Origin of the sequence: Streptomyces sp. NBC_00285 (genome assembly GCF_036174265.1) — a bacterium.
Taxonomy (GTDB): Bacteria; Actinomycetota; Actinomycetes; order Streptomycetales; family Streptomycetaceae; genus Streptomyces.
The window spans coordinates 8,664,516-8,892,580 of record NZ_CP108055.1 but is presented as its reverse complement, the minus strand read 5'-3'; the positions used below and the strand labels follow the sequence as shown (position 1 = coordinate 8,892,580).

The 228,065-nt window shown below is 70.1% G+C and carries 189 protein-coding genes, 1 tRNA gene and 12 pseudogenes (2 of these 202 cut by a window edge); 91 read left to right on the top strand and 111 right to left on the bottom strand.

Annotated features, from left to right (window positions below; all coding sequences use genetic code 11):
* Positions 1 to 210 (bottom strand): annotated as a pseudogene (locus OHT57_RS40750) (glutathione-dependent formaldehyde dehydrogenase); its annotated part reaches 78 nt to the left of the window's first position; the annotation flags it as partial.
* 242 nt (positions 211 to 452) lie between these two features.
* Between OHT57_RS40750 and OHT57_RS40745 the strand changes: the two are divergent.
* A complete protein-coding gene (locus tag OHT57_RS40745) occupies positions 453 to 1,445 on the top strand; it encodes a DUF3048 domain-containing protein (protein WP_328751877.1) in 993 nt (330 codons plus the stop codon).
* A 3-nt stretch (positions 1,446 to 1,448) separates the two neighbouring features.
* Here OHT57_RS40745 and OHT57_RS40740 read toward each other — a convergent pair whose 3' ends face one another.
* Entirely contained in the window at positions 1,449 to 1,913 is a 465-nt protein-coding gene (locus OHT57_RS40740) for a MarR family winged helix-turn-helix transcriptional regulator (RefSeq protein ID WP_328751875.1), read from the bottom strand.
* A 193-nt stretch (positions 1,914 to 2,106) separates the two neighbouring features.
* Here OHT57_RS40740 and OHT57_RS40735 point away from each other — a divergent pair, with 193 nt between their 5' ends.
* The 8 genes from OHT57_RS40735 to OHT57_RS40700 all read left to right on the top strand — a co-directional run bounded on the left by OHT57_RS40735 (position 2,107) and on the right by OHT57_RS40700 (position 9,450).
* A complete protein-coding gene (locus OHT57_RS40735; protein WP_328751874.1) occupies positions 2,107 to 2,889 on the top strand; it encodes a CoA transferase subunit A in 783 nt (260 codons plus the stop codon).
* Complete coding sequence (locus OHT57_RS40730; RefSeq protein WP_328751872.1) at positions 2,889 to 3,533, top strand: CoA transferase subunit B; 645 nt, start codon at positions 2,889 to 2,891, stop codon at positions 3,531 to 3,533. Before OHT57_RS40735 ends, OHT57_RS40730 begins: the two co-directional genes overlap by 1 nt.
* A complete protein-coding gene (locus OHT57_RS40725) occupies positions 3,530 to 4,732 on the top strand; it encodes a thiolase family protein (protein ID WP_328751870.1) in 1,203 nt (400 codons plus the stop codon). Before OHT57_RS40730 ends, OHT57_RS40725 begins: the two co-directional genes overlap by 4 nt.
* An 18-nt stretch (positions 4,733 to 4,750) precedes the next feature.
* A complete protein-coding gene (gene pcaH / locus OHT57_RS40720; RefSeq protein WP_328751868.1) occupies positions 4,751 to 5,524 on the top strand; it encodes a protocatechuate 3,4-dioxygenase subunit beta in 774 nt (257 codons plus the stop codon).
* Between the two features lie 6 nt (positions 5,525 to 5,530).
* Positions 5,531 to 6,136, top strand: a complete 606-nt coding sequence (gene pcaG, locus OHT57_RS40715) for a protocatechuate 3,4-dioxygenase subunit alpha (protein WP_328751867.1) — start codon at positions 5,531 to 5,533, stop codon at positions 6,134 to 6,136.
* Positions 6,133 to 7,464 carry a 3-carboxy-cis,cis-muconate cycloisomerase gene (pcaB, locus tag OHT57_RS40710; RefSeq protein ID WP_328751865.1) on the top strand — a complete coding sequence of 444 codons (1,332 nt, stop codon included), beginning with the start codon at positions 6,133 to 6,135 and terminating at the stop codon, positions 7,462 to 7,464. The genes pcaG and pcaB overlap by 4 nt, the downstream gene beginning before the upstream one ends.
* Positions 7,461 to 8,594 (top strand): bifunctional 3-oxoadipate enol-lactonase/4-carboxymuconolactone decarboxylase PcaDC, encoded by a 1,134-nt coding sequence (gene pcaDC, locus OHT57_RS40705; RefSeq protein WP_328751864.1) that lies wholly within the window; start codon positions 7,461 to 7,463, stop codon positions 8,592 to 8,594. Before pcaB ends, pcaDC begins: the two co-directional genes overlap by 4 nt.
* Before the next feature lie 64 nt (positions 8,595 to 8,658).
* Positions 8,659 to 9,450, top strand: a complete 792-nt coding sequence (locus tag OHT57_RS40700; protein WP_328751863.1) for an SDR family NAD(P)-dependent oxidoreductase — start codon at positions 8,659 to 8,661, stop codon at positions 9,448 to 9,450.
* Between the two features lie 117 nt (positions 9,451 to 9,567).
* On the opposite strand, the gene OHT57_RS40695 is transcribed toward OHT57_RS40700, so the two are convergent.
* Positions 9,568 to 12,252 (bottom strand): ATP-binding protein, encoded by a 2,685-nt coding sequence (locus OHT57_RS40695; RefSeq protein ID WP_328751862.1) that lies wholly within the window; start codon positions 12,250 to 12,252, stop codon positions 9,568 to 9,570.
* Between the two features lie 549 nt (positions 12,253 to 12,801).
* On the opposite strand from OHT57_RS40695, the gene OHT57_RS40690 reads away from it, so the two are divergent.
* Positions 12,802 to 13,806: a DUF2510 domain-containing protein gene (locus OHT57_RS40690; RefSeq protein WP_328751861.1), complete on the top strand. Its 1,005-nt coding sequence runs from the start codon at positions 12,802 to 12,804 to the stop codon at positions 13,804 to 13,806.
* Between the two features lie 150 nt (positions 13,807 to 13,956).
* On the opposite strand, the gene OHT57_RS40685 is transcribed toward OHT57_RS40690, so the two are convergent.
* Positions 13,957 to 14,571 carry a TetR/AcrR family transcriptional regulator gene (locus tag OHT57_RS40685; protein WP_328751860.1) on the bottom strand — a complete coding sequence of 205 codons (615 nt, stop codon included), beginning with the start codon at positions 14,569 to 14,571 and terminating at the stop codon, positions 13,957 to 13,959.
* A gap of 226 nt (positions 14,572 to 14,797) precedes the next feature.
* Between OHT57_RS40685 and OHT57_RS40680 the strand changes: the two genes are divergently transcribed.
* Positions 14,798 to 15,616 carry a phosphatase PAP2 family protein gene (locus OHT57_RS40680; RefSeq protein WP_328751859.1) on the top strand — a complete coding sequence of 273 codons (819 nt, stop codon included), beginning with the start codon at positions 14,798 to 14,800 and terminating at the stop codon, positions 15,614 to 15,616.
* Positions 15,613 to 16,548, top strand: coding sequence for a hypothetical protein (locus OHT57_RS40675; protein WP_328751858.1), 936 nt, complete (start codon positions 15,613 to 15,615; stop codon positions 16,546 to 16,548). The genes OHT57_RS40680 and OHT57_RS40675 overlap by 4 nt, the downstream gene beginning before the upstream one ends.
* Positions 16,549 to 16,593: 45 nt before the next feature.
* Here the strand turns inward: OHT57_RS40675 and OHT57_RS40670 are convergent, their stop codons facing one another.
* The 15 genes from OHT57_RS40670 to OHT57_RS40600 form a co-directional block, all read right to left on the bottom strand.
* Positions 16,594 to 17,415 carry a phospholipid scramblase-related protein gene (locus tag OHT57_RS40670; protein WP_328751857.1) on the bottom strand — a complete coding sequence of 274 codons (822 nt, stop codon included), beginning with the start codon at positions 17,413 to 17,415 and terminating at the stop codon, positions 16,594 to 16,596.
* A 62-nt stretch (positions 17,416 to 17,477) separates the two neighbouring features.
* Positions 17,478 to 19,532, bottom strand: a complete 2,055-nt coding sequence (locus tag OHT57_RS40665) for a phosphocholine-specific phospholipase C (protein WP_328751856.1) — start codon at positions 19,530 to 19,532, stop codon at positions 17,478 to 17,480.
* Between the two features lie 198 nt (positions 19,533 to 19,730).
* Positions 19,731 to 20,693 carry a sugar phosphate isomerase/epimerase family protein gene (locus tag OHT57_RS40660; RefSeq protein ID WP_328751855.1) on the bottom strand — a complete coding sequence of 321 codons (963 nt, stop codon included), beginning with the start codon at positions 20,691 to 20,693 and terminating at the stop codon, positions 19,731 to 19,733.
* Positions 20,690 to 21,301: a nucleoside deaminase gene (locus OHT57_RS40655; RefSeq protein WP_328751854.1), complete on the bottom strand. Its 612-nt coding sequence runs from the start codon at positions 21,299 to 21,301 to the stop codon at positions 20,690 to 20,692. The genes OHT57_RS40660 and OHT57_RS40655 overlap by 4 nt, the downstream gene beginning before the upstream one ends.
* Before the next feature lie 3 nt (positions 21,302 to 21,304).
* Entirely contained in the window at positions 21,305 to 22,837 is a 1,533-nt protein-coding gene (locus tag OHT57_RS40650; RefSeq protein WP_328751853.1) for a GMC oxidoreductase, read from the bottom strand.
* 31 nt (positions 22,838 to 22,868) lie between these two features.
* The gene (locus OHT57_RS40645) at positions 22,869 to 24,014 is read right to left on the bottom strand and encodes an ROK family transcriptional regulator (protein ID WP_328751851.1); all 1,146 of its coding nucleotides are present in this window, start codon (positions 24,012 to 24,014) and stop codon (positions 22,869 to 22,871) included.
* A complete protein-coding gene (locus tag OHT57_RS40640) occupies positions 24,008 to 25,327 on the bottom strand; it encodes a carboxylesterase family protein (protein WP_328751850.1) in 1,320 nt (439 codons plus the stop codon). The genes OHT57_RS40645 and OHT57_RS40640 overlap by 7 nt, the downstream gene beginning before the upstream one ends.
* Positions 25,328 to 25,329: 2 nt before the next feature.
* Positions 25,330 to 26,157: a carbohydrate ABC transporter permease gene (locus OHT57_RS40635; protein ID WP_328751849.1), complete on the bottom strand. Its 828-nt coding sequence runs from the start codon at positions 26,155 to 26,157 to the stop codon at positions 25,330 to 25,332.
* Positions 26,154 to 27,095 carry a carbohydrate ABC transporter permease gene (locus OHT57_RS40630; RefSeq protein WP_328751848.1) on the bottom strand — a complete coding sequence of 314 codons (942 nt, stop codon included), beginning with the start codon at positions 27,093 to 27,095 and terminating at the stop codon, positions 26,154 to 26,156. The genes OHT57_RS40635 and OHT57_RS40630 overlap by 4 nt, the downstream gene beginning before the upstream one ends.
* Positions 27,095 to 28,399, bottom strand: a complete 1,305-nt coding sequence (locus OHT57_RS40625) for an extracellular solute-binding protein (RefSeq protein ID WP_328751847.1) — start codon at positions 28,397 to 28,399, stop codon at positions 27,095 to 27,097. The genes OHT57_RS40630 and OHT57_RS40625 overlap by 1 nt, the downstream gene beginning before the upstream one ends.
* Before the next feature lie 206 nt (positions 28,400 to 28,605).
* Complete coding sequence (locus OHT57_RS40620; RefSeq protein ID WP_328751846.1) at positions 28,606 to 29,640, bottom strand: chitinase; 1,035 nt, start codon at positions 29,638 to 29,640, stop codon at positions 28,606 to 28,608.
* Positions 29,641 to 29,908: 268 nt separating this feature from the next.
* A complete protein-coding gene (locus OHT57_RS40615) occupies positions 29,909 to 30,391 on the bottom strand; it encodes a GNAT family N-acetyltransferase (protein WP_328751845.1) in 483 nt (160 codons plus the stop codon).
* A 253-nt stretch (positions 30,392 to 30,644) separates the two neighbouring features.
* Positions 30,645 to 31,346: an SDR family oxidoreductase gene (locus tag OHT57_RS40610; protein ID WP_328751844.1), complete on the bottom strand. Its 702-nt coding sequence runs from the start codon at positions 31,344 to 31,346 to the stop codon at positions 30,645 to 30,647.
* A gap of 272 nt (positions 31,347 to 31,618) precedes the next feature.
* The gene (locus tag OHT57_RS40605) at positions 31,619 to 32,239 is read right to left on the bottom strand and encodes a TetR/AcrR family transcriptional regulator (RefSeq protein WP_328751843.1); all 621 of its coding nucleotides are present in this window, start codon (positions 32,237 to 32,239) and stop codon (positions 31,619 to 31,621) included.
* 249 nt (positions 32,240 to 32,488) lie between these two features.
* On the bottom strand, positions 32,489 to 33,787 hold the full coding sequence (locus OHT57_RS40600; protein WP_328751842.1) for an SNG1 family protein: 1,299 nt from the start codon (positions 33,785 to 33,787) through the stop codon (positions 32,489 to 32,491).
* 492 nt (positions 33,788 to 34,279) lie between these two features.
* On the opposite strand from OHT57_RS40600, the gene OHT57_RS40595 reads away from it, so the two are divergent.
* On the top strand, positions 34,280 to 34,723 hold the full coding sequence (locus OHT57_RS40595) for a flavin reductase family protein (protein WP_328751841.1): 444 nt from the start codon (positions 34,280 to 34,282) through the stop codon (positions 34,721 to 34,723).
* Positions 34,724 to 34,879: 156 nt separating this feature from the next.
* On the opposite strand, the gene lpdA is transcribed toward OHT57_RS40595, so the two are convergent.
* The 4 genes from lpdA to OHT57_RS40575 form a co-directional block, all read right to left on the bottom strand.
* Positions 34,880 to 36,292, bottom strand: a complete 1,413-nt coding sequence (gene lpdA / locus OHT57_RS40590) for a dihydrolipoyl dehydrogenase (protein WP_328751840.1) — start codon at positions 36,290 to 36,292, stop codon at positions 34,880 to 34,882.
* Positions 36,293 to 36,729: 437 nt separating this feature from the next.
* Entirely contained in the window at positions 36,730 to 37,203 is a 474-nt protein-coding gene (locus OHT57_RS40585) for a winged helix-turn-helix transcriptional regulator (RefSeq protein ID WP_328753470.1), read from the bottom strand.
* 407 nt (positions 37,204 to 37,610) lie between these two features.
* Entirely contained in the window at positions 37,611 to 38,201 is a 591-nt protein-coding gene (locus tag OHT57_RS40580; protein ID WP_328751839.1) for a TetR/AcrR family transcriptional regulator, read from the bottom strand.
* Positions 38,202 to 38,730: 529 nt separating this feature from the next.
* On the bottom strand, positions 38,731 to 39,333 hold the full coding sequence (locus tag OHT57_RS40575) for a TetR/AcrR family transcriptional regulator (protein WP_328751838.1): 603 nt from the start codon (positions 39,331 to 39,333) through the stop codon (positions 38,731 to 38,733).
* A gap of 168 nt (positions 39,334 to 39,501) precedes the next feature.
* On the opposite strand from OHT57_RS40575, the gene OHT57_RS40570 reads away from it, so the two are divergent.
* The gene (locus OHT57_RS40570) at positions 39,502 to 40,215 is read left to right on the top strand and encodes an SDR family oxidoreductase (RefSeq protein WP_328751837.1); all 714 of its coding nucleotides are present in this window, start codon (positions 39,502 to 39,504) and stop codon (positions 40,213 to 40,215) included.
* Positions 40,216 to 40,679: 464 nt separating this feature from the next.
* On the opposite strand, the gene OHT57_RS40565 is transcribed toward OHT57_RS40570, so the two are convergent.
* Positions 40,680 to 41,204 (bottom strand): cysteine hydrolase family protein, encoded by a 525-nt coding sequence (locus OHT57_RS40565; RefSeq protein WP_328751836.1) that lies wholly within the window; start codon positions 41,202 to 41,204, stop codon positions 40,680 to 40,682.
* Positions 41,205 to 41,415: 211 nt separating this feature from the next.
* On the opposite strand from OHT57_RS40565, the gene OHT57_RS40560 reads away from it, so the two are divergent.
* Complete coding sequence (locus OHT57_RS40560; protein ID WP_328751835.1) at positions 41,416 to 42,042, top strand: TetR/AcrR family transcriptional regulator; 627 nt, start codon at positions 41,416 to 41,418, stop codon at positions 42,040 to 42,042.
* 227 nt (positions 42,043 to 42,269) lie between these two features.
* Positions 42,270 to 42,491, top strand: a pseudogene (locus tag OHT57_RS40555) (transposase); the annotation flags it as partial.
* A gap of 236 nt (positions 42,492 to 42,727) precedes the next feature.
* Here OHT57_RS40555 and OHT57_RS40550 read toward each other — a convergent pair.
* Positions 42,728 to 43,003, bottom strand: a complete 276-nt coding sequence (locus tag OHT57_RS40550) for a hypothetical protein (protein ID WP_328751832.1) — start codon at positions 43,001 to 43,003, stop codon at positions 42,728 to 42,730.
* A 104-nt stretch (positions 43,004 to 43,107) separates the two neighbouring features.
* Here OHT57_RS40550 and OHT57_RS40545 point away from each other — a divergent pair, with 104 nt between their 5' ends.
* From OHT57_RS40545 to OHT57_RS40530, 4 genes and pseudogenes are all read left to right on the top strand, one after another.
* Positions 43,108 to 44,214: a ricin-type beta-trefoil lectin domain protein gene (locus OHT57_RS40545; RefSeq protein ID WP_328751831.1), complete on the top strand. Its 1,107-nt coding sequence runs from the start codon at positions 43,108 to 43,110 to the stop codon at positions 44,212 to 44,214.
* A gap of 307 nt (positions 44,215 to 44,521) precedes the next feature.
* Positions 44,522 to 46,132 (top strand): annotated as a pseudogene (locus OHT57_RS40540) (glycoside hydrolase family 43 protein); the annotation flags it as partial.
* Entirely contained in the window at positions 46,109 to 46,621 is a 513-nt protein-coding gene (locus OHT57_RS40535) for an RICIN domain-containing protein (RefSeq protein ID WP_328753468.1), read from the top strand. The pseudogene OHT57_RS40540 and the gene OHT57_RS40535, both read left to right, overlap by 24 nt.
* A gap of 104 nt (positions 46,622 to 46,725) precedes the next feature.
* A pseudogene (locus OHT57_RS40530) lies at positions 46,726 to 46,965 on the top strand (IS701 family transposase); the annotation flags it as partial.
* A gap of 70 nt (positions 46,966 to 47,035) precedes the next feature.
* On the opposite strand, the gene OHT57_RS40525 reads toward OHT57_RS40530, so the two are convergent.
* Entirely contained in the window at positions 47,036 to 48,478 is a 1,443-nt protein-coding gene (locus tag OHT57_RS40525; protein ID WP_328751830.1) for a non-reducing end alpha-L-arabinofuranosidase family hydrolase, read from the bottom strand.
* 979 nt (positions 48,479 to 49,457) lie between these two features.
* Here OHT57_RS40525 and OHT57_RS40520 point away from each other — a divergent pair.
* Positions 49,458 to 50,045 (top strand): annotated as a pseudogene (locus OHT57_RS40520) (xylosidase); the annotation flags it as partial.
* Positions 50,046 to 50,250: 205 nt separating this feature from the next.
* The gene (locus OHT57_RS40515; protein ID WP_443053542.1) at positions 50,251 to 51,756 is read left to right on the top strand and encodes a glycoside hydrolase family 43 protein; all 1,506 of its coding nucleotides are present in this window, start codon (positions 50,251 to 50,253) and stop codon (positions 51,754 to 51,756) included.
* Positions 51,757 to 51,796: 40 nt separating this feature from the next.
* Here the strand turns inward: OHT57_RS40515 and OHT57_RS47550 are convergent.
* Positions 51,797 to 51,967: pseudogene (locus tag OHT57_RS47550) on the bottom strand (IS6 family transposase); the annotation flags it as partial.
* 220 nt (positions 51,968 to 52,187) lie between these two features.
* Between OHT57_RS47550 and OHT57_RS40510 the strand changes: the two are divergent.
* The 6 genes and pseudogenes from OHT57_RS40510 to OHT57_RS40485 all read left to right on the top strand — a co-directional run bounded on the left by OHT57_RS40510 (position 52,188) and on the right by OHT57_RS40485 (position 56,661).
* The gene (locus tag OHT57_RS40510; protein ID WP_328751829.1) at positions 52,188 to 52,490 is read left to right on the top strand and encodes a hypothetical protein; all 303 of its coding nucleotides are present in this window, start codon (positions 52,188 to 52,190) and stop codon (positions 52,488 to 52,490) included.
* A complete protein-coding gene (locus OHT57_RS40505; RefSeq protein WP_328751828.1) occupies positions 52,487 to 53,632 on the top strand; it encodes an ABC transporter substrate-binding protein in 1,146 nt (381 codons plus the stop codon). The genes OHT57_RS40510 and OHT57_RS40505 overlap by 4 nt, the downstream gene beginning before the upstream one ends.
* A 415-nt stretch (positions 53,633 to 54,047) precedes the next feature.
* Positions 54,048 to 54,209, top strand: a pseudogene (locus OHT57_RS40500) (MmyB family transcriptional regulator); the annotation flags it as partial.
* Positions 54,210 to 54,441: 232 nt separating this feature from the next.
* Positions 54,442 to 55,515, top strand: coding sequence for an aromatic ring-hydroxylating dioxygenase subunit alpha (locus OHT57_RS40495; protein ID WP_328751827.1), 1,074 nt, complete (start codon positions 54,442 to 54,444; stop codon positions 55,513 to 55,515).
* Complete coding sequence (locus tag OHT57_RS40490; protein ID WP_328751826.1) at positions 55,512 to 55,730, top strand: hypothetical protein; 219 nt, start codon at positions 55,512 to 55,514, stop codon at positions 55,728 to 55,730. The genes OHT57_RS40495 and OHT57_RS40490 overlap by 4 nt, the downstream gene beginning before the upstream one ends.
* Complete coding sequence (locus OHT57_RS40485; RefSeq protein ID WP_328751825.1) at positions 55,723 to 56,661, top strand: PDR/VanB family oxidoreductase; 939 nt, start codon at positions 55,723 to 55,725, stop codon at positions 56,659 to 56,661. Before OHT57_RS40490 ends, OHT57_RS40485 begins: the two co-directional genes overlap by 8 nt.
* On the opposite strand, the gene OHT57_RS40480 is transcribed toward OHT57_RS40485, so the two are convergent.
* Entirely contained in the window at positions 56,576 to 57,430 is an 855-nt protein-coding gene (locus tag OHT57_RS40480) for an IclR family transcriptional regulator domain-containing protein (RefSeq protein ID WP_328751824.1), read from the bottom strand. The genes OHT57_RS40485 and OHT57_RS40480 overlap by 86 nt on opposite strands.
* A gap of 188 nt (positions 57,431 to 57,618) precedes the next feature.
* Between OHT57_RS40480 and OHT57_RS40475 the strand changes: the two genes are divergently transcribed.
* From OHT57_RS40475 to OHT57_RS40460, 4 genes are read left to right on the top strand one after another with little or no spacing between them, the layout of a single operon-like run.
* Entirely contained in the window at positions 57,619 to 58,590 is a 972-nt protein-coding gene (locus OHT57_RS40475; protein WP_328751823.1) for an ABC transporter substrate-binding protein, read from the top strand.
* Positions 58,587 to 59,360, top strand: a complete 774-nt coding sequence (locus tag OHT57_RS40470) for an ABC transporter permease (RefSeq protein ID WP_328751822.1) — start codon at positions 58,587 to 58,589, stop codon at positions 59,358 to 59,360. The genes OHT57_RS40475 and OHT57_RS40470 overlap by 4 nt, the downstream gene beginning before the upstream one ends.
* Positions 59,357 to 60,136, top strand: coding sequence for an ABC transporter permease (locus OHT57_RS40465; RefSeq protein WP_328751821.1), 780 nt, complete (start codon positions 59,357 to 59,359; stop codon positions 60,134 to 60,136). The genes OHT57_RS40470 and OHT57_RS40465 overlap by 4 nt, the downstream gene beginning before the upstream one ends.
* A 26-nt stretch (positions 60,137 to 60,162) precedes the next feature.
* A complete protein-coding gene (locus tag OHT57_RS40460) occupies positions 60,163 to 60,990 on the top strand; it encodes an ABC transporter ATP-binding protein (RefSeq protein WP_328751820.1) in 828 nt (275 codons plus the stop codon).
* Between the two features lie 66 nt (positions 60,991 to 61,056).
* On the opposite strand, the gene OHT57_RS40455 is transcribed toward OHT57_RS40460, so the two are convergent.
* Entirely contained in the window at positions 61,057 to 61,707 is a 651-nt protein-coding gene (locus OHT57_RS40455; RefSeq protein WP_328751819.1) for an MmyB family transcriptional regulator, read from the bottom strand.
* Positions 61,708 to 61,931: 224 nt separating this feature from the next.
* On the opposite strand from OHT57_RS40455, the gene OHT57_RS40450 reads away from it, so the two are divergent.
* The gene (locus tag OHT57_RS40450) at positions 61,932 to 62,588 is read left to right on the top strand and encodes a helix-turn-helix domain-containing protein (RefSeq protein WP_328751818.1); all 657 of its coding nucleotides are present in this window, start codon (positions 61,932 to 61,934) and stop codon (positions 62,586 to 62,588) included.
* A gap of 32 nt (positions 62,589 to 62,620) precedes the next feature.
* Positions 62,621 to 63,151, top strand: coding sequence for a toxin-antitoxin system, toxin component (locus tag OHT57_RS40445; protein ID WP_328753466.1), 531 nt, complete (start codon positions 62,621 to 62,623; stop codon positions 63,149 to 63,151).
* A gap of 36 nt (positions 63,152 to 63,187) precedes the next feature.
* Here OHT57_RS40445 and OHT57_RS40440 read toward each other — a convergent pair whose 3' ends face one another.
* Positions 63,188 to 64,210: an alpha/beta fold hydrolase gene (locus OHT57_RS40440; RefSeq protein ID WP_328751817.1), complete on the bottom strand. Its 1,023-nt coding sequence runs from the start codon at positions 64,208 to 64,210 to the stop codon at positions 63,188 to 63,190.
* 252 nt (positions 64,211 to 64,462) lie between these two features.
* Between OHT57_RS40440 and OHT57_RS40435 the strand changes: the two genes are divergently transcribed.
* Positions 64,463 to 64,702, top strand: a complete 240-nt coding sequence (locus OHT57_RS40435; protein ID WP_328751816.1) for a hypothetical protein — start codon at positions 64,463 to 64,465, stop codon at positions 64,700 to 64,702.
* Between the two features lie 27 nt (positions 64,703 to 64,729).
* Here OHT57_RS40435 and OHT57_RS40430 read toward each other — a convergent pair whose 3' ends face one another.
* Together OHT57_RS40430 and OHT57_RS40425 are read right to left on the bottom strand one after the other, a co-directional pair.
* On the bottom strand, positions 64,730 to 65,410 hold the full coding sequence (locus OHT57_RS40430; protein ID WP_328751815.1) for a 4'-phosphopantetheinyl transferase family protein: 681 nt from the start codon (positions 65,408 to 65,410) through the stop codon (positions 64,730 to 64,732).
* The gene (locus OHT57_RS40425; RefSeq protein WP_328751814.1) at positions 65,407 to 66,267 is read right to left on the bottom strand and encodes a metallophosphoesterase family protein; all 861 of its coding nucleotides are present in this window, start codon (positions 66,265 to 66,267) and stop codon (positions 65,407 to 65,409) included. The genes OHT57_RS40430 and OHT57_RS40425 overlap by 4 nt, the downstream gene beginning before the upstream one ends.
* Positions 66,268 to 66,532: 265 nt before the next feature.
* Here OHT57_RS40425 and OHT57_RS40420 point away from each other — a divergent pair, with 265 nt between their 5' ends.
* A complete protein-coding gene (locus tag OHT57_RS40420) occupies positions 66,533 to 67,675 on the top strand; it encodes an ATP-grasp domain-containing protein (protein ID WP_328751813.1) in 1,143 nt (380 codons plus the stop codon).
* A 156-nt stretch (positions 67,676 to 67,831) separates the two neighbouring features.
* On the opposite strand, the gene OHT57_RS40415 is transcribed toward OHT57_RS40420, so the two are convergent.
* From OHT57_RS40415 to OHT57_RS40400, 4 genes are all read right to left on the bottom strand, one after another.
* Positions 67,832 to 69,082, bottom strand: a complete 1,251-nt coding sequence (locus tag OHT57_RS40415; RefSeq protein WP_328751812.1) for an alpha-L-fucosidase — start codon at positions 69,080 to 69,082, stop codon at positions 67,832 to 67,834.
* A 3-nt stretch (positions 69,083 to 69,085) separates the two neighbouring features.
* Positions 69,086 to 72,133, bottom strand: a complete 3,048-nt coding sequence (locus OHT57_RS40410; RefSeq protein WP_328751811.1) for an alpha-mannosidase — start codon at positions 72,131 to 72,133, stop codon at positions 69,086 to 69,088.
* 77 nt (positions 72,134 to 72,210) lie between these two features.
* Positions 72,211 to 73,548: a 6-phospho-beta-glucosidase gene (locus OHT57_RS40405; RefSeq protein WP_328751810.1), complete on the bottom strand. Its 1,338-nt coding sequence runs from the start codon at positions 73,546 to 73,548 to the stop codon at positions 72,211 to 72,213.
* Complete coding sequence (locus OHT57_RS40400) at positions 73,545 to 74,309, bottom strand: DeoR/GlpR family DNA-binding transcription regulator (RefSeq protein ID WP_328751809.1); 765 nt, start codon at positions 74,307 to 74,309, stop codon at positions 73,545 to 73,547. Before OHT57_RS40400 ends, OHT57_RS40405 begins: the two co-directional genes overlap by 4 nt.
* Positions 74,310 to 74,435: 126 nt before the next feature.
* Here OHT57_RS40400 and OHT57_RS40395 point away from each other — a divergent pair, with 126 nt between their 5' ends.
* The 8 genes from OHT57_RS40395 (at position 74,436) to OHT57_RS40360 (ending at position 86,139) form a co-directional block, all read left to right on the top strand.
* On the top strand, positions 74,436 to 75,452 hold the full coding sequence (locus OHT57_RS40395) for a carbohydrate kinase family protein (RefSeq protein WP_328751808.1): 1,017 nt from the start codon (positions 74,436 to 74,438) through the stop codon (positions 75,450 to 75,452).
* A 65-nt stretch (positions 75,453 to 75,517) separates the two neighbouring features.
* Positions 75,518 to 76,795: an ABC transporter substrate-binding protein gene (locus OHT57_RS40390; protein ID WP_328751807.1), complete on the top strand. Its 1,278-nt coding sequence runs from the start codon at positions 75,518 to 75,520 to the stop codon at positions 76,793 to 76,795.
* 88 nt (positions 76,796 to 76,883) lie between these two features.
* Positions 76,884 to 77,804, top strand: coding sequence for a carbohydrate ABC transporter permease (locus tag OHT57_RS40385; protein ID WP_328753464.1), 921 nt, complete (start codon positions 76,884 to 76,886; stop codon positions 77,802 to 77,804).
* Complete coding sequence (locus tag OHT57_RS40380) at positions 77,801 to 78,670, top strand: carbohydrate ABC transporter permease (RefSeq protein WP_328751806.1); 870 nt, start codon at positions 77,801 to 77,803, stop codon at positions 78,668 to 78,670. The genes OHT57_RS40385 and OHT57_RS40380 overlap by 4 nt, the downstream gene beginning before the upstream one ends.
* A gap of 27 nt (positions 78,671 to 78,697) precedes the next feature.
* Positions 78,698 to 79,648 (top strand): alkaline phosphatase family protein, encoded by a 951-nt coding sequence (locus tag OHT57_RS40375; protein ID WP_328751805.1) that lies wholly within the window; start codon positions 78,698 to 78,700, stop codon positions 79,646 to 79,648.
* Positions 79,645 to 82,593 carry a glycoside hydrolase family 2 TIM barrel-domain containing protein gene (locus tag OHT57_RS40370; protein ID WP_328751804.1) on the top strand — a complete coding sequence of 983 codons (2,949 nt, stop codon included), beginning with the start codon at positions 79,645 to 79,647 and terminating at the stop codon, positions 82,591 to 82,593. The genes OHT57_RS40375 and OHT57_RS40370 overlap by 4 nt, the downstream gene beginning before the upstream one ends.
* Before the next feature lie 35 nt (positions 82,594 to 82,628).
* Entirely contained in the window at positions 82,629 to 84,458 is a 1,830-nt protein-coding gene (locus OHT57_RS40365) for a LamG-like jellyroll fold domain-containing protein (RefSeq protein ID WP_328751803.1), read from the top strand.
* A 10-nt stretch (positions 84,459 to 84,468) separates the two neighbouring features.
* Complete coding sequence (locus OHT57_RS40360; RefSeq protein WP_328751802.1) at positions 84,469 to 86,139, top strand: PHP domain-containing protein; 1,671 nt, start codon at positions 84,469 to 84,471, stop codon at positions 86,137 to 86,139.
* Positions 86,140 to 86,223: 84 nt separating this feature from the next.
* Here OHT57_RS40360 and OHT57_RS40355 read toward each other — a convergent pair whose 3' ends face one another.
* From OHT57_RS40355 to OHT57_RS40340, 4 genes are read right to left on the bottom strand one after another with little or no spacing between them, the layout of a single operon-like run.
* On the bottom strand, positions 86,224 to 86,679 hold the full coding sequence (locus OHT57_RS40355; RefSeq protein ID WP_328751801.1) for a MaoC family dehydratase: 456 nt from the start codon (positions 86,677 to 86,679) through the stop codon (positions 86,224 to 86,226).
* Positions 86,680 to 86,693: 14 nt separating this feature from the next.
* On the bottom strand, positions 86,694 to 88,199 hold the full coding sequence (locus OHT57_RS40350) for an acyl-CoA synthetase (RefSeq protein WP_328751800.1): 1,506 nt from the start codon (positions 88,197 to 88,199) through the stop codon (positions 86,694 to 86,696).
* A gap of 10 nt (positions 88,200 to 88,209) precedes the next feature.
* Entirely contained in the window at positions 88,210 to 89,085 is an 876-nt protein-coding gene (locus tag OHT57_RS40345; RefSeq protein WP_328753463.1) for an amidohydrolase family protein, read from the bottom strand.
* Positions 89,086 to 89,108: 23 nt separating this feature from the next.
* Positions 89,109 to 90,026, bottom strand: a complete 918-nt coding sequence (locus OHT57_RS40340; RefSeq protein WP_328751799.1) for an SDR family NAD(P)-dependent oxidoreductase — start codon at positions 90,024 to 90,026, stop codon at positions 89,109 to 89,111.
* A 197-nt stretch (positions 90,027 to 90,223) separates the two neighbouring features.
* Between OHT57_RS40340 and OHT57_RS40335 the strand changes: the two genes are divergently transcribed.
* Genes OHT57_RS40335 through OHT57_RS40320 form a run of 4 tightly spaced genes read left to right on the top strand, consistent with a single transcriptional unit; the run spans position 90,224 to position 93,345 of the window.
* Positions 90,224 to 90,643 carry a MarR family winged helix-turn-helix transcriptional regulator gene (locus OHT57_RS40335; protein WP_328751798.1) on the top strand — a complete coding sequence of 140 codons (420 nt, stop codon included), beginning with the start codon at positions 90,224 to 90,226 and terminating at the stop codon, positions 90,641 to 90,643.
* Complete coding sequence (locus OHT57_RS40330; protein ID WP_328751797.1) at positions 90,640 to 91,425, top strand: IclR family transcriptional regulator; 786 nt, start codon at positions 90,640 to 90,642, stop codon at positions 91,423 to 91,425. Before OHT57_RS40335 ends, OHT57_RS40330 begins: the two co-directional genes overlap by 4 nt.
* A gap of 58 nt (positions 91,426 to 91,483) precedes the next feature.
* On the top strand, positions 91,484 to 92,680 hold the full coding sequence (locus OHT57_RS40325; protein WP_328751796.1) for a sensor histidine kinase: 1,197 nt from the start codon (positions 91,484 to 91,486) through the stop codon (positions 92,678 to 92,680).
* Positions 92,677 to 93,345 carry a response regulator transcription factor gene (locus OHT57_RS40320; protein WP_328751794.1) on the top strand — a complete coding sequence of 223 codons (669 nt, stop codon included), beginning with the start codon at positions 92,677 to 92,679 and terminating at the stop codon, positions 93,343 to 93,345. The genes OHT57_RS40325 and OHT57_RS40320 overlap by 4 nt, the downstream gene beginning before the upstream one ends.
* Here OHT57_RS40320 and OHT57_RS40315 read toward each other — a convergent pair.
* Positions 93,342 to 93,755 carry a VOC family protein gene (locus OHT57_RS40315; RefSeq protein WP_328751793.1) on the bottom strand — a complete coding sequence of 138 codons (414 nt, stop codon included), beginning with the start codon at positions 93,753 to 93,755 and terminating at the stop codon, positions 93,342 to 93,344. The genes OHT57_RS40320 and OHT57_RS40315 overlap by 4 nt on opposite strands.
* 197 nt (positions 93,756 to 93,952) lie before the next feature.
* On the opposite strand from OHT57_RS40315, the gene OHT57_RS40310 reads away from it, so the two are divergent.
* From OHT57_RS40310 to OHT57_RS40300, 3 genes are all read left to right on the top strand, one after another.
* Positions 93,953 to 96,163: an MMPL family transporter gene (locus OHT57_RS40310; protein WP_328751791.1), complete on the top strand. Its 2,211-nt coding sequence runs from the start codon at positions 93,953 to 93,955 to the stop codon at positions 96,161 to 96,163.
* A 151-nt stretch (positions 96,164 to 96,314) separates the two neighbouring features.
* Complete coding sequence (locus OHT57_RS40305) at positions 96,315 to 97,550, top strand: L,D-transpeptidase (protein ID WP_328751789.1); 1,236 nt, start codon at positions 96,315 to 96,317, stop codon at positions 97,548 to 97,550.
* Between the two features lie 171 nt (positions 97,551 to 97,721).
* Positions 97,722 to 99,107 (top strand): glycoside hydrolase family 16 protein, encoded by a 1,386-nt coding sequence (locus OHT57_RS40300; RefSeq protein ID WP_328751787.1) that lies wholly within the window; start codon positions 97,722 to 97,724, stop codon positions 99,105 to 99,107.
* 68 nt (positions 99,108 to 99,175) lie between these two features.
* Here the strand turns inward: OHT57_RS40300 and OHT57_RS40295 are convergent, their stop codons facing one another.
* From OHT57_RS40295 to OHT57_RS40280, 4 genes are all read right to left on the bottom strand, one after another.
* Positions 99,176 to 100,198, bottom strand: coding sequence for a TolB family protein (locus OHT57_RS40295; protein ID WP_328751786.1), 1,023 nt, complete (start codon positions 100,196 to 100,198; stop codon positions 99,176 to 99,178).
* Positions 100,195 to 101,535 carry an MFS transporter gene (locus OHT57_RS40290; protein ID WP_328751785.1) on the bottom strand — a complete coding sequence of 447 codons (1,341 nt, stop codon included), beginning with the start codon at positions 101,533 to 101,535 and terminating at the stop codon, positions 100,195 to 100,197. Before OHT57_RS40290 ends, OHT57_RS40295 begins: the two co-directional genes overlap by 4 nt.
* 5 nt (positions 101,536 to 101,540) lie before the next feature.
* Positions 101,541 to 102,431: an alkaline phosphatase family protein gene (locus OHT57_RS40285; RefSeq protein ID WP_328751784.1), complete on the bottom strand. Its 891-nt coding sequence runs from the start codon at positions 102,429 to 102,431 to the stop codon at positions 101,541 to 101,543.
* Positions 102,432 to 102,641: 210 nt separating this feature from the next.
* Positions 102,642 to 103,556, bottom strand: coding sequence for a helix-turn-helix transcriptional regulator (locus OHT57_RS40280; RefSeq protein WP_328751782.1), 915 nt, complete (start codon positions 103,554 to 103,556; stop codon positions 102,642 to 102,644).
* Positions 103,557 to 103,702: 146 nt separating this feature from the next.
* Between OHT57_RS40280 and tkt the strand changes: the two genes are divergently transcribed.
* The 8 genes from tkt (at position 103,703) to OHT57_RS40240 (ending at position 114,160) form a co-directional block, all read left to right on the top strand.
* Positions 103,703 to 105,778, top strand: coding sequence for a transketolase (gene tkt / locus OHT57_RS40275; protein WP_328751781.1), 2,076 nt, complete (start codon positions 103,703 to 103,705; stop codon positions 105,776 to 105,778).
* A gap of 19 nt (positions 105,779 to 105,797) precedes the next feature.
* Positions 105,798 to 106,943, top strand: a complete 1,146-nt coding sequence (gene tal, locus OHT57_RS40270; RefSeq protein WP_328751780.1) for a transaldolase — start codon at positions 105,798 to 105,800, stop codon at positions 106,941 to 106,943.
* The gene (zwf, locus tag OHT57_RS40265) at positions 106,940 to 108,499 is read left to right on the top strand and encodes a glucose-6-phosphate dehydrogenase (RefSeq protein WP_328751778.1); all 1,560 of its coding nucleotides are present in this window, start codon (positions 106,940 to 106,942) and stop codon (positions 108,497 to 108,499) included. Before tal ends, zwf begins: the two co-directional genes overlap by 4 nt.
* Positions 108,496 to 109,431, top strand: a complete 936-nt coding sequence (opcA, locus tag OHT57_RS40260; protein ID WP_328751777.1) for a glucose-6-phosphate dehydrogenase assembly protein OpcA — start codon at positions 108,496 to 108,498, stop codon at positions 109,429 to 109,431. The genes zwf and opcA overlap by 4 nt, the downstream gene beginning before the upstream one ends.
* On the top strand, positions 109,424 to 111,076 hold the full coding sequence (gene pgi, locus OHT57_RS40255; RefSeq protein ID WP_328751776.1) for a glucose-6-phosphate isomerase: 1,653 nt from the start codon (positions 109,424 to 109,426) through the stop codon (positions 111,074 to 111,076). The genes opcA and pgi overlap by 8 nt, the downstream gene beginning before the upstream one ends.
* 10 nt (positions 111,077 to 111,086) lie before the next feature.
* Positions 111,087 to 111,965 carry a phosphogluconate dehydrogenase (NAD(+)-dependent, decarboxylating) gene (gnd, locus tag OHT57_RS40250; protein WP_328753462.1) on the top strand — a complete coding sequence of 293 codons (879 nt, stop codon included), beginning with the start codon at positions 111,087 to 111,089 and terminating at the stop codon, positions 111,963 to 111,965.
* Positions 111,966 to 111,971: 6 nt separating this feature from the next.
* Positions 111,972 to 112,559 (top strand): histidine phosphatase family protein, encoded by a 588-nt coding sequence (locus OHT57_RS40245; protein ID WP_328751775.1) that lies wholly within the window; start codon positions 111,972 to 111,974, stop codon positions 112,557 to 112,559.
* A 137-nt stretch (positions 112,560 to 112,696) separates the two neighbouring features.
* On the top strand, positions 112,697 to 114,160 hold the full coding sequence (locus OHT57_RS40240; protein ID WP_328751774.1) for a membrane-associated oxidoreductase: 1,464 nt from the start codon (positions 112,697 to 112,699) through the stop codon (positions 114,158 to 114,160).
* 7 nt (positions 114,161 to 114,167) lie between these two features.
* On the opposite strand, the gene OHT57_RS40235 is transcribed toward OHT57_RS40240, so the two are convergent.
* Positions 114,168 to 115,043: a shikimate dehydrogenase gene (locus OHT57_RS40235; protein WP_328751773.1), complete on the bottom strand. Its 876-nt coding sequence runs from the start codon at positions 115,041 to 115,043 to the stop codon at positions 114,168 to 114,170.
* 150 nt (positions 115,044 to 115,193) lie between these two features.
* On the opposite strand from OHT57_RS40235, the gene OHT57_RS40230 reads away from it, so the two are divergent.
* The 3 genes from OHT57_RS40230 (at position 115,194) to OHT57_RS40220 (ending at position 117,565) form a co-directional block, all read left to right on the top strand.
* Positions 115,194 to 115,859: a TetR/AcrR family transcriptional regulator gene (locus OHT57_RS40230; protein WP_328751772.1), complete on the top strand. Its 666-nt coding sequence runs from the start codon at positions 115,194 to 115,196 to the stop codon at positions 115,857 to 115,859.
* A 128-nt stretch (positions 115,860 to 115,987) separates the two neighbouring features.
* A complete protein-coding gene (locus OHT57_RS40225; RefSeq protein ID WP_328751771.1) occupies positions 115,988 to 117,328 on the top strand; it encodes an MFS transporter in 1,341 nt (446 codons plus the stop codon).
* 111 nt (positions 117,329 to 117,439) lie between these two features.
* Entirely contained in the window at positions 117,440 to 117,565 is a 126-nt protein-coding gene (locus OHT57_RS40220; protein ID WP_328751770.1) for a hypothetical protein, read from the top strand.
* Positions 117,566 to 117,686: 121 nt separating this feature from the next.
* Here the strand turns inward: OHT57_RS40220 and OHT57_RS40215 are convergent, their stop codons facing one another.
* Both OHT57_RS40215 and OHT57_RS40210 read right to left on the bottom strand, forming a co-directional pair.
* Positions 117,687 to 118,622: a serine protein kinase RIO gene (locus tag OHT57_RS40215; RefSeq protein ID WP_328751769.1), complete on the bottom strand. Its 936-nt coding sequence runs from the start codon at positions 118,620 to 118,622 to the stop codon at positions 117,687 to 117,689.
* A gap of 299 nt (positions 118,623 to 118,921) precedes the next feature.
* Positions 118,922 to 119,332 (bottom strand): VOC family protein, encoded by a 411-nt coding sequence (locus OHT57_RS40210; protein WP_328751768.1) that lies wholly within the window; start codon positions 119,330 to 119,332, stop codon positions 118,922 to 118,924.
* 449 nt (positions 119,333 to 119,781) lie between these two features.
* Between OHT57_RS40210 and OHT57_RS40205 the strand changes: the two genes are divergently transcribed.
* Positions 119,782 to 121,008: a serine hydrolase domain-containing protein gene (locus OHT57_RS40205; RefSeq protein ID WP_328751767.1), complete on the top strand. Its 1,227-nt coding sequence runs from the start codon at positions 119,782 to 119,784 to the stop codon at positions 121,006 to 121,008.
* A 57-nt stretch (positions 121,009 to 121,065) separates the two neighbouring features.
* On the opposite strand, the gene OHT57_RS40200 is transcribed toward OHT57_RS40205, so the two are convergent.
* The 5 genes from OHT57_RS40200 to ribA are packed head-to-tail and all read right to left on the bottom strand — an operon-like array spanning position 121,066 to position 125,573.
* Positions 121,066 to 122,220 carry a saccharopine dehydrogenase family protein gene (locus tag OHT57_RS40200; protein WP_328751766.1) on the bottom strand — a complete coding sequence of 385 codons (1,155 nt, stop codon included), beginning with the start codon at positions 122,218 to 122,220 and terminating at the stop codon, positions 121,066 to 121,068.
* The gene (locus OHT57_RS40195; RefSeq protein WP_328751765.1) at positions 122,213 to 123,277 is read right to left on the bottom strand and encodes a saccharopine dehydrogenase; all 1,065 of its coding nucleotides are present in this window, start codon (positions 123,275 to 123,277) and stop codon (positions 122,213 to 122,215) included. Before OHT57_RS40195 ends, OHT57_RS40200 begins: the two co-directional genes overlap by 8 nt.
* Positions 123,274 to 124,419 carry an NAD(P)/FAD-dependent oxidoreductase gene (locus tag OHT57_RS40190; RefSeq protein ID WP_328751764.1) on the bottom strand — a complete coding sequence of 382 codons (1,146 nt, stop codon included), beginning with the start codon at positions 124,417 to 124,419 and terminating at the stop codon, positions 123,274 to 123,276. Before OHT57_RS40190 ends, OHT57_RS40195 begins: the two co-directional genes overlap by 4 nt.
* Entirely contained in the window at positions 124,416 to 124,868 is a 453-nt protein-coding gene (locus OHT57_RS40185; RefSeq protein ID WP_328751763.1) for a hypothetical protein, read from the bottom strand. The genes OHT57_RS40190 and OHT57_RS40185 overlap by 4 nt, the downstream gene beginning before the upstream one ends.
* Before the next feature lie 45 nt (positions 124,869 to 124,913).
* The gene (gene ribA / locus OHT57_RS40180; RefSeq protein ID WP_328751762.1) at positions 124,914 to 125,573 is read right to left on the bottom strand and encodes a GTP cyclohydrolase II; all 660 of its coding nucleotides are present in this window, start codon (positions 125,571 to 125,573) and stop codon (positions 124,914 to 124,916) included.
* A gap of 38 nt (positions 125,574 to 125,611) precedes the next feature.
* On the opposite strand from ribA, the pseudogene OHT57_RS40175 reads away from it, so the two are divergent.
* Positions 125,612 to 126,355, top strand: a pseudogene (locus tag OHT57_RS40175) (creatininase family protein); the annotation flags it as partial.
* Here OHT57_RS40175 and OHT57_RS40170 read toward each other — a convergent pair.
* The 5 genes from OHT57_RS40170 to OHT57_RS40150 form a co-directional block, all read right to left on the bottom strand.
* Positions 126,244 to 127,668 (bottom strand): lysylphosphatidylglycerol synthase transmembrane domain-containing protein, encoded by a 1,425-nt coding sequence (locus OHT57_RS40170; protein ID WP_443053541.1) that lies wholly within the window; start codon positions 127,666 to 127,668, stop codon positions 126,244 to 126,246. The pseudogene OHT57_RS40175 and the gene OHT57_RS40170 overlap by 112 nt on opposite strands.
* Positions 127,665 to 128,672, bottom strand: coding sequence for a class I SAM-dependent methyltransferase (locus OHT57_RS40165; protein ID WP_328751760.1), 1,008 nt, complete (start codon positions 128,670 to 128,672; stop codon positions 127,665 to 127,667). Before OHT57_RS40165 ends, OHT57_RS40170 begins: the two co-directional genes overlap by 4 nt.
* Complete coding sequence (locus OHT57_RS40160; protein WP_328753461.1) at positions 128,669 to 129,844, bottom strand: glycosyltransferase family 4 protein; 1,176 nt, start codon at positions 129,842 to 129,844, stop codon at positions 128,669 to 128,671. The genes OHT57_RS40165 and OHT57_RS40160 overlap by 4 nt, the downstream gene beginning before the upstream one ends.
* 5 nt (positions 129,845 to 129,849) lie before the next feature.
* Entirely contained in the window at positions 129,850 to 130,248 is a 399-nt protein-coding gene (locus OHT57_RS40155) for a 6-pyruvoyl trahydropterin synthase family protein (protein ID WP_328751759.1), read from the bottom strand.
* 116 nt (positions 130,249 to 130,364) lie between these two features.
* A complete protein-coding gene (locus OHT57_RS40150) occupies positions 130,365 to 131,345 on the bottom strand; it encodes a zinc-dependent alcohol dehydrogenase (protein ID WP_328751758.1) in 981 nt (326 codons plus the stop codon).
* A gap of 121 nt (positions 131,346 to 131,466) precedes the next feature.
* Between OHT57_RS40150 and OHT57_RS40145 the strand changes: the two genes are divergently transcribed.
* Complete coding sequence (locus OHT57_RS40145; protein ID WP_328751757.1) at positions 131,467 to 132,264, top strand: CDP-alcohol phosphatidyltransferase family protein; 798 nt, start codon at positions 131,467 to 131,469, stop codon at positions 132,262 to 132,264.
* A gap of 20 nt (positions 132,265 to 132,284) precedes the next feature.
* On the opposite strand, the gene OHT57_RS40140 is transcribed toward OHT57_RS40145, so the two are convergent.
* The 5 genes from OHT57_RS40140 to OHT57_RS40120 form a co-directional block, all read right to left on the bottom strand.
* Positions 132,285 to 132,734, bottom strand: a complete 450-nt coding sequence (locus OHT57_RS40140) for a GNAT family N-acetyltransferase (RefSeq protein WP_328751756.1) — start codon at positions 132,732 to 132,734, stop codon at positions 132,285 to 132,287.
* 156 nt (positions 132,735 to 132,890) lie between these two features.
* Entirely contained in the window at positions 132,891 to 134,153 is a 1,263-nt protein-coding gene (locus tag OHT57_RS40135) for an MDR family MFS transporter (RefSeq protein ID WP_328751754.1), read from the bottom strand.
* The gene (locus tag OHT57_RS40130; protein ID WP_443053644.1) at positions 134,150 to 135,919 is read right to left on the bottom strand and encodes an ABC transporter permease subunit; all 1,770 of its coding nucleotides are present in this window, start codon (positions 135,917 to 135,919) and stop codon (positions 134,150 to 134,152) included. Before OHT57_RS40130 ends, OHT57_RS40135 begins: the two co-directional genes overlap by 4 nt.
* Positions 135,920 to 135,946: 27 nt before the next feature.
* Entirely contained in the window at positions 135,947 to 137,425 is a 1,479-nt protein-coding gene (locus tag OHT57_RS40125; RefSeq protein ID WP_443053540.1) for an ABC transporter substrate-binding protein, read from the bottom strand.
* A 5-nt stretch (positions 137,426 to 137,430) separates the two neighbouring features.
* Positions 137,431 to 137,967 (bottom strand): GNAT family N-acetyltransferase, encoded by a 537-nt coding sequence (locus OHT57_RS40120; RefSeq protein ID WP_328751751.1) that lies wholly within the window; start codon positions 137,965 to 137,967, stop codon positions 137,431 to 137,433.
* A gap of 116 nt (positions 137,968 to 138,083) precedes the next feature.
* Here OHT57_RS40120 and OHT57_RS40115 point away from each other — a divergent pair, with 116 nt between their 5' ends.
* Complete coding sequence (locus tag OHT57_RS40115) at positions 138,084 to 139,049, top strand: ATP-binding protein (RefSeq protein WP_328751750.1); 966 nt, start codon at positions 138,084 to 138,086, stop codon at positions 139,047 to 139,049.
* A 40-nt stretch (positions 139,050 to 139,089) separates the two neighbouring features.
* On the top strand, positions 139,090 to 139,482 hold the full coding sequence (locus OHT57_RS40110) for an SCO5389 family protein (RefSeq protein WP_328751749.1): 393 nt from the start codon (positions 139,090 to 139,092) through the stop codon (positions 139,480 to 139,482).
* Between the two features lie 121 nt (positions 139,483 to 139,603).
* Here the strand turns inward: OHT57_RS40110 and fusA are convergent, their stop codons facing one another.
* From fusA to OHT57_RS40095, 3 genes are all read right to left on the bottom strand, one after another.
* The gene (gene fusA / locus OHT57_RS40105; RefSeq protein WP_328751748.1) at positions 139,604 to 141,652 is read right to left on the bottom strand and encodes an elongation factor G; all 2,049 of its coding nucleotides are present in this window, start codon (positions 141,650 to 141,652) and stop codon (positions 139,604 to 139,606) included.
* A gap of 339 nt (positions 141,653 to 141,991) precedes the next feature.
* Positions 141,992 to 143,095: a serine hydrolase domain-containing protein gene (locus OHT57_RS40100; protein ID WP_328751747.1), complete on the bottom strand. Its 1,104-nt coding sequence runs from the start codon at positions 143,093 to 143,095 to the stop codon at positions 141,992 to 141,994.
* A 101-nt stretch (positions 143,096 to 143,196) separates the two neighbouring features.
* Positions 143,197 to 143,284: transfer RNA gene (locus OHT57_RS40095), tRNA-Leu, on the bottom strand.
* Positions 143,285 to 143,443: 159 nt separating this feature from the next.
* Between OHT57_RS40095 and OHT57_RS40090 the strand changes: the two genes are divergently transcribed.
* Positions 143,444 to 143,869: a PAS domain S-box protein gene (locus OHT57_RS40090; protein ID WP_328751746.1), complete on the top strand. Its 426-nt coding sequence runs from the start codon at positions 143,444 to 143,446 to the stop codon at positions 143,867 to 143,869.
* Positions 143,870 to 143,935: 66 nt separating this feature from the next.
* Here the strand turns inward: OHT57_RS40090 and frc (OHT57_RS40085) are convergent, their stop codons facing one another.
* Entirely contained in the window at positions 143,936 to 145,192 is a 1,257-nt protein-coding gene (gene frc / locus OHT57_RS40085) for a formyl-CoA transferase (protein ID WP_328751745.1), read from the bottom strand.
* Between the two features lie 79 nt (positions 145,193 to 145,271).
* Positions 145,272 to 147,020 carry an oxalyl-CoA decarboxylase gene (gene oxc / locus OHT57_RS40080; protein WP_328751744.1) on the bottom strand — a complete coding sequence of 583 codons (1,749 nt, stop codon included), beginning with the start codon at positions 147,018 to 147,020 and terminating at the stop codon, positions 145,272 to 145,274.
* 254 nt (positions 147,021 to 147,274) lie between these two features.
* Here oxc and OHT57_RS40075 point away from each other — a divergent pair, with 254 nt between their 5' ends.
* Positions 147,275 to 148,900, top strand: coding sequence for a FadD7 family fatty acid--CoA ligase (locus OHT57_RS40075; protein ID WP_328751742.1), 1,626 nt, complete (start codon positions 147,275 to 147,277; stop codon positions 148,898 to 148,900).
* A gap of 264 nt (positions 148,901 to 149,164) precedes the next feature.
* On the opposite strand, the gene OHT57_RS40070 is transcribed toward OHT57_RS40075, so the two are convergent.
* From OHT57_RS40070 to OHT57_RS40050, 5 genes are all read right to left on the bottom strand, one after another.
* The gene (locus tag OHT57_RS40070) at positions 149,165 to 150,097 is read right to left on the bottom strand and encodes a LysR family transcriptional regulator (protein ID WP_328751740.1); all 933 of its coding nucleotides are present in this window, start codon (positions 150,095 to 150,097) and stop codon (positions 149,165 to 149,167) included.
* 123 nt (positions 150,098 to 150,220) lie between these two features.
* Positions 150,221 to 150,403, bottom strand: a complete 183-nt coding sequence (locus OHT57_RS40065) for a formate dehydrogenase subunit delta (protein WP_328751738.1) — start codon at positions 150,401 to 150,403, stop codon at positions 150,221 to 150,223.
* 31 nt (positions 150,404 to 150,434) lie between these two features.
* Positions 150,435 to 153,251 carry a formate dehydrogenase subunit alpha gene (gene fdhF, locus OHT57_RS40060; RefSeq protein WP_328751736.1) on the bottom strand — a complete coding sequence of 939 codons (2,817 nt, stop codon included), beginning with the start codon at positions 153,249 to 153,251 and terminating at the stop codon, positions 150,435 to 150,437.
* The gene (locus OHT57_RS40055) at positions 153,248 to 154,861 is read right to left on the bottom strand and encodes a formate dehydrogenase beta subunit (RefSeq protein ID WP_328751734.1); all 1,614 of its coding nucleotides are present in this window, start codon (positions 154,859 to 154,861) and stop codon (positions 153,248 to 153,250) included. The genes fdhF and OHT57_RS40055 overlap by 4 nt, the downstream gene beginning before the upstream one ends.
* Positions 154,858 to 155,391: an NAD(P)H-dependent oxidoreductase subunit E gene (locus OHT57_RS40050; RefSeq protein WP_328751733.1), complete on the bottom strand. Its 534-nt coding sequence runs from the start codon at positions 155,389 to 155,391 to the stop codon at positions 154,858 to 154,860. Before OHT57_RS40050 ends, OHT57_RS40055 begins: the two co-directional genes overlap by 4 nt.
* Positions 155,392 to 155,628: 237 nt before the next feature.
* Between OHT57_RS40050 and OHT57_RS40045 the strand changes: the two genes are divergently transcribed.
* Positions 155,629 to 156,318, top strand: a complete 690-nt coding sequence (locus OHT57_RS40045) for a GntR family transcriptional regulator (RefSeq protein ID WP_328751732.1) — start codon at positions 155,629 to 155,631, stop codon at positions 156,316 to 156,318.
* A gap of 19 nt (positions 156,319 to 156,337) precedes the next feature.
* On the opposite strand, the gene OHT57_RS40040 is transcribed toward OHT57_RS40045, so the two are convergent.
* Positions 156,338 to 157,144 carry an acyl-CoA dehydrogenase family protein gene (locus OHT57_RS40040; protein ID WP_328751731.1) on the bottom strand — a complete coding sequence of 269 codons (807 nt, stop codon included), beginning with the start codon at positions 157,142 to 157,144 and terminating at the stop codon, positions 156,338 to 156,340.
* A 199-nt stretch (positions 157,145 to 157,343) separates the two neighbouring features.
* Between OHT57_RS40040 and OHT57_RS40035 the strand changes: the two genes are divergently transcribed.
* From OHT57_RS40035 to OHT57_RS40020, 4 genes and pseudogenes are all read left to right on the top strand, one after another.
* Positions 157,344 to 158,036 carry a GntR family transcriptional regulator gene (locus OHT57_RS40035; RefSeq protein WP_328751730.1) on the top strand — a complete coding sequence of 231 codons (693 nt, stop codon included), beginning with the start codon at positions 157,344 to 157,346 and terminating at the stop codon, positions 158,034 to 158,036.
* 143 nt (positions 158,037 to 158,179) lie between these two features.
* Positions 158,180 to 159,480: pseudogene (locus OHT57_RS40030) on the top strand (IS256 family transposase).
* A 98-nt stretch (positions 159,481 to 159,578) separates the two neighbouring features.
* Entirely contained in the window at positions 159,579 to 160,163 is a 585-nt protein-coding gene (locus tag OHT57_RS40025) for a dihydrofolate reductase family protein (protein ID WP_328751729.1), read from the top strand.
* Complete coding sequence (locus tag OHT57_RS40020; RefSeq protein ID WP_328751728.1) at positions 160,160 to 160,573, top strand: VOC family protein; 414 nt, start codon at positions 160,160 to 160,162, stop codon at positions 160,571 to 160,573. Before OHT57_RS40025 ends, OHT57_RS40020 begins: the two co-directional genes overlap by 4 nt.
* Positions 160,574 to 160,704: 131 nt before the next feature.
* Here OHT57_RS40020 and OHT57_RS40015 read toward each other — a convergent pair whose 3' ends face one another.
* The 4 genes from OHT57_RS40015 to OHT57_RS40000 form a co-directional block, all read right to left on the bottom strand.
* Positions 160,705 to 161,226, bottom strand: a complete 522-nt coding sequence (locus tag OHT57_RS40015) for a beta-class carbonic anhydrase (RefSeq protein WP_328751727.1) — start codon at positions 161,224 to 161,226, stop codon at positions 160,705 to 160,707.
* 29 nt (positions 161,227 to 161,255) lie between these two features.
* Positions 161,256 to 162,485 carry a formyl-CoA transferase gene (gene frc / locus OHT57_RS40010; RefSeq protein ID WP_328751726.1) on the bottom strand — a complete coding sequence of 410 codons (1,230 nt, stop codon included), beginning with the start codon at positions 162,483 to 162,485 and terminating at the stop codon, positions 161,256 to 161,258.
* Positions 162,486 to 162,567: 82 nt separating this feature from the next.
* Positions 162,568 to 164,124, bottom strand: coding sequence for an aldehyde dehydrogenase family protein (locus OHT57_RS40005; RefSeq protein WP_328751725.1), 1,557 nt, complete (start codon positions 164,122 to 164,124; stop codon positions 162,568 to 162,570).
* A gap of 95 nt (positions 164,125 to 164,219) precedes the next feature.
* Entirely contained in the window at positions 164,220 to 165,311 is a 1,092-nt protein-coding gene (locus OHT57_RS40000) for an ATP-grasp domain-containing protein (RefSeq protein WP_328751724.1), read from the bottom strand.
* A gap of 182 nt (positions 165,312 to 165,493) precedes the next feature.
* Here OHT57_RS40000 and frc (OHT57_RS39995) point away from each other — a divergent pair, with 182 nt between their 5' ends.
* From frc (OHT57_RS39995) to OHT57_RS39985, 3 genes are all read left to right on the top strand, one after another.
* Positions 165,494 to 166,726 (top strand): formyl-CoA transferase, encoded by a 1,233-nt coding sequence (gene frc, locus OHT57_RS39995; RefSeq protein WP_328751723.1) that lies wholly within the window; start codon positions 165,494 to 165,496, stop codon positions 166,724 to 166,726.
* Positions 166,727 to 166,899: 173 nt separating this feature from the next.
* A complete protein-coding gene (locus tag OHT57_RS39990) occupies positions 166,900 to 168,291 on the top strand; it encodes an OFA family MFS transporter (protein ID WP_328751721.1) in 1,392 nt (463 codons plus the stop codon).
* A gap of 1 nt (position 168,292) precedes the next feature.
* Complete coding sequence (locus OHT57_RS39985; protein WP_328751719.1) at positions 168,293 to 169,708, top strand: OFA family MFS transporter; 1,416 nt, start codon at positions 168,293 to 168,295, stop codon at positions 169,706 to 169,708.
* 400 nt (positions 169,709 to 170,108) lie between these two features.
* Here OHT57_RS39985 and OHT57_RS39980 read toward each other — a convergent pair whose 3' ends face one another.
* Entirely contained in the window at positions 170,109 to 170,783 is a 675-nt protein-coding gene (locus OHT57_RS39980) for a GntR family transcriptional regulator (RefSeq protein WP_328753458.1), read from the bottom strand.
* Positions 170,784 to 171,021: 238 nt separating this feature from the next.
* Between OHT57_RS39980 and OHT57_RS39975 the strand changes: the two genes are divergently transcribed.
* Together OHT57_RS39975 and OHT57_RS47545 are read left to right on the top strand one after the other, a co-directional pair.
* Positions 171,022 to 171,993, top strand: coding sequence for a 2-dehydropantoate 2-reductase (locus tag OHT57_RS39975; protein WP_328751717.1), 972 nt, complete (start codon positions 171,022 to 171,024; stop codon positions 171,991 to 171,993).
* 356 nt (positions 171,994 to 172,349) lie between these two features.
* A pseudogene (locus OHT57_RS47545) lies at positions 172,350 to 172,814 on the top strand (molybdopterin dinucleotide binding domain-containing protein); the annotation flags it as partial.
* A 276-nt stretch (positions 172,815 to 173,090) separates the two neighbouring features.
* On the opposite strand, the gene OHT57_RS39965 reads toward OHT57_RS47545, so the two are convergent.
* The 14 genes and pseudogenes from OHT57_RS39965 to OHT57_RS39900 form a co-directional block, all read right to left on the bottom strand.
* Positions 173,091 to 174,131, bottom strand: a complete 1,041-nt coding sequence (locus OHT57_RS39965; protein ID WP_328751716.1) for a sugar phosphate isomerase/epimerase family protein — start codon at positions 174,129 to 174,131, stop codon at positions 173,091 to 173,093.
* 57 nt (positions 174,132 to 174,188) lie between these two features.
* The gene (locus tag OHT57_RS39960; protein ID WP_328751715.1) at positions 174,189 to 175,586 is read right to left on the bottom strand and encodes a nucleotide pyrophosphatase/phosphodiesterase family protein; all 1,398 of its coding nucleotides are present in this window, start codon (positions 175,584 to 175,586) and stop codon (positions 174,189 to 174,191) included.
* Positions 175,583 to 176,752 (bottom strand): metabolite traffic protein EboE, encoded by a 1,170-nt coding sequence (gene eboE, locus OHT57_RS39955; RefSeq protein WP_328751714.1) that lies wholly within the window; start codon positions 176,750 to 176,752, stop codon positions 175,583 to 175,585. The genes OHT57_RS39960 and eboE overlap by 4 nt, the downstream gene beginning before the upstream one ends.
* Positions 176,753 to 176,755: 3 nt before the next feature.
* Entirely contained in the window at positions 176,756 to 177,604 is an 849-nt protein-coding gene (locus tag OHT57_RS39950) for a TatD family hydrolase (protein WP_328751713.1), read from the bottom strand.
* Positions 177,604 to 178,338 carry an EboA domain-containing protein gene (locus OHT57_RS39945; protein ID WP_328751711.1) on the bottom strand — a complete coding sequence of 245 codons (735 nt, stop codon included), beginning with the start codon at positions 178,336 to 178,338 and terminating at the stop codon, positions 177,604 to 177,606. The genes OHT57_RS39950 and OHT57_RS39945 overlap by 1 nt, the downstream gene beginning before the upstream one ends.
* Positions 178,335 to 179,243: a sugar phosphate isomerase/epimerase family protein gene (locus tag OHT57_RS39940; RefSeq protein ID WP_328751710.1), complete on the bottom strand. Its 909-nt coding sequence runs from the start codon at positions 179,241 to 179,243 to the stop codon at positions 178,335 to 178,337. The genes OHT57_RS39945 and OHT57_RS39940 overlap by 4 nt, the downstream gene beginning before the upstream one ends.
* Before the next feature lie 359 nt (positions 179,244 to 179,602).
* Positions 179,603 to 179,794 (bottom strand): annotated as a pseudogene (locus OHT57_RS39935) (inositol-3-phosphate synthase); the annotation flags it as partial.
* Between the two features lie 94 nt (positions 179,795 to 179,888).
* The gene (locus tag OHT57_RS39930) at positions 179,889 to 181,232 is read right to left on the bottom strand and encodes a ThuA domain-containing protein (protein WP_328753456.1); all 1,344 of its coding nucleotides are present in this window, start codon (positions 181,230 to 181,232) and stop codon (positions 179,889 to 179,891) included.
* Positions 181,233 to 181,291: 59 nt separating this feature from the next.
* Positions 181,292 to 182,290 (bottom strand): sugar phosphate isomerase/epimerase family protein, encoded by a 999-nt coding sequence (locus tag OHT57_RS39925; protein WP_328751708.1) that lies wholly within the window; start codon positions 182,288 to 182,290, stop codon positions 181,292 to 181,294.
* A gap of 15 nt (positions 182,291 to 182,305) precedes the next feature.
* Complete coding sequence (locus OHT57_RS39920; protein WP_328751706.1) at positions 182,306 to 183,508, bottom strand: Gfo/Idh/MocA family protein; 1,203 nt, start codon at positions 183,506 to 183,508, stop codon at positions 182,306 to 182,308.
* 106 nt (positions 183,509 to 183,614) lie between these two features.
* Entirely contained in the window at positions 183,615 to 184,667 is a 1,053-nt protein-coding gene (locus OHT57_RS39915; RefSeq protein ID WP_328751704.1) for a substrate-binding domain-containing protein, read from the bottom strand.
* A gap of 17 nt (positions 184,668 to 184,684) precedes the next feature.
* Positions 184,685 to 185,704, bottom strand: coding sequence for an ABC transporter permease (locus OHT57_RS39910; protein WP_328751702.1), 1,020 nt, complete (start codon positions 185,702 to 185,704; stop codon positions 184,685 to 184,687).
* Positions 185,701 to 187,221 carry a sugar ABC transporter ATP-binding protein gene (locus OHT57_RS39905; RefSeq protein WP_328751701.1) on the bottom strand — a complete coding sequence of 507 codons (1,521 nt, stop codon included), beginning with the start codon at positions 187,219 to 187,221 and terminating at the stop codon, positions 185,701 to 185,703. The genes OHT57_RS39910 and OHT57_RS39905 overlap by 4 nt, the downstream gene beginning before the upstream one ends.
* Before the next feature lie 259 nt (positions 187,222 to 187,480).
* Complete coding sequence (locus tag OHT57_RS39900; RefSeq protein WP_328753455.1) at positions 187,481 to 188,662, bottom strand: ROK family transcriptional regulator; 1,182 nt, start codon at positions 188,660 to 188,662, stop codon at positions 187,481 to 187,483.
* Between the two features lie 381 nt (positions 188,663 to 189,043).
* Between OHT57_RS39900 and OHT57_RS39895 the strand changes: the two are divergent.
* Positions 189,044 to 189,124 (top strand): annotated as a pseudogene (locus tag OHT57_RS39895) (GntR family transcriptional regulator); the annotation flags it as partial.
* 37 nt (positions 189,125 to 189,161) lie between these two features.
* Here OHT57_RS39895 and OHT57_RS39890 read toward each other — a convergent pair.
* The 3 genes from OHT57_RS39890 to OHT57_RS39880 all read right to left on the bottom strand — a co-directional run bounded on the left by OHT57_RS39890 (position 189,162) and on the right by OHT57_RS39880 (position 191,685).
* Positions 189,162 to 190,100 (bottom strand): beta-ketoacyl-ACP synthase III, encoded by a 939-nt coding sequence (locus tag OHT57_RS39890; protein ID WP_328751699.1) that lies wholly within the window; start codon positions 190,098 to 190,100, stop codon positions 189,162 to 189,164.
* Positions 190,101 to 190,247: 147 nt separating this feature from the next.
* A complete protein-coding gene (locus OHT57_RS39885) occupies positions 190,248 to 190,385 on the bottom strand; it encodes an MFS transporter small subunit (RefSeq protein WP_328751698.1) in 138 nt (45 codons plus the stop codon).
* Positions 190,351 to 191,685, bottom strand: a complete 1,335-nt coding sequence (locus OHT57_RS39880; protein ID WP_328751696.1) for an OFA family MFS transporter — start codon at positions 191,683 to 191,685, stop codon at positions 190,351 to 190,353. The genes OHT57_RS39885 and OHT57_RS39880 overlap by 35 nt, the downstream gene beginning before the upstream one ends.
* A gap of 383 nt (positions 191,686 to 192,068) precedes the next feature.
* Between OHT57_RS39880 and fdhD the strand changes: the two genes are divergently transcribed.
* Positions 192,069 to 192,917, top strand: a complete 849-nt coding sequence (gene fdhD, locus OHT57_RS39875) for a formate dehydrogenase accessory sulfurtransferase FdhD (protein ID WP_328751694.1) — start codon at positions 192,069 to 192,071, stop codon at positions 192,915 to 192,917.
* A 66-nt stretch (positions 192,918 to 192,983) separates the two neighbouring features.
* Here the strand turns inward: fdhD and OHT57_RS39870 are convergent, their stop codons facing one another.
* The gene (locus OHT57_RS39870) at positions 192,984 to 193,511 is read right to left on the bottom strand and encodes an isochorismatase family protein (RefSeq protein ID WP_328751693.1); all 528 of its coding nucleotides are present in this window, start codon (positions 193,509 to 193,511) and stop codon (positions 192,984 to 192,986) included.
* Positions 193,512 to 193,703: 192 nt separating this feature from the next.
* Here OHT57_RS39870 and OHT57_RS39865 point away from each other — a divergent pair, with 192 nt between their 5' ends.
* Complete coding sequence (locus OHT57_RS39865; protein ID WP_328751692.1) at positions 193,704 to 194,933, top strand: DUF4185 domain-containing protein; 1,230 nt, start codon at positions 193,704 to 193,706, stop codon at positions 194,931 to 194,933.
* Here OHT57_RS39865 and OHT57_RS39860 read toward each other — a convergent pair.
* Positions 194,869 to 195,885 (bottom strand): bile acid:sodium symporter family protein, encoded by a 1,017-nt coding sequence (locus OHT57_RS39860; RefSeq protein ID WP_328753454.1) that lies wholly within the window; start codon positions 195,883 to 195,885, stop codon positions 194,869 to 194,871. The two genes, OHT57_RS39865 and OHT57_RS39860, sit on opposite strands and share 65 nt — an antisense overlap.
* A gap of 183 nt (positions 195,886 to 196,068) precedes the next feature.
* Between OHT57_RS39860 and OHT57_RS39855 the strand changes: the two genes are divergently transcribed.
* Both OHT57_RS39855 and OHT57_RS39850 read left to right on the top strand, forming a co-directional pair.
* Entirely contained in the window at positions 196,069 to 196,932 is an 864-nt protein-coding gene (locus OHT57_RS39855) for a LysR substrate-binding domain-containing protein (protein ID WP_328751690.1), read from the top strand.
* A 555-nt stretch (positions 196,933 to 197,487) separates the two neighbouring features.
* Positions 197,488 to 199,314, top strand: a complete 1,827-nt coding sequence (locus OHT57_RS39850) for an AMP-dependent synthetase/ligase (RefSeq protein WP_328751689.1) — start codon at positions 197,488 to 197,490, stop codon at positions 199,312 to 199,314.
* Between the two features lie 30 nt (positions 199,315 to 199,344).
* Here the strand turns inward: OHT57_RS39850 and OHT57_RS39845 are convergent, their stop codons facing one another.
* From OHT57_RS39845 to OHT57_RS39825, 5 genes are read right to left on the bottom strand one after another with little or no spacing between them, the layout of a single operon-like run.
* Positions 199,345 to 201,375, bottom strand: a complete 2,031-nt coding sequence (locus OHT57_RS39845; RefSeq protein WP_328751688.1) for a PQQ-dependent sugar dehydrogenase — start codon at positions 201,373 to 201,375, stop codon at positions 199,345 to 199,347.
* 11 nt (positions 201,376 to 201,386) lie between these two features.
* Positions 201,387 to 203,636 (bottom strand): alpha-galactosidase, encoded by a 2,250-nt coding sequence (locus OHT57_RS39840; protein WP_328751686.1) that lies wholly within the window; start codon positions 203,634 to 203,636, stop codon positions 201,387 to 201,389.
* Entirely contained in the window at positions 203,633 to 206,890 is a 3,258-nt protein-coding gene (locus OHT57_RS39835) for a glycosyl hydrolase family 28 protein (RefSeq protein ID WP_328751685.1), read from the bottom strand. Before OHT57_RS39835 ends, OHT57_RS39840 begins: the two co-directional genes overlap by 4 nt.
* A gap of 12 nt (positions 206,891 to 206,902) precedes the next feature.
* On the bottom strand, positions 206,903 to 207,694 hold the full coding sequence (locus tag OHT57_RS39830; protein ID WP_328751684.1) for a heparin lyase I family protein: 792 nt from the start codon (positions 207,692 to 207,694) through the stop codon (positions 206,903 to 206,905).
* 4 nt (positions 207,695 to 207,698) lie between these two features.
* On the bottom strand, positions 207,699 to 208,877 hold the full coding sequence (locus OHT57_RS39825; protein WP_328751683.1) for a glycoside hydrolase family 88/105 protein: 1,179 nt from the start codon (positions 208,875 to 208,877) through the stop codon (positions 207,699 to 207,701).
* A gap of 306 nt (positions 208,878 to 209,183) precedes the next feature.
* On the opposite strand from OHT57_RS39825, the gene OHT57_RS39820 reads away from it, so the two are divergent.
* Entirely contained in the window at positions 209,184 to 210,020 is an 837-nt protein-coding gene (locus OHT57_RS39820; RefSeq protein WP_328751682.1) for an aldo/keto reductase, read from the top strand.
* Between the two features lie 95 nt (positions 210,021 to 210,115).
* Here the strand turns inward: OHT57_RS39820 and OHT57_RS39815 are convergent, their stop codons facing one another.
* Both OHT57_RS39815 and OHT57_RS39810 read right to left on the bottom strand, forming a co-directional pair.
* Entirely contained in the window at positions 210,116 to 210,817 is a 702-nt protein-coding gene (locus OHT57_RS39815; protein ID WP_328751681.1) for an SDR family oxidoreductase, read from the bottom strand.
* A 377-nt stretch (positions 210,818 to 211,194) separates the two neighbouring features.
* Positions 211,195 to 212,106 carry a class I SAM-dependent methyltransferase gene (locus tag OHT57_RS39810; RefSeq protein ID WP_328751679.1) on the bottom strand — a complete coding sequence of 304 codons (912 nt, stop codon included), beginning with the start codon at positions 212,104 to 212,106 and terminating at the stop codon, positions 211,195 to 211,197.
* 113 nt (positions 212,107 to 212,219) lie between these two features.
* Between OHT57_RS39810 and OHT57_RS39805 the strand changes: the two genes are divergently transcribed.
* The gene (locus OHT57_RS39805; RefSeq protein WP_443053538.1) at positions 212,220 to 213,041 is read left to right on the top strand and encodes a phytanoyl-CoA dioxygenase family protein; all 822 of its coding nucleotides are present in this window, start codon (positions 212,220 to 212,222) and stop codon (positions 213,039 to 213,041) included.
* Between the two features lie 95 nt (positions 213,042 to 213,136).
* On the opposite strand, the gene OHT57_RS39800 is transcribed toward OHT57_RS39805, so the two are convergent.
* Together OHT57_RS39800 and OHT57_RS39795 are read right to left on the bottom strand one after the other, a co-directional pair.
* Entirely contained in the window at positions 213,137 to 214,855 is a 1,719-nt protein-coding gene (locus OHT57_RS39800) for a glycoside hydrolase family 6 protein (protein WP_328751678.1), read from the bottom strand.
* A gap of 30 nt (positions 214,856 to 214,885) precedes the next feature.
* The gene (locus OHT57_RS39795) at positions 214,886 to 216,358 is read right to left on the bottom strand and encodes a cellulose binding domain-containing protein (protein WP_328751677.1); all 1,473 of its coding nucleotides are present in this window, start codon (positions 216,356 to 216,358) and stop codon (positions 214,886 to 214,888) included.
* Positions 216,359 to 216,609: 251 nt separating this feature from the next.
* On the opposite strand from OHT57_RS39795, the gene OHT57_RS39790 reads away from it, so the two are divergent.
* Positions 216,610 to 219,525, top strand: coding sequence for a glycoside hydrolase family 48 protein (locus OHT57_RS39790; protein WP_328751676.1), 2,916 nt, complete (start codon positions 216,610 to 216,612; stop codon positions 219,523 to 219,525).
* A gap of 277 nt (positions 219,526 to 219,802) precedes the next feature.
* Positions 219,803 to 222,463 (top strand): cellulose binding domain-containing protein, encoded by a 2,661-nt coding sequence (locus OHT57_RS39785; protein ID WP_328751675.1) that lies wholly within the window; start codon positions 219,803 to 219,805, stop codon positions 222,461 to 222,463.
* Between the two features lie 55 nt (positions 222,464 to 222,518).
* Here the strand turns inward: OHT57_RS39785 and OHT57_RS39780 are convergent, their stop codons facing one another.
* Both OHT57_RS39780 and OHT57_RS39775 read right to left on the bottom strand, forming a co-directional pair.
* A complete protein-coding gene (locus OHT57_RS39780; RefSeq protein ID WP_328751674.1) occupies positions 222,519 to 224,390 on the bottom strand; it encodes a rhamnogalacturonan lyase in 1,872 nt (623 codons plus the stop codon).
* A 44-nt stretch (positions 224,391 to 224,434) separates the two neighbouring features.
* Complete coding sequence (locus OHT57_RS39775) at positions 224,435 to 225,385, bottom strand: helix-turn-helix transcriptional regulator (protein ID WP_328751673.1); 951 nt, start codon at positions 225,383 to 225,385, stop codon at positions 224,435 to 224,437.
* Between the two features lie 39 nt (positions 225,386 to 225,424).
* On the opposite strand from OHT57_RS39775, the gene OHT57_RS39770 reads away from it, so the two are divergent.
* Positions 225,425 to 225,904, top strand: coding sequence for a hypothetical protein (locus OHT57_RS39770; RefSeq protein ID WP_328751672.1), 480 nt, complete (start codon positions 225,425 to 225,427; stop codon positions 225,902 to 225,904).
* Positions 225,901 to 226,371 carry a hypothetical protein gene (locus tag OHT57_RS39765; RefSeq protein WP_328751671.1) on the top strand — a complete coding sequence of 157 codons (471 nt, stop codon included), beginning with the start codon at positions 225,901 to 225,903 and terminating at the stop codon, positions 226,369 to 226,371. Before OHT57_RS39770 ends, OHT57_RS39765 begins: the two co-directional genes overlap by 4 nt.
* Here the strand turns inward: OHT57_RS39765 and OHT57_RS39760 are convergent.
* Together OHT57_RS39760 and OHT57_RS39755 are read right to left on the bottom strand one after the other, a co-directional pair.
* Positions 226,346 to 227,089, bottom strand: coding sequence for a class I SAM-dependent methyltransferase (locus tag OHT57_RS39760; protein ID WP_328751670.1), 744 nt, complete (start codon positions 227,087 to 227,089; stop codon positions 226,346 to 226,348). The two genes, OHT57_RS39765 and OHT57_RS39760, sit on opposite strands and share 26 nt — an antisense overlap.
* Positions 227,090 to 227,093: 4 nt before the next feature.
* The gene (locus tag OHT57_RS39755; RefSeq protein WP_328751669.1) at positions 227,094 to 227,399 is read right to left on the bottom strand and encodes a 4a-hydroxytetrahydrobiopterin dehydratase; all 306 of its coding nucleotides are present in this window, start codon (positions 227,397 to 227,399) and stop codon (positions 227,094 to 227,096) included.
* Between the two features lie 236 nt (positions 227,400 to 227,635).
* On the opposite strand from OHT57_RS39755, the gene OHT57_RS39750 reads away from it, so the two are divergent.
* Positions 227,636 to 228,065, top strand: partial view of a helix-turn-helix domain-containing protein gene (locus OHT57_RS39750; protein ID WP_328751668.1) — the 5' portion only. The gene runs 416 nt beyond the window's last position; the window shows 430 of its 846 coding nt (coding positions 1-430); the start codon lies at positions 227,636 to 227,638; its stop codon lies off the right edge, out of view.

Here is a 228,065-nt window from a genome sequence, read left to right as displayed (position 1 = left end):
CGGCACGTGATGGGTCGCGAAGCCGTCGACACCGAGCGGATCCTCGTCCGTCAGGTACGGCATGATCTCGTCGACCCAGCGGCGCACGTTGGCCTGGCCCATCCTGAGCTGGATCTGCTTGTCGAACATGGTGAGCATCGGCAGCGGGTCGGCCATGCCGCCGTAGACGCCGGACAGCGAGATGGTGCCGCCGCGCCGGACCTCCTCCACGCGCACGTCCCGCTTGCCCTGCCAGGTCACTGCCTTCATCGCACAGCACTCCCTCCGTCACGTCGCCGTGTCGGTCCTGGGGCCGGCGCCCCGAGAACCCGGGCGGCGTGCGCCGAACCGCGATCCGGGGCCGTTCGGCCTAGGCAACGAGACCAATCAGAAACAGACGGGTATGGCCAGCAATGAACTTATAAGCGCACAATCGAAGACACGAGACGGGCGGGCTGGCGGACATGGTGGGTATGAGACACGGGGCACGTACACGACGTGCCCGTACGACGGCGGCGGTACTGGCGGCCACGGGCCTCTTCGCGGCGGGCTGTACGGGCCAGGGCACGCCCCGCGTGCCGGCCGACGACGGGCGCGGTCGCCTGCACACGGCGGAGCCGAGCACGTCGGAGCCGAGCCGGCAGGCCGACCTTCCCTCCCCGCTCGCCGTGAAGATCGACAACGTACGGGCTGCGCGCCCGCAGACCGGCCTCGACTCCGCGGACATCGTCTACGCCGAGCAGGTCGAGGGCGGGCTCAGCCGGCTCATGGCCGTGTTCGCGACGAAGCTGCCCAAGTCCGTCGGCCCGGTGCGCAGCGCCCGCGAGTCGGACCTGGAGCTGCTGCGGCAGTTCCAGAAGCCGACGCTCGCCTTCTCCGGCGCCCAGGGCAAGCTGATGCCGCTGATCAACCGGGCGCCACTGGACGCCCGGACCCCCGAGAAGGCGTCCGGAGCCTACTTCCGCGGCACCGCCAAGCCCGCCCCGCACAACCTCTACGTGCGCCCGAAGCGCCTGCTGCCCGCCACGCCGGGCGCGGACGCACTGACCACCGGCTTCCGCTACGGCCCCGCGCCCGCCGGCGGCACGAAGGACACCTCGGAGACGGTCCGCTTCCCCGCCGCCCGCTTCACCTTCAGCTGGTCGGCGAGCCGGGAGCGCTGGCTGGTCTCGATGGACGGCGCACCGGACGTGACCACCGACGGGAAGCGGCTGGCGCCGGCGACGGTCGTCGTGCAGTACGTGAAGGTGCGCCGGTCCGCCTTCCACGACTTCCTCGGCAACTACACGCCGTACACGCAGACGGTGGGCTCGGGAACGGCGAAGGTGCTCCGCGACGGACGGTCGTTCGACGTGAACTGGAAGCGGCCGAAGGCCACGGACGGCACGGAGTTCACCACGAAGGACGGCTCTGCGGTGAACTTCGCGAAGGGCCAGGTCTGGGTCGTGTTCGCGAAGGTGTCGTAGCCCCTACGACGGTGCGGCGACGGGTTCCGCCGGGTTGCGCAGCCCCTCCGCCGCGTCCGAGACCCGGCGGATCAGCTCGAAGAACAGGTGCTGTTCCTCGGCGGACAGCGGGGCCAGGAAGACCTGGTTCATCCGGGCCGTACGCACGCTCAGCTTGCGGTGGGTCCGCTCCCCGTCGCCGGTCAGACGCAGCAGGAAGCGGCGTCCGTCCCCCGGGTCGCGGACCTTGTCGAGCAGTCCGCGCCGGCCGAGCCGGCTGATGACCTCGGCAATGGTGGACCTGTCGAGCCCGACCCGCTCCCCCACCGTGCGCTGGTCGAGTCCCGGCTCGGCGACGAGGGCGTTGAGGACCGCGAACTGCGGCGAGGTGATCTCCTCGGAGACCATGGTGTTCCACAGCAGGTAGTGCGCCTGCTGGAACCGCCGGGCGAGGTGCCCGGGGTGCGTGGTGAGGTCCACCGCCGCCATGTGCGCTCCCGAGGTCGAATTCGTTGGTGCACTGAACGATACCTGGAGCCTGCCGCCCCCGTCAGTATCGCGGGATCGTCACTGACCTGCTTCTACGCAGAGGTCTTGACGCCCGGCTGCCACGGTGACAGCGTGAGAGAGACCTCGCTGAAATACTCAGTGCCCTGAGTAATTGGAGAGATGGGGCTTTCGGATGGACAAGGTGGTCGCCACAGCCCGGGAGGCGGTGGCCGATGTGCCGGAGGGCGCGTCGCTCGCGGTGGGCGGTTTCGGGCTGAGCGGTGTGCCGAACGTGCTCATCCAGGCCCTGTACGAACAGGGCACCGGCTCGCTGTCGGTGGTCTCCAACAACTGCGGGGCGATGGACTCCGGCCTCGCGATCCTGCTCGCCGCCGGGCGGATCGCCCGCGTGACCGGCTCCTACATCGGCGCCAACAAGGAGTTCGCCCGCCAGTACCTGGCCGGTGAGCTGGAGGTCGAGATGATCCCGCAGGGCACGCTCGCCGAGCGGCTGCGGGCGGGCGGCGCCGGGATCCCCGCGTTCTTCACCCCGGCCGGGGTCGGCACCCAGGTCGCCGACGGCGGACTGCCCTGGCGCTACGACGGCCAGGGCGGCGTCGCGCTCGCCTCGCCGCCGAAGGAGGTGCGGGAGTTCGACGGCGTGGAACACGTCCTGGAGCACGGGATCCGCACCGACTTCGCGCTGGTGCGGGCCTGGCGGGGCGACCGGCACGGCAACCTGGTCTTCAACAAGTCCAGCCGGAACTTCAACCCGCTCGCGGCGATGGCCGGCAAGGTCACGATCGCCGAGGTGGAGGAACTGGTGGAGCCCGGCGGGATCGATCCGGACGCGGTGCATCTGCCGGGGATCTTCGTCCAGCGGGTCGTCGCCCTCACCCCCGGGCAGGCGGCGGCCAAGGGCATAGAGCAGCGCACGGTCTCCGCGCCGGCGGCACGAGGGACGGTGAGCCGGTAATGGCATGGACGCGGGAAGAGATGGCCGCGCGGGCCGCACGCGAACTGCGGGACGGCCAGTACGTCAACCTCGGCATCGGACTGCCGACGCTGATCCCGAACCACCTCCCCGCGGACGTCGAGGTGATCCTGGAGTCCGAGAACGGCATCCTGGGCACCGGCCCCTATCCCACCGAGGACCAGGTCGACCCCGATCTGATCAACGCGGGCAAGGAGACCGTCACCGTGCTGCCGGGGGCGTCCTTCTTCGACTCGGCACTGTCCTTCGGGATGATCCGGGGCGGGCACATCGACGTCGCCGTGCTGGGCGCCATGCAGGTGTCCGAGACCGGCGATCTGGCCAACTGGGCCGTCCCCGGCAAGATGATCACCGGGATCGGTGGGGCGATGGACCTGGTCCACGGCGCCCGTACGGTCATCGTGGTGATGACCCACACCGCCAAGGACGGTTCACCGAAGATCCTCACCGAGTGCGCGCTGCCGCTGACCGGCAAGGCGTGCGTGAACCGGATCATCACCGACCTCGGCGTCCTGGACGTCACCGAGGACGGCCTGGTCCTGGTCGAGACCGCGCCCGGGGTGAGCGTCGAGGAGATCACCGCCAGGACCGACGCCGAGCTGACCGTCACGGAGGGTCTGAAATGAAGAACGTCTACATCGTCGACGCGGTCCGCACACCGATCGGCCGCTACAACGGCGGCCTCGCGTCGGTGCGCCCGGACGACCTGGGCGCCCACGCGATCCGTGAACTCCTCGCCCGTACCCCCGACCTGGACCCGTCCCGGATCGAGGACGTCTACTTCGGCAACGCCAACGGCGCCGGTGAGGAGAACCGCAACGTCGGCCGCATGGCCGCGCTGCTGGCCGGACTGCCCGCGAGCGTGCCGGGCGTGACCGTCAACCGGCTGTGCGCGTCGGGGCTGGAGGCGGTGATCCAGGCGGCCCGCGCCATCGCCGTCGGGGACGCCTCCATCGCCGTGGCGGGCGGGGTCGAGTCGATGACCCGGGCGCCGTACGTGCTGCCCAAGTCCGACAAGCCCTTCCCCGCCGCCCACACCGAGCTGTACTCGACCACGCTCGGCTGGCGCATGGTCAATCCGAGGATGGAGCCGCAGTGGACGATCCCGCTCGGCGAGTCGGCCGAACTGATCGCGGACAAGCACAAGATCACGCGTGAGCAGCAGGACGAGTTCGCCCTGGCCAGTCACCGAAAGGCGGCCGCCGCCCGGGAGGCGGGGCTGTTCGACGCCGAACTCGCACCGGTGCCGGTCCCGCAGCGCAAGGGCGAGCCGGTCGTGTTCGGTGCCGACGAATGCGTACGGGCGGATGCCTCGCTGGAGGCGATGGCGAAGCTGAAGCCGTCGTTCCGGACCTCTCAAGGAACCGTGACCGCCGGCAACGCCTCTCCGCTCAACGACGGTGCCGCCGCCCTGCTGCTGGTGGACGACGAGGGCCTTGCCGCGACCGGTCGCGAGCCGCTGGCCCGGATCTCCGCGACCGGCGTCAACGCCCTGGACCCGCACTACTTCGGGCTCGCCCCCGTCGAGGCCGTCAACCGGGCCCTCGCCAAGGCGGGCAAGGGGTTTGACGACCTGTCAGTTCTGGAACTGAACGAGGCGTTCGCCGCGCAGGTGCTCGGCTGTGTCGCGGAGTGGCCCGAGTTCGACCCGGCGATCCTCAACCCGCAGGGCGGTGCGATCGCCCTCGGGCATCCGCTGGGTGCGTCCGGGGCGCGGCTCGCCGGCACCGTCGCCCACCAACTCGCCCGCAGGGGCAGCGGGGTGGGTGTGGCCACGCTGTGCATCGGAGTGGGCCAGGGTCTCGCTCTCGTCCTCGAACGTTAACGAAACGCAGGAAGCCTCATGACTCTCACCCAGCACGACATCGACCAGGAGATCGCCGCCGAGCACGCCGCCTACGAGAAGCGGCTCGCCGACGGCGCCCCCGTCGAGCACCAGCCCCGCCGGGACTACGCGCCCTACCGTTCCTCCATAGCGCGGCATCCGAAGCAGCCGCCGATCACCATCGACGTGTCCAAGGACCCCGAGCTGGTCGAGCTGTACTCCCCCGCCTTCGGCGAGCGGGACATCACGGAGATCGACAGCGACCTCACCCGGCAGCACACCGGGGAGCCGGTCGGTGAGCGGATCACCGTCGAGGGCCGTCTCCTCGACCGTGACGGCCGCCCGCTCCGCGGGCAGCTGGTGGAGATCTGGCAGGCGAACTCGGCGGGACGCTACGCCCACCAGCGCGAGCAGCACGACGCCCCGCTGGACCCGAACTTCACGGGTGTCGGCCGCACCCTGACCGACGAAGACGGCCTCTACCGCTTCACGACCGTCCAGCCGGGCCCCTATCCCTGGCGCCAGCACGTCAACGCCTGGCGGCCGGCCCACATCCACTTCTCGCTGTTCGGCACGGCGTTCACCCAGCGCCTGGTCACGCAGATGTACTTCCCGAGCGACCCGCTGTTCCCGTACGACCCGATCATCCAGTCGGTGACGGACGACGCGGCCCGGCAGCGGCTCGTCGCCACCTACGACCACAGCCTGTCCGTACCGGAGTTCTCGATGGGCTACCACTGGGACATCGTGCTCGACGGACCGCACGCCACCTGGATCGAAGAGGGGCGCTGACCTGCCATGACGAAGATCGACACGAACCGCCCCGAGACCGTGCTCCCCACCCCGTCGCACACGGTCGGCCCCTTCTACGGACACGCCCTGCCCTTCCCCGGCGGCGGCGACATCGCGCCCGTCGGCCACCCGGACACGATCGTCCTCCAGGGGTACATCACCGACGGCGAGGGCAACCCGCTGCCCGACGCGTTCATCGAGCTGTGGGGCCCCGATCCGGACGGCAACGTCCCGCAGGCCGACGGTTCGATCCGGCGCGATCCCGCGAGCGGCGGCTACCTGGGCCGCAACGGCGTGGAGTTCACCGGCTGGGGCCGCATCCAGACCGACGCCAACGGTCACTGGACCGCACGGACGCTGCGGCCGGGCGCACGCGGGCAGAGCGCCCCCTACGTCAGCGTGTGCGTCTTCGCACGCGGTCTGCTGGTGCATCTGTACACGCGGATCTACCTGCCGGGCGACGAGGCGGCCCGCACCGCCGACCCGCTGCTCTCGCGGGTGCCCGCGGAGCGACGCGACACGCTGATCGCGCGTCAGCAGGGCGATGGCACCTACCGTTTCGACATCCGCCTTCAGGGCGAAGGCGAAACGGTCTTCCTGGAGTTCCAGTGACTTCTCCCGATCCGGACACCGGCCTGCTCGCCCCCGGGTGGGCAGGCTCCCCCGCGGCCTCCGCGACCTCCGACGGCGCCTACCTCCAGGCGCTGCTGGACACGGAGGCCGCACTGACCCGGGCGCAGGCCGCGCTGGGCCTCACCCCGGCCGAGGCCGCCGAAGCAGTCGCGGCCGCCGCCGACGCGGGCCGTTTCGACGTACGGTCCCTCGCCGACCGTGCGCGCGGCGGCGGCAACCCCGTCATCCCCCTGGTCGCCGACCTCACCCAGGCGGTCGGCGAGGAGTACGGCCCCTACGTCCACCGGGGCGCCACCAGCCAGGACATCCAGGACACGGCCACGATGCTGGTGGCCACGCGCACCCTCGGCCTGCTCCTGGCGGACCTCGACCGCCTCCAGCGGTCCCTGGCCCGGCTCGCCGCCGAACACCGTGACACCGCGATGCCGGGACGGACACTCACCCAGCACGCCGTACCGACGACATTCGGGCTGAAGACCGCCGGCTGGCGTTCACTGGTGCTGGACGCACGAGACCGCGTCACGGCCGTACGGGACTCCCTGCCCGCCCAACTGGGCGGCGCCGCCGGGACGTCGGCGGCCTTCACGGTGTACGGCGCCGAGGACACCGAAGCTCTCACTGCGGCCTTCGCCGCCGAACTGGGACTGCGGGCGCCTGCCCTGCCCTGGCACACCCTGCGCACACCGGTCGCCGACCTCGCCGGATGTCTGGCCTTCAGCGCCGGGGCGCTCGGGAAGATCGCCGCCGATGTGCTCGTCCTCGGCCGCACCGAGATCGCCGAGGTCGCGGAGGGCAGCGGCGGGGGCTCCTCCGCCATGCCGCACAAGGCGAACCCCGTGCGGTCCACGCTGATCGCGGCCGCCGTCCGGCGCGCCCCGCAGCTCGCGGCGACGCTGTACGGCTCGCTGGCCGCCGAGGACGAGCGGCCCGCCGGTGCCTGGCACGCGGAGTGGGAACCGCTCAGGGACCTGCTGCGACTGGTCGGCGGAGCGGCCCGGGACGCCGCCGAGCTGGCCGAGGGGTTGCGGGTCCACCCGGAGGCCATGCGCCAACACCTCGGCCTCACCCACGGGTTGATCGTCTCCGAGCGGCTGTCCGCCGAGCTGGCGCCCGTGCTGGGGCGGGCCCGCGCCAAGGCACTGCTGACGGAACTCGCCGGGCGGACCTACGTCGAAGGCCTACCGCTGCGAGAACTCCTCTCGCAGGAGCCCGAGTTGAAGGATCTCGACCTCGACGAGCTCACCGACCCCGCCCGCTACACCGGCTCCGCCGGAGCCCTCACCGACCGCGCCCTGGAGCGACGTTGACCGACACACTCCTCAACCACCGTGCCGAGGGGCCCGCTTCCGCTCCCCCGCTGCTGCTCGGGCCGTCGCTCGGGACGTCGTCCGCCCTGTGGGACAAGGTGGCGCCCGAGCTGTCCATCACCCACCGGGTGGTCCGCTGGGACCTGCCCGGGCACGGCGGTTCGGCGCCCGGACTGATCGGACCCGGTGCCACCGTCGGTGACCTCGCCGGCCTGGTGCTGGCGCTGGCCGACTCGCTCGGCGTCGAGCGGTTCACGTATGCCGGGGTGTCGCTCGGCGGTGCCGTCGGTCTGCATCTGGCCGTGCATCACCCGGAGCGCGTCGAGTCCCTCGCCGTGATCTGCTCCTCGGCCCACTTCAACGGTCGCCGGCCGTGGGAGGAACGGGCCGAGCGGGTCCGGCGCGAGGGACTCGGGTGGCTGCTGGAGAGCGCGAACTCCCGCTGGTTCACAGGTGACTTCACCGTGCCGGAACTCCTGCGCGACCACGCCGAGGCCGACCCGCAGGCGTACGCGGCCTGCTGTGACGCCCTGGCCGCCTTCGACCTGCGCGACCGGCTGGACTCGATCACCGCGCGCACGCTGCTCGTGGCCGGCCGCGCCGACCCGGCGACCCCGCCCCCGCACCTGAGGGAGATCGCCGACGCCGTGCCGGGCGCCGCACTCGTCGAGCTCCCCGGGGCCTCGCACCTGGCGCCCGCACAGTGCCCGGAGGCCGTCCTCACCGCGCTGCGGGCGCACCTCGGCGGCGGCGCCGGGCGGGGCATGGAGGTGCGGCGCGAGGTGCTCGGGGACGCCCACGTGGACCGGGCGCAGGCCCGGCAGACTCCGTTCACCGCGCGCTTCCAGGACTTCATCTCGCGCTACGCGTGGGGCGAGATCTGGACCGATCCGACCCTCAGCCGCCGCGAACGCAGCATGATCACACTGACGGCGCTCGTCGCACACGGCCACTACGACGAACTGGCCATGCATGTGCGGGCGGCGCGGCGCAACGGGCTCACGCCGGAGGAGATCGGCGCCGTACTGCTCCAGACGGCCGTGTACTGCGGGGTTCCGGCGGCGAACTCCGCCTTCGCGACGGCTCAGCGGGTGCTGGCGGAGGAGGACCCCGTGGCCGAAGAAGGATGATCCTGCCGGTGGTACCTCCAGGAGCAGCACGCACATGCCCGCACCGTCTGCCTACGGTGGGAGCATGTCGACGATCCTGATCACCGGCGCCACCTCGGGCCTGGGCCGCCATGTCGCCTTCGAGCTGGTCCGCCTGGGCCACGTAGTCCTCGCGCACGGCCGCGACCCGGGCCGTACCGAAGCCCTCGTCGGGGAACTGCGCGCCGAGGGCGAGGCAGAGCCGTTCGTGGCCGACCTCGGCTCCCTGGCCCAGGTGCGCGAGCTGGGCGCGAAGGTGGCCCGGGCCCACCCCGAACTCGACGTGCTGATCAACAATGCGGGGGCGGGCGCCGGTTCACCCGGTTCGGGCTGGGAACTGAGCGCGGACGGCCACGAACTCCGCCTGGCGGTCAACTACTTGGCGCCGGTGGTGCTGACACGCGCACTGCTGCCGACGCTCGCCACGAACGCGCCCTCGCGGATCGTCAACGTCGGTTCGGTGGGGCAGGAGCTTCTCCCCTTCGACGACCCGGAGTTCACTCGCGGGTACAGCGGCTTCGCCGCCTACTGCCGGGCCAAGTTCGCCCTGGCCGCCCATACCTTCACGCTCGCCGAGGAGTTGGCGGGCACGGGGGTGGCCGTGAACGTCGTCCACCCGGCCACGTTCATGGACACGGCGATGGTCCGGGAGGGCGGGGTGGCTCCCTGGTCGACGGTCGCGGACGGCGCCCCGGGCGTCCTCGTGCCGGCCACCCGGGAGGTCGGCACGGGCCGCTTCTTCGACGGGACGAGCCCGGCACGGGCGCACGAGGCGACGTACGACACGGACGTGCGGAAACAGCTGCTGACCCTCACCGACCGGCTGATCGCGACCTGAAGGGGCACGGGGCCGCGCCGGTCGGCGGGGCCGTGAAGCTGTGTGGGACCGTACCGATGCGCGGCTTCTCCGGGTGAGCCCGGTGAGCCGACGCGCGGAAGGCGCGCGCTCACTCCCTCAACGCAACCCACGTCCCGTGTCCAGGACGTCCCTGGCCTGCGCCACCAGCCCGTCCGCCCCGCAGGACCGCGCCAACGCCATACCCCGGTTGAGGTCACCCACCGACCGCGCGAGGATGCCGTACGCCACCCGCGCCGCCGCGTGCTCGTACTGGCACGGCGAGGCCTCCAGATAGGTGACTGCCTGCGCGGCCAGCCGCACCGCGCGCTGCCCGGTCTCCAGCGCCGCCGCACACCGCAGCGCCTCACCGATCGCCGTGTCGGTGCCGAGCCGCTCGGCATGGCGGCGGACATCGGTGGCCAGCTGCGCCGCCCGGACCGGATCCTCGACGGCCAGCGCGCGGGCGAGGTCGAAGGCCCACGGCACCAGAACCGGATTGTGGTGCCCCCGGACCTCCGCCGCCTTCTCCGCGGCGTCCAGTTCGTTGATCCCTTCCTTGGTCCGGCCCACGGCCAGCAGCAACCGCCCCCGCACGGACCGCGGATCGGGCAGCACGATCGTGGACGGATACGGCGGCGCGAACCCGTACTGCTCGGCGATCGCCCACGCCTCCTCGACATGGCCGCGCGCAAGCAGGGTGTCGACGAGGTTGCAGGTCGCCGACCAGTGCAGCGGCAGCCCCCGGCCCACCCGCTCGGCGAGCCGCAACGACTCGCGCAGGGACGTCTCGGCCTCCCTGAGGCGTCCGCGCCGACGGTGCCCGATGCCGACGTAGGCGTGGGCCAGGGCGAGATGCCCGCCGCTCCAGCCGGCCGACTCGTAGGTGCGCAGCGCCTCGGTGTACAGGGCTTCGGCGCGGTCGAGCCGGTCGGTGTAGGCGTACGCGCTGGCCAGCATCAGGGGCAGTTCGAGGCCCCACTCGGTGTCGGTCCAGCCGAGCCCCGGAGCCAGTCGGCCGTTCACCAGTGAGCGGTCGCACAGTTCGACGACCTCCTCGGCGCTCTCGCCCCGCGCCATCGCGTCGAAGCCGCCCAGCATCAGCAGGGCCCGCTCGGAGTTGTCCCGGCCGCTGCAACTGCGGGCGAGTTCGGCGAGGCGCTCGGAGCGGCCCGGCACGCCGGCCTCGCCCGCGTGGAGGCCCTCCCACATGTACTGCACGGCCTGGAGGCGGAGCCTGGCGGGACCCTGCTCGTGCCGGGCGGCCTCCTCCTCGACCGTGCGGACGGCCTCCTCCAGCTGGTTGTTGTGCATGAGCGCCTGGGAGAGACGGAAGACGGCGTCGACACGCTCGGTTCCTTCGAGGCCGGGCATGGCGAGCGCCGTCTGAAGGTGGCCGATGGTCTTGGCGGGGGCGGTCAGGAGGGTGGCGCAGCCGAGTTCGAAGAGCACGCGCGCGTGGACCTCGGGTGCCGGGGGTTCCAGCAGGGCGCGCTCCAGGCAGCGCCGGGCCGCGTCGGGGGCGCCGACGGCGACATGGTCACGGGCGGCCTCGCGCAACTGCTCGACGAGCTCCTCGTCGTCGTCCGGGTGGACCAGGAGGAGGTGCCGGGAGGCGGCCGCGGCGCCGCGCCCGGAGTCGGTGACGACCTGGGCGGCGATGCCGTGCATGGCGGTGCGCAGGGCGTCCGGGATGGAGTGGTAGACGGCGGAGGCGATCAGTGGGTGGACGAACTCCAGCTCGGCCTCCTCGGCCCGGGGGCCGACCGGGTCGGAGTCGGTGAGGATGCGGGCGTTGCGCAGCAGGGTGGCGCAGACCACCGCTTCCTGGGGCTTCAGGGTGGCGAGCTTGGCCACCAGGCCGATGGTGATGTCGCTGCCGAGGATCGCGGCCGCCCAGGCGAACCGGGTGGCGTCGATGCCGAGTTCCTCCAGGCGGGCGACGAGGCCGCCGCCGCGGGCCGAGCGGTTCAGCTCGCGCAGTTCGCTCGCCGAGCCCTCGCCCGGTTCGATCTCGCTCTCCTGGACCTTGGCGAGGAGTTCGACGGTCTCGTAGGGGTTGCCGCCGGTGACGGCCCACACCTCGCGGCAGAAGGGGGCGTCGGCGTGCTCGCCCAGGGTGGCGCGGGTGAGGCCGGCCGTGGCCTCCGGGGTGAGGGCACTGAGGTGGGTGGCGGGGCGGCCCGCGGCGCAGGCCACCGTCTCCAGGAGGCGGGCGCGCTCGCCGGCGGCCTCACCGGGGCGGCGGGCCACCACGACCAGGACGGACAGGTCGTCCAGGCGCTCGGCGAAGGCGGCGAGCCAGCGCAGGGTCTCCTGGTCGGCCCAGTGGGCGTCGTCGACCAGGAGGACGAGCGGCCAGTCCCGGCGGGCCAGTCGGCGTACCGCGGCGACCAGGCCGTCGCACACGCCCTGCGGGTCGGCCTGCCGCTCCCCCGGGGCGGCGATGCCGAGGGCGGGGCCGGCGATGTCGTACCAGTCGCCGAGGTACTCGCGGGCCTCTTCGGGCATCAGCGACAGGAGGGCGGGTTGGAGCAGTTGTCGTACGACGTTGAAGGGGACGGACCTGAGGGTCTCGCCGCCGCGGGCCGACCAGACCGTGCAGCCGCGGGCCTCGGCGATACGGCGGGTCTCGGCCAGCAGGGCGGTCTTGCCGAAGCCCGCCTCACCGCGGATCACCAGCACGCTGCCCGAGGACGCGCGTCCCGCGCACAGGGCGTCGATCGCCCCCTCGACGGCGGCGACTTCCTCCTCGCGCTCCCACAGCGAGGCCGGGGCGGCCTCGATGGGCCGGACCTCCGTCATCCCGCTACCTCCCCAAGTCGCCTGAACGACGTACAGATCTCGAGCGTAGCCGTCCGGGTGCGGGAGCGGAGGCCGGTCGGGGGAGCTGTTGCCTTGACGGGTGACCCGGGTACGGCGGGTGACGCGCGGTGCCCCTGACCAGCCGTCGACAAACCTGACCCACAGTCAGTAATCGGCCACGGCCCGGTGCGGACACGGATGCCGGCCGCCTCGACGCCGACGCTCGCCCTGCGCACCTCCGACACGCGCGTACGGGGCGGTACGGGATGCGCCTGCCGGCCGCCCGCGCGGCAACGGCCGGTACGGCTTCGCCGGAGTGGCCGCCCCAAGTCCCGCGCACCTGCGGCACGCGCGTGCCGCGTCCGGCCGTACCGCGCGGGACCGGATACGCCTGCCGGCCGCCCGCGCGAAACGGGCTGATTCGGCTCGTGAGGAAGTGGGCGCCGCATGGCTTCGTCCGCGCTCCGGACCGGCCTGTGTGTCGAAGTCGAAGGAATCGGCCGACGCCCCTCTCATCCCTCTTTCACCGAGGCCTCATACGGTGGGGGCATGACGCAGGAGACTCCCCCCGGTTGGTACAGCGATCCCGGGCAGACAAGTGACGGTCCCGCCACCGAACGCTGGTGGGACGGCAAGGCGTGGACGGAACGGACCCGGCCCGCCGGATCGGCCGCCGCATGGGGTCCTCCGGAACAGGTTGTGAGCCCCGGTGAGTACCCGGCCTACCCGCCGTACCCCACGCAGCCGCCGACCGGATCGCGGCGCGGCCGTATGGGCATAGCCGTGGCGGTGGCGGCGGCGGTCGTGGTCCTGGCGAGCATAGGTGTGGGCGTGTACGCGCTGACGGACAGCGGCAACGGGAACGGCACCACCGACTCGCAGGGCCCGGGCGGTCAGGGCGGTACCGGTGGCACGGGTGGGCAGAACGGCCAGGGCGGCCCCTTCGGCGGCAACGGAGGTTCCGGCGGTCCGGGCGGCTCCGGAGGGGCGTCGCCCTCCCCCCAGGGTTCCGAGGCGCCGAAGATCGAGAGCGGTTCGGTGTCCGACTCGATCGACGGGATCAGCCTGCCCATCCCGGACGGCTGGTACGGGCAGGAGATCTCGGCAGGCGCGTCTCTCACGTCGAACGACTCCTACGCGTGCCCCGGCTCCACCTCCGACAAGTGCACGAAGGGCGGTGCCTACTCGGCGCCCGCCCTGGCCCTGGGCACCTCGGGCAGCACGGCCGAGCAGGTCGCCAAGGCCGACATCGCGGCGAACGCCGAGCAGTCCTACGGCGGCAAGACCTACGGCTCGATCACCTCGCACGACGTGCTCGCCTCCGAGGCGGTGACCGTCGCCGGGCAGAAGGGCTACCTGGTCCGCTGGAAGGCGGTCACCAGCAAGGGCTCCGACGGCTATGTGGAGTCGCTGGCCTTCCCCTCCCCGGCCAACCCGCAGCAGATGGTCGTGGTGCGCTTCGGCGTCGACGTCGGCGAGGGCCAGAGCGTCATCGACGACATCACCAAGGGGATCAAGGTGTCGACGGGCGGCGGCAGCGGCCAGGGCGTCTGACGGCCCGGCCCCGGACACCGCTCGGCCGGGTGGGGAGCCTCTCCAGTCAGGAGGCTTCCCACCCGGCCGGGGCGTGCGCGCCGCCCCCGTCCCCACGGTGCGGCGCGACCAGGTCACCGTCCGGTCATCGGGTGGACGGCGGCCCGGGTCTCAGGTCAGGCCCAGCGCCGGCAGTACGGCGGCCTCCATGAAGCGGAGCAGGTACTCCGGGTCGGCGTACTCCCCCTCCACGACGGGGCGGGCGCGGATGACGCCGAACAGCTGGGCCGGGATGTACTCCAGCGCCGGGTGCCCGGGGGCCACCTCACCGCGGTCGACCCCACGCTGGAGGATGCGTCTGAGCTCGGCGACCTCCGGGTCGACCAGCGCCTCACGAAGGGCCTGCGCGAGTTCCGCGTCCTGGGTGACGGCATGGCCGAGCGCCTGGAGGAGCTTGGTGTCGTGCATCGACCACCGGCCCGCGGACCGTGCGGCCTCGCGCAGGTCGTCCGCGAGCGACCCGGTGTCGATCCCGTCGAACTTCGACCTGCGGCGGGAGCGCAGGGCGGCCACCACGAACTGGGGCTTGGTCTTCCACTGCCGGTAGAGGGTGGACTTGCTGCAGCGTGTGCTGGCGGCGACGCCCTCCATGGTCACGGCGTCGTATCCGCATTCGCGGACCTGCTCGAGCACAGCGTCGAAGAACTCCTGCTCACGCTCCGGCGTGATCTTGGAGCGGCGCGAGGCGGCGACCGTCTCCGGTCCGTCCGCGGCCTGCGACGTCATCTGCCCTTCTCCTCACTCGCCCGGGCGGGCGGCCCACTGGCGGGACCCACGCGTTTCATTCCCGGATTCCAGTGTGTCCTATGTCTATCGATACGCCAGTGTACCGGTACCCGATCGTATCGGTACACTGCCGTATCGGTACGATCCCGTACCGATGAGTTTCGGGAGCTGGGCGAGTCATACCCGCGTCCAGCTCCAGCACCACCGTCAGCGAAAGGGCCGGGGGATGAATGCCCGAACCGAGCCTTCCCAAGCGGAGCCGGGCGCGACAGCGCGGCCGCCGCTCGTCCGTGAGCTCCTGCTCGTCGTAGGTCTCTTCCTCGTCTACAAGTTCGGCCGGCAACTGGCCGCAGGCCACACGGCCGAAGCCCTTCGCAACGCCGACCGCGTGTGGGACTGGGAACGGACACTGCACCTGCCCTCAGAGGGCTCGGTGCAGTCGCTGCTGCTGCACGGCGACACCCTCGCGCACCTCGCGAACACCTATTACGCGACCGTCCACTTCCCGGCCACGGTCGCCTTCCTGGTCTGGCTCTACCTGAAGCGCCCCGCACACTACGTCTGGGCCCGCCGCGTCCTCGCGACCGTCACCGGCGCCGCCCTGGTGATGCACCTCGTCTTTCCGCTGGCCCCGCCGCGGATGCTCGCGGCGGCCGGCCTGGTCGACACCGCGAAGGTCTACGGCCCCTCCGTGTACGGCCCGCCGCAGACCGACACCCTCTCCAACCAGTTCGCCGCGATGCCCTCGCTGCACTTCGGCTGGGCCCTGATGGTGGCGATCGGCCTGATCGTGGCCACCCGGTCGCGCCAGCGGTGGCTGTGGCTGCTGCACCCGCTGGTGACGCTGGTGGTCATCGTCGGGACGGCGAACCACTACTGGATGGACGCGATCGCGGCGGCGGCCCTGCTCGGCATCGCGCTCGCGGTGATCCGCCCCGTCCCGCTTCCCTCGCCGCACCGGAAGGCGACCACCTCGGGCCGGGCGCAGGAGAAGCTCACGCCGGCCGAGCCCAAGGACGACGCCCTGGTCGGAGCGGGCCGATGAACGCCACCCTGCTCGCCGTCGTCCTGTCCCTGTTCTCGTCCGTCGCCTACGCGGCCGCGGCCGTCGCGCAGGAGCGCCTGGCCTCCCGCGACCCCGGTTCGGGCGTACCGCGGATGCTGAGCTCGGGTGCCTGGTGGGGATCCGTCGGCCTCAACGCGGCGGCCGCGCTGCTGCACGTCGTGGCCCTCAAGTACGGCCCGCTGACCGTGGTGCAGCCGCTCGGCGCACTCACGCTGGTCGCCGCGGTGCCGCTGGGCGCACGGGTCGCCGGGCGCCGGGTCGGCGCGGCGGAGTGGCGGGGCACCGCCTACACCCTGGCCGGTCTCGCGGCGATCCTCGTCGTGGCGTCGGGGTCCTCGCCCGACCAGGTCCTCACCGTGCCCGAAGCGCTGATGGTGGCGGGCGCGACGGCCGCCCTGATCGGCCTGCTGGCCCGCCGCGGAGCCCGCCCCGGCCTGCGGCACGCGACGGCGTCCGGCTTCGCCTCGGGTGTGGCCTCCGTACTGACCCAGACGGTGACGGTGGCGGCGACGGACCGCTCCGAGTCGCTCCTGAGCGTCCAGGTGATCGGGGTCGCGCTGCTGGTCGCGGCCTTCGCTGCAGGCGGCCTCCTGCTGTCCCAGACGGCGTACCGCGACGGTCTGGGCGCCCCGCTCGCCGTGGTGACCCTGGCCAACCCGATGGCCGCCGCGGTGCTCGGCCTCTCGCTCCTCGGCGAGGGCCTGCGAGGCGGCGCGGCGGGTGTCCTGCTGGCCCTGGCGGGTACGGGGCTGGCCTCGTGGGGAGTGGTTCTGCTGAGCCGGGCCCCCAAGCTCCCGCAGGTGGTGGAGGAGGAACACCCGGTGGCAGCCGTACTGGCGCTGGAGCCGTCGTTGCGGAACGTGACGGTGCCCCGGCCCGTCGAGCCGGGGCACCTGACAGCGCCTCTTTAGTAGGGGAACCGGGCCGCATCGGTCCGCGGCGTCGCGGACCGATGCTCAGCCGAACCCGCGGGCATCCTGCTTGAGGGCGGTGTCCACGGTCAGCGCGGTCGCGACGACCAGGCTGAGCAGCGGCTCGGGCAGCTGGTGGTGGATCTGCAGCACGTAGTTGTCCGCGGTCGTGAACATCGTCTTGGCGAGGCCCTCCCACGTCTTCGTGATCCGGGCGACCTCGTTCTCCGCGTGGTCGACGATCGCGAAGTTCCAGGCCCGCCAGTTCTCCGCCTTGATCGCCCCGACCTGCTGGCCGTTGACGTTCATCGCGAAGTTGATCTTCCCGATCATGTTCTGCTGGACGATCTCACCGACCGGTGAGCCGTCCGGACGCTCCACGATCACCCGTGACTTGAAGACCTTGGCCGGCCGGGTCAGCAGCAGCACCGGCTGCCCGTGGGCGTCACGGATCTCCAACTTGTGGGTCATGTACTGGTCCAGGCTGGAGACCACGCGCAGAACCTTCTTCAGCGCGCTCTGCCCGACCTGGGTGACGGAGCCGAGCAGGTTGCCGTTCTGGTCCATGACCTTGTACTCGTTGGTCACCTCGATCAGCTTGGCCTTCTGGTTCACCACCAGGACCGGCTCGGTGAACAGGGTGCCGCCGGCCGCACCGCCCGCGCTCACCCCGGCCTGCTGCTGCACCTGCCGCTGCACCTGCGGGTCGGGGCCGGCCGCCTGCTGCGGCATCTGGGGCGCCTGAGCCGCCGCCTGCTGCTTGTCGGTGTGCTGGGTCCACTGTGCCCCGTCCCAGTAGCGGAGCGTCTGGGACGCTCCGTGGGGATCGGGGTACCAGCCAGCAGGTGTGTTCGAATGCGTGGTCACCGGGGCACAGTACCCCGGGACCCCCGCGATCCGGCCACCTCGACGGCGGCTCCCGGGCGGCTTTACCCGGTGATGACGGCCGGGTCGCTGACCCCGGGACGCCCGTTCTCGACATGTCCGGCGAACCGCCGCAGAAACGCCGCGTCGGCTTCCGACGTGACCGTGAGGTCGTACCAGCGACGGCTTCCGGCGAGTCCGAAGACGTGCTTGACGGTGGTGCCGGCCCGCACGGTGAAGGTCTTCGCCCGTCCGCCGTATCCGTTCGTGACGTGCAGACGGACCGTGCCGGAGCCCTTGTTGGTGAAGGTCAGCTCGACGTCGTCGCCGCAGTGACGAGCGGTGGCCTCGGGACCTGCGGTCTTGTTCGACCCCTTGAAGGAGCGCAGGAAGCCGCCCGGGCCGTGGACGGTCAGGCCGTACGACCCCTGGGAGTACGCCGAGTTCCAGGTGTCCGAGAGGGAGGCGCCGGCCTCGGTGGTGTAACTCCAGGGCCCGTCGGTACGGTTGCCGGAGGTCACCAGGAACGCGGCACCCGCCTTGGCGCCGGAGCCGAAGGTGAGCGTGAACGTCCCGGCCCGGGTGTCTGCCGAACCGTCCACGTGCGGGGCGTACTTGAGGGGCCGGGCGGGGCGCAGTCCGCGCTCCTGCTTCGGCAGCGCGCCCACCGCGGGCGGGACCGGCACGTAGTCGGGGTGGCGTACGCGGTCCGGGGGCTCGTAGCCGTCGGTGTCCGGCAGGGCGACCGGCTTCACGTCCTTGTGGGAGAAGTCGAAGGCCGCGGTCAGGTCGCCGCAGACGGTGCGCCGCCAGGGCGAGATGTTGGGCTCGTGGACGCCGAAGCGCCTCTCCAGGAAGCGGATGATCGAGGTGTGGTCGAGCGTCTCGGAGCAGACGTAACCGCCCTTGCTCCAGGGCGACACCACGAGCATGGGCACGCGCTGGCCGAGTCCGTAGGGGCCGGCGGGGTGGCTGGTGTTGCCCTTGAACAGGTCGAGGGCGGGGTCGACCGTGGACTTGCCCTGCGCGGCCGAACCCGCCGGGTAGGCCGGGACGACGTGGTCGAAGAAGCCGTCGTTCTCGTCGTAGGTGATGAACACCGCCGTCTTCGCCCAGACCTTGGGGTCGGAGGTGAGCGCGTCCAGGACCTGGGCGATGTACCAGGCGCCGTAGTTCGCGGGCCAGTTGGGGTGCTCGGTGAAGGCCTCGGGGGCGACGATCCAGGAGACCTGCGGCAGCTTCCCGGCCTTCACGTCGGCCTTGAGCCGGTCGAAGTAGCCCTCGCCCTTGGTGTAGTCGGTGCCGGTGCGGGCCTTGTCGTACAGCGGGTCGCCGGGCTTGGCGTTGCGGTACTGGTTGAAGTAGAGCAGCGAGTTGTCGCCGTAGTTGCCGCGGTAGGCGTCCGGGATCCAGCCCCAGGAGCCGTTCGCGTCGAGGCCGTCGCCGACGTCCTGGTAGATCTTCCAGGAGACGCCGGCCTTCTCCAGGCGCTCGGGGTAGGTCGTCCAGCCGTAGCCGACCTCGTCGTTGCCGAGGACCGGGCCGCCGCCCTGGCCGTCGTTGCCCGTGTAGCCCGTCCACATGTAGTAGCGGTTCGGGTCGGTCGAGCCGATGAACGAGCAGTGGTAGGCGTCGCAGATGGTGAACGAGTCGGCGAGGGCGTAGTGGAAGGGGATGTCCTCGCGGGTCAGGTACGCCATGGTCGTGGAGCTCTTGTTCGGGACCCATTTGTCGTACTTGCCACCGTTGAAGGCGGCATGTCCGTCGTTCCAGCCGTGCGGGAGGTCCTGGATGAACTGCAGGCCCAGGTCGTCGGCGTCGGGGCGGAAGGGCAGGATCTCCTTGCCGTTCGCGTCCGCCTGGTGCCAGACGGACTTGCCGTTGTCCAGCGTCACCGGACGCGGGTCGCCGAAGCCGCGGACGCCTCTGAGCGAGCCGAAGTAGTGGTCGAAGGAGCGGTTCTCCTGCATCAGGACGACGACGTGCTCGACGTCCTCGATCGTCCCCGTGCGGTGGTGGGCGGGGAGCGCGGCAGCGCGCTGGATGCTGTTGGACAGCGCGGTGAAGGCGGTGGTGGCGCCCGCGACCTGGAGGAATCTGCGCCGGTTGACGTCGGTCATGTGTGAGGGACCTCTTATCCTGCGCATCGATGGCCGGAACGTGACGGAAGGTGCGCGCAGCGAGTTTTCCAAGAGCAACGAACGTCAGGGAAGGGTCCGGTGACACTGATGTGAAAGTCGCGGGTACGGCAGGTGCGGCGGCCCTTGCTCAGAAGACGGTCGCGATCATGCGGCCGGTACGCCGTTGCGCTCAGGGCCCTAGTCGCCGCCGCCCACGTTCGCGCAGCTCGCCGCGCTCCTCAAGGCCTGTTTCGCCACCGCCGTCCCCGACCGCAGTGCCGCGACCGGGTCGGTCGCCTCGTCCAGTTCGATGAGGACCGTGTGCGCGCCGGGGGTACGGGACATCGCGCCCGCCCAGCCGTTCCAGTCGACGATGCCCGTGCCCAACTCCGCCATGTAGGGCTGCTGCTGGGCGTACACCGTGTCGTCGACCGTGAGGTGGGCGGTGATCGGCTCGACCGCGTCCTTCCAGTGGGCCAGGGCGATGCGCGGGGCATGGCGGCTCGCCAGAGCCACCGGGTCGCCGCCCCCGAGCGCGATGTGGCAGGAGTCGGGGCACAGCCAGACGTAGCGGGGGTCGGTGAGGGCCATGAAAAGGTCGATGTCCCGCTCGTACCAGAGCGTGCTGTTCGACTCCGTGTGGAAGGCGAGTTTCACCCCGTGGCGGGAGACCGCCTCGCCGACCACATGGGCGATGTCGGCCATGCGGGCCATGTAGGCGGCGTCGACGAAGAACGGCGGGCGGGTGCCGTACGTCGTGCGCATCGGCAGCCCCGCGACGAGGAGTTCCGCACCCACCTCGGCGAGGAAGGCGGCGCGGCGCTCGGCGTCGGCGACGATCGCGGGGAGGTTGTCGCCGTGGCGCCAGTCGGGGACGTCGCTGTCGGCGATGAAGGCACTGACCACGGCGAGACCACGGGCGGCCAGTTCGCGCCGGAAGGAGGCCGCGCTGCCGAAGGCCCGCACGGCCGAGCCGATGTCACCCGGCGCGAACGTCAGCTCGATACCGGTGACTTCGGTCTCGGCCAGGGTGTCCAGCACCCGCTGCCAGAACCGGTCCGGGTGCGCCGCGGCCCATGCGCGCACCGCGTCGGCGGACTCCAGGTCCCAGAACCCCGGGTGGAAGAACGTGATCACGTCCGTCGCGAACCGGGGATTCACTCGGTCCCCCCGCGCGCGTTGTAGACGACGACCCCGTCGGACTCGTCGACGGCCTTGCGGTACCCGCGGAACACCGCGAGCGCCTCCTCCCGCAGGACATCCCCCACGACCTCGATGCCGCGTGTCTCGAACTGCTCGGCCCAGTCGGCGCCGAGCGGGCCCTCGTCGAACGTGGTGATCTCCTCCAGTTCCGGGCCCTCCCCCGCCACCACCAGGCCGCGCACCCCGGACCACATGGTGGCGCCGTAACACTGCACGCAGGGGCGCCAGTTGACGACCAGCTCATGGGACGGCAGGCCGTCGGCGCCGAGGTCCCAGCTACCGGTCGCCGTCTGGGCGAGGCCGAGCGCGACGACCTCGGCGTGGGCGCTGGAGACGCCGGTGGACAGGACGACGTTCACCCCGACGGAGACGATCCGGCCGGTTTCCCGCTCGGCGACGAGCGCCGCGAACGGACCGCCGTTGCCCTCCCGCCAGTTGCGGTCGGCGAGGCGGTGCACCAGACGCATCCGGTCCTCGGGGGTGGGCACGACGGCGGGCGCGTCGGCGAGTTCGTCGTCGATCCACGCGGGCAGGGCCACGCGGTATTCCTTCGCGATGTCGATCACTGTTCAGTTCCTCTCGGATGGTTCACATGCGCGCGCGGCGACGGCACGGGCAGCCCGTACCGCGGTGACCGCGCCGGTCAGGGTGACGTTGGCGGCCATCGCCGTGGGAACGACTCCGTTGCCCGCCAGATAGAGGTTGTCGAAGCCCCACACCCTTCCGTCCGGGTCGCACACGCTGGTGCCGTCGTCGGTGACGCCTGCCCTGACGGTGCCGGTGAGATGCAGCGACGAGCCGGGCGGCAGCACCGCGCACTCGGTCTCCGGGTCGAAGGAACCGAACTCACCTGCCAGGGAACGGACTTCGTCCACTGCCCGGCCGATCAGCGCGCGGTCGGCGTCGGAATGGGCGAACTCGACCCGGATGCGCGGCATTCCGGCGAGGTCCCTCTCGCCCGTCGGGAACACGAGCCGGTTCTCCGGGCGGGACTCGACGGGGACGTACAGCGACAGGCCTATGGAGTGTGCGAGCGGGCGGCCGCCCTCGTCGACGTAGGTGCGGTTCATGATCTGGCCGTGGAAGGGCTGCGCGGGGCCGTTGTGCGGCAGCCAGAGGGAGTCGGTGCTGAACTCGCCGGGGCGCGGCAGGGGCAGGGCGTCGAGGTCGAGGCCGAACCGGTCGAGGTCGAGGAGGACCCGGGCGGTGACGAAGGCGTGCTCGTTGAGCCGGCGGCCGAGGGCGTCGGGGCGGATGCCGGAGGCGAACAGGAGTTGCGGGGTGCGCAGCGCGTCGGCGCACACCACCACGGCGTCGGCGCTCAGTTCGTGGTCGGTGCCGTCGGCGACGCGGCGCAGCCGGGCACCGGCGACGCGGCCGTCACCGGCTCGGATCAGGGACGTCGCGAGTGTGCCGGTCAGCAGGGTGAAGGCGGGGTCCCCCCCGGTCGCGATCGCGGGGAAGATCGTCCCGGGTGCGGTGCGCGGCATGGGGCCCGAGGGGGTGGGGGTGACGGCCATCGGCATGGGCTGCGGGGCCCGGTCGGCCGGTCCGAGGGCGCCGTAGCGTCGGCTGAGGGCGTCGAGGACGATGTCGCCGACCTTGGTCGGGCCGATCGCGGCGGGGGTGACGGCGAGCAGTCTGCTCGCGGTGTCGAGATCGGCCGTCCAGCGGTCCGGGTCACCGAAGTCGAACACCTCGTCCCCGGCCGGCCACGGGGTGGCGGCCGTCCAGTGCACGCCCATGCCGCCGGCGTTCCAGGCGAGCGCGGCATGCGGCATCGCCTCGGCGTCCTGGCCGAAGGCGAGCGCGTGGAACATGCCGGGCGTCAGGTCGGTGAGGCGGTCGGCGACCTCGCGGACCACGTCGGCTCCGGTGTACATGCCCTGGATGCCGGTGGCGACCTGTTCGTTGTAGCGGGACCACAGGCCGGGGTCGTCGAGGTCGTGCAGATGCAGGCCGGGCGCACTGCCGATCGCGGTGCCGCCCTCGACCATGGTGATGCGCAGGCCGGGGTCGCCGTCGCGCAGCAGCCGGGCCACGAGGGATCCCATGATGCCGCTGCCCACGACGAGGACGTCGGTGCGGGGGTCGTGCGTCAAGTGAGGCTCCATCAGGAGGAGTTGTGGGGGGTCAGGTGCTCGGCACGAGCGGGCCGAACAGCTCGGTGTCCATGCGGTCCAGGGCAAGCTTCACCGCGCCGACGAGGGGGGCTTCGTGGCCGAGCGCGGTGGCGCGGAGTTCGACCGCGGGGGTGCGGGCGTCCCGCAGAGCGGCTCGGACCCGGGGCAGCAGGATGTCGGCCGCGTCCTCCAGGCCGCCGCCGAGGACGATGAGCGACGGGGCGACCGTCCAGGACAGGGTGGTGAGGATCGACGCGATGTTCTCCACGAACTCGTCGACCTCGGCGAGCGCGTCGGCGTCACCGGCTCTCGCCGCGCCGAACCGGGCACGCGCGAGGGCGCGTTGGGCGGGCAGCGGTGAGGTGAGTGCGGCGACGGGCCGGTCCTCGACCGAGCCGGCCGGCATCGACGGTGCCTCGACGATCTCGCCCGCGGCACCGTCGAGACCGCGGTGCACGGCCCCTCGGATGAGGATGCCGAGGCCGGTCCTGTTGCCGAGCATCGCCCACACGACGTTGTCGTGGTCGCCCGCCACCCCCCGCCAACGCTCGGCCAGCGCACCGAGGTTGGTGTCGTTGTCGGCGAACCAGGGCACCGGGACGCGCCGCGCGAACTCCTCGGGCAGGTGCACGCCCTCCCAGCGCGTGGTGTGCACCAGGCGCCGTACGACTCCCTCGTCGTCGATGGCGCCGCCCGCGGCGATGGCCCCGGCGCGCAGCCGGTCCACCGAGCCACCGGCGTCGTCGAGGGCCCGGAGCACCAGTTCGGCCGCGTCGTCGAGCGTGGTCCGCGGGTCCTGGTAGGCGCGCAGCGGCCGGTGCGCCCGGCCGAGTATGTGTCCGCGCACATCGGCGACGACCGCGCTGACGTCGACGGTGGTGATGCGTACGGCGGCCAACAGGGCGTGTTCGGCGCGCAGTTCGTAGCGGCGGGCGGGTCGTCCGGCCGAGCCGCTGACCGGCATCCGGTCCAGTTCCGCGACCCAGCCCGCCTCGACCAGGAAGTCCAGGACGCTCTCGACGGTGCGACGGGACAGGCCCGTCTGCGCGGCGAGCTCGGTCAGCTTCCTCGGTCCGGCGGACACCGCCAACGCCCGCAGGACCACTGCGGTGTTGACCCGTCGTACGGCGCTCTGGTTCAGGCCCGACATCAGCATGCCGTCCCCTCCCTCCGGGTCACGGGGTCGTACACGCCCCGGGTGTCGGCCGCGAGGGGCGCGCCGGGGCGGCCGTATTCGCGGGCCGGGTCGCCGAGCGCGCCGGTCGCCTTCTCCCAGGCCGGGGTTCCGCCGCGGACGAAGGAGACGAGATCGGCGTGCATCCGCACGGCCAGCTCCGCGGGCGGGCGGGGTCCGAGTGCCTCGGTGACGCCGGGCGCGTCCAGCAGGTCGAAGAAGAACGGCAGGTCGACGCAGTGCACGGCACCGCCGAGGGTCGGCGAGGGCCATTCGAAGGAGTACAGCCAGGTACCGGCGGGGGCAGTACGCCGGGCCGCCGCGGCGCGGGGGCAGGCCGAGCGGAACAGGGTGTCCGTGACCCGGATGCCTCGCGCGCGGTCCCCGGGCGGGCCCCCGGCGTCGAACTCGTCGCCGGTGGCACCCAGGAGGAGCGGGATGTCGCGTCCGTAGGCGGTGAGCCCTTCCGCGACCGGTGCCGGCAGGACGTCGTCACCGACGACCGGGCCGAGGACCAGGGTCTCGGAGCGGCGCAGGTCGAGGACGGCCCGTTGGAGCTGTTCCGGTGTGCGGCGGGCGAATCCGGCGCGGGTCGCCGGCACCCCGAGGGTGTGCCCGAGCCCGGCGAGGAAGTCGTCCGGCGGGTCGATGTCGAAGAACCCGCCGGACAGGCTCACCGCGCGGTGGAAGCGGCCCCGGCCGGCCGGCGACGAGAGCAGGGCGAGCACAGCCGCTCCCCCGGCCGACTGGCCGGCGACGGTGACCCGGTCCGGGTCGCCCCCGAAAGCGGCGATGTTCTCCTGGACCCAGTCGAGCGCGAGCAGCAGGTCACGCAGTCCGAGGTTGGACGGTTCGCCGTCCAGGGCGGCGAACCCGTCGACGCCCAGCCGGTAGCCGACGGTGACGGTGACCACGCCGTCGCGGGCGAAGGCCCGGCCGTCGTACCAGGGGCTCGCGGGACTCCCGGCCAGGAACCCGCCGCCGTGGATCCACACCAGCACCGGACGGGGCTCCGTCTGCGCCGCGGAGGCCGTGACGGACAGGTTCAGCACGTCGTCACCCGGCACCGAGGGCTCGGGGATCGTGGTCGTGGCGTACAGCGGCACGCGCTGCGAGGTGGCGCCGTGCCGGGAGGCGTCGAAGGGCTCCGCGAAACGTCCGCGCGCGACCGGCGGGGCGAACCGCCGTGCTCCGGTGGGCGCTTCGGCGTACGGGATGCCCAAGTACCGTCGCACGCCCTCTTCCTGGCGTCCCACGACGGTGCCCGCAGGGGTGTCCAGAATCGACTCCGTCATGGTCACCGCATTCCCGTCCCCGCGATGCCCTGCACGAAGTACCGCTGCAGGAACAGGAAGAGCACGAGCACCGGCAGCATCACGACGACCGCCCCGGCGAGCAGCAGCCCGTAGTCGGTGACGTGCGCCGCCGCCTGGCTGGTGGCGGCGAGGCCCACCGGCAGGGTGTAGGTCGACATGCTCTGGGCGACGATCAGCGGCCAGATGAAGTTGTTCCACGAGGCGAGGAACGACATGATCGTGATCGTGGCGACGGCGGGCCCGGCCAGCGGCAGGAAGATCCGCAGGAAGATCCGGAACTCGCCCGCACCGTCGATGCGGGCCGCCTCCAGGAGTTCGTCGGGGACGGACAGCGCGTACTGGCGCATGATGAAGACGGACATCGGCAGCGCCGCGCTGGGCAGGGCGATCCCGGTCAGGGTGTCCGCGAGACCCGCGTCGACGGTGATCACGAACTGCGGCACGAACACCGCGGTGAAGGGCACCATCAGCGCGGCCATGACCGCGCCGAACGCGAGCCTCTTGCCCGCGAAGTCGAGCTTGGCGAGCGCGTAGCCGGCGGCCGACGCCGCCACGATGTTGCCGGCCACCACGATCGACGCGACGACGATGCTGTTGCCCAGGAAGGTGCCGAAACCCTGGGTCTCGAACAGCCGGGTGAAGTTGCCGAAGGTGAGGTGGTGCGGGAACAGGGCGCCCGGGTCGGAGCGGATGTCGTCCAGGCTGCGCAGGGAGCCGCTCACACCCCACGCGAAGGGCACGGTCGTGAGCAGCGCGCAGAGGACCAGGGCGGCGTACAGCAGGGGACGGGCGATCCGGGTCGTGGTCATGTGCGGGACCTCAGCAGTCGGAACTGGACGGCACTCACGACCGTCACCAGCACGAGGGTCACGAAGGACGCCGCCGAGGACATCCCGAACTCGCCCGCCCCGAACTGGCGGTAGGTGTACAGCGCGACCGACTCGGTGGAGCCCAGCGGGCCGCCGCCGGTGAGCAGATAGGGCTCGTCGAAGACCTGGAGGTAGAAGACGGTCAGCAGGACGGAGACCATGAGCGTGGTCGGCAGCAGCAGCGGGAGGGTGATGTGCCGCAGTTGGCGCAGGCGGCCCGCCCCGTCGAGGGCGGCGGCCTCGTACACGTCCTGGGGAATGGCCTGGAGACCGGCGAGGAACAGCACCATCGCCGTGCCGAAGTTGCGCCAGACGCCGAGCAGGACGACGACCGGCATGGCCAGGTTCGGGTCGTCCAGCCAGTTCGGTCCGGCCAGCCCGATCGCGCCGAGCACCTTGTTGACGGTGCCGTCCGTGTGGAAGGCGTACTGCCAGATGAGCGCGGCGGCCACGATGTTGGTGACGACGGGGGCGAAGAAGACCGTACGGAACAGGCCGCGCAGCCGCCGGATACCTGAGTTCAGCGCGAGGGCCAGGACGAACCCGGTGCCCATCGTCAGCGGTACGCCCACGGCCACGAAGAGCGCGGTGTTGAGGAGGTCCCGCCGGAAGGTCGCGTCCTGGAACAGCCGCACGTAGTTCTGGAGACCGGTGAAGTCGACCGCGAACGGTGTGCGCAGGTCCGCGCCCCGGATGTCGGTGAGACTCAGGCCGAGGGCGGCGACGGTGGGGACGGCCGTGTAGAGCACGAAAATGACCGCGAAGGGCGCGAGGAACAGCCAGGCGACCGCGGTACGGCGGGCGCGGGACGCCCTGCGCGCCGACGTACCCGGAACGGCCGTGGTCTTCTTGGCCGACGATACGAACGTCGTGGTCATCACTTCGTACCGGTGCCGACGCTCTCGGCGTACGCCTGGATGTTCGCGGCAGCCTTCGCCGCGGTCTCCCGGCCCTTGGCGACCGCCTCCATCTCCTTGCCCAGCCGGGTCGCGACCTGCTGCCACGTGCTCACCTGCGGGAACGCCCGGGTGTTCTTGAGCTGGGTGAAGAACGCGTCCAGGAGCGGCCGGCTCTTGATCGCCGGGTCGTCCCAGGCGGACATGACGGCCGGCAGCGAGCTGTACGCCTTGTACTGCGCGACCTGGGCGCTCGGCTGGGCCAGATACCGGACGAGCTTCCAGGCGGCGTCCGCGTTGCCGCCGTCGGCGAGGACACCCCAGGTGCCGCCCGCGGAGAAGGAGACGCTGCCGGCCGCTCCGGCGGGCAGCGGGGCGGTGGCGACGTGGGCGGACGTCCAGCCGCTCTTCTTGGCGGCGGTGTCGAGCTGGCCGATGACCCACGGTCCGGTGATCATGCTCGCCGTCTTCCCGGAGACGAAGTACGGCTGTGCGTCGAGGAAGGTCGGCCCGCTGGTGTCGGCGGTCCCGGCGGTGAAGAAGGCCGCGTTGTACTGGAGGGCGTCGACCATCTGGGGCGTGTTCAGGTTCCACTTGCCTGCGGGCGTGACGAGGGAGCCGCCCGCCTGCCACGCGTACATGGCGACGTCCTGGCCGTTGAAGATGTCCCACCCGATGTCGGCCCCGAGTGCGTGGGCCGCGCCGGCGCCCTGGAGTGCCTTGAGGAACGGCTCCATGCCGACCCAGGTGGTCGGCGCCTTCACCCCCGCCTTCTTGGCCAGATCCGATCGGTAGACGAGCGCGTAGGTGTACGCGTACCAGGGCACTGTGTACGCCACGTCGTCCACGACTCCGGCGTCCCAGAGGCTCTTGAAGAAGCTGCCCGGTTCGACCAGGCCGTCCGGCACGGGCAGCAGGGTCGACCGGTTGAGGAACTGCGCCTGCGACTCGGGGAAGAACTGGGCTATGTCCGGCCCCTTGCCCGCCGCGATCGCCGCTTGGAGCTTGGTGTAGTACTCGGCGTTCGGGATCAGCGTGGTCTTCACGACCACGTCGGGATTGGCGGCCTTGAACGGCTTGACGACGGTGCCGAGCACATCGGCGTCGCCCTGGGCGGCCCAGACGTTCACGGTGCCGGTGGCCGGGGACGCGTCGATCTTCTTGGCGCCGGCGGCGGGGACCGCGTCGGTGTCGCTGCGGCCGCAGCCGGCCAGCGGGAGGCCTGCTGCGCCGAGCGCCATACCGGCGGTCAGCCGCAGGGCGGTGCGGCGGGAGAAAGAGGGCACGGGAGCTCCTGTCACACGGGGTGCCTCACGGATCGGAGGTCAGTGACGTGATGTGCTCCGACGCTATGAACCGCGTGTTTCGGCCACGTGGCGGTACCGGCCCTCGTTAATTTCGGAACTTGTAGCGAAATCGCGGTGTCGAAGGCCCGGCGCGTATGACGCGTGCCGGGCCTTCGTCGCCGTCCTGGGGCGTACGACCTGCCGTGCTACTTGTGGCCGCCGCTCGTGAACGGCTCGAAGGCGTGGCTGAACGCCCAGGTGTCCTGCGCGATGCCGGAGCACGAGTCGGAGCCGCCGGTGCCCGGGCAGCCGCCGTTGTCGCGCTGGAGCGCCCAGAACGAGAGCGTGTTGATCTTCTTGGCCTCGGCCCACTTCTCCACCGCGACCGCGTCCTCGGTGGTGAAGGTCTCCGCGGGCCCGAAGTCGTCGATGCCGGGCATCTCGATGACGCCGATCATGCTCCACAGCTTCGCGGAGCTCTTCTTCGGGAACAGCGCCGCCAGCTGGTCGTGCAGTCCCGTCGCGGCCGTCTTCGTGTCGGCCGCCATGTCGTGGGTGGCGCCGTCGTAGTAGTCGAACGTCATGAGGTTGACGACGTCCAGGCGGGCGCCGTTGGCGACGGCGTTCTTCAGTACGGCGAGGCCGTTGGCCTCAAGACCGTGCGTGGAGGTCGGCAGGGTGTAGGAGAACTGCACGGTGCGGCCGCTGCGTTCGGCCCAGCGCTGGACCTTGGCGATCGCCTTGTTGCGGCGGTCGATGCCGGCGGCGTTGTCGATCGAGTCGCCCTCGACGTCGAGGTCGATGCGGGTGATGCCGTACGTCCTGACGAGGCTCTTGTACACCTCGGCGATGGCGTCGACGCTGGTGCAGCTGTCCGCCAGTTCGGTGCCGGTGGTGTCCGCGGACCAGCCGCCGAAGGACGGGATGACGTTGCCGCCGCGGGCCTGGATGGCGGCGATGTCGCGCCCGAAGGTCGCCTTCGAGATCGGCTGACCGCTCTCGCCGTTCCAGTAGGCGGTGCAGGAACCCGCCGCGGCCGTCTGGAGGAAGGCCATGGTGAGGTACTTGTTGCCCGAGGCGGCGGCGAGCGCGGCCGGGCTCTCACCGGTCCACGACTCGACGTAGGGGGCCGCCACCCGGGCGGGCAGGGGCTCGCCGAAGGCCGAGGGCACGGGCGAGGACGGCGCCGCGAGCGCGCTCCCTCCCCCGATTCCGACGAGCCCGGCGGACAGAGCGCTCACGCTCAGACAGGACAGCAACGCACGAAGGTGACCAGGTCGTCTCACTGACGCTCCCATGGGAAAGGGCATGCGGGGACAGCGGATGGACAGAACCGCTGGGGACGAACGGTGACCATAATTGGACTAGACCACATAACTGTCAAGGTTCTTTACAGTTAGCTTGCCCGGGGGTGCCGCCGACACGGCCCCGGGCCCGCCACGACTGCCGTCGGGCGACAGGGAGAGGAGTCCCGTACGGCCGGACCCCTCGCGTTCCCTGCCGCTCCGCTCAGGGAACGCGGAACTCGAATTCGGGACGGTCCCACGGCACCGCGGGCGGGTTCGCGAGGGCGGTCCCGGTCCGTACCGCACCGACGCGGCGGTAGAAGTCCTCGGCGGGAACGTGCGACACGACCTTGAGGCGGTCGATCCCGGCGGCACGGGCCTCGGCCTGCATATGGGCGACGAGCAGCCGTCCGATACCCCGTCCCTGCACATCGTCGGCGACGAACAGCAGGTCGAGCTCCGGCGGATCGAGGACGAGCGAGTAGAACCCGAGGATGCGGCCCCCCTGCCCGTCGGCACCGACGGCCACGAAGACGCGGTGGGCCTCGATGTAGTCCGGACCGACCCGGTAGTCCGCGACCGCGGACGCGTACCTGCCCTCGTAGGCGCCCGAGCCGCGCACAAGCCGCGTGAGCCGTTTGGCATCCCGCGCGACGGCCCGCCGTATCGTGACCGCCTGACGGACCGGCGAAGTACGTGCACCCATCGGGAGAGTATTTCGCAACACGGAACGCCCTCGTACGGCGGGTCGGCTCCCCCGGCGGGTAGGAGCGAGGCCGCCACGGCCGATGATCCCTGCAGGCCGCCCGAAGGTGACGCCAGGAGTACCGGCACTCCGGCCGGCCATGCGGCCCCTGCCCCTGCTCGGCGATGTGCAGTCCGACCCGTTCACATCGACCGAGCGATGGGCGAGCGAACTCGTCACAGCGCTCTCTTCGAGGTACGTAAGTGAGCGCGTGCTACTGCTTCAGCTGGGCGTACATCTCTTCCAGGTCGGCCGAGAGTTGGGACTTGACCCAGCGGGTGATGTCGTCGGCCAGCACCTCGTGTGCTCCCGCCTCGATGCCGTCGAGCGCGGCCACGGCGATGTCGCGGGGGTCGGCCTTGGGCGCGTCGACACCCGAGGTCATTTCGGTGTCCACGTAGGCCATGTGAAGCCCGGTCACCGCGATGCCGCGCGGCCTCAGCTCCAGGCGCAGGGAGTTGCTCTGCGACCACAGGGCGGCCTTGGAGGCGCCGTAGGGCGTACCGTCGGCCAGCCAGGACAGAGCGGAGTGGGCGTTGAGGATGTGGCCCCCGCCGTTGCGCTCGATGACCGGCACGAAGGCCCGGGTGACCAGCAGCGGCCCGTAGAAGTTGGTCTCCAGATCCCGGCGCACGTCCTCCATCGGGGAGTCGAGGTATGAAGCGCGGACGGAGGCGCCGGCGTTGTTGATCAGGATGGTGACGTCCTGGGCCTGCGCGGCGGCGGCTGCCACGGATGCCGGGTCGGTGGCCTCGAGCGCCAGCGGAACGGCATCGGGGTGAGTCACCGTGCGCGGGTCACGGGCCGTGGCGTAGACCTTGCCGGCTCCGCGCGCATAGAGCTCCTCGACCAGCTTCTTGCCGATGCCGCGGCTGCCTCCGGTGACGAGGACGTTGGCGCCCTTGATTGCTGTCATGACTACTCCCACGAAGATGAAAACCGAACAGTTTCATCACCGTAAACCGATCGGTTTCGCAATGCAAGTCGGGTTGAGCGCCGGACGGCCAGGGCACGCGGGGTCGAGGTGGAGTCGGGCGGCGCCCGGGCTTCAGGGGCCGGCCGCCCTCGCGCCCATCGGCGAAGTCGGTACTCGTCGGGCACACGCCTGCGAAGTTCGGGCTTTCCCCCGACCACCGGGAGGCAGAGGCCTGCGGCCATGAGTGCCGCTCCGACTGCCGGAGTCGGACATCAAGCCGACAGAGCGCTACGATCGCCGATCCTGCTCGAAGCCGGGGTGGACGACGGCACGCCTGCCGCATCGAGCAGGGCGACCACGGTGGGCGCGACGAGCCCGGTCAGATTGTCCGCGCCGATCCCCGCGCGGGCGCTGGCGCCGTCGAAGACCAGGATGAGCTGACGGGCCAGCAGGTCGGGATCGCTCGCGCCACCCCGTTCGGCCTCGGAACGGAAAAAGGCGGTCAGGTTCGCCTTGATCTGGTGAGCCACCTGGCTCGCGGGGTGGGTCTGATCCTTGAGTTCGATCTGCACAGCCAGATACCGGCAGCCTTGGAAGTCGGCCGTACTCGCCTGCGACTCCACCCGCGCGAAGACGTACAGGATCCGCTCGCGGGGGGAACGTCCGTCGTCCGCCGGGGGCAGGGCCCTCGCCACGAAGGCAGCGGCACGCTCCTTCAGGCTCGCCGCCAGCAGTTCACCCTTGCTCTCGAACAGCTGATACATGGAGCGCTTCGACACCCCCGCCGCCTTGCACAGCGCCTCGACGCCGATGCCGACACCTTCTTGGTAGGTGAGCGTGGCCGCGGCCTCCAGCAGCCGCTCCCGAGGGCTTTGCTTCATTTTGGTAGTCATACCGCGAGGTTAACTCGAATCGGACGAAAAGGAAACCGATCGGTTTTCGCAGTGTGCCGGGCGGCTGGGTGGGCCGGGTAAGCGCCCGCCGCCTACCGGATGCCTGAGGACCGCTCAGAGACTCGGCGACGGTCTCGGGGGAGAGACCGTCGCCGAGCCTTGATGGTGCGCGCACCTCTCGTCCCCACGGGGGCGACGCACACCGGGGCCACTCCGAGCAATGGCCCCGTCCTGGGTGAGCCGCCTTCGCTACGCCGGGGCAGCGGTCTTCTCGGGCTCCGACTCGGCGGGGATGCGGTGCAGTCCCTTGCGGTCGTACCAGCCCGTCACGCCGAAGCCGCAGAGGACGGCTGCCGCGAGGCCGACGGCCATCATGACCCAGCCCCGAGTCAGGCCGGCGCCGGCCTGGGCGTCGTAGTAGAGGATCGAGCGGATGCCGCCGGTGATCTGCCGCAGCGGCTCGAACTCCGCCAGGAAGCGGTAGAAGCCGGGCAGCGCCTGAAGGGGTGTGGTGGCGTTGGCCGTCGGCACGGCCATCCCGATGAAGACCAGCGTGACCACCAGCATGCCGGGCGTGCCGAACACGGCGAGCAAGGTGAGCGCACCGATCCCGGAAACCGCGATGGCGCACACCGAATACAGCCACAGCAGGGGCAGATGGGCGGCATCCATCCCCATGAGGCCGACCGCGCCCAGCATGACCAGGCTCCCCATCAGCAGGGACAGACCGGCCATGAGAGTGCTGCTGATGGCGAGGGTCTGCACCCGGGTCGCCCGGATCAGTGGGCGGTGCAGGCGCAGCGGGCCCATGTCGTTGTGGGTGTAGCCGAGGGCGTGGTCCACCTGGCCGCTGATGACGTTGGCGGAGAGCATGCCGCAGACCACCAGGACGAGTGCGTAGTAGAACGCCGTCAGCCCCAGGCCGCTGTGCGAGTCGAGGGGATGACCGTCCTCGACGGTCACGGCGGCCGGGTCGGCGAGCAGGAGGCGTGCCGCGGCGGGCAGCTTCGCCTGTCCGGGCCCGATCTGGGACGTGAGCTCCTTGCCCACCTGGAGCGAGGCGCTTTCGGCCGCCTGCGTCGTCGCAGTCCGGGCCAGACCGGAGCCGATACTGCCGGCGGACTGGTTGGTCAGCACCGTCAGAGTCGGACGCGCCGGGGCCCCGGTGGTAGCCGGGCCGGTGAGTGCGGTGATGGCGGAGGTGAAGTCGGCGGGGACGACGAGCGCGCCGTACAGCTTGCCCTTGCCGAGTTCCTTCGTCATCTCCTTCTCGTCCATCACCTTCCAGTCGACCTTGCCCCCGCTCGCGGTGGACTTCTTGATCGACTCGGTGATCCCAGCCCCCAGGTTGACCTGCTTGCCGCCGACGGCGGCCCCCTTGTCGGCGTTGACCAGACCGACGGGCAGATTCTTCATGTGATCGACGGGATCGATGTTGGCCCCGACGTAGAACACGGTGAACAGCAGCGCGAGAACGCCCGTGATGACGCCATTGGCGATCCACAGGGGTTTGGCACGCAGAACACGGAACGGGTGAATCCCACTCATGACTTACTCCGGTCTCGGACAACACACTCATAGACGGAGAAGGCCGGACAGCTTCATTGCGGGCCGACGACCCTCGTAACGTTCAATCCCGGCACACACGGCCGTCGACACGGAACCGGGCATGCAGCCACTCCCGCCGGACTCCGACCGATGAAACCGGTCGGTTTCAGGCCCATAGTAAACCGACCAGTTTCCAATTCCAAGTCGAGGCGCCGACCCGTATCCCGACAGCGCCAGGAAGCCGCGATCTGCGCAGGCCGCGATCCGCCCGGCCCTGATGAAGCCGATACCGTGCTCCACCCGCTCGATCGACACCGACTCCCTGCGGAGCTGCGGGGTCCACGGTCGGTTCTCCGGTGGCGGCAAAAGCCCACGGTCATGGCATCGCGCCGCGCATCAACTCCCGCCGCCCATCGTTCAGTCGGGCGGCGTTCAGTCGGGCGTCTCGGCCGAGTCGACGGGCGCCCCTGTTCAAGCAGTGGCGGCGAATTCGTGCAGGACCTCACGGCGGCGCACTTCGAGGCGAGGGTTGGCACCCACGACCTCGATGAGCACCAGTACTGCTGCGGACCCGCACCCATGATCGACGGCGTTCGGCGCGCGTTCGGCGGCAGCCCCGCGCCGGCCCTGCACTTCGAGCGTTTCGCCCCGGCCTCGATCACGGACCGCCGTCCCTTCGAGCTCCGGCCGGGCGACATGGGTCGGGTTCTGCAGGTGCCCTACGACCGCTCCGCCCCGGATGTGCTCCACGAGGCCCTGCCTGACCTGCCGTTCTCCTGCCGCCAGGGGTTCTGCGGCACCTGCCGGGTAGGAGTGGCCCACGGCCATGTCGACCATCGTGACCGTCGGCTCACGGCGACCGAACGTGGGGAGGGCGCCATGCTGCGCTGCGTCTCGCGCGCACCGGAAGGAGAGCGGTTGGTGCTGGAGGTGTGAGCGATGGCCGAGCTCCCGTAGAGGGCGGCCGTCGCCCCTAGACCTCCCTGCCTCGGATCTCTCCCAGCGGCAGATCAGGGCCCCTCGGCAGCTTCGAGGTCGCGAATGCGACCCCGAACACCAACGGGCCCTGTCGCAGCTGTGCCGACCGCCCTGCTACATGTTGATCATGTGGCCTGCGAGGCCGTGGACGGCTTCCTTGACCGCCTCGCCCAGGGTGGGGTGTGCGTGGACGTTGCGGGCGACCTCGTGGACGGTGAGGTCCCACTGCTGGGCCAGGGTCAGTTCGGGCAGCAGTTCGGTGACGTCGGGGCCGATGAGGTGGCCGCCGAGGAGCTCGCCGTACTTGGCGTCGCTGATCAGCTTCACGAAGCCACTCGCGTCGCCCAGTCCGTGCGCCTTGGCGTTTGCGGTGAACGGGAACTTGGCCACCTGGACATCGAAGCCCTTCTCCCTCGCCTGCGCCTCGGTGTAGCCGAAGCTGGCGATCTGCGGCTGGCAGAACGTGGCCCGCGGGATCATCACATAGTCCAGCTCCATGGTCTCCGCGTCCCCGATCGTCTCGGCGGCGACCACGCCCATCGCCTCGGCGGCATGGGCGAGCATGAGCTTCGCGGTGACGTCACCGATGGCGTAGATGTGCGGAACCGACGTACGGCAGCGGCCGTCGACGTCGATCGCACCGCGCTCGGTGACGCGCACGCCGGTGTTCTCCAGGCCGTAACCGGTGACGTTCGGCGCGAAGCCGATCGCCTGGAGCACCTTGTCGGCCTCCAGGACCTGCTGGGTGCCGTCCTTGCCGGTGACCGTGACCCGGACCTGCGCGCCGGACTCGTCGATCGACTCGACGCGGGTCGAGGTGAGCACGTCGATGCCCAACTTCCGGTACTGCTTGGCCAGTTCGGCGGACACGTCGGCGTCCTCCAGCGGGGCGATCCGGTCCAGGAACTCGACGATCGTCACCTTCACGCCGTAGTTGTGCAGGATGTAGGCGAACTCGATGCCGATGGCCCCGGCACCCGCGATGACGACCGACTGCGGAAGGTCGTCGGCGAGGATCTGTTCCTCGAACGTCACCACGCGCGCGCTGCGCTTGGTGCCGGGAAGCAGCTTGGGGGTCGCCCCGGCGGCGATGATGCAGTTCTCGAAGCCGATCGTGCGGGTGTTGCCGTCGTAGTCGGACACCTCGATCGTGTGGGCGTCGAGAAACGTCCCGCGTCCGCTGATCTCCGTGATCTTGTTCTTCTTCATCAGATAGTGGACGCCCTTGACCCGCCCGTCCGCGACCTTCCGGCTGCGACGGTAGGCCTCCCCGTAGTCGAAGGAGACCTCGCCCTCGACCTTGATGCCGAAGGTCTTCGCCTCGCGCGTGAAGATGTGCGCGAGCTCGGCGTTGCGCAGCAGGGCCTTGGTGGGGATACAGCCCACGTTCAGGCAGATGCCGCCCCAGTACTTCTCCTCGATGACCGCGACGCGCTTGCCCAGTTGGGCGGCCCTGATGGCGGCGACGTATCCGCCGGGGCCCGCGCCGAGTACGACGACGTCGAAGCGCTCACCCTGCTCTTCCATGGACGGCTTCCTTTCCGCTGGGGCGGCCGGGTCCCACGAGGGGCCGGCCCACTCCCGATCGAACAACCTGTTCACCAACTCGACAGCGGCTGCATCCGCCGCCGCCACGACCTGAAGTCCTGGCTGAGAGGCGGCCCAGCCGGGGTCACTGCGCGGCCGCCCCTCTGCGGCGTGTTCTGCCTCCGGGCTCGTTCGCCGTGCGGAGTGATCACACCATGGTCGAGGACCCGTCGGTCAGCGCGCCGTTCGGGTGGGCGCCCGACCGGTTGAGGGCATCCCTTCCGCCACCGCGGTGGCTCACCGGCTCGCCCTGCCGGCCCGCAACCGTCGCTGCCGCTCCGTGCCCCGCTGCGGAAACCGCGGCAAGATCCGCCTCCATCAGGCGAGTACACGACAGGGCTGCCGCATCACGGAAGGCTCACGGCAGGGTCCTCGGCTCACTGGGGCGGCCTCATACGAAAGGCCGGGCCGGGGACGCTCTCGATGTCCTTCGCCTGCACCGGGTGGCCTTGTTCGCAGCGAGTCCGGACGTCGACATGCGCGCCGCATCCTCGGTGTCGCACCAGTACCGCCGGCCCCTCCGGGTCGGCGCGGTAACGGTCACCCCACTGCAGTAGCCCCATCACGGCCGGCACCAGATCCATACCCTTCGAGGTGATCACATACATCGGCCGACTCCGCGAACCCGGCTCCCTGTACGTCTCCGTGGCCAGGATCCCTTCCTCCACCAGCATCCGAAGCCGCGCCGCCAGAAGGTTGCGAGGGCAGCCCAGAACGCGTTCGAAGTCACTGAAGCGGGACGAGCCGTACCAGACCTCGCGCAAGATCAGGATCGTCCACTTCTCGCCCACGATCTCGAGAGTCCGCGCGATCGAGCAGTTGGACGGGTCCCGGTCGAGTCGGTGGTCCATGCCGGCGTCCTGAAGAACTTCGGTCCGCGCATCCATGGGAGCGATTCTAACAGGTTGGGTTTACTTTCAGATACTCAGCCATCGGAGCCGCAATCGGCTGCTCGACCCGGCCGGACACGAGAAAGGTCGAGACCTCCCGCCGAGTCGCGATGGAGAGTTCATGCCGCTGATCGCCCACTCGGGATGGGGAGAAGGCGCCGTCCTCGGCAGCGAGGCAGCCGAGCTCGTCAATGATCGGGAGCTCGGGAGCTCGGGTCCGGTGAAGAACGGCAGGCGAGTTTTCCCGTGGTTTCCCCGGCACGGGACGTGCTCCCCGGTGGCGTCGACCGGGTCCCGGACGGAGGGCACCTGCCGGCGCCGGGCCGCGCCCCTGAGATCCCTGAGCCCGGGCTCAGGGATGCGGTACGTCAGACACGCTGCCCGGCGTCCAGCAGGGCGAGGGCGTTACTCACTCCCTGATCAAGGAGTTCGTGGGCGAGTCGACTGTCGGTCAGGGCGCGGGAAAGCTGCAGCGTCCCGGCCATCAGGCCGAGGAGACTGAGCGCCTTCACCTGGGCGGAGGCCGGGGCCTCGGGTGCCATGCGGGCGGCGATACCGTCGACAAGGACCAGCACGCCGTCGGTGTACGCCTGCCTGGTCGTGTCGGTGCAGCGTCCGATCTCGTCGAGGAGAGCGGCGTTGGGGCAGCCCTCGCCGAGGTTGTCGCGGTGCAGAGGTGACAGATACGCGCGCACAATCTGTTCGAGTCCGGCCCGGCCGGGCGCAGCCTGCGCGACGACGGTCTCGGCCTGCACCTTCAGCTGGTCGGCGATCGCCGTGGTGACGAGGTCGTCCTTGGATGCGAAATGGGCGTAGAAGGCCCCGTTGGTCAGTCCCGCGTCCTTCATGAGGGTCGAGACCCCGGAGGCGTCGATGCCATCTTGCTTGAACCGGCGGCCGGCCGTCTCGATGATCCGCTGCCTCGTCTGCGACTTGTGCTCTTTGGCGTACCGCACCACAGCACACGCTCCTTCGCCGGACGGACGGGCTGGTTGCCCCTCACCGATTTCGCCAGTCTATGGTAGTTCAAACGTAATCCAAAGATTCGGCAACGACGACGGCGGGCGGGCGTCGGCCTCTCACGGTCAGCCGGGCAGGCAGTTGTTCCTGCGGATCAGCCTGTCGAACACGCCCGCGGGTGCGAGGCGGCGCGCGGCGGTACCCGTGAGGCCGCCGGGCCGCCGGTACAGCGCGGCTTCGACATCTCGTCGGTGGCCGCGGTGACGGTCGCCCTGACCCGGCGGAGGCAACCAGCCGTACGCGCCGCGCGGACCGCCCTACCGCCCTACCGCCCTACGGCAAGAGGTCGCCGAGCGGGCCCACGAGCCGCTTCCGGAGTGAACGTCAACGAGATGCAGGTGCGGTGAACTCCCGCCGATCGAACGACAGCCGCAGCCCCGTCGACTCGGTCGGATCAGCGCCATGCCGCAGCCGAAGGCCATCCTCACGATCACCCGCCCGAGGCCGGCCCCGAGGCTCGGCCGCGCTTCAGCGAGGCAGCAGGACCGCGACCTGCCGCCGGATGTCCTGCACGATCTCCTCGACGCTCAAGGCGATGTTCACGCTCGCCGCCGTGCTGAGGAACATCACAGCGGACACGATGTGCGCCAGCGTCGCGGCGTCGCCCTCCGTGACCCGCCCGTCTCGGCGCAGCACAGCGGCGATGGCCTCCTCGGCCTGCACGACGATGGCGAGTGCCGCGCCGTGCCGGGGCTCCTCGGGGTCGCCGAAGACCATCTCCCGCAGGTAGGTGCGTCCATTGTCGATCTGAACGCGATTGCACTCCACGATCGGCCGGACGATCGCCAGCACCGCGTCCAGCACGCCCGGGACGGTCTCGGCGTCCGCCCGGCCCAGCTCAAGTGCTTCGACGTACTTGGCGTTCTGGACAAGCAGGAGGAGTTCACCCTTGGTCTTGGCATAGAGGAACAGGGTCCCGGTGCCGATGTCGGCCTTGTCGGCGATCTGCTGGGTCGTGACCTCGTCGATGCCGTGTTCGGCGAACAGCTCAGTGGCGGCAGCAACGATGCGGTCGAACTTTTCCTGCTTGTTCCGCTCGCGCCGTCCGACCGGCCGGGGGGCGACAGACATGGCGGTGTCCTCCAGGAGTAAATTCTGACTGTAATCAGTTATGATGGCAGTCACTACCGCGTGGGCTCGACTATGGCTGCAGTCATTCTCCCATGGCAGGGCGAGGAGCCGTTGCTCCATCCGTGCACAGCCACGCACTCCACATCCCCTTGGAACGAAGGAATACCCATGCCCTCTCTCGATGGAGCAGTCGTCCTCGTCACCGGTGCCAACGGCGGTATCGGCACCCACTTCGTCCACGAGGCCCTGGCTCGCGGCGCCGCCAAGGTCTACGCCACCGCCCGTTCCCCCCGCGTCTGGGACGACGAACGCATCGTCCCCCTGACACTTGACGTCACCGACCCCGCGTCGATCGACGCGGCCGCCGCCACCGCGGCGGACGTCACCGCGCTCATCAACAACGCGGGCGCCACCCCGCCGAGCGCGAGCCTGCTGGACGTCACCGAGGCGGACATCCGGGCAAACATGGAGACGAACTTCTTCGGCCCGGTCCTCCTCGCCCGCGCCTTCGCACCGGTCCTCGCCGCCAAGCAGGGGTCGATCCTCGTCGACGTGCACTCCGTCGCCAGTTGGTACGCCTTCGGCGGCGTCTACAGCGCGTCCAAGGCCGCGCTGTGGTCAGCCACCAACTCGCTGCGCATCGAGCTCGCCCCCAAGGGCATCCACGTGACGGGCGTGCACATGGGCTACGTCGACACCGGCATGGCCGCGCACGCCGACGGCCCCAAGATGCCGCCGGAGCAGCTGGTGACGACGGTCTACGACGCCGTCGAGGCCGGCGAGTACGAGGTCCTGGCCGACGAGTTGACGGCGCAGGTCAAGGCGGCTCTGAGCGGCCCGGTGGAAGCGCTTTACCCGGACCTGCACGGCACGAACGCCTGAGCCTGTTCTTCGGTCCCGACGTGATCTCTTCACGCCGGGACCCATGACCCATCGCGTTCGAACGGTCGGGCGGCGTCGAGGAGAGGTGCACCGTCACGGTCGTAGAGCCGCCGATGACATCGGCAGTCGAACCAGCAGCAGTCCGCTCGATCAGTAGCGCGGCACCAACGTGATGACAGACCCCGTCGCAGGTTAGCTTGTCGCACTCCTGGCCCTGCTGGGCCGCTGTGCCGCTGTGCCGCTGTGCCGACCTGTCCACTCCGACCGCCATCCTCAGCATGGAGCCGAGCCCGACACACTGACCGGACCGCAGCATCCGAATCGCCGGCTCGAACCGGATCAGGACCGAGCTGGGCATCGAGGACTGAGCAAGGCCCGGGCGAACAGCGCGGTCGGTCGCACAGTGGCCCGTCGACTCCCCTCCGTGGACGCCGCGTTGAGGAGGGAGCCTGTGGCCCCGGCCGTCAGGAGAGGAGGCCAGTGACGGCGTTCGATTCCACCATGCGGGCGATGCGCCAGAGCCCGAGCCAGCTGGCGGGGAACACCGACTCGTCCACCAGGGCCGCATGAACTTGCGGATCCGGGTCGGCGCAGGCATCCGTGCAGACCAGGACCTCGTAGCCGATGTCGTAGGCCCACCGGGTGGTGGACAGGACCGTGCCAGAAGTTGCGACGCCGCCGAGGATGATCCGACGGATACCGGCCGTCTGCAGGCGCTCGTGCAGGTCGGTGGTGGCGAAGGCGCCCAGGGTCCGTTTGCCCAGCACCGGCTCGTCGCCGACGGGACCGAGCCGTGGGTGGAACTGGTCCCGCATCGCTTCGTGGGTGATGTGAAAAATGGGCACGCCCGCCTTCCGGGCGGAGGCGAGGGCATACGTCGCCCGGTCGGTGACGTCCGGGTCGTGGCTGTAGTTCTCGACGATGTGGGTGGCGTAGTCCAGCGCAAGGAAAGCAGTTTCCGGCCGGTCGGTTCCGTCGGCAAGGGGCATGGGATCTCGAACTTCCTTCACGGGTGAGACCAGTGGTGATCTGCAGCGCGGCCACCTCGCGTGCGCAGGCGACGCAAGTCAGGCTCTCTTTGCACAGCGGCCTGACGTGTGATTCCTCTGCACAGTATGCGGAGAGTGCGCCCCGGTTAAGCTACCATCAAACGGAGAGCGCACCCCGCTTACCCACCCGCCGAGCAAGGGGGATTTCGTCGTGAACGAGCCGCGGCCGCTTCGGGCTGATGCCCGTCGGAACCGGGACCGGCTGCTCGAGGTGGCACGGACGGCGTTCGCCACCGAGGGACTCTCCGTCCCTCTGGACGAGATCGCGCGCCGGGCAGGGGTGGGGCCGGGAACTCTCTACCGTCACTTCCCCACCAAGGAGTCACTCCTCGAAGCCGTCGTGCGTGAGCGAGTCCGGCATCTGGTCGATCGGACTCGGGCGTTGCGGGATACCGAAGACCCTGCAGCAGCCCTCTTCACTGCGCTGGACCAGGTTGTCGAGGACGCGGCCGTGAAGGCGGACCTCGTCGACACGTTGGCAGGCGCCGGAGTCGAGATCCGGACGGCGCTCGCAACAGATGTCACCCGACTCCACGAAGAGATCGACCATCTCTTGATCCGAGCCCAGAGCGCCGCTGCGGTCCGCGACGACATCGGCATCGCCGACCTCATGGCCGCCCTCGGCGGCGCCCTGTACGCGCTGCGGCACCTCGGTGCCGGTGCCGCCCGCGAACACGTCTTGGCCATCCTGTACGACGGCTTGCGGACGGGCAGTGCCCACGCAGCACAGGACCGACTCCGAGCCCAGGACACAAGGGCGAGTCCCGGGCGATCGTAGGGGTCGATGTTCGAACACTCCCGTTCACCGATCACCGCAGAGTTCGCATCGCTTCGGCCTGCACCGAAGATGGTGTCCCTTGTCGTGGTGTACGGGATCAGTGGCGGGAGTGCGCGGGCGTCTGCCCGGGGCGGACTTCCACGGGTGCGGGTCGCCCCCTGAACAGGAGGCGACCCATCGCGTAACTCTCCTTGGTGAACGCCCGGTTCAACCACGAGGAGTGCACGATGGCCCTGCCCCGGTCCGAACTGATACGGCTGCCGGAGTCACTACGCTCGACGGACGGAATCGAGCTCGTCCGGGCCATCGCCGAGCGGATGGTGCAGGAGCTGATCGAGGCCGAGGCAAGTGCCCACACCGGTGCGGAGTGGACCGAGCACACGCCGACGCGGACCAACATCCGCAACGGGCACCCGTCTGCGGTTCCACTCGTTTCTCATGGCGGCGACCCTCCCTGAACCAGGTGTCGAAGCGCTCCACTGGCCGTGAACGCTAACGGCGCATTTCACGCGGAACAAGAGGGCCGGCAAGAAGAAATCTTCTTGCATTGCAGCCATTGACAATCCGATAGAAGCGATGGAAACGTCGAAGCGCTTCAACACTCCGTACCAGCCTGCTTAGACGCCAGACTTCGCGTTTTCCGTCCCTCCCTGCGACCGAGAGGCATCCGTTCCGCGACGCCGCGCTACCGATGGGCAAGCGCATCGACGATTCGCTCGGTCGACTCACGCTCGGCGAGCGGATCGCGCTGCTCCACCCGTACGTATCGGACGTGGAGCGCCTCGACCTCGCCTCGTGCCGCACCGGCACGGAGGTGCATGCTGCACGGCGTCTCCTGACCCGGCGATGCGACGGTCTTTCCGCAGTCGAGCACCGGGGCGGACGGGACGCCGGATGGCTCGACGTTGTCAACGCTCACCTCGCAGCGGTTCCCCACCACGCCGTTCCGCCAGTACGTCATGTGCCCGCCGATGCCAACGGGACGACACAGCAGCCAAGTTGCCGACACGAACGGCGAACAGCCCCCGCCAGATTCAGCACTCACTCGCAGAAGAGGACGACTGCATGAGAAAGCCTTGGATCCTCTCCCTCATCACGCTGGTCATTGCCGCGCTCGGGATGACGGCAGCAGGAGTGCCCCCTGCCTCCGCCGCCTCGAACACACCCTTACGGGTCATGCCGTTGGGCGACTCCATAACCTGGGGCGTGGGAAGCAGCACGGGCAACGGCTACCGGGGTCCGTTGTGGGACATGCTGGCAGCGGACGGCCATTCGCTGGACTTCGTCGGCACGTTGCGGGGCGGTTCGATGTCCGACCCCGACAACCAAGGTCACCAGGGATACAGGATCCACCAGATCGCCGAACTCGCCGACGCCTCGCTGACCCGCTACCGGCCCAACGTGGTGACGCTGATGATCGGCACCAACGACCTGGCCGGGAGCTATCAGGTCTCCACCGCCGCCGACCGGCTGAAGTCGCTGGTCAACCAGATCACCGCCGACGTCCCCGACGCGACCGTCCTCGTGGCCTCCCTGGTCGTGTCCACCAGCGGCTCGGAGGAGCAGTACCGAGCCGAGTACAACCAGGCCATCCCCCAGATCGTGAGCGAGGCACAGGCCGCGGGCAAGCACGTCACGTACGTGGACATGAGCAGCCTGACCACGGCCGACCTGGACGACGCCCTGCATCCCAACGACGCGGGCTATCAGAAGATGGCCGACGCCTTCCACCGTGGCATCCAGTCCGCGGACAGCGCCGGGTGGCTGAGGAACCCCGCCCCCGCCCCCGCACGCGTGCAGTCCGACATGGGCGGCAAGTGCATGGATGTCAGCGGCTTCGGCACCGCCGACGGGACCGCCGTCCAGATCTGGAGCTGCGGCGACAGCATCAACCAGTACTGGTCCGCCTACACCGACGGCACCCTGCGCTCCATGGGCAAGTGCCTCGACGCCGCCGGCTTCGGCACGGCCAACGGCACCAAGGTGCAGCTCTGGGCCTGCCACGGCGGCACCAACCAGGTCTGGCAGCCCTACGACGGCGGCTACCGCAACCCCGCCTCCGGCCGCTGCCTCGACATCCCTGGCTTCTCCACGACCGACGGCACGCAGCTCCAGCTGTGGGACTGCCACGGCGGCACCAACCAGAAGTGGACCGCTCTGACCGCCGGATGACCTCCGCTCCCGGAACCTGAGCCCCTCCCCGCCCCCGGTCCCGGGATTCGAGGGCCGCTCCTGGACCGGCCGGCATCACCCCGTCACCCTGGTCACCGCCGCCCACGCGTTCCTGACTGAGCAGCGCCTGGCCTCACATGCCGATACAGCGGGCTCACTGCCGTGGGCGAGCCGCCGACCACCAGTTGATCGCCCGGTGTTGACACCCCTCCCGCCCCCTCCTACGTTCCCGTTCGACTTTCCGAATGACGTCCGGCATTTCGAACTTCACTCTCGATCCCCTTACCCGTGAGGAAGCTGATCTCGCATGTCATGGCTCCAACACCCCCACAGTCGCCGGAGAATCATGGCGGTCACCGCCGGCCTGGTCGCGGGCGCCACACTGCCGGCGATGGACGCGATGCGCGCGGCGGCGGCCACGACGGCCCAGCAGGAGCGGTTCACCAACCCGGTGATCTGGCAGGACTTCGCCGACCTCGAGGTCATCCGCGTCGGCGACACGTACTACTACACCGGCTCGACCATGCACTACTCGCCCGGCGCGCCCGTCCTGCGCTCCTACGACCTGGTCAACTGGGAGTTCATCGGCCACTCGGTGCCGGTCCTCGACTTCGGCGACGCGTACGACCTCAACGGCGGACAGGCGTACGTCCAGGGCATCTACGCGTCCTCGATGCGCTACCGCCCCAGCGACAAGACCTTCTACTGGCTGGGCCAGATCGGCTGGCAGCGGTCGTACGTATACAGCGCCACCGACGCGGCGGGCCCCTGGACCCGGCACGCCGAGATCGGCAGCATCTACTACGACGCGGGGCTGCTCTTCGACGACGACGGCACCCCGTACGTGGCGTACGGCGCCAACGAGATCCACGTCGCGCAGCTCGCCCCGGACATGCGCACCGAGGTCAGGTCCGAGCACGTGCTCACCAAGCCCGACGCGTTGCACCTGATGGAGGGCTCCCGCTTCTACAAGATCAACGGGAACTACTACATCTTCGTCACCCTCCCGCCCAACGGCCAGTACATCTGGAAGTCCACCTCAGGCCCCTTCGGCCCGTACGAAATGCGGGAGGTGCTGTTGAACCTGCCCGGCCCGATCCCCGGCGGCGGCATACCGCACCAGGGCGCGCTGGTCGACACCCCGAACGGCGACTGGTACTACATGGGCTTCATCGACGCCTATCCCGGCGGCCGCGTCCCCGCCCTGGCCCCGGCCACCTGGAACGCCCAGGGCTGGCCCGAGCTCCAGACCGTCAACGGCACGTGGGGCGAGACATACCCCTACCCGGTCACCCCGCACCCGCTCCCGCCGATGACCGGCGCCGACACCTTCGAGGGGACGGCGCTGGCGCCGTACTGGGAGTGGAACCACAACCCCGACACCGCCGCGTTCACCGTCAACAACGGGCTCACCCTCAGGACCGCCACCGTCACCGACGACCTCTACAGCGCCCGTAACACCCTCACCCGCCGCATCCAGGGCCCCGCCTCCACCGCGACCGTGGTACTCGACTACTCCGGGATGGCGGACGGCGACCGGGCCGGGCTGGCGATGCTGCGGGACTCCTCCGCCTGGATCGGCGTCACGCGGCAGAACGGCGTCAGCAGGCTGGTGATGTTCGACGGCCTGACCATGGACACCAGCTGGAACACCAGCAGCACCGGCACCGAGCAGGCCCGCGCCGACCTCCCCGCGTCCGGCAACCGCGTCTGGCTGCGCGCCACCGCCGACATCAGCCCGGGACCGGGCCGCCAGGCGACGTTCTCCTACAGCACCGACGGCACCACCTTCACCCCGCTCGGCCCGGCCTACACCATGAACGAGAAACCTAATTTCTTCATGGGCTACCGCTTCGCCGTCTTCAACCACGCCACCAAGGCCCTCGGCGGCAAAGTGCGGGTGGAACGCTTCGACTTGCGCGCGTGCGCGCCGACGGCGCAAGCAGGCACTGTGGACACGAACGCCTGGTACGTCGTGGTCAACCGCAACAGCGGCAAGGCGCTGGACGTGGCGGGCGCGAGCTCCGCGGACGGCGCCGCGGTCACGCAGTGGGGCCGGTACGACGGGACCAACCAGCAGTTCCAGTTCGTGGACTCCGGCGGCGGCTACTACCGGTTGAAGGCGAGGCACTCCGGCAAGCTGCTGGACGTCGACAGCTGGTCGACCGCCGACAACGCCGCCATCCACCAGTGGACCGACCACGATGGCTTGAACCAGCAGTTCCGGTTGGCGGACTCACCGGACGGATACGTCCGGTTGATCAACCGCAACAGCGGGAAGGCCGTCGAGGTACCGGGCTTCTCCTCCGCCGACGGGACCGGCATCGTCCAGTACTCGGACTGGGGCGGCGTGAACCAGCAGTGGAAGCTCGTCCGCGTCGACTTCGCGGGCTCACGCTCCTGCTGACACCGGTATCCGGTTCAAGCCCACCGAAACTCCCCTTGCCCGCCGCTGGACAAGGGGGGGGTTTCGGTCTGCGCACGGCCGACAGCGAGGTCCGAAAGGAGTGCTTTCAGGCGGCGAAGAACGAGTGCGGCTTGGACCAGTACGAGGTCCGTCGTCACATCGGCTGGTATCGGCACATCACCCTGGCCGTGCCCGCCCACGCCTACCTCGCGGTCATGGCGGCCGACGCGGCGAAAAAGGGGGATGCAGATCCTTCGAGGTCGTACGCGCCAAGCAGTGGGTCGGCTCGGCCTTTCACCGACCCCGCCGCTCCGACTCCACCCGTTCCTGATCGCTCGCTGTGACGCTCACCCCGTTCGCGTACGTAGTTGCCCGCGAACGTCAGGAACACCAGCACCTGCGTCACGCCACCGGCTAGCGCTGCAGTGTCAGTACCCCCGGCCGGTACGGCAGGAGGCCGTAGTCCCCGCCGTCGGTGCTGGGGTCGCGCCCCTGGTAGAGGAACTGCAGGTTGCAAGGGTCGATGGTCTTGGTCTGGTCGGGGTTGGTGCGAACCAGATCGCCGTGGCTGATGTCCGTCGTCCAGGCCGTCGCGCCGCTGTTGACACTGCCGGCGAAGGGGCTGGTCACGGTGTCGGCCCCGGATTGCGGTGTCCAGGTGCCGTCGAGGCTGGTGGCCGTGAACGCGCGGAAGTAGCGACCGTACCCTGTGTAGTTCTGGGCCTCGACGATCATGAGGTACTGGTTCTGACCCTGGATCTTGTAGACCTCGGGCGCCTCGAAGAGGTTGAGCGGCGTGTCGCTCATGATCTTCGTGAACGAGCCGAAGGTGCCCGGGAAGTTGCCGATGGGCATGCTGGCGCGGTAGATGCCGCCCTCATCGTCGGCGAAGAACATGTACATGTTCGTGTCGTCGCCGATGAGGGTCACGTCGAGGGGGCCGCCCTTCGGGAGGGTGCCCGTGAACAGCTCCTGCTGCGCGGACCAGCCGTTGGGGTTGGTGGGGTCGCTCGAGGTGCGGTATCCGAAGCTGTATGGCCAAGCCCCGTTGTAGGCGAGCACCCAGAGGTTCTTCGGGGCGAAGTAGAACAGCGTCGGCGCGATGCCGTCGAAGGGGATCGTGTTCTGGGTGGCGGTGGCCATGTCGGACCAGTTCGTGAAGGGGCTGAAGGTCGTCAGTCCCCAGCGCCCATCATCACCGGCGAGGGTGTTGTGCGTCGTGGCATAGACGACGTGCTTGCCGTTGTAGACGACGCTGGTGAAGTCCTTGAGCGAGGCCCACCCCGCCTTCGGCTCCGCCAGCGGGCCGGTCGATGTCCAGCGGTAGGTCGACGGAAGAGCACACATGTTGTTCGCCCCCGACAGTCCGGTCCACTTCTGGTTGGCGCCACCTTGGCACGACCAGAGCCGCGCCTCCGTGCCGTTGGTCTTGCCCCAGCCCGAGGCCTCCAGGCACAGCCCGGACCGCACACCGATGATCGTGCCGTCGGGGTTCACCCGCCACTGCTGGTTGTCACTGCCGTTGCACGTCCAGATCTGCACCGGGGTCCCGGCCGTGGTGCCTCCGCCCCGGGCATCCAGGCACTTGTTGCCGTACACGGTCAGCTGACTACTGTCCGTCAGCGTCCACTGCTGGTTGGTGCCGCCGTGGCAGTCCCAGATCTGCACGTTCGCGCCATCGGTCTGGCTGACGCCCGCCACATCGAGACAGCGGCCGGAGTCAACACCGCGTACGTCGCTGGTGGTGGCCGCCTGCGCCGGGCCGGCGACGAGCAGCGCCGCCAGCGCGGCCAGGGCCGCGACCACGGCGGCGAGCACCGCGGACGGGCGTCTGCGGCTGAAACTACGTCTGCGCATAAGGACCTCGTCATCCTTGAGCAAGCGACTCCGGTCGGGCCCGTCAAGGGCTGCCCGGATGCCGGTGTGGCGGAACCCCGACTGTTCGATATAACGAACAGCGGTCGAAGTGCCGATCGGGAGAATGCTAGACATCCCATGAATGACGTCAATACTTCTCGCAAGATCCGCGGGCAGAAACGTTCGCAGGGTGAAACCAGGCGGCTTCAAGTCCCATGGTTGTACGGGCCTTTGATGTGAGGGTCAGGTAGTGATGCGGGCGCGGGCCTGGACAGGCGCCGCTGCAGTACTGGTTGCCGCCGCTCCCGAACAGGTTGCCGCCCGGCCCAAATTGAGGGTGTGAGGGGCAGCGGGCGCAGGCGGGTGCGTTCGAGCCTCGGGCGGGGAGGCCGGCGCCCTGCCTGTCTCGCGGTGGACGCAGGTGCCGACCTGTCGCCAGAAGGCCGCACAGGCCCCGCGGAGTTCGGCGAGGGCTCGGCGATCCACAGCCGGTCAAGTACGACGGCGGCCGGACCGCCACCGCTCCCTTCGCCCGTGCGACCGCCCGCCGCGTCGTCCGCTCGTCCCCGGTGAACCCCAGTAGCTGGAGGCGTTCGTGAGCTTGCCGGCTCGCACCACGCGCTGCGACCGGTCGCCCCACTCCTCGATCTTCGGAATGAATGGGTCGATCAAGGATCTTGTGCTGCCCGCTCTCAACTCCTAGGATCCATGCCGTCCGAAGGGTCGGTCCACGTTCGCAGTCTCGAACACGCCCGCCGAAGCGACTTGCGCATGGTGCACATGCCGGGCATGACAACACCCGCATCATCCGTACCAGTAAGGCTCTCCCCCACACGCCAAGTGCCGGACCTTGAAGGGTGCACCCGGCATTCGTGCGACGAGCCCCGATCGCCTCCTGGAGCATCGCGTGACGTCACCCGCACCATGCCGCGCCCGCGCCTGTGCCGCGCGGCCGTGGTCCTCGTATCAGGCCTGACGCGGCCGGCCCGACGTCCAACTCGCAGGCCGTGCCTGGGGCACGTCCTGTCCCAGCCCCGTCCCGCCGCCGCCACCCCGCCAGGGCACCCCACTGACCGGCGGCGACACCTACGACGCAACGACCGTGAAACCGAAGCGGGAAGGGAACCACAATCCGGACGACGACAAGTGGTCCGTCAACAACGGCCTGACCCTGCGCACCGCGACGGCCACCAACCACCTGTACCGGGCGCGCAATACCCTCACCCACCGGATTCAGGGACCCACCTCCACCGCGACCATCCAGCTGGACTACGCAACGATCCGCGACGGACAGCAACTGGAACACCACCGGCGCCGAAGTCGCGAGCGCCAACGTCACGGGCGGTCGTATCCGGCTGCGCGCGGCCGCCGACATCCGCCCCGGCGCCCCCCGTCCGGGAACCTTCTCCACAGCACCGACGGCACCAGCTTGACCCGCCTGGGGCCCGCGTTCACCAGGGGCCGCACCCGGCAGTTCTTCACGGGCTACCGCTTCGCCCTTTCCCACCACACCACGCGGACACTCGGCGGCTCCGTCCGCATCGCACGGTTCGCGCTGACCGCACCCCGAGCGCGGCAACGTTCCTCCCCGCATCTGACCAGCTACTCAGTCCCCGACCCGCAGCACCAGGAAGGACCACACCATGGCCAGTACCGCCGCACACAGGCCAACGGCTCACCCGACCGCGGTGAGATCACCCGCCACCGGTACGAGACTCGCCCGGGCAACCTGGGGACTGATCCTCATATTGGCGTTCGCCGTCCTTCCCGCCGTGGTGCATCCCACAGCGGCCAGAGCCGACAACCCGATCGTGCAGCACGTCTACACCGCCGACCCGGCCCCGCTGGTCTACAACGGACGGGTCTACCTCTACACCGGGCACGACGAGGACGGCTCCAACTCCTCCTTCGTGATGAAGGACTGGCGGGTGTGGTCCTCCGCCGACATGGTCAACTGGACCGACCACGGCTCGCCGCTCAGCCTGGCCACCTTCAGCTGGGCGTCCACCGACGCGTGGGCGGGCCAGGCCGTCGAACGGGACGGCAAGTTCTACTGGTATGTGCCGGTGACGGCCCGGGCGACCGGCCGGATGGCCATCGGCGTGGCGGTGTCGGACAGCCCCACCGGCCCGTTCCGGGACGCCCTCGGCCACCCGCTGGTGGAGAACAGTGAGATCGACCCGACCGTCTTCATCGACGACGACGGCCAGGCCTACCTGTACTGGGGCCATCCGAACCTGTGGTACGTCAAGCTGAACGCGGACATGACGTCGTACGCAGGCAGCCCCGCCCAAATTCCGCTCACCACCGCGGGCTTCGGAACCCGCACCGACAACCCCGACCGCCCCACGCTGTACGAAGAAGCACCCTGGGTCTACAAGCGGAACGGCCTGTACTACATGGTGTATGCGGCCAAGTGCTGCTCGGAGTTCATCGCCTACTCCACGGCACCCAGCCCGACCGGGCCGTGGACCTACCGTGGAACGGTCATGCCCGCCCAGGGCAGCGCCTTCACCAACCACCCGGGCATCGTGGACTTTCAGGGCAACTCGTATTTCTTCTACCACAACGGCGCCCTCCCGGGCGGCGGCGGCTTCACCCGCTCGGTCGCAGTGGAGAAGTTCTCCTACAACGCTGACGGAACGATCCCGACGATCAACATGACGAACATCGGTGCACCCCAGGTCGGTGCGCTTGACCCGTACGTACGCCAGGAGGCCGAGACGATCGCCTGGGGTTCCGGGATCGAGACCGAATGGACCAGTGACGGCGGAATGGACGTCGGCTGGATCGAACCCGGCGACTCCATCAAGGTCAAGGGAGTGGCCTTCGGCGCCGGCGCCTCCTCCTACACGGCGCGCGTGGCCTCCGCCGGCGGCGGCGGCACCGTCGAGCTGCGCCTGGGCAGTCCGAGCGGGACGGTGCAGTGTGCCGAACACCGGCGGCTGGCAGGCCTGGACCACGGTGACCTGCCCGGTGAACGGCGCGACGGGAACCCAGGACCTCTACCTGCAGTTCACCGGCGGCAGCGGCTACCTGTTCAACATGAACTGGTGGCAGTTCACCCGCGCCGCGTAACCGCACCGCGTCGACTTGCCCCTCGGACTGAAGCCCAAGCATTCCGGCCTTCCCGCCCTCCCACATCCTCAACTCCAGCCAGGGCACGGTCGAAGAGGTGGCAACGGGTACGTCAGCGGGCCCGACCACGCCGTACGCCGGTGGCGACCTGGGCGGAATCCGGAGGGCGCTGGCACGTTGTTGGGTGCGTGAGTGCCTGACCGTGTGCTGGACCGCGACCGGCCCGGGTGTCGGCCCGGGTCAGGTTGTTGCGGGCAGGCCGGCAATGCCGGTGATGTGATCCCAGATGGTGAAGCAGATGATCATCTCGGCTCGGCAGCGGGTAGCGGACAGGCCGTGGCGGTGGGGTCGCAGGTGGGGTGCGATCCCGCTGAACGCGGCGAGGAATCTCTGCGCTCCGCCGGTGCTGCGGTCCTCCGCAGGCTCTCTCCCAACTCCGCCCACGCCCCATGCACTTCACGCCACGCCACCACCCACCCGGCCGACGGTGGCCGCAACAGCAGACCCGGTGCGACTCGCATCACACCGAGTGCCCCCATGACAACAATGCCTGATCTGTCAGATACCGTCTTGTCAGATGAATGGCTCGCGTCAGCGGGCCCCATCCTCGACCGAACAGCGAAGAGTCCTGATGAGCACACGCGAATTCACCGGCCTCGATCTGGACGTTCCGGTCGGCAGCAAGTCAGGAACCGCCGTCCTCGTCAACAGCGAGCAGGAGGCGCTGCCGACCGACGCCGACCTCACCCCCACCGACGGCCACCGGCTCGCCTCCGACATCCTCGGCTCGGGCAAGCTCACCGCCGGTCTGAGGCGCAGACCGTACGAGACCACCGACTTCGCTGCTTTCGCTCCCGCCCTCCCGGCCAAGGCGGTCCGCCGCCCTTATACCGGGCCCACCACTGCCCCCACGCAGAAAGGGTTACCCCAGTGACCAGCATTCCCAGTCGACGACGACTCCTGGCTACCGGAGCGGGCGCCGCGCTCGGCCTCGGCACGCTCGGCGCCACCGCGTCCCCCGCCGCGGCCTCCCCGGTCACATCCGCACGCGGAGCCGGCGCCGGCTCCGAGGAGACCAGGACCCTCGACGAGCTGTACCAGGCCGCCGTCGCCGAAGGCGGCAAGCTCGTGATCTACGCGGGCGGCGACCTCGCCAATTCGGGCAGCGGTGCGGGCGCCCGGACCGCCTTCCGCGCGCGGTTCCCAGAGATCGACCTCAACCTCATCGTGGACTACAGCAAGTACCACGACGTCCGCGTGGACAACCAGTTCGCGACGGACACCCTGGTCCCCGACGTGGTGCAGTTGCAGACGCTGCAGGACTTCACCCGCTGGAAGCGTCAGGGGCGGTTGCTGAACTACAAGCCCGCCGGCTTCAGCAAGCTCCACAAGAAGTTCAGGGACCCGGACGGCGCCTGGGTGGCCGGCATGGTCATCGCCTTCAGCTACCTGTACGACGTGGCGGCGGCCGGGGCCGACGCGCCGCAGACGCCGCTGGACCTGGTCGACCCGCGCTGGAAGGGCGCCATCGCCTCCTCCTACCCGCACGACGACGACGCGGTGCTCTACCTCTTCGCCCTCTACGCCGAGACCTACGGCTGGGACTGGGTGGCCGACTTCGCCGCACAGCAGCCGCAGTTCGCCCGCGGCTCCTTCTCCCCCGGCGCCGCCGTCGCCAGCAAGGAGAAGATCATCGGCGTCGGCGCGGGCGGCAACCCGCTCGCCACCACCCCGACCCGCTGGATGATGACCGACGGGCACCCGTTCATGGCGTGGGGCCAGCGGATCGCGATCCTGAAGCAGGCCGCCAACCCCACGGCGGCCAAGCTCTACCTCAACTGGCAGCTGTCCACCGAGCGTCAGACCTCCAACGGCTGGTCGGTGCGCACGGACATCGCGCCGCCCACCGGCCTGAAGCCGATCTGGGAGTACCCGAACGCCAACGTGGACGGGTTCCCTCGCTTCATGGAGGACCGGGCCCAGGTCGAGCGGCTGAAGCAGACCTTCGCCCTCTACTTCGGCGAGGTCAAGGGCGACCCGACACCCGGCTGGCCCGGTCTGCACCCGGGCGCCTGACCCTCCACCAGGCCCCGTACGTGACGGGTTCGACGGCCTCGGGGTGTCACACACCGTGGTCGGATCACAGCCGGCAGCGACGCGGGCGCGCCGTATGCCGACCATAGCTCGCGCTCGCCACGTGCGGGGTCCTGGTTCCAGCGACCCCGCTGGCCATCGACTACGGGACAGAGCTGAACGCTTTACAGCGCATGCTGATCATCGCTGCCAGCGGCATGTTGATGCTTCGCGGACGTCGCCGCAGGGCTTCGCACGCAAAGTGAGACCGCGTGAGTGACTGACGGCCCGGCAGCAACGCCACCCACCCGTGGCATGCGCGCCGGGCCGTCGGCGTCGGCGGTCAGGAAACAAACAGGGTCCAGGTGATGGTGTCGGCGGGGGTCTCGACGATCTCCTTGCCACGGCGCTGGATCAGGAACTGTCCACCCGCCGCGCGGAGTTCCGCACCAGCTGGGGCGCCCAGGACGTCCGCCACCACAGCACCGGCACCAACCGCTTCCACCACCAGTCCGTCGGCGCCCCCGCCCTCGCCTTCGAGGGCCTGGAAATGGCTGCCCAGCCCGGCCTCACCCTCACCCCCAATTGGGATCAGCCTCGTAGGTCAACACCCCTGAAGCAGACACGTAGCCCAGCGATGCAGACACAGTGCCGCGTGTCGGCCCGAGCCCATCCCGACTCGACCCCACGAGGGACTACATACCCTGAACAGGCCTTTCACCGATCTGCTTCCGTGAGACGGAAGAGGTATTGCGCTCCCATGACGCCCTTCCGGACGATGTCGTCGTCACCCAACGACGGGAGCCGCAGCCATGCCGCACACCACCGCATTCGCCAGGAACCAGTGGTACGTCGCCGCCTACAGCCATGAGGTCGGGCGTGAGGAGTTGCTCGGCCGGACGATCCTCGGTGAGCCCCTCGTCTTCTACCGCAGCGAGGAGGACGGGACGCCCGTCGCGCTCGCCGACCGTTGTGTGCACCGCAGGTTCCCGCTGCACGAGAAGCCCAGTCGGCTGGACGGCGACAAGCTCGTGTGCGGGTACCACGGGTTCACCTACGACAGGACGGGCACCTGTGTGTACGTGCCCGGCCAGAAGCGCGTACCGCGTACCGCGCGCGTCGCCTCCTACCCCGTCGCCGAGGTGGACTCCCTGGTCTGGGTGTGGATCGGCGACCCGGCACTCGCCGACGCCGACACCATCCCGCGGGCCAGGCACCTCGACTCCCCCGGCTGGGTCACCGTCCGCGGCATGGAGCCGATCGACGCCGACTACGGGCTGCTGGTCGACAACCTCCTCGACCTGTCCCACGAGACCTATCTGCACGGCGGTTACATCGGCACCCCGGAGGTCGCCGAGACGCCGATCACCACCGAGGTCGACGAGGGCGCAGGCATCGTGCGGGTGAGCCGGCACATGGACGACGCCGAATGCCCGCCGTTCTACGCCAGGTCCACCGGCATCGAGGGCCGGATCACCCGCTGGCAGGACATCGAGTACCACGCCCCCTGCCTGTATCTGCTGCACAGCCGCATAGCCCCGGTCGGTGTGCTGCCCGAGGCCGACGGCAGCGACCCGAACGGCTTCCACACCGAGATCACGTACGCCATCACGCCGTCCGACGACGGCAAGGTGTACGACTTCTGGATGGTCTCGCGCGACTGGGCGACCGAGGTCGCCGAGGTCACCGAGTTCCTGCGGGGCAACAACCACACCGTCGTCATGCAGGACGTCGACGCGCTCAACCTGCTCCACAGGACGCTGGGCACCGAGCGCACCGGCTACCAGGAACTGAGCATCAACATCGACACCGGAGGTCTCGCCGCCCGCCGTATCCTCGCCCGTCTCGTCGAGGAGGGCGACAAGCCCGTGGAGAAGGTCCTGTGACTGCCGGCGCGACCGGGGAGATCTACCGCATCGACTGGCTGCCGGGCACCGACACCCTGCACGGCACCTGTCACTGCGGACGCGAGCACACCTCGCAGGACCCGATCGAGATGTGGGAGTGGATGCTCGCGCACCCGAACGGCCACTCCCCGCAGGACAACCCGCAGGACGACGAGCCGCAAGGACACCGCTCGAAGGACACAGCTCATGAGTGACGCGTACGAAGCCGAACTCGTCGTCGGCCGCCGGGAGTCGGCTGCCGACGGCGTGCTCGCCCTCACCCTGCGCCACCCGCTGGGCGAACCGCTCCCGGCGTGGGAGCCCGGCGCCCACATCGACGTGGTGCTCGGGCCCGGTCTTGAGCGCCAGTACTCGCTGTGCGGCGACCCCGCCGACCGTACGGGATGGCGGATCGCCGTCCTGCGCGAGCCGGCCGGGCGCGGTGGATCCGCCCATGTGCACGAGCAGTTGCAGCAGGGCGACAAGGTCCGGGTACGCGGTCCGCGCAACCACTTCGCCCTGCGGCCCGCGCCGCACTACCGGTTCATCGCGGGCGGCATCGGCATCACACCGATCCTGCCGATGCTCGCGGCCGCGGAGGCCGAGGGCGCCCGGTGGACGCTGCTGTACGGCGGCCGGACGCGCAACTCCATGGCGTTCACCGAGGAGTTGAGCCGCTACGGTGACCGCGTCACCGTCGCCCCGCAGGACGAGACGGGTCTGCTGGACCTCGCGTCGGTGCTGGACGGCGTCCCCGAGGGCACGCTCGTGTACTGCTGCGGACCCGGTCCGCTCCTCGACGCGGTGGAGGAGCGCTGCCCGGCCGGACTGCTGCACGTGGAGAGGTTCGCGCCGAAGGAGCAACCGGCGGGTGACAACACGGAGTTCGAGGTCGAGCTGGCGCAGAGCGGCAGGAGCCTGACCGTCCCCGCGGACGTCTCCGTGCTCGACGCCGTGCGTGCCTCGGGCGTGGAGGTGCTGTTCTCGTGCACCGAGGGCACCTGCGGCACCTGTGAGACCGATGTCCTCGAAGGCACCCCGGACCACCGGGACTCGGTGCTCACCGACGAGGAGCGGGAGGCCGGGGAGACGATGATGATCTGCGTGTCCCGGTGCCGGGGGAAGAAGCTGGTGCTGGACCTGTAGCGATCCGGAGGTCGGCCTCGATTCCGGCCACCGTCTCCAGCAGCGCCGGCAAGAGGTCCCGCCGCATCGCTGCAAGGGTCGTACGGCCCGCCTGGACGGGGATGTTGACCGCCGCCACCACTTCGCCGCCCCGGCCCCGCACCGGGGCGGCGACCGAGCGCAGCCCCTCCTCCAGTTCCTGGTCGACGAGGGCGTAACCCTGCCGCCGCACCCGCTGCAGTTCCGCCCGCAGCAGGTCGACGGAGACGATCGTGCGGGCGGTGACCGGGCGCAACTCGGCGCGGGCCAGCCGGACTTCGAGGTCCTCGGCGGGCAGGTGGGCCAGGATCGCCCGGCCCACCGAGGTGACGTACGCCGGGAAACGCGTCCCGACGGTGATCGCCGCGGTCATGATCCGGCGTGCGGGCACCCTGGCCACGTACACGACGTCGTCGCCGTCGAGCACGCACAGGGACGTCGACTCCCCTGTGTTGCGGCCCAGTTGCTCCAGATGCGGTTCGGCGATCTGGGCCAGCGAGAAACTCGACAGATAGGAGTAGCCGAGCTCCAGCACGCGCGGGGTGAGCCGGTAGGCACGGCCGTCGGCGCGGACGTATCCGAGGTCGGCCAGGGTCAGCAGGAAGCGGCGGGCCGCGGCGCGGGTCAGTCCGCAGGCGCGGGCGACCTCACTGAGGGTCAGTTCCGGGTGGTCGGCGTCGAAAGCGCGGATGACGGCGAGACCGCGCTCCAGGGACCGGACGAAATGGGGAGCGCGGTCGGCTTGGGGCATCGTCGCCTCCGGAGGACGCGGGAGGTGCGCTCGGGGTGCGGACCGGGCGCACGATTCGGCAACTGTCAACAATATTGTTAGCCAAAGGCATTGACCCTACCCCCGCGAGCCCCATACCTTTCGCGCTGAGCACCACTGTGCGGTCTGCGCACACCTGTCGGAACAACCAAGTCTGCACAGGAGGAGCCATGCGTCGTCTGCTCGCCATCCTCACGTCCGGATTATTCCTGGTCACCGCGTCGGCCTGTGGCTCGTCCGGCGATTCGGGGGCCCCGGACGGAGGATCGCCGTCCGGCGGGATCACCACCGTCAAGCTCGGTCTCATACCGATCGTCGATGTCGCGCCGGTCTATCTGGGCCAGAAGAAGGGCTTCTACAGCAAGCACGGCCTGAAGCTGCAGATTTCGAACGCGTCGGGCGGCGCCGCGATCGTGCCCGGGGTCGCCAGCGGGCAGTTCCAGTTCGGATTCTCCAACGTCACCTCCCTTCTCCTCGCCCAGTCGTCCGGGGTGCCGATCAAGGCGGTCTCCAACGGCATCGCCTCAACCGGCGTCGCGGGCAAGGACTTTGCCGCGATTGCCGTGAAGAAGGGCAGCTCGATCAAGTCCGCGAAGGACCTGGAGGGCAAGAAGGTCGCCATCAACACCCTGAAGAACATCAACGAGTCCGCGGTGCGCCAGTCGGTGCGCGCGGCCGGCGGTGACCCGGACAAGGTGAAGTTCGTTGAGCTGGCCTTCGACCAGATGCCCGCCGCACTCGACGGCGGTCAGGTCGACGCGGCCTGCGCGGTCGAGCCCGCGCTGGCCACCATCAAGAGCCAGGGCGGCCAGGTGATCGCCTCCCCGCTGGTGGACGTGGCGAAGGACACCACGGTCGCCATGTACTTCACCTCCACGCAGTACCAGCAGCAGAACGCCGACGTGGTGAAGAAGTTCCAGGAGGCCACCGCCGAGTCCCTCGCCTACGCCGACTCCCACCCGGACGAGGCACGCCAGATCATCACGACGTACACCAAGATCCCGGCGTCGGTGCTGAAGCAGGTGATCCTCCCGAAGTGGCCGGCCGAGCCGAACAGGACCTCCATCGAGGCGCTGGCGAAACTGGGCAAGGAGGACGGGTTCTTCAAGAAGACCCCCGACGTCGACGCGCTCCTTCCATGAGGTTTGAGAACGCGGCGCTGGGCGCCGCCGGTCTCACGGCCTTCCTCGCACTCGGCGAGGTGGTACCGCGCCTCGGCCTGGTCAAGGAGGAGTACTTCCCGCCGACCAGCAGGATCGCGGGCGCCTTCGCGGACGAACTCTCCGACGGCGCCTTCTGGACGGCGCTCGGCGACACCCTCACCGGCTGGGCCATGGGCCTGGCCATCGCCGCCTCCGCGGGCATCGTCATCGGGGTGATCCTCTCGGTCGTGCCGTATCTGCGCGAGGCGACGGCCTCGACGATCGAGTTCCTGCGCCCGATCCCCTCGGTCGCCCTCATCCCGCTGGCGGTACTGCTGTACGGCAGCGAACTGCGCTCGGTGCTGCTGCTCGTCGTGTACGCAAGCTTCTGGCAGGTCCTCATCCAGACGCTCTACGGCGTCCAGGACGTCGACCCCGTCGCCGAGGAGACGGCACGGTCGTACGGGCTCGGCACCTGGGCGCGGATCCGGTACGTGCTGTGGCCGACGGCGCTGCCGTACGTGATGACCGGTGTCCGGCTGGCCGCGGCCGTGGCTCTGATCCTTGCCATCACCGGTGAACTCGTCATCGGGGCACCGGGGTTGGGCGCACGGATCGCGGTCGCGCAGAACTCGCAGGCGGTGCCGGAGATGTACGCGCTGATCGTGGTGACCGGCCTCCTGGGGCTGCTCATCAACGTCGGCGCGCGTACCGTGGAGCGACGGGCGCTGGCCTGGCACCAGTCGGTGCGCGGGGAGGTGGCGGTGTGAGGCGCTTGGCACTCCAGCTCGTGTTCGTGCTCGCGCTGCCGGCGCTGCTGGTCGCGGGCTGGTGGCTGGCCTCCGCCGACAGCACCAACGTGTTCTGGCCCCCGCTGCGCACGATTCTCCGGACCTTCCCGGACGTGTGGACCGGTGAGCGGCTGCGCCACGACGTCCTGCCGAGCATGTGGCGGCTGACGGCCGGGTACGCGCTGGCCGCCGTCATCGGGGTGGCGGTCGGCACCGTCATCGGCACCTACCGGCGGGTGCGGGCGCTGTGCGAGCCGGTCCTGGAGTTCCTGCGGGCGGTCCCGCCGCCGGTGCTGATACCGGTCATCATGCTGTTCGCGGGCATCGGCGACACCATGAAGGTCACGGTGATCGCGAGCGGCTGCGTCTGGCCGATCCTGCTCAACACGGTCGAGGGCGTACGCGCGGTCGACCCGGTGATGCTGGAGACGGCCCGCTCCTACGGCATCACCGGCCCCTCGCGCCTGCGCCACCTGGTGCTGCGTGCGGCGAGCCCGCAGATCTTCGCGGGCCTGCGCCAGGCGCTGTCCATCGGCATCATCCTGATGGTCATCAGCGAGATGTTCGCGGCCAGCAACGGCATCGGCTTCACCGTCGTCCAGTTCCAGCGCAGTTTCGCCGTCCCCGACATGTGGACCGGGATCATCGTCCTCGGTCTGCTCGGTTACCTGCTCTCCGTCGTCTTCCACCTGGTCGAGCGGCGGGTCCTCGCCTGGTACCACGGCCTGCGCGCCTCGGCCCGGCGGTCCCCGTGAGTCACCCGAACGCGAAAGGGCGGTCCATGCACGCGCTGCTTGGCGTATCCGGCCTGAACAAGGTCTACGAGGGATCCGGCCGCCGCGTGGAGGCGCTACGGGATCTCACCTTCACCGTCGAGGCAGGCGAACTCGTGTGTCTCGTCGGCCCGTCGGGCTGCGGCAAGACGACCCTGCTCAAGTGCATGGGCGGTCTGCTCGCCCCCACGGCCGGCGAAGTCCACCTGGCCGGGCGGAAGGTGAGCGGTCCCCCGCCCGGCATGGCGTTCGTCTTCCAGGAGTACGGGCGCAGTCTCTTCCCCTGGATGCGGGTCGCCGACAACGTCGAACTCCCCCTCAAGCAGAAGGACTTGACCAAGTCCAGAAGGCGTGAGCTGGTCACCGACGCGCTGGAGTCGGTGGGCCTCTCGGACGCCGCCACCGCCTACCCCTGGCAGCTTTCGGGCGGTATGCAGCAGCGGGTCGCGATCGCGCGGGCGCTGGCGTACGAGCCCGAAGTCCTGCTGATGGACGAGCCGTTCGCGGCCGTGGACGCGCAGACCCGTGCCGATCTGGAGGATCTCGTACGACGGCTGTGGCGTGATCGCGGCATCACGATCCTGTTCGTCACCCACGACATCGACGAGGCGGTGTACCTGGGCGAACGGGTGATCGTGCTCTCGGCGTCCCCCACCGTCGTACGGGAGCAGCTGAAGGTCGATCTGCCGGACGAGCGGGACCAGTTGCACACCCGTGTGGCTCCGCGCTTCGCCGAGCTGCGCACCCATGTGTACCAGCAGATCCAGGCGGCCAAGCGCGGGGTCGCCGCGCAGGACGTTCCCGTCGCGGAGCCGGACACCACCCCGCCACGCTGACGCGCCCTGAGGGGACCGACATCACTGACGAGGCGCCGTCGACGACCTGAACGCCGACGGTGCCCGTCAGACCTGGGGGGTGGGGACCACCGTGAGGTGGGTCGCCTCGCGGCGCGGGCGACGCCGGGCGGGGGTCGGGCGCAGCACCAGCGTCAGCCTGGTGTAGCCCAGATCGCGCAGGGTGGGCGGGGTCTCGTCGACGATCCGGCAGTCGGTGGTGCCCCAGCGCGGGTCGGGGTGCGTCAAGGGGCGTACGGAGCCGTCGTGCTCCACGGCCTGCTCGCCGACCGCGCGGATCCAGTGCGGCAGGCCCTGCCGGTAGGCGGCGTCCATGATCGGGTCCTGGGCGATGTCCCGGCGGATCGTCTGGAGGGCGTGGTCGTGGCCGTGTTGCTCCACCGCGGCCGCGAAGTGCGCGAGCATCGGCAGACACCAGCGGGACTCGTGTTCGCCCAGGACGCTGCTCGCGTCGGGGTGGAAGAGGACGAACCTGAGGAAGTTGTCGCCCGGCATGGCGGTCGGGTGGGGGCCCACGGCACGGAAAAGTGACGCGAAAGCGGTGTTGGCGAGGACGACGTCCCAGCGGTGGTCGAGGACGACGGACGGGAAGGGGACGGCTTCCAGGAGCGTGGCGTAGTCCTGCAGATACGCCTGGGCTTCGAGCCCCTCGGGGATGGGCCGCAGTTCCGACCGCTGCCCACCTGCCTGATATGCCATCGGGAGGTCACCCCTCTTGCCTATGCGGCCTTCACGCGGCGCCTTGATCCTGCTTCTCTGGAGCAAGCCATGTCAACTATCGTGGCATTCTGCGGCGGTTGACGGCTGAAATTGGCCACAGTTGTGGCGAGACCTGGATGTAAGTTCGAACAACCGGCTACTCTCCGGGAAGTTCACGGCGACTGCCTGTGAGACGTCGGGTGAGAGACGTAGGAGATCTGTCGGTGTCGGATGGCTTCGGGAGCCCGGACGGCGCGGCAACGGTCGTGCTGACGGCCGTCGTCGCCCGCGTCACCGCGCTCGCCGACCGGCTCGGCGTGGCGCACGCGCGGGTCTTCGACACCGGTCGCCTGTCCGTCGCCTCCGGTGTTCCCGAACCCGTGGTCAAGGCCCTGCTCGGCGGGCGCCCGGCGGGCGAACCGGACGTCCAGGCGCGGTTCCTGCAGCGGCTCGACCTGCTGCGCCGTACCCGGCTCAAGCCCAACGGGCGCAAGTACACCCAGCAGGAGATCGCCGACGGTGCGGGCATGTCCCGGCAGCAGGCCGGCGCCCTCATCAACGGCGACCGGCGCCCCACCATGGAGCACTGCGACGCCATCCAGCGGTTCTTCCGGGTGCACGCCGGGTTCCTGACGGCCGAGGACCCGGAGGCGCTCGCGGGCGCGCTCCAGCACACCGAGCAGGAGCTCCTGCACAAGCTCGCCGACCGGGAGCGCGAGGCGGCGGCGGCCGCCGGTGACCCGTTGGAGCGGCTGTTGCTGGACCACGGCGTCCGTGGGATCGCCTGGCGGGCCGCACAGCTGCCCACCGACCAGCACCGTGACAAGGTCGCCGAGTGGCTGGACATGCTCCTGGAGAGCGTCAAGCGGCCCGAGTCCTGATCCGGGAGACAACTGTGGGCATCGGTAAGCACATGCGCCGCCTGAGCGGCGAGTTGGTGGCGGAGCTGGCACTCACCGCGCCGGCACGGCCCGACGACCTGTACGGCGCCCTGTGCGACGCGATGAGCAGACGCCGGGGCCGCCCCGTCCACTTCCGTACGGCGCCCTTCCCGGTCGGCACGGCGAGCGGGCTGTGGCTCGACATGGCCGACCAGGACCTCGTCGTGATCGAGGAACGCACCGCACCCGAGCACCAGTTGGTCATCCTCGGCCACGAGCTGTGGCACATGAACGCCGGCTACTGCTCCCACCACGTCGAGGGCGCCGCCGTCGCCGCCCGGCTCCTCAGCGACGACGCCGACCTCCAGGCCACGGTCCGCAAGGTGGCCGCCCGCAGCCGCTTCGAGCTCGACGACGAGCGGGAGGCGGAGAACTTCGGCCTGCTGCTCGCCAGCAAGTGCCGTACCTGGCTGGCGGGTTCGTCACTGCGGGGCCCGGTGCAGCGCGATCACCTGGCGGGGCGGATCGAGACGTCGCTGGGCTATCTGGGACCACAGGGCTGACCGCGACCGGGGCTGTGGGCCCGGAGTTCGCGCCCCTCACGTGGCGCTGCGTTCGCTCGCCTCTCTGCGCTCACGCTCCACACCACGGGTCCGCGGCGTGCCCGGGGTGCCCTCCCGCAGCAGTTCCCGCCAGTGCTCCCTGCTCCAGTGCGCCGGGTCCGTGGTCGTCGTGAACTCCTCGACCAGGGAGACGAACCGGGCGGGGTCGGTGTGGAACGGGAAGTGGCCCGCGCCTTCGAAGATCTCCAGCCGGCTGCCGGGCATCGCCTCGTGCGCCCCGAAGGCGTGCCGGACGGGCACCACGCTGTCCCGGTCCCCCCACAGCAGCATGGTCGGCATGCCCTCGGTGAGATAGCAGCGGTCGAGCATGGTGACGACCTGGCCGCGCCAGTCGACGACCGCGCGCAGGGTCCTGATGAAGGCGTTGCGCGAGGTCTCGTCGGGGAGGGCGTCGACCAGGTTCAGCAGGTCCGGGGCGTCCTGGCCGAGGTCGGTGTCGAGCAGTTTCATCAGCCGCACCGCGAGGCCCACTTGGAGCCGCATGCCGGGCAGCCGCAGCGAGGACAGCATGAGGTGGGCGCCGGGCAGGGACACCAGCCGCAGCACCGGGTTGACCTCACGGCCCACACCGCCCGCGCTGACCAGGATGAGCCGCTCGGTGCGCTCGGGGAACTGGTAGGCGAACTGCATCGCCACCCCGCCGCCCAGCGAGTGCCCGACCAGCGTGGCCGACTCGATGCCGAGGGTGGTGAGCAGGTCCCGCACACCGTTGGCGTAGGCAGCCACCGAGTAGTCGGCGCGCGGCTTGTCGGAGTCGCCGTGGCCGAGCAGATCGGGGGCGATCACGGTATGGGTGCGCGCGAGGTCGGGGATCAGCTCGGCCCAGGTCGCGGAGGAGTCCCCGATGCCGTGGATGAGCACGAGCGGCGGGCCCTCGCCGGCCATGCGGAAGGCGCGCCGGTAGCCGTGCACGACGCGGTACTGCAGCTCCAGTTCGCCGTCGCCCACCGGGCGCAGCCGGACGGCGCGCACCGGGCGCCGTCGCGGGTCGTCGACCACGTACTCGCCTCCCTTTCGCCTGGCCTTCCCCTGGCCGCGACGAGGCGGCCGAAAGCCCTTCCGTCCAGCGTAGGACCCCTTTCCCCACGGTGATTTCGGTGAGGTTTCGCCTCCGCTAAGCGGGTCGGCGGGCGGGCGCGGAGGCCGGATTGTCAGTGGTGGACGGCAAGCTGGAGACACACACCCGTGCGGGGTGCGACCGACGCGCCCCGGCCGGGGGTGCGACCGACGCCGACCTGGGGAGAGCCGCCGATGCCCACCGCCGTACTGACCGACCGTGAGCGCACCGCCGTCCAGGCGTATCTGCGGCTGCTGCACACGGTCCGAGCCGCTTTCGACACCGCGTCCGGTCCCCCGGACGCCGCCCGGCCGCCGGTGGTCCCGCCGGCGGTCCTCGCCGAGGCCGAACAGGCACTGGCGGACGCGGGCCTCGCGGGCAACGAGGAGGCGTTCTTCAGGCTGTTGAAGAGCTGGCGCCCGCCGCAGGCGTAGCCACGGCCGGCGGTCCGTGCCGTGCGCTCAGCCGTGCGGCACGGTCACGGACGTCGCGACCAGAGCGTCCCGGACCGTCCAGCGCCCCTCGAAGACGCCACGCCGCGCGCCGCCCACCAGCGGGCCGGGGACGAGGAGTTCGGCGTGCAGGGTGCCGCTGAAGGGTTCTCCGGGCTCGACGAGGACCCTGATGTCGGCCTCGGAGAACTCCAGCCACTTGCCGGTGAGCGGGAACCACGCCTTGTACACGGACTCCTTGGCGCTGAACAGCAGCCGGTCCCAGTGGACGGCCGGGTGCGCCTCGGCGAGCTCCCGCAGTCTGTCCCGCTCCGCCGGCAGGGACACGCTCTCCAACACGCCCTCGGGGAGCGGGCCGTGGGGTTCGGCGTCGATACCGAGGGAGGCGAGGTCGGTGGCACGGACCAGGGCGGCGGCGCAGTATCCGTCGCAGTGGGTCATGCTGCCGGTCAGGCCGACCGGCCACTGCGGGGCACCGCGTTCACCGGGCAGGATCGGCTGCGGCGGTACGCCGAGCTTCTCCATGGCCCCGCGGGCGCAGGCCCGCACGGCGGCGAACTCACGACGGCGTTTGGCGACGGCCCGTACGACGATCGCCGCTTCCTCGGGGTAGAGCGTCGCGTTCTCCGGCTCGTCGTGGCCGTACCTCTCGACGGCCACCACCGCGTCGGGCAGCAGGTCCTCGATCACCGTGCGCCGACCTCCCCTGGCACGATCCGGCGCAGCTGTCCGGGCGGCTCCGGCCGCTGCCGCCACTCCCGTGGGTAGCCCACCGACACCTCCTCGAAGCGGACCCCTTCGTGCCAGGTGGTCCGCGGGATGTGCAGATGGCCGTAGACCATGGTCTCCACGCGGAACCTGCGGTGCCAGTCGGCGGTCAGTGCGGTGCCGCACCACATCGCGAACTCGGGGTACCACAGGACGTCGGTGGGGTGCCGGTCCAGCGGGTAGTGGTTGACCAGGACCGTGGGCAGGTCGTCGGGGAGCTCGGCGAGCCTGCGCCCGGTCTCGGCGACCCGGGCCCGGCACCAGGCCTCGCGGGAGGGGTAGGGGTCGGGGTGCAGCAGGAACTCGTCGTTGCAGACGACGCCGGTGCCGTGCGCGTACTCCAGGCCCTGCTCCTTGGTGGTGCAGCCGGCCGGCAGGAACGAGTAGTCGTACAGGAGGAACAGCGGGGCGACGGCGACGGGGCCGCCGGGGCCGTCCCAGACGGGGTAGGGGTCCTCGGGGGTGAGGACGCCGAGCTCCCGGCACATCTCGACGAGGTGGTCGTAGCGGGCGACGCCACGCAGGGTGACGGTGTCCTTCGGGTGGGTCCACAGTTCATGGTTGCCGGGGGCCCAGACGACCTTGCGGAAGCGCCCGGCGAGGGTCTCCAGGGCCCAGCGGACGTCGGCGACGGTCTCCGCCACGTCGCCGGCCACGAGGAGCCAGTCGTCGTCGGTCCCGGGGCGCATCTCCTCGACCAGGGAGCGGTTCTCGGGATAGCCGATGTGCAGATCGCTGACGGCCAGAAGCTGTGCCGCGCCACCGACCGTCGACGTCACCTCTCGCCCCCTCCGAGCTCCCGGGTCGGACCACCAGAACACATTTGCCTGCCTGGTACAAGAGTGGATCGCTGCGCCGACACTCCATGATCGCCGAATCCGTAACACCGGCGTTGCACGCGCACCCCCGGGGACGCCGTATGATCGCCCCAACACCACCGTATGGAACTTCCCTTCGCAAGGGGCGGTTTGGTGTTCCTCCCAGCACACAGCCCGGGCACGGGCCCGCTTCGCTCTGCCCGAAAATGCCCGAAAGGCGGCCTGCATGATCTCTCGCGTACGCGTCTGGCTCAACCGCACGTACGCGGAGAACGTGTTCTTCATGGATCAGCTGCGGCGAAATCCCAGTGATCGGGCCGTCGAGATCCACGCGACACACGGAGACGCCGACTCGCCCGTGCTGGCCGCCGCCGACACCGCCGACCTGGAGCCGGAGGGCCTCTCCCCCGCCGCCTACGTCGAGTTCGCCCTCGACCAGTGCCAGCGGCGCGGCATCGACGTGTTCGTGCCGCGGCTGCACCAGGCCGCGATCGTGGCGCACCGCGTGGACTTCGCCGCGGTCGGCACGGCGCTGCTCGCGCCGCCGCCGGAGGGTGTGGCCGTCTTCCACGACAAGGTCGTCGCCTACGAGGCGGTCCAGAAGATCGGTGTGCCGGTGCCGCCGTGGTGGCGGGTGCGGACCGCGGACGAGCTGGTCGCGGCCGTGGAGGAGCTTGAGGCCGACGGCCACAAGGCGTGCTTCAAGCCGGCGTCCGGCGCGGGCGGCGTGGGCTTCCGGGTCATCACGCGCGCGCCCTTCTCGCTCTCCCTCCTCAACGGCTTCCCGAGCCCGTATGTGTCGCTCGACATGGTCGTCGAGGCGCTGCAGCAGGCCGACGAGCAGGTTGACTGGCTGGTCATGCCGCGTCTGGAGCAGCCGGAGGTGTCGGTGGACACGCTCACCGGGACCGACAACCGGGTGCGGCTGGCGATCGGCCGCACGAAGAACGGGCGGCGGCGCGGTTTCACGCAGCACGAGCAGTGGCTGGAGCCCGCGCGGCTGATCGCGGAGGAGTTCGGGCTGCACTATCTGTCCAACATCCAGTTCCGGATGTTCGGTGACCGTCCTGTTCTCATGGACGTCAACACGCGGCCGGCGGGTGGCTTGCACCAGCTGTCCCTGTGCGGGGTCAACGTGCCTTGGGCTGCTGTGCAGTTGGCGCTCGGGGAGGACCCGGGGGTGATCGAGCCGCCGTTCCTCGGACAGGACTACACCGTGGTGTCGGGAGCGCGTCCGCTGCGGCCCGTCTCGCTTCCGGCCCAGCGCATGGAGGACGCGGGACCCCTTCGCCCTTCCGTGCCGGCACCGGCGCCGATGGCCGCCGAGGTCGACACCGTCGAGGCCGCGGCTTCCGCCCTGCCGCTGTAGGCACCGGCCGGGTGCGGGTCCGCTGTGGCTCGTCGCACAGTTCCCCGCGCCCCTGAGCAGCTCACCTCAGCCGGTATGGCGAGAAGGTCACGGCGGGCCGGAGACCCGCCGTGACCTGTGGCTTGCCGCTCTCTCAAGAGTTGACCGGAATCAACGTCAGGACCGGCCCGCTCCCCGGTACAGCTCCAGGTCCCCGTCCAGTTCGACCTTGAGCACCGTGGCGTACGGATCGAGGTCGGCCTCCGTCGGCGGGTCGATCCACACGATGCCCACGGCCTCGTGCAGGCCGCCGACCACCTCGTGCCCGAGCTCGGTACCGGTGCCGAGGACGCTCACCCTGCGGACCGGGGTGACCAGTCCCCGCAGCCCGATCTCGGCGCGCGGGGCGTCGAAGAGGACCAGATAGAGCGTCCGGCCGTCCGCGGAGAGCGTGCTGGGCCCGTAGTGGTGCCCGGCGGGCAGTCCGCGCACGGTCCCGTACACGGCCTCGGAGTGCTTCGCGATCCACTCCCCCAGGCCTTCGAGGCGCTCGACCTGGGGCGCGGGGATGGTCCCGTCCTCCATCGGTCCGACGTCGAGCAGCAGGTTTCCGCCCCCGCCGATGGTCTCGGTGAAGTAGCGGATCAGCTGGGCGAGCGACTTGTGGTGGTGGTCCTGGTGCCGATACCCCCACGAGTCGTTGATCGTCAGGCACAACTCCCAGGGCCCGTCCGGCGGTTCGATGGGAGCGCCCTGTTCGGGGGTCGCGTAGTCGCCCTCGCTGAGCATGCGCGCGTTGAAGACGACGTCCGGTGCGTACGAGCGGATGAGCGCGGCGAGTTCGGGGATGCGCCACTGCTCCTCGCTGCGCTCCCACTCACCGTCGAACCACATCAGGTCGGGCCGGTGGCGGGAGACCAGCTCCCGGACCTGGCCGTCCCGGTAGGCGATGTACCGCTCCCAGGCCGTCAGGTCCTCGTCCTTCGCCGCGACCTCGGAGTAGCGGTTGTCCTCCTGCTCCGGCGGGCGGCCCGGCTTGCGCGTGGAGGCGTAGTCGGGGTGGTTCCAGTCGGAGTGCGAGTAGTAGAAGCCGACCTTGAGGTCCTTCTCGCGCAGGGCCTCGGTGTAGGGCCCGATGTAGTCCTTGCCGAGGTTCAGGTCGCCGAACTCCGTGTCCCACAGGGCCACACCGTCGTGGTGACGGGTCGTCAGCACCGCGTACCTGGCCCCGGCACGGGCGAACAGGTCGGCCCACGCGCGCGGGTCGTACCTGGCGCCCGTGAACCGCTCCAGCTGGGACATGTACCGGTCGTGCGGGACGATGTCGTCGTAGAACGACCAGGACTCCTGGACGCCGTCCACCGCGTAGATGCCCCAGTGGACGAAGATCCCCAACTTGGCGTCGGTGAACCAGGGTTGCATCGGCATACGTCAGCCCCTCCGCAGCCGGAGCGTCAGCACCTGGAAGGGGCGCAGCGAGACCGCGACCCCGCCGTCGGAGAGCTCGACCGTCTCGTCCTCAAGGGGCCGCTCCAGCAGGTCGGTCACCTGGGCGCCGGCGAGCGGGAACCCGGGACGCAGCACACCGTGAGCGCGGCCGCCGCCCGACTCGTAGAGCCGGACCACGACGTCACCGGACCCGTCGTCGGCGAGCTTGACCGCCTCGACGGTCACGCCCTGGCCGTCGACCGAGACGACCGGCTCCGGGGCACCGGCCGCGTCCGCCACCCGCAGCGGGAGGTTGAGGGAGTAGCCCTCGGCGACGGTGTCCTCGATGCTCGCGCCGGGCAGCAGCGAGTAGGTGAAGCGGTGCTCGCCCTGGTCGGCCTCCGGGTCCGGGATGCGCGGGGCGCGGACCAGGCTGAGCCGGACCGTGGTCGTCGTACCGCCGTCCTCACGGACCGTGCGGGAGACGTCGTGGCCGTAGGTGGAGTCGTTGATGACCGCGACGCCGTAGCCCGGTTCGCCGACGTGGACCCAGCGGTGGCCGGGGACCTCGAAGCGGGCCGCCTCCCAGGTGGTGTTGGTGTGGGTGGGCCGCTGGACGTGGCCGAACTGGATCTCCGCGGAGGAGTGCGCGGCCCGGACGTCCACCGGGAAGGCCGCCTTGAGGATCTTCTCGGCCTCGTGCCAGTCGATCTCGGTCTCGAAGTCGATCCGGGGGCTGTCGGCGCGGAGCGTGATGGTCTGGGTGATCTTCGAGCCCTTGCCGAAGGACCGGGTCACGCGGATCGCACCCGTCAGCGGGTCGTCCGAGACGACCTCGACCGACGTCGGCTCCAGAAGATCCGTGTAGCGGTTCTTGTAGTGCTTGTCGATGTCCCAGGCGTCCCAGTAGTTCGGGAGGTCGGTGTGCAGGCGGAGCAGGTTGCCCTTGTCGCCCAGCACCTCCCGGCCGAAGCGCTGGTCGAAGACGGACGACAGCGTGCCGTCCTCCGCCACCTCCACCCGCACCAGGCCGTTGTCGAGGACGCGACCGGACACGCGGACCGGCTGCGCGGGCTCGGTGCCGGTCAGCGATGCGCTGCCGTTCGCGGGCACCCGCACATACGCCAGGGCCCCTTCGGAGGTACGGACCACTTCGGCCCGGTCGAACGGGCTGGTGTTGAAGACCCGGGTGTCACCGGCCCCCAGCGCGGCCACCGCCTCGGCGGTCAGCACCTCCAGCTCCTCGGCCACGCGGGCGTATTCGGCCTCGGCCTCGCGGTGCACCCAGGCGATCGAGGAGCCCGGCAGGATGTCGTGGAACTGGTGCAGCAGGACCGTCTTCCACAGGCGGTCCAGCTTCTCGTACGGGTAGGAGTAGCCCGGCGCGTGCAGTGCGGCCGTCGTCGCCCACAGCTCGGCCTCGCGCAGCTTGTGCTCGGAGCGGCGGTTGCCCTGCTTGGTGCGGGCCTGCGAGGTGTAGGTGGCGCGGTGCAGCTCCAGGTAGAGCTCGCCGACCCAGACCGGGGCGTCCTCGTACTCGGCGCGGGCCTTGGCGAAGAACTCGTCGGGGTGCTCGACGACGACCTTCGGTGAACCCTCCAGGTCGGCGAGGCGCCGGGCGCGTTCCATGATCTCGCGGGTGGGGCCGCCGCCGCCGTCGCCCCAGCCGAAGGGGGCCAGGGAGCGCGTGCCGACGCCCTTCTCCGAGTAGTTGCGGACCGCGCGGTCCATCTCCTCGCCGCTGAAGCGGGCGTTGTAGGTGTCGACGGGCGGGAAGTGCGTGAAGATGCGGGTGCCGTCGATGCCCTCCCACCAGAAGGTGTGGTGGGGGAACTTGTTGGTCTGGTTCCAGGAGATCTTCTGGGTGAGGAACCAGTCGTTGCCTGCGAGCTTGGCGAGCTGCGGGTAGGCGGCGGTGTAGCCGAAGGAGTCCGGGAGCCAGACACCCTTGGTCTCGACGCCGAAGTGCTCGATGAAGAACCGCTTGCCGTGGATGAGCTGGCGGGCGATGGCCTCGCCGCCGGGCAGGTTGCCGTCGGCCTCGACCCACATGCCGCCGACCGGGGCCCACTGGCCCTTCTTCACGGAGTCCTGGATGCGGGCCCAGACGTGCGGGTAGTTGTCGCGCACCCACTCGTACTGCTGGGCCTGGGAGCAGGCGAAGATGAAGTCGTCGTACTCGTCGGCGAGCGCGGTGACGTTGGAGAAGGTGCGGGACGTCTTGCGCTTGGTCTCGCGGATCGGCCACAGCCAGGCGGAGTCGATGTGGGCGTGGCCGACACCGGAGACCGTGTGCGCGCTCGCGTGGGCGGGCTTGGCGAGGACGGGCGCGAGCACCGCACGGACGGCCGCCGCGCTGCCGGAGACGTCGTCCAGGTCGAGGGCGTCCATGGCCCGGTCCAGGGTGTGCAGGATCTCGTGGCGGCGCGGCTCGTGCTCACCGAGGTGGACCATGACGCCGAGCAGCACCTGGAGGTCCAGGTCGAGGTGGAAGACCTCCTCGTCGAGGACGGCGAGGTCGGCACGCTGGAAGGTGTAGAGGGGCGCCGAGCCCGCGGTGAGCTTGTCGCCCATCGGCGTGACCTTGGAGAAGTTGTCCTTGAGGATGTCCGGGTTGGAGGCCGCCTCGACCAGGTAGTCGATCTCCTCGCCGCCGGTCGCCGGGTTGGCGATCGGGACGTACTGGTTGAGCGGGTTCACCGCCTTCAGGGGGCGGCCGTCGGGCAGGTGCACCAGGGCCTCGGCCTGGTTGCCGGGCCAGTCGCCGACGAAGCCGAGGTCGATGACGGCCTCGACGCGCTTTCCGGCCCACTCGGCGGGCACCCGGCCGCGCATCCGGAACCAGGTGGTGCCCCAGGGCGGGCCCCACGGGGTGTCCATGGCGAAGGGCGCGTACCGGGCGGCCGCGGCCTCCTCGAAGGGGACCGGCTCCCCCGGTGCCTGCCAGGCCTCGACCTCGAAGGGGGCGGTGGCCGCGTAGATCGCGGGCTTGATGCGCTGGTCGTGGGCGCGCTGGACGCGCTCCTCGATGCGGCGGCTTTCGTCGTGCATGAAGGATCTCCAGGGAGGGAGAGGGCGAGCCGGTGGGGCCGGAAGGCGTGGGGAAAGCGCTTACTGAAGGGAGGACGCTACTTAAGGTACGCGAGCCCCGGATGCACCGAGGTGTACCCCTCGACCAGCCTGCGGGCGACATTCACGGAGTCCACCAGCGGGTGCAGCGCGAAGGCCTTGACCGCAGTGGTGCGCGAGGCGGACTCGGCGGCGGCCAGGACCTCCCGCTCGACCGCCTTGACCGAGCAGACCAGGCCGGTGGCGTGGTCGGGCAGCGGGGCGACGGTGACCGGGTGGGCGCCGTTGGCGTCGACGAGGCAGGGCACCTCGATGACGGCATCGTTGTCGAGCACCGCGAGCGTGCTCCGGTTGCGGACGTTCAGGATCAGCGTGGTGCGCTCGTCCCGGGCGATGGCCCGCATCAGGGCGAGGGCGACCTTCTCGTAGCCGCCGGAGAGGTCGTCGGCGTCGCGTTCGCCGGCGCCGGCGGTCTCCCGGTTCTCGGCCATGTAGGTGGCCTCGCGCTCGGCGCGGGTGCGGTCCCAGACGTCCAGCGCCTTCGCGCCGGGCGCGCCGACCTCGTCGTAGAACCGCGCCTGCTGGTCGGCGAGGAAGGCACCGCGGGTCTTCTCCACCTGCTGGTAGGAGCGGACGGCCTCGCGGTTGAAGTAGTAGTAGTGCAGGTACTCGTTGGGGATCGCGCCCAGGGACTGGAGCCATTCGACGCCGAAGAGCTTGCCCTCCTCGAAGGAGCCGAGCAGGTCGGGGTCGGCGAGCAGACGCGGGAGTTCGTCCCGGCCGGCGATCTTCAGTCCGCGGACCCAGCCGAGGTGGTTGAGGCCGACGTAGTCGATCCATGCCTCGTTCGGGTTGCCGCCGAGCACGCGCGCGATACGGCGGCCGAGGCCGACCGGGGAGTCGCAGATGCCGATGACACGGTCGCCGAGGTGGCGGGACATGGCCTCGGTGACCAGGCCCGCCGGGTTGGTGAAGTTGATGACCCAGGCGTCGGGGGCGAGCCGGGCCACCCGCCGGGCGATGTCGACGGCGACCGGGACGGTCCTGAGGCCGTAGGCGATGCCGCCCGCGCCGACCGTCTCCTGGCCGAGGACACCTTCTGCGAGGGCCACCCGCTCGTCGTCGGCACGGCCCTCAAGACCGCCGACGCGGATCGCCGAGAAGACGAAGTCGGCGCCGCGCAGTGCCTCGTCGAGGTCGGTCGTGGTCGTCACCGTGGGGGCGCCCGGGACGCCGGCGGCCTGTTCGGCCAGCACCCGGCCGACCGCCGTGAGCCGGCCGGCGTCCAGGTCGTGCAGGACGACCTCGGTCACCCGGCCCTCGCCGCGGTCCGTCAACAGCGCGCCGTACACGAGCGGGACCCGAAAGCCGCCGCCGCCAAGAATCGTCAGTTTCACGCCTGTACCTTTCCTGCCAGGACCACCTCGACGCCCGCCTCCTCCAGGGAGGAGCGGGTCGCCGCGTGGACCGGCGCGTTCGTCACCACCACGTCCAGGTCCTCGGGACCGCAGACCTTCGCCATGCCGGTACCCGGGAACTTGGCCGTGTCGGCGAGGAGGACGATCTTGTCGCTCGCCTTGATCATGGCCCGTTTGACCGGCACCTCGACGACCGTCGTGTCCATCACCTGCCCGCCCGGGCGCACTCCACTGGTGCCGAGGAAGAGCCAGTCGGCGTGCAGCTGGCGCAGGTTGTCCTCGGTGAGGAAGCCGACCAGGGAGCGGTACTCGCGGCGGACCATGCCGCCCAGCAGCACCAGTTCGATGCCCTCGTCGTCGGCGAGCTCCTCGTAGACCACCAGGTTGCTGGTGATCACGGTGAGCCGGCGGCCGTGCAGCTGCCGGGCCAGCCGGTAGGCGGTGGTGCCGATGTCGAGCAGCACGGACTGGCCGTCCTGCACCAGGGCGGCGGCCCGGGCCGCTATCGCGTCCTTCTCGGCCACCCGGACCTCGGCCACCTCGGCGAAGGGCTGATCGCCCTCCTCGGCGCGCGCTCCGCCGTGCACGCGGGTGAGCAGCCCGTCCTCCTCCAGCTTGACGAGGTCACGCCGGATGGTGGCGGGGCTCACACCGAGTTGCTCGGAGAGGTCGGTGACGGCCGCGGGGCCGCCCGAGCGCAGGGCCCGCAGGATGAGTTGGTGTCGTCGTTCAGCCAGCACGATGTGAACACTACTCGTCAGCTTCAATCATTTCTATGCTCAGTTCTGCTTAGGTATTGACCAATGTCGCCGAGCGGCGCACGATTCCCGTCATCGAAATTGACGAGTTTTGACGAGAGGCGCGCAGTGGACGACGACCGGCCCGAGGTGCTGCTGACCGGGCTGCTCTTCTACGACCTCGTCCTGACGGGTCTGGGAAAGCCGCCGACACCGGGCGAGGAGATCTGGACGACCGGTATGGGCTGCGGCCCCGGCGGCATCGCCAACCTGGCGGTCGCCGCATCCCGCTTCGGTCTGCGGACCTCCCTGGCCACGGTCTTCGGCGACGACTTCTACGGCGCCTACTGCCGGGAGGTCCTCGCCGGCCAGGAGGGCGTCGACCTCTCGCTCTCCAGGGTCGCGAACGGCTGGCACACCCCCGTCACCGTCGCGCTCGCCCAAGGCTTCGACCGGGCACTGGTCACCCACGGCCAGGAACCGCCCCACTCCCAGGACACGCTGATGGGCCACCCGCCCGAGGCGCGCACCGCCCTCGTCCACCTGGAGTCCGAGCCGCGTGCCTGGCTCGCCAAGGCCGCCGCGAACGGCACGCAGATCTACGCGGACGTCGGCTGGGACCCCACCCAGGTCTGGTCCACCGACCTCCTCGACCAGCTGGCCCTGTGCCACGCCTTCCTCCCCAACGAGGCCGAGGCGATGGCCTACACCCGCACCGACAGCGCGGTCGCGGCCCTCGGCACGCTCTCCGAGCTGGTGCCGGTGGCCGTGGTCACCCGGGGCGGGGACGGCGCGGTCGCCGTCGACCAGATCACCGGCGAGTACGCGGAGGTACCGGCCCTGGACGTCGACGTGCTCGACGCGACGGGCGCCGGGGACGTGTTCGGCGCGAGCTTCGTCGCGGCCTCGCTCGGCGGCTGGCCGCTGGAGGAACGGCTGCGGTTCGCCGTCCTCGCCGCGGGTCTTTCCGTCCAGCATCACGGCGGGGCCCTGGCGGCCCCGGGCTGGTACGGAGTGGACCAGTGGTGGCGCTCGCTGACCGACCCCGGCCTGCGCAGGACCTACGGGTTCCTGGCCGACCGCCTGCCGGCGGACGTCGGCCCGCCGGTGCGCCACGCCCCGGTCACCCCGCCCCGGCCGAACTGACCCTCACCATGCCCGCACAGTCCCACGTCCCTCAGCACCACGAACAGGAACAACAGGAGTGACCCGTGGACCTTTCTCGTAGAGGCTTCCTCCAGGCCGCCGCGCTCACCGCGGCCGCGTCCGGACTGACCGTCGCCTGCGGCGGCAGCTCGGGCTCGGGCGGCACCAAGAACGGCAAGAACCTCACCCTGTGGTACTGGGGCGGCGCGCTCAGCGACAAGGTGGTCGCGGAGGCGAAGACCCACTTCAGCAGCCAGATCAAGCTGACCACGGCGTCCATCGGCGGCGACTTCAAGCAGAAGCTCACCACCACCATCGCGGCGGGCTCCTCCGTGCCCGACATCACCGGCATCAAGGGCGAGGACATCGCGTCCTTCCTGCCCAACGCCGACCGCTTCCTCGACCTGAACGACCTCGGCTTCAAGAAGATCTCGTCACAGTACCTGGACTGGAAGACCAAGCTCGCCCAGACCGAGGACGGCAAGCAGATCGGCTTCCCGATCGACATCGGCCCCACCGCGCTCTTCTACCGCGAGGACCTGTTCGCCAAGGCCGGGGTGGACACCGACCCGGCCAAGGTCGCCGCACTGGTCAAGACCTGGGAGGACTACTTCCAGCTCGGCACCGAGCTGCAGAAGAAGAACCCCGGCACCTACCTGGTCAACAACCTCGGCTCCATGTTCGACATGACCGTCGGCCAGGGCACCCAGCGGTTCATCGACAAGAACAACCGCTTCATCGGCGACCAGGACCACATCCGCGCCGCATGGACCACGTCGGTGCGGCCCTACACCCTCGGCCTCGACGCCAAGATCAACGACAACACCTGGAACGCCGCCATCGGCAAGACCCTCCTCACCGAGCTCGGCGCGGCCTGGCACGCGCTGGACATCGAGCAGGCCGCCCCGCAGACCAAGGGTCAGTGGCGGGTGTGCGCGATGCCCGTAGGACCGGCCAACCAGGGCGGCTCCTACCTGGCCCTGCCCAAGCAGTGCCGCAACCCCGAAGAGGCGTTCAAGATCATCAGCTGGATCCTGAGCCCCGCCAACGACGCCCGCGGCTTCACCGACGCCGCCATCTTCCCCGCCGCCCCGGCCGCCTACACCATGCCGGCCATGACGGGCCCCGACGCCTTCTTCGGCGGACAGAAGATCATCGAGGTCTTCGGGCCGGCCGCCAAGGCCGTCCCGCTCGCCTACGAAGCCCCGGCCGACGCCGCTGTGATGGCCCCCTACAAGACGGAACTGACCAACATCGAGGCCAAGGGCAAGAAGCCCGACGCCGCCTGGAAGGACGCGGTCAGCCAGGCCAAGCAGATCGCCCGGCGGCAGGGGGTGAGCTGACGTGACGTCACCTCCGGTCACCGGTCCCGCCGCGGTGTCCAAGCACCACGGCGGGCCGGGCCCGGCCCGGTTCCGCCCGCGGCGCGCCGTGCCCGCCGGTACCGCTCGGCCCAGGCGGCGCGGACCGCTGGCGTACTGGCGGCAGTACCTGGCGATCTCGCCGTTCTACCTGATCTTCGCCGCGTTCTCCTTCTTCCCCGTCTTCTACTCGCTGTACCTGGCCTTCCAGCGCTGGGACGGCCTGGGCACCATGCAGTTCGTGGGGCTCCAGCAGTTCCGGTTCCTGTGGGACGACCCGGTCTTCTGGCTGTCGATCCGCAACACCCTGGTGATCTGGGTGCTGTCCACCGTGCCGACGCTGTTCGGCGCCCTGGTCCTGGCGACGCTGCTGCACTCGGTGCGCCGCTTCAAGGGCTTCTACCGCATCGCGCTGTACGTGCCGAACGTCACCTCGATCGTCGCCGTGGCAATCTTCTTCGGCGCGGTGTTCAGCAACAACTTCGGTCTGGTCAACGCGATCCTGGGCATGGTCGGCATCTCGCCCGTTCCGTGGCTGAGCAACCCGTGGCTGATCAAGGTGGTCATCTCCCTGCTGATGACCTGGCAGTGGACCGGCTACAACATGATCATCTATCTGGCCGGCCTCCAGGCGATCCCGACCTCGATCTACGAGGCGGCGAAGATGGACGGCGCGGGGCCCATCCGCACGTTCTTCCAGATCACCGTCCCGATCATGCGGCCGATCATCCTGTTCACCGTGATCATCTCGACGATCAACGGCCTGCAGAGCTTCAGCGAACCGCAGGTCCTGTTCGCCAGCAACGCGGCCAACGCCAACCTCGGCGGCCCGGGCCAGGCGGGTCTGACGACCTTGTTGTACTTCTACCAGTCGGCCTTCCTCAACAACGACTACGGCTACGGCGCGGCCATCGTGTGGGCCTTCTTCGTACTGATCATCATCCTCGTCGCCGTCAACTGGCGCATCACCACACGAGGGAGGAAGGCATGACGGCAGTGGACACCACCTCGCGGGCCTCGGGCGGCAGGCGGCTACGTCGCCCCAAGGGCCTGACGGCGCACATCATCCTCGTCGTGGCCGTCCTGATCTCGGTCTTCCCCTTCGCGTGGACGATCGTCATGGCGACCAACACCACGCAGGACATCTACAGGAGCCCACCGAAGTTCACCTTCGGCTCCCATCTGCTGGAGAACATCCGGCACGTGCTGAACACCATCGACTTCTTCGGGTCGATGCTCAACACGGTGATGGTCGCAAGCGTCACCACCGTCCTGGTGCTGTTCATCGACTCCCTGGCGGCCTTCACCTTCGCCAAGTTCGACTTCCCAGGACGCAAGCTGCTCTTCGGCACGCTGCTGCTGTTCATGATGCTGCCGCTGCAACTGGCGATCCTGCCGCAGTTCATCCTCATGTCGAAGATCGGCTGGGTCGGGATGCTCAAGGCACTGGCCCTGCCCTCCCTCGCCAACGCCTTCGGCATCTTCTGGCTGCACCAGTACATCCAGAGCGGCGTGCCCGACGAACTCCTCGACGCCGCGCGCATCGACGGCGCCGGGTTCTTCCGTCAGTACTGGAACATCGCGCTGCCGATGATCAGGCCCGCGCTGTCGTTCCTCGCGATCTACGCCTTCGTCAACTGCTGGAACGACTACATCTGGCCGCTCGTCGTGCTCACCGACCCGGGTCACGTGACCCTCCAGGTGGAGCTCGCCCAGCTCAACGTCGGCCACACCACCGACTACAGCATGGTCATGGCCGGCGTGCTGATGGCGGCGCTTCCGCTGGTCATCGTCTTCAGCGTGTTCGCCCGCGGGTTCATCGCGGGCGCCACCGAGGGAGCGGTACAGGGCTCCTGACCCGGTGCCGTGAGAAAGGGGTGGACGGTGACCTACGACGTCGGCAAGGTGCTCGTGGTGGGGATGGACGGGCTGCGGTACGACCTGCTCACCCGCTCCCCGGCGGTGGCGCCGGTGCTGCACGCCCTGATGGCCGCGGGCGCCCACGGCACCAGCCTGCTGCCCTACGGCGAGGTGGACGGCCAGGCCCCGGACGGGCCGTCCACCAGCATGGCCTACACCGACTCCGGGCCCGGCTGGTCGAGCGTGCTGACCGGGGTGTGGCCGGACCGGCACGGTGTGCGGGGCAACGACTTCGCCGGGGCCGACTACGGCCGCTACCCCGACTTCCTGAGCCGGGCCGTCGCCACCCGGCGCCGGTTGCGCACCGCGGCCGTGGTGTCCTGGCCGGAGCTGATCCGGCGCGGCACCCTCGGCCCCGCCATCGGCCGCCGGGTGCGCCACGACGGCGAGACGGACGGCTACGACACCGCGGACCGCCTCGTCGCCCGCACAGCAGAGCGCTGGCTCGGCCAGGACGATCCCGACGCCGTGTTCGTGTACTTCGGCGCCACCGACGAGGCCGCCCACGCCATGGGCCCGCACAGCCTCGCCTACGACCGGGCCCTGCGCACCCAGGACACCCACCTCGGGTGGCTCCTCGGCGCCATCGACACCCGGCGCACGGACCCCGCCCGCGCGCGGGAGCGCTGGACCGTGCTGGTCACCACGGACCACGGGCACCTCGACACCGGCGGTCACGGCGGCGACACCCACGCCGAGCGCGAGGTGTTCGTCGTCCTGGCCGAGCCCGGCATGCCCGGCGGCACCCGGCTCGACACACCGCGTCTCATCGACATCGCCCCCACCGTCCTGGACCGGCTCGGCGTCCCCGTCGACCCGGCCTGGGGCCTGCAGGGCAGGGTCCTGCACAGCCACGGACAGTCCTGCCGCACCCCGGCACCACCCACCCCGCCACCGACTTCGGAACGGTCATGACCGACGCACCCCGCGGACCCCACCCCGCCGATCCCCTCATCGCCCTGCGCCCCTGGGAGGCACCCGAGGTGACCTCCTGGGGGCGGCTGCCCATGAACGCCGTCGACCGGCGCTCCGGAGCACTCCTCCTGGACGGCGACTGGCGTTTCCAGTTGCTGCCAGCTCCGGACGCGCCGGTCGGCGGTGCGTGGTCGTCGTCGTACGTCCCCGGTGTCTGGACGATGCAGGGCACGGACGACCTGCCGCAGTACACCAACGTCACGATGCCGTTCCCGCAGTTCCCGCCCCACTCCCCCGCGGCCAACCCCACCGGCGTCCACGAACGCGAGGTGGACGTCCCCGCCGAGTGGGCCGGGCGCCGGGTCGTGCTCCAGGTCGGGGCCGCCGAGAGCGTGCTCCTCGTGCACGTGGACGGGCGGCCCGTCGGCGTCTCCAAGGACTCCCATCTGGCCGCCGAGTTCGACCTGACCCACCTGGTGAGCGCCGGCTCGCCCAGCACCCTGCGCCTGACGGTGGTCAAGTGGTCGGACGCCTCGCACATCGAGGACCAGGACCAGTGGTGGCACGGCGGGATCACCCGCTCGGTGCTGCTGTACGCGACGGATCCGCTGCACCTGGCCGACGTGGGCGTGCGGGCCTCCCACGGCGGTGAGCTGCGGGTGGACTGCCGGGTGCGGGACACGGGCGGGGCGCTCCCCGAGGGGTGGTACGTCAGCGGTGAGCTGGACGGTCTTCAGCTGGCGCAGGACGTGGAGTTCGACCGGTTCAACCGGGAGGACGACCGGGTCTCCGACTTCCTCGGCGAGGCACGTCTCACCACCTGGGTCCCGAACGTCCGCACCTGGAACGCCGAGATTCCCGAGCTCTACGACCTCACTGTGCGGCTCCACCGCGCCGACGGCACGGTCGCCGACACCGCACGGCACCGGATCGGATTCCGGGACGTCGAGATCGTCGGCCGGGACCTGCTGGTCAACGGCGAGCGGGTCTTCATCCGGGGCGTCAACCGGCACGACTTCCACCCGCTGACCGGGCGGACGGTGTCGTACGACGACCTGCGCGCGGACCTGATCACGCTGAAGCGCTTCGGGTTCAACGCGATCCGCACCTCCCACTACCCCGGTGATCCCTCCCTCTACGACCTGGCCGACGAGCTCGGTCTCTACGTCGTCGACGAGGCGGACATCGAGTCGCACGACCACGCCCACGAGATCGCCGACGACCCGCGCTATCTGAACGCCTTCGTGGACCGGGTCTCGCGGATGGTGCTCCGGGACAAGAACCACCCGTCGGTGATCATCTGGTCACTGGGCAACGAGTCCGACTACGGGGCCAACCACGACGCGGCGGCCGGCTGGGTGCGCCGGCACGATCCGACCCGGCCGGTCCAGTACGAGGGGGCGGCCAAGCTCGACTGGGCGGCGACCGGCGACGCCTCCGACATCGCCTGCCCCATGTACGCCTCGCTGGAGGAGTGCGTGGACCACGCCCTGTCCGGGCGGCAGACCAAGCCGCTGATCTGGTGCGAGTACTCCCACGCCATGGGCAACAGCAACGGCACGCTCGCGGACCATTGGGCGGCCATCGAGTCAACGCCAGGTCTTCAGGGCGGGTTCATCTGGGAGTTCTGGGACCACGGCATTCTGCAGCGTGTGAACGACGGCAGACCGGTCGGACGTGGGGGCGTCGGACTCTATGACAACGGTGTCGCCGCGCCCGGCCACCGCTGGGCGTACGGCGGTGACTTCGGCGAGGCGATCCATGACGGCGCCTTCATCGCCGACGGCGTGGTCTTTCCCGACCGCACGCCGAAGCCGGTGATGTACGAGCACCGGGAGATCGCGGCGCCGGTGCGCATCGAGTGCTTCCGGCACGAGGGCATCGTCCTCGGCAACCACCAGCACTTCCGGGGCCTGGCCTGGCTGGCCGGCGAGTGGGAGCTGTCCCTGGCCGACGGCCGCACCCTGACCGCGCCCGCCGAGCTGCCCGATCTTCGGCCCGGCGAGACGGCGTCGGTGGCGCTGCCGTTCGAGCTGCCCGAGGAGGGCGGTGAGGCGTGGCTGACCCTGCGGGTGACGACCGCACAGGACGAACCGTGGGCGCAGCGCGGCACGGTGGTGTGCCTGCCGCAGGTACGGCTGCGGGAGGCGGTGCCCGAGGCTCCCGTGGCCGTGCGGAACCGTTCCGTCGAGGTCGACGGCGACGGGCTCCTGGTCCACCCCCTGCTCACCTGCGCCCCCACGCTCTGTCTGTGGCGGGCGCCCACCGACAACGACGAACTGGGCGGCATGGCGCCCCGCTGGCGTGACCTGGGCCTGGAGTCGCCGGTACGCAAGGTCGCGGACGTGCGCCGGGGCGAGGGACGGACCACCGTGCGTGCCGAGTACGTCTGCGAGGCGGGTGTCGTCCGCCATGTGCAGGTCTTCACCGCCGTCGAGGGCGGCGTCCACGTCGAGGAGTCGGCCGAGCTGCCGGGCGAGTTCCACGACGTGGCGCGGGTGGGCTCGGTGTTCGAGACGGTCGCGGGGCTCGACCTGATGGAGTGGTACGGACAGGGCCCCTGGGAGTCGTATCCGGACCGCGCCTTCGGGGCGCCCGTCGGCTGCCACTCGGTGCCCGTGGACGAGCTGTTCACCCCCTATCTGCGTCCGCAGGAGAGCGGCGGCCGGCACGGCGTACGGCACTTCACGCTCTCGGCGCCGGACGCCACCGGCCTCTCGGTCGTCCTGGACGAACCGCGCCAGGTCGGTGTGAGCCGGTACCGCGCCGCGGACCTCACCGGCGCCTCGCACCACGACGAACTCGTCCCGCGGGCGGGCTGTGTGGTGCACATCGACGCGGCCCACCGCGGCCTCGGCACCGCCTCGTGCGGCCCCGACACCTCTGCTTCCCATCTCGTCGCGCCGGGCGTCCATCGCTGGAGCTGGACCCTGCGCGCGCTCTGAATCCCCTCTCGACTTCCCTTCGCTACGGAGCACACGTGTGTACTTCGCATGACCACAACCAGGGCGAGGCCGCGCAGGCCGGCGCCGGACGGCGCAGTTTTCTGCGGGCGACGGCACTGCTGGGCGCGGCGGCCACGGCCGCGATCGCGCTGCCGACCGTGGCCGAGGCCTCGGTGTCGTCCGGCCGGCGGCCCGACACGGAGAGCCGGCGTTTCACGCTCGCCGTGATGCCCGACACCCAGTACCTCTTCGACGGGCCGAGCATCGACAAGGCTCCCGTCGAGGCCTCGCTGCGGTATCTCCTGGAGCACGGGAAGGACGAGAACATCGTCTTCCTGTCCCACCTCGGCGACCTCACGCAGAACGGTGCGGCGCCCGAGTTCGCGGCGATCGGCGAGGCGTTCAGGCTCCTTGACCGGCGGGGCGTCGGCTACAGCGTCCTCGCGGGCAACCACGACGTGAAGTCGTCCACCACCGACCAGCGCGGCGCGACGCCGTACCTGGACACCTTCGGTCCCGCCCGGTTCAAGGGCCAGGGCACCTTCGGCGGCGCCTCCCCCGACGGCTACAACACCTATCACCTGTTCAAGGCGGCGGGCCGCGAGTGGATGGTGCTCGCGCTGGACTGGCGGCTGTCGGACAAGGGGTACGCCTGGGCGAAGAGTGTCCTGGCCGCCCACCCCACCACGCCGGTCGTCCTGACCACGCACGAGCTGGTCGTCGAGGACGACACCCTGTCGGACTACGGTCAGCAGCTGTGGGACCAGCTGGTCAAGGACCACGACCAGATCTTCCTGACCCTCAACGGGCACTACTGGCCGGCCGGCCGGGCGACCCGGAAGAACACGGCGGGCAACGACGTCCACCTGCACCTGACGAACTACCAGAACCGGTACTTCGGCGGTGCCGCCATGATCCGCCTGTACCGCTTCGACATCGACCGCGGCGTGATCGACGTGGAGACGGTCTCCCCGTGGATCCTGGGCCGGGCCTCGAAGGGGCTCAACGAGCTGGAGCGGCAGGAGGTCGAGCTGAGCGGCGACGCCGACCGGTTCTCCGTCGACATCGACTTCGCCGCCCGCTTCGCCGGGTTCGACCCCGTGCCCGCGCGGGCGGCGCGCCCGGCGTCGAAGATGCTGGTGCCGGGTACGGCCGCGTACTGGCGCTTCGACTCGGCGCCCTCCTCCGGCACGGTCCGCGACCTGTCCGGCCGGGGCAACGACCTCACCGTGGTGTCGGTCGGCGGCGGCTCGCTGGCCTGGTCCGCCGACCACCACCCGGACCAGCCGGGCCACGGCAGCCTGGAGTTCCAGGGCTACAAGTCGCCTCTGAAGGGCGCCTATCTGCAGACGGTCGACAAGGCGCCGCTCAACTCGGCGGTCTTCAGAGACGGTTACACCATCGAGGTGTTCTACCGGATGCCCGCCGACTGGGACCCGGACCACAACGCCTGGGCGGGACTGGTCAGTCGGCGCGGTACGGGCGGCGCCGCCGGCAAGACCGGCGACGACCCCGACGAGCCCCTCGCCACGCTCTCGCTCTCCAACGACCGTGAGCCGCAGTGGGCCATGCGGCCCCTCAACCAGGAGGGCATCGCCACCAACTGGGGTCAGGAGACTCCGCTCGAGACCTGGTGGCACCTCGCCGTCGTCAACGACGGAAAGCACACCACGCTGTACGTCCAGGGCTGCCCGGTGGTCCGCAACCCGAAGGCGTCCGCCGTCGGGATCACCTCGGCCGGGGAACCGTGGCTGCTGGGCGGCTACACGTACGCCGACAAGATCGACCAGATCTTCCACGGCCGGCTCGGCGATGTCCGGATCGTCGGACGGGCTCTGCCCGTCTCCTCCTTCATGACGCACTGACGGGATCACCATGACCGAGCAGCAACTGCCCTCCTGGGCCGACCCCTCCGTCCCTCCCGCCGAGCTCGACGCGCAGGGCGTGTCCAGACGTGGACTCCTGCGCAGCGCGGGCCTGTTCGGCGCCGCGTTCGCCCTCGGCTCGGCGGCGACTCCCGCCTTCGCCGCTCCCCGCGGGCACGGCTTCGGCGGCGAGGACCCGCGCCTGGCCTACCTGGTCGGCGACCACCATGTGCACTCCGTCTACAGCCACGACGCGAAGTACACGTTCTCCCAGCAGGCGAAGGCCGCCGCGAAGTACGGCCTCGACTGGATGGTGTTCAACGAGCACTCCAACTTCGGGCACGCGCAGTACGGTGCCGCGCTGGAACACGCGGAGATCGTCAAGGCCCGCGCGCAGAACCCGCGTCAGCTGATCTTCCAGGGCCTGGAGTGGTACATCCCGGCCGCCGAGCACTGCACGGTGTTCGCGGCTCCCGGGCCCCACGAGACCGACCTGCTCACGCAGTTCGAGCTCGCCTACGACGGCAAGCTGCTCGGCTGGACCGAGGGTTCCGCCGGCGCCACGGACACCGCCCGCAACGAGGCCCACGCCGTCAAGGCGATCAAGTGGCTGGCGGAGCAGCGCCGTTCGGGCCACGTCGACGACGTCCTGGTCCTCGCCAACCACCCGCTGCGCCTGGGCATCGACTCCCCGCACGAGATGCGGGGCTGGCGGGACGCGGCCCCCGAGATCATGATCGGCATGGAGGGCGCACCGGGCGCCCAGGGCGCGGCGCTCCCCGGTTGGCGCGGTGCGACGTCGATCCGCGGCGAGTACGAGAACAAGCCGTCGGCGCAGTCGTGGTCGGGCTATCCGGCCGAGGCCTATGTGACGTACGGCGGCTTCGACTGGGCGACGGCGACCGTCGGCGGGCTGTGGGACTCGATGCTGGCCGAAGGCAGCCTGTTCTCGATCACCACGAACTCCGACAACCACCGCACCGTCTTCGACACCTGGAAGAACGGCGACTGGCCGGCGGGGCAGAACTTCGACAACACCGGCAAGCTGCCCGACCCGGTGAACACCGACACCGCGCAGCCCGGCAGCGACTTCTGGCCGGGCCAGTTCAGCCGCACCCACGTCGGCGTGACCCGCTACGGCTACCGCTCGGTGATGGCGGGCATGCGCGCGGGCCGGGTCTGGGTGGACCACGGGCATCTGCTCGACGGGCTGGACGTCCGTGTGAAGCGGGACTGCGACTCCGGGCGCGGTGTCACGCTGGGCGGGCGGCTGCGGGTCCGCAAGGGCGAGCGGATCACGCTGTACGTGACGGTCACGAGCGCCTCCCGGGCCAACCCGCAGGGAATCCTGCCCGAGTTGGCGCACGTCGACGTGATCCGGGGCGTGGTGCGCGGTCCGGTGGCCGACCGGGACAGCTGGAGAGCGCCCGACACCAAGGTAGTCCGGACGAAGGACGTGTCCGGCCGGAAGGGGACGTACACCCTGCGCATCCCGCTGACCGCGGGGGACGAGTCCTTCTACGTCCGGCTGCGCGGCAGCGACGGCAACCGTCACGGCGCGGGCTACCTCGGCGCCTCGGTCGACCCGCACGGGCCGATTCCGCACGAGCCCGGCAACGGCGACCCGTGGGCGGACACGTGGTTCTACTCCAACCCGGTCTTCGTCGACGTCACCGGCTGAGGCAGGCGTCCCGAAGGGGCAGCGGGGAACGGCGCGACCAGCCACAACGGTCGCGCCGTTCCCCGCTGCCCCGCACGTGACGTCCTAGGCGTAGAACCGGGAAAGGCTCTGCAGCACCGCGGCCGGCTTGGCGCCGCCCTCGATCTCCACCGCGCCGTCGACGGTGATCTGCACACCGCCCGGCACCTCCTCGACGTCGGTCAGCTTGGCGACCAGGCGGATGCGGGAGCCGGCCTTCACCGGGGAGGGGAAACGGACCTTGTTCAGGCCGTAGTTGACCTTCGTGGTGACGCCCTGGACGTCCAGCAGCTCGGTGAAGAGCGGGATGAACAGGGAGAGGGTGAGGTAGCCGTGCGCGATGGGGGCGCCGAAGGGGCCCGCCGCCGCCTTCTCGGGGTCCACGTGGATCCACTGGTGGTCGCCCGTGGCGTCGGCGAAGGTGTTGATGCGCTCCTGGGTGACCTCGATCCACTCGCTGGTGCCGAGGTCGCTGCCCGCGAGCTTCTTCAGTTCGTCGAGGCCGTTGACGGTGACGCTCATGTAGCTGTCCTTACCTAAGAGTTGGAGCCGTAGCGCTTGCGCACCCGGGACTTGAGGAGCTTTCCGGAGGCGGTGCGCGGGAGTTCGTCCGCGACCACCACGGACTTGGGGATCTTGTACTTGGCGAGGCGGCCGGCCAGGGAGGCCAGGACCTCGTCGGGGTCGGGCGTGGTGCCCTCGCGCGGGACGACGACCGCCCGCGGCACCTCGCCCCACTTGTCGTCCGGGACGCCGATGACCGCGCACTCGACGATGTCCGGGTGGGCGAGGAGCAGGTCCTCGATCTCGGCGGGGTAGATGTTCTCGCCGCCGGAGATGATCATGTCCTTGATGCGGTCGACGATGAAGACGTAGCCGTCCTCGTCGACGCGGGCGGCGTCCCCGCTGCGGAACCAGCCGTCCGCGAAGGAGGCGGCGGTTTCCTCGGGCAGTCCCCAGTAGCCGGGCATGACGTGCGGGCCGCGGAGCACGACCTCGCCGGTCTCGCCGACGTCGACGGGGGTCAGGTCGGGGCGTATGACCCGCACATCGCTGAAGAAGTGCGGTACGCCCGCCGACCCCGCCTTGCTGACGGCGTGCTCGGCGTCCAGGAACAGGGTGCCGGGGGACGCCTCCGTCATGCCGTAGCCCTGGAGGAAGGTGAGCCCGCGCTCCTGGTAGGCGGTGATCAGCGGCGTCGAGACCGGGGAGCCGCCGCAGGTCAGGATCCGCAGGGAGGACAGGTCGGCGTCCGGCCAGCGCGGGTGTCGCGCCACCTGCTCGAACATCGTCGGGACCCCGAACATGAAGGTGATCCGGTGCTGTTCGATCAGGTCGAAGGTCGCGTTCGGGTCGAAGGCCTCGACCAGGACGCAGGTGCCGCCCTTCAGCAGTACCGGAAGGGTCAGCATGTTCAGGCCCGCCGTGTGGAACAACGGGGCGGAGACCAGGGCGCGTTCGTCGGCGATGAGGTCGGTGTCGACGAGGACGTTGATCGCGTTCCAGGTGAGGTTGCCGTGGGTGAGCATGGCGCCCTTGGGGCGGCCCGTCGTGCCCGAGGTGTACATGATGATGCAGGTGTCGTCGGGAGCGACCGGTTCGTCGACCGGGTCCACCGCCGACCCGGTGAGCAACTGCTCGTACTCCGGGCCGGCTTCGACGTAGGTACGGACGTCGGTGCTGCCCGGCAGTCCGGCGACGAGCCCCGCGTGCGAGGGACCGTAGACCAGTGCCCTGGCCCCGGAGTCGGAGAGCTGGTAGGCGATCTCCGGCCCGGCGAGGCGGGTGTTGAGGGGGACGAAGACCGCGCCGAGGACACCGGCCGCGAACAGGGTCTCCAGGTAGGAGGGATGGTTGGGGCCGAGGTAGGCGACGCGGTCGCCGCGCCGGATGCCCCGGGCGCGCAGGGCGTGGGCGAGGCGGGTGACGCGGATGTGCAGCTCGGCGTAGGTGACCGTCGTGTCGCCGTGGATCAGGGCGGTGCGGTGCGGGGTCTTGCGGGCCCGGCGTGCGGGCCATGACCCGAGTCCCTCGTTGCGCATCTGGGGCCCCTTACGGCTTCGTCAGCCCGAGCAGCCGGGCGGCGTTCTCCTTGAGGATCTTCGGCTTGACCTCGTCCTTGATCGGCAGCTTCTCGAAGTCGGCGAGCCAGCGGTCGGGGGTGAGGACGGGGAAGTCGGAGCCGAAGAGGACCTTGTCCTTGAGCAGCGTGTTCGCGTACTGCACGAGCTGCGGCGGGAAGTACTTCGGCGACCAGCCGGACAGGTCGATGTGCACGCCCGGCTTGTGCGTGGCGACCGCGAGCGCCTCGTCCTGCCAGGGGAAGGACGGGTGCGCCAGGATGATCTTCAGGTGCGGGAAGTCGGCGGCCACGTCGTCCACGTGCAGCGGGTTCGAGTACTTCAGCCGGATGCCGCCCCCGCCGGGGACGCCGGCGCCGATGCCGGTCTGGCCGGTGTGGAAGAGGGCGATGGTGCCGGTCTCCTCGATGACCTCGTAGAGGGCGTAGGCCACCGAGCGGTCGTTGGGGAAGAAGCCCTGGATGCTGGGATGGAACTTGAAGCCCTTCACCCCGTACTCCTCGACCAGGCGGCGGGCCTGCCGGACGCCCGCCTTGCCGCGGAAGGGGTCGATGGAGGCGAAGGGGATCAGCACGTCGGAGTTGGCGGCCGCGGCCTCGGCGACCTCCTCGTTCGGGACGGGCGCGGTGCCGGTCGCGGACTCGGCGTCCACCGTGAAGATCACGGCGGCCATCTTCCGCTCGCGGTAGTAGGCGGCCGTCTCCTGAAGGGTCGGCTTCCGCTTGCCCTCCACCTTGAAGTAGGCGGAGGAGGCGTCGTGCAGGTCGTCGTCGAGCGAGGAGTGGCCCTTGGAGGACACCTCCGCATGGGTGTGGACGTCGATCGCGACGAGCTCGTCGACGTTCATCGGGGTCTTGGCGGGGGGTTCCATCACGCCTCCGGAAGCTTCGGCGCCGGGATGCCGACCGTCTGGAGTTCGGCGCCGACCGAGGTCGGGAAGGCGTCGGCCAGGGTGCTGGGGGTCCAGCCCCCGTCGGCGTAGGCCGCGCTGATCTCCTGCGGATGGGACCAGAGTGCCACCTTGTCGCCGCCGATGCCGATCGCCTGTCCGGTGACGGAGCGGGCCGCCTCGGAGGCGAGGAAGGGAACGACGGCCGCGCAGTCCTCGGGGGTGCCGAAGCCCTCGCCCTTGCGCAGGAAGTCCGGGAGCGCCTCGCCGTTCTTCATGGCCTCGATGTACGGGGCGAAGGCGGGGATGGTCTCGGTCATCGCGGTGGCCGCCACGGGCACGATCGCGTTGACGGTGATGCCCGCGCGGCCGAGCTCCATGGACCAGGTGCGGGCGAAGGCGGCGATGCCGGCCTTGGCGGCGGAGTAGTTCGTCTGCCCGAAGTTGCCGCGCTGGCCGGCCGGGGAGCCGACCAGGATGAGGGTGCCGCCCTCGCCCTGCTCACGCATGCGGACGGCGGCGGCGCGGGCGCAGGTGAAGGTGCCCTTGAGGTGGGTGGTGATCACCGCGTCGAAGTCGTCGTCGGTCATCTTCCAGAGCACCTTGTCGCGCAGGATGCCGGCGTTGGTGACCAGGATGTCGAGCCGCCCGAACTCCTCCACCGCCCGGTTCACGAGCCGCTCGGCGGCCTCGGTGGTGCCGACCGGGACCACCTCGGCGACGGCCCTTCCGCCCGCCTCGGTGATGGACTTCACGGCCTGCTCGGCGACCGCCTCGTCGACGTCGTTGACGACCACGGAGGCGCCGTGGGCGGCGAGGGCGTGCGCGTAGGCGAGGCCGAGGCCCCGGCCACTGCCGGTGACGACGGCGACCTTGCCGGTGAGATCGATGCTGGGCACGAGCGAGTCCCTTCACGAGCTGATGCTTGAGGTGCGGCTACGAGATCGAAGCTAAGAGCAATAATTGGTGACGTCAATAGTTGTCGTCGACTCACAGGTGCGTCATGCTGGGATCACCACGACGCCCGGAGCACAGGGAGCCCGCCATCACACGCCAGCACGTCACCCCGAAGCCCATCGACTCGGAGGAGCCGTGGATGCGCGGGCTGCACGCGGACACCGGTTACCTGCTGTACCGCCTGGGCCTGCGCTCGGGTCAGCTGTTCAACACCTTCCTCCAGGAGTCGGGGCTGCGCCTGCGCCACTACGCGGTGCTGCGCTACCTCACCGGATCCGACGGCGCCCTCCAGCGGGAGCTGAGCACACGGCTCGGCTACGACCCCAGCGCGATCGTCGGCCTGGTCGACGACCTGGAGAAGCTCGGGATGACCGAGCGCCGCCCCTCTCCCGACGACCGCCGCAGCAAGATCGTCACCCTCACCGAGAACGGCCGGGCCTTCCTGCGCGGCACCGACGAGGCGGGCCGCCGGGTGACCAACGACCTGCTCGCCCCGCTCGACGCCGCCGAACGCGAGACGCTCCAGGCCCTCCTCCTGAGAGTCGCCGACCAGCCATGACCGTGCGTTCCGCGCCGGACCGGCTGCTGTCCGTGCTCGCCGCGTTCGACCACCACCACCCGGCGCTGTCCCTGTCCGACATCAGCCGGCGGGCGGGGCTGACCCTGACGACCACGCACCGGCTGGTGGGCGCGCTGACCGACTGGGGCGCCCTGGAACGGGACGACTCCGGCGTCTACCACGTCGGCCTGAGGCTGTGGGAGGTCGCCGCCCTCGCGCCGCGCGGCGTCGCCCTGCGGCAGCTGGCCCTGCCGTATCTGGAGGACCTGTACGAAGCCACCCACGAGAACGTGCAGTTGGCGGTGCGGGACGGCTCGGACGTCATCTACATCGAGTGGATCGCGGGCCGTTCGTCGGTCGGCGTGCACATCCGGGTCGGGGCCCGCTGGCCGCTGCACGCCACCGGGGTCGGCCTGGTCCTGCTGGCCCACTGCGAGCCGCGGGAGCAGGAGGAGTACTGCGCGGGCCCGCTCGCCGTCTTCACGCCGTACACCCTCACCGAACCGGCGAAGCTGCGCCGGGTCCTGGCCGAGGTCCGGCGCACCGGCGTCGCGGTGAGCAGCCGTCAGGTCACCGACGACGCCCTGTCGGTGGCGGCCCCCGTGCGGGGCCCGGACGGGGCGGTGATCGCCGCGGTGTCGGTCGTCGTGCCCCAGGGCGACGCCCAGGTACCGGCGTTGATCCCGGCGGTACGGCTGGCGGCACTCGGGATATCGCGGGCACTGGGCTGGCAGCCCACGGCCACGCCCCGCTCGGGCGCCGGATATCCCTCGCACCGGTGAGGCCTCCGCCGCGTGGGCGTCGTGATACTGGAACGGCCCCGGCCCCGAGGAGCCGCTCATGTCCGCCGCCCGGTCCTGGTACGCCCCCGTCGTCGCCCGTCTGCGGACGACGAACCCGTACGTCGTCGACAGCGCGCTCGCCGTGCTGGTGCTGTTCGCCGCGTCCCTGCAGTGGATGTTCCCGGACGAGGGGGACGACCCGCTGAGCCTGGTGGGCTGGCTGCTGGGGGCCGCCACCGCGGTCCCCCTGGTGTGGCGGCGCCGCTACCCGTACGCGTGCGCCCTGGCGGTGTCGGCGGCCACCACGGCGATGGCCTACTACCACGCGCCACCGCCCGACGTGCTCTACGGCGGCCTCGTCGTCCTCTACACCATGGCCGCCCGGGGCCTGCCCTGGCAGCGCCGCACGATGCTGGCGAGCTGGCTGCTCGGGGCCGTGGTGACCATGCAGCAAAGGGAGCACTCCGAGCCCTTCGAGTACGCCTTCCACCTCACCGGCATGATCTGCGCCTACGGCCTCGGCGTACTGGCCCGGGTGCAGCGCGCGTACACCGCCGCCGTCGAGGACCGGGCTCGCCGGCTCGAACGGGAGCAGGCCGCGGAGACCGCGAGGGCCATCGCCCAGGAACGGGCCCGGATCGCCCGGGACATGCACGACATCCTGGCGCACGCGGTGAGCCTGATGGTCGTCCAGGCGGAGGCCGGGCCGGTCGTCCTGCGCAGCGATCCGGTGCGGGCCGAGGCGGCGTTCGACGCCATCGCGGCCAGCGGACGGGACGCAATGGACCAACTGCGGCGGATCCTCGGGGTGTTGAAGGAGGAGGAGCGCCGAAGCGGCGCTCACCGGCTGCCCCAGCCGGACCTCGCCGGACTCCCGGCCCTGGTCCGTCAGGTCTCCGGCTCGACGGATCTGCGGGTCGAGTTGAGCGTCCGCGGCCGGCCCCGCCCGCTGCCGCCGGACACCGAGGTCGCCGCCTACCGCGCGGTGCAGGAAGCCCTGACCAACACCGTGAAGCACGCGTACGCTTCCTGCGCACAGGTGGAACTCGACTGGGCGGAGGACGAGTTGACCCTCACGGTGACCGACGACGGCAGGGGCCCCGGGCACTCGGACGGCGGGCACGGGCTGATCGGCCTCAGGGAGCGGGCGGCCGCCTGCGGGGGCAGCGCCGAGACCGGACCCGGTCCGGAAGGGGGCTTCCGGGTCGCCGTACGGCTGCCCGCCGGCGCGGACCGGGAGGCGGCCCTCGGGTGAGCATCCGGGTGGTCGTCGCCGACGACCAGGAACTGGTCCGCAGCGGCTTCAGCATGATCCTGGAGGCGCAGCAGGACATCGAGGTGGTCGCCGAGGCCGGCAACGGCGCCGAGGCGGTCGACGCGGTGCGCCGGCACACCCCCGACGTGCTGCTCCTCGACATCCGGATGCCCGTGATGGACGGCCTGGAGGCGGCCCGGCGGGTGTGCGCGCAGTCAAGCTGCAAGGTGGTCATGCTGACCACGTTCGACCTCGACGAGTACGTGTACGACGCGCTCTACGCGGGCGCGAGCGGCTTCCTCCTCAAGGATGTGCGCCGGGACGACCTCGTGCACGCGGTCCGCGTGGTCGCCGGAGGTGACTCCCTGCTCGCCCCGGCGGTCACCCGCCGCCTGGTCGCGGACATCGTGCGCCGCCGCCGCGAGGAGGCCGTCACCGGGGCCACCCCGGACCGTCTGGACGTCCTGACGGCCCGGGAGGTGGAGACCCTGCGGATGCTGGCGCGGGGCCTGTCCAACGCGGAGATCGCCACGGCCCTCTTCGTGAGCGAGCACACGGTGAAGACCCATGTCAGCAATGTGCTGAGCAAGTTGGGGCTCAGGGACAGGGTGCAGGCGGTGATCTGCGCGTACGAGACGGGGCTGGTGGCCCCGGGCGCCCCCTAGTCCGGCTGGTCCAGTTCCGTGAACAGTGTCAGCTGGAGCGAACCGGGCGCCTCCAGGCGGGAGTTGAGGGAGTTCCAGGGCGTACGCGTCGGCTCGGCGACCACCTGCGCACCGGCCTCGGCCAGCCTGGCTGTCGTGGCTGCCGAGTCGTCCACCTCGAACGCCACCCGGATGTGCCCCGCGACCCGCTTCCCCACCTCGACCTCGTCGATGAACGCCGCATGGTTCGGATCGGTCAGCTCCAGCGTCGCCCGCCCGGCCTCCAGGATGGTGACCCGGCCGTCCGGCGAGGAGAACGCGGCCCGTTCGGGCAACCCCAGGACGTCCCGGTAGAAAGTCAACGCCTCGTCGTAGTCCTCGGCCGTGACCACGAGACGGAGTTCACGGACGGCGGGCGGTACCTCGGACATGCTGCCTCCTTGATGATGTCGCTGAGGTCAACTCCCGGACCGGTACCGAAGATTCCTCCCTCGCAGGAGTGAGGAACCAGCCCTCCTCCCCCGTACGACGGAGCTCCCCGAACCGCTCTCCCCGGCGATCCGGTGATCACGCCCGCGGCACGACTCTGAGGGCGGTATCACACTCCTCGACCCGCCGGGAGGCGACCGTGCTCTCCACACTGTCCCGGGCAGCGACCCGCCGCCCCCTGACCGTCATCGGCCTCTGGTTGGTGTTCCTGCTGCTCGGCTTCGGCCTGGGGACGGGCGTCTTCGCCGACCTCTCCGACGACGTGCCCGACGTGCCCGGCACCGAGTCCGACACGGCCGACGACCATCTCTCCGGCGTGGATCCGACCGGCGAGTCCGTCACCGCGGTCGTCGCGGGCGAGGCCGTCTCCGACGCCGCCCTGCGCGCCCAGGTCGAGCGGACCGTCGCCGAGGTCCGTCAGATCGCCGGGGTGGCCGCCGTACCCGACCCGTACACCACGCCCGGTCTCACCGCCCGCGACGGACAGGCACTGATCGTCCCCGTCACCTTCGAGGGCGGCCTCAGCGACGAGGCCGAGGAGAGGGCGACGGACACGGCCGTCGAGACGATCAAGCGGATCGACGCGCCCGACGTCCATGTCAGCGGCGGCGAACTGCTCGGCCGGCAGCTCGGCGAACGGGCCCAGGAGGACGTGAAGAAAGCCGAGTTGATCTCCCTGCCGGTCGTACTCGCCCTGCTGATCGTCGTGTTCGGCGGACTGCGCGCCGCCGCGCTGCCGCTGGTGATCGCGGTGAGCGGGATCGCGGGGGCGTTCCTGGGGCTGTTCGCCTTCAGCCAGGTCACCGACATCTCGGTGTACGCGATCCAGGTCACCACCATGCTCGGCCTCGGACTCGCCATCGACTACGCCCTGTTGATGCTGGTCCGCTTCCGCGAGGAACGCCGGCGTACAGACGACGTAGTGGAAGCCGTGCACCGCACGGTCGACGCAGCCGGCCGCACCGTCCTGTTCTCCGGGCTCACCGTCGCCGTCAGCCTGACCGGGCTGCTGGTCTTCCCGAGCGTGTTCCTGCGCAGCATGGGACTCGCCGTCGCCGCCGTCGTGGTGGTCGACATGCTGGCCGCGGTCACCCTGCTGCCCGCGCTGCTCACGAGGTTCGGTGGGAGGATCCGGCCCGCCAAGGCGCGCTCCGAGGACGAGGAAGGACGCTTCTTCGCCCGTCTCGCCCGCCTCGCGCAACGCCGCCGTATCGCCGTCCTGGCCACCGTCGTCCCGGCCCTGCTGCTCCTCGCCCTGCCCGTGACGGGTATGCGGATCGCCATCGGGGACGCCCGGCAACTGCCCGCCGACACCGAGGCGCGCCAGTTGTACGACACCGTCGACGCGCACTTCCCGAAAGGCACCGGTGTCTCTCCCGTGGTCGTCGTCCTCAAGCCCGGCACCGACACCGCGACCGCCGACCGCATCCGCGCCCTGGTCCCGCGGTCCGAGACCCGCGAACTGCCGGGCGGCGAAAGCGTCGTGGAGCTGCAGCCGACCGGCAGCGTGGACGGCACAGCGGCCACCGACCTGGTCGAGCGGGTACGGGAGGTGCGCGGCGACGAGCCCGTCGAGGTGACCGGGGTCGCGGCCCGGCTGGTCGACTTCCGCGCGATGCTCGCCGTACGGGCACCCTGGGCGGCCCTGACCGTCCTTACCGGCATCTTCGTGCTCCTGTTCGCGTTCACCGGCTCGGTACTGCTCCCGTTGCGCACGATCGCGACCACGCTGCTCAGCCTGGGCGCCGCGCTGGGTGTGGTGGTGTGGGTCTTCCAGGACGGCCACGGGGCCGGGCTGCTGGGCGGCGAGGGACTGGGCGCGCTCAGCCTGACCGCACCGCCGCTGATCGTCTCGATCGCCTTCGGACTCGCCATGGACTACGAGATCTTCATCCTGGCCCGGATGCGGGAGAGCCGGTCGGCGAACGCCCGTCGTACGCCCGCCGCCTCGGGCCCCTCCTCCGGGGGAGCGCCTGCCGGACGCCGTGGCACAGGCGGGGATCTGCCGACCGGCTCCACGGCGTCCCGACGCACAGGCGACGACCAGGAGGCCGTGGTGACCGGGCTGCGCCGGTCCGGCCGGGTCGTCACCTGCGCCGCCCTGCTCCTCGCCATCGTCTTCGGCGCCTTCATGACCGGCGGCTTCTCGCCCATCCTGCAGATCGGCCTCGGCCTGACCCTGGCCGTGCTGATCGACGCGACGGTCGTACGGATGCTGCTCGTCCCGGCGACCATGGCGCTGCTCGGCCGACACGCCTGGTGGGCGCCGAAGCCGCTGCGCAGGCTGCACGACCGGTTCGGACTGCGGGAGGCGGCGACGCCCCGGCGGACCGTGCCGACGCACACCTGACCGCCGTTCGCGCGTCCGCGGGCGGTTCCGGGCGCCCGCTCCCGGTCTCTTCATCGGAATCTCAGCGGGCAGCCCGTCCATTCAAAGAATCACCCCAGGTAGCAGGCGCAGGATGCACTCGCAACAGGTGGACATCCCAGGAAGGCCTACCGTGGGCGACTCGCACATATCGAACCGGTCCGAGCTGTCGGAGAGGTGGTCCCGGCGCGGGGTCCTCGCCGCACTCGGCGCCGTACCGGCCGCGACCCTGCTGGCGGGGTGCAGCGACGGTTCGGCGGACGCGTCGCCAGGGTCGGGGTCGACCGCGTCCGTGCAGGCGGCGACCAAGAAGGCGGCCGTCTCCGTCACCCCCGCGGACGGCACCAGGAAGGCGGACTTCGCCGCTCCCGTCGAGGTCACGGTGACGGACGGAACCCTCGCCTCGGTGAAGGTGACCGGCAACGACGGCTCGACGCTCGCCGGGTCCTACGACGACACCAGGACGAAGTGGACGTCGTCGGACAACCCGTACTCGGGCACCAAGTACACGGTCGCGGTCACGGCGCAGGGCGGCACCGAGGAGAGGTCCACCTTCACCACGAAGTCCCCCGGCGAGACGTTCGTGGGCTACTTCACCCCCGAGGCGGACTCCACCTCCGGCGTGGGCATGCCCGTGTCGCTCAACTTCTCGCACGCCGTGTCCGACCGGGCCGCCGTCCAGAAGGCGATCACCGTCACCGCGGAGCCCGCGGCCGAGATCGTGGGCCACTGGTTCAGCGACACCCGGCTCGACTTCCGGCCCGAGACCTACTGGGCGGCCGGCACGAAGATCACACTCGGACTGCGGCTCAAGGACGTCCAGGGCGCGGACGGCGTCTATGGCATGCAGTCCAAGGACGTCACCTTCCACATCGGCCGCGCGCAGATCAGCACCGTCGACCTCGGCAGCAAGGAGATGGTCGTCAAGCGGGACGGCGCCACCCTCGCCACCTATCCGGTCAGCGGCGGCAACTCCGACCACACCACGTGGTCCGGGATCATGGTGATCAGCGAGCGGTTCAAACAGACCCGCATGGAGTCCTCGACCGTCGGGCTGGGCGACGAGTACGACATCTCCGACGTCCCGCACGCCCAGCGCCTGACCACCTCCGGCACCTTCGTGCACGGCAACTACTGGGCGTCGACCTCGGTGTTCGGCAGCCAGAACACCAGCCACGGCTGTGTCGGCCTGCATGACGCCAAGGGGGCGGACAACCCGTCCGTGGCCGGCTACAAGTTCTACGACAGTTCCATGCTCGGCGACGTCGTCATCGTGAAGAACTCCGGCGACAGGACCGTGGAGGCGTCGAACGGGCTCAACGGTTGGAACCTGTCATGGGCGGACTGGAAGGCGGGCAGCGCGGTTTAGCGGGTATGCCCGCTTTCAAGGGGTGAACTCACCGGGGCCGTAGGGACTTTCACGACTCAACCTCTTGACGGCTGGAGTGACTGCGAGCACATTGGGCCCACTTTGAGAGCGCTCTCAAAGGCTCTCGAAGTGGCACCCGCGCACATATCTCCGTACCCGAGAGGCACCCCCATGAGTGAATCCTCCGGCATGTCCCGACGGCGACGAGCCCTCGTCGCCGTCCTGTCCACACTCGGTCTCGCCGCCGCGGCCGCAGGCGCCGCCACCCTGCCCGCGAACGCCTCCGCACCCACACCCCCGTCCGGCTGGTCACAGGTCTTCCTCGACGACTTCAACGGCTCCGCGGGCACCGGCGTCTCCACCTCCAACTGGCAGTACGCGACCGGGACCTCGTACCCCGGCGGCCCCGCGAACTGGGGCACCGGCGAGGTCGAGACGATGACCAACAGCACCAGCAACGTCTCCCTCGACGGCAACGGCAACCTGCGCATCACCCCGCTCCGCGACGCGGCCGGCAACTGGACCTCGGGCCGCATCGAGACCAGGCGCACCGACTTCCAGCCCCCGGCCGGCGGCAAACTGCGCGTCGAGGCGCGCATCCAGATGCCCAACGTCACCGGCACCGCCGCCGAGGGCTACTGGCCCGCCTTCTGGGCGCTGGGCGCGCCCTACCGCGGCAACTACCAGAACTGGCCGAGCGTCGGCGAGCTGGACATCATGGAGAACGTCCAGGGCATGAACCGCGTCTGGGCCACCATGCACTGCGGCACCAACCCGGGTGGCGTGTGCAACGAGACGACGGGCCTGGGCAACAACGTCGCCTGTCCCGGCTCTACCTGCCAGTCGGCGTTCCACACCTACACGATGGAGTGGGACCGCTCGGTGAGCCCCGAGACCATCCGCTTCCTCGTGGACGGCACCCAGTACCACTCGGTCAACGCGAGCCAGATGGACGCGACGACCTGGGCCAACGCCACGAACCACGGCTACTTCGTCATCCTCAACGTGGCGATGGGCGGCGCCTTCCCGGACGCGTTCGGCGGTGGTCTGGACTCCGGCACCCAGTCCGGTGTGCCCATGACCGTCGACTACGTCCAGGTCCTGTCGGCCGGTGGGAGCGGTACCACGCCTCCGCCGTCGGGCGGGAGGGACGCCTACGGCACGATCCAGGCGGAGTCCTACAACGGGCAGAGCGGCGTGAGCACCGAGACCACGACGGACACCGGCGGCGGCCAGGACATCGGCTCCCTCGCGAACGGGGACTGGGCGCTCTACCAGAACGTCACCTTCGGTTCCACCGCGGCGACCCAGTTCGTCGCCCGGGTCGCGAGCGGCGCCGGGAACGGTGTCAGCGGTCTGGTCGAGGTGCGTCTGGACAGCCCGACCGCCACGCCCGTCGGCAGCTTCTCCGTCGCCAACACGGGCGGCTGGCAGTCCTGGCGGACGGTCCCGGCGAACATGGGCTCCGTCACCGGGACCCACAACGTCTATCTGACCTTCACCAGCGGCCAGCCGGCCGACTTCGTGAACGTGAACTGGTTCAACTTCGGTCACTGACCCAGCAGTTGGTGTCCGCGTCGACGCTGCCCCGCAAGGCCCGAGCGGTCTCGCGGGGCAGCGTCGTGTCACCCCAGATAGGCGGGGGCGACCGCGGAGGTCATCAGGCGGCGGGCCCTACCGGTGCCGTCGGCGGGGACGGTCCACAGGTCCGAGCCGTAGTCGCCGGGGAGGGCGTAGACAAGGGTGTCGCCGTCGGCCCACAGTGCCTGGTCGTCGATGGTGCGGGACTCGGCGGTCGCGGTCTCCTTCATGGTGCGCAGGTTCAGGACGTACAGGCGCCAGGGGGCGTCCGGCGAGGCTCCCTTGACGCGCTTCTTGTACGCGACGCGGGTCCCGTCCGGTGAGAGGGAGGGGCATTCGACGTTGGGGTGCAGGGTGGTGAGGGTGCGTGCGGTGACGTCGCCCCGCACGAGGTAGGTCCGGCCGCCGGTCGCCAGCGTCGCGTAGAAGCGGTGGTCGTCGGCGAAGGTGACGCCCCAGATGTTGGTGTCCGGCGCGTGGTAGGTCCGGCCGTCCTTGATGACGTGGAAGGTCTCCAGGTTGTCGTCGGCGGCCCAGGTGCGGGTGTCGACGATGGAGGTACGGGTGGAGAAGTTCGTTCCGGCGTACGAGTCCCCGCTGACGAACACCGTCCAGGCGACCATGTGTCCGGAGGGCGAGACCCGGGCCCGGGTGGGGATGCCGGCGGCCGGGAAGCGGTGCTCGACGCGCAGCTGCGCGTCGAGCACCACCGCGCGGTAGGTGTCCTGCAGCGCGCCGTGCACGGCCTGGAGGCAGATGCCGGTGCCGGCGGCCGCATGGAAGCGCAGGCACTTCACGCCCGACGCGGTGCGCGGGCCCTGCGGATCGTCGGCGGGGACGGTGGCGATCTCGTCGCGGTGCGGGCCCCAGGCCAGGTTCCGCACCAGCAGCCTGCGTTCGGCTGTCGGGCGCAGCGAGACGGTGCCGGCCCGCACGGCCGGTCCATCCGCCTGCTGCCGGTCCCGCATGCCCGAGCGATGGGCGGCGTACAGCACCGACCCGGTGCCGACCGCGGCGAGCACCACGACGGCGACAAGAAGGGTCACCAGACGGGTCGTTCGGGTCATGCGGACACCTCGTCGGGGGTGGTGGGGGCCTCTTGGGGGGCGGCAGGGGCCACTTCCGTGGGCCGGAAGACGAACGAGGCCACGACGGCAGCGGCCGCCAGCGCCGTCGCGGTGGCGGCGAGTGCGGTCCGCCCGCCCCACAGGCTCCAGGCCGCGCCGAAGGTGAGGGAGCAGACGAACCGGGCCAATGCCTGGCCGGTGCCGACCAGGGCCTGGCCCGCGCCCTGGTGCTGTGCCGGTACGACTCCCGCGGTGGCGGCGGCGAGCACGCCATCGGTCGCCGCGTAGAAGGTGCCGTGCAGCACGAGGAAGGCGATCACGGCCGGGACGCCGTGCCATGGGGAGAGCACGAGGCCATAGCCGAGCAGCAGCACACCGTGGCCGGCGAGGAAGAGCCTGCGGCGGCTGACGCGGTCGGCGAGTGCCCCGAGCGGGACGGCGAGCAGCAGGAAGAAGGCGGCGGTGCCCAGCGGCAGCAGCGGGAACAGGTGGGCGGGCAGGTCGCCTTGGCGCTGGAGCAGCAGATACAGGAAGGAGTCGCTGACCGTGGTCAGGCCCAGCAGGCTCGCGCACACGGTGAGCCGCCGCAGCTCCGGACGGCGCAGCAGCCCGAGGGAGTCCCGGAGCAACGGCCGTTCCCGCTGCGGCGGTTGTACGGCGGTCGCCTGGGTGCGGTGGCCGGGCACGAAGAGCACGAGCACCAGGACGCCGAGTACGGCCACGCATCCGCTGACCGCGAAGACCGCGTCGTAGCCGTCGACGGTGGCCCGCAGCACGGCGAAGGCGGCGAGGGGGCCGAGCAGCGCGCCGGTGGTGTCCATGGCGCGGTGCACCCCGAACGCCCGTCCCCGGTGGGCGGGTTCGGTGGCGAGCGAGATCATCGCGTCCCGTGGAGCGGTGCGCAGTCCTTTGCCGGTGCGGTCGACCGCGAGCACGGCGCTGAGCACGGGGAGGGTGTGGGCGAGCAGCAGCAGTGGCTTGCACAGCGCCGACAGTCCGTAGCCGAGGCCCGCCACGGCCTTGTGCCCGCGGCCTCCCCGGTCGGCGAAGTGGCCGCCGACCAGCCGGACCAGGGCGCCCACGCCGTTGTTGATGCCGTCGAGGAGCCCGAAGCCGAGGGGCGAGAGACCGAGGCCCACGACCACGTACAGCGGCAGGACCGCTGTGACCATCTCCGAGGAGACGTCCGTGATCAGGCTGACCGCGCCCAGGGCCAGCACGGTGGCGGGCACGGCGGCCGGCCGCCGCCCCGGACGGGAGTCCGGGACGACGGCGGCCTCGGTGGTGCGGGAATCCGTGCTGCGGGGATCCGTGCTCCGGGAGTCCGCGAGGTACACAGGCGTCAGTTCCAGATGCCGGTGATGTCGGAGGCCGAGGCGGCGTTGCCCGCGTGGGCACTCAGACCGGCCAGGTCCTCCACCGTGCGCAGCACGTTGTAGTGGTTGTAGGTGGTGGAGCTGGTGCTGCCGGCCGCGACGTGCTGCCCGTAGAAGAGGGTGGGGATGCGGTTGCCGGACAGCTTGTTGTCCTCGTCGAAGGTGACCGCGAGGATGCTGTTGTGGGTCGTGGCCCAGGTGGCGTAGGCGCCCAGGTTGTTCTTGATCCAGGTGTCGCCCGTGGAGACCGAGCAGTCGTGCATGTCGCTGCACAGGTTCGGGACGACGAAGGAGACCTTGGGCAGGGTCGTGTAGTCGGCCGGGAACTGCGCGAAGGTCTTCGCGGTGCTGGTGGGCACGTTGGAGAAACCGAACCACGGGTTGTGCTTCTGCGCGTAGGTGCCGCTGCTGCAGGTCGTCGAACCCTGACTGGGCAGCGACTCGTTGTAGCTCGCCCAGGTCTTCCCGGCGGCGATCAGCTCGGAGGCGAGGTTGGCGGCGGAGAGGGAACCGACGCCGACGCAACTGTCGTCGGTGCGGCCCTGGTTGGAGCCCGAGAACAGCATGTAGTAGTTCGGCTCGCTCGGGTGGGTGAGGCCGTAGGACTGGGTGAGGTCGGCGCCACCGGCCTTGAGGGTGTTGTTGAGGTAGGGGGCGCTGGAGCTGCCGATCACCTGCGAGTAGGCGTGGTTCTCCATCACCACGACGACCACGTGGTCCGGGGTGGGCAGAGCGGCGGCCTGCGCGGTGGAGGCAGTCGCGGCCCACACTCCGACCGAGGCGGCGGTGAGGGCGAGGGCTCCGGCAAGCGCGGAGAGGGAACGTCGGTTGCGCTGAGGTGCCTTGACGGCGGCCATGACTGTCCTCCGGACAGTAGTGACGGACGTGCGTGGGGGGAGCGGCGCCGCAACACTAGGGATGCCGGGCCGGGTCCGGGTGAAGGCCGGGCGAACCATTGGTCTCGCCGGGCAAAGATCCCCCCACACACAGGTCATGCACAGCAAAGGGCACACCAAATGGACATGACAAACCTCGCGACGGCGGTGAGCTCGGCGATCACCGCGGCCTCAGAGCAGCTCCGCCCGGAACGCCGCCGGCGTCAACTCCGTGTGCTGCTGGAAGAACTTGGAGAAGTTCGCCGCGTCGGGGAAGCCGACCGCCGCCCCCACCCGCCCGATCGGCATGTCGGTGTGGGCGAGCAGCCGTTTCGCCTCCAGGACGACCCGCTTGTCGATGAACCCCTTCGGCGTCTCCCCCGTGGCCGCGCGCACCGCGCGGACCAGGGTCCGGCGGGAGTAGCCGAGCGCGTCCGCGTACGCGCTGACACTGTGGTTCGTGGCGAAGCCCTTCTCCACGGCGTCCCGGAACAGGGTGAACGTCGACTCGGTCCGGCGCCCGGCCTCCGCCGAGCTCGTCGCGAGATGGGCCAGTCGGAGCAGGAACGCCGTCAGGCAGTGGCGCAGTACCGCGGTGTGCAGGTTCAGCGGAAGGGTCGCCGTGTCCTCGTACTCCCGCTGGAGCTGGGACAGCGCCGCCGTGAGGCCCGCCAGCTGGGCTACGGAGGGGCGCAGCAGCGGCGGGAGGTCGTAGCGGTACAGCCCCGTCGCCTCGACCGTGGCGCGTGGCAGGAACCCGGGCTGCATGGTCAGGGCGGTTCCGCGGTACTCGCTCGTCGGCGAGAAGCGGTGGACCTGGCCGGGGCGGATCCACAACAGGTCGCCCGCCGTCGCCTCGTACTCGGCGAAGTCGATCATGTGGCGGACGGGGCCGCCTTCGACGAGCATCACGACATGGAAGTCGATGCGGTGCACGCGCTCCAGCGGGGCATCCGCATGCCAGGTGCGCTCGGTGCCCATCGGGCCGACCTGCATGCCGACTCCGCCCACACTCAGCTCGATGGGGAAGGGAAACGTTCTGATCCCGTCCACTCCACCGTCACCGGCTCCGCCCTGGACGGAGTCTTGGATGGTTCTGTCCACCATGTCCTTCTCGTGCCGCCTGCCTGGAGCGTTCCGTGTCCCACTTTCACCACAGGCTGGCACACCGCGACCTTCCCCCGTAAAAGTCAGACTTTTAAGTTTGAACACGTCAGACCAGCTACTTCGCTCCGATCGAGGACTTCTTGAAGATGAGCACGCAGACACCGGACAGCTTCGAATGGACCGAACTCGACCGGCGTGCCGTCGACACCGCCCGCCTGCTGGCGGCCGATGCCGTGCAGCAGGTCGGAAACGGCCACCCCGGCACCGCGATGGCCCTGGCCCCTGCGGCGTACACGATCTTTCAGAAGGTGATGCGTCATGACCCGGCGGATCCCGAGTGGACCGGGCGTGACCGCTTCGTCCTCTCCCCCGGCCACACCTCGCTGACGCTCTACACCCAGCTCTTCCTCTCCGGGTACGAGCTGGAGCTCGACGACCTGAAGGCCTTCCGGACCCACGGTTCCAAGACGCCCGGTCACCCCGAGTACGGGCACACGGCGGGTGTCGAGACCACCACCGGGCCCCTCGGGCAGGGCGTCGCCAACGCGGTCGGCATGGCGATGGCGGCCCGCTACGAGCGCGGCCTCTTCGACCCCGACGCCCCCGAGGGCGAATCGCCCTTCGACCACACCGTCTGGGCGATCGTCTCCGACGGCGACCTGCAGGAGGGCATCTCCGCCGAGGCCTCCTCCCTCGCGGGCCACCAGCGGCTCGGCAACCTGGTCTTCGTCTACGACGACAACCACATCTCCATCGAGGGCGACACCGCGACCGCGTTCTCCGAGGACGTGCTGAAGCGCTACGAGGCCTACGGCTGGCACACCCAGCGCATCGAGCCCGGCGCCGACGGCGACATCGACGTCCACGCGCTGCACGCGGCCCTGACATCCGCGCGGGCCGAGACCGGGCGCCCCTCGATCATCGCGATGCGCACGATCATCGCCTGGCCCGCCCCGAACGCACAGAACACCGAGGCCGCGCACGGCTCCGCGCTCGGTGCCGACGAGGTGGCCGCGACCAAGCGGGTCCTCGGCTTCGACCCCGAGCGCACCTTCGAGGTCGCCGACGAGGTGCTGGCCCACACCCGCGGGGCCCTGGACCGCGGTGCCGAGGCGCACGCGGCCTGGGACAAGCAGATCTCCGGATGGCGCGGCGAGCAGCCCGAGCGCGCGCGGCTCTTCGACCGGGTCGTCGCAGGTCAGCTGCCCGAGGGCTGGGAGTCCTCGATCCCGGTGTTCGAGGAGGGCGGGTCCGTGGCCACCCGGGCGGCGTCCGGCAAGGTGCTCCAGGCGCTGGGCCCGGTACTCCCCGAGCTGTGGGGCGGCTCCGCCGACCTCGCCGGATCCAACAACACGACGATCGACAAGACGTCGTCCTTCCTGCCGAAGGGCAACCCGCTGCCCGAGGCCGACCCGTACGGCCGAACCGTCCACTTCGGGATCCGCGAGCACTCGATGGCCGCGGAGATGAACGGCATCGCGCTGCACGGCAACACGCGCGTCTACGGCGGCACCTTCCTGGTGTTCTCCGACTACATGCGCAACGCCGTGCGCCTGTCCGCGCTCATGCAGCTGCCCGTCACCTACGTCTGGACGCACGACTCCGTCGGTCTCGGCGAGGACGGTCCCACCCACCAGCCGGTCGAGCACCTCGCGTCCCTGCGTGCCATCCCGGGCCTGAACGTCGTCCGCCCGGCCGACGCCAACGAGACGGCGCTCGCCTGGGCCGAGATCCTCCGGCGGCACGCCACGAACCCGGCCCCGCACGGCCTCGCGCTCACCCGCCAGGGCGTGCCGACCTACGCCCCGAACCCGGACGCCGTCAAGGGCGGTTACGTCCTGCGGGACGCCTCGACCGGGACCCCGGACGTCGTCCTGATCGCCACCGGTTCCGAGGTCCAGCTGGCCGTCGCCGCGCGCGAGCGGCTGGAGTCCGAGGGGGTCGGCACCCGGGTGGTGTCGATGCCGTCCGTGGAGTGGTTCGAGGAGCAGCCGCGGGAGTACCGGGAGAGCGTCCTGCCGCCGTCCGTGCGGGCCCGGGTCGCGATCGAGGCCGGTATCGGCCTGACGTGGTACCGGTTCACAGGGGATGCGGGACGCATCGTCTCCCTCGAACACTTCGGCGCCTCCGCCGACGCGAAGGTCTTGTTCGCCGAATACGGCTTCACCGCCGAGAACGTCGCCGCGGCAGCCAGGGAATCGCTGGCCGCAGCGCGTGGTTGATCCGACCGCCAGAAAGAAGATGATCACTGTGACCGAAGCGACCGCGACCGCGGGAGCACTCAAGCGCCTGTCCGACGAGGGCGTCTCCATCTGGCTGGACGACCTGTCGCGCCGGCGGATCGAGTCGGGCAACCTCGCCGAACTCGTCGCCACCAGGCACGTGGTGGGCGTGACCACCAACCCGTCCATCTTCCAGGCCGCCATCGGCTCCGGTGAGGGCTACGACGAGCAGCTCGCCGACCTCGCCGTGCGGGGCGTCACGGTCGGCGAGGCCGTACGGATGATGACGACCGCCGACGTACGCGCCGCCGCCGACGTCCTGCGGCCCGTGTACGACGCCACCGGCGGCCGGGACGGCCGGGTCTCCATCGAGGTCGACCCGCGGCTGGCCCACGACACACCGGCGACGATCGCCGAGGCCAAGCAGCTGGCCTGGCTGGTGGACCGCCCGAACGTCATGATCAAGATCCCGGCGACCAGGGCCGGTCTCCCGGCGATCACCGAGGTCATCGGCCTCGGGATCAGCGTCAACGTCACGCTGATCTTCTCCCTGGAGCGCTACCGCGAGGTCATGGACGCCTACCTCGCCGGTCTGGAGCAGGCCGCCGCGAAAGGCCTGGACCTCGCGACGATCCACTCCGTGGCCTCCTTCTTCGTCTCCCGCGTCGACTCCGAGATCGACAAGCGGCTGACGGTGCTGGGCACGGACGAGGCCCTCGCGCTCAAGGGGAAGGCCGCACTCGCCAACGCGCGCCTCGCGTACGAGGCGTACGAGGAGGTCTTCACCGGTCCGCGCTGGACCGCCCTCGGCGGCGCCCGCGCCAACAAGCAGCGCCCGCTGTGGGCCTCGACCGGCGTGAAGGACCCGGCGTACAAGGACACCCTCTACGTCGACGACCTGGTCGCGCCCGGCACCGTCAACACCATGCCGGAGGCCACCCTGAACGCCACCGCCGACCACGGCGGCATCACCGGCGACACGGTGACCGGCGGCTACACGCAGGCCCGCGCCGACCTGGGTGCCGTGGAGGCGCTGGGGATCTCCTACGACGAGGTCGTACAGCAGCTGGAGGACGAGGGCGTGGCCAAGTTCGAGGCGGCCTGGCAGGACCTGCTGGACGCCGTCACCAAGTCGCTGAACAGCAAGGGGGTCGACGGGGAATGACCGAGCTTCCCGCCATTGACGCACTGTCCGCCGACGACTGGGACAACCCGCTGCGCGATCCCCGCGACCGCAGGCTGCCCCGTATCGCCGGTCCGTCCGGGCTGGTCATCTTCGGCGTCACGGGCGACCTGTCCCGCAAGAAGCTGATGCCGGCCGTCTACGACCTCGCCAACCGCGGCATGCTGCCGCCGGGCTTCTCGCTCGTCGGGTTCGCCCGCCGGGACTGGGAGGACGAGGACTTCGCGCAGATCGTGCACGACTCGGTGCGCGAGCACGCGCGGACCGAGTTCCGTGAGGAGGTCTGGCAGCAGCTCGCCGAGGGCATGCGGTTCATCCCGGGCGACTTCGACGACGACACGGCGTTCAAGCAGCTGCGCGGCACCGTCGACGAGCTCGACAAGGCCCGCGGCACCAGCGGCAACTACGCCTTCTATCTCTCCGTACCGCCGAAGTTCTTCCCGAAGGTCGTCCGGCAGCTCAAGAAGCACGGGCTGGCCGACGCGCCCGAGGGCTCCTGGCGGCGCGCGGTCATCGAGAAGCCGTTCGGGCGTGACCTGAAGAGCGCCCGCGAGCTCAACGCCCTGGTGCACGACGTGTTCGAGCCGGACCAGGTGTTCCGCATCGACCACTACCTGGGCAAGGAGACCGTCCAGAACATCCTGGCGCTGCGCTTCGCCAACCAGATGTACGAGCCGATCTGGAACCGGTCGTTCGTCGACCACGTGCAGATCACGATGGCCGAGGACATCGGCATCGGCGGCCGGGCCGGCTACTACGACGGCATCGGCGCGGCCCGTGATGTCATCCAGAACCACCTGCTCCAGTTGATGGCGCTGACCGCCATGGAGGAGCCGGCCGCCTTCGACGCCGAGTCGCTGCTCACCGAGAAGCTGAAGGTCCTCAGGTCCGTGAAGCTGCCGGAGGACATCGGCGCGCATGCCGTGCGCGGGCAGTACGCGGGTGCCTGGCAGGGTGGCGAGAAGGTGCTCGGCTACCTGGAGGAGGACGGCATCGACGCGTCCTCCACGACGGACACGTACGCGGCCGTCAGGCTGAACGTCGACAACCGCCGCTGGGCGGGCGTGCCGTTCTACCTCCGCACCGGCAAGCGTCTTGGGCGCCGGGTCACCGAGATCGCGGTCGTCTTCCAGACGGCCCCGCACTCCCCCTTCGACCACAACGCGACGGAGGAGCTCGGCAAGAACGCGATCGTCATCCGCGTCCAGCCCGACGAGGGCATGACGGTCCGGTTCGGGTCGAAGGTGCCGGGCACCTCGATGGAGATCCGGGACGTGACGATGGACTTCGCGTACGGCGAGTCCTTCACCGAGTCCTCGCCCGAGGCGTACGAGCGCCTCATCCTGGATGTCCTCCTCGGGGACGCCAACCTGTTCCCCCGTCACCAGGAAGTGGAAGAGTCCTGGAAGATCCTCGACCCGATCGAGGAGCACTGGGCGAACCACGGCCGGCCGGCGCAGTACGCGTCGGGCACCTGGGGACCCGAGGAAGCCGACGAGATGCTCGCACGAGACGGACGGAGCTGGCGCAGGCCATGAAGATCGACCTGACCGACACCACGGCAAGCAAGATCAACAAGGCGCTGGTGCAGGGGCGCCGCGCCATCGGAACCCCCGCCGTGGGCATGGTCCTGACGATGGTGATCGTCACGGACGAGGAGAACGCCTACGACGCGATCAAGGCGGCCGAGGAGGCCTCGCACGAGCACCCCTCGCGCACCCTGGTCGTCATCAAGCGGCACGCCCGCACCGCCCGCGACCGGATGGCGTCCAAGCTGGACGCCGAGGTCCGGGTGGGCGCCGACGCCGGCACCGGCGAGACGGTGATCCTGCGCACCTACGGCGAGGTGTCCGACCACGCCGACTCGGTCGTGCTGCCGCTGCTGCTGCCGGACGCGCCCGTCGTGGTGTGGTGGCCGGTGGACGCGCCGGAGAACCCCGCGAAGGACCCGCTGGGCGCACTGTCCCAGCGCCGGATCACCGACCTGTACGCCGTGGAGAACCCCCTCGCCGTCCTCGCGACCCGGGTGCGCTCCTACGCCCCGGGCGACACGGACCTCGCCTGGACCCGGCTGACCCCGTGGCGCTCGATGCTGGCGGCCGCCCTGGACCAGGCCCGCGCACAGATCCTCTCCGGAGCCGTGGAGGCGGAGGCCGACAACCCGGCCGCCGAACTGCTCGCGCGCTGGCTGGAGGCGCGGCTGAAGGTGAAGATCGACCGGGTCGTCACGGCGGGACCGGTCGTCACGGCCGTGCGCCTGGCCACGGCGAACGGCGAGGTCGTCATCGACCGCCCCGAGGGCCCGCTGGCCACGCTGTCCCTGCCGGGTCAGCCCTCCCGCACCCTCGCGCTGAAGGTCCGCACCACCTCCGAACTCATCGCCGAGGAGCTTCGCCGCCTCGACGCCGACGAGATGTACGCCGTGGCCCTGCGGGGCGAGGGCACCAAGGAGACCCCTGCTCATGTCTGACTCCCCCCTTGTGACGCGCCGACCCGAGTGGACCGCGCTGGAGGACCACCGCGCCGAGCAGCACGCGCATCTGCGTGAGCTGTTCGCGACGGACCCGGGGCGCGCGGAACGGTACGTCGTGCGCGTCGGCGATCTGCGCATCGACTACTCCAAGCACCTCGTCACCGACGAGACCCTGGCCCTGCTCCAGGAACTGGCCGCCGCCACCGATGTGTTCGGGCTGCGGGACGCCATGTTCCGCGGTGAGCGGATCAACATCACCGAGGACCGGGCGGTCCTGCACACCGCGCTGCGCGCCCCCGCGAACGCGGTCGTCGAGGTCGACGGCGAGAACGTCGTGCCGGCCGTGCACGCCGTGCTCGACAGGATGAGCGACTTCTCGAACCGGGTCCGCTCCGGCGAGTGGACCGGCCACACCGGCCGGCGCATCAAGAACGTCGTCAACATCGGCATCGGCGGCTCCGACCTCGGTCCCGCGATGGCCTACGACGCCCTGCGGGCCTACACGGCACGGGAGTTGACCTTCCGTTTCGTGTCCAACGTGGACGGCGCCGACCTGCACGAGGCGGTCCACGACCTGGACCCGGCGGAGACCCTGTTCATCGTCGCGTCCAAGACCTTCACCACGATCGAGACGATCACCAACGCCACCTCGGCCCGCACCTGGCTGCTTCGGGGCCCGAACGGACTGGGCGACGACAAGGCCGTCGCGAAGCACTTCGTCGCCCTGTCGACGAACGCCGAGAAGGTCACGGACTTCGGCATCGACCCGGACAACATGTTCGAGTTCTGGGACTGGGTCGGCGGCCGCTACTCCTTCGACTCGGCGATCGGCCTCTCGCTGATGATCGCCATCGGCCCGGACCACTTCCGGGCGATGCTCGACGGCTTCCGGATCGTCGACGAGCACTTCCAGAACGCACCCGCCGAGGCCAACGCCCCTTTGCTGATGGGCCTGTTGGGCATCTGGTACGGCAACTTCCACGGCGCCCAGTCGCACGCGGTGCTGCCGTACTCCCACTACCTCTCGAAGTTCACCGCCTATCTCCAGCAGCTGGACATGGAGTCCAACGGCAAGTCGGTGGACCGTGACGGCAACCCGGTGGAGTGGGAGACCGGTCCGGTGGTGTGGGGGACGCCCGGCACCAACGGGCAGCACGCCTACTACCAGTTGATCCACCAGGGCACCAAGCTCATCCCGGCCGACCTGATCGGCTTCGCGCGGCCCGTCGACGAACTCAGCGACGAACTCAAGGCGCAGCACGACCTGTTGATGGCCAACCTGTTCGCACAGGGACAGGCGCTCGCCTTCGGCAAGACCGCCGAGGAGGTGCGCGCGGAGGGCGTGGCCGAGGCCCAGGTCGCACACCGCACCTTCCAGGGCAACCACCCCACGACCACCGTCCTGGCCCGCGCACTGACCCCCTCGGTGCTGGGCCAGCTGATCGCCCTCTACGAGCACAAGGTGTTCGTCCAGGGCGCGGTCTGGAACATCGACTCCTTCGACCAGTGGGGCGTCGAGCTCGGCAAGGTCCTCGCCAAGCGCGTCGAGCCCGCCCTCACCGAGGGCGCCGACGTCCCCGGCCTCGACTCCTCCACCACCGCCCTGGTGGCCGCCTACCGTGAACTTAAGGAAGTGCGCTGACATGACAGTGATGCAGCTCGGCCTCATCGGCCTGGGCAAGATGGGCGGCAACATGCGCGAGCGGATCCGCCGCGCCGGCCACACCGTCACCGGCTACGACCGCAACCCCGACGTCTCCGACGTGGCGAGCCTGTCCGAGCTGGTCGACCAGCTCGAAGCGCCGCGTGTCGTGTGGGTGATGGTCCCGGCCGGGGCCGCGACCCAGTCCGTCGTGGACGAGCTGGGCGAGCTCCTCTCCCCCGGTGACACCGTCGTCGACGGCGGCAACTCCCGCTGGAGCGACGACGAGAAGCACGCCGAGGAGCTCGGCACCAAGGGCATCGGCTTCGTCGACGCGGGTGTCTCCGGCGGCGTGTGGGGCCTCCAGAACGGCTACGCCCTCATGGTCGGCGGCGACGCGGAGCACGTCGAGCGGCTCCAGCCGATCTTCGAGGCGCTCAAGCCCGAGGGGCCGTACGGCTACGTCCATGCGGGCAAGGTCGGCGCCGGGCACTTCTCCAAGATGGTCCACAACGGCATCGAGTACGCCATGATGCAGGCCTACGCCGAGGGCTGGGAGCTGCTGGAGAAGGTCGAGTCGGTGGACAGCGTCCGGGAGGTGTTCCGCTCCTGGCAGGACGGGACGGTCATCCGCTCCTGGCTGCTGGACCTCGCGGTCAACGCCCTCGACGAGGACGAGCACCTGGACAAGCTGAAGGGCTTCGCGCAGGACTCCGGCGAGGGCCGCTGGACCGTGGAGGCCGCCCTCGACAACGCGGTGCCGCTGCCCACGATCACGGCGTCGCTGTTCGCCCGGTTCGCGTCCCGTCAGGACGACTCCCCGCAGATGAAGATGATCGCGGCGCTGCGCAACCAGTTCGGCGGCCACGCCGTCGAGTCGAAGGAGTAGTGCGCCGTGGGGGACCTCCTGCTGGTCCGCCACGGTGAGACGGAGTGGAGCGCGTCGGGACAGCACACCAGCTGGACCGACCTGCCCCTCACCCAGCGCGGTGAGGAACAGGCCAAGTCCCTCGCTCCGCTCCTCTCGGGCCGGACCTTCTCGCTCGCGCTGACCAGTTCGCTGGGCCGCGCCGTACGGACGGCCGAACTGGCGGGCATCAACGGGGCCTTGATCGACCCCGACCTCCACGAGTGGGACTACGGCGCCTACGAGGGCGTCACCACCGTGGACATCCACCGCACCCGGCCCGACTGGTTCCTGTGGACCGACGGTGTGCCGCCGGGCCCCGAAGGACACCCCGGCGAGTCCTCCGAGGAGGTGGGGCGGCGCGCCGACCGGGTCCTGGCCCGGGTGGACACCGCCCTCCCCGACGGCGACGTGGTCCTCGTGGCCCACGCCCACTTCCTGCGTGTCCTGACGGCCCGCCGCCTGGAACTCTCCCCGGCCGAGGGCCGCCTGTTCCAGCTGGCGACCGGCACGGTGAGCCGGCTGTCGACGGAACACGACCGTCCGGTGATCGCGGAGTGGAACGCCAGGCCCTGACCTGACGGACGGCCCGGGTCGCCGTGTCCGCCGGCTCGCTCACCACCCGCGGTGGGACGAGGCGGTCGATGCGGTGGCCCGGGCCGCGCGCTGTGCCTGGTTGACAGTCGCGCACGGTGGCGTCAGAGTCGCCGCTGATGGAGATCGACAATATGACGCCGGCCGAACTGCGGGTGTGGCGTGCCTTCCCCCGGGGCGAGGCCATGGACTTCCGTGCGGCCGAGGACGAGGACGCGGCGGAAGGCGCCGACTGGGGCCCCGAACGGACCGTGCGGGCACGGGTGTTGCGCGCGCTGATGCTCAACGGGCCGCAGGAGGAGGGCGAGATACCCGCCCTCAAGCTGGCGGGAGCCCGGATCACCGGCGTGCTCGGCCTCCAGTACGGGACGGTCGACCACGCCGTACGGCTCAGCGGGTGCTTCTTCGACGACGTGCCGCTGCTGTACGGCTGCCGGCTGCGCCAGTTGAACCTCAGCAACTCCGTGCTGCCCGGACTCACCGCCGCCACGATGCGGGTGGAGGCCGTCCTGCGGCTGACGGACTGCCGGGTGCTCGGGCCGGTGCGGCTCGGCGGGGCGCAGATCGCCGGGGCGCTGTTCATGGACCGCGCCGAGATCACCGCGGTCGGCGCCAACGAGCCCGCGCTCCAGCTCAACCACGTGAGCATGGGCGACGACCTGTGGGCGCCGGGGCTGCGGGTGCACGGGGAGATGCGCCTCAACGGCGCCACGATCGCCGGGTCCGCCAACCTCGACGACGCCCGGCTCAGCCACCCGGGCGACATCGTCCTCGACGCGCAGACCCTCGTCGTGGAGGGCGACTTCCGTCTGCGCCGGGTGCACACCTTCGGCTGGATCGGTATGCGGGGCGCCCGGATCGCGGGCCGGCTCGACTTCTCGTACGCCCACCTTTCCAATCCGGGCGACGCGGCGCTCAGGGCGAACAGTTCCACCATCGGGGAGCTCTGGCTGCGCAAGGGGCCACCCATGCAGGGCACCCTCAGTCTGCGCCGCGCGCAGATCGACGACCTGTTCCTGGAACCCGAAGTGGTGCCGCAGGAGGTGCAGTTCAACAAGCTCGTCTACACCTCGCTCACCCCGCAGGAGCCCGCCGAGCGCAGACTGCCGATGCTGGAACGGGACCGCGAGGGCTATGTCCCGCACGCCTACGAGCAGTTGACCGCCGCCTACCGCCGGATCGGCGACGACCGCGCCGCACGGCTGGTCCAGCTGGCCAGACAACGCCGGCAGCGGACCACACTGCCCTGGTACGGCCGTCTGTGGGGTCACGTCCAGGACGCGACCGTCGGCTACGGCTTCCACCCGCTGCGTGCCGGCGCCTGGCTGGTCTCGCTGCTCGCCGTCGGCACCGTCGCCTACGGTCTGCACCACCCGCCCCCGCTCAAGGCGGACGAGGCTCCGCACTTCAACGCGCTGTTCTACACCCTCGACCTGCTGCTGCCGGTGATCTCCTTCGGCCAGGAAGACGCCTTCGCCCCGCAAGGGTGGTACCAGTCGCTGTCGTACACCCTGATCATCGCGGGCTGGATCCTCGCGACGACCGTTTTCGCCGGTGTCACCAGGACCGTCAACCGACAGTGAAACGGGGCTACTTGGGTGCCCCGACGGCGCCCGCCAGCTCCGTGATGTCCGCCAGCATCCGGGCGGCGTCCGGCTCGCGCCCCGTGAACAGCCGGAACGCGTCCGCGGCCTGGAAGACGGCCATGCCGCCGCCGTCCAGAGTGGCGCACCCCAACGCGCGGGCCGTGCGCAGCAGTTCGGTCTCCAGCGGACGGTAGACGACCTCGGCGACCCACAGTGCGGGGCGGAGCAGGTCGGCCGGGAAGGGCAGGCCGGGGTGGGCGGCCATGCCGGTGGGGGTGGCGTGCACGATGCCGTCGGCGTCGGCGAGCAGTCGGGACAGCCGGTCGGGGGTGGCCGCGGTCGCGCGTCCCTCGCCGAAGGCGCGGTTCAGCGCGGCGGCGAGATCCGCGGCACGGTCGGCGAGCGCGTCGACGACGGTGACCCGTCCGGCGCCCAGGGTGAGCGTGGCGTGCGCGACGGCCGCGCCCGCGCCGCCCGCGCCCAGCTGCACGACCCGCTCCAGGGGCACGTCGGGCAGCCCGCGCGCGAAGGACGCGGCGAAGCCGGTGACGTCGGTGTTGTGGCCGGTCGCTCGGCCGTCCTCGAAGACGACGGTGTTGACCGCGCCGAGCGCCTCGGCCTGCGGGGCGAGCGCGTCCAGGTGCCCGATGACCAGCTGCTTGCACGGGTGGGTGATGTTCAGCCCGTCGAAGCCCAGGTCCCGGGCGGCCCGCACCAGCTCTCCGACCGCCTCGGGGCGGACACCGAGCGCGTCGATGTCGATGAGCCGGTACACATAGCGCAGGCCCTGCCGGTCGGCCTCCCGCTCGTGCAGCGCCGGGCTCAGCGAGGGCCCGATGCCGGCGCCGATCAGTCCGACGAGATACGAGTCCTTGGCCACGCGGACCTCCTGAGCCGACAACTAATGTACGAACTAGTACGTTAGCTATATCAGCCGTACGCCTCCCGGGGAAGGCCCCGACCACGGCACCCCGCCCGCCTTCTAGAATCTGCGGCACCGGCCGCACTCCGAAGGACCCGAGGGAACCCGATGACCAGCGTCGACGAACCGGCACGACAAGGCGGGCGGATCCGCGACGCCGCCCGCACCCAGGCCGAGATCCTCGACGTGGCGACACAGGAGTTCGCGCGGTCCGGCTACGACGGTGCCCGCGTCGACGAGATCGCCGCCCGCACCCGCACCACCAAGCGGATGATCTACTACTACTTCGGCGGCAAGGAGCAGCTCTTCACGGCCGTTCTGGAGCGGGCGTACACCGTGATCCGCGAGGCCGAGCAGGAGCTGGACGTCGAGCACCTCGACCCGGTCGCGGCGATCCGGCGCCTCGCGGAGCTGACCTTCGACCACCACGAGCGGCACCCGGACTTCATCCGTCTGGTCAGCATCGAGAACATCCACGAGGCCGTGCACATCGCCGGCTCCGCGAAGCTCGGCAGGATCGGCTCCCCGGCGCTCGACGTGATCCGCCGCATCCTGGCCTCGGGGCAGGAGTCCGGTCTGTTCACGGCCGACGTGGACGCGGTGGACCTGCACGCGATGATCAGCTCGTTCTGCTTCTTCCGGGTGGCCAACCGGCACACCTTCGGCGTGCTGTTCGGGCGTGATCTGGTCGCCGCCGGGCAGCGGGAGCACTACCGGACCATGCTCGGCGACATGGTGATCGCCTACCTGACGGCGGAACGGTCCGGCGACTGAGGACGTACGGCCGGACCCCTTGACACCCGGGAGACGCGGGCGCAGCATCCCTGGACAACCGCTACTAACTACCCAGTGGGTTAATTAACTGGGTAGCTCCCCGGAGTCCCCCCGAATGGAGCACCGCCGTGTCCGTCCCCGCCGAAGCCGTCGGGCAACCGAAAAAGGCGGCCACCGCCGCCTGGATCGGCAGCGCCCTGGAGTACTACGACTTCTTCATCTACGGCAGCGCCGCAGCCCTGATCTTCCCGAAGGTCTTCTTCGACGAGTCCGACCCGGCGAACGCGACCCTGCTGTCGCTGGCCACCTTCGGTGTCGCCTACGCGGCACGGCCGGTCGGCGCGCTCTTCATGGGGCACTTCGGCGACCGGGTCGGCCGTAAGAAGATCATGGTCTTCACGCTGATCCTGATGGGTGTGTCGACGTTCCTCATCGGATGTCTGCCGACCCGCGGTCAGGTCGGCTCCCTGGCCCCGGTCCTGCTGGTGCTGTGCCGGGTGCTCCAGGGCATCTCGGCGGCCGGCGAGCAGGCCAGCGCCAACTCGATGAGTCTGGAGCACGCGCCGTCGCACCGACGCGGCTTCTTCACGAGTTTCACGCTCAGCGGCACCCAGGGCGGGCAGTTGCTCGCCACGCTGGTCTTCCTCCCGGTCGCCGCACTGCCCGAGGACCAACTGCTGTCGTGGGGCTGGCGGGTGCCGTTCTGGCTCAGTGTCGCGGTCGCCGCGGTCGGCTTCGTGATCCGCCGCAAGCTGGACGAGACACCGGCGTTCGAGCAGCAGACCGCATCCGAGGGGGTCGTGAAGCTGCCGCTCCTGGTGCTGCTGCGGGAGCACTGGGCGGACGTGCTGCGGGTCGTCGGGGGCGCGGTCATCGCCTCGGTCTCCACGATCTTCACGGTGTGGGCGCTGGCGTACGCGACGAGCGACACGGTCGGGATGAGCCGGTCCTCGATGCTGTGGGTGAGCGCGCTGGCCAACCTCGTGGCGCTCGCCGCGATCCCGCTGTGGGCCACCCTGTCGGACCGCATCGGCCGGCGGCCGGTCTTCCTGGTCGGCGCGGTGGGCAGTGCGATCACGATGTTCCTGTACCTCTGGGCGGTCTCCACGGGCAACTACCCGCTGATCCTGCTGCTCGGCATCGTCACCTTCGGCATCGTGTACAGCGCCGCCAACGGGGTGTGGCCCTCCTTCTACGGCGAGATGTTCTCCACCCGCGTCCGGCTGTCCGGTATGGCGATCGGCACGCAGATCGGCTTCGCCGTGGCCGGTTTCGCGGTCACGTTCGCGGCCCGGATCGCCGGGCCCGACGGCACCGACTGGTCCTCGGTGGCCCTGTTCACCTCCGCCCTGTGCGTCCCTCCGGTGATCGCCGCCCTGACGGCCCGCGAGACCCACAAGGTCGCCACGGAGGACCTCGGCACCCGCGCCGCCCGGGAGGCGTCCCGGCGGGAGACGGTGTCGGCCTGATCCGGGGTTTCGACGTCCCCGCTGCGAGCCCCCGGATGCCATGTCGGCGCCGGGGGTTCCGGCGATGGTGGAGGGCGGCCGCGGTGGCGGTTTGCGGATCCGCAAGGCGACATGACGGAGTTCGTCGCGGCGGCCGGCAGCGACCGCCGTCCACGCGAGGTGATGCCGGACGGGCGGCGCAGGTCGACCCGGGTGTTGAGGACCCGGCTGCCGGACGGCGACGAGCAGGACCTGTAGCGGTACGTGACCCGGTCGGCCTGCGACCGGATGCCGGTGCGCCGCCGGATCGCCGCTCGACGTACGATCGCCGGCCGGCCTGAAGCTCCGCCAGGTCCTGAACGCCCTGTGGCCGCCCCGTTCAGAAGGCGTGTGCCATCAGCTCCGCGAACAGCGCGTGTTCGTCGACGTCGAGTCCCCGCGAGCGGAACCAGCCGCAGATGTTGGCGCAGTCGCGCTGGAGAAAGGTCATCCCGTTCAGGTTGCCGACCAGGTCGACGATCTGTGGCAGGTCGATGATGACCAGCCGGTCGCCCGCCGCCAGAATGTTGTATGCCGAGAGGTCGCCGTGCACGAGGCCGCTCTGCACCATGGTCGCGAGCGCGTCGGTGAGCTGCTGGAAGTAGGCCGCCAGCAGTTCGGGCGAGGGTCGTACCTGGGCGAGCCGGGGCGCCGTCTCGACGGTGCCGTCCTCGCCGACGACGGTGATCCACTCCATCAGGATCTCGGTGCCGTCGATCTGGACCGGGTAGGGAACCGGCAGCCCGAGGTTCCACAGACGCACGAGCGCACCCCACTCGGACACGGCCCACTCTCCGGCCGCGACCTGCCTGCCGAAGGTGCTCTTCCGCTTGACGGCCCGTTCGTCACGGGAGCGCTTCATCGAGCGGCCCTCGGTGTAGGACGCGGCACGGTGGAAGGACCGGTGCTCGGGAGAGCGGTACCGCTTGGCCGCCATGACCACGCCGGCGTCGGGGGCGAGCGGGTCGGCGCGCTCGACGAGGTGGACGTCGGCCTCTTTGCCGGTCTTGAGGACGCCGAGTTCGGTGTCGATCGCGCCCTGCGAGGTCACCACCCAGTCGGGGAGCGGCTCGGGGCCTCGGCTGAGGGGTTCGACGCTGAGCCAGGTCGACCAGCGTTGGCCGTCCCCGAGGTCGTCGTAGGGACGGAAGTCGAAGACGAACCGGTCGTCGACGTCGCTCAGATCCTCCGACGGGACGTGGCGGTGAGGGTCGGTGGTGACGTCGTCAGGAAATGCCGGGTGCTGGGGGTACTGCGAGAGATGGTCGTGAGACATCGCTGGAGGTGCTCCATGGGATGAGAGGGGGCTGGTCTGCGGGCAGGCCGAGGACAGTCGTGTTCACGGTCGTGCCTCCTCTCGTGGAGCACCGGGCAGCTCCCGGTGTCCGCCCATGGTGAGGGGCGGACACGGAGAACGGCAACCGAATTAAGGGCCGGCCCGCGTGGAACCCCCAGCGGTGCCGCGACTGCGAGATCCCTGCTTCCCGCAGGACGGCAACGGCGCCATCGACGTGCCGGGGTCAGGAACGTCACCGACCGGTGAGGCCCGCAAGGGCGGTACCCGGCCATCTGTCGTCACGCATTGGACCAGCCCCGCCGGCACAGCACGAGCCGGTATCCGTCCGGGTCCTCCACCGTGACGCCCCACTCGTTCCAGTACGGATTCGGTGACAGCACCCGCTTGCCTCCGTGGGCCTCCAGACGGGCGACCAGGTCCTCCGACACCGGGCCGTCGACGTAGATCACCAGGAGGTCCTCCTCGGTGGGGCGGGGTTCGACGGGGCGGCCCCGCTCGTGGACGAGTTCCAGATGCCAGCCGGCGTCGGGCCAGCCGAGCATCAGCAGGTCGTGCTCGCCGGGTTCGGCACCGCCCTCGGCACGCCATACGACAGCCAGCCCGAGCCCCTCGGCCCAGAACCGCTCGGCGGCTGCCAGGTCCCGGGAAGGGCGGGCGACACGGAGGTGGCTGTGGCCGTCGACGGGCATGGTGACCTCTTCCCTCGGGGTGCGACCGGTCCGATCAGCGTAGAGAGCCGGTGATCCTCGGCGCATCGGCCGTCCGACCTGCTTCCCGGGACGTAGGACCCTCTCCCGGTGCCACGCCCCGTTGACAGATGACGTCGTCGGCAACAGCATCGGCCGAAGCGAGCAGAACGGCACAGCACTGCGCCGACCCACCCGCAGACCACCGCGCACTCCGGCCGGTTTCAGGGACGGCCGGGGTGCGCGGGCCGCACGTCGACTGTCGTCGCGCCGGGTGACGGGGTTCGCCGACGGCACCTCTCGCACCCTCCCCGTGGCCCCCGGCCGTGAAATCGACGGCCGATTTCGGCCGCCCCGCGGAGCGTTGCGGTTTCCTGAGCGACGATGATGTCCGAGGTGGTCCGGGCCGGGTGTACCCGTCCGCACCTCGACGGACGCGACGGAGGAGAGCGATGGCACAGCTGCGGCAAGAGGTCGACCCCGGTGAGGTGGGGCTGGACATGAAGGCGCTGGACCGCCTGGACCAGCATTTCGCCCACTACGTCGACGAGGGCCGGATGCCCGGCTTCCTGGTGTCCGTCGCCCGCGGCGGACGTGTCGCCCACCTCACGACGCACGGCCACCGCGACCTCGCGGCCGGGCTGCCGGTCGAGCCCGACACCCTGTGGCGGATCTACTCCATGACCAAGCCGGTCACCGCGGTTGCCGCGCTCCTGCTGGTCGAGGAGGGCCGGCTGTCGCTGGACGATCCGGTCGCCGAGTACCTGCCGGCGTTCGCCGAGCCGCGCGTGTATGTGGACGGATCCGGCGACACGCTCACGACCCGTCCGGCCGACGGCCCGATACGGGTCCGGCATCTGATGACCCACACCGCGGGGCTGACCTTCGCCTTCTACAACTCCCACCCGGTGGACGCCCTGTACCGCGAGGCGGGCCTGGAGTCGTCCGTGCTGCCGGGCTCGGACCTCGCCCAGACGGTCGCCGTGTACGCGAGCCTGCCGCTGCAGTTCGAGCCGGGCACCCAGTGGAACTACTCGGTCGCCTCCAACGTCCTGGGCCGGGTCATCGAGGTCGTGTCCGGTCAGCCGCTCGACACCTTCTTCGCCGAGCGCGTCTTCGGCCCCCTCGCGATGCCCGACGCCGGATTCTGCGTGACGGACGAACAGGCCGGCAGGCTCTCGGAGTTGTACGGCGAGAAGGACGACGGCACGATCGAGCCGGTCCCCGGGCTGCCGCTGCGGGGCCGCCCCCGTCTGCTGTCCGGCAGCGGCGGTATGGCGGCGTCCGCGTACGACGTCCACCGTTTCGCGGAACTGCTGCGCCGGCGCGGCGAACTCGACGGCACCCGGCTGCTGTCCGCCGAGACGGTGGACCTGATGACCTCCAACCATCTTCCCGGCGGTGCCGACCTGCGCTCCTTCGGCGCCAAACCCGCCCACGACGAGCCCGGCAACGACGGTGTCGGCTTCGGCCTCAGCCTCTCCGTGGTGATCGACCCCGCCCGCACCCCGGCCCCCTCCGGCCTCGGTTGCTACGGCTGGAGCGGGGCGGCGTCCACGACGTTCTGGGTCGACCCGGGCCGCGATCTGAGCGTCCAGTTCTTCACCCAGGTACGGCCGAAGACCCTGAAGCTCTTCCCCGACCTCAAGCGGCTGGTGCACGAGGCGATCGTCGACTGACGCCTGCCGGCGCGCTCGCGTCGTCCACCCGGAGAGGGAGGGCCCCAGCCGCGTCGGCTAGTGATCCACCCGTAGCGTGAAGTGGACGCCGGCGCGGGCGAGTTCACCCAGCCACTTCTCGGACCGGGCCGCCGTCTCCGCGGCCCGGCTCAGGCCCGCGGGCAGGGAGCCGTCCAGGACGTGTCCGACGCCGAGCGCGAGGGTGCGGGAGACGCAGCGGGCCATGGCACTGTCCTCCTCGTCGCCCACCAGGTCGAGGAGGTAACCGCCGGACCAGGTGCGGCCGTCCTCCGCACGCACGTCGAGGGAGACGGCGAGGACGACACGGTCACGGTCGGCGTCCGTCGTCGGGTACCTGGCAGCCAACTCCTGGGCCAGGGCGGCGATCCGGGTGTCGTCACCGCCCTTCAGCTCCTCGAAGACGGGCTCCCAGGCCTCAAGCCAGCCGTCCAGACGCAGCGTGCCGCGCACGAACGTCCGCGGTGTCCAGGCGGCGGGCAGTCCGTACTGCGCGACGAAGGGCACGCTGTCACGGTTGGGGTAGACCTCGAAGGTCTCGCCTTCCACGACATGGCGCCGGGTCTCCTCCCAGGGGCGCTCGGCGCTGGTCGGGCCGCCGCCCTCGATGTAACGCGCGGGCGAGCGAAGGGCGTTCAGGACTCCTGCGGGGGCCCAGCTGAAGCGGTATCTGAAGTCGTTCGGGACCGCGGGGACACCGCCGCAGTACGAGGTGAGGCCGTACGACGCCGGTGTCGCGTCGCCGATCGCCTCACGGGCCCTGGCGACGAGGCCGTGCGCGAAGAGGTGGTCGATGCCCGGATCCAGTCCGGCCTCGGTGAGGACGACGATCCCCGCCTCGACCGCCTCGGGAAGCTGTTCCAGGACGGCGTCGGACACATAGCTGGAGCAGGCGAAGTGGGCCTGTGTGCGCACACAGGCGGCGAGGATGCCGGGGTGCTCGGACGCGGGGAGCATCGACACGACGACATCTCCGGCCGCCAGTTCGGCCGTGAGCGCGGGCAGCGTGTAGGCACGTGGCGCGGCCTGTCCGTTGAGCCCCAGTCCTTCGAGGGCTTCCTCCGCCCGCTCCTCGGTGCGGTGCCACAGCAGCACGCGCTCGGCTGTGTCGCACAGTGTGGCCAGGCCGCTGCCGGTGGAGAGCCCGGCGCCGATCCAGTGGACGGTGCCGGTCGCGGCTACCAGGTCAGACACGTTTGAACTCCCCTTCCTCGATGCCGAGTTCACGGCATGCCTGACGGAACCGGTCCAGACAGCGCCCCCAGGGCCCACCGACCCCGAACTCCAGCAGCTGGGGCAGCAGGGACCCCGAGAAGCCGACGCTGGCCTCCTCCGGGAGCAGGGACGGCAGGTTGTCGATGGCGATGAGATCCAGCGCGGGTTCCTCGTGGAGCCGCCGTACGGGCTCGGTCCACTCGGTGACACGGTCGTAGACCGGCAGGACGTTCAGGGGCGAGCCGACGTCGCAGGTGACGTCGGAGAGGGTGCGCAGCCGGCGGGACGGGTCGTCCAGGTCGGCGGTGCGGACGAAGGGCGGGACGGGGCTGGTGGCGAGGACGCAGTTGACCAGCACGTCGTGGGCGAGCAGCGCGGGCCGGTCCAGGTTCCGGGTCTCGTCGAGGTCCCAGCAGGTCGGCTCGATCCCGGCCGCGCTGAGCGCGACGCGGGCACCCCGGCCGCTGCGGCCCTGGGCCCCGATCACCAGCGCCGTGAACTCCTCGTCCCCGGCGACGGGCCGCAGGACCTCCTCCAGCTCCTCCTGCGAGGTGGGTGCGAGGGGCGCGGTCAGCCTGCCGCGGTGCTGGAGCACGGCCAGTGCGGCGCCCAGGTAACCGGCCCAGTACCCGAAGGCGGCGAGCCTGCGGCCATGATCGTCGACCAGGTACTCCAGGTCGAGGAGGGCCCCTCCCCCGGCGGCGAACCGGCGCAGCAGTTCCAGGGCGCCCGGCTGCTCCTTGTAGGCGTGCCCGAAGAAGAGGTGACGGTGCGTCAAAGTGTCCGGCTCGTCGGGGAGTTCCTTGAGGCCGACGACCACGGCGTCCTGAGGTGCCCGTGAGACCCACGACCCCGCGGGTGCGACCGCGCAGCCCACCGCCGCGTACGCCTCGGTCGGGAAGATCCGCTGCGGGGACTCCTCGACGGTGAGGGTCGCCCCGCTGTCGACGAGCCGCCGGGCGTCGGACGGCACGATCGGCGTGCGCCGCTCGGTGGTGCGGACCTCGTGGCGCAGCCACAGATGGAGCTCGGTCATACGCGGTTGGCCTCCGGGCGCAGGGCGTCGGCCGCGAACCGGCCGGCGCTGAGCGGGCTGATGTCCACGAAGGGTACGCGGCCCAGGTACAGGTCACGGACGACCTCGCCGACGGCCGGGCCCTGGAGGAATCCGTGGCCGGAGAACCCGGTGGCGTACAGGAAGCGGGAGACCGAAGTCGACTCGCCGATCAGGGCGTTGTGGTCCGGGGTGATCTCGTACAGACCGGCCCAGCCGCCGGTGCGGCGCAGGTCGAGGAGGGCGGGGGCGCGGTGTGCCATGGCCTCGGCGAGGCGGGGGATCCAGCGGTCGTGGGTCGCGGTGTCGAAGCCGGGTGTCTCGTCGGGGTCGGACATGCCGAGGAGGAGGCCGGGGCCCTCGGAGTGGAAGTAGAGGCTGGTGGTGAAGTCGATGGTCATGGGCAGGTCGGCCGGCAGTCCGCCGACCGGCTCGGTGACCGCGATCTGGCGGCGCAGCGGCTCGACGGGCAGGTCCTCGCCGACCATCGCGGCGACCCTCCGCGACCAGGCGCCGGCCGCGCAGATCACCGTGTCGGTGGCGATCCGGCCCTTGGTCGTCACGACGGCCGTGATGTCGTCGCCGTGCAGTTCGATGCCGGTGACCTCGGTGTGCCGCAGGATCGTCGCGCCGTGGCGGCGGGCGTCGGCCGCGTAGCCGTACACCACGGACTCGGGTGTGCAGTGGCCGTCCTCGGGCGAGAAGGCGGCGGCGAGAAGGCCGTCGGTGGTGATGAGCGGGGAGAGCTGACGCGCCTCGGCCGGGTCGATCATGCGGCTGGGGACACCGAGGGCGTTCTGGAGCCGCACGCTCTCCTCGAAGGAGGCGACCTGCTCGGGAGTCGACAGCAGGAACAGATATCCGACCCGGTGCAGCCCGATGTCCTGCCCCGTCTCCTCCTCGAAACGGCCGAACGCCTCCAGGCTGCGCGCCCCGAGCCGGATGTTGAGCTCGTCGGAGAACTGCGCCCGCACCCCGCCCGCGGCCTTCGACGTGGAGCCGGAGGCGAGTTCGTCCCGCTCCACCAGCACGACGTCCGGTACGCCCGCCCGTGCCAGGTGACAGGCGATGCTCGTGCCCATGACCCCGCCGCCGATGACGACGACCCCGGCCCGGAAGTTCATCCGCGCTCCCCCTCGGCCGACCGCACCACGGCCCGGGCGGCTGCCGCGTCCTGGATGCCGAGGCCGACGCTGTCGCAGCGGACGATGTCGCCGGACCCGGTGCGCGCCACGGCTCGTCGTCCCGTGGTGGCGGCTTCCCGCGCGGTCAGGGCGTCGGCGTCCCGCAGCCCGTTCCCGAGTGCGTCGACGACCGGCCCTGCGTGCTCGGCCGCGGTCGCCGGGGCGGGCACCCTCGCGTTGCCCGTGTTTCCCGGGTTGGCGCTGCGGGACTTCGCGACGGCCCCGGTGTGGGGACGTGAGTGGTGGGCGAAGACCAGGCTGTCGTCGAAGCGGCCGGGATGCGTTTTCCTCGCCGGCGGATGGACCGCGCCTGGCGCGGTGAGGGCGGTGTCCGCGTCGAGCAGGCGCGTGGCCTGCTCTCCGGAGAGGAAGAGGACGTCGTCGGTCATGCCCTCTTCCTGTCCGGATGTGCCGTGCCGGAACCCGCCGGGCGGTCAGGACAGGTGGGCCACCGCGTCCAGGTGGGGCAGGTGGTGGTCCAGTCGCTCCCGCTTGGTGCGCAGATAGGTGATGTTGCTCTCGCACGGCGTTATCAGCAGCGGCACCGTCTCGGTGACCTTGATCCCGTGCTGCAGCAGCGCCTCGCGCTTGCGCGGGTTGTTCGACATCAGGCGGACCGACTTCACACCCAGGTCGTGGAAGATCCCGGCGGCGACGCCGTAGTCCCGGGAGTCCACCGGCAGACCGAGCGCGAGGTTCGCCTCGACGGTGTCCAGGCCCTCCGCCTGCAGGGCCATCGCGCGCAGCTTGCCCAGCAGTCCGATGCCCCGGCCCTCATGGCCGCGCAGGTAGACGACGATGCCGCTGCCCGCCTTGACCACGGCCCGCAGCGCGGCGTCGAGCTGGTCGCCGCACTCGCAGTGCTGGGAGCCGAACGCGTCACCGGTCAGGCACTCGGAATGCAGCCGGACGAGAACGTCGTCCGAACCTATGTCACCGTGAACCAGGGCGACTTGTTCGTCGCCGCGGTCGTGATCGAGATAGCCGACGGCCTGGAATTTCCCGTACACGGTGGGCAGCGGTGCATTCACCACGCGCTCCACACCCGTACGCTGTGGTGCCTTCTTGCCGAGTACGCCAACTTTGTCTGTCATGATCTGGTTCCTAAGCAGAGACGAAAGGCCGTGAAAAGATGAGCGGTTCGGAAATAGGGTCGGCGGCGTACGGTCTGTTGCCGACGGACACTACGGAAGACGTACGGACGCGGGGGGCGGGCGTCTCAACACAGGTCGCCGTTCTTCCGGTCGGGAGCTTCGAACAACACGGTCCGTATCTTCCCCTGGCGACCGACACACTCGTCGCCTGTGCCATCGCGCGCGAGATCGCCGCGGCATACCCGGTGCACCTCCTTCCGCCGGTGACGATCGCCTGCTCGCACGAGCACGCGGCCTGGCCGGGGACCGTCAGCATCTCCTCCGTCACCCTTCACTCGGTGGTACGGGACATCGCGGCCTCGCTGCGCCGATCCGGCGTCGAGGCCCTGGTCGTGGTCAACGGACACGGGGGCAACTACGTGCTGGGCAACGTCGTCCAGGAGGCCTCCGCCCGCGGGGAGCGAATGGCGCTGTTCCCGGCCGGGGAGGACTGGGAGGCCGCCCGCCAGGAGGCGGAGGTGGCCACCTCGCTGCTGACCGACATGCACGCGGGAGAAATCGAGACCTCCATTCTTCTGCATGCCCACCCGGAATGTGTCCGACCAGGTTACGAGACCTCCGATTTCGTCGCGGACGACCGTCGTCATCTCCTCACCCTCGGCATGTCCGGTTACACCGATTCCGGTGTCATCGGACGCCCTTCGCTGGGCTCTGCGGAAAAAGGGAAAGCCTTGCTGGCGAGCTTCGCGGCGTCCTTCGGAGCATATTTCTCGATGCTGACCGAGGCACCTGCCGAAGCACCTTCCGGGTCCCCCGCCGAGGTATCCGGCACCGAAGCATCCGACGAGGAGTAGGACTTCGCCGGGCTCCGCAGTCCCTGGTACCAACGGACGACCAGGACGACGGCGCCCGGCAGGCTCGCCACGAAGCTGAGGACGCCGTACACGATCGCGGTCGCGAGACCGGCGCCGGCGCCGAGGCCCATGGCGGCGAACGCCCAGGCGGTGATGCCCTCCCGGGGGCCGAAGCCGCCGATGTTCAGCGGCAGTCCCATGGCGAGCAGGGCGAGCACGGCCAGCGGCAGCAGGACGGCGACGGAGGCGGCGGAGCCCGCGATGCGGGCCGCCAGCACGAACATCCCGAGGTGACCGGCCAGCACGACGGCCGACGAGAGCGCGACACCGGGCCAGTTGCGGCGGGACAGGAGTCCCTCGCGGGCCTCGCCGAGGGCCGTGCGCAGGGCCCGGCCCCGGCGGGAGGAGGAGGGAGCCCGGTTCATCCGCAGGGCCACGACCACGGCGAGGGCACCCAGGACGACGAGGCCGACGACGGGGGCGAGGTGGCGGACCTCGGCCAGCACCGGGGACGGCATGGTGAGCAGCACGGCACCGCCGACGATCGCCAACGCGACCTGTCCGGCGACCCGTTCGAGGACGACAGCCCGCACTCCGCGGCCCATGTCCCCGGCGCTCTGGCCGTGCCGTACCGCGCGGTGCACGTCACCGAGGACACCGCCGGGCAGGGCCGCGTTGAGGAACAGGGCCCGGTAGTAGTCGGCCACGGCCACGCCGAGCGGCAGCCGGAGGCGCAGCCCGCGGGCCACCACCTGCCAGCGCCAGGCGCTGAACACGGTGGTCACGACGCCGATCGCGAGGGCCGCCAGCAGGGCGGTGCCGTCGATCCTGCGCAGGCCGTCCAGGAAGACGCCGGTGCCCAGGCGCCACAGCAGCAGAGCGAGGATGGTGACACCGGCGACGGTGCCGAAGTGGGTGCGCAGCGCGCGGGAGTTGAGGGCCGCGCGCAGTGCGGTGCGCCACCGGGGCGTTTGGGCGGGGCGGGGCCGGGCCGCGGTCACGATCACGCCGATCCGGTCGTGGGAGACGGCGGCGTCGGTGAGGTCCGCGACGGAGTGTCCGGCGGCGGCGAGCAGTTCGGCCCTGGCCACGAGGGCCTCCGTGCGCGCCGCGAGCAGGTCGTCCCGCGTGTGGAGCACCTCGGCCCGCAGCGTGACGGCCCGCTGGGAGGGGGTGGCGGGCTCGACCACCGCGGCGGGCCGCCGGACCGGCAGGCCCGGCCGCACCGTCTCCACGCTCATGACGCTCCGCCCGTCGGACGGGACAGTGCCAGCAGGTCGCTGTGGTGGACGACGACGTTCAACTCGCCCGCGCGGCAGGCTTCCAGGCGGTCGCTGAGGTAGCGCTCGGCGCGTTCCTTCAGCTCGGGGCGCTCCTCGACGGCGGCGCTCACCCAGCCGCGCAGCCACTGCGTGGTGAGGGCGGAGTCGGCGGGGCCCAGGCGCCAGGCGCTGGGGTGCAGCCGTACGGTCGCGCCCCGCTCGGAGAAGGCCTCGCAGGCGACGTTGACGGCGTCCGGGCCGAGCAGGCCACCGCGTCGCTGATGGGCGTTGAACGCCTGGGCGATCTCGTCGTCCAGCGGGTCGGACGGGCTCAGTTCGACGCGGCCCGCCACGGACAGGGTGAGCAGGGCCGGTACCCCGGCGCCGGTGCAGGCCGCGGCGAGGGTCTCGATCTCCTGGCGGGTGAGGACGTCCAGGAGGGCGGACGCGGTCACCAGGGAGGCGCCGGCGAGGGCGTCCGGGGTGAGCAGGCCGACGTCGCCGCGGCGGGTCTCGACGGTTACCCGGCTGCCGTCGGCGGCGGAGCGCGGGGAGGCGACGGCCGCGAAGTGCAGGAGGTAGGGGTCCCGGTCGTGCAGGATCCAGTGCTGGGGACCGTCCAGCCGGGACGCCAGCCAGCGGCCCATCGAGCCGGTGCCGCAGCCCAGGTCGTGGATGACCAGTCCGGCCTTCCCCGGCAGGTTGGCCAGCCGGATCCGCAGCGGGTCGATCAGGTCTCCCGCCCGTGCCGCCGCGTCGGGTCCCTCGCGCAGTTCCAGCCACTCGGGGGCGTAGCGGGGAGCGTCGTCGGGCCCCGCGTCCCGCAGCCGTACGGTGGGGCGCTCGCCGGGGCGGACGCTGGGACCCGCACCGGGAATGACCGATTCCGTGTCGGACGGCGGACCAGACTTCACCGACAGCACCTCCCGCGGTCCCGGCTGTGCCGGGACCTTCCCGCTCTGCTTCGTCGCCGTCTTCCTCATGCCGCCCTCCTGGGCTCGCTCGGGAGTCGGCCGAGTACTCCGGCCAGGCTGCGGGCGGTGGTCGCCCAGCCGTCCAGGGCTGCGCGCCGGCCCCTGGCTGCCGCCTTCAGTCGTCGTCGTACGTCCGCCTCGCCGAACCATCCGCGCAGTTCCGCGGCGAGGGCGGCGGGGTCCTCCGGCGGGACGAGGATGCCGGGCACGCCGCCGTCGGGGGCGCGTCCGACGGCCTCGGGCAGGCCGCCGACGTCGGTGGCCAGCACCGGGATGCCGCGCGCGAGGGCCTCGGTGACCGCCATGCCGTAGGTCTCGGCGTAGGAGGTGAGGACCATCAGGTCGGCGGCGGCGTAGCTGGCGTCGAGTTCGGCCCCGGCCTGCGGTCCCGCGAGGTGCAGACGGTCCTGGAGGCCGTACTTCTGGATGAGCGTCCGCAGACCGGCGACGTACTCGGGATCCTGGGTGATCCCTCCGACGCACACACAGCTCCACGGCAGGTCCTTCGCCCCGGCCAGTGCCTCGATCAGCCGGTGCTGTCCCTTGCGGGGCGTCACCGCGGCCACGCACAGCAGCCGCGAGACGCCGTCGGTGCCGGAGGCGAGGGGGGCGATGTCGGCACCCGGGGTGGCGACGTGGACCCGCTCGGGGGCGAGTCCGTGGTGCGAGACGAGACGCCGTACGGCCCAGTCGCTGGTGGCGATGACGGCGGGCACGGCCCGCAGCACCTCGCGCTCCTTGGCGTCCAGTTCGAGGGCGAGCCCGCGTTCGAGTCCCGTCTCGTCGCCGAGGGGCAGGTGGACGAGGACGGCGAGACGCAACCGCCCGGCCTCGGGGACGATGATCTCCGGGACTCCGCAGGCGACCAGGCCGTCGATCAGGACGACGGTGTCGTCGGGCAGGTCGCTCAGGGTGCGGGCCAGTTCGGTGCGGGCCGCCGCTTCCGGGCGGGGCCAGCTGCCGGCCACGGCGTGCCGCTCGACCTGCCAGCCGAAGCCGGGCAGGTCCAGGCAGACCCGCCGGTCGTAGGCGTTGCCGCCGCTCGGCGCGGTGGGGTCGTCCACGCCGCCCGGCATCACGAAGTGCACGGACCGCAGGGACATCGGGATGATCTCGGCCTTCTTGAGGGCGGCGTGCTGCACGGGCACGTAGTCGAGCGTGGCCGTCCGCCCGGTCGTCATGTCGGTCACAGGGCACGCTCGTAACTCGCCCAGGCGACGTGCGACTCGTGCAGGGTGACGGTCAGGCCGGCGAGGCCCTTGGCGCCCTCACCGAGAGCGCCCTTCTCGATCCGCCCGGCGAGCCGGTCGGCGATGACCTTCGCCAGGAACTCCGTGGAGGTGTTGACACCTGCGAAGTCGGGTTCGTTGTCGAGGTTTCTGTAGTTCAGCTCGCTGACTACGGCCCCCAGTTCCTGCGTGGCGAGTCCGATGTCGACGACGATGTTGTCGTCGTCCAGCTGTTCGCGCCGGAACGTGGCGTCCACCAGGAACGTTGCTCCGTGCAGGCGCTGCGCGGGTCCGAAGACGTCGCCGCGGAAGCTGTGGGCGATCATGATGTGATCGCGAACGGTGATGCTGAACAACGGACGACCCTCCAGGTGCGGCGCGTCTGGTCCCCCGGCTGATCCCTGCCGGGGGATGCCGTGTAGTACGGCTCTTCGTCTCCCCCCGTTCAGCGGTCTCTCACTCTTTTCTCAGGTCAGGCGCTCTTGTCGTACCTCACGCGGTGACAGAGGGCCGGAATGTCCCCGGTGGTGAGCCTGGGCATCACGTCGGGCAGTTCCTCGAACGCGCTTTCCCCCGTGATGAGGGCGTCGAGCGCCGGATCGGCGAGCAGCTTCAGCGCGAGGGCGAGCCGGTCGCCGTAACTGCGGCCCGCGCGGGCCGGGGACACGGTGCCGACCTGGCTGCTGCGAATGACGAGCCGCCGGGAGTGGAAGGCCTCGCCGAGCGGGAGGCTGACCTTCCGGTCGCCGTACCAGCTCAGTTCGATGACCGTGCCCTCGGGGCTGAGGAGTTCCAGCGATCGGGCGAGGCCCTGTTCGGTGGCGCTGGCGTGGACGACGAGGTCGCAGTCGCCCAGAGCCTGCGCCGGGGAGGCGAAACCGACGCCGAGGGCCTCGGCGATGGCGGCGCGGGCGGGGGCGGCGTCCACCAACTGGACGCGCACTCCCGGGAAGCGTGCCAGCAACGCGGCCACCGAACTGCCGACCATGCCGCCGCCGACCACCGCGATCCGGTCGCCGATCAGGGGGGCCGCGTCCCAGAGGGCGTTCACGGCGGTCTCGACGGTGCCGGCGAGGACGGCCCGTGCGGCGGGCACGTCGTCCGGTACGACCGTCACGGCGCTCGCCGGGACTACGTACCGTGTCTGATGCGGGTACAGACAGAACACCGTACGTCCGACCAGGTGGGCGGGCCCCTCCTCCACCTCTCCGACGCTGAGGTAGCCGTACTTCACCGGGCCGGGGAAGTCGCCCTCCTGGAACGGTGCCCGCATGGCCGCGTGCTGGCTCTCGGGCACCTTGCCGCGGAACACGAGTGTCTCCGTGCCCCTGCTGACCCCCGAGTACAGCGAGCGGACCAGCACCTCGTCCTCGCGGGGTGCCGGAAGGGTGACCTCCCGTATCTCGCCTTCACCCGGAGAGCGGATCCAGAACGCACGTGCGGCGGCCTTCATCGAGAACCTCCTGAACGATCGGGAACTCGTGCACGTACCTCGTTCACGTACCGAGATGTGCACAGGCCGCGCACAGTACGTGGCCTTGATCGACTCTGTCATCTGGCCGGAGGAATCTGCGGTGGCCCTGAACAACACTTACGACGCAAGGCTGGTTCAGCAGGAGACCGCTGTGGGAGCGGGTCTGCAGATCCTGTTGCTGGCCCTGCTCGGCACGGCGATCGGCATGGGGCCGGCGGGCTGGCTGACCGGCCTCGCCTTCGCCGCCGCCACCTGGGGTGTGCTCTCCAGGGCACTGCACCGCACCCGGCCACGCTCGTTCGGACCGGCCAACCGGGTGACCCTGGGCCGGGCGACCCTGGTCGGCGGAGTCACCGCCCTGGTCGCGGACTCCTACCAGGACTCCCCGCCGGTGACGCTGTTCGTGGGCCTGACCGCGGTGGCCCTGATCCTCGACGGCGTCGACGGCAAGGTGGCCCGCGCCACGGGCACCTCGACCCCGCTGGGCGCGCGGTTCGACATGGAGGTCGACGCGTTCCTGATCCTGGTGCTCAGCGTGTACGTGTCGATGTCCCAGGGCCCGTGGGTCCTGCTGATCGGCGGCATGCGCTACGGCTTCGTCGCCGCGGCCCGCGCGTGGTCGTGGCTCAACGCCCCGCTGCCGCCGAGCATGGCCCGCAAGACGGTGGCCGCGCTCCAGGGCATCCTGCTGCTGGTGGCCGCGTCCGGATACCTGCCCCACACGGCGACCTTCGGGGTCGTGGCCCTGGCCCTCTCCACGCTGGTCTGGTCGTTCGGCCGGGACATCCTGTGGCTGTGGCGCACGCACCGGGCGGACGAGGCCGCGGTGGGTGAGCTGCTGGAGCTGGAGTTCGTGGCGGCGGAGCGGGAACGGGAACCCGAGGCGATGGCCTCCTGACGACTTGCGGGCCTGGCGGGTCAGCTCTTCAACGGCACTCGGTATACCGTCGACGCCCGCTGCCGGAAGCCCTGTCGCTCGTACAGCCGGTTGGCCGCCGCCCGGTCCGGGCGTGAGGTGAGGTCGACCGTACGAGCCCCGGCATCCCGAGCGAGCTGTATGGCCTCCCGGATCAGCAGCCCCGCGACCCCCTGGCCGCGTGCCTCGTGGTCGACGATCACGTCCTCGATACGGGCCCGCAGTCCCGCGGGCGCGGGGAACATGACCAAGGTGAGGGTGCCGACCACCGACCCGGCCGCCGACCTGGCGATCAGCATGGTGTTGGCGTCACAGGCCAGGATGCGGTCGAGCGCGGCGAGATCGAGGGCCTCGGCCGTCGAGGACAGCTGCGGCAGCATCCGCCCGAAGGCATCGACGAGTTCCTGGTCCGCCTCCCGGGCGATCGCCACCCGAATCTCCTGACTCTCCATGCGTGGACCCTACCGCCGCACCACCTGCCCCTCCGACGGTTCACCCCGGCACGACGGGTGAGCGCTACGGTGGATGAGCCCTACAGCGGCTTCGTGCCGGCACGGCGGATGAGCCGTACGGCTGGTTCGTTCCGGCGCCCGACCCCTTCAGCAGGTTCATACCGGCGCCCCCGCCCTCGCGCCACCTGGCCCACCCGCAGGTTCCGACCGTCGCGGCAGCAGCCCGACCGCGGCGACCGGTACGGCGGCCAAGGCCAGCCATGGCACTGCGGGCGGCAGGCCGCTGTCCAGCAGGGCGCCGGTGACGGAGCTGCCGATCAGCACGATCAGTCCGGATACCGAGGACAACGCCCCGGTGTACAGGCCCAGTCGGCCCTCTTCCGCGAGGTCGGGCACCCAGGCGCGGGCCACGGGCGCGACGAGCATCTGGCCGAAGGTGAGCAGCACGACGAAGCCGGCCGAGGGCAACAGTCCCGCCGTTCCGGCCCAGTTGGCGGGCCGGGCGAGAGCGACGACCGTGAACCCGGCCCCGATCAGCAGCAGTCCGGCCGACATGGATCGGCGCAACGACACTCTGGAGCCGACCCAGCCGGTGACGGGAAGCTGGGCGGTCACGACCAGCAGCGAGGACAGGGCGAACAGCCAGGCCAGCGCCGACTGCGAACCGGTCGCTCGTTCCACCTCGTCGGGAAGGGCGAGATAGAGCTGGTTGTAGGCGAGCAGATAGGCGCCGTACGCGCAGCACAGCGCGAGGAAGCGCCGGTTGCGGATCAACGTCCCTGTGCCGCCCCTGAGTTGTACTCGTTGCCGCCCCGGGATGTGCTGCGGCAGCAGCCACACGTGCCCCGCGAGAACGAGCACGAAGATCGCGGCGCCCGCCAGACACACGGCGCGGAAGTCCACCGACAGCAGCAGCGCGCCGAGCAGCGGGCCCACGAACGCTCCCGCCTGCCCGGCGACGGTGAACAGGGCGAGCACGCGGGTGCGTCGGCCACCGCCCGCCGCCTCGTGGACGACCGCCTGCCGGGTGACCTCGGACTCCACGGCCGGTGAGAACAGGGCGGCCGCGAAGCCGATGAGGAGGACGGCCCCGATGACCGCCCACGTCCGTTCGGCGTACCCGAGCCAGCCGAACCCGGCGATCCGCAGCACGCATCCGACGAGGACGACCGGCCGGACTCCGTACCGGTCGGCGAGCGCCCCGCCCACCACGAACAGCCCTTGCTGGCTGAAGGTCCGCAGTCCGAGCACGAGCCCGACCAGCCAGCCCGCCATGCCGACGGCCTGTCCCAGATGTTCGGACAGGAAGGGCAGTACGGCGAAGAAGCCGAGGTTGAAGGCGAGTTGGGTGAGGATCAGCAGTCGCAGCAGTGGTGAGAGCCGGGTGGTCTTCGGCAGATCGACGGCCGCCCGCGTCATCCGGCTTTCACCAACTCCCTTTCAGGCAAAGCCTGTTCAATTCTCATCGCGGCCGTACGAGTAAGTGCTCGCCGTCGCGGCCGGCGCACTCCGCCCGCCGCGCTGACCGCCAGCGCCCCGAGCAGCGCGAGTGCGGCGGCGGGGGCGAGGACCGCCCAGGGGGCGCGCTCGGCGTAGGGCTGGTTCTCGGCGAGGAGCAGGCCCCACTCCGGGGAGGGCGGCTGGGCACCGAGGCCGAGGAAGGCCAGCGAGGCGAGGGCCAGCGCGGTGCCGGGCAGGCGCAGCAGGGCGTGCCGGGTCACGGACGGGAGGACGGCGGGGAGCAGTTCGTGGCGCAGGAGGTAGCCGCGCCCGGCGCCGAGGCCGCGGGTGGCGGTGATGTGCAGGGCGGCGCGTTCCTGGCGCAGCAGTGCGGAGGTGTGGGCGGCCAGGGGCGCCCAGGCGACGACGCCGACGGCGAGTGCGGGGGTCGCGGCCCCGGTGCCGGTGACCGCGGTGACGAGGAGGGCGCCGAGGACGGGCGGTACGGCGTTGACGGTGTCGGCGAGGGGGCCGGAGAGCCGGGGCACCAGGCCGAGGAGGACGCCGGTGGCCAGGGCGGCCGCGCTGATTGCGAGGGCGAGCAGCAGGGTGTCGAGGGCGCCGTGGGCGACTCGTGCGAGCAGGTCCCGGCCGAGCGCGTCGGTGCCGAACGGGTGGTCCCAGCTGGGCTTTTGGAGTCGCCGGGTGGTGTCGAGGGCGAGCGGGTCACGGGGCAGGCCGCCCGCGATGACGGCGAGGAGGAGGCCGCCGTGGAGGAACGGCTGGATGGAGTGGGCCGGTGGCTGTCGTCGATGGGGTGACGACAGGGAGCCGTCGCGCAGGGCGGGGCCGGCGAGGTGGCGGGTGGTCAGGGCGGCGAGTGCGGAGGCCGCTGCCGCGAGCGCGAGGAGGGCGAGGGTGCCGGCCTGGAGGACGGGGAGGTCCTGGGCGAGGGCGGCCTGGAGGGTGGTGCGGCCGAGGCCGGGGATGTCGAAGATCTGCTCCACGGCGACGGATCCGCCGGTCAGACCGACGACGAACAGGCCGGTGTTGGGAAGCAGCGCGGGCAGACAACGGCGTACGGCCTGGCGGGCGATGCTGTGGCCGGGCAGTCCGCGCGCGGCGGCGGCCAGTTCCCAGGGTTCGGCGAAGGCGCCGGGAAGGAGGTCGTCGAGGAGCCTGCCGAGCACGGCCCCGGCGGGCAGACCGAGAGCGAGTCCGGGCAGGATCGTCCACTGGGGCCCGTACCAGCCGAGGGCGGGCAGCCAGCCCAGTTGCACGCCGATCACGGTGGCGAGCACGGACGCGGTGAGGAACTCGGGCAGCGCGGCGAGGACCGCGGAACCGCTGCCGCCCGGGCGCCGGCCGTCGAGCCGCCGGTGCGCGCCGAGCCACAGGGTGCGGGCGCAGATCAGGGCGGCGGTGACGGCGGCGACCGCAAGGGCCGCCGCCATCAACAGGAGGGACGCGCCGAGCGCTTGGAGCACCGCGGGCGTGACCTCGTCGCCGGAGAGCCAGGAGCGTCCGGCGTCCCCGCGTCCCAGCCCGCCGAGCCACTCCCCGAGGAGTGCGAACGGACCCTTGTCCAGGCCGAGTTGGGCCCGGATATCGGCCAGCACCGCGGGCGTGGGGTCGCGGTCGGCGGAGCGTGCCTTGAGGACCGTCAGGGCCGGGTCGGTGCGGGTCAGCCAGGGCAGCAGGCCGATCCCGCACACGAGGACGGCCGCGAGCGCGGCACGCCACATCAGGGCGGACAGCTGGTGTCGCACGGATCAGCGCCGGGTTCCGGTGCCGACGAGGGTGCGCTCGTAGGGGTCGAGGAGCACACCGCGCACTGCGCCGGCGACGCCGGTGATGATGCGCTGGTGGACCAGCGGTACGACGGCGCCCGTGCCGAGGATCTTCGCCTCGGCGGCCAGGGCGAGGTCCTGACGCCGGTCGGTGTCGGCTTCCGACTCGGCGTCGGCGACGGCCTTGTCGACGTCCTGGTCGCAGAGTTGGGCGATGTTGAAGCCGCCGTCGCAGGTGTAGTCGCTCGCCAGCACGGCCACGGGGTCGCCGGTGTCGAGGAGCGTGTTGCGGGCGAGGACGAACGCGTCGAACTTCCCCTCCAACGCGTCGCTCTCCAGCCGTGAGTACTCGCGCACCTCCAGGGTGACCCGGAACCCGGCCTTCTCCAGCTGCTGCTTCAACACCTGTGCGGCTTCGGGTAGTTCGGGGCGGTTGTCGTAGGTGGCGAGGGTGATCCTCGCGCCGTTCGGGTTGCCCGCCCCGGAGCGTTCGGCGGGTTGCTGCCGCTTGCCGTCGGCCCAGGTCACGGCGGGGCCGTAGATGCCGGCGCCGGGATCGGCGTACCCCTCGTAGACGCCCTTGGCGAGCGCGGAGGTGTCGACGGCCGCGCGGGCGGCGGCACGGAGCCGGACATCCTTGAAGGGGCCGGTCTTCGCGTTGAGGAGGAGGCTGGTGGTGCGGGTGGTGGCCGTCTCCTTGCGGGTGGCCGCGGTGAGGGTGGCGGCCTGCGCGACCGGGACCGATTCGGCGATGTCGAGTTCACCGGTGCGCAGGGCGCCGGCCCGGGCGGTGCCGTCGGCGATGAACCGGGCGTCGATGCCGGAGGCCTGGGCCCGGCCGCCCCAGTAGTCGTCGAAGCGGTCGAGGGTGGCGGAGGACGCGCCGTTGACCTTGGTGAGCTCGAAGGGTCCGGTGGCGGTGCCGACCGGGTCGGCGCCGTCCTCGTAGGCCTTCGGGGAGAGGACGGGGAGGCTGGGGCTGGACAGGCGCAGGGGCAGTACGGGGTCCGGCTTCGCGGTGGTGATCCGTACGGCGGCGCCATCCGCCTCGACCGCGAGGGTGACTCCGGAGAGGGCGGCCGGGGCGGGCTCGGCCTCGGTGGCATGGGTGAGGGCGGCGGCGACCGCGGCCGGGGTGACCTCGGAGCCGTCCTGGAAGGTGGCCTCGCGAAGGGTGAACAGCCAGGTGCGCTCGTTCTCGCGACGCCAGGACTCGGCGAGCGCGGGAGCGGCGGCGCCGTTGGCGTCGAGGGCGGTCAGGCCCTCGGTGACGCCGAGGCGGCTGAGGAGGGTGGCGTCACCACCGTACGGCGAGAGGTTCTCGGCGGGCGGGAAGGCCAGGCCCACGCGGAGGCGGGAGCCCTCGCTCGTGTCGCTTTCGGAGTCGCCGCCTTCGGAGGCGAAGCAGGCGGTGAGGAGGGGGGCGAGCAGCAGGGAGCCAAGTATGTGACGGCGTCGCACGGTGTCTATCGCCCTATCGGTATCTCGAAGTGGACGACGCTGCTCGCGCCGCCCGTGGACTCTCGCTCGTCGTGCACGACCTTGCCGATGGAGCGCCAGAAGGGTTCGGCGCCGGGGACCGCCGGGTCGGTGTGCAGATAGACGGACCGGTAGCCGCCGTCCGCGGCGGCGAACGCGAGCAGCTCGTCCACCAGGCGCCGGGCGAGACCGCGCCTGCGGTGCTCGGGACGGACGTAGATCCGGCGCAGCTGCGCGGTGATGCCGGAGGGGTAGCACTCGGCGAGTTCGCGCGGGTTCGGCGGGTGGGCGGGGCCGCGGGAGTCGAGGGCGGCGGTGGCGACGACGGCCCGGTCGTCCGGGTCCACGGCGACGAGGAGGGTGTGGCGGGCCGGGACGAGATACGCGGCGGCCGGGTCGATGATGTCGCCGTGCCAGCGGGGCACGTACCCGGTTCTGAAGTCGCGGTACACGGTGTCGAGCATCACGGCTCGGGCACCGTCGAGGTCGTCCGGGCCTGCCGCCCTGATGCTGTAGCCATGCATTTGCACATCATATGCATTAAGGAGAAACGCTTGATCGCGGGGTGATTTGACAGTGATCGAGGACACGCCATACAACCTACCGACATGACATCCATTTTCAAAAAGACGGAGCGGTAGTGCGGATCGCGTTCGTCGGCAAGGGCGGCAGCGGCAAGACCACCCTGTCGGCGCTCTTCTCCCGTCATCTGGCCCGTTCCGGCGCACCGGTGCTGGCCGTGGACGGCGACATCAACCAGCACCTCGCCGAGGCGCTGGGCCACGACGCCGACCGGGCCGGCGCCCTGGGCGCCCCTCCCCTGGGCGCGCACGTGGCCGACATCAAGGACCTCCTGCGCGGCTCCAACCCCCGCATCACCTCCCGCGAGGCGATGATCAAGACGACACCGCCGGGCCGCGGTTCACGCCTGCTGAGACTGCTGGGCGACGACGAGCTGCACACCCGCCACGTCCGCCGGGTGGGTGACGTACCGCTGATGGTGACGGGCGAGTTCGACGAGAACGACCTGGGCGTGGCCTGCTACCACTCCAAACTCGGCGGAGTGGAGCTGTACCTCAACCACCTCGTCGACGGCCCCGGCGAGTACGTCGTGGTCGACATGACAGCCGGCGCGGACGCCTTCGCCTCGGGCCTGTTCACCCGCTTCGACATGACCTTCCTGGTGGCCGAACCCACCCGCAAGGGCGTCTCGGTCTACCGCCAGTACCGGGACCACGCACGGGAGTTCGGGATCCGGATCGCGGTGATCGGCAACAAGGTGACCGGTGAGGACGACCTGCTCTTCCTCAAGGAACACGTCGGCGATGACCTGTTGACCCACCTGGTCCAGTCCCCCTGGGTGCGCGCCGCCGAACAGGGCCGCGCGGAGGGCGACCTGGAGTCACTGGAATCCCATAACCGGCATGCCCTGAGCATCCTGCGCGAGACGGTCGACGCTCACGTCCGCAACTGGCCGGCCCTCCACGGTCACGCGGTCGAGTTCCACCTCCGCAACGCCCGCTCGTGGGCGAACGACGCGACCGGGCTCGATCTCGCGTCCCAGGTGGACCCGGACTTCGTACCGGGCCCCACCTCCCTCATCTGACCCCCCACCGCACGACGACAACAGACAGGAACCCCAGCACATGTCTCTCGACGTCTCCCCGAAGCTCCTCGCCGAAGCCGAGCAGGGCACCGTCCGCGAGGAGGACTTCGTGGACACGGTCCGCACGTCACTCCCCTACGCCTACGACCTGATCGCCGGCCTCGCCACCGAACTCAAGGGCGGCATCGCCGAGTTCACCGACAACCAGACCCCTCCCCCCTCGGAGAAGGAGCGCGGCCAGCTCCTGCGCGCCCTCGCCAGCGACGCCATCCGCGGCAGCCTGGAACGCCACTTCGGCGTGGCCCTGGCCTTCCAGAACTGCCACCGGGTAGCGGCGTTCCGCCCGGAATCGGTGACCGGCGAGACGTACGCGCGCTTCACGTCGCTGCGCTCACAGGTGCTGAACCAGTCGCCGGAGTTCAGGGACTGCTGACCGGCCACGGGCGCCCTCAGCGATCGGGCGGATGCTTGAGGGGACTCGTGCCCGCGCCCGGACGGCCCGGGAAAGACCGTCCGGCGCGGCCGGCCCGCCGCGAGGGCGGGCCGGCCGCCGGTCACCGTGCCGCCGCCTCCGCCGGAGCCGGTGCGTAGCCCGTCGGGCGGGCCGTGAAGGTGCCGCGGCCCTGGGTCCGGCTGCGCAACCTCGTTGCGTAGCCGAACAGTTCGGACAGCGGCACGGTTGCCGTCACGACCGCCGTGGCGCCCCGCGTGACCGAGCCGGAGACCCGGCCCCGGCGCGCGGCGAGGTCACCGAGGACACCGCCGACGGCGTCCTCGGGCACGGTGACCGTGACCTCGACGACCGGTTCCAGGAGAACCATCGCGCAGGCGCGCAGGGCTTCCCTGAGGCCGAACCGGCCCGCCGTGCGGAAGGCCGTGTCCGAGGAGTCCTTCACATGGGTCGCGCCGTCGGTGAGGGTGACGCGCAGCCCGGTCACCGGGTGCCCGCCGAGCGGTCCCTCGGACAGCGCGTCCCGGCAGCCCGCCTCGACCGCCCGGATGTACTCCTGCGGGACGCGCCCACCGATCACCGCCGAACGGAACTCAAAGCCCTCCTCGGCCGGTTCGACATCGAGCACGACATGCGCGAACTGCCCTGCCCCGCCGTCCTGTTTGACGTGCCGGAAAACCAGACCGGACACCCCGCGCCCGACCGTCTCCCGGTAACTCACCCTCGGACGGCCGACGTTGAGCGCAAGGCCCTGCTCGCGCCGAACCTTCTCCACCGCGACCTCCAGATGCAGTTCACCCATGCCGGACAGCAGCGTCTGGCCGGTCTCGGCGTCGGTGCGGACGACGAGTGACGGGTCCTCCTCGGTCAGCCGGGCGAGAGCCGAGGCCAACCGGTCTGTGTAGACAGACCGTTGGACCTCGACCGCCACCGACACGACCGGTTCGGCCACGCTGGGCGGTTCGAGCACGAGCGGGGCGTTGGGCGCGCACAGGGTCGAGCCCGCGCGGGCCGCCTTCAGCCCCACCACGGCGACGATGTCACCGGCGACCGCCCGCTCCAACTGGGCATGCCGGTCGGCCTGTACGCGCAGGATGCGGCCGACGCGTTCGGTGCGCCGCGCGCCCGCGTTCCACACGGTGTCTCCCTTCTCGATCGTTCCCGAATACACGCGTACGTAGGTCATCCGGCCCGTCGCGGTGGCGTTCACCTTGAACGCCAGCCCTGCGAAGGGCGCCGAAGGATCGGCGTGCCGCTCCTGGTCCTCACCGTCGTGCGTGCCGCGTACGGCGGGCACGTCGAGCGGCGACGGCAGGTAGGCCACCGCGGCGTCGAGCAGCGGTTCGATCCCGCGGTTGCGGTAGGCCGAGCCGCACAGGACGACCACGCCGTCGCCGCTGTGGGTGAGGTCCCGCAGGGCGGCGGTGAGGGTGTCGGAGCAGAGGGTCTCCCGCTCGCAGAACTCCTCCAGCGCGGCCGGGTGGCGTTCGGCGACGGCCTCCTCCAGGGCCCGGCGCCGCCGTAGAGCCTCCTCACGCAGGCCGTCCGGGACGGGCCCTTCCTCAGCCGACTCGCCACCGTCGGTCCAGGTCAGCGCCCGCATCCGGATCAGGTCGACGACACCGGTGAAGCCGTCCTCGCTGCCGATGGGCAACTGCACGACCAGCGGGGCCGGATGGAGCCGCTGCCTGATCGACTCGACGGCCGTGTCCAGGTCGGCGCCGGCGCGGTCCAGCTTGTTGACGAACGCGATCCTCGGCACACCGTGCCGGTCGGCCTGTCGCCACACCGACTCGCTCTGCGGCTCCACGCCCGCGACCGCGTCGAACACGGCGACCGCCCCGTCGAGCACCCGGAGTGAGCGTTCCACCTCGTCGGCGAAGTCGACGTGCCCGGGGGTGTCGATCAGATTGATGCGGTGTCCGTCCCACGCACAGCTCACGGCCGCCGCGAAGATGGTGATCCCGCGGTCCCGCTCCTGAGGGTCGAAGTCGGTGACGGTGGTGCCGTCGTGGACCTCGCCGCGCTTGTGCGTGGTTCCGGTGGCGAACAGGATCCGCTCGGTGACGGTGGTCTTGCCGGCGTCGACGTGGGCGAGGATGCCGAGGTTGCGGACGACGGCGAGCGGATTGATGTTGGTGACGGTGCGCACGGCCCAGGGCCTTTCGGGTGATGTGATGACGGGGCGGCGCGATGGCCCGTACGACGGCATGACGGCTCGTCAAGATGTCTTGCTACGACAGGAGTTGCGAGCTCAGTAAGTCGTCACGGGGGTCCGGTGCCGACCGCGCAGCGGGCACCGGAGGATCGGGGACACGAGGATCACGTCGTACGACGTCCGGGGAACGGCGACAGCGCTGCGCACGCACACGGCCGTACTCCCCTCACTCGTTGTTCCTCGTCATGGGCTGCGTGGTGAGTGTAGGGAAACAGGAGGGGGCGGGGCACGGTATTTTCCGTGCCCCGCCCCCTCCTGTGCGGTGGGTTCGTCCTATCCCAGGCCCTGGAGACCGTCGTAGGCGGCCATGACGAGCTCCAACCCCCGCGTGTCGTCGCCGGGTTCGCGCATCTGGTCGGTCACGTACGCCACCACCATGCGGGCGTCGGGTTCGACCATGACGAGGGAACCGCCCCAGCCGCCCCAGCCGAAGGTGGTACCGAAGAGGCCGAAGCCCAGTCCGTACCGCTGCGTCATGCCGATCACACGGTCCTCGCCGCTGAACTGCTCCTCCCGGGCCCGCTCGGCACCGGCCGCCGACAGCAGCCGTACGCCACGGACCGTCCCGCCGCACGCGAGCGCGGACTGGATGAGCGCGACGGAACGGGCGTTGCCGAACCCGCTGGCGGCGGGGATCTGCGCACGCCGCCAGGCCACGCTGTTGCCGTCCCTGACGCGGATCGCGGTGCCTTCGCTCGGTGGCGCGTCACTGGCGGCCGCGCCCGCTGTGTAGTCCTCGTCCCGGAAGGGCGGCGGGACGGTGCGGGCGACGCGGTGGTCGTGTTCTGCGGAGAGCCCGATGTGGAAGTCGGCGCCGAGCGGCCCGGTCACCTCCTGGGCGAGGAACTCGCCGACGCTGCGGCCGGTGATCCGCCGCAGGACCTCACCGACCAGGAATCCCTGGGTGAGCGAGTGGTAGCCGGCCGCTGTGCCCGGCTCCCAGAGCGGCGCTTCGGCGGCGAGCCGTGCGGTGGCGGCCTGCCAGTCGTAGATCTCCTCGACCGGTCCGGTCCAGTGGGGCAGGCCGGCCGTGTGCGAGAGCAGGTGCCGTACGAGCACCTTGTCCTTGCCTTCGGCAGCGAACTCCGGCCAGTACCGGGCGACCGGGGCGTCGAGGTCGAGATCGCCCCGGTCGGCGAGGATCAGCGCGCACAGCGCCGTCATCGTCTTGGTCGTGGAGAAGACGTTGGTGATGGTGTCCCGCTCCCACGGGATCGTCCGGTCCGCGTCGGCGAAGCCGCCCCAGACGTCCACCACCGGTTCACCGTCCACGAAGACGGCCACAGCTCCGCCCACGTCCCCGGCGTCCAGCAGCGCCGCCAGTGTGTTGGGTACCGAGGAGAACAGATCGTCGTATGAGCCCTGAATGTCGGCCATGCCGGGTATTGAGCCCCCGGCGGGCGGGCCGGGTCAACCGAATTAAGGGCGCCGCTCGGGCCGTAACGCGAAAGACCCCACACGAAGTGGGGTCTTACTTGTGGTGTCCGAGGGGGGACTTGAACCCCCACGCCCGATAAAGGGCACTAGCACCTCAAGCTAGCGCGTCTGCCATTCCGCCACCCGGACAAGGTGTCTGCCGCCCGGCCAGGAGTGTTCCCGGCGGCGACAGGGACAACAATACCAAGCTTTGGGGGTGCCCTTCACCTGCATATCCGCCCCGCACAGAGGACATGTAGACTGAATTCTGTATACTATCGCCACCAATGACTCCGTCTCGGAGGCGACATGGAAGATCTGGATTCCGCGGTGGTGCTGGGCATGGCGGCCCAGGCGCCCGACGGCATAGTGATCACCGACAGCGAGGGGCTGATCCGCTACTGGAACCGGGGTGCGGAGCGCATCTTCGGGTTCCCGGCTGCCGACGTGGCGGGTCGAAGTCTGGACGTCATCATCCCCGAGAGGCACCGCAAGCGGCACCAGGACGGCTTCGAGGCCGCCATGGAGCGGGGATACAGCAAGTACGGGGAAGCGGACCTGCTGAACGTGCCGGCGCTGGCGGCGGACGGCCGCAGACTCTCCATCGAGTTCAGCGTGGTCCTGCTGTCGGGCCCCGACGGCAGCAGCTACTGCGGCGCGGTCGTCCGGGACGTCACCGCGCGCCGCGAGCGGGAGCGGGAGCTGATGCGGCGGCGGTCCGAAGCCTCGGTCTGAGTCCCACCGGACAGCACGCAAGCGGCCGTGGCCTCCGGGCCACGGCCGCTTGCGCGTCGTTCCACGTCAGACGATGACCCCGCTCTCCTTCAGCCGGCCGATGGTCTCCTCGTCGTAGCCGAGTTCGACCAGGACCTCGGAGCTGTGCTCGCCCAAGAGCGGGGCGCCCACGATGTCCGGCTGGAAGGACGAGAACTTCACCGGGCTGCCGACGGTCAGATAGGTGCCCCGGCCCTTCTGCTCGACCTCGACGACGGTGCCGCTCTTGCGCAGGTCCTCGTCGTAGGCGAGCTCCTTCATGCTCATCACCGGGGCGCAGGGCACCTCCCACTCACGCAGAATGTTGACCGCCTCGTACTTGGTCTTGTCCGCGAGCCACTTCTCGATCTCCTCGAAGATCTCGAAGATGTGCGACTGACGGGCGCGCGCGGTGGCGTACTCCGGGTGCTGGGCCCACTCGGGGCGGCCGATCACCTCGGCGGTGCGCTTCCAGTTCTGCTCCTGGACGGTGAAGTAGATGTACGCGTTCGGGTCGGTCTCCCAGCCCTTGCACTTGAGCACCCAGCCGGGCTGGCCGCCGCCGCCCGCGTTGCCGCCGCGCGGCACCACGTCGGTGAACTCGCCGTTGGGGTACTGCGGGTACTCCTCCAGGTGACCGACCCGCTCCAGGCGCTGCTGGTCGCGCAGCTTGACGCGGCAGAGGTTGAGCACGGCGTCCTGCATCGACACGGACACCTTCTGGCCCCGGCCTGTCCTGCCACGGTCGATGATCGCGGTGAGGATGCCGATGGCCAGGTGCATCCCGGTGTTGGTGTCACCGAGAGCACCGCCCGAGATGGTCGGCGGGCCGTCCCAGAAGCCGGTGGTGGAGGCGGCGCCGCCCGCGCACTGGGCGACGTTCTCGTAGACCTTGAGGTCGTTCCAGGAGGACTGGTCGTTGAAGCCCTTGACCGAGCCGAAGACCAGACGCGGGTTCAGTTCCTGGATGCGCTCCCAGGTCAGGCCCATGCGGTCCAGGGCGCCCGGGGCGAAGTTCTCCACCAGCACGTCGGCGTCCGTGATCAGCTTCTCCAGGACCTCCAGACCCTCGGCGGTCTTGGTGTTGATGGCAAGAGAGCGCTTGTTGCTGTTGAGCATCGTGAAGTACAGCGCGTCGAGGTCCTCGATGTCCCGCAGCTGCTTGCGCGTGACGTCGCCCCCGTTGGGGCGCTCCACCTTCAGGACGTCGGCGCCGAACCAGGCGAGCAACTGCGTGCAGGCGGGACCGGCCTGGACCCCGGTGAAGTCGATCACCTTGATTCCGGCGAGCGGCTTTTCACTCATGTCTGCTTCCTTATCGTGAACGTGCGCGTGCGCAGCGGGAGTTCGGGACGTGAGGGAGGGAACTCGGGGTGCGGGCGGGTCACTTCTTCGCCGGCGTGATGTTGCCGACGGTGATGCCCTTGGGGTTGAGGTGCGAGATGTGGCCGCTCTCGGTGCCGGCCGAGGGATCGATCACGCAGTCGATGAGCGCCGGGCCGCCGGAGGCGAGCGCCTCGGTGAGGGCGGCGGTGAGCTCGGCGGGGGTGGTGACCCGGTAGCCCTTGCCGCCGAACGCCTCGATCAGCAGGTCGTGGCGGGCCGCCGACATGAGGGTGGTGGGCGAGGGGGCGTCGTCGTACGGATTGGTGTCGTCGCCGCGGTAGACACCGCCGTTGTTCATGATCACGGTGACGACGGGCAGCTTGTAGCGGCAGATCGTCTCGATCTCGATACCGCTGAACCCGAAGGCGCTGTCGCCCTCGATGGCCACAACCGGGGCGCCGCTCTCGACGGCGGCGGCGATCGCATAGCCCATGCCGATGCCCATGACACCCCAGGTGCCGCTGTCGAGACGGTGGCGCGGTACGTGCATGTCGATGACGTTGCGCGCGATGTCCAGCGCGTTGGCGCCCTCGTTGACGATGTACGTCTGCGGGTGCTGGTGCACGACGTCGCGTACGGCCTTCAGGGCGCCCATGAACTGCATGGGGTGCGGGTCGGCCTGCAGGCGCTCGGCCATCTTCGCGACGTTCTGCGCCGAGCGCGCCTCGAGTTCCTCGCGCCAGGCCGAAGGCGCCGCGATCCGGCCGGGCTTGGTGCGCTCGGCGAGCGCGTCGAGCACCGACTCGATGTCACCGACGAGCGGGGCGGCGATGGGCTGGTTGCTGTCCATCTCCTTGGGGTCGATGTCGATCTGGACGAACTTGGCGTCCGGGTTCCACCCCGTCCGGCCGTGCCCCAGAAGCCAGTTGAGGCGGGCGCCGACCAGCATCACGACATCGGCCTTCTTCAGCGCCAGGGAACGGGCGGTGGCGGCCGACTGCGGGTGGTCGTCGGGCAGCAGACCCTTCGCCATCGACATCGGCACGTACGGGATGCCGGTGGACTCGATGAACTCCCGTACCTTGGCGTCGGCTTGGGCGTACGCGGCTCCCTTGCCCAGCACGACCAACGGCCGTTCGGCGCCTGCCAGTAGCTCGATCGCGCGGTCCACGGCCTCCGGTGCCGGCAGTTGGCGCGGCGCGGGGTCGACCAGGCGGCTCAACGTCCGGTCGCCCTCCGCCTTGGGCAGGACGGAACCGAGCACCGCGGCCGGGATGTCGAGGTAGACGCCGCCGGGACGCCCGGAGGCGGCGGTGCGCAGCGCGCGGGCGATGCCCCGGCCGATGTCCTCCACCCGGCCGACCCGGTATGCGGCCTTGACGAACGGCTGGGCCGCGGCGAGCTGGTCCATCTCCTCGTAGTCGCCCTGTTTGAGGTCGACGAGGTGGCGCTCGCTGGAGCCGGATATCTGGACCATGGGGAAGCAGTTGGTGGTGGCGTTCGCCAGCGCGACCAGGCCGTTGAGGAAGCCCGGTGCCGACACCGTGAGGGCCACGCCGGGCTTCTTGTTGAGGTAGCCGGCGATGGCCGCCGCGTGTCCGGCGTTGCTCTCGTGCCGGAATCCGATGTAGCGGATGCCCTGCGCCTGGGCGAGACGGGCCAGGTCGGTGATCGGGATGCCGACCACTCCGTAGATGGTGTCGACGTCGTTCATCCTGAGCGCGTCGACAACCAGGTGGTACCCGTCGGTGAGCTCGGTCGGAACGTCGGCTGCTGCCGCGGTCTCCAGTGTCGAGGGGGCGGTCATGGTCCGAGGTCCTCCTTGGGCAGGTCCTGCCGGAGCGGCTACTCCTCTCACCATCCGCAGCCCGCTCGGCCGCGTCCAAGACCCATCGGCGACCAGCCGATAAGCAGCATCTATCGACAGCTGGTGAGGGGCGTCGCAACTGCCTTGATAGACAGCTGCTATCGGGCGTTCGCCAGTGGGTATTGGACGCGGGCCAGGGGCCACCGCACGCTCGCAGAGGATGTTTCATCGGACCTGCGTGAGGGGGTGGGGTCATGGCCGTTCCGGCCGCGGCATCCGTGCGCGACGCGAACCGATACCGGCCTCCGGACATGACGGGCCTCGTCGATCTCCTCGACCGGCAGGTACGTGAACGCCCTTACGCCCGGGCCCTGGTGGTGACCGGCGAACGCGTACACCTGTCGTACCGGGCGCTCGCGTCCCTTGCCGACGACGTGGCCGCCCGGCTCGCCGGCGCGGGGCTGCGCCGCGGTGACGCCGTCGCTCTGGTCTGCGCCAACACCGCGGAGTTCGTCGTCGGGCTGCTCGGTGCCGCGCGGGCCGGGCTCGTCACGGCTCCGCTCGATCCCGCGCTGCCGGAGTCCCAACTCTCCGCGCGCTTGGTGGCGTTGGGGGCGCGTGTCGTCCTGGTGGGCCCGTCGGTGTCCGGTGGCACGTTGCCGGTGCCCGTGTGGTCGCTGCGGGTGGACGTCTCCCGCGCGGGCGCGGCGGCGGTCGTACTCGAGACCGGCGCCTGCGGTGTGCCTCAAGGCCTCGGTGCGGCAAGTGAGTTGTCGGACCTCGACGCCCTCGTGCTGTTCACCGCCGGCACCACCGACCGGGCGAAGATGGTCCCCCTGACCCACGCCAACGTGGCCGCCTCCCTTCAGAACATCTGCGCCACCTACGAGTTGGGGCCCGGGGACGCGACGGTCGCGGTGATGCCGTTGTTTCACGGGCACGGACTGTTCGCAGCGCTGCTGGCGTCCCTCGCGAGCGGGGGCTGTGTGCTGCTGCCCGAGCGGGGACGGTTCTCGGCGAGCACGTTCTGGGGTGACATGCGGGCCGTGGCCGCCACCTGGTTCACCGCGGTACCGGCCATTCACGAGATCCTCCTGGAGCGGTCGGAAGGGGCGGAGGGGTCAGAGGGATCGGAGGGATCGGAGGGATCGGAGGGGGAGTGTGCGGGGCCGCAGGCACCGCCGTTGCGGTTCGTCCGCAGTTGCAGCGCGCCCCTCAACACTGCGACGGGGCGGGCCCTGGAACGCACGTTCGGCGCACCGCTGCTGTCCGCGTACGGGATGACCGAGTCCTCCCACCAGGCGGCCAGCGAACCCCTTCCGCAGCGGGGAGCCCTCCGGCAGGGATCGGTCGGACGGCCGACCGGGGTCGAGGTCCGGGTCGTCGACCGGAGCGGGCGGTCCTGCCCGGTGGGCGTCGAGGGCGAGGTGTGGGTGCAGGGGCCCACCGTCGCCCGCGGATATCTCGCCGCGGGCGCGGAGTCGGCGCGCACCTTCGTCGACGGCTGGCTGCGCACCGGTGACCTGGGCACGCTGGACGAGGACGGGTACCTGTCGTTGACCGGACGGATCAAGAACCTCATCAACCGGGGCGGGGAGAAGATCTCACCCGAGCATGTCGAGGACGTCCTCGCCGGCTGCCCGGGAGTCGCGGAGGCGGCCGTGTTCGCGGTGCCCGACGCGGTGTACGGCCAGCGGGTCGGGGCCGCTGTGGTGGTGCGCGGGGGTGACGGCGCCGGGCGCGAGGAGATCCTGCGGTACTGCCGTGAGCGGCTGGCCGCGTTCGAGGTGCCCGAGCGGCTCGAAGTGGTCGCGGCATTGCCGTACACGGCCAAGGGAGGGCTGGACCGGAAGGCCGTACAGGCTCGGTATGCGCCGTGATGGCAGGCCACTTGCGAGAGGTCCGAGGACAGGGCGGCCGGGTCCCTGGACCGGAAGGCCGTACGGGCTCCGTATGCGCCGTCAGGACAGGCTGGTGCGAGAGGTCCGAGGACAGGGCGTCCGGGGTCCCTGGACCGGAAGGCCGTACGGGCTCCGTATGCGCCGTCAGGACAGGCTGGTGTGAGAGGTCCGAAGGCAGGGCGGCCGGGGTCGGGGGAGGGTGTGCTTGGGTCGGGTCGCGAGCGAGGGCAGTGGCCGGCCGGCTCAGCGCACCCGGTGTTCCGGGGCGAGCGGGCGGCCGAAGAAGTCGTCCAACGACAGGCTCGTCGCCGCGTTGACGAACGCCCTGGCGGCGACCGAACCCGGGGTCGCCGCGTGGATCGCCACCGAGACCTGGGCGCCGGCCTCCGGATCGACCAGCGGCAGCGCGCGCGTCCGGCCCACGACGGGCATGGCGCGCAGCCAGGTGTGCGGCACGATGCTCGCCCAGCCGCCGCCGCCCACGTGCGCGTAGAGCGAGGCGATCGAGTCCGTCTCGACCTGCGGGGTCACCACGAACCCCTTCTCCGCGAAGACCGTGTCGACGATCTGCCGGATCCGCATGTCGGGCGTGAGGAGGGCGAGGGGCAGTTCGGCCGCGTCCGCCCAGGTCATGGTGGGGCTCTGGGACACCAGCTGGTCGTCGGAGACCAGCAGCATGTACCGCTCCTGGTAGAGGGGTACGACCTGGAGGCCTTCCTGGTCGTCGGGGTCGAAGTGGGCGATGGCCACGTCGAGTTCGTAGTCGCGCAGCTGACGGTGGAGTTCCTTGGTCGACAGCCGGGAGCGGACCTGGACCTTGGCCAGCGGGTGCGCCGCGCAGAAGGCGGCCACGGGGAGCGCAAGGGTCGTGGACGCGGTGGGGTCCGTGCCGAGCCGGAGGGTCCCCGTGATGCCCGACTGCACGGCGGCCACCTCGGCCTTGAAGGCGTCCTGTTCGGCGAGGATCCGCTTGGCCCACACCACGAGCCGCTCCCCCTCTGGAGTGAGGCCCTGGTAGTTGTGCCCGCGGTTGATGAGCGTGACGTTCAGCTCCCGCTCCAGTTTGGCGATCGCCGCCGAGAGCGCGGGCTGGGAGACGTAGCAGGACTCCGCGGCCCGCGCGAAATGCCTCTCCCTCGCCACCGCCACGAAGTATTCGAGCTGCCGGAACAGCATGAACGGCTCCTTCTCTCGCCGGGCCGTGCCGGGACCGCAGACGGTCACCGACAAATACTGTATGCAGTATTCGTCAGGCGTGTACAGTCCCGGGCGGCCCGCAGGAGTCATCCCTCTCCCGGCTCAGCGCAGTAGTTTCACGGCGGCGACCACCAGGGGGTCCAGGCCCTCCGCTCCGGCATCCACGAACTCGTGGAGCCGTGAGCGCATACGCGGGTCCCAGAACCTGCCGATGTGGCCGGCAATCGCCTCCGCCGCCTCCTCCCCCGGCAGGTGTCCGAGGTTCCTGGCGATGTCGTTGGCCATCCTGCACTCAGACGGCACGGTCGCTGTCATCTCAGTCCACCACCGTCACGAGGTCGTTGCCGGCGGCTTCGGTCCCGCTCGACCGGTCGGGGCGGGCGAGCGCCACCTGTACGGCGGTCACCTTGTACTCGGGGCAGTTGGTCGCCCAGTCGGAGTTCTCCGTGGTCACCACGTTGGCGCCGGTGACCGGGTGGTGGAACGTGGTGTACACGACCCCCGTCGGCATACGGTCGGCGATCTCCGCGCGCAGGGTGGTCTGCCCGACACGGCTGGCCAGGGTGACCATGTCACCGTGGTTGATGCCGCGGACCTCGGCATCGTGCGGGTGCAGCTCCAGTACGTCCTCGGGGTGCCAGGCGACGTTGCCGGTACGGCGGGTCTGGGCGCCGACGTTGTACTGGCTGAGTATGCGGCCCGTGGTGAGGACCAACGGGAAGCGCCGGGTGCTGCGCTCGTTGGTCGGCACGTAGGAGGTGACCACGAACTTGCCCTTGCCGCGCACGAATTCGTCCACATGCATGACGGGCGTGCCCTCGGGGGCCTCCTCGTTGCACGGCCACTGGACGCTGCCGAGCTTGTCGATGAGCTCGAAGGAGACCCCGGTGAACGTCGGGGTGACCGAGGCGATCTCGTCCATGATCTGGCCGGGACGGTCGTATGCCATCGGGTAGCCCATGGCGGTGGCGATCTCGCTGACGATCTGCCACTCGTGCTTGCCCGTCTTCGGCTTCATCACGGCGCGCACCCGGTTGATGCGGCGTTCGGCGTTGGTGAAGGTGCCGTCCTTCTCCAGGAAGGACGCTCCGGGCAGGAAGACGTGGGCGAACTTGGCCGTCTCGTTGAGGAACAGGTCCTGGACGACGACGAGTTCCATCGCTTCGAGGGCGGCGGTGACGTGCCCCAGGTTGGGGTCGGACTGGGCGATGTCCTCGCCGTGGACGAACAGGCCTCGGAACGTGCCGTCGATGGCCGCGTCGAACATGTTGGGTATGCGAAGTCCCGGTTCGGCGAGGAGAGTTCCGCCCCAGAGGTTCTCGAAGACGGTACGGACCGCGTCGTCGGAGACGTGCCGGTAGCCGGGGAGTTCATGGGGGAAGGAGCCCATGTCGCAGGAGCCCTGCACGTTGTTCTGGCCGCGCAGCGGGTTCACGCCGACACCGTCGCGGCCGATGTTGCCGCACGCCATCGCCAGGTTGGCCATTCCCATGACCATGGTCGAGCCCTGGCTGTGCTCGGTGACGCCGAGACCGTAGTAGATGGCCCCGTTGGGTGCCTCGGCATACAGCCGCGCTGCGGCCCGGAGTTCCTCGGCGGGGACGCCGGTGATCTCCTCGACGGCCTCCGGGCTGTTCTCCGGGCGGGCGATGAACCCGGCCCACTCGTCGAACCCTTCACATCGCGCGTCCACGAAGGACCGGTCCACCAGGCCCTCGGTGACGACCACGTGGGCCATGGCGTTGACGACGGCGACGTTGGTGCTGGGCCTCAACTGGAGGTGGTGCTGCGCCTCGATGTGCGGGGAGCGGACGAGGTCGATGCGACGCGGGTCCACGACGATCAACTTCGCGCCCTCACGCAGACGTCGCTTCATCCGGGAGGCGAACACCGGGTGCCCGTCCGTGGGGTTGGCGCCGATCACCACGATGACGTCGGCCTCGGCAACCGAGCGGAAGTCCTGGGTGCCGGCCGACTCACCGAAGGTCTGCTTCAGTCCGTATCCCGTCGGGGAGTGGCAGACGCGGGCGCAGGTGTCGACGTTGTTGTTGCCGAAAGCGGCGCGCACCATCTTCTGTACGACATACACCTCTTCGTTGGTGCAGCGCGAGGAGGTGATGGCACCGACGGAACCGGTGCCGTAGCGGTCCTGGAGTTCGCGCATGCGCCGGGCGACCGTGCCGATCGCCTCGTCCCACTCGACCTCACGCCACAGATCGGTGATCCGGTCGCGCACCATGGGCTTGAGCTGGCGGTCGGGGTGGGTGGCGTACCCGAAGGCGAACCGGCCCTTCACGCAGGAGTGGCCCTCGTTCGCGCCGCCGTCCTTGTACGGCACCATGCGCACGAGTTCGTCGCCGCGCAGCTCGGCCTTGAAGGAGCAACCGACCCCGCAGTACGCGCACGTGGTCACAACTGACCTTGTGGGCATACCCAGTTCGACGACCGAGCGCTCCTGGAGCGTGGACGTCGGGCAGGCCTGGACGCACGCCCCGCAGGAGACGCACTCGGAGTCCATGAAGGTCTCGCCGGCGCCCGCCGAGACCTTGGAGTCGAAGCCGCGCCCCTCGATGGTGAGCGCGAACGTGCCCTGGACCTCGCCACAGGCGCGGACACAGCGGGAGCAGGCGATGCACTTGGAAGGGTCGAAGTCGAAGTAGGGGTTGGAGGTGTCCTTCTCGGCGTCGAGATGGTTCTCGCCCTCGTAGCCGTAGCGGACCTGCCTGAGGCCCACCACGCCTGCCATGTCCTGGAGTTCGCAGTCGCCGTTGGCCGGGCAGGTGAGGCAGTCCAGGGGGTGGTCGGAGATGTAGAGCTCCATGACGCCCTGCCGGAGTTTCTCCACCTTCGGGGTCTGGGTGCTCACCTTCATCCCGTCGGCGCACGGGGTGGTGCAGGACGCCGGGGTGCCGCGCCGGCCGTCGATCTCCACCACGCACAGCCTGCAGGAGCCGAACGCCTCCAGGCTGTCGGTGGCGCAGAGTTTGGGTATGTCGAGGCCGGCCTGCGCGGCGGCGCGCATCACCGAGGTGCCCTCGGGGACGGTCACCGGTATACCGTCGACCTCCACGGACACCGTCGCCGGTCCTGGCCTCTCGGGGGTTCCGAAGTCGGGTTCCTTGAGGAGTGTCATGCCGTGCCCTCCGTCGTCGGGCCAGTCGCCTGTACGGGTTGGATGTCCAGGAGTCGACGGCCGCCTAGGAAGTCGTCGGGGAAGTGGGTCAGGGCGCTGCGGACGGGCAGCGGGGTCAGCCCGCCCATCGCGCACAGCGAGCCTTCGGTCATGAGGTCGCAGAGGTCTTCGAGCAGGGCGAGGTTCTCGTCGCGGTGGGTGCCGGCGACGATCTTGTCGATCACCTCGACCCCGCGCACCGCGCCGACCCGGCACGGTGTGCACTTGCCGCAGGACTCCTCGGCGCAGAACTCCATCGCGAAGCGGGCCTGGGCGGCCATGTCGACGCTGTCGTCGAAGACGACCACGCCGCCGTGGCCGACCATCGCTCCTGCGGCCGCGAACGCCTCGTAGTCCATGGGCAGATCGAACATCGACTCCGGCAGGTACGCCCCCAGCGGACCGCCGACCTGCGCGGTGCGCACCGGACGGCCGGAGTGGGTTCCGCCGCCGTACTCCTCGACGAGCTCGCGCAGGGTGATGCCGAATGCGGTCTCCACGATCCCGCCGTGGGCGATGTTGCCGCCGAGCTGGAACACCTGGGTGCCGCGGGAGCGTTCGACGCCGAGTTGCTCGTACGCCTTCGCACCCTCGGCCATGACCACGGGCACGGTGGCGAGGGTGAGGACGTTGTTCACCACGGTCGGTCTGCCGAACAGCCCCTCGATCGCCGGGATCGGCGGTTTCGCGCGGACCATGCCGCGCTTGCCCTCCAGGCTCTCCAGCATGGAGGTCTCCTCGCCGCAGATGTACGCGCCGGCGCCGACGCGGACGTGCAGGTCGAAGTCGAGTGCGGAGCCGAGGATGTTCCTGCCGAGCCAGCCGTTCTCGCGTGCGATCCCGATCGCCCGGCGCATCGTGGCGACCGCGTCGGGGTACTCCGAGCGGATGTACAGGTAGCCCTCGCTCGCTCCGACCGCGTGAGCGGCGATCGTCATGCCCTCGATGAGCATGAAGGGGTCGCCCTCCATGACCATGCGGTCGGCGAAGGTACCGCTGTCGCCCTCGTCGGCGTTGCAGCAGACGAACTTCAGCTCATCGGCGCAGTCCAGGACGGTCTTCCACTTGATGCCGGCCGGGAATCCGGCGCCGCCGCGGCCGCGCAGTCCGGACGCGGTGACCTCCGCGACCACGTCCACGGGAGCGAGCTCCAGTGCGGTTCGCAGGCCCGCGAGGCCGCCATGCGCCTCGTAGTCCTCGGCGGACAGGGGGTCGGTCACGCCGACACGGGCGAAGGTGACGCGGTTCTGGCTTGCGAGCCAGGGCAGTTCGACGACGAGGCCGAGCCGCAGCGGGTGGTCGGCGCCGTCGAGCATGCCCGCAGCCAGAAGACTTTCCACGTCTGCCGGGGCCACCGGGCCGTAGCCGACGCGCCCTTGGGGCGTCACCACCTCGACCAGGGGCTCCAGCCACAGCATGCCGCGCGATCCGTTGCGTACTACGTCGAGGGCCAAGTCCGCGTGGGCGGCGGCGCGTTGCAGCGCCCCGGCGACCTCGTCCGCGCCGACGGACCGGGCCGCGGAGTCACGGGGGACGTAGACGGTGGCCGTGGAGAGCGAGGGGTTGTTCATGAGGAGACCGTCCCGCCCAGGATCGAGCCCAGTCGGGCGGGGTCGACTCGTCCGTACAGCCGTCCGTTCGCCTCCACCGACGGCCCGAGCGCGCAATTGCCGAGGCAGAAGACCTGCTCGACCGTGACCGAGCCGTCCGCCGTCGTCTCCCCCAGGGGCAGTCCGGACTGGCGCGCGTAGCTGACCAGTTGGTCGGCGCCCAGGGCCTGGCAGGCCTCGGCGCGGCAGATGCGCACGGTGGTACGGCCCGTCGGCTCGCGACGGAAGTCGTGGTAGAAGGTCACCACTCCGTGGACGTCCGCCCGCGAGAGGTTGAACTCCTCGGCGAGCACCGGCACGGCCTCCTGCGGCACATGGCCCAACTCGGCCTGGACGGCGTGCAGTACGGGCAGCAGCGCTCCGCGCGCGCCCCGGTGGCGGGCCACCGCCCTCCGGACCACGCTCTCGACCGTCACGTCACTCCCGCTGGTCGTCATGATCGCTTCGCCTTCCGTCACGCGGTTCTCCGGCGAGGGGTGCAGGAGACTCACCCAATACTCCATACAGACTTCTGTATACACAACCCCGTAGTACGGAACACCCGGACCCGGTGACCGAGGTGAGCCCACCCACGGTCGCGGTGTCAACCACCGAGGCGGTCCGGTCCACAGGCCACGCCGGGTTGCATACCAAAACCTGTACGCTGACGCGACCGTCGGCGCCCCTCCGAGCGGCGCCCTCCTGGCACAACCGCCGCCCCACGACCTCGGCGGCAGAACGGGACAACCATGCGCGAGGCACTCACGGCCGCAGCGTCCCGGCGCGTCACCCGCCCGGCACCGCTGCGCCAGGCCGTGTACGACGCCCTGACCGAGCTGATCGTCAACGGCTCCCTCAAGCCCGGCCAGCACCTGGTCGAGGCCGAGCTGGCCGAACACCTCGGCGTCAGCCGCCAGCCGGTCCGCGAGGCTCTCCAACGGCTCCAGAGCGCCGGATGGGTCGACCTGCGCCCCGCTCAGGGCGCCTTCGTCCACTCCCCCACGGAGAAGGAGGCGGTCCAACTCCTCGGCGTCCGCTCGGTCCTGGAGACCTATTCGGCCCAGCTCGCCGCCCGCAACGCCCTGCCCGAGGACATCGCACGTCTCGACGAGTTCCAACTGGACGGTGTCGCCGCTCTCGCCGACGGTGACGTCGAGCGCCTGGTCGCGGCCAACACCGCGCTGCACGACTTCATCACCACCATGGCCGACAACGCTGTCCTGGCCGAACTGATCGCCCAGGTCGGCCAGAAGGTCCGCTGGTACTACACCCCCATCGCCAAACCCCGCGGCAAGGAGGCGTGGAACGAACACACCCAGCTCATCAAGGCCATCGCCAAGCGTGACGCGGACCAGGCCGGCGAGATCATGCGCAGGCACACCGAGCGTACGACGGACTTCTACCGCAAGCAGATCGCGGCCAAGGCGAACCAGGGCTGAGCCGTTCCCCGGCACGGGCTCAGGACGCGGCGAGGGAGCCGGCGGGGCGGCGGGCCCTCCCGAGGCCGAGGGCCGGCGGTCGTGGGGCCTCGGCGGCGGCCCGCAGTTCGAGCAGCCATGGCACGACCGTGCGCAGCACGATGTCGAGCCCGCTGCCGTCCGCGCCGAGCATCGCCTCCGCGGGCACCAGCACCGGGTCGGCGAACACCGTGGATGTCGCGCTTCCGCGAGGTCCCGCGGCGGTGGGCCGAGCCGGGACGAACAGGTCCGGGGCGTGCGCCGGGACCACCCAGAGCGTCAGACCGTCAGGGGCGGTGAGGGGTCGGGAGGACCAGACGTAGAGGTCGGCCTCTCCGGCCGCGACCACCCGCCGCTTGTGGGCTCGCAGTGCCACCACCTCACCCGATCGAGTGGCTATGGAGCGCGGCGCGAGCAGTTGGGTATCCGCTGTCGGTCCATCGCGCTCGGTCTCCGGCTCCGGCTCCGAATCGGCCAGCGCAAGGCTGGCGAGGTGGCGTCCGGCCGCGATCTCGGCGCGCACCCACGGACTGCCGGACGACTCGATGACGGCGACGGCCGTGTAGTGGGACTGGAGGACGGCCGCCGTCGCCGGGCAGACGCGCGCGGTCCGTGCGACCACGTCGACGGCCTCCGGCAATCCCCGTGCCCCACCGCCGAATTCGGTGGAGACGGTGAGCCCCAGCAGTCCCGCGCGACCGAGGGCCGTCACAGCGGCCCGAGGGAACCGACCCTGGACGGCGGTGGCTTCGGCGACGGGTCCGACGACACTGGTCAGGACTTCGGAGAGTGCGGAGCGGTACGACACGGGGCGACCCCCTCGGGCGTGGCCGGTGGGCCACTGTCGAATGGTGATTGCATACAGTATTCTGCATGTGAAGGTGACCGCGCCAGAGGTCCAGCCGGGAAATTTCCGGGACTCGGCGATTTCCGACACATGGCGATCTCCGAGACACGGCAGTTGACGGACGGCTCGACCCACCAGCCGAACGAGGGAGACAGGGCCCATGCCCGACACACCCACCGTGACAGCCCGTGGCCCGATCAGCAGGCCCATGCCGCTCCGCCAGGCCGTCTACGAGGCCCTCACCGAACTGATCATCAACGGTTCGCTCAAGCCCGGCCAGCACCTCGTCGAGGCCGAGCTGGCCGAGAGCCTAGGGGTGAGCCGGCAGCCGATCCGTGAGGCGCTGCAGCGCCTCCAGACCGCCGGCTGGGTCGACCTGCGCCCTTCGCAAGGGGCGTTCGTCCACTCCCCCACCCCGCAGGAGTGCGCCCAACTCCTCAGCGTCCGCGCCCTCCTGGAGACCCACTCCGCGCGCGGCGCGGCCCAGCACGCCACTCCTCGTGACGTCGCCCGGCTCTGGGAACTGCAGCAGACCGGTCTGACCGCCCTGGCGTCCGGGGACGCCCGGGCCATCGTGGAGGCCAATGCCGCCCTCCACGGCCACATCACCCTGCTGTCCCACAACGCGGTCCTCGCCGAACTCATCCCGCAGGTCGACCGGCGCGTGCGCTGGTACTACATGCCCATCGCCGAGCCACGCGGCAAGGACGCCTGGAACGAGCACGCGAGGATCATCGAGGCCATCGGCGAGGGCGCCACCGACCGCGCCGAGGAACTCATGCGCCGGCACACCCGCAACACCACGGACTTCTACTGTGCGCAGATCGCCGCGGTGGTCGGCCGGAGCGGCTGAGTCCGGCCGGAGAGACCGCGAGCAATGCTCAAGACCTGTGCATCAGCCACGGGTTGGCGCTCGAAGGGCGTACCTTCCCGAATGATCCTGTGATGGTCATCGAGTAGGCCGACGCTGCGAACGTCGGTCGGGAAGGCACGCCCGTGCTGACGGTAGTCAACGAAGACGGAACGACACCACGCGGCTCCCTGATTGACGAGATCGTCCGCGAGGGCGCACGGCGGATGCCGGCCGCCGCGCTGGATGCCGAAGTCAACACCTACATAGCCGAGTTGGCCGATCAACGGCACGAGTCCGGGCGGCTGGTCGTGCGCAACGGCTTCCACCAGGCGCGGAAGGTCACGACCTCGGCCGGGGCGATCGAGGTAAAGGCCCCGCGGGTCAATGACAAGCGCGTCGATGAGGCGACCGGAGAGCGCAAGCGGTTCTCCTCGGCGATCCTGCCGCCCTGGGCCCGCAAGTCCCCGAAGATCAGCGAGGTGCTGCCTCTGCTCTATTTGCACGGCCTGTCGTCGGGTGACTTCGTGCCCGCACTCGAGCAGTTCCTCGGCTCCTCCGCCGGCCTCTCGCCCGCCACCGTCACGAGGCTCACCGCGCAGTGGCAGGCCGACCACAAAGCTTTCGGCGAGCGTGACCTGACCGGGTCTGACTACGTCTACGTCTGGGCTGACGGCATCCACCTGCGCATACGCCTGACCGAGGCCAAGTCCTGCGTGCTGGTCATCATGGGCGTACGCGCGGACGGCACCAAGGAGCTGATCGCGATGGCCGACGGCTACCGCGAGTCCGCCGAGTCCTGGGCCGACCTGCTCCGAGACGCCGCCCGGCGCGGCATGCGGGCCCCCGTCCTCGCGGTCGGCGACGGAGCACTCGGATTCTGGAAGGCCCTCGCGGAGGTGTTTCCCGACGCCCGCCATCAGAGGTGCTGGGTTCACAAAACGGCCAATGTACTCGACGTGCTGCCGAAGTCGGCCCAGCCTGGTGCGCGCAAGGCGCTGCAGGACATATACAACGCCGAGGACCGCGAGCACGCGGTCGAGGCCGTCGCTGCGTTCGACACGATGTACGGCACGAAGTGGCCCAAGGCCGCCAAGAAGATCACCGACGACGTCGACGAACTGCTCGCCTTTTACGACTTGCCGGCCGGACACTGGGTTCACCTGCGCACGACGGATCCCATCGAATCAACCTTCGCGACGGTACGGCTCAGGACCAAGGTCACCAAGGGCGCCGGCAGTGCGGCCGCCGCGCTTGCCATGGTCTCAAGCTCGTCGAGTCCGCCCAGGCCCGCCGGCGGGCCGTGAACGCACCCCACCTGGTCGCCCTCGTGCGGGCCGGAGCTTGTTTCGAACGCGGTCGGCTCGTCGAACGCCCTGAGGCTCAGGCAGCCGGAATGACCGCAACTGATCGACTGCTCTGGATGTACGCCTCGCCAGGGCGATGAGTTTGCCTGCTGCCTGAAGTCTTCCACCGTGACACTTCGGCCCCGATGGGGCGAGAAGCGGAGGATGCCCATGCCATGGAGGAGAGAGGGAAGCCAGAATGAGCAATCCGATTCGGCTGTACATGTCGATGTCGCTCGACGGCTACATCGCCGGCCCGGACGATCGGCCAGGTCAGGAGCTCGGACGCGACGGCGGACGGCTCTTCAACTGGCTCGACGACCGGGAATCCGACGGTCCGAGCGGCCAGGTCTACCGCGAGGCGCTGGCGACCGGCGCGGTGATCTCCGGCCGACGGACCTTCGAACTCGCCGGGCGCTGGCAGGGCGACCATCACGACGGCGTGCCGATCTTCGTCCTCACCCATCAGGTGGATGACGGGGACGTGCCGCCCGGCCACGCGCGTTTCGTCACCGGCGTCGAGGAATGCGCCCGTCAGGCTCGCGCCGCCGCCGGGGACCGGCCGGTCATGGTCCATGGGGCGGGCGCGGCCCAAGCACTCCTCCGAGCCGGACAGATCGACGAGATGGAGATCCACCTGGTGCAGGTCCTCCTCGGGGGTGGTCGACGACTGTTCGACCACCTCGGTGGTGATCACATCGAACTCGACCTCGTCCGACGGCTGGAGGACCGAGACGTCACACACCTCCGCTACCAGGTGCGCCGACCAGGGAAAGCCGCATGAAGACGCTCTTCGCCTCCTATCGCGTCACCGACCTGGACCGCTCACTCCGCTTCTACACCGCCTTGGGCTACGTCGAACTGGGCAGCGTCGAGATCGGCGACGGGAGTCGCCTCGTGATCCTCAAGTTCCCCGACGAACCGGCGGCCTCGCTCGAACTGGTCCACCGCCCCGTTGGCGGACGCGTCGACGTGGGCAGCGGTTTCGACCACCTCGCGATCCAGGTGGACACACTGGCCGCCACCCTGGGGCGGCTGACCGACGCCGGCCTGGAGCCAGGGCCTGTCCAGTACCCGGGCGGCCCTCGCGGCCCGAAGACGTCGTGGCTCACCGACCCGGATGGCTACCGGATCGAGTTGGTGGAGTGGCCGCCTGGACACCCCGACGGCATCACCGCCGCGGACTTCTCCTGAGCGGTTCAGTGAGCGGAGTAAAGAAGCTTCGCTTCGGGGCGGGCGCGGCGCAGCCCGAGGCGGCATCCCCACCCCATCCACAGGTCTTGACAATTACTCGCCGACCGCCACCGTCAACGGGCAAGGGTGGCTCAGGAGTTCGGTGTGATCTCCCGCAGCAGTCCTGCCGTCACGTCGAAGACGAACCCCCGCACATCGTCGGTGTGCGGGAGGAAGGGCGAGGTGCGCACCCGCTGCATGGACTGTCGTACGTCCTGGTCGACGTCCCGGAAGGCCTCCACCGCCCATGCGGGACGCTGGCCGACCTCCAGCTCAAGCTCGTGCCGGAATTCCTCCGTCAGGGTCTGGAGACCGCAGCCGGTGTGATGGATGAGCGCCACACTGTGGGTGCCGAGCGCCCGCTGACTGATCGTCAGAGAGCGGATCGTGTCGTCGGTGACGACTCCGCCCGCGTTGCGGATGGTGTGGCAGTCGCCGAGCTCCAGTCCGAGTGCGGCGTGCAGGTCGAGGCGGGCGTCCATGCACGCCACGACGGCCACGCCCAGGACGGGGCGGGCGCCCATGCCGGGGTCGGTGAATCCGGCGGCGTAGGCGCGGTTGGCTTCCACGAGCCGGTCGGTGACCGCCTCGGTTCGGGGTCCTGAAGTCGACATGTGGGGCTACCTCACTCCGGTCGGGTCGGTCAGATGACGCCCTGCTCCTTGAGCTGCGGCAACTCGGCCCGTGAGAGCCCGAGTTCGTCGATGTAGATGTCTTCGTTGTGTTGGCCGAGGAGGGGTGGGGTGGTGATGTGGGTGGGTGAGTCGGAGAGTTTGAGGGGGTTGCCGACGGTGGTGAAGGTGCCCCGTTGGGGATGGTCGACCTTGACGATCATGTCGTTCGCGGTGAGGGAAGGGTCTTCGATGATCTCTTTCGGGGACAGGATCGGCCCGCACGGAATGCTGTGTGTGGTCAGCTGTTCCAGGACCTGCCATTTGGGCAGGGCTGCCGTCCATTCCTCGATCAGCTGGAACATCTTCGCCAGTTTCGGCAGTCGTGCCTCGGGGGTGGACCACTCGGGGTCCTGGGCCAGTTCGGGCCGCCCGATCAGCTGGGCCAGGGGCCTCCAGCCGGCGGGCTGGACGATGACATACACGTAGTCGTTGGGTCCGCCCGGTGCGCACCGCAGTGCCCAGCCGGGCTGGCCGCCGCCGGAGGCGTTGCCGGAACGGGGCACCTCGTCGGTGAAGTCCTCGTTCGGGTACTCCGCCAGCGGGCCGTGGTCGAGGCGCTGCTGGTCACGCAGCTTGACCCGGCACAGGTTGAGCACCGCGTGCTGCATCGCCACGCTCACCCGCTGGCCCCGCCCGCTCCTCTCGCGCTGCAGCAGCGCGGCCAGGATCCCGGCCACCACATGCACACCGGTCCCGGAGTCGCCGATCTGCGCACCGGTCGCCATCGGCGGCCCGTCCTCGAAGCCGGTGGTGGCCATCGAGCCGCCCATCGCCTGCGCGATGACCTCATAGGCTTTGAAGCCTGTGTACGGGCCGTCCCCGAACCCCTTGATCGAGGCATACACGATCCGCGGGTTGATCTCCCTGATCCGTTCCCACGTGAACCCCATCCGCTCCACCGCACCCGGCGCGAAGTTCTCCACCAGTACATCCGCACCCCGGATCAACGCGGTCAGGATCTCCCGCCCCCGATCCGTCTTGGTGTTCAGCGTGATACTGCGCTTGTTGCAGTTGAGCATCGTGAAATACAACGAGTCCGTATCCGCGACATCCCGCAGCTGCCGGCGCGTGATGTCCCCGCCCGGCGCCTCCACCTTCACCACATCCGCCCCCAGCCACGCCAGCAACTGCGTCGCCGACGGACCCGACTGCACATGCGTCATATCCAGCACCCGCACACCCTCAAGAGCCAACGTCATGCTCGCCACCCCATCGCTGCGTCGTCGTGTGTTCGCCGGTGGCCGGGCGGCGCCCCGTCACGGAGCGTCGCCCGGACCCGCCTCACGGCATCAGCTGGTACTCGGAGAAGTTGCCGGGAAGCCGCTCGCCGGCCGGGCCCCGGGTGACCGCGCGCACCAGCAACTCGCCGCCGACGAAGGCGCCGCTCCATGAGGCGCCGAACCCGCCGAACAGTTCGTCCCGGTCACCTCGGGAGCGCGGCTTGCCGTGGCCGACCTTGAACGCGCGGATCTGCGGGGCGAGCCGGTCGAAGGTGGCCCGGTCGTCGGTGGACAGGGTGGCCACCAGAGCGCCGTTGGAGGCGTTCATCGCGGCCAGCAGTTCCGCCTCCGTGTCGACCAGGACGATGGTGTCGACCGGGCCGAAGGGCTCCGCGTGGTGCAGGGGTGAGGACGGGGGTGGGTTGAGAAGGGTGACCGGTTGGACGTACGCCGAGGTGTCCTGGCCGGGCAGGAAGCGGGCGTCCGCCTCGCTGCCCCGGTGCACGGGAACGGCTCCGCGACTGATCGCCTCGGCGACCTGGTCGCGCAGTTCCTTCGCCTTTGCCGCGTTGATCACCGGCCCGAAGTCCAGTGCGGGGTAGGCGTCGTCGGGGTGCTCGACGGCCAGTGGGTGGCCGAGGCGCAGGGTGCGCACCGCGGGGAGGTAGGCCGCCAGGAACTCGTCGAACAACTCGCGCTGGACGACGAACCGCGGGTAGGCGGTGCAGCGCTGCTTGCCGTAGTCGAAGAGCTTGGGGATGACGGCGGTGAGCGCGTCCCAGTCGGTGTGGTTCCAGATGCCCCAGGTGTTGAGTCCCTCCTGTTCGAGCACATGGCGCTTGCCGAGGTCGGCGACGGCCGTAGCGACGGCGGCGCCTGTGTCGCGACCGCCGACGAATGAGACACAGCCGATCTCGGGCGCCCGCACCAGCGCCTCGGACAGCTCTCGCCCGCTGCCGCTGACCAGGGTGACGGGGATTCCCTCGCGGGCGGCGAGCGCGCAGGCCAGGGTCAGACAGGCTACGCCGCCGTCGGTCGGGGTCTTGGCAATGACCGCGTTGCCCGCCAGTGCCTGCACCAGCATGGCGTGAACGAGCACGCTCATCGGGTAGTTCCAGCTGGCGATGTTGGACACCGGCCCGTCGAGCGGGGCGCGGCCCTCGACCATCGGCTCGATGCCGTCGACGTACCAGCGCACGCCGTCGATGGCCCGGTCCACGTCCGCCTGCGCGAGCCGCCAGGGCTTGCCGATCTCCCAGACGAGCAGGAGCGCGAGGAGTTCGCGGTGCTGGGTGAGGGCGTCGAGGGTGGCCGCGACGCGGGCCCGGCGCTCTTCGAGCCGTATGTGCCGCCAGGCGCGGTGCTGGTCCAGGGAGGCGCGGACGGCCTGGTGGGCGGCTTCCTGGTCCAGGCGCGGCGGGCCGGCGATCGGGCTGCCGTCGACGGGGCTGGTGGCGGGCAGCGCCCGGCCGTCGGCCTGCCAGGCGGCGGCCCAGAGGTTGAGGACGCGGTCGTCCCGGAAGGCCTCGGGGGCGACGGTGAGGCAGCGCTGCCAGGCGTCGTTCCAGGAGGAACCGGACTTCACCACGAGACGGGTGGAGTTGAGGGTGATGGTCATGCGATGTCTCCGCTCTCGGTGCACAGTCGGGGGCGGGGTACGGGGGCGCGCGGCGGGGCCGGACGCATCTCCGTCCGCCGCCGTGTGGTTCCGGGTCAGGCCTGAGGGGCCTCGCGGAGCGTGTCCAGCAGGGCGAGCACGAGGCGGGCCGTCTCGGTGGGGGTGTTCCCGACCTTGACGCCGACCGCCTCGAGCGCCGCCTTCTTCGCCTGCGCCGTGCCCGCCGAACCGGACACGATGGCGCCCGCGTGGCCCATGGTCCGGCCCTCGGGTGCGGTGAATCCGGCGATGTAGCCGACGACGGGCTTGGTGACGTGCTCTCGGATGTAGGCGGCCGCCCGTTCCTCGGCGTCGCCGCCGATGTCGAGGAAGTTGGCGGGACGGGCTCCGCAGCCGGCGACCACGTCGAGGGTGGACATGACCAGGCCGGCGCCGTTGCCGATGACGCCGACCTCGCCGTCGAGCTTGACGTAGTTGAGGCCCTTCGCGGCTGCGGCCGCCTCCGGCGGATCGTCGTACGCGATGCTCTCGGTACCTCGACGGGATTGCCGGAAGCGGGCGTTGTCGTCGAGGGTGACCTTGCCGTCCAGGGCGAGGATGTGCCCCTGCCGGGTGCGGACCAGGGGGTTGACCTCGACTAGGACCGCGTCCTTGTGGACCAGCACCTCCCACAGTCGTACGAGGACGTCGACGGTCCCCGGTGGCAGTCCGGCCGCCTCGGCGATCTCGCCCGCCTTCGCCGAGGTGACTCCCTCGGCGGGGTCGACGTGGATACGGGCGACCGCCTCCGGGCGGAGCGCGGCGACCTCCTCTATGTCCATGCCGCCCTGCGCCGATGCGATGGCGAGGAAGCGGCCTGCGGCCCGGTCGAGGACGTAGGCGATGTAGAACTCGCTCTCGATGTCGACCGGTTGGGCCAGCATGACCTTGCCGACCGTGTGTCCCTTGATGTCCATGCCGAGGATCCGGCGTGCCGCCCGCTCGGCCCCAGCCGGGTCGGCGCCGAGCCGAACACCGCCCGCCTTGCCCCGGCCACCGGTCTTGACCTGCTCCTTGACGACGACACTGCCACCGAGCCTGCGGGCGATCGCGCGGGCCTCCCGGGGCGAGTCGGTGACCTCCGCCCTGGGCACCGGGATTCCGTGTTCCTCGAAGAGGGCCTGGGCCTGATGCTCGTACAGGTCCATGGTGAGGCTCCCGTCTGAAAGTGATGCACGACTGAAAAGTGCTGCACGCCCCCTGGACATCACCCATCGGATGCGGGATAACAATCTTCATACAGTATTCGTCGACTGTATGCAATGTGCCGAACAGGGGTCAGGACCGACTCAGCCAGGACGCTCAAGGCAACGGACCAGTGAGGTGGGTTGTGTCGGGATTGGCTCTTGAGGGTGTGCGGGTGCTGGATATGACGCATGTGCAGTCGGGTCCGTCGGCGACGCAGTTGCTGGCGTGGCTGGGGGCGGATGTGGTGAAGGTGGAGGCGCCGGGCGGGGACATCACGCGCCGGCAGCTGCGGGATGTCCCGGATACGGACTCGCTGTATTTCACGATGCTCAACTGCAACAAGCGCAGCATCACGCTGAACACCAAGACGGATCGGGGGCGGGAGATCCTGACCGCGTTGATCCGGGGTGCGGATGTACTGGTGGAGAACTTCGCGCCGGGTGCGGTGGAGCGGATGGGGTTCACGTGGGAACGGATCAGGGAGATCAACCCGCGGATCGTGTATGCCTCGATCAAGGGGTTCGGGGACGGCCCGTACACAGGCTTCAAAGCCTATGAGGTCATCGCGCAGGCGATGGGCGGCTCGATGGCCACCACCGGCTTCGAGGACGGGCCGCCGATGGCGACCGGTGCGCAGATCGGCGACTCCGGGACCGGTGTGCATGTGGTGGCCGGGATCCTGGCCGCGCTGCTGCAGCGCGAGAGGAGCGGGCGGGGCCAGCGGGTGAGCGTGGCGATGCAGCACGCGGTGCTCAACCTGTGCCGGGTCAAGCTGCGTGACCAGCAGCGCCTCGACCACGGCCCGCTGGCGGAGTACCCGAACGAGGACTTCACCGACGAGGTGCCCCGTTCCGGCAACGCCTCCGGCGGCGGCCAGCCCGGCTGGGCACTGCGGTGCGCACCGGGCGGACCCAACGACTACGTGTATGTCATCGTCCAGCCCGCCGGCTGGAGGCCCCTGGCCCAGCTGATCGGGCGGCCCGAACTGGCCCAGGACCCCGAGTGGTCCACCCCCGAGGCACGACTGCCGAAACTGGCGAAGATGTTCCAGCTGATCGAGGAATGGACGGCAGCCCTGCCCAAATGGCAGGTCCTGGAACAGCTGACCACACACAGCATTCCGTGCGGGCCGATCCTGTCCCCGAAAGAGATCATCGAAGACCCTTCCCTCGCCGCGAACGACATGATCGTCAAGGTCACCCATCCCCAACGGGGCACCTTCACCACCGTCGGCAACCCCCTCAAACTCTCCGACTCACCCACCCACATCACCACCCCACCCCTCCTCGGCCAACACAACGAAGACATCTACATCGACGAACTCGGGATCGGCGACGAGGAGTTGCGGCTTCTCAAGAAAGGCGGGGTGATCTGACGTGGTGAACCGGAGCCGCGTTCCCGGGCCGTTGGGCGGTGGTCCATGAGGTGAATGAGCACGGGGTCCGGCGGCGGTGCGCGTCGGCGCACCCCGGGATCCGTGCGCGCACGAAAGGAATTTGGACAGGGGGCGCTGGCCAGATCTTTCGACGCAAGGAGTGCTTGAAGACTATGACAACCATCGACTACTCGTCGTCCGCCACCTTCAGGGAGGTGACGGACCGCAACGGCCGTGTGTACCGGATCGGCGAGACCGACCGGCACATCATGGGACGGCCACGATGGACCATGGTGCTCTTCCCGTGGATGGGCATGCTGGGCATCAGTTCCTCGGAGTACGCGTTCACGTCGGCCGAGGACACACTGCACGATGCGCATCTGTGGAGCAGTGGGCACATCTTCTGGCTGATGGGCGTCTGGGTGTTCTTCCAGGCGGCCGTGGCCTTCCCCGCCGGGCAGTTGAGGGAGAGCGGAAAGCTCCCGGCCCGCTACGCGATGATGGTCGGCGCGCTGGGCACGATCCTGGGCTACCTCTCGCTCGCGTTCGCGCCGAACGTGATCGTCGCCTATCTCGGATTCGGTGTGTGCAGCGGCATCGGCGCCGGCTTCGTCTACGCGACCTGCGTGAACATGGTCGGCAAGTGGTATCCGGAGCGCAAGGGCGGCAAGACCGGCATGGTCAACGGCGGTTTCGCCTATGGCTCGGTGCCCTTCGTCTTCCTGTTCACCTCGTACATGGACCTGACCAACTACCGGGGCGTCCTGGTGACGGTGGGTCTCATCTGCTGCGCCGTGGTGGCGTTCGCGGGCTGGTTCTTCAAGGACCCGCCGAAGAACTGGTGGCCGCCGCACGTCGACCCGCTCAAGATGACCGACGACCCGAAGATCCGGCGGGCGCTGGAGAAGAACCCGCCGGCCGTCAAGCAGTACACCCCGAGGGAGGCCGCGCGCACGCCCGTCCTGTGGATGATGTGGTTCTGTCTGCTCTGTACGGCCGGCATCAACATCTTCGGGATCGCCTTCCAGGTGCCGTTCGGCAAGGACATGGGCTTCGCGGGCGGGATCGTGGCCACGGCCATGTCGCTCAAGGCGATCGTCAACGGCACGGGCCGCGGCGTCATCGGCTGGATCTCCGACAAGTTCGGCCGCCGCCACACGTTGATCATCGTGTGTCTGGTGCTCGGTACCGCCCAGTTCGGTGTACTGGTCTCGGGCCAGATGGGCAGTATGCCGTTCTTCCTCTTCTGCTCCATGGTCTCCGGCTTCGGCGGCGGCGCGATCTTCCCGTTGTTCGCCGCGATGACGGCCGACTACTTCGGTGAGAACAACAACGCCTCCAACTACGGCATGGTCTACAGCTCGAAGCTCATCTCGGGCCTGGTGGGCTCCGGCGTCGGCTCGATCGTGGTCGGCGTGTGGGACTACGAGGGGGCGTTCGTCATAGCCGGATGCATCGGCCTGGGCTCCGCGGTGCTGGCGCTGTTCCTGAAGGCGCCGGGCAGGCCCAGGACCACTCGCAGGATCGTCCCCAACCCGCAACCGCTCGGCGAGGAAATGGCCTGACATGACGGCAGATCCGTACGCAGCACGCAGCGAGACCGACAGGACCGCACACTCCACCGCCGCACATCGTCCCTACCGAGAAGTGACCGACGCGGGCGGCCGCGTCTACCGCGTCGGCGAGACCGACCGGGACATCCTCGGCCATTCACGCACACTCATGGTGTATCTGCCCTGGCTCACCATGATGGCCATCAGCGTCTTCGAGTACGCGTACGGCTCGGCCGAGGACACCCTGTCCCACGCCCACGGCTGGACGCAGAGCAACACCTTCTGGATCCTCAGCGTCTGGGTCTTCTTCCAGGCCGGCATCGCCTTCCCGGCGGGCTGGCTGCGGGAGAAGGGCATCCTGACGGCCCGTCAGGCCATGTACATCGGCTCGGTTTTGTGCATGCTCGGGTTCCTCGCCCTGTCCCACCTCGACAACGTCCTGCTGGCGATCCTGGGATTCGGCGTCGTCGGCGGTATCGGCGCCGGGCTGGTCTACGCGACCTGCATCAACATGGTCGGCAAGTGGTTCCCCGAACGCCGGGGAGCGAGGACCGGGTTCGTCAACGGCGGCTTCGCGTACGGATCGTTGCCCTTCATCTTCATCTTCAACTACGGCTTCGACACCGCGAACTACCACCGGGTCCTGGACCTCATCGGCTGCTACATCCTGATCGTGGTCGTCGTATGCGCGTTCTTCTTCAAGGACCCTCCGAAGAACTGGTGGCCCGCGGACATCGACCCGCTCACCTACGGCGGCAGCGGGAAGGGAGCCGTCGCGCTCGCCAAGAACCCTCCGGCGGTACGGCAGTTCACGCCGAAGGAGGCCATCAGGACCGGCATGCTTCCCCTCATGTGGGTCGCGCTCGTCATGACCGCGGGAGTCTCGATCTTCGGCATCTCCTTCCAGGTCGACTACGCCAAGGAGGTGGGCTTCGGCCCGCTGGTGGCGGCCTCCTCCATGGGCGTCATGGCGGTCATCAACGGCGTCGGCCGCGGGGTGGTGGGCTGGCTGTCCGACAAGTGGGGCCGCAAGTCCACGCTGGTGTTCGTGATCGTCGTGCTGGGTCTCGCCCAGTTCGGTGTGATCTGGGCGGGCGACATCAGGAGCCAGTCGCTGTTCCTGGTCTTCGCGTTCCTCTCCGGGTTCGGCGGAGGCGCGTTCTACCCGCTGTTCGCGGCGCTCACCCCGGACTACTTCGGGGAGAACTTCAACGCCTCCAACTACGGTCTGGTGTACAGCGGCAAGCTGATCAGCGGCCTGTTCGGCGGTGGCCTCGGCTCGATGGTCGTCGCGGCCTGGGGCTACGACGGGGCGTACGCCCTGGCCGGCGTCACCTCCATGCTCGCGGCGGCGATCACCCTCCTGCTGCGGCAGCCGGGGCGGACGCGGGGCGGCGCCCCTGCGCCGCAGCAACAAGCGACGGCCTGAGTACGGCGGTCCGGACATCAGGCGGCCCTCCCCCACAGTGTTCGCCAGGGAAGGGCCGCCTGATCCGACTGATCGCGGGAGGGGGCGGGGCGTCCGCGGCGGCTGCCTGCGAACCGGGCCGGGCGTCTGTGTCAGTGTCCGACGAAGTGAGGACGGAGCGCCTGAGCTCATTACGCCCGCGGAGGCCGCAGTCCGCCGGATCCGGCCGCCTGCGGGTGCAGTTGCTCGCGGAGGTGACGGGATACCGGATCCGATTCGACCCGGGGACGAGGGCGCATCGCCGGAATCGGCTGCCTGCGGACGGCTCAAGGCACCGGGCAGACCGGAGAGCCCGCGCACGCAACCACGCCACCGAAACCGGCCGGCCGGCGAGCGGGCGGGCGCCTGTCCGGTCTGTCGGCTACTTCTCGCGGTCGTGATACATCTTCCGCGTGTGTTCCGTGTGGGCGCGCATCACCGCGGTGGCGCGCTGTTCGTCGCGGTCTGCGATCGCGGCGATCAGCTCACGGTGTTCGATCCAGGACTGCCGGCCACGCTGCCGGGCGATCGGCGTGTAGTACCAACGCACCCTACGGTCCACCTGCGCCGCCAACTCGGCCAGGACCGCGTTGCCCGCCAACTCCATCACCTTGGCGTGCAACCGGGCATTCAGGGCCACCGCGCCGTCCACGTCATCCGCGGCAACCGCGCCCTCCCCCAGCGCACACAACTCCTCCAGAGCGGCGATACCCGCACTGCCCGCGTTCGCCGCAGCCAGCCCGGCCGCCTCAGCCTCCAACAACGTCCGCACGGTGAGGAGTTGATCAGCCTCCTCATCCGTGGGCTCATGCACGAACGCGCCCTGAGCGGGCCGAAGATCCACCCACCCCTCCGTGTTCAACCGCTGCAACGCCTCCCGCACCGGCTGCCGCGACACCCCCAGATGACCGGCCAGCTCACTCTCCACAAGATGCTGACCCGGTTGAAGCGCCCGCGTCGTGATCAGCTCGAGCAACGCCCCGTACACACGATCACGCAACGGACCAGGACGTTCCAGCCTGGGCACCGCCCCGTACGGCAGTCCTGTCGTCGGCAACATCGCGGTCCCTCCTGAACAGCGTCGTCGCTGCATCTGAGCCGATTATGAATTGGCTTTCGCCTACAGTCTACGGCGCACAACCACCGGGAGTGCAGGTCGTACGGGTGCGTATCGGCAGCTCACCGGCTTGATGACGTCACGGCTCTTGCTCAGCACTCACTCCATCCTGTAGACAATATTCAGTCGACAAAGTCGGCAGTTCCTCGGTCACCCTCACCGAACGGAGCTCCCACCCATGAAAGTCGCAATCCTCGGCGCCGGTGCCATCGGCGCCTACGTCGGCGCAGCGCTCCATCAAGGCGGCGCCGACGTCCACCTCGTCGCCCGCGGACCCCACTTGGCCGCCATGCGCCGACACGGCGTCCAGGTCCTCAGCTCCCGCGGTGACTTCACCGCCCATGTGCACGCCACCGACGACCCGGCCGAGATCGGTGCGGTCGATTACGTCTTCCTCGGGCTGAAGGCCAACTCGTACGCGGCGTGTGGGCCGCTCATCGAGCCCCTTCTCCACGACTCGACCGCGGTCATCGCGGCCCAGAACGGTATCCCCTGGTGGTACTTCCACCGGCACGACGGCCCCTACGACGGCCACCGCATCGAGAGCGTCGACCCGGGCGGTGCGGTCAGTGCAGTGCTCGCGCCCTCCCGGGCGATCGGATGTGTCGTGTATGCCGCCACCGAGCTCGAAGCTCCCGGTGTCGTACGGCACTTGGAAGGCACCCGGTTCTCCGTCGGTGAGCCCGACCGCAGTCTCTCCCCGCGGTGTCTCGCCTTCGGTGAGGCCATGCGGGCCGGCGGTCTCAAGGCCCCGGTCGAGGCGAACCTGCGCGACGACATCTGGCTCAAACTGCTCGGGAACATCTCCTTCAACCCGATCAGCGCACTGGCTCGCGCCACCATGCGGCAGATGTGCCTGCACGGAGGTACCCGCAAAGTCATCGAGACCATGATGGCCGAGACGCTCGCCGTCGCCGAGGCCCTGGGCTGCACCGTCGGCGTCTCCATCGAACGGCGTCTCGCCGGCGCCGAACGAGTGGGCGACCACCGCACCTCCACCCTCCAGGACCTGGAGCGCGGCAAGCCGCTCGAACTCGACGTCCTCCTCACCGCCGTCATCGAGCTGGCGGAGATCACCGGTGTGGACGTCCCGACGCTGCGCACCGTCCATGCCCTCTCCGACCTCCTCGCCCTCCGGGCCGCCGCATGACGGAACCGGGTACCCGCGGCGTCGGTGCCCACGGCGTCGGTGCAGACGGTCGGCTCCGGCCGAAGACCGGAAGTCAGGTCCCGATGGCCCATGCGATCGGTCGGGAGATCATCCGGGCGGATCTGATCGACCGGAGGTACATCGAGCGCGCGACCTCCGGTTTCGCGGAGTACGAAAGGCTCGTCGAGCCCTGGACGTTGTCGCTCGCGGTGAAGGTGACGGGCGTACCGGCCGCTGTCATGAGGGGGTTGGCGCACGCCTACGTCCGGGGTGAGCCGGCGCGGGCCTTCGAGGTGGCCGAGCTGTGCGTTGACGGCCGCCGCGCGCTGTCCGATCTGTCGCTGCTCACCGGCCGCGATCACACCGATGGAGGGCGGCGCACGCCGTTCCACCTCGTCGGGCACCCCCCTCCCGTCGACCTCACGGACGAGGCCTACCCGGTCCGGCTCACCGAAGGGCATCGCCTCCACTCCGCCAACACACAGCTGCGGAGGGGAGGTTCGGCGTCATCGCTGCGACGCGCCGAGTGCGTCGAGCTCAGCCCGGAGGACGCCGAGCGCTATGGCGTGGTGGTCGGCGAGGAGGTGCGGGTCGTGACCCGGCGAGGTGCGACGGCGGCACCGGTGTGGGTGGATCCTGCGCTGCGAACCGGCCTGGCGTTCATGACGGTACGTCCGCCGGACGCATTGGACACCAACCGGCCTGCTGCCGACGCCGGTTGTCCGATTGCCGGGGCCGTGGAGTTCGGGGCCGTGGCGATCCGGATCGAGAAGATGGCCCTCGTGGCACTGCGGAAGGGAGGCCGGACATGGGACGAGTGACGGAACCGCCGTCGACAGTTTCGTCGGCCGCGCACTCCACAACGGAAACCTCCGCCCGTGCCGTCGGCCCGGCCGCCGAGGCCGGCCCGGCCCTCGTCGGCTTCCCACGCGCCGGGGCTGCCACTCCATGAACGTGTACGCGGGCGGGGACCGTACCGCCCTGTCGGCCGCCGCGGCGGTCCGGGGCCGACGGTCTGCCCGCATACACGACGGCGGGGCCCCGACCGGCGGGGAGCGCCCCCTGCGCCCTCGGGGCCCCGCCTCAGTCCTGCACGGTCAGCACTTCTCCCGCAGCGAGTGCAGATACGCGCTGGAACGCCGTGCGAAGCTGAACGAGTCGGTGGGCTGGTCGTGCTCGGCCTGCCAGTGATGGGCCAGGCGCTCGCCCCGCAGCCGGGTCACGGCGGAGATGAACTTCTGGTAGTCGATGTCGCCGTCGCCTACGTCGGTCATGCGGTAGCCGTAGGTGTCGGCCGGGTCGCTCACACCGTCCTTGACGTGGAAGAGCGGGTAGCGGTGGGGCTGCCTGAGGACGTAGTTCAGGGGCTCGAAGGGGGCGGGGGTGCCGTCGGGCCGCTTGGAGAAGCGGAACTGGCCCGAGTAGGCCCAGAAGATGTCCATCTCCAGGAACACCAGGTCGGGGTCGGTCTCCTTGAGCAGCACGTCGTAGAGACGGACCTTGGGGTTGTCGGTGGCGAAGGAGAACTCCTCGGAGTGGTTGTGCTGGTAGAACTTCATGCCGCGTGCCTTCGCCGCCGCACCGTAGGTGTTGAACTCCTCGGCGGCGCGCTTCCACGCGTCGACGGTCGAGCCGTAGCGGAACGGTCCTGAGGCGGTTCCTATGTGTTTGAGGCCGAGGGCCTGAGCATCGTCGAGGACCTTGGTGAGGTTCTGGGCGAAGGTGTAGGCGTTCGGGTCGTCCGAGTAGTAGCCGACATGGCTGCCGATCGGGTTCAGGCCGTGGTTGCGGGCCAGCCGTTTGAGCTGGGCGAGGGTGATCGGTCCGGCCGAGCCCTGGGTGTAGCCGGCGAACTCGACCTCGTCGTAGCCGTACTTCTCCAGTTCGGCGAAGACGGGGGCGAAGCCGAGGGTGGAGACCTTGTCGCGGAGGCTGTAGAGCTGGATGCCGAGGCGGCCGGGGGGCAGGACGGGGCGGCCGTGGCCTGATGTCCTGTCGGCGGCCTCGGTGGCGGCGGCCGCCGGGACCGCTGCGGCCCCCAGCAATACGGTCGCGGTGGCACCGGCGGCCACGCCGAGCATGCCTCGTCTGGTCAGGCGGTGGGTGAGCTCGGGGTCGGGCTGGGACATGCGGCTCATGTCTGAATCCTCAGGTCGCAGGGCGTTGTCAGTGGTGGGTGCTTCACTTGGGAGCAGTCAGGAAAGACCGGCCAGTCGGAGCAGGAGCGACTTCACGTCGGTGGCCGCGATGCGGTCGCCGACGGCGCGGGGGGTGGAGCAGATGAGGAGCGGACCGTCGTCGTCGCTCTGGGGAAGGCGGCCGTGGCTGCCGCGAATAGGTGACGGGTCGAGGGGCACGACCGCCATGCGATAGCGCAGGCCGAGTTTCTTGCGGGCCAGTGCGGTGGCCGCCTTGACCTTGACGTAGGGGTCGAGCGGGTCCATGAAGAGTTCGACCGGGTCGTAGCCGGGTTTGCGGTGGATCTCGACGAGTTGCGCGAAGTCGGGCGCGCGGTCGTTGTCGAGCCAGTAGTAGTACGTGAACCAGGCGTCCGGTTCCGCGACGGCGACGAGTTCGCCGGAGCGCGGATGGTCGAGATGGTGGGCCTTCTTGCCCTCGTCGTCGAGGAGTTGCTCGATGCCGGGCAGGCCGGCGAGGGCGGCGCGGGTGGCAGCGAGGTCTTCGGGGCGGCGCACGTAGACGTGGGCGATCTGGTGGTCGGCGACCGCGAAGGCACGGGATGCCATCGGGTCGAGGTACTCCATGCCGTCCTGGGTGTGCACCTCCAGGAGTCCGGCGCGGCGCAGTGCGCGGTTGATGTCGACGGGGCGGTCGGCGCGGGTGATGCCGTACTCGGACAGCGTGACGACGGTACGGCCTTCCGCGCGGGCGTCGTCCAGGAGCGGGGCCAGGGCCCGGTCCAGGTCGGCGGCGGCCTTCAGGGCGCGTGGGTCGTCGGGGCCGAAGCGCTGGAGGTCGTAGTCGAGGTGAGGGAGGTAGCAGAGCGTCAGATCAGGGTGGCGGGTGCTCATGATGTGGCGGGTCGCGTCGATGATCCACTGGCTGGAGACCAGGTCCGCGCCGGGCCCCCAGAAGTGGAAGAGGGGGAAGGTGCCGAGTTTTTCGGTGAGTTCGTCGTGCAGGGCCGGGGGCCGGGTGTAGCAGTCGGGCTCCTTGCGGCCGTCGGCGTAGTACACGGGACGGGGGGTGACGGTGAAGTCGGTGTCGGCGCCCATGGCGTACCACCAGCAGATGTTGGCGACCGTGTAACCGGGGTGGGCGCGGCGGGCGGCGTCCCAGAGTTTGTCGCCGGCGACCAGACCGTTGTGCTGACGCCACAGGAGTACGTCGCCGAGTTCGCGGAAGTACCAGCCGTTGCCGACGATGCCGTGCTCCGACGGGTGGGTGCCGGTGAGGAACGTGGACTGGGCGGCGCAGGTGACGGCGGGCAGCACGGTGCCGAGCGGGGCCTGGGAGCCGGATCGGGCGAGGGATGTGAGGTGGGGCATGTGGTGGAGGAGTCGGGGGGTGAGGCCGACGACGTCGAGGACGAGGAGCGGGGTCGGTCCCGCCTCCTGGGGCTGGTGGCTCATGGCAGCTCCTTCAGGCCGAGGTCCGTCAGCAGGTCGCGCGCCAGGGTGAGTTCGGCGGCGATGCCGTCGGCGAGCTGGGTGCGGCCGCGGGGGCGCAGTTCGGGTGGGAGGGCCTGCCAGGTGTAGGTCTCGACCTCCAGGTGGTGGGTGAGCGGGTGCGGGCCGCCGACGAGGCGGGTCAGGGCGGACTTGAGTACGGGGAGTGTGCCGGTGAGGGGTGTGGCGGGGGCCGCGTGCAAGGGGACGTGGTAGTGGGCGCGCCAGGGCGCTCCCTCGGGCAGGGCGCTGCCGGCGAGGGCCTCGCCGAGGTCGTCGGTGCCGCGCAGGCCGGCGGAGGTGGCCGTGCGGGTCTGGTGCAGGAAGCGGGGCTCGTCGAAGGCAGCGAGTGCTTCGCGGACCTCGGGGAGATGGGGGTGTTCGGCGTGCAGGGCCGCTGAGAGCTGGGTCTTGACGACGGGGACGCCGGCCGTGGTGAGTGCGTCCAGGGCGGTGTGCGGGTCTTCGAAGGAGGTGGCGAGGTGGCAGGTGTCGACGCAGATGCCGATGCGGTCGTGGGCGATCGCGGTCAGCGGTGCGATGGCGTCGCCGGTGGTCTCGACGACGCAGCCAGGTTCGGGTTCGAGGCCGACACGGATGGAGCGTCCGGTCAGCTCCTGGAGGGCGTCGAGGCGTTCGGCGAGGGTGCGCAGGGCTGTGTGGGCCTTGTCGGCGCTCGCGTCGTCGTAGTGGGTGCGCCAGGCGAGCGGCAGGGTGGAGATGGTGCCCTCGGTGACGTCGTCGGGCAGGAGTCCGGTGAGGACGCGGGCCAGGGCGGTGGTGTGGTCGAGGCGTTCGGGGTCGGTCCAGTCCGGCTTGTAGACGCGGTACTTGACCTCTTCGGCGCCGAAGCCGTCGTAGGGGAAGCCGTTGAGGGTGACGACTTCGAGGCCGCGGCGGTCGAGTTCGGTGCGCAGGGCGCGGAGCGCGGAGGGGTCGCTGACCAGGGCGTGGGCGGCGTCGCGGGCGAGCCACAGGCCGATGCCGAGGCGGTCGCGGCCGAGGCGGCGGCGGACGGGCTCGCAGTGGTCGCGGAGTTGGGCGAGGACACCGTCGAGGGTTTCGGCGGGGTGGACGTTGGTGCAGTAGGCGAGGTGGACGGTGGTGCCGTCGGGATGGCGGAAGCGCATGGCTCACGCCCCGCCGCGGAGGATGGAGTTGCCCTCGTGGGTGGCTTCGGTGGCCGCGGTGTCGAGGTCGAGCCGGCCGCTGAGTCCGTAGAAGGCGACGGGGTTGCGCCACAGCACGCGGTCGACATCGTCCTCGGTGAAGCCCTCGGCGAGCATCAGGTCGCCGACCTTGCGCGTCTTGAGGGGATCGCTGCGGCCCCAGTCCGCGGCGGAGTTCACCAGGACCTGTTCGGGACCGTAGGTGCGCAGGATCGCGACCATCCGTTCCTCGTCCATCTTGGTGTCGGGATAGACGGAGAAGCCGAGCCAGCAGCCGCTGTCCTTGGCCTCCTTGACGGTGGTCTCGTTGAGGTGGTCGACCAGGACATGGCCGGGCGGCAGCGCGGATTCGCGGACGACGTCGAGGGTGCGGCGCAGGCCGGCGAGCTTGTCGCGGTGCGGGGTGTGGACGAGTGCGGGCAGCTGGTGGTCGGCGGCGAGCTGGAGCTGGGTGGCGAGGGCGGTGTCCTCGGCCGGCGTCATGGAGTCGTAGCCGATCTCGCCGACGGCGACGACCTGGTCCTTGACGAGATACCGGGGCAGTTCGTCGAGGACCGGGACGCAGCGCGGGTCGTTGGCCTCTTTCGGGTTCAGGGCGATCGTGCAGTGGTGGGCGATGCCGTACTGGGCGGCGCGGAAGGGCTCCCAGCCCAGCAGGGAGTCGAAGTAGTCGAGGAAGGAGGTGAGGGAGGTGCGGGGCTGGCCGAGCCAGAAGGACGGTTCGACGACGGCGCGGACACCGGCGGTGTGCATGGCCTGGTAGTCGTCGGTGGTCCTCGACGTCATGTGAATGTGGGGGTCGAAGATACGCATCAGGAGTCCTTGCCGTGGATGCCGTCGGAGCCGTTCGGGCCGTGGTCGGCGGCCGGCTCCGGTGGGGTGGCGGTGGGGTCGGTCAGGGTCAGGACGCGGTGCAGGTCGTGGGGCACGGGGCGGCCTGCTGCGGTGCGTTCGGCGGCGTAGTCGGCGAGCATGCGGGCGAGTTCGGCGTCGGCGTGGGCCCGCCGGTCCAGGTCCGCCACCTCGGTCACGGGTATGCCGGTGAAAAGGCATTTCAGGATGGCGTGGCGCCAGTGGTGGGGGGCGAGGTGGCGGGCGGCGTAGGGGCCGACGGCGGCGGCCAGGAGGCGGGTGTCGTTGGTGCGCAGGGCGTCCTCGACGAGCGGGAGGGCTTCGGGGCCCGGCACCAGATAGGGCAGGGCGCGCAGGACGGCGCGGCGTTCGGCGGCGGTGCCCTGGGCGTAGACCCGGGTGAGGGCGTCGGTGTCGGCACGGGCCGCGTGCAGGATCAGGATGCGGACGGCGTCGGCGTGTTCGGGGCCGCAGCGGCGGCCGGCCTCGGCGAGGCGCAACTCCCATACGGAGATGGGGCCGTGGGCGCCGGGGTGGGCGGCGGCCTCGTCGAGGGCCTGGTCGAGCCAGGCGCGGGCGGTGTCGTCGAGGTGGGCGGCGATGTGGCTGTGCAACTGGGCCGGCGGGGTTCGGGCGTGGGTGGTGCCCGGGGTGTCCGTCGTGGAGGGTGCCTGGTGGGCATGGGGGTGGGTCATGGAGTGCTTCCTTGTGAGAGCGCCACTGCCTGTCGGAGGTACGGGAGGGAGAGTTCGGCGAAGTGGGGGCCCGCGTGGGAGTGACGCGGCAGTTCGACGACGGTCAGGCCCTGGTAGCCGGTGTCGGCCAGGGCGGCGAGGACCGGCGGGAAGTCGATGTCGCCGTCACCGAAGGGGAGGTGTTCGTGGATGCCTCGTCGCATGTCCTCGATCTGGACGTGGCGCAGCCAGGGTCCTGCGGCGCGGACGCAGTCGGCGGGTGACAGGGGTTCGAGGCACTGGCAGTGACCGATGTCGAGGGTCAGGCCGAGGGCGGCCGGGTCACCGAGGGTGGTGCGGAGGCGGTGGAAGTCGGCGAGGGCGGCGAGGAGGTGGCCCGGTTCGGGTTCGACGGCGAGGGGGATGCCGGCGGCGTCGGCGACGTCCAGGACAGGGGTGAGCGTCTCGGCCAGCCGTTTCCACGCCATGTCCGGGTCGGTGCCCGGTGGGGTGACGCCGCTGAAGCAGTGCACGGCGTGCGCGCCGAGGTCGGCGGCGACCTGGACGGCCCGGACCAGCAGGTCGACGCGGCGGGCGCGGTCGTCCGGGTCGGGGTCGAGCAGCGAGGGACCGTGTTTGCGGCGCGGGTCGAGCACATAGCGGGCGCCCGTCTCGACGGTGACCGTCAGGCCGAGTGCGTCCAGTCGGTGCGCGAGACGGCGGGTGCGGGCGGCCAGGTCGGGGGCGAGGGGGTCCAGGTGCATGTGGTCGAGGGTCAGACCGACGCCGTCGTAGCCGAGGTCGGCCAGCAGGGTGAGGGCGTCGTCGAGGCGGAGGTCGGCGAGGCCGTTGGTGCCGTAGCCGAAGCGGATCGGATGACCGCCGGGCGCTGGAACCGGTTCGCGTGGAGCGAGGGGACTGGTCATGTGGCGCTCGCCTTCCTCACGAATCGTCGGGCCGGCGGGGTGAGGGCGGTGCTTGCAGCGGTGGTCGCGGATGCGGCGGCTCGGCCGGTACGGAGCGGGGCGCGCGGGGCGCGTTGCCCAGGGTCGTGGCCGGGCCGCCGCGTGTGAACGCGGCTCGTCGGCAACGGACTTGGCCCCTCGGGCGTGCCGCCCGGCGCTGTTCCTCCGCTCGCCGGCCGCGCCGGCCCCCTGAACGACCGGCGCGGCCGGCCGCCTCCGACGAAACCGACTACGGACCGACCTCGGACTGTCGGCGCCCGCCGGGTGAGCATCGGGCCCAGGACGGACCGGATCAGGAGCCGGCCGGTCTTGCCCTGGCGGCCCGCGTAGGGCAGGCAGGACAGGGCGGGCAGGGCCCTCCCGGTGAAGGGGGGTGTCTCGGTGAGCAGATCCGTCGGCGGGTGCAGGCCCGCGGTCATGGCGGCACAGCCCGCGCCGACCGTCGTGGCGACGCAACCGCGGGCCCCGATCAGCCAGACATCGACGCGTGGGACGGAAACGGACGCGGACATGGCAGCCTCCTTGTCGAACACGTGCGTGCGCAGACCCTGCGTGGAAGGGATGAAGGCGGCGGGCGGGGGTCCGGCGTCCCCCGCCCGCCGCCGCTCAGTCGCCCTTGCCGGGCAGCTCCCTGATCCGGATGTCACGGAAGGACATCCGGTCGTCGGTTCCGTGGTTCTGGATGCCGACATGCCCGTCACGCAGGCTCCGGGCCGGATCCGTGTTGGTGAAATCGTTGATCTTCACGCCGTTGAGCCAGACGCGGAGCCGTTCGCCCTCCACGCGGATCTCGTATGTGTTCCACTCCCCCGGCGGGTTCAGCGCACGGTCGCGCTTCTTCAGGTCGGCGGAGCGGAATCCATAGACGGAACCGGTCGTCTTCTCCGGTACGTCGGTGGCGTCGATCTGGATCTCGTAGCCGTTGTCCACGGCGGACCAGGGGTCGTCCGAGGGCGGGAAGCCCACGAACACACCGGAGTTGTCGTCCCCCGAGGCGCCGGACATCTGCCAGTCGAGCTTCAGGGAGTACGACGAGAAACCGGATGCCGCGTACCAGGGGAGCCCCATGCCGCCCGACGACGTGAGCGTGCCGTCGTCGGACCGGGTGAAGGAGCCCGGGCCGGCCTGTTCCCAGTCGGTCAGCGAGTCCACCGTGCCGTCGAAGAGCGGACGGTATCCGTTCTCCGGCCGACAGTCGGCCTGTGTCTCGCCGATCGCATACCGGATCCCGCCCAGCAGGTGGCTACGGAATGCAGGATCCGTGTACGACTCCTTGGTGTGGCCGAGGCCGGTGTAGAAGGCTCGGCCGCCCTGGTAGTCCTGGCACCAGGCGATCGGATGGTCGCCGTTCATCGTGCCGCCGGTGTACGACGACTCGTCGAGTGAGGCCAGGATGTGGGCCCGGGCGCGGGGATCGGAGCGGTAGTTGTACCACTCGTCGGTCCGGTTCCACGTCGGGGGCAGCCCGGACGTGGACGGGTGGGCCCGGTCCTCGACGGTCACCGTGGCAGGTTGGATCGCCGGGTGCGAGTGGAAGTAGGCGCCGGCCAGACCGCCGTAGAACGCCCAGTCGTACTCGGTGTCGGCCGCCGCGTGGATGCCGACATATCCGCCGCCGTGTCGGATGTAGCCCTCGAACGCTCGCTGCTGGGTGGGGTCGAGGATGTCTCCGGTGGTCGACAGGAAGACGACGGCGTCGTAGCGGCGCAGGTTGCGGGCCGTGAACGCCCCGGCGTCCTCCGTCGCGTCGACCGCGAAGCCGCCGCTCTCGCCGAGTTGCTTCACCGCCGCGACGGCGTCGGGGATGGAGTCGTGCCGGAAGCCGGCCGTCTTGGAGAAGACCAGCACCCGTTCGGTGTCCGCTGAGTGCGACGCCGCGGGTGGGGACACACAGCCGAGGAGCAGGGCAGCCCCCGCAACTCCTGTCGTCCATCGTCCAGTTGTGTTGATGGGAGTCTCTCCTCTCAGTCGGTGGGAGTCGGATGAAGCTCACGTCGCCTCGGGGGAGCTCAGTTGCCGAACGCCGCGTCGAAGGAGGCCGACGGGGGCTCGAAGTCGTATGCCTTCAGTCGGTTCAGTGCCTCGGGGGCGCCCTGGAGGCGGTCCATGCCGGCGTCCTCCCACTCGACGGAGACGGGGCCCTGGTAGTCGATGGAGCGCAGCATGCGGAAGACGTCCTCCCAGGGCACGTCGCCGTGTCCGGCGGAGACGAAGTCCCAGCCGCGGCGCGGGTCGCCCCAGGGCAGATGGGAGCCGAGGCGGCCGTTGCGGCCGTCCAGGCGCATGCGGGCCTCCTTGCAGTCCACGTGGTAGATCCGCTCACGGAAGTCGTAGAGGAAGCCGACGGGGTCGAGGTCCTGCCACACGAAGTGGGACGGGTCGAAGTTCAGGCCGAAGGCCGGGCGGTTGCCGACGGCCTCCAGGGCACGCCGGGTCGTCCAGTAGTCGTAGGCGATCTCGCTGGGGTGGACCTCGTGCGCGAACCGCACACCCTGCGCGTCGAAGACGTCCAGGATCGGGTTCCAGCGCTCGGCGAAGTCCTCGTAACCACGGTCGATCATGGACTGGGGTGCCGGCGGGAACATGGCGAGCAGATGCCAGATGGCCGAGCCGGTGAAGCCGATGACGGTGTCGACGCCGAAGGCGCGTGCGGCCCGCGCGGTGTCCTTCATACGGTCCGCCGCACGACGCCGGACACCCTCCGGCTCTCCCTCGCCCCACACCTCGGCGGGCAGGATCGCCTGGTGGCGCTCGTCGATGATGGCGTCGCAGACGGCCTGGCCGACCAGATGGTTGGAGATCGCCCAGCACTTGAGTCCGTACTTGTCGAGCATCGCGTGCCGGGAGTCCAGGTAGGACGGGTCGGCGAGCGCCTTGTCGACCTCGAAGTGGTCGCCCCAACAGGCGAGTTCGAGTCCGTCGTAGCCGAAGTCACGCGCGAGACGACAGACTTCCTCAAGTGGGAGGTCGGCCCACTGACCGGTGAAGAGCGTGAACTGACGCGGCATTTCTCCGAACCCTCCTCAGACGGCTATCGGTGTGTAGACGGAGTTCTTCTCCGCGCTCTCCTCCACGGCCGCGAGCACGCGCTGGACCTGGAGCCCGTCGGCGAAGGAGGGTTCGGGGCGGCGGCCCTCGGCGATGGCGTGGACGAGGTCGCGGGCTTGGTGGACGAAGGTGTGCTCGTAGCCGAGGCCGTGGCCGGGCGGCCACCAGGCGTCCAGGTAGGGATGGTCGGGTTCGGTCACGAGGATGCGGCGGAAGCCTGCGTGTGTGCCGGCTTCCGTGCCGTCGTGGTAGGCGAGTTCGTTGAGGCGTTCGAGGTCGAAGGCCAACGAGCCGCGCTCGCCGTTGAGTTCGATGCGCAGGGAGTTCTTGCGGCCGGTCGCGTAGCGGGTGGCTTCGAAGGCGGCGAGGGCGCCGGAGGTGAAGCGGCCGGTGAACAGGGCGGCGTCGTCCACGGTGACCTGTCCGATGCCGGTCCCGGACACGGCGGCCAGGCCTTTCACCGCGCCTTCGGCCAGGGGGCGCTCCCGTACGAAGGTCTCCGTCAGGGCGGACACTCCGGCCAGCGGCTCGCCCGCCAGGTACTGGGCCAGGTCGATGATGTGCGCGCCCAGGTCGCCGAGGGAGCCCGAGCCGGCCTGTTCCCTGCGCAGCCGCCAGGTCAGGGGGAACTCCGGGTCCACGAGCCAGTCCTGAAGGTACGTCACCCGGACGTGCCGCAGTCTGCCGAGCCGTCCCTCGGCCACCATCCGGCGGGCCAGCGCGGTGGCGGGCACCCTGCGGTAGTTGAAGCCGACCATCGCCAACTGCCCGCGTCCAAAGGCTTCTTCGGCTGCGCTGGTCATCAGCTGGGCCTCTTCGACGGTGTTGGCGAGGGGCTTCTCGCACAGCACGTGCTTGCCAGCGGCGAGCGCGGCGACGGCGATCTCGGCGTGGCTGTCGCCGGGGGTACAGATGTCGACGAGGTCGATGTCGTCCCGCTCGATCAACGCCCGCCAGTCGGTCTCGGCCGCCGCCCAGCCGTGCCGGTCGGCGGCCCGGCGCACGGCGTCCGCGTCGCGTCCGCAGATCGCGGCGAGCACCGGGCGGCGGGGCAGGTCGAAGACGCGTCCGACGGTCCGCCAGCCCTGGGAGTGGGCGGCTCCCATGAAGGCGTAGCCCACCATGCCGACCCGCAGAGGGGGCGGCTCGGCCTCTTCTGACTGTTGCGGCTGTGCCATGCGCGATGTCCTCCTCGTCGTCGTGGCGCGGTGGGGGGTGCAGCCCGGTCCGTCGACGAACCGGGCCCCGTGTGCGGGACGCCTCATGGCGAAAGCCCGGTACGCCTCACTTGAAGCCGGTGGACATGTACTGGTCGACGTTGGTCTTGTCGACGACGGCCGAGTAGAGCGTGAGGGAGGCCGGGATCTCGAACTCGGAGAGGCCGCTTATGCCTTTGGTCTGGCCGAGGGCGCGGGCGAGGTCGATCGCGGAGGCGGCCATGGTCGGCGGGTAGAGGACGGTCGCCTTGAGGACCCCGTTGTCCTGCTTGATGGCCTGGAAGGCGGACAGCGCGCCCGCGCCGCCGACCATCAGGAAGTCGTCGCGTCCGGCCTGGTCGATGGCGCGCAGCGCGCCCACGCCCTGGTCGTCGTCGTGGTTCCACACCGCGTCGAAGCTCGACTGGGCCTGCAGGAGTTGGGCCATCTTGGCCTGTCCGGACTCCACCGTGAACTCGGCGGCCTGGCGGGCCACCTTCTTGATGTTCGGGTAGTTCTTCAGGGCGTCGTCGAAGCCCTTGGTGCGCTGCTTGGTGAGTTCCAGGTTGTCGAGGCCGGCGAGTTCGATGACCTTGGCGTTCGACTTCCCCTTGAGCTTCTCGCCGATGTAGTTGCCGGCGTTGAGACCCATGCCGTAGTTGTCGCCGCCTATCCAACAGCGGTACGCCTGCGGGGTGTTGAAGATCCGGTCGAGGTTGACCACCGGTATCCCGGCCCGCATGGCCTTCAGCCCGACCTGGGTGAGGGCCTTGCCGTCGGCGGGCAGCACCACCAGGACGTCGACCTTCTTGTTGATGAGGGTCTCGATCTGGCCGATCTGCGCGGCGGTGTCGTTGGAGCCCTCGGTGATCTCCAGGGTGACATCCGAGTACTTCTTCGCACGGTTCTTGGCGTTGTCGTTGATGGCGTTCAGCCAGCCGTGGTCGGCCTGTGGTCCCGCGAATCCGATGGTGATCGGCTTGCCGGGCGAGTCGGCGGCGGCCGGCTGGTCGTTCGCGGCCGGCTTGTCATCACCGGAGTCATTGCTGGTGCAACCTGCGAGGAGGGCACCGGCTCCGACTGCGGCGCTCCCGAAGAGCAGTCCCCGGCGACTCGTGAAGCGGCTCGTGTGCTGTGGCATGGCGGTGAACCCTTTCCTCAGGTCGTGCTTGCGGTACGGCGCTGGACCAGCACGGCGGCGACGATGATCGCGCCCTTGGCGATCTGCTGGACGTCGCTCTGCAGGTTGTTCAGGGCGAAGATGTTCGTGATCGTGGTGAAGATCAGAACGCCGAGCACGGAGCCGGTGATGGTGCCGCGGCCCCCGCTGAGCAGGGTGCCGCCGATGATCGCGGCGGCGATGGCGTCGAGTTCGTAGAGGTTGCCGTTGGTGTTCTGGCCGGAGCCGGCCAGGATGATCAGCAGGAAGGCCGCGATGCCGCAGCACAGCCCGGAGAGCAGGTAGAGGTAGAGCCGCTGACGGCGTACGTCGATGCCGGCGAGGCGGGCGGCCTCGGCGTTGCCCCCGACGGCGACGGTGCGCCGGCCGAAGGTGGTGCGGTTCAGCACCAGCCACCCGATGATCGTCACGACTGCGAAGACCATGACGAGGGGCGGTACGCCGAGGACGTATGCGTCGCGCTCACCGAGGTCGAGCACGGAGGACACGGTGACGATCTGTGTCCTGCCGTCGGTGATCTGGAGGGCCAGTCCCCGGGCCGAGGCGAGCATCGCGAGGGTGGCGATGAACGGGACCATCCCGCCGTACGCGACGAGCAGTCCGTTGACCAGGCCGCAGCCGACTCCGACGATCACGGCGGTGAAGAGGATGCCCGCGAAGCCGTACTCCTGGGTGGCGACCGTGGTGGCCCACACCGAGGCGAGGGCGACGATCGCGCCGACGGAGAGGTCGATGCCGCCGGAGGTGATGACGAAGGTCATGCCGACGGTGACGACACCGATCACCGAGGCCTGGGTGAGGACGAGTTGGAGGTTGCGGGTGTCGAGGAACTCGTCGGGCTTGGTGACGCCGCCGATGACGACGAGGGCGGCGAGCACACCGAGGAGGGAGAGGGTGCGGACGTCGGTGCGGGCCAGCGCGGATCGCCACGCCCGTGGTTCACTCGTCGACGGCACCTTGTCTGCGCTGTCCCGCGGTGGGGACGCATGCTGCGTCATGACGCCGGGCTTCCTTCCATGACGAGGTCGAGTACACGGTGTTCGTCGAGCTCACGGGCTGGTGCCGTGTGGACGACACGGCCCTCGCGGAGCACCAGGACCCGGTCGGCGAGGCCGAGCACCTCGGGGACCTCGCTGGAGACCAGCAGGACGGCCAGTCCCTCGTCTGCCAGTCGCCGCACGACCGCGTACAGCTCGGCGCGGGCGCCGACGTCGACTCCCCGGGTGGGTTCGTCGAGCAGCAGGACCCGGCAGCCGCGCAGCAGCCAGCGGGCCAGGACGGCCTTTTGCTGGTTGCCGCCGGACAGGGTGCGGATCGGTGCGGAGGGGTTGTCGGGCCGCAGCGACAGTTCGCGGGTCGCCGCCCTGGCCGCGCCTAGTTCGGCCGCCCGGTCGATCCAACCGCCGCGTGAGAAGCGGGACATGGAGGAGACGGAGACGTTGCGGGTGACCGACTCCAGCATCAGCAGGGCCTGCGCCTTGCGCTCCTCGGGGGCGAGTCCGATCCCGGCGCGGACGGCGGCTCGGACACTGCCGGGCCGCAACGCGGCGCCGTCCACGACGACTTGGCCGGCGGTGGGCTTGCGGGCGCCGTAGATCGTCTCCAGGATCTCGGAGCGTCCCGAGCCGACGAGTCCGGCGAGGCCGACGATCTCTCCCGGGTGGACCACGAGGTCCAGGGGTTCGAACTCGCCTTGCCGGGCGAGCCCTTGGACCTCCAGAAGCGGTTTGCCGCCGTTCACCGCCGCCGCCGGCCGCTCCGGGAAGACGTACTCGACGTTGCGGCCCGTCATCAGCGCCACGACCTCACGCGTCGGTGTCGACTTGGCGGGCAGCCCGACCGCGACGGCTCGGCCGTCCTTGAGAACGGTCACCCGGTCGCCGATGCGCCGGATCTCCTCCAGACGGTGCGAGATATAGACGACGGCGACGCCCTCGGCGGTCAGGTCACCGACGGTCCGGAAGAGGTTGTCGACCTCGTCCGGGTCGAGCGCGGCGGACGGTTCGTCCATCACGATCAGCCGTACGTCGTGGGAGAGGGCCCGCGCCATGGACACGATCTGCTGCTGGGCCGCCGACAACTCCCCCACCAGCCGGGCCGGATCGATCTCGGGGTGCCCAAGTCGCTTCAGCAGTCGGGCCGTTGAAGCTTTCGCGACCCGTCCGCGCACGACGAACCCGACCGCCGTGGGTTCATGTCCGAGGTGGACGTTCTCGGCCACGGACAGGTGCTCCACCAGGTCGAGTTCCTGGTAGATGGTGGCGATGCCGAGACGCATGGCGGCGATCGGCGAACGGAGGGTCACCTCCTCGCCGCGCCAGCGGATGATGCCGGTGTCGGGCTGGTGGGCGCCGGCGAGGACCTTGATGAGGGTGGACTTCCCGGCCCCGTTCTGGCCGAGGAGACAGTGCACTTCACCGGCCTGGACGTCGAGGTCGACGCCGTCGAGGGCCCGGACTCCGGGGAACGACTTGGTGATGCCGGACATGCTGAGCAGCGGGGGTTCTGGTGCCATGCGGATTCCCCTTGGCGGGCGTGCGGGCCGGTTTCAGGGCAGGGCGAGGCCGGGCACTGTGCCGAAGTGCCTTGCCTCAGAAGGCCGAAGTGTTCTTCTGGAGGACTACGTGCCTTGCTTCAGATGACATGCCGTGCTGCAGACGAGGGTGCTTTGCTGCGGATGACGTGCCGTGCTGCAGAGGAGGTGCCGTTGCTTCGGAAGGCGCGCCTTGCTTCAGAAGGCGATCACCTGCGACTTCCAAGGTGGTCACGGGTGGTCACGCGGGCGAGAACAGGTGGTCGCTGATGAGCCGGGCCGCGCCGATGACGCCGGCGGTGGGGCCCAACTCCCCCAGCACGATGGGCAGATTGCGGGTCGCCAGTGGCAGCGACTGACGGTAGACCTGGGTGCGGATGGCGGCGAGGAGGGTGTGGCCGAGGCCGGTCACGCCACCGCCGATCACCACCAGGCCCGGGTTGAAGAAGCTGACCAGTCCGGCGATGACCTGGCCGGTGCGGTTACCGCCCTCGCGGATCAACTCCAGGGCGGTGGCATCACCGGCGGCAGCGGCGGCGGCGACATCGGCCGCCGACAGGGCGCCGTTGGCATCGAGTCGCGAGGCGAGTTCGTCCGACCGCCCCTGCTCGACCGCCTCCACGGCGTCCCGGGCGAGGGCGGCTCCACTGAAGTGGGCTTCCAGGCAGCCCCGGTTGCCGCAGGCGCACGGGCGGCCGTCGGGCACGGCCTGGATGTGCCCGATGTCTCCCGCACTGCCGGTCACCCCTCGGTGGACCTCCCCGCCTGCGACGATGCCGCAGCCGATGCCGGTGCCGATCTTGACGCAGAGGAAGTCGTCCACGGAGCGTGCGACGCCCGCGTGCATCTCCCCCATCGCCATGAGGTTCACGTCGTTGTCGACCATGACCGGGCAGCCGAGTTCCTGACTGAGCGCCTCCCGGACGGGGAAGCCGTCCCAGCCGGGCATGATCGGCGGAGCCACCGGAACACCCTCGGGAAAGCGGACCGGCCCGGGGACACCGATACCGGCGCCGTCGAAGCCCTCCGCGAGTCCCGATGACCTCAACTTCGCTGCCATGGACAGGACTTGCTCGAAGACCGCGACCGGGCCCTCGCGGACGTCCATGGGCTGGTTGAGGTGTCCCAGGATCTCCAGTTCGGCGTTGGTGACGGCGACGTCGACCGAGGTCGCGCCGATGTCGACGCCGAGGAAACGCAGTTCGGGGGCGAGCCGGATGTTGTGGGAGCGGCGCCCGCCACGGGAGGCGGCGAGTCCGTCGGCCACGATCAGGCCCGTCTCCAGGAGCCGGTCCACCTCCACGGCCAGCTTGGAGCGTGACAGGTCGACCTGATCGCCCAGTTGCGCACGGGAGTTGGGTCCTCCGTCGCGCAACAGTTTGAGCAGCCGGGCCTGATGCGCGTTAGCAGGTCGTGCCGTCATCCGTCTCACGAACCCCTCCCCGCCTCATTCGGCCACCGGATTCCGGGCTTTCGAGGGGAACGTAGCAGCGGCTGCCGAACCTGGGAAGAAGCTGTGCACAGATTGATGCCAGCTTTCTCCACTCACAGGACAAAGGTGCGGCGTTCGGCGGCCCGGCGCAGGGTCCAGCCGTCGTCCACGACGCAGTGGGCCGGACACGCTCGGCCGGTCTCGGGCAGGAGTTCATCCGGTGGGCATGAGGGCCTTGAGATCGTCCGATGTCGACATCGTTGACATCGCAATCCACGCCGAACCCGGAAGGCCCTCACTCGTTCAAGATCGTCCCACCGTGAAACCTGTCACCGGCCTCCGCGGACAGAAGGCCTCGAACGTCCTGGTCCGTTGCTTGATCGTGCATATGGGGCGTTGCTCGAGTTGATCACGACGCGGGCGCTTCGGCCGGGTCAGCATCTCGTGGAGAACGGATGACCCGGGAGTCGGCCTCATCGCATCCAGCGCGTCAGGGACAGCGGACGACCTGTCCGGCGTACGACAGGTTCCCGCCGAACCCGAAGAGCAGCACCGGGTCCCCGGTGGAGATCTCGCCCCGCTCGACCAGCTTGGAGAAGGCCAGCGGGATGCTCGCCGCCGAGGTGTTGCCGGACTCCGTCACATCGCGGGCGACCACGGCGTTGACGGCGCCGATCTTCTGGGCGAGGGGTTCGATGATCCGCAGGTTGGCCTGATGCAGCACCACTGCGGCCAGGTCGGCAGGGGTGAGGCCGGCCCGTTCGCAGGCCTGGCGGGCCAGCGGAGGAAGCTTGGTGGTCGCCCAGCGGTAGACGCTCTGCCCCTCCTGTGCGAACCGCGCGGGCTCGCCCTCGATACGCACGGCGTGCCCCATCTCGGGCACCGAACCCCACAGCACGGGAGCGATGCCGGGCACGTCGGCCGCCTCGACGACAGCCGCGCCGGCCCCGTCGCCGACGAGCACACAGGTGGTGCGGTCGCTCCAGTCGGTCACCGCGGACATCTTGTCGGCGCCGATGACCAGCGCACGGGCCGCCGCGCCTGCCCGGACGGTGTGGTCGGCGGTGGCCAGGGCGTGGGTGAAGCCGGCGCACACCACGTTGACGTCCATCGCGGCGGGCGACGGAATACCGAGGCGGGCCGCGACCCGGGCGGCCATGTTCGGGGACCGGTCGACCGCGGTCGAGGTGGCGACCAGAACCAGGTCGATGTCGGCGGGAGCGAGTCCGGCCGCCGCCAGCGCCTTGGCGGCGGCGTGCGCGGCGAGCTCGTCGACCGGCTCGTCCGGTCCGGCGATGTGGCGGGTACGGATCCCCACCCGACTCCTGATCCACTCGTCGCTGGTGTCGACCAGACCCGCCACGTCCTCGTTGGTGAGGACCTTGGCGGGCTGGTAGTGGCCGACGGCGACGATCCGTGAGCCGTTCATGGGTGGTTCCCCTCGTTGCCTTGGGTAGCGGGATCCACCAGTCTGTTCAGTGACTCACGGGTACGGGGACACGTAAGGCCACAGGAAACGGGCGCCCGAGTTGTCGGCTTCCCTCACACCCTCGGACGCCCGGGCCCTTCCGGACTGTTACCCGGTGAACAACTGAGTCGCCTTCTGTACGAGTTCGTAGAGCCCGTAGACGAGCGGCGCGCCCACCCAGACCCAGGCGAGGGCGATCAGCGGGCGCCGGTCAGGCGGACTCTGGCTGCTGTCGTGCTCCGACATCGGCGGCCTCCCTCGGGGCGGGAATGTGGTGACGGGCGTTGACGGGGCGGACCAGCTCATTGGCGACGAAGCCGACGGCGAGGAGACCGATCATGATGACGAAGGACGTCGAGTACAGGTCGGCGCCGCTCTTGCCGGCGTTCTCCTGCCGGTCGGCGATCCAGTTCACGATCAGCGGCCCGAGCACACCGGCCGTGGACCAGGCGGTGAGCAGCCGGCCGTGGATGGCGCCGACCTGGTACGTGCCGAAGAGGTCCTTCAGATACGCCGGGACGGTCGCGAAGCCGCCGCCGTAGAACGACAGGATCACCAGCGCGCACAGGATGAACAGGGGTTTCGAGGTGTCCCCGAACAGCGCGATGAGGCCGTACATCACCGCGCCCACGCCCAGGTAGACGCGGTAGATGTTCTTGCGTCCGATCAGGTCGGAGGTCGACGACCAGCCGATCCGGCCCGCCATGTTGGCCGCCGACAGCAGTGCGACGAAGCCGGCCGCGGCCGACACCGAGACCGGGGTCGAGGTGCCCTTGAAGAAGTCCGTGATCATGGGGGCGGCCTTCTCCAGGATGCCGATGCCCGCGGTCACGTTCATGCAGAGCACGACCCACAGACACCAGAACTGGGGTGTGCGCACCGCGTTGCGCGCGGAGACCTGCGGCCCTTCGAGGGCGCTGGGGGCGCTCGCCACCGGCTTCTCGCTGCGCGGCACACGCACCAGCAGCACGCCGAGGAGCATGAAGACTGCATACGACAGTCCGTGCACGAGGAACGCGAGCGCGATCCCCGAGCTGTCGGAGCCGAAGGACTCCAGCATCTGCGCCGACCAGGGCGAGGCGATGAGCGCGCCGCCGCCGAAGCCCATGATGGCGATGCCGGTGGCCATGCCGGGCCGGTCCGGGAACCACTTGATCAGGGTGGAGACCGGGGAGATGTAGCCGATGCCGAGGCCTATCCCGCCGACGAAGCCGTAGCCGAAGACGATCAGCCAGTACTGCTCGGTGGCCGCACCCAGCGCGGACAGCAGGAAGCCGGACGAGAAGCAGACCAGCGCCACGGTCATCGCCCAGCGCGGTCCGTTGCGCTCCACGAGGGTGCCGCCGAAGGCCGCGGACAGACCGAGCATCACGATGCCGAGCTGGAAGGGCAGTGCGCTCTGTGTGCCGCTGAGGCCGAGCGCCGATTCGAGCGGCGGCTTGAAAACGGACCAGGCGTATGCCTGACCGATCGAGAGGTGGACCGAGAGAGCGGCCGGGGGAACGAGCCAACGGCTCCAACCCGGGGGCGCGACAGGGGGACTCATGATCCCGGACGGTAAGAACTAATGAGCGAGTTGGAAAGACGGCGCGTCGACCGTATGCGATGAGCGGTATCCAGCACGCGACGAACGGTCGAACCGGCCGGTTTCCGGAGCGAGGTCGGCTCGGGCGCGGGCTCTTGAACTCTCACTGAGCTGTACACATACTGTAGACAGTATGTGTTCACGGTGGGCTCGGGTGAGAATTCGACATGCGGGCGGCGGGGGGCGGGTACCTGGGACGAAACGGCTCAGGGAGAACACGGCCACGGAGTGCCCGCACGGCGAAGCGGGCGGCACCCCCACGCTGCCCCCTCCACCGCCCACCGCTCCATGTGCAGGACAATGACATCGTGAAGGTCACCTAGAGAACCGGGACTGAGGGACATATGGGACGAGTCACGGAACGACGCAAGGTGATCCGTATCCGCGACGGGGTGGTGTCGTCCCGCCCGGACACTCTGGTGGCCGAGGAGCCCCTTGAGATCCGCCTCAACGGCAAACCCCTCGCCATCACCATGCGCACCCCCGGCGACGACTTCGCCCTCGCCGCCGGCTTCCTCGTCAGCGAAGGTGTACTCGCCGAGCAGAGCGACCTGCAGAACATCGTCTACTGCGCGGGCGCCACCGCCGACGGCACCAACACGTACAACGTCGTCGACGTGAAGACCGCCCCCGGCGTGCAGATCCCCGACATCACCCTCGAACGCAACGTGTACACGACCTCCTCCTGCGGCCTGTGCGGCAAGGCGAGCCTCGACGCGGTCCGTACGACGACCCGCTGGCCGATCTCCGACACTCCCCCGGTCCGTGTCGAACCCGAGCTCCTCGCGAGCCTCCCCGACCGGCTCCGCGCGGCGCAGCGGGTCTTCGACCGGACCGGGGGCCTGCACGCCGCCGCCCTGTTCACCGAGGACGGCGAACTCCTCGACGTACGCGAAGACGTCGGCCGCCACAACGCCGTCGACAAGCTGGTCGGCCGCGCACTCCAGAACGGGAACCTCCCTCTGTCGCGCGTCATCCTTCTCGTCTCCGGCCGGGCTTCCTTCGAACTGGCGCAGAAGGCTGTCATGGCAGGCATTCCGGTCCTGGCCGCGGTCTCGGCACCCTCCTCCCTGGCGGTGGACCTGGCGGCCGAGACGGGACTGACCCTGGTGGGCTTTCTGCGCGGCAGTTCCATGAACGTGTACGCGGGCGAGGACCGCATCGCTTTGTCGGCCACTGCAGCCCAGGGCTGATCTCCGGACCGCCGCAGCACAGATCTGACCTCCGGTCCGCCGCACAGCGGTGGGGCGCCCGGCGCCTCAGCCGCTCGTGAAGCGCACGTCGTCCGCCGTCACCACGGTGCCCAGGCGGGGGAAGTCGAGCCGTGCCGAGGCCTCGTGTTCGGCTGCGGTGAGGGCGGCCATGGCGTCCTCGACGAAGACGAGGTCGTAGCCGAGGTCACCGGCGGCGCGTGCGGTGGACTCGACGCCGAGGTTGGTGGCGATCCCGCCGAACACCAGCGTGGTGACGTGATGTTCGCGCAGTCGCGCATCCAGGTCCGTGCCCTGGAAGGCGCCGATGGTCCGCTTCACGATCTCGATGTCGCCGTCCCGCGGCAGACCGGCGGCCAGCCCGCCACCGGGTGGCTGGTCGGCGACGCCGGGCCGCTCGACGCGCACAAGCACGACGAGCGCGCCGGCCGCCCTGAAGGCGGCCGCCAACTGCTCCGCGACGGCGAGGACTTCGGTGCCTTTGCGGGGCTCCAGCGGCAGCGCGACGATGCGGTCCATCAGGTCCACGAGCACGAGGGCGCTGCGCCGGGGGTCGAGCGCGAGGGGTCCGGTCATAACGGAACGCTATCGGTCATCAGCCCTCCGTACCGGAGATCCGGATCAACAGCCGCATGAACTGGGCGCGTTCGGCCGCCTGGGCGGCCCTGCCCCTCCCCGCCGCACTCGCCGCACCCGCCCGGGCCAGGCGGCACCGCGTCGCCCACGCCCCATGGACCCCGCGCCGCCCACCCACTAACGTCCCGACCCGTGCCCGAGGACGTACGAGCGCGCCATTGGACCGGCACCAGCGTCGGCCTGCTGCTGACGCTGGTGCTGGCCGCCGTTCTGGTCACCGTCCTGCCCGGTGGCAGCGGCGAGGACAACAAAGCCGGTTGTACACCGCATACCGTCCGCTCCTGGTCCGCGGACGGCCCGCTGACCGCCGAGTTCGCCCGCTACGGCGACGATGCCACCCGCGGCGACGACTGGACCGGCGGCGACGGTACGCACTCGGTGCGGCTGCCCGACGGACGGCTGCTGTGGCTGTTCTCCGACACCTATCTGGGCCAGGTGTACGGCCCGCCCAACCCGTACGGCGAGCCGTACACCTGGCGCGACACCACCGCGCCCCTGGTGCGCAACTCGGCGGTGCTGATGCGCGGCGGCCGTCTGGAGGCCACTCTCCCCGCGCCGCTGTTCCCGGACCCGGCCCCGAACCAGTGGCGCTGGCCGGTCGCGGCCCGCGTCGAACCGCGCTCCCCCGGTTCCGGCGAGCAGGTCGTACGGGTGCTGCTGTGGGTGCGGACGGCCGGCTCGTCCCCCTGGATCTACGGCGTTCCCACGGCCACCGAGGTCGCCACGCTCTCCTTGCCCGACCTGCGCGTCGAGTCGATCACGAAGGTCCTCGACGAACAGCTGGTCCAGGACCCGTCCCGACGGGTCCTGTTCGGGACGACGCTGGTCGAGGACGGTGAGTGGACGTATGTGTTCGGGGGCGACGACGGCCGGGCCGCGTCCCGGTCCGTCTCGTCGGCGTACGTGGCGCGGGTACCGGAGGGCGGGCTCGCCGAGCCGGGCGCCTGGGAGTACTGGGACGGCTCGGCGTGGACCACCGGCGCCCGCCCGCGCCCGGTGCTCGGGGACGGGCGGCGTACCGGGGTGGGCAGCGCCTTCTCCGTCGTACGGCGGGACGGGACGTATGTGCTGTTCACCATGGCCGCCGGGACGAAGGGGCTCGCGGCCGTGACCTCGTACTGGGCCTGCTCCCCCACCGGGCCCTGGCACGGCCCGGCGAAGGACTTCACCGCGCCCCTGCCGGTGGGCCAGGTCGCCGCGTACAACCCGCAGGTGCATCCCGAACTCGGCGACTCCCGAGGGCTGGTGCTGAGCTATGACGTCAACTGGCTGGAGGCGGCGGGTGCTTCGGCACAGCTCAACCGGAACGTGTCGCTGTACCGACCGCGGTTCGTGACGCTGCGGCTCGTCCCGGCGCGGTGATCTCCTCCGCGACCGGGTCGTGCGAGCGGCGCTTCGCGATCACCGCGCACACCATGAGCTGCATCTGGTGGAACAGCATCAGCGGCAGCACGGCGAGCGAGGCGTGCGCCCCGAACAGGACGCTGGCCATGGGCAGTCCGGCGGCGAGGGATTTCTTCGAGCCGGCGAACTGGATGGCGATGCGGTCCTCGCGGCCGAAGCGGAGCCCCTTGGCGCCGTACCAGGTCAGGGTGAGCATCACGGCGAGCAGGACGGCCTCAACGATCATCAGTCCGCCCAGCCTGAGCGGGCTCACCTGGTGCCAGATGCCCTGGACCATGCCCTCGCTGAACGCGGTGTAGACGACCAGGAGGATCGAGCCGCGGTCGACGAGACCGAGGACCTTCTTGTGGCGGGTGACGAAGGCGCCGATCCAGCGGCGCAGCAGCTGCCCCGCCATGAACGGCACGAGCAGCTGGAGCACGATCTTGAGGAGCGAGTCGGCCGAGAATCCTCCGCCGCTGTTGCCGAGCAGGGCGGCGGCGAGGAGCGGGGTGATGACGATGCCGACCAGGGAGGAGAAGGAGCCGGCGCAGATCGCGGCGGGCACGTTGCCGCGGGCCATCGACGTGAACGCGATCGAGGACTGGATGGTGGAGGGCACCAGGGTGAGGAAGAGCAGTCCCTGATAGAGGGGGTTCGTCAGGAGGACCGGGACAAGTCCGCGGGCGGCGAGGCCCAGCAGCGGGAAGATCACGAACGTGCAGGCGAGGACCGTGACGTGCAGGCGCCAGTGCTTGAGGCCGTCCAGGGCTTCACGGGTGGAAAGGCGGGCGCCGTAGAGGAAGAAGAGGAAGGCGATCGCCGCCGTGGAGGCTCCGGAGGCCACGTCCGCGGTGGTCCCGCGTGCCGGTACGAGGGCCGCGAGGCCCACCGTGCCGAGCAGCAGCAGGATGTACGGGTCGACCGGCATCCAGGCCGGCCACTTCAGGCGCTTCACGGTGCTCCACTTGCTCGTGTTCGACGGCGGTACGGGGACTGGGCGGGGGCCGTCCCTCAGGACGGGGAGTCCCCCTCCATCGTCCTCCTTCACGTCTTGATCGGGAATCCCGCATACCACTCTGACTGTCATCACGATCCGCGATAACCTGGTGGGATGTACGACCCGTCGCAGTTGCGTACGTTCCTGGCGGTGGCGCAGACGTTGAGCTTCACGCAGGCCGCGCGGCGGCTCGGGGTGCGCCAGTCGACCGTGAGCCAGCATGTGCGGCGTCTGGAGGACGCGGCCGGGCGGCAGCTGTTCACCCGGGACACCCACTCCGTGGAGCTGACCGAGGACGGCGAGGCGATGCTCGGTTTCGCGCGCCGGATCCTGGAGGTGCACGACCAGGCGACGGCGTTCTTCACCGGCACGCGCGTGCGGGGGCGGCTGCGGTTCGGGGCGTCGGAGGACTTCGTGCTGACCCGGCTGCCGGAGATCCTCGAGGGTTTCCGCTCCGACCACCCCGAGGTCGACCTCGAACTGACCGTCGAGCTGTCCGGGGCGCTGCACGAGCAGCTCACCGCCGGGAAGCTGGATCTCGTCCTGGCCAAGCGGCGGCCGGAGGATCCCCGGGGTGAACTGGTCTGGCACGACCGGCTGGTGTGGATCGGAGCGGAGCGGCTGCGTCTGGACGCCGACCGGGCGGTGCCGTTGATCGTCTATCCGCCGCCGGGGATCACGCGGGCCCTCGCACTGGAGGCGCTGGAGCGGCAGGGCCGGGAGTGGCGCATCGTATGCACGAGCGGGAGCCTCAACGGCCTGATCGCCGCGGCGCGGGCAGGGCTGGGGGTGATGGCCCATTCACAGGGGCTGGTGCCGCCCGGCCTGGTTCGGGTCCCCGAACGGGCGGGGCTGCCCGAGCTGGGGCGGGTCGACTTCGTGCTGGTGCACGGGCCCCGGCGCACGGCAGCGCAGGGGGCGGCCGATGCGCTGGCTGCCGCGATCCTGGCCGGCGGGGACCGGCTGCACCGACGGTGAGCGTGTGTTCGGGGCCTGGGACCCACAGCCCATACAGTCCGCAGTCCGCAGTCCGCAGTCCGCAGTCCGCAGTCCGCAGTCCGCAGCGGATGGTGAGCCCGTCGGCGAGGCCCGGAGCCCGTGTCCCGGCATCCACGGCGCGCGAAGCCGGGTGCGGGATCGGCGCGGGGTCCCAGCGCTCCGCGCTCGCCGCCGCCGCGACAGCGCCGGTGGCCGTCCTCCCGCGAACAGGGCGCGCACCCCGTGACGGAGTGACACGTTGCCGGCCCACGGCGCCGACGGAAGAGGGCGCCACCCCCGGGAGGGACCGTTTCTGCTAGGTCGCGAGGCGTAGTCGGGTCGTACAGATTCGGTGGAGATTACGGCACCGAAACTTACTCAACCGTCAGTTTTCTGTCCGACCCTTCCCCATGTGACGGTATTTTTCGGGACCGACCAGGCCATACGTGAGCACTGCTCGGCTTCGGACCCCCTCCCGCCCGATGTCCCGGTGGGGTAACTTTCACGGCGCTGTGCGGAGCGTCACCGAGCGCCAGGGAGAGCGGGGAGAGGGGCTTGCGCGAGTTCACCAACCCTCCGTTGGCGTTGGCCCCCCCGGTGGGCGGACTGGCCGACGTCGTCTTCGAGCATGCCCAGAACGACCCCCTGCACATCGCCCTCGGTCGTAAGGACGAGAGCGGGCAGTGGCGGGACGTGACGTCCGCGGAGTTCCGGGACGAGGTCCTGGCGCTCGCCAAGGGACTCCTCTCGCAGGGCATCCGCTTCGGCGACCGGGTCGCGATCATGTCCCGCACCCGCTACGAGTGGACGCTGTTCGACTTCGCGCTGTGGACGATCGGCGCGCAGGTCGTGCCGGTCTATCCGACCTCCTCCGCCGAGCAGTGTTTCTGGGCGCTGTACGACGCCGAGTGCACGGCTGCGGTCGTGGAGCACGAGGACCACGCGATGACGATCGCCACTGTCATCGACCGGCTGCCGCGGCTGCAGCAGCTGTGGCAGCTGGACTCCGGCGCGGTGCAGGAGCTCTACGACGCGGGCGCCCCCATCGAGGACGAGGTGGTGCACCGCCACCGGCAAGCCGTGACCCCGGACTCGACCGCGACGATCATCTACACCTCGGGCACCACGGGCCGTCCCAAGGGCTGTGTGATCACGCACGGCAACTTCATGTACGAGTCGGACACCGTCATCGACCGCTGGGAGCCGGTGTTCCACTCCAAGAAGGGCGACGAGGCGGCGACCCTGCTGTTCCTGCCGCTCGCGCACGTCTTCGGGCGGATGGTGCAGGTGGCCGCGATCCGTGGCCGGGTGCGTTTCGGCCACCAGCCGCAGATGAACGCGGCCGCGCTGATGCCGGACCTCGCCGCGTTCAAGCCGACGTTCTTCCTCGGAGTGCCGTACATCTTCGAGAAGGTCTTCAACGCCTCCCGCCGCAAGGCCGAGAAGGAGGGCAAGGCCGGGCCGTTCGCGAAGGCCGTCGACGTGGCGGTGAAGTATGCCGAGGCCATGGAGGCCAAGGCCTGGGGCCTGGGGCCTGGCCCGTCGGCGGGGCTGCGGATGCAGCACCAGCTCTTCGACAAGCTCGTCTACTCCAAGATGCGGGCGGCGATGGGCGGCCGTATCAAACAGGCCATGACCGGCGGTTCGGGCATGGACCGCAGGCTCGGGCTGTTCTTCGCCGGTGCGGGTGTCCACATCTACGAGGGGTACGGCCTCACCGAGTCGACGGCGGCCGCGACCGCCAACCCGCCCGAGCGCACCCGCTACGGCACGGTCGGCCAGCCCATCCCCGGCATGACCGTGCACATCGCGGACGACGGCGAGATCTGGCTGTACGGCGCGAACATCTTCCAGGGCTATCTCAACAACGAGAAGGCCACCGACGAGAGCCTGCACGACGGCTGGCTCGCCACCGGTGACCTCGGCTCCCTCGACGAGGACGGCTACCTCACCATCACCGGCCGCAAGAAGGAGATCCTCGTCACCTCCGGCGGCAAGAGTGTCTCCCCCGGTGTGCTGGAGGAGCGGGTGCGCGACCATCCGCTGGTCTCGCAGTGCATCGTCGTGGGCAACGACCGCCCCTACATCGCCGCCCTGGTCACTCTCGACCAGGAGGCCGTGGAGCACTGGCTGGGGATGCGCGACAAGCCGCGGATGGCCCCGGCCCAGCTGGTGCACGACGCCGACCTGGAGACGGAGGTGCGGCGCGCGGTGGTGGCCGCCAACACCCTGGTCTCGCAGGCCGAGTCGATCCGCACGTTCCGTATCCTCGCGCAGCCCTTCACCGAGGAGCACGGGCTGCTGACCCCGTCGCTGAAACTGAAGCGCAAGGCGATCGAGACGGCGTACGCGGGTGAGGTCGAGGCGCTGTACCAGGCCTGAGCCCTGTCAGCCCGTCGGTCCGACGGTTTGTCAGCCGATCGTCACGCGAAGGATCTTGTCCGCTCCGTCCGCCGCTCCTCCGTTGTTGTCGCAGTTGGTGGTCGACAGCCACAGCTGGTCGGCGCCCGGCACCTTGGTGACCGTGCGCAGCCGGCCGTAGGTGCCCACGTAGTACGCGGTCGGCGTGCCGACGCTCTCGCTGTCCCCGTTGATCGGGATCCGCCACAGCCGCTCGCCGCGCAGGGAGGCCATGTAGACGACGTTGCGCACGATCGCGATGCCGCTCGGCGAGGCCTCCGAGACGTTCCAGGTGGCCTTCGGGTTGGTCATCCCCGCGGTGGAGCAGGTGCCCTCGCAGGTCGGCCAGCCGTAGTTGGCGCCGGGCTTGATCAGGTTCAGTTCGTCCTTGGAGCTGTTGCCGAACTCCGCTTCCCACAGACGGCCGTTGCGGTCGAAGGCGAGGCCCTGCGGGTTGCGGTGGCCGAGGCTGTAGACGAGGTTGCCGAACGGGTTGCCGGGGGCCGGCTTGCCGTCCGTGGTCATGCGCAGGATCTTGCCGTTGAGGGAGTTCTTGTCCTGCGCCAGGTCGGGTGTCTGGGCCTCGCCGGTGGAGACGTAGAGGTAGCCGTCGGGGCCGAAGGCGAGGCGGCCGCCGTTGTGGTAGCGGTTCTTCTTGATGCCCTGCAGGAGAACCTTGTAGTCGCTCAGAGCGGTCCCGTCGTACGTCATGCGGACCACCCGGTTGCCCTCGGACGCGGTGTGCATGAAGTAGACGTAGTGGTTCGTCTCCCACTTCGGGTCGGCGGCGACGCCGAGCAGTCCGCCCTCGCCGTCGGTGGTGACGGCGTTCGGGACGGTACCGACCTGCGTCTTCGTGCCGTCCTTGGTGACCTTCCGGACCCGGAAGTCGTCCCGCTCGGTGACCAGTGCGCTCTTGCCGTCGGGCATCCAGAAGATGCCCCACGGGATCGTCCAGCCGGAGGAGAGGGTGGCGACGGAGGACGGGACGCCGCCGTCGGTGGCGCACGCCTTGGTGGTGAAGGTGACCGTGTTGCTCGGCTGGGAGACGTTGCCGGCCGCGTCACGGGCGACGACGTTCAGGCTGTACGGGCTGTTGCAGGCCAGCCCGGTCACCGTGGTCGAGGTGCCGGTGGTGACGGACTTGTAGACGGTGGTGTCACTGCGCACGTCGTAGCCGGCGACCGCCCGGTCGTCGGTGGAGGCACCCCAGCTCAGTGCGGCGCTGTTCGCCGTGACGTCCGCCGCGGACAGGGTGCCCGGCTTGCTCGGCGGAGTGGTGTCGGAGCTGGGCTCGGTGGTGCAGTCGACGACGGGGCTCGCGGGGGATGTGTTGCCGGCCGCGTCACGGGCGATGACGGTGAGGTTGTAGGTGGTGCCTGGGGTGAGGCCGGTGAGCGCCTTGCTGGTCGAACCGCCGGGCGCCTCACCGATCTTGTTGCCGTGCTCGTAGAGGTCGTACGCCGTCACCGCCACGTTGTCCGTGGCGGCGCCCCAGGCCAGTGTGAGTCCGTCCTCGCCGATGCCGGAGCAGCTGGGCTGCCCGGGGCGGCTCGGGGCCTGGGCGTCGGTGGCCGCGTCGACGCCGATGCGGTCGAGGTTGGGACCGCCGCCCGCGGTGGTGGCGGTCGCGCGGATCTTTGCGGAGCCCGCCGTGAGCGGGACGTCGACGGTCCTGGTGGCCCAGGTGTTCCAGTCGGCGGTGGCCGGGAAGGAGACGGCCGGCGACACGACTGTGCCGTTCACGGAGATGTCCATGGGACGGTCGGTCGCGGTCCCGTTGGCGTAGCGGAAGGTGACGGCCGTGGTGCCCGCGGAGGCCGCGCTCACCGTGAACTCCACGTACGAGCCTTGGACGTTGGTGTAGTCGACGAAGCCGGTGCCCGTGTAACCGGTGTGGTTGGTGGCCACCGTGCCCTGCACGACGGTCGCGTCCTCCGCCTGGTAGTCGGTGGCCGCGAGCGCTCTCCCCTGGCTCAGGCCGGCGAGCGGCAGAGCGAGGGCGGCGGCGAGGCCGTAGGCAAGAAGTCTGTTGATTTTCACGGTTGTTCCCCTCAGCCCGTGTACTGGGTGAAGACCTTGAGGTAGTCGTACGGCTGCTGTGTCACGCCGCTGCAGGAGTCGCCGTCGGTGCCCGAGCCGCAGGGGCGGTCGCGGTTGACGGACCAGTAGGTGAGGCGCCCGATGTGGTGCTGCTGGGCGTAGGCGAGCATGGTCTTGAAGTCGGCGACGCGGACCCGCTCACCGGAGTCGTCGGTCTTTCCGTTCATCGACGACAGGCCGATGCGGGCGTAGGCGGTGGCATCGCTGTAGCCGTAGGCCGCCTTGACGCGGGCCTTGAGGCCTTCCATGGCCTGGGTCGTCAGCGTGCCCATGGTGGTGGTGCCGCCGCCGAAGTCGAACGGCATGATGCACCACACGTCGTTCGCCAGGCCCGAGTTCGCCGCCCGCTTGATCATGTCGACGCCGGTGGAGTCGGGGCCGCTGGTCGTGGTGCCGAAGGTGATGACGGTCTTCAGGCCCGGGTTGTTCGCCTTGACTGTCTTCAGCGCGTCGACGACCCGCTGCCGTACGGTCGCGTTGGACCACTCGGTGTTCTCGATGTCGACGTCGAGGGCCTTCAGCTGGTAGGCGTTGATCACCTTCTGGTAGGCGCCGGCGAGCGCCGAGGCGCTGGAGCACTTCTCGCCGAGCTTGTTCCCGCTCCAACCGCCCACGGAGACCATGACGTCACCGCCGGCGGATCTGATCGCGTCGATCCTCGACTGGTCGGTCCCGCCGGTCAGCGGGCGCGAGCCGTCCCATTTCGGGTTGCAGCCGCCGTCGGAGAGGATGAATGCCAGGGTGAACCACTTGACGCCGGTCGCCGACATCACCGAGGTGGGGTTCTGCGGGTTGCCCCAGCCGAGGTACTCGTAGGGGGCGACGGCCATGCCCGGTGAAGCTGCCGCACTCTTCAGGGAGTTGACGGGCTTCACGCGGATCAGCCGGGTCTCGCCGGGACGCAGGGTCGCGCTGTAGGAGTCGGCGATCGCACCCTTGTGGGAGCCGGACCACAGGTCGGTGACGTCTCCGGAGCCGGTGAAGCCGGCCTGCGACCAGTCCACGCCCACAGTCGCGTTGCCCGAGGTGCCGGTGTTGAACAGGGCCACCACGTACTGGCCGTCGCTCTCCTTCTTGCTCCAGACCTGCCGCACACCGCTGTTGACGATCCGCTTGGCCGCGACCCCGTCCTGGTCGACGCCGATCAGCCGGTCGTTGGTCAGCATCGCCTTGTCGACGGCGTCGAGGCGGGTGAGGTCGGTGCCGAGCAGCAGCGGCGAGGCCGCCATCGCCCACAGGGTGAAGTGGGAGCGCCGCTGGTCGGCGGTCAGGCCCACCTGGTCACCGTTGCCGACCTCCAGTGAGTCCAGGTCGTTCCAGCCGCCCGGTGCGGCGTACGGCTGCCAGGAGGCCGCGGTGTTGAAGCGGGAGGAGACATGCGACCAGTCGGTGAGCGGATAGCCGCTGCCGTTGGAGCCGGGTCCGCAGTAGCACTCGACGTCACCCTGGGTGCGCCAACTGTTCGCCAGCTTCCGCCAGGTGGTGGCGTCGGCGATCGGAAGGTTGTTGGACAGGGCGAAGTTGATGGGTCGTCCGCTCGCTCGCAGCGCCTTGTCCCAGGCCTGGACGTCGGGGATGTCGGCACTGCCCACCCCGTCGATCTTCAGGTAGTCGACACCCCAGGACGCGAACTGCTTCGCCCAGGAGTTGACGAACTCCTGGGCGCCCGGCTTGGAGTAGTCGATGTAGTACATGTTCTTGCAGTTGTAGTTCTTCTCGGTCCTGGAAGTGTCCGCGATGTCCTTCGCGTGGTAGGGGGTGCCCTCGATCGGCGTGTTCTTCGTGACGGCGTTCTTCGCGATGCCCGGGGTCACGTAGAAGCCGAACTTCAGGCCCTTGGAGTGGACGTAGTCGGCCAAGGCCTTGATCCCGCCGGGGAACTTGGCCGTGTCGACGGCCCAGCGGCCGTTGTCGTCGACGACGAAGCCGTTGGAGTCGCACTTCTGCCAGAAGTCGTCGAGGTTGATGTGGACGAATCCGTGGTCCTTGAGGCCACTGGCGGCCAGCGCGTCGGCCTGCGCCTTGATCTTCGCCTCGGTCGGCGTGCGACGCACGAAGCTCCAGCTGGACCAGCCCATGGCGGGCCGGACGGACCGGCCGTTGTCGGAGGCGGCCGCCGGATGGGCGGTGCCCACGAGCGGCACCGCCGCGGCGAGGAGCAGGCCCACCACCGTAGCCGTGAGCGATCTGATACGGATCATGACTTTCCCCCGTTCGCGGGTGTGGCGTACGACGTGCCGATCCACGCCTCGTCGATACGCAGTCGCTTGTAGCGGGCGGTGTCGGTCGAGGCGGCCCACGTGGTGTCGACCTCCAGGCGGACGTAGCGAGCGTTGGCCGCAGTGAGGTCAATGCCCTGGATTCCGCGGCGACTTGGCAGCTGACCGGTCTTGACCGCGCTTCCCCAGGTCGAGCCGTCGTTGCTCAGGTACACCTTGTAGTCCTTGATCCGCGCGGACTGCTCGGTGTCGGAGCGGGCGTAGGCGACGGAGTCCTCACGCTGGTTGAGGCCGACGTACTGCACCTTCTTCGCCGAGCCGAGGTCGAAGGTGAGGTTCACCGGCAGCGTCTTGTTGCTGTCCCAGTAGGTGAGGTGGTCGCCGTCACCGGCCGCCGACGCGGCGTGTCCGCTCGCCGAGGCGCTCGCGCTCACCTTGACACCGGTGAGAATCCCCTGGCGGCCGGCCGTGGTGACCTTGAGGACGGTGTCGTACGGGTCCCAGCCACCGAGGCCGGTGAGGGTGAGTACGCCGCCCGACTGCGACCACGAAACCGCCGCGCCCGTACGGAGGTTGGTGACCGACGCGACACGGTAGCCGTTGTCGCGGATGCGCAGGGTACTGGTGCTGGGCGGGGTCAGCACGTGGATGTACTGGCGGTTGGGGTCGGTCCTGCTGATCGTGGTCACGCCGTGGGCGCCGTCGTTCCAGAATCCCGGCTTGAGCCCGCCGTACAGGTAGCCGCCGCCCTCCGTGCCGTGCAGGGACTCCCAGATCGGGTCGAGGTAGGAGTTCGCGAAGGTGTTGAAGTCGGCCTGGTTGGCCGGGAACTTGCCGTTGACCTGGGCGGTCTCGGCCATCAGCGCCTTCACGGACGAGCCGGTGTTGGTGACGAGGCGGCCGAGGGTGAGCATCTTGTCGACAGCCGGGTCGGTGCCGCCGTACCACCAGGCGCCGGTGGAGGGCAGCTTGAAGTCGGCCTCGGTGAGGCGGGGTTGGGCCGTGTAGACCGCCTGCGGGTAGTCGTACGCCGGCGTCATCCCCGTCTTCTGCTCATTGCTGATCATGTCCATGATCGGCGTGTCTTCGTTGTTGTTGCTGAGCGTGTAGTTCGGGCGCTTGGTGTAGATCTGCTGGTAGAGGTTGTGGCTCTCCCAGTAGGAACTGTCGTTGTCGATCCAGAACCCGCCGAGATCGGGATAGCGGTCCATGACCTCGAAGAAGTTGTCGTAACTGAACTGCCCGAAGCCGTCGTTGGTGGTCAGGTCGACGTTGTTGCCCTTGTAGGCGGAGTACGCGGCCGAGTCGAGCCACTCGTGGCCGCCCTCGTCGTGCCACTGGGGGTCGTTGGTCATGTAGAGGATGACCTTCAGCCCCTTGGCCTTCGCGGCGGTGACCAGTTCGCCGAGGAAGTCCCGCTTGGTGGAGCAGGAACCGGGGATCCTGGAGGGCCAGGCACGGGCGTAGCCGAGGCGGCTGTGGAAGGAGGCGAGGACGATGTACTGCGTGTGCAGCTTCTGGGCCTCCTTCACCCAGTAGTCGGCGTTCCAGCCCCCGTTCGTGACGTCGTCCTCCCAGGCGGTGCAGCTGGTGTGGGCGGGCGCGGTGCGCAGCCCCCAGTGCAGGAAGAGGCCGCCGACGGAGTTGCGCAGGAATTCCTGGCGGGGGTTCTCCAGGTCGAGCGGCTTCACCCCCGTACTGCCGCAGCCCTGGCTTCCCGAGACCCGCAGGGCGCCCCCGGAGGTGTTGTGACTGTCCGTCAGGCAGACGCCGGAGGCGTCCTGGAGGCCCATGTCGTACGGAGAGCCGCCGCCCTTCTGCGCGGTGAACCGGGTGAGCCGGATGCCGCTGGCCGCGTTGGCGATGAACGCGGGCCGGCCGTCATCCGCGGCGAACTTCACCGAGCTGTCGGTGAACTGGACGTCGTCGGCGTTGTGGAGGTACCAGCCGTAGGCCGGCCGGGCGCCGATGGCCCTGGGGTTGTAGTCGTTCGGGTCGTTGCCCGGCACACCGGTGGACATGGTGCCGTTGCCGCCCGGGACTGTGATGTCGACGTTGTCGAAGGTCACGCCCTTGATGCGGTGGCCGGTCTCACCCCACAGGGTCGGGCTGAAGGACGGGCTGCTGCCGGTGGCCGTGATGTCGTCGTAGGTGATGTCGCTGATCGATCCGACTCCGGGACTGTCGCCGCACCGTTTTCGCGTGCCGATCTTCTGCATGATCGGCGAGTGGACGTTCGTCATCGTGATGCCGCGGTAGTGGACGTCGGAGATCTTCGCGCCGTCCATCGACACCATGCCGAGGCCGGACTTGTCGGCGCCGTCGATACGGATGTTCTCGAACCGGTAGTCCGAGAAGTCGCCGCAGGTCTCCGAGCCGAACATCAGGGCGTTGCAGCAACGGGCGGACAGGAAACTGTCGTTGACGCGGACGTGGCCGTTGGGGAGCTTGGCGCCGAGGGCGTAGTCGCTCTTGAAGACCAGGGCGTCGTCGTTGGCCCTGATGGTCGCGTTCGTCACCGTGACGTTCGTCGTGGAGATGATGTTCCAGCCGTCGCGGTCGCTCGCGGTGTCGATGGTCAGGTGGTCCGACGTCACGTTCCTGCAGCCGTTGACGAGCGCCGCGAAGTGGCCGCCGCGGCGGAGGGTGAGGCCGTCGCCGATCGTGAGTCCGTCGCATCGGGTCAGGGAGATGATCTTGTCGGCCTCGCCGGACTTCGGGTTGCCGGTGATCAGGTTGCCCATGCCGTCGATGACTCCCTGGCCGACGAAGCCGATGTCGGTCAGCTGGTCGCCGTGGATCATCGCGTCGCGGAAGTGGCTGTGCCCGTAGTCCTGGTAGTCGTCGTACGGATTGGACTCGGCCTTGTCGTAGGTGTCGGCGCTGGAGCCCTGGAGGGTGGCGCCCTTGTCGAGTCGGAGCGTCACATGGCTCTTCATGTGGATGGTGTTCTTCGACTTGTAGTCGCCGGACGGGAAGCGGACGACTCCGCCGCCCGCCGCCGAACTCGCCGCCGTGATCGCCTTGTTGACGGCGGGGGTGTCGTTGGCGGAGCCGTCACCTTTGGCGCCGTAGTCGCGTACGTCGAAGACGGCGGCGGTTCGGGGCGGGTCCTGCGGGGCGGCCGGGGCCGCCGGGTGGCTGAGTCCGAGGACGACGGCGACGACGAAGAGGACGATCGCCACCGTTCGGGAGCGGGAGCGGGAGCGGGAGCGTGGGGCAGTGGGGGGTATCAAGATGACGGCTCCTCAGACCAGTTGGTAGCCGCGCAGGTTGGTGAGCAGCAGATAGGTGTTCTGGAGGGAGCCGGAGGTGTCGCCGAGGGAGCGGTAGATGCCCCACTTCGGGCGGACGCGGTCGGCCAGGAAGGTGTCGACGCCGGTCTTGGACGCGTCGATGACGGTCGAGCCGCCGGACTTCAGGATCCAGCGGACGGAACCCGCCGAGCCGTCGCCGACCTTGATCTGGAAGTCGACGTCGGTCCATTTGTCGTGCAGCGGGTCCAGGTCGGTGCGGCCGACGAGGATGTCGTCGATGGCGAGCTTCAGCTCGATGGTCTGTTTGCCGTTCACCCGGCGCAGGGACTGCACGACGATCGGCGAGGTGCCGCTGCCGGGCTGCTTCATCTGCATGATGTGGGTGAAGGTCGTGGTCGCCTTCAGGGAGCTCGGGATGTACATCGAGTAGGTGAGCCGCCAGGTCTGGCCCTTCGTCCACTTCAGGTAGTCGCCGCCGCTGCCGTTGCGCAGCCCGGTGACCTCCTGGCGCTGGCGGTCGGTGGAGGTGTCACGGTCGACGGTGTGCATGTCGAAACGCCAGTTGTTGCCGGTGGCGTAGATGTGCGGCTGTCCGGCGGAGTGCGAGTCGGCGCGGTCGTCCTCGATCGTCTCGAAGGCGCCCAGGCCGTCGCCGCTCGCGGACGGGGCCCACTTCTGCTGCCAGGAGGCGGCGTGGGCGGTGGTCGCCTGCGGCAGGCCGACCGCGGCCGCCGTGGCACCACCCAGCGCGGCGCCCAGCAACACCCTTCGTGATGTGCTCATGACACTAATCACCTCGCAGTTGTTCGTTCATGATCAGGAAGGCGCCCAGGCCGTGGAAGTCGTTGACGGCCCGGGTGCGGGCGACGTAGTACGCGTAGTCGCCGACGTTCGTGCCGACCGAGACGTCGGCCAGTTCGGTACGGCCGTCGGAGCCGACCGACAGTTTCGCCAGGACCCCCTGGTAGCCGCGCCGGGCCACGGCGGCGTACCGCGGGGCCAGATATCCGCGCTCAGCGCCGCGTGAGAGGGCGTAGGTGAACATGCTGGAACAGGACGTCTCCGTCCAGTTGTCGCTCCGACCGCCCTTGTCGATCACCTGGAACCAGCGGCCGGTCGCCGGGTCCTGGTACTTCTCGAGTCCGGCCGCCAGCTTCCGCAGGATCGCGAGGAGCCCGGGACGACGGGGCTGGTCCGCCGGGACGGCGTCGAGCACGTCGACGATCGCCATGGAGTACCAGCCGACCGCCCGGCACCAGTGCTCGGGGGCGAGCCCGGTCTCCGGATCGGCCCAGCTCACGCTCTTCGACTCGTCGTAGGCGTGTCTCAGCAGCCCGCCTGCGACCTGGAGGTGGCCGCCGTAGACAGCGAGTTGCCGCACCGCCTCGGCGTCCGTACCGCCGCTCCCGCCGAACTCGTCGCCGTACTCGACGAGGAACGGGTTCACCATGTAGACACCGTCCGCCCAGAGTTGGTGGGCGCGGCTCAAGGTGTCGGCGTGCCAGAAGCCGCCGTCGCTCGTGCGGGGGTAACCGGCCAGGCGGTCGATGATCTTCTTCGCCGCCTTGTGGTAGCGGTCCTCGCCCGTCTCGTGATGGAGGATCACCAGCAACCGGCCCGCCTGCATGCTGTCCAGGCTGTTGAACGACTGGCCGATGGAACCGTCCTCGCCGACGAACCGGTCGACATAGCTCTTGATGTACGCGAGGTAGCGGGCGTCATGCGTGCGCCGGTAGGTGAGGTACTGGCCGTAGAGATACAGCCCGACCGGGTAGGACCAGCCTCCGATGGTGCTCGGCGTGTAGCGGGCCATGGTCGAGTCGACCATGGCGACGGACCAGTCCCGGTCCGGGCCCGGGCCGACGGAGGGGCCGGCGGGCGGGGGTGCGGCCGCCGGCAGGGTGACCAGGGGCACGGCGGCGAGTGCGAGGGTCGTCAGTGCTGTACGCAGACGACGGCGTCTCATGTTCCTCCCTCTCCATGAGTGAGTGAGTCAGGAAACACGGGAAACATCGGATGAAAGCCAACGCGTATTCACATACATGAATTGAGTTCAGGCTTCCGCTCGTTGGCGCGATCCAGAGTCGCGGCAGGACCGTCGACGGTCAATGGTCTGTACCGAAGAGGTCGGATGCATTTCCGGCCAATTTCGGCCATCGCCTGCTGACTGGCGGATCAGTTCGGCCGGATTCTCCGGTCAGGAATGCATCAGAGCTCGTGATCGTTGACGATGGGAGTGCCAACCGTCGACAACCGTAAGGATCAAGAGCTCGTGAGCAGCAAGGTCCCCCCGATCATCCTCAATAACGGCGTCGAGATGCCCCAGCTGGGTTTCGGCGTCTGGCAGGTGCCGGACGACGAGGCTGAGCGCGCGGTCACCACGGCGCTCGAGGCCGGGTACCGCAGCATCGACACAGCGGCGATCTACGGCAATGAAGAGGGCACCGGCAAGGCCATCGCGGCCTCCGGACTGGCCCGTGAGGACATCTTCGTCACCACAAAGCTCTGGAACGGCGACCAGGGCTACGACTCGACTCTGCGCGCCTTCGACACCTCGCTGGACAAGCTCGGCCTGGAGTACGTGGACCTGTATCTGATCCACTGGCCGACGCCCGCCCGCGACCTGTTCGTCGACTCCTACAAGGCGTTCGAGAAGCTGCACGCCGACGGCCGGGTCAAGGCGATCGGTGTCTCCAACTTCGAGCCCGAGCACCTGGAGCGGCTGATCGCCGAGACGTCCGTCGTCCCGGCCGTCGACCAGATCGAGCTGCACCCGCACCTCCAGCAGCGTGCGGCCCGTGAGTACCACGCGGAGCAGGGCATCGCCACCGAGGCGTGGTCGCCGCTCGGTTCCGGCAAGGGCCTCCTGGAGGTCCCGGCCATCGTGGCCATCGCCCAGAAGCACGACCGCACCCCGGCCCAGATCGTGCTGCGCTGGCACCTCCAGCTCGGCAACGTCGTGATCCCTAAGTCCGTGACCCCGTCGCGGATCAAGGAGAACATCGAGGTCTTCGACTTCACCCTGGACACCGAGGACCTGGCGGCGATCAGCGCGCTCAACGAGGACCGGCGCCTCGGCCCGGACCCGTCGACGTTCAACAGCGCCTGACGGCAGGCCGGTTCGGCCGGCGGTGTGTCACCCCAGCGGCTTGTCGCCGCCGGGGTGACACACCGCCGGCCGTCGTGCGTGCGGGCGGCCCCGCGTCAGTTGGGCTGCCCGATCGGCCGTACGACGACGGTGTTGATGTCGACGCCCTCGGGCTGCCGTACGGCCCACACGATCGACTCGGCGATCTGGTCGGCGGTGAGGAGATGGCCGGGCGGGAGGCTGCCGTAGCTGTCCCAGAACGGCGTCTCCACGCGGCCCGGGGCGACCAGGGTGACGCCGACGCCGAACCCGGTGACCTCGCGGCGAGTGTTCTCGGCGAGCCCGGTCACCGCCCACTTCGTCGCCCCGTAGATGTTGCCCGGGGTGTTCACGAACCCCGCGACGCTGCCGATGAGGACGATCCGGCCGCGGGTCTCCTTGAGCGCCTCGATGGAGGCGCGGACGAGGAGGGCGGGGCCGAGGACGTTGGTGAGCACCATCTCGGTCCAGCCGGCCGGGTCGCCCTCGGCGACCGAGTCGTGGGTCGCGAAACCGGCGTTGGCGACGACCGTGTCCAGCCGGCCGAACTCCTTGAGCGTACGGTCGACCGCCGACCGGATGTCGTCGTAGTCGGCGGCGTTCCCGACGAAGGTGAGCAGCCCGTCCGGGTTGCCCAGTTCCTCGGCGAAGGCGCGCAGACGCGGCTCACCGCGTCCGGTGACGGCCACCCGGTGCCCCGCGCCGAGCAGTTGCCGTGCGACCGCGGCGCCGATGCCGCTGCCGCCGCCGGTGATGAGCGCGACCGGTGAGTCGGACATGGTTTCCCCCTGTGTTCGGTTGTCGTCCCGTGGACGCCAGGGAGTACATCAGTTGGAGCGTTCTCGAAGTCAAGTGCCGCAGGTTCGGCGGCGGTCGGCCGAGAGAGAACAGCGCCGCCGCCGTGTCTCGGTGAGCCCTCTTTCCAACTCGGTGCGGTCCAGGGTGGATCCGGGGGCGAGCACCGGGCCCGCCCGCCCCCGCCGGCAGGGTCGCGGCCGGGAGGGTGGAGGTGTCGCTCTCCCGGACGTGCACCGATCCGTCGGGACCCTTGGCGGCGACCGGCGAGCCGTCGACGCAGAAGCCGAGCGCCGGGGCGTCCCGAGGGGGGATCCGCCGTTCCCCGGCACGGCCGTCACGTCCGGGAGCTGAGCCGGCCTCAGCCGGTCCGCACCGCGGTGTGAACCGTGTGCGCGGCCAGCACGAACACGTCCGCCCGCCGGTGCACGCTCGCCGCGTCCTCGGGATCCAGCAGACGGTCGAGGGTCCCGCGGTCGTCCGGCTCCAGGTGCTCCCCGAAGACATCCCTCAGCCGCCCGAGCGAGGCGGCGATGTAGGCACGGGCCCGGTCGGTCGTCGGCGCGGGCAGGTCCAGCAGGAAACTCCGCGTACCGGTGTGCCGCAGCCCCGCCGAGGCCATCAGCGCGGGCCAGTCCTCGACCTCGGCGACCGCGTCGGGAAGCCCCGCGCGCATCTCGGCGAACCATCCCTCCTCCAGCGCGTCGAGCCGAGCCTGGAGTCCGGGTCGGCCGATCCCGATGTCCCGGGGCAGGAAGCGCGCCTGCAGCCCGCCCTCCATCAGTGCGAGCGTGCCCCCACGGGCGAGCCGTGCGGCGAACGTGGCGATTCCGGCCCGCTGGTCGCCGAGGTGGTGCAGGCTCCTACTGGCCCACAGCAGATCGACGGGGTAGGCCAACTCCTCGAGGACTCCTGGCAGTTGACCGGCGAGGGTGCCGAAGCGGTCGGCGATGCCCAGCCGGGCGGCCCGAGCCAGGGCGCGATCCAGGAGCGGCTCGGCTCCGTCGACGGCGACGACCCTGGCCCCCGGGAACGCCTCGGCGAGCAGGCAGGACAGCACCCCGGGTCCACTGCCCGCGTCGACGATCAGCCCCGGCTCGGTCTGCTTGTGTCCGAGCCAGGCCAGGGCCCGCTCGTACAGGGGCGTGAACAACTCGGCCTGGGTCTCCAGGTGCTGGGCCATATTGGACCAGTCGAGGTCGGTGTGGTCATGGTGCCGCTGTCCGTGGGTGCCACCGTGACCGTGCTCTTCGTGATCGTGATCGTGCGCCATGGTGTCAGCCTCTCCTCGGGATGCCGACAGCGTGCGCCGACGCACCGCGAAGAGGCCAGCGATGTTGCCGTGACGGCAAAAAGGACGGCAAAGCGGACGCAAAGGAAAATGGGATGCGTCCGGGAGTTCCTGTCCTTCACGATGGCCCCATGGAGCCCATGGACGACGAACTGATGGAACGCTTCCTCGAAGACGGGTTCGTGAAGATCGAGGGAGCCTTTCCGCCCCGCGTCGCCCAGCACTGCGCGTCGCTGCTGTGGCGGGAGACGGGCTACGACCCCGAGGACCCGGCCTCCTGGAAGGACCCCGTGGTGTGGGTGGCCGATATGGCGCAGGGCCCGTTCGCGGCGGCCGCCAACTCTCCTGCCCTGCATGAGGCGTTCGACCTGCTGGTGGGCGAGAACCGCTGGCAGTCCCGCTATTCGCTGGGCACCTTCCCTTTGCGGTTTCCGCACGCCGAGGAACCGGACGACGCGGGCTGGCACATCGAGGGAAGCTACCTCCCCGAGGATGCGCCCGCCGGCCTGTTTCACACCAACCTGCGCTCCAGGGACCGCGCGCTGCTGATGCTGTTCCTGTTCACCGAGGTCACCGAGGCCGACGCCCCGACCCGTATCAGGGTGGGCTCCCACCTCGACGTCCCCCCGGTCCTGGAGCCGTACGGCGAACAGGGCGCGTCCTTCCTGGAGTTGGGCCCGGAGGTCGACCGGGCCTCGGCCCACCGCCCGCTCGCACACGCCACCGGCAGTCCCGGGGACGTCTACCTCTGCCATCCCTTCCTGGTCCACGCGGCCCAGCCGCACCACGGCACGCGCCCCCGCTTCATGGCTCAGCCACCGCTTCTCCCGTCGGTTCCCTATGAGCTGGAGCGAACCGACGGGGACCACTCGGCGGTGGAGTTCGCGATCCGCCGGGGCCTGGCTCGAGAGAACTGACCAGACCCCGGGCGGCGTGATTCCTTTGGGGGTGCGGGGAACTGCGCGACCAGCCTCACGGACCGGCACCCGCAGTCCCACTGCACCCGGCTCAGCTAGAGCGCGGGGTACGCGTTCTTCATGAGCTCCTGGAACTGCGCGGAGAACCAGTGCCCCGACAGCGGAGCGTTCGCCAGCGCACCGGACATGTTGTTGTTGTTCCGCGGGTTGCCGGTGTACGTCGGGTCGCACATCCGGTCGAAGCCCTTGCCCTCGTCGTTCGCGATCGCGGAGCTGGACCCGTCGGACTCACCCGGAGGCTTGATCCACACGTAGGCGTCGATCCCGGCGGCCGGGCTGGCCTTCGGACGCTCGCCGAGACCCGCACCCGACTGGTTGCACCAGTTGCCGACATGGATACGCCGGTCGAGCTTGCCGCCGTTGACGTAGGTGTCCACGTCCGTCATGGCACCGGGACCGGTGGGCCGGGCGGAGCCGCCCCAACCGTTGCGGGAGGTGTCGATCAGCATGCCGACGCCCGAGGGGAAGCCCTGGTTCACGGCCTCCTGCCGGAAGGCCTGGGCGTAGGAGAGCTCGTCGACGTACCGGTTCCAGTCGACCCACTTGGACTCGCGCACGGACTTGCCGTTCACGGAGTCGTTGATGGTGAAGTTCTGCTCCTTCAGCGCGCTGTAGTTGGCGGTGTTGGTGATGAAGCCCTGCACGTCGTTGACCGTGGCGCCCTCGGCGGTGGCCGCCTGCTTGATCGTCTGGACGGTCGCGGAGAAGTTGTCGTCCCAGCCGAGCCAGCCGTGGTGGCCGGCGTCCACGTAGTTGTAGACGTTGGCGGCGTCACCGAGCTTGTTGAGCGCGTAGCCGACGCCCTTGACGTAGTTGCCGTTGGCCTTCATCGTGTCGCAGTTCGCGGTCGCGGTGGGCCGCGGCGTGACGTTGGTGACGAGGTTGGGGAGCGAGTCGAGCTCGACCGTGTCGACGATCCGCAGCGAGGCGTACTTGGGGTCGGCGAGGATCGCGGCGATCGGGTCGATGTACTGCGTCTTGTACTTGTCGATCTCCGTCGGGCCCAGTTCGCCGTTGGAGGCGAGGGCCGAGCAGTCGCGTCCGGGCAGGTCGTAGATGACCAGCTGGACGACGAGCTCTCCCGAGCCCTTCTGCTTCAGCGCCTCATCGAGATGGGCGCGCAGGCCCATCTTGCCGCCGGTGCCGTTGATCGATGCGATCCGGTCCAGCCACACACCCGTGGGCTGATTGGAGACGCGGCTGCCGCCCGGCTCCGCGGCGGCGTTGGCGGACCACTCGGGGTTCACGTACACCTTGGCGCCCGCGTACGGGTTGTCGACCCGGGTGCCGGGGGTACCGGGGTCGGTCGGGCCCGGATCGGTGGGACCGGTGCCGCCGTCGACGTTGCAGGTCACCCCGTCGAGGGTGAAGGTGGTCGGCAGGGCGTTGGTGCCGCTGTAGGTGCCCTGGAAGCCGAAGCTGACCGAACCGCCGGTGGCGAGCGTGCCGTTGTAGCTCTCGTTGGCGGCGGTGACGGCGGTCCCGCTCTGGCTGATCTTGGAGTTCCAGAAGTTGGTGACCTTCTGGTTTCCGGCGTACGACCACTTCAGGGACCAACTCGACTTTGCCGCAGTGTTGTTGGTGATGGTGACGGCCGCGGTGAAGCCGGTGTCCCACTGGTTCTGCACCTTGTAGTCCACGGCGCAGGGGACGGCGGCGAGGCCCACGTCCCCGGGGGTCACGGCTAGCGCGGTCCCGGAGGCCCCGGCGACGAGCGCCAGGGCAGCGAGGAGCGCTGTTCTCGTACGACTCATGAGTGCGGGTTTCCTTCTCGGTCGCGGGTGTTATCCGTTGAGGGCGCGCAGATGGTCACGCAGCCCGGTGCCGAACGCTGTCGGTGTGCCGTCGTAGCTGCTGATCAGGGACGGTCCCAAGGAGCAGTCCCAGGTGTTCCAGGTCCAGCCGAGATACGACAGGGAGCGGTCGTCGAACCACTTCATGACCTGGTCGATGAAGCCGTGAGAGCAGGTGTTCTCGCCGATCTCCCCCGCCATGAGGGGGACTTGGGCGGCCACCGGGGCGAGCGTGGAGTTCCAGCAGCTCTCGTTGGAGCAGGTGTTGAAGTTGTACACGTGCCACGCGGCGGCGAGATTGCCCGCCGGGTCGGTGGGTTTGTAGGTCAGCCACTGGCTCAGGTCGTTGGAGTAGGCGATCCCGCCGGCAAGGATCACGTTCGTGGCGCCGGTGCCCCGGACGCTGTCGACGAGATCCTGCATACCGGCGACCTCGTACCCGATGCCGGGGCAGGTGCCGCCGTCCCGCCAGCACTGCCACGCCTGGGTGGTCGTGGAGGTGGCGCGGTCCGGGTAGGGCTCGTTGAACAGGTCGAAGACGACGGCCCGGTCGCCTTTGAAGGTGTTCGCCACCGAGGTCCAGAAGGCCGGTGTGTACTGCATGTCGGGCATCGGCTTCTGGCAGCCGGCGTGCACGTCGGAGCAGCCGGCGGAGTTGCCGGTGTACTGCCCGTAGGTCCAGTGGAGTTCGACCACGGGTGTCAGGCCGTGGGCCTTGACCCTGGCCACCAGGTCCTTGACGGCGTTGATGTAGTTCGCCCCGGCGTAGGCCGGGTTGATGTTGGACAGGCCCAGCCAGCACTCCTCGTTGAGAGGGATGCGGACCGTGTTCGCTTTCCAGTCGGCGATCGCCTTCACCGAGGCGTCGTCGACCGGGCCGTCGAAGATGCCGCGGCCCTGGACGCACATGAACTCGCCGCCGGACCGGTTCACGCCGAGGAGCCGGCGTGTGCCGCCGTTCGTGTCCACGAACTTGTTGCCCGAGACGCGCAGGACGGGGGGAGCCGTGTCCTCAGGATCCGTCGGATCCGGAGTGGGGGACGGCGCGGTGTCCGTGTTGCAGACCGTGCCGTTGAGCTTGAACGAGGTGGGTACCGCGTTGCTCCCGGACGAGGACGCGATGAATCCGGCGCTGACGCTCGCTCCGCTGCCCAGCGAGCCGTTGTAGCTCTCGCTGGCCGCGGTGATCGTCGTGCCGGACTGGGACCATTTCGCGTTCCAGCCCTGGGTGAGCTTCTGGCCGCCGGTGAAGTCGAAGGCGAGGCTCCAACTGCTGACGGCAGCCATGTTGTTGGTGATTTTGACGGAGCCCTGGAAACCGCTGCCCCACTGGCTGGTGACGGAGTACTCCACCGAGCAGGCGGGGGTGGCGCCGGACGCCGTGACCACCGGCACGGTCACGGCCCCGATGAGGGCGACCGCGCCGACGGCGGCTAAAAGAGCTGAACGCGGAGGGTGTCGCATGAGCGACTCCTTGCAGATCAGCGCGCCGTTACGGACGCGTCGACTGATGGAATCGCTCCCACTGGTGTCCAAGAAGTTAGCGCCAAGTGACGGCAAAGAACAGAGGCGTCACTTGACTTTCCGGGGCCCCGTTCGTCGAATCTTTTCGACTCTTCAAACATCTTGACCCCTCACACCCGCATCCCCACTATGGGAGCGCTCCCACTGGTTCAAGCCTTGACTTCTCCGAGCCGCACAAGGAGGAACCAGCAATGCCCCCCACGAGGAGACGCCGGCCTGCCCGGCGATTGTGGACCGCTGTCGTGGCGGCCCTCGTACTGCCGTTCGCGATGCTGAGCGCGGCTTCAACTCCCGCACAGGCAGCGGCGGTTCAGTGCAGCGTCGACTACAAGACCAATGACTGGGGCTCCGGTTTCACCGCGGACCTGACGATCACCAACCGCGGCACGGACGCCATCAACGGCTGGACGCTCACCTACAGCTACGCCGGCAACCAGAAGCTGAGCAACGGTTGGAACGGCACCTGGTCCCAGTCCGGCCAAGCGGTCTCCGTCACCAACGCCACGTACAACGCGAACATCGCCGCGGGCGCAGCCGTCACCACCGGGGCGCAGTTCACCTACAGCGGCACCAATGCCGCCCCGGCCAACTTCGCGGTCAACGGCACCAGTTGCACCGGCGCGCACCAGCCGCCGATCACCGTCTTGACCAGCCCGGCCGCGGGCGCGGCCTACACCCAGGGCACGGCCGTTCCGCTCGCCGCGACCGCGGCCGCCGCGGACAACGCGACCATCAGCAAGATGGAGTTCTACGACAACACCACGCTGCTCGGCACCGACACGACAGCGCCCTACTCGCTCTCGGTCTCAAGCTTGACCGTGGGCAGTCATTCACTGCTGGCGAAGGCGTACGACAGCCTGGGCGCGTCCGGTGAGTCCACGCCGGTGGGCATCACGGTCGTCTCGGGTCCCGCGGTCGTCGCGTCGGCAACCCAAGTGCCCGTCCAGCAGGGCAAGACGGGTACGTACACCCTGAAGCTGTCGACGCAGCCTTCGGCCAACGTGACCGTCACCACCGCCCGCACCAGCGGCAACACGGGTCTCACGGTGACCGGCGGGGCCTCGCTCACCTTCACCCCGTCGAACTGGAGCACCGCGCAGACGGTGACCATCACGGGCAACGCCTCCGGCACCGGTGCGGCGACCTTCGAGTCGACGGCGACCGGGCACGCCAAGGCCTCGGTGACGGTCACCCAGATCGCGGCGACGGGCACGTACAACGCCCGCTTCCTGGATCTGTACGGCAAGATCACCAACCCGGCGAACGGCTACTTCTCCCCCGAGGGCATCCCCTACCACTCGGTCGAGACACTGATCGTCGAGGCGCCGGACCAGGGCCACGAGACCACGTCGGAGGCATACAGCTACCTCCTGTGGCTGCAGGCCATGTACGGCAAGGTGACGGGCGACTGGTCCAAGTTCAACGGGGCCTGGGACATCATGGAGAAGTACATGATCCCCACCCACGCCGACCAGCCGACCAACTCCTTCTACAACGCCTCCAAGCCGGCCACCTACGCGCCCGAGCTGGACACCCCCAACGAGTACCCGGCCAAGCTCGACTCCTCGGTGCCGGTCGGCTCGGACCCGATCGCCGGCGAGCTGAAGAGCGCGTACGGCACGGACGACGTCTACGGTATGCACTGGCTCCAGGACGTCGACAACGTGTACGGCTACGGCAACTCGCCCGGCAAGTGCGAGGCGGGTCCCACGGACACCGGACCGTCGTACATCAACACCTTCCAGCGCGGCGCGCAGGAGTCGGTGTGGGAGACAGTGCCGCAGCCGACCTGCGACCAGTTCAAGTACGGCGGCAAGAACGGGTACCTGGACCTCTTCACCGGTGACGCCTCCTACTCCAAGCAGTGGAAGTTCACCAACGCCCCGGACGCCGACGCGCGCGCGGTGCAGGCCGCGTACTGGGCCGACACCTGGGCGAAGGCACAGGGCAAGGGCTCCGACGTCTCCGCGACCGTGGGCAAGGCCGCGAAGATGGGCGACTATCTGCGCTACGCCATGTACGACAAGTACTTCAAGAAGATCGGCAACTGTGTCGGTCCTTCCACCTGCGCGGCCGGCACCGGCAAGGACGCGTCGAGCTACCTGCTGTCCTGGTACTACGCCTGGGGTGGCGCGACCGACACCTCGGCGGGCTGGGCCTGGCGCATCGGCTCCAGCCACATGCACGGCGGCTACCAGAACCCGATGGCCGCGTACGCGCTCAGCTCGTACGCCGATCTGAAGCCCAAGTCGGCGACGGGTGCGGCGGACTGGAACACCTCACTGACCCGGCAGCTGGAGTTCTACCGCTGGCTGCAGTCCAGCGAGGGCGCCATCGCGGGCGGGGCGACGAACAGCTGGGCGGGCCGTTACGCGACTCCCCCGGCCGGCACGTCGACCTTCTACGGTATGTACTACGACCAGCAGCCCGTCTACCACGACCCGCCGTCCAACCAGTGGTTCGGCTTCCAGGCGTGGTCGATGGAGCGGGTGGCCGAGTACTACCAGCAGACGGGGAACGCGCAGGCCAAGACGGTCCTCGACAAGTGGGTCAAGTGGGCACTGTCCAAGACCACGATCAACCCGGACGGCACCTACCAGATCCCCTCGACGCTGCAGTGGTCGGGCCAGCCCGACACCTGGAACGCCTCAAGTCCCGGCGCCAACACCGCACTTCACGTCACCGTCGCCGACTACACCAACGACGTCGGGGTGACCGCCGCGTACGCCAAGACCCTGAGCTACTACGCCGCCAAGTCGGGCGACACCGCGGCGAAGACGACGGCGAAGGCTCTGCTGGACGGCATGTGGAACAACTACCAGGACAGCCTGGGCATCGCGGTGCCGGAGAACCGGGCGGACTACAACCGCTTCGACGACGCCGTGTACGTCCCGAGCGGCTGGACCGGGACCATGCCGAACGGCGACGCGGTCAACTCGACGTCGACTTTCGAATCCATCCGGTCGTTCTACAAGAACGACCCCGCCTGGTCGAAGATCCAGGCCTATCTGGCCGGCGGTGCGGTGCCGTCGTTCACGTATCACCGGTTCTGGGCCCAGGCGGACATCGCCCTGGCCATGGGGTCGTACGCGGAGCTTCTGGAATAGCCCCCGCCGAGCGCTCCGCGAGGAAGCCGTGCTTGTCGACTGCGGGTCCGTAGTGGCTGGTCACGCAGTTCGTCGCCCCGCCCTGAAGGGGTGCCCGCGGCATCGCTTCCTTCGCGGAACCGCTTGAAGGCTTCGCGTGCTCGGTCCCGTCACCTGACGACGGGACCAACCGGCCGGGCGGCCCCCTCCCGCACTGGGGGCCGCCCGGCAACTCTCGCACCTGACGGAAAGCGCTTACCCTCCCCCACCCTCTCCCTTTCCGGAAAGGACTCCCCCCGTGCGAAGAACCCGCATTCTCACGGCCGTACTCGCGCTCGCGGCCGGGCTGCTCGCCGGTACCCCGACCGCGCTGGCGGCCGGCAGCACCCCGAAGGTCTCGCTCGCCGCCGACACGTACACCTGGAAGAACGCCCGGATCGACGGCGGCGGTTTCGTCCCCGGGATCGTCTTCAACCGCAAGGAGAAGAACCTGGCCTACGCCCGCACGGACATCGGCGGCGCCTACCGCTGGCAGGAGTCGTCGAAGACCTGGACGCCGCTGCTCGACTCGGTCGGCTGGGACGACTGGGGGCACACGGGTGTGGTCAGCCTGGCCTCCGACTCCGTGGACCCGGACAGGGTGTACGCGGCCGTCGGGACGTACACCAACAGCTGGGATCCGAAGAACGGCGCGGTCATGCGCTCCTCGAACCGGGGCGCGAGCTGGCAGGCGGCCGCCCTTCCCTTCAAGCTCGGCGGCAACATGCCGGGGCGGGGCATGGGAGAGCGGCTGGCGGTCGACCCGAACAAGAACAGCGTGCTGTACCTGGGCGCGCCGAGCGGCAAGGGGCTGTGGCGGTCGACGGACTCCGGCGTCAGCTGGTCGCAGGTGACGGGCTTCCCCAACGTGGGCAACTACCAGCAGGATCCGAGCGACACGAGCGGCTACGCCAGTGACAACCAGGGCATCGTCTGGGTCACGTTCGACGAGCGGACGGGCACGTCGGGCAACGCGACGCAGGCGATCTACGTCGGTGTCGCCGACCTCCAGAACTCGGTGTACCGGTCGACGGACGGCGGCGCGACCTGGAGCCGGCTCGCCGGTCAGCCGACCGGGTATCTCGCCCACAAGGGTGTCCTGGACGCGGTGGGCGGCTATCTGTACCTCTCCTACAGCGACAAGAGCGGGCCCTACGACGGCGGCAAGGGCCAACTGTGGCGGTACGCGACGGCGACGGGCACCTGGACGAACATCAGCCCGGTCGCGGAGGCGGACACCTACTACGGCTTCAGCGGCCTGACGGTGGACCGGCAGAAACCCGGCACGGTGATGGCGACGGCGTACAGCTCGTGGTGGCCCGACACCCAGATCTTCCGGTCCACCGACAGCGGGGCGACCTGGACGAAGGCATGGGACTACTCGTCGTACCCCACACGTGCGAACCGCTACACGATGGACGTCTCGTCGTCCCCCTGGCTGACCTGGGGCGCGAACCCGTCGCCGCCCGAACAGAGCCCGAAGCTCGGGTGGATGACGGAGTCGCTGGAGATCGACCCGTTCAACTCGAACCGCATGATGTACGGGACGGGAGCGACGCTCTACGGCACCGAGAACCTCACGAACTGGGACTCGGGCAGCCAGTTCACCATCAAGCCCATGGTGCAGGGCCTGGAGGAGACGGCCGTCAACGACCTGGCCTCGCCGCCCTCGGGCGCCCCGCTGCTGAGCGCACTGGGTGACATCGGCGGCTTCCGGCACACCGACCTGACCAAGGTCCCGTCGATGATGTTCACGTCCCCGAACTTCACGACGACCACCAGCCTGGACTTCGCCGAGACGAACCCGAACACGGTCGTACGGGTGGGCAATCTGGACTCGGGTCCGCACATCGCGTTCTCGACGGACAACGGGGCCAACTGGTTCGCGGGCACCGACCCCTCGGGCGTGAGCGGCGGCGGCACGGTGGCCGCCGCGTCGGACGGCAGCCGGTTCGTGTGGAGCCCGGACGGCGCGGGTGTGCAGTATGCAACGGGCTTCGGCTCGTCGTGGTCGGCGTCGAGCGGGATCCCGGCGGGCGCGATCGTCGAGTCCGACCGGGTCGACCCCCGCACCTTCTACGGCTTCAAGTCCGGGAAGTTCTACGTGAGTACGGACGGCGGGGCGACCTTCACCGCGTCCGCCGCTGCCGGCCTCCCGGCCGGTGACAGCGTGCGCTTCAAGGCACTGCCCGGAGGGAAGGGCGATGTGTGGTTGGCCGGCGGGGCCACCGACGGGGCGTACGGCCTGTGGCACTCCACGGACGGCGGCGCCGGCTGGACGAAGCTCTCGGGCGTCGACCAGGCCGACGCGATCGGCTTCGGGAAGGCGGCGGCAGGAGCGTCGTACCAGACCCTCTTCACCAGCGCGAAGATCGGCGGGGTCCGTGGCGTGTTCCGTTCGACCGACAAGGGCGCTACCTGGACCCGCATCAACGACGACGCCCACCAGTGGGGTTGGACCGGCGGGGCGATCACCGGCGACCCGCGGGTGTACGGCCGGGTGTACGTCTCGACCAACGGCCGGGGCGTGATCTACGGCGACACCTCCGACACGGGCGGCGGCACCGGTCCCACGGATCCGACCGACCCGGCACCGACGGGTGCCTGCACGGTGACGTACAAGATCACCAACCAGTGGTCGGGCGGCTTCCAGGCGGACGTCCAGCTGAGCAACACGGGTACGAGTGCCTGGTCCGGCTGGTCACTGGGCTGGTCCTTCCCCAACGGCCAGACGATCTCCCAGGCCTGGAACGCCGAGACCGCCCAGTCGGGTTCGACGGCCACGGCCAAGAACGTCAACTGGAACGCCAACGTGGCGGCGGGCTCGTCCGTGAGCTTCGGCTTCACGGGCAACTGGTCGGGCACCAACGGGAAACCGGCGTCGTTCAAGCTGGGCGACCGGAGCTGCACGGTCGCCTGACGGTTCGTCCGCACGGTGGGTGCGTGTCCCCGCGGGGACACGCACCCACCGTCGTTCACGGTGTGTACACCGTCGGCCTCGGCGCTGTGGCCATTCCGTTGCCGAGGAAGAAGCTCGGGTGCGGGGGCTGATTGTATGCAGTGTTCTGCCAGGCGAGGCCTGTGCGGTACATCGTGTCGTGGAGGAGGGTCGTGATCTTCGTGGTCGTCTCGTACGGGGTGGAGTAGATACGCAGGGCCGTGTTGTCGGACGTCGGCCAGACGACCTCCTCGCGCCAGTCGCCCAGGATGTCCCCGGACAGCGACGGCGTCGCCTTCGTGCTGTTGTTGGAGTGGACGCCGGAGCCGGTCAGCAGGCGGGTGTCGGAGGAGGTGCCGTACTTGTCGATATGGGTGCCGTCGAGGAGTTCACGGACCGTGTCGCCGTCCCACCAGGACAGGAAGTTGACGGAGGCCGGCTCGCGGCCCTTGGTGGCGCCGCCCTCGTCGCGGATCGAGGAGTCGGAGGCGGACCAGACCTCGGCACCGTCGTTGCCTGCCCAGATGTCACCGGCGACGCCCCGGCCGTTGTCGCAGCAGGCCGCGATGCTCCAGTTCACCGTGCCGTTGGCCGGGTTGATGTACAGCTCCGCGGGCTGGGACGAGGACTCCGAGACCTTGAAGTACTCGAGGCCCGCGTGCGAGGGGTCAAGGTCGCCGAGGTGCTGGGCGTCGCCGTGGCCCGTCCTCGTGGTCCACAGCCCGTTGCCGTTGTCGTCGACGGCCATCGCGCCGTAGACGATCTCGTCCTTGCCGTCGTTGTCGACGTCCCCGACGGACAGGCTGTGCGAGCCCTGACCGTCATAGCCCTTGCCGCTGTTGGTGGAGGAGCTGGTGTCGAAGGTCCAGCGGCGGGTGAAAGCGCCGCCCCGCCAGTCCCAGGCCGCGATGACCGTCCGCGTGTAGTAGCCCCGCGCCATGACCAGCGACGGACGGGCGCCGTCCAGATAGGCCGTCCCCGCGAGGAAGCGGTCGACGCGGTTGCCGTACGAGTCGCCCCACGACGACACCGTGCCGCGCGCCGGCACATAGTCCACGGTCTGCATCGCCTTGCCGGTCTGCCCGTTGAACATCGTCAGGTACTCGGGGCCGGACAGCACGTACCCGCTGGAGTTGCGGTGGTCGGCCGACGAGCTGCCGATCACGGCGCCCGTGCCGTCGACCGTGGCGTCGGCCGTCTTCATGGCGACCTCGGCCCTGCCGTCGCCGTCGTAGTCGTACGCCTGGAACTGCGTGTAGTGCGCGCCGGAACGGATGTTGCGGCCCAGGTCGATCCGCCACAGCCGGGTGCCGTCGAGCTTGACGCCGTCGAGGATCGTGTTGCCGGTGTACCCGGACTGGGAGTTGTCCTTGGCGTTCGTCGGCTGCCACTTCAGGACGAAGTCCAGTGCCCCGTCCCCGTCGAGGTCGGCGACGGAGGCGTCGTTCGCCTCGTAGGTGTACGCCACACCGTCCGGGGTCGTTCCTCCGGCGGGCGGGCTGATCGGAACGTCCTTGTATCCGGTGCGCAGTTGGACCGCGTGGACGGAGTCGGCCTGCTCGACACCGCCGACGATCGCGCGGACCGTGTAGTCGGCCTGGGCGGGCGCGCCGGAGTGGAAATAGTTCGTGGAGCCCGTGACCGGGGTCGAGTTGACCTTCGTGCCGGCGCGGTAGACGTTGAACGAGACGTCGTTCGGGTCGGTGCCGAGCCAGCGCCAGCTGACCAGGTTGCCGCTGTCGGTGTGGACGCTGACGACTCCGCGGTCGAGCTTCTCGACCTGGCGGGCGGTGGCGGCCTCGGCGGTGTCCGGGCTCAGTACGGTGAGTCCCGCGGCCACCAGGGCCGTTGCGGCGGTCACTGCCGAGAGGAGGACTCGGCGTCTGCGGTGCGGGTGCGGGTGCTGCACGGGGTGAACCTCCGAAGCGGAGAGGACGGGCGGGTTCCGCCCACTCAGTCGCCGCACGGGGAAGCCGGGTTGCCGTACCTTTCGGCCAGTTCAGCGATCGTTCGAGCCATCCGTTCACGCAGCTCAGGGGGGTCCAGCACCTCGATGTGGGTGCCCAGGCGCAGGAATTCGCCATGGGCGTGCTCGACGGACTCGATGGGGACGCGGGCGACAGTCCAGCCATGGGGGTCCGTGTCTCCCGGTACCGCTCTCGGCAGCTTCACACCGGGCGCGAGTCGTACGACCGCCTCGCCCCGGTACAACCGGTCCTGGAAGTCCCGCTGATACGCCGTCCAGTACGCGGCCAGACCGAAGTCCTCGGGCCGAGTGAACTCGGTGTCGGAGGTGCGGAGTTCGAGGATCTGGTCGACACGGTAGGTGCGTGGCCCCGGACCCGCGACGACGTACCAGCGCCCCGCCTTGAGCACCAGCCCGTACGGCTCCAACCGCCGTTCCACATCGCTGGGTTCGGCCCAGCGGCGGTAGCGGACGTGCAGCACCCTGCTGTTCCACACCGCCTGCGCCACCGCCGTGAGGAACGGCGTCTCCTCGGTCTGTGCGTACCACCCTGGCGCGTCGAGGTGAAAGCGTCCGCTGATCCGGTCCGTGTGGGCCCGCAGTTCGGCCGGCAACGCGGCCCGCACCTTCAGCTGGGCAGCCGCGAGGAACGGGCCCAGACCCAGCTCGGCGGCGGCCCCCGGAGCGCCGGCGAGGAAGAGGGCCTCCGCCTCGTCGGCGGTGAGTCCGGTCAGCCGGGTGCGATAGCCGTCGAGCAGACGGTAACCGCCGGCGTGGCCCGCGTCGCCGTACAGCGGGACCCCTGCCGTGCTCAGTGCCTCGACGTCCCGGTAGACCGTGCGGACCGAGACCTCCAGCTCCTCGGCGAGCTGGGCAGCCGTCATCCGGCCCCGGGCCTGGAGCAGCAGGAGGATCGAGACGAGTCGGCCGGCCTTCACTGCCACATGGTGTCAGTGAAGCGGCCCTACCGTCCTGCCATGGCCTTCACCGAGAAGCTGCTGACCGTGCCCCCGCCCATGACGGTCGCCGGGCGGCGGATCAAGCGCTACCACGTCACCGCCGACCCGGCCGGCATCGCGCCCGACGTCGAGAAGGCGGCCTACGACATCCTCCCCGACCTGCTGCCGGAGCCCGACGGGACCGCGCCCGCGACCTTCGTCGTCCTGCACCGGGGCGCGGACACCGGCGCCTACCTCAACGCCTACAGCTGGGTGTGGGACAACGTGCTCCACTTCCGGGGCGCCTGTGCCGGGCAGCCGGCGCTCCGGTGTCCGGACCTCGACCCCACGCACTTCATCAAGCCGGACCTGCCCTGGATCGGCTGCGTCTGGGAACTCCCGCCGATCCTGCACGAACGGGACGCCTGGGTACGGCACATGCTGGCACCCGAAGTCCCGGACCTGGACGCCTACTTGGCCGATTCCCTTACCGAAGGAACCACAGGAGACCGCTCATGAGCAGCCCGCGCGACTTCGACTTCTTCCACGGCGACTGGGAGGTCACGAACCGCCGCCGCACCGACTTCCTCGACCCGGACAGCGCATGGGAGGAGTTCCCGGCCACGCACCGCTGCTGGCCCCTGTTCGACGGCGCCGCGAACGTCGACGAGATCGACATGCCGCATCTCGAAGCGAAGGGCGTGACGTTGCGGCTCTTCGACCGGGAGACCGGACAGTGGTCGCTGAACTGGGCGGCGAGTCACAGCGGGAAGCTTTTCCCGCCCGTGACCGGACGGTTCGAGGGCGGCCGCGGCGAGTTCCACGGCGACGACACCCACGACGGGACGGACGTGCGGGTGCGGTTCGTGTGGGCGGACATGTCCCCGACCGCGGCCCACTGGGAGCAGGCGTTCTCCGTCGACGGCGGGGAGAGCTGGGTGACCAACTGGACGATGGAGTTCAGCCGGCCCTGCGGAACGCCCTGACGCCGAACACCGGGTCGGCGCGCGGGAGTTCCTGGTCCGGGAGTGCCTCCAGGCGGGCGGCGAACCGTTCGGTGAGAGGGTCGCCGGGCGGCAGCTGGGTGAACCAGCCGCGCCGCAGGTCGGCGGCCGTACGCCGGGGGCTGCGGCCCTGACCGCGGCCCGGGAAGCGGGCCTGCCCCGCCGGGTGCAGGAGGTGGGCCCCGGCGTACGACTCCACGAGCGGCGCCGCGTCGGGGGCCGGGCGGCGCGGTCGCGGGGCGAGGACTGCGTCGATGTCGCTGCCGACGTCGTGGGCGGCGGCCTTGTCGACGGTGGTGACGTACACCCCGCCGGGTCTCAGGACCCGGGCGCACTCGGCGACGACGGCGCGGACGTCCCCGGGTTCGTCGAAGAGGTGCAGCAGCCACACACTGGTCACCGCGTCGAACGCCCCGTCGGGGAAGGGCAGCGCGCGGCTGTCGGCGAGCACGACGGCGCCGGGCAGCCGGCCGGCGGCCACGCTCGCCATGCCGTACGTCAGGTCGGCGCCCGTCACCCGGGTCGTGGGCCGCGCCTCGGCGAGCCTGCGGGTGACGATCCCGGTGCCGCAGGCCACGTCCAGGAGCCGCCGGGTGCCTGACGGGACCAGGCCGAGTACGGCATCAGCGGCCGCGGCGGCCCTGGGCTCACCGCCGCGGGTGGAGTCGTAGGCGTGGGCCTCCTTGTCGTAGTCGAGCACGGGCTCACTGCGCTCCGTGGCCGGGGGCGAGCGCCGTCACGCGATGCGCGAGCTCGAAGTCCTTCTCGGTGACGGCGCCGCCCGCGCTGTGGGTGTGCACGGACAGGTCGACCGTGTTGTAGCCGAGGGTGAGGTCGGAGTGGTGGTCGAGCTCCTCCTGGACCTGGGCGATGTGCACGACCATCGCGGTCGCGGCGAAGTGCGTGCCGAGCCGGTACGAGCGGGTGAGGCGGCCGCCGTCGACGGACCAGCCCGGCAGCTCCGCGAGCCGGTCCTCGATCTCCTTCTGCGACAGGGGTTCGACGGGCATGACCTCGCTCCTTCCTGGGGGCCTGAGTGTGTGTCCAGCGTGCCACAACTGTGCTGCCGCGGCCCTGGTCAGACGGGTTCCCGAGGGCCGCTCGCGGACACCTTCGGCAGAGGTCGTCGACGGATTCGGCGACCTGGAGCGCTCCGCACGAGCGCGTGGGTGCCGCACCCGGCAGGGAAGAGCAGGAACGGTCACCGCCGTGCACGCCGGGCACCACCCCGACTACGGTCGTCCGCATGACCATGCTCCCGTCAGGCAAGGCCGACCCCGCCGCCACCTCCTCCAGCCAGGCCATCGGCATCGGCATCGGCCCCCTCCTGCGCTCCTGGCGGCAGCAACGGCGTCTCAGCCAGCTTGAGTTGGCGCTGCGGGCGGACTCCTCGGCGCGGCACATCAGCTTCGTCGAGACGGGCCGGTCCCGGCCGAGCGAGGAGATGGTGCTGCGGCTCGCGGAGCACCTGGAGGTGCCGATGCGGGAGCGCAACGACCTGTTGCTGGCGGCCGGTTACGCCCCGCGCTTCTCCAGGACGCCCCTGGACGACCCGGCACTGGAGGCCGTACGGGAGGGCATCGAGCGCCTCATCCAGGGCTACGAGCCCTACCCGGCCCTGGTGTTCGACGCCTCGTACCACGTGGTGGCCGCGAACCGGGGCATCATGATGCTCC

What these genes read in the sequence shown, in the direction of transcription:
- OHT57_RS39795 (WP_328751677.1), bottom strand. Translation starts at nt 216,358, where the DNA reads ATGCGACACCCTCCGCGTTCAGCTCTTTTAGCCGCCGTCGGCGCGGTC.
- OHT57_RS39950 (WP_328751713.1), bottom strand. Translation starts at nt 177,604, where the DNA reads ATGCGTATCTTCGACCCCCACATTCACATGACGTCGAGGACCACCGAC.
- OHT57_RS40630 (WP_328751848.1), bottom strand. Translation starts at nt 27,095, where the DNA reads ATGACCACGACGTTCGTATCGTCGGCCAAGAAGACCACGGCCGTTCCG.
- OHT57_RS40035 (WP_328751730.1), top strand. Translation starts at nt 157,344, where the DNA reads ATGCCCGACACACCCACCGTGACAGCCCGTGGCCCGATCAGCAGGCCC.
- OHT57_RS40415 (WP_328751812.1), bottom strand. Translation starts at nt 69,082, where the DNA reads ATGCCGATGCAACCCTGGTTCACCGACGCCAAGTTGGGGATCTTCGTC.
- OHT57_RS40140 (WP_328751756.1), bottom strand. Translation starts at nt 132,734, where the DNA reads ATGGAGAGTCAGGAGATTCGGGTGGCGATCGCCCGGGAGGCGGACCAG.
- OHT57_RS40120 (WP_328751751.1), bottom strand. Translation starts at nt 137,967, where the DNA reads ATGCATGGCTACAGCATCAGGGCGGCAGGCCCGGACGACCTCGACGGT.
- OHT57_RS40195 (WP_328751765.1), bottom strand. Translation starts at nt 123,277, where the DNA reads ATGACCGAGCTCCATCTGTGGCTGCGCCACGAGGTCCGCACCACCGAG.
- OHT57_RS40495 (WP_328751827.1), top strand. Translation starts at nt 54,442, where the DNA reads ATGCCGCACACCACCGCATTCGCCAGGAACCAGTGGTACGTCGCCGCC.
- OHT57_RS39800 (WP_328751678.1), bottom strand. Translation starts at nt 214,855, where the DNA reads ATGAGTCGTACGAGAACAGCGCTCCTCGCTGCCCTGGCGCTCGTCGCC.
- OHT57_RS40110 (WP_328751749.1), top strand. Translation starts at nt 139,090, where the DNA reads ATGTCTCTCGACGTCTCCCCGAAGCTCCTCGCCGAAGCCGAGCAGGGC.
- tal (WP_328751780.1), top strand. Translation starts at nt 105,798, where the DNA reads ATGATCACTGTGACCGAAGCGACCGCGACCGCGGGAGCACTCAAGCGC.
- OHT57_RS40740 (WP_328751875.1), bottom strand. Translation starts at nt 1,913, where the DNA reads ATGGCGGCGGTGGACCTCACCACGCACCCCGGGCACCTCGCCCGGCGG.
- OHT57_RS39855 (WP_328751690.1), top strand. Translation starts at nt 196,069, where the DNA reads ATGTACGACCCGTCGCAGTTGCGTACGTTCCTGGCGGTGGCGCAGACG.
- OHT57_RS39905 (WP_328751701.1), bottom strand. Translation starts at nt 187,221, where the DNA reads ATGGCACCAGAACCCCCGCTGCTCAGCATGTCCGGCATCACCAAGTCG.
- OHT57_RS40475 (WP_328751823.1), top strand. Translation starts at nt 57,619, where the DNA reads ATGCGTCGTCTGCTCGCCATCCTCACGTCCGGATTATTCCTGGTCACC.
- OHT57_RS39790 (WP_328751676.1), top strand. Translation starts at nt 216,610, where the DNA reads ATGCCCCCCACGAGGAGACGCCGGCCTGCCCGGCGATTGTGGACCGCT.
- pgi (WP_328751776.1), top strand. Translation starts at nt 109,424, where the DNA reads ATGTCTGACTCCCCCCTTGTGACGCGCCGACCCGAGTGGACCGCGCTG.
- oxc (WP_328751744.1), bottom strand. Translation starts at nt 147,020, where the DNA reads ATGACCGCCCCCTCGACACTGGAGACCGCGGCAGCAGCCGACGTTCCG.
- OHT57_RS40330 (WP_328751797.1), top strand. Translation starts at nt 90,640, where the DNA reads ATGACCGTGCGTTCCGCGCCGGACCGGCTGCTGTCCGTGCTCGCCGCG.
- OHT57_RS40470 (WP_328751822.1), top strand. Translation starts at nt 58,587, where the DNA reads ATGAGGTTTGAGAACGCGGCGCTGGGCGCCGCCGGTCTCACGGCCTTC.
- OHT57_RS40210 (WP_328751768.1), bottom strand. Translation starts at nt 119,332, where the DNA reads ATGCCCGTCGACGGCCACAGCCACCTCCGTGTCGCCCGCCCTTCCCGG.
- OHT57_RS40090 (WP_328751746.1), top strand. Translation starts at nt 143,444, where the DNA reads ATGGAAGATCTGGATTCCGCGGTGGTGCTGGGCATGGCGGCCCAGGCG.
- OHT57_RS40075 (WP_328751742.1), top strand. Translation starts at nt 147,275, where the DNA reads ATGGCCGTTCCGGCCGCGGCATCCGTGCGCGACGCGAACCGATACCGG.
- OHT57_RS40410 (WP_328751811.1), bottom strand. Translation starts at nt 72,133, where the DNA reads ATGCACGACGAAAGCCGCCGCATCGAGGAGCGCGTCCAGCGCGCCCAC.
- OHT57_RS40610 (WP_328751844.1), bottom strand. Translation starts at nt 31,346, where the DNA reads ATGACAGCAATCAAGGGCGCCAACGTCCTCGTCACCGGAGGCAGCCGC.
- gnd (WP_328753462.1), top strand. Translation starts at nt 111,087, where the DNA reads ATGCAGCTCGGCCTCATCGGCCTGGGCAAGATGGGCGGCAACATGCGC.
- OHT57_RS40730 (WP_328751872.1), top strand. Translation starts at nt 2,889, where the DNA reads ATGGCATGGACGCGGGAAGAGATGGCCGCGCGGGCCGCACGCGAACTG.
- eboE (WP_328751714.1), bottom strand. Translation starts at nt 176,752, where the DNA reads ATGCGCTTCCGCCATCCCGACGGCACCACCGTCCACCTCGCCTACTGC.
- zwf (WP_328751778.1), top strand. Translation starts at nt 106,940, where the DNA reads ATGACCGAGCTTCCCGCCATTGACGCACTGTCCGCCGACGACTGGGAC.
- OHT57_RS39755 (WP_328751669.1), bottom strand. Translation starts at nt 227,399, where the DNA reads ATGCCCGTCGAACCCCTGTCGCAGAAGGAGATCGAGGACCGGCTCGCG.
- OHT57_RS40480 (WP_328751824.1), bottom strand. Translation starts at nt 57,430, where the DNA reads ATGCCCCAAGCCGACCGCGCTCCCCATTTCGTCCGGTCCCTGGAGCGC.
- OHT57_RS40135 (WP_328751754.1), bottom strand. Translation starts at nt 134,153, where the DNA reads ATGACGCGGGCGGCCGTCGATCTGCCGAAGACCACCCGGCTCTCACCA.
- OHT57_RS40645 (WP_328751851.1), bottom strand. Translation starts at nt 24,014, where the DNA reads ATGCTGATGTCGGGCCTGAACCAGAGCGCCGTACGACGGGTCAACACC.
- OHT57_RS40100 (WP_328751747.1), bottom strand. Translation starts at nt 143,095, where the DNA reads ATGGCCGACATTCAGGGCTCATACGACGATCTGTTCTCCTCGGTACCC.
- fdhF (WP_328751736.1), bottom strand. Translation starts at nt 153,251, where the DNA reads ATGACACTCCTCAAGGAACCCGACTTCGGAACCCCCGAGAGGCCAGGA.
- OHT57_RS39860 (WP_328753454.1), bottom strand. Translation starts at nt 195,885, where the DNA reads ATGCCGGTCGACCCGTACATCCTGCTGCTGCTCGGCACGGTGGGCCTC.
- OHT57_RS40190 (WP_328751764.1), bottom strand. Translation starts at nt 124,419, where the DNA reads ATGAACTTCCGGGCCGGGGTCGTCGTCATCGGCGGCGGGGTCATGGGC.
- OHT57_RS40285 (WP_328751784.1), bottom strand. Translation starts at nt 102,431, where the DNA reads ATGGCCGCCGTCAAGGCACCTCAGCGCAACCGACGTTCCCTCTCCGCG.
- OHT57_RS39880 (WP_328751696.1), bottom strand. Translation starts at nt 191,685, where the DNA reads ATGAGTCCCCCTGTCGCGCCCCCGGGTTGGAGCCGTTGGCTCGTTCCC.
- OHT57_RS40025 (WP_328751729.1), top strand. Translation starts at nt 159,579, where the DNA reads ATGAGCAATCCGATTCGGCTGTACATGTCGATGTCGCTCGACGGCTAC.
- pcaH (WP_328751868.1), top strand. Translation starts at nt 4,751, where the DNA reads ATGACTCTCACCCAGCACGACATCGACCAGGAGATCGCCGCCGAGCAC.
- OHT57_RS40680 (WP_328751859.1), top strand. Translation starts at nt 14,798, where the DNA reads ATGAATGCCCGAACCGAGCCTTCCCAAGCGGAGCCGGGCGCGACAGCG.
- OHT57_RS40460 (WP_328751820.1), top strand. Translation starts at nt 60,163, where the DNA reads ATGCACGCGCTGCTTGGCGTATCCGGCCTGAACAAGGTCTACGAGGGA.
- tkt (WP_328751781.1), top strand. Translation starts at nt 103,703, where the DNA reads ATGAGCACGCAGACACCGGACAGCTTCGAATGGACCGAACTCGACCGG.
- OHT57_RS40230 (WP_328751772.1), top strand. Translation starts at nt 115,194, where the DNA reads ATGACCAGCGTCGACGAACCGGCACGACAAGGCGGGCGGATCCGCGAC.
- ribA (WP_328751762.1), bottom strand. Translation starts at nt 125,573, where the DNA reads ATGACAGACAAAGTTGGCGTACTCGGCAAGAAGGCACCACAGCGTACG.
- OHT57_RS40685 (WP_328751860.1), bottom strand. Translation starts at nt 14,571, where the DNA reads ATGACGTCGCAGGCCGCGGACGGACCGGAGACGGTCGCCGCCTCGCGC.
- OHT57_RS39770 (WP_328751672.1), top strand. Translation starts at nt 225,425, where the DNA reads ATGGCCTTCACCGAGAAGCTGCTGACCGTGCCCCCGCCCATGACGGTC.
- OHT57_RS39815 (WP_328751681.1), bottom strand. Translation starts at nt 210,817, where the DNA reads ATGTCCGACTCACCGGTCGCGCTCATCACCGGCGGCGGCAGCGGCATC.
- OHT57_RS40550 (WP_328751832.1), bottom strand. Translation starts at nt 43,003, where the DNA reads ATGACGTACTGGCGGAACGGCGTGGTGGGGAACCGCTGCGAGGTGAGC.
- OHT57_RS40355 (WP_328751801.1), bottom strand. Translation starts at nt 86,679, where the DNA reads ATGAGCGTCACCGTCAACGGCCTCGACGAACTGAAGAAGCTCGCGGGC.
- OHT57_RS39975 (WP_328751717.1), top strand. Translation starts at nt 171,022, where the DNA reads ATGAAAGTCGCAATCCTCGGCGCCGGTGCCATCGGCGCCTACGTCGGC.
- OHT57_RS39810 (WP_328751679.1), bottom strand. Translation starts at nt 212,106, where the DNA reads ATGGCGCACGATCACGATCACGAAGAGCACGGTCACGGTGGCACCCAC.
- OHT57_RS39925 (WP_328751708.1), bottom strand. Translation starts at nt 182,290, where the DNA reads ATGCCGCGTCAGTTCACGCTCTTCACCGGTCAGTGGGCCGACCTCCCA.
- OHT57_RS40170 (WP_443053541.1), bottom strand. Translation starts at nt 127,668, where the DNA reads ATGAGCGTGGAGACGGTGCGGCCGGGCCTGCCGGTCCGGCGGCCCGCC.
- OHT57_RS40635 (WP_328751849.1), bottom strand. Translation starts at nt 26,157, where the DNA reads ATGACCACGACCCGGATCGCCCGTCCCCTGCTGTACGCCGCCCTGGTC.
- OHT57_RS39805 (WP_443053538.1), top strand. Translation starts at nt 212,220, where the DNA reads ATGCGTCCGGGAGTTCCTGTCCTTCACGATGGCCCCATGGAGCCCATG.
- OHT57_RS40545 (WP_328751831.1), top strand. Translation starts at nt 43,108, where the DNA reads ATGAGAAAGCCTTGGATCCTCTCCCTCATCACGCTGGTCATTGCCGCG.
- OHT57_RS40015 (WP_328751727.1), bottom strand. Translation starts at nt 161,226, where the DNA reads ATGTCGACTTCAGGACCCCGAACCGAGGCGGTCACCGACCGGCTCGTG.
- OHT57_RS40675 (WP_328751858.1), top strand. Translation starts at nt 15,613, where the DNA reads ATGAACGCCACCCTGCTCGCCGTCGTCCTGTCCCTGTTCTCGTCCGTC.
- OHT57_RS40575 (WP_328751838.1), bottom strand. Translation starts at nt 39,333, where the DNA reads ATGTCTGTCGCCCCCCGGCCGGTCGGACGGCGCGAGCGGAACAAGCAG.
- OHT57_RS40000 (WP_328751724.1), bottom strand. Translation starts at nt 165,311, where the DNA reads ATGGACCTGTACGAGCATCAGGCCCAGGCCCTCTTCGAGGAACACGGA.
- OHT57_RS40065 (WP_328751738.1), bottom strand. Translation starts at nt 150,403, where the DNA reads ATGGCCAACGACATCGCCAGGAACCTCGGACACCTGCCGGGGGAGGAG.
- OHT57_RS39840 (WP_328751686.1), bottom strand. Translation starts at nt 203,636, where the DNA reads ATGATCCGTATCAGATCGCTCACGGCTACGGTGGTGGGCCTGCTCCTC.
- OHT57_RS40220 (WP_328751770.1), top strand. Translation starts at nt 117,440, where the DNA reads ATGACGGAGTTCGTCGCGGCGGCCGGCAGCGACCGCCGTCCACGCGAG.
- OHT57_RS39960 (WP_328751715.1), bottom strand. Translation starts at nt 175,586, where the DNA reads ATGAGCCACCAGCCCCAGGAGGCGGGACCGACCCCGCTCCTCGTCCTC.
- OHT57_RS40570 (WP_328751837.1), top strand. Translation starts at nt 39,502, where the DNA reads ATGCCCTCTCTCGATGGAGCAGTCGTCCTCGTCACCGGTGCCAACGGC.
- OHT57_RS40335 (WP_328751798.1), top strand. Translation starts at nt 90,224, where the DNA reads ATGCGCGGGCTGCACGCGGACACCGGTTACCTGCTGTACCGCCTGGGC.
- OHT57_RS40735 (WP_328751874.1), top strand. Translation starts at nt 2,107, where the DNA reads ATGGACAAGGTGGTCGCCACAGCCCGGGAGGCGGTGGCCGATGTGCCG.
- fdhD (WP_328751694.1), top strand. Translation starts at nt 192,069, where the DNA reads ATGGGACGAGTCACGGAACGACGCAAGGTGATCCGTATCCGCGACGGG.
- lpdA (WP_328751840.1), bottom strand. Translation starts at nt 36,292, where the DNA reads ATGGAAGAGCAGGGTGAGCGCTTCGACGTCGTCGTACTCGGCGCGGGC.
- OHT57_RS40615 (WP_328751845.1), bottom strand. Translation starts at nt 30,391, where the DNA reads ATGGGTGCACGTACTTCGCCGGTCCGTCAGGCGGTCACGATACGGCGG.
- OHT57_RS40160 (WP_328753461.1), bottom strand. Translation starts at nt 129,844, where the DNA reads ATGACGACCGGGCGGACGGCCACGCTCGACTACGTGCCCGTGCAGCAC.
- OHT57_RS40700 (WP_328751863.1), top strand. Translation starts at nt 8,659, where the DNA reads ATGTCGACGATCCTGATCACCGGCGCCACCTCGGGCCTGGGCCGCCAT.
- OHT57_RS40280 (WP_328751782.1), bottom strand. Translation starts at nt 103,556, where the DNA reads ATGGTGGACAGAACCATCCAAGACTCCGTCCAGGGCGGAGCCGGTGAC.
- OHT57_RS39885 (WP_328751698.1), bottom strand. Translation starts at nt 190,385, where the DNA reads ATGTCGGAGCACGACAGCAGCCAGAGTCCGCCTGACCGGCGCCCGCTG.
- OHT57_RS40725 (WP_328751870.1), top strand. Translation starts at nt 3,530, where the DNA reads ATGAAGAACGTCTACATCGTCGACGCGGTCCGCACACCGATCGGCCGC.
- OHT57_RS40380 (WP_328751806.1), top strand. Translation starts at nt 77,801, where the DNA reads ATGACGGCAGTGGACACCACCTCGCGGGCCTCGGGCGGCAGGCGGCTA.
- OHT57_RS40240 (WP_328751774.1), top strand. Translation starts at nt 112,697, where the DNA reads ATGGAGATCGACAATATGACGCCGGCCGAACTGCGGGTGTGGCGTGCC.
- OHT57_RS40005 (WP_328751725.1), bottom strand. Translation starts at nt 164,124, where the DNA reads ATGACCATCACCCTCAACTCCACCCGTCTCGTGGTGAAGTCCGGTTCC.
- OHT57_RS39940 (WP_328751710.1), bottom strand. Translation starts at nt 179,243, where the DNA reads ATGACCAGTCCCCTCGCTCCACGCGAACCGGTTCCAGCGCCCGGCGGT.
- OHT57_RS40420 (WP_328751813.1), top strand. Translation starts at nt 66,533, where the DNA reads ATGATCTCTCGCGTACGCGTCTGGCTCAACCGCACGTACGCGGAGAAC.
- OHT57_RS40690 (WP_328751861.1), top strand. Translation starts at nt 12,802, where the DNA reads ATGACGCAGGAGACTCCCCCCGGTTGGTACAGCGATCCCGGGCAGACA.
- OHT57_RS40045 (WP_328751732.1), top strand. Translation starts at nt 155,629, where the DNA reads ATGCGCGAGGCACTCACGGCCGCAGCGTCCCGGCGCGTCACCCGCCCG.
- OHT57_RS40315 (WP_328751793.1), bottom strand. Translation starts at nt 93,755, where the DNA reads ATGTCCGAGGTACCGCCCGCCGTCCGTGAACTCCGTCTCGTGGTCACG.
- frc (WP_328751726.1), bottom strand. Translation starts at nt 162,485, where the DNA reads ATGACGTTGGCTCTTGAGGGTGTGCGGGTGCTGGATATGACGCATGTG.
- OHT57_RS40130 (WP_443053644.1), bottom strand. Translation starts at nt 135,919, where the DNA reads ATGTGGCGTGCCGCGCTCGCGGCCGTCCTCGTGTGCGGGATCGGCCTG.
- frc (WP_328751745.1), bottom strand. Translation starts at nt 145,192, where the DNA reads ATGAGTGAAAAGCCGCTCGCCGGAATCAAGGTGATCGACTTCACCGGG.
- OHT57_RS40445 (WP_328753466.1), top strand. Translation starts at nt 62,621, where the DNA reads ATGCGCCGCCTGAGCGGCGAGTTGGTGGCGGAGCTGGCACTCACCGCG.
- OHT57_RS39915 (WP_328751704.1), bottom strand. Translation starts at nt 184,667, where the DNA reads ATGCCACAGCACACGAGCCGCTTCACGAGTCGCCGGGGACTGCTCTTC.
- OHT57_RS40695 (WP_328751862.1), bottom strand. Translation starts at nt 12,252, where the DNA reads ATGACGGAGGTCCGGCCCATCGAGGCCGCCCCGGCCTCGCTGTGGGAG.
- OHT57_RS40300 (WP_328751787.1), top strand. Translation starts at nt 97,722, where the DNA reads ATGAGTGAATCCTCCGGCATGTCCCGACGGCGACGAGCCCTCGTCGCC.
- OHT57_RS40745 (WP_328751877.1), top strand. Translation starts at nt 453, where the DNA reads ATGAGACACGGGGCACGTACACGACGTGCCCGTACGACGGCGGCGGTA.
- OHT57_RS40455 (WP_328751819.1), bottom strand. Translation starts at nt 61,707, where the DNA reads ATGGCATATCAGGCAGGTGGGCAGCGGTCGGAACTGCGGCCCATCCCC.
- pcaG (WP_328751867.1), top strand. Translation starts at nt 5,531, where the DNA reads ATGACGAAGATCGACACGAACCGCCCCGAGACCGTGCTCCCCACCCCG.
- OHT57_RS39910 (WP_328751702.1), bottom strand. Translation starts at nt 185,704, where the DNA reads ATGACGCAGCATGCGTCCCCACCGCGGGACAGCGCAGACAAGGTGCCG.
- OHT57_RS40295 (WP_328751786.1), bottom strand. Translation starts at nt 100,198, where the DNA reads ATGACCCGAACGACCCGTCTGGTGACCCTTCTTGTCGCCGTCGTGGTG.
- OHT57_RS40150 (WP_328751758.1), bottom strand. Translation starts at nt 131,345, where the DNA reads ATGAAGGCCGCCGCACGTGCGTTCTGGATCCGCTCTCCGGGTGAAGGC.
- OHT57_RS39765 (WP_328751671.1), top strand. Translation starts at nt 225,901, where the DNA reads ATGAGCAGCCCGCGCGACTTCGACTTCTTCCACGGCGACTGGGAGGTC.
- OHT57_RS39985 (WP_328751719.1), top strand. Translation starts at nt 168,293, where the DNA reads ATGACGGCAGATCCGTACGCAGCACGCAGCGAGACCGACAGGACCGCA.
- OHT57_RS40350 (WP_328751800.1), bottom strand. Translation starts at nt 88,199, where the DNA reads ATGCGCAACGAGGGACTCGGGTCATGGCCCGCACGCCGGGCCCGCAAG.
- OHT57_RS40370 (WP_328751804.1), top strand. Translation starts at nt 79,645, where the DNA reads ATGACCGACGCACCCCGCGGACCCCACCCCGCCGATCCCCTCATCGCC.
- OHT57_RS40345 (WP_328753463.1), bottom strand. Translation starts at nt 89,085, where the DNA reads ATGAACGTCGACGAGCTCGTCGCGATCGACGTCCACACCCATGCGGAG.
- OHT57_RS40565 (WP_328751836.1), bottom strand. Translation starts at nt 41,204, where the DNA reads ATGCCCCTTGCCGACGGAACCGACCGGCCGGAAACTGCTTTCCTTGCG.
- OHT57_RS39825 (WP_328751683.1), bottom strand. Translation starts at nt 208,877, where the DNA reads ATGAGACGCCGTCGTCTGCGTACAGCACTGACGACCCTCGCACTCGCC.
- OHT57_RS40215 (WP_328751769.1), bottom strand. Translation starts at nt 118,622, where the DNA reads ATGTCTCACGACCATCTCTCGCAGTACCCCCAGCACCCGGCATTTCCT.
- opcA (WP_328751777.1), top strand. Translation starts at nt 108,496, where the DNA reads ATGAAGATCGACCTGACCGACACCACGGCAAGCAAGATCAACAAGGCG.
- OHT57_RS40205 (WP_328751767.1), top strand. Translation starts at nt 119,782, where the DNA reads ATGGCACAGCTGCGGCAAGAGGTCGACCCCGGTGAGGTGGGGCTGGAC.
- OHT57_RS40055 (WP_328751734.1), bottom strand. Translation starts at nt 154,861, where the DNA reads ATGAACAACCCCTCGCTCTCCACGGCCACCGTCTACGTCCCCCGTGAC.
- OHT57_RS40665 (WP_328751856.1), bottom strand. Translation starts at nt 19,532, where the DNA reads ATGACCGACGTCAACCGGCGCAGATTCCTCCAGGTCGCGGGCGCCACC.
- OHT57_RS39945 (WP_328751711.1), bottom strand. Translation starts at nt 178,338, where the DNA reads ATGACCCACCCCCATGCCCACCAGGCACCCTCCACGACGGACACCCCG.
- OHT57_RS39900 (WP_328753455.1), bottom strand. Translation starts at nt 188,662, where the DNA reads ATGACGGCACGACCTGCTAACGCGCATCAGGCCCGGCTGCTCAAACTG.
- OHT57_RS40640 (WP_328751850.1), bottom strand. Translation starts at nt 25,327, where the DNA reads ATGACGGAGTCGATTCTGGACACCCCTGCGGGCACCGTCGTGGGACGC.
- OHT57_RS39870 (WP_328751693.1), bottom strand. Translation starts at nt 193,511, where the DNA reads ATGACCGGACCCCTCGCGCTCGACCCCCGGCGCAGCGCCCTCGTGCTC.
- OHT57_RS40325 (WP_328751796.1), top strand. Translation starts at nt 91,484, where the DNA reads ATGTCCGCCGCCCGGTCCTGGTACGCCCCCGTCGTCGCCCGTCTGCGG.
- OHT57_RS40585 (WP_328753470.1), bottom strand. Translation starts at nt 37,203, where the DNA reads ATGGACCACCGACTCGACCGGGACCCGTCCAACTGCTCGATCGCGCGG.
- OHT57_RS40605 (WP_328751843.1), bottom strand. Translation starts at nt 32,239, where the DNA reads ATGACTACCAAAATGAAGCAAAGCCCTCGGGAGCGGCTGCTGGAGGCC.
- OHT57_RS40525 (WP_328751830.1), bottom strand. Translation starts at nt 48,478, where the DNA reads ATGCGCAGACGTAGTTTCAGCCGCAGACGCCCGTCCGCGGTGCTCGCC.
- OHT57_RS40165 (WP_328751760.1), bottom strand. Translation starts at nt 128,672, where the DNA reads ATGAGGAAGACGGCGACGAAGCAGAGCGGGAAGGTCCCGGCACAGCCG.
- OHT57_RS40070 (WP_328751740.1), bottom strand. Translation starts at nt 150,097, where the DNA reads ATGCTGTTCCGGCAGCTCGAATACTTCGTGGCGGTGGCGAGGGAGAGG.
- OHT57_RS39920 (WP_328751706.1), bottom strand. Translation starts at nt 183,508, where the DNA reads ATGGCACAGCCGCAACAGTCAGAAGAGGCCGAGCCGCCCCCTCTGCGG.
- OHT57_RS39965 (WP_328751716.1), bottom strand. Translation starts at nt 174,131, where the DNA reads ATGAGCCGCATGTCCCAGCCCGACCCCGAGCTCACCCACCGCCTGACC.
- OHT57_RS40600 (WP_328751842.1), bottom strand. Translation starts at nt 33,787, where the DNA reads ATGAGTGGGATTCACCCGTTCCGTGTTCTGCGTGCCAAACCCCTGTGG.
- OHT57_RS40435 (WP_328751816.1), top strand. Translation starts at nt 64,463, where the DNA reads ATGCCCACCGCCGTACTGACCGACCGTGAGCGCACCGCCGTCCAGGCG.
- OHT57_RS40485 (WP_328751825.1), top strand. Translation starts at nt 55,723, where the DNA reads ATGAGTGACGCGTACGAAGCCGAACTCGTCGTCGGCCGCCGGGAGTCG.
- OHT57_RS40020 (WP_328751728.1), top strand. Translation starts at nt 160,160, where the DNA reads ATGAAGACGCTCTTCGCCTCCTATCGCGTCACCGACCTGGACCGCTCA.
- OHT57_RS39990 (WP_328751721.1), top strand. Translation starts at nt 166,900, where the DNA reads ATGACAACCATCGACTACTCGTCGTCCGCCACCTTCAGGGAGGTGACG.
- OHT57_RS40185 (WP_328751763.1), bottom strand. Translation starts at nt 124,868, where the DNA reads ATGACCGACGACGTCCTCTTCCTCTCCGGAGAGCAGGCCACGCGCCTG.
- OHT57_RS40510 (WP_328751829.1), top strand. Translation starts at nt 52,188, where the DNA reads ATGAGCACACGCGAATTCACCGGCCTCGATCTGGACGTTCCGGTCGGC.
- OHT57_RS39890 (WP_328751699.1), bottom strand. Translation starts at nt 190,100, where the DNA reads ATGAACGGCTCACGGATCGTCGCCGTCGGCCACTACCAGCCCGCCAAG.
- OHT57_RS40360 (WP_328751802.1), top strand. Translation starts at nt 84,469, where the DNA reads ATGACCGAGCAGCAACTGCCCTCCTGGGCCGACCCCTCCGTCCCTCCC.
- OHT57_RS39830 (WP_328751684.1), bottom strand. Translation starts at nt 207,694, where the DNA reads ATGAGCACATCACGAAGGGTGTTGCTGGGCGCCGCGCTGGGTGGTGCC.